Origin of the sequence: Clostridium kluyveri DSM 555, assembly GCF_000016505.1 — a bacterium.
GTDB classification, from domain to species: Bacteria; Bacillota; Clostridia; order Clostridiales; family Clostridiaceae; genus Clostridium_B; species Clostridium_B kluyveri.
Map to the genome: position 1 here is coordinate 2,937,256 of NC_009706.1, position 230,686 is coordinate 3,167,941.

The 230,686-nt window shown below is 31.8% G+C and carries 227 protein-coding genes, 3 tRNA genes, 9 pseudogenes, 4 riboswitches and 2 other annotated features (1 of these 245 cut by a window edge); of the genes and pseudogenes, 96 read left to right on the plus strand and 143 right to left on the minus strand.

The features are described from left to right. Together CKL_RS14035 and CKL_RS14040 are read right to left on the minus strand one after the other, a co-directional pair. Positions 1-260: the start of a DDE-type integrase/transposase/recombinase gene (locus tag CKL_RS14035; protein WP_012103212.1), read on the minus strand. The gene continues 385 nt to the left of window position 1, outside the view; 260 of the gene's 645 nt are visible here — the first part of the coding sequence; the start codon lies at positions 258-260; its stop codon lies off the left edge, out of view. A 252-nt stretch (positions 261-512) separates the two neighbouring features. After that, positions 513-1,478, minus strand: a complete 966-nt coding sequence (locus tag CKL_RS14040; RefSeq protein ID WP_172634767.1) for a lipocalin-like domain-containing protein — start codon at positions 1,476-1,478, stop codon at positions 513-515. A gap of 220 nt (positions 1,479-1,698) precedes the next feature. On the opposite strand from CKL_RS14040, the gene CKL_RS14045 reads away from it, so the two are divergent. Then, positions 1,699-2,184: a TetR/AcrR family transcriptional regulator gene (locus CKL_RS14045; RefSeq protein WP_187147901.1), complete on the plus strand. Its 486-nt coding sequence runs from the start codon at positions 1,699-1,701 to the stop codon at positions 2,182-2,184. A gap of 287 nt (positions 2,185-2,471) precedes the next feature. Here CKL_RS14045 and CKL_RS14050 read toward each other — a convergent pair whose 3' ends face one another. Then, positions 2,472-2,693 carry a helix-turn-helix domain-containing protein gene (locus tag CKL_RS14050; RefSeq protein ID WP_012103215.1) on the minus strand — a complete coding sequence of 74 codons (222 nt, stop codon included), beginning with the start codon at positions 2,691-2,693 and terminating at the stop codon, positions 2,472-2,474. 129 nt (positions 2,694-2,822) lie between these two features. Between CKL_RS14050 and CKL_RS14055 the strand changes: the two genes are divergently transcribed. Further along, positions 2,823-3,029 carry a hypothetical protein gene (locus CKL_RS14055; protein WP_012103216.1) on the plus strand — a complete coding sequence of 69 codons (207 nt, stop codon included), beginning with the start codon at positions 2,823-2,825 and terminating at the stop codon, positions 3,027-3,029. Between the two features lie 82 nt (positions 3,030-3,111). Here the strand turns inward: CKL_RS14055 and CKL_RS21380 are convergent, their stop codons facing one another. Beyond that, positions 3,112-3,603: a flavodoxin family protein gene (locus tag CKL_RS21380; RefSeq protein ID WP_341271443.1), complete on the minus strand. Its 492-nt coding sequence runs from the start codon at positions 3,601-3,603 to the stop codon at positions 3,112-3,114. A gap of 1,176 nt (positions 3,604-4,779) precedes the next feature. Then, on the minus strand, positions 4,780-6,258 hold the full coding sequence (locus CKL_RS14065) for a cell wall-binding repeat-containing protein (RefSeq protein WP_012103218.1): 1,479 nt from the start codon (positions 6,256-6,258) through the stop codon (positions 4,780-4,782). A 633-nt stretch (positions 6,259-6,891) separates the two neighbouring features. On the opposite strand from CKL_RS14065, the gene CKL_RS14070 reads away from it, so the two are divergent. Then, positions 6,892-7,815, plus strand: coding sequence for a S66 peptidase family protein (locus tag CKL_RS14070; RefSeq protein ID WP_012103219.1), 924 nt, complete (start codon positions 6,892-6,894; stop codon positions 7,813-7,815). Between the two features lie 716 nt (positions 7,816-8,531). Here CKL_RS14070 and CKL_RS14075 read toward each other — a convergent pair. Together CKL_RS14075 and CKL_RS14080 are read right to left on the minus strand one after the other, a co-directional pair. Further along, positions 8,532-8,720 (minus strand): hypothetical protein, encoded by a 189-nt coding sequence (locus tag CKL_RS14075; RefSeq protein ID WP_012103221.1) that lies wholly within the window; start codon positions 8,718-8,720, stop codon positions 8,532-8,534. A 219-nt stretch (positions 8,721-8,939) separates the two neighbouring features. Next, complete coding sequence (locus CKL_RS14080) at positions 8,940-9,137, minus strand: cold-shock protein (RefSeq protein WP_012103222.1); 198 nt, start codon at positions 9,135-9,137, stop codon at positions 8,940-8,942. Between the two features lie 399 nt (positions 9,138-9,536). Between CKL_RS14080 and CKL_RS14085 the strand changes: the two genes are divergently transcribed. From CKL_RS14085 to CKL_RS21825, 4 genes are all read left to right on the plus strand, one after another. Next, complete coding sequence (locus CKL_RS14085) at positions 9,537-9,965, plus strand: MarR family winged helix-turn-helix transcriptional regulator (RefSeq protein ID WP_012103223.1); 429 nt, start codon at positions 9,537-9,539, stop codon at positions 9,963-9,965. A gap of 74 nt (positions 9,966-10,039) precedes the next feature. After that, the gene (locus CKL_RS14090) at positions 10,040-11,905 is read left to right on the plus strand and encodes an MDR family MFS transporter (RefSeq protein ID WP_012103224.1); all 1,866 of its coding nucleotides are present in this window, start codon (positions 10,040-10,042) and stop codon (positions 11,903-11,905) included. Positions 11,906-12,363: 458 nt separating this feature from the next. Next, entirely contained in the window at positions 12,364-12,645 is a 282-nt protein-coding gene (locus CKL_RS21820; protein WP_012103225.1) for a superoxide dismutase family protein, read from the plus strand. Next, positions 12,642-12,737, plus strand: coding sequence for a superoxide dismutase family protein (locus tag CKL_RS21825; RefSeq protein WP_423200905.1), 96 nt, complete (start codon positions 12,642-12,644; stop codon positions 12,735-12,737). The genes CKL_RS21820 and CKL_RS21825 overlap by 4 nt, the downstream gene beginning before the upstream one ends. A gap of 610 nt (positions 12,738-13,347) precedes the next feature. Here CKL_RS21825 and CKL_RS21600 read toward each other — a convergent pair. The 7 genes from CKL_RS21600 to CKL_RS14115 form a co-directional block, all read right to left on the minus strand. After that, positions 13,348-13,470 (minus strand): hypothetical protein, encoded by a 123-nt coding sequence (locus tag CKL_RS21600; protein WP_278184165.1) that lies wholly within the window; start codon positions 13,468-13,470, stop codon positions 13,348-13,350. Positions 13,471-13,637: 167 nt separating this feature from the next. Continuing rightward, entirely contained in the window at positions 13,638-13,769 is a 132-nt protein-coding gene (locus tag CKL_RS21605; RefSeq protein ID WP_278184166.1) for a hypothetical protein, read from the minus strand. Between the two features lie 145 nt (positions 13,770-13,914). Then, positions 13,915-14,457: a flavodoxin family protein gene (locus CKL_RS14100; protein ID WP_012103227.1), complete on the minus strand. Its 543-nt coding sequence runs from the start codon at positions 14,455-14,457 to the stop codon at positions 13,915-13,917. Positions 14,458-14,744: 287 nt separating this feature from the next. Then, the gene (locus tag CKL_RS20920; protein ID WP_012103229.1) at positions 14,745-14,921 is read right to left on the minus strand and encodes a hypothetical protein; all 177 of its coding nucleotides are present in this window, start codon (positions 14,919-14,921) and stop codon (positions 14,745-14,747) included. Positions 14,922-16,109: 1,188 nt separating this feature from the next. Then, complete coding sequence (locus CKL_RS14105) at positions 16,110-16,265, minus strand: cold shock domain-containing protein (protein WP_202944275.1); 156 nt, start codon at positions 16,263-16,265, stop codon at positions 16,110-16,112. Between the two features lie 154 nt (positions 16,266-16,419). Beyond that, entirely contained in the window at positions 16,420-16,776 is a 357-nt protein-coding gene (locus tag CKL_RS14110; RefSeq protein ID WP_012103230.1) for a hypothetical protein, read from the minus strand. Positions 16,777-16,954: 178 nt separating this feature from the next. Beyond that, entirely contained in the window at positions 16,955-17,347 is a 393-nt protein-coding gene (locus CKL_RS14115) for a hypothetical protein (protein ID WP_012103231.1), read from the minus strand. 441 nt (positions 17,348-17,788) lie between these two features. Between CKL_RS14115 and CKL_RS21610 the strand changes: the two genes are divergently transcribed. The 3 genes and pseudogenes from CKL_RS21610 to CKL_RS19960 all read left to right on the plus strand — a co-directional run. After that, positions 17,789-17,893, plus strand: coding sequence for an alpha/beta hydrolase (locus CKL_RS21610; protein WP_081427991.1), 105 nt, complete (start codon positions 17,789-17,791; stop codon positions 17,891-17,893). A gap of 76 nt (positions 17,894-17,969) precedes the next feature. Continuing rightward, positions 17,970-18,350 (plus strand): RBBP9/YdeN family alpha/beta hydrolase, encoded by a 381-nt coding sequence (locus tag CKL_RS14120; protein WP_012103232.1) that lies wholly within the window; start codon positions 17,970-17,972, stop codon positions 18,348-18,350. Between the two features lie 142 nt (positions 18,351-18,492). Next, positions 18,493-18,601: riboswitch (TPP riboswitch) on the plus strand. 91 nt (positions 18,602-18,692) lie between these two features. Continuing rightward, positions 18,693-18,845: pseudogene (locus CKL_RS19960) on the plus strand (hydroxyethylthiazole kinase); the annotation flags it as partial. 158 nt (positions 18,846-19,003) lie between these two features. Here the strand turns inward: CKL_RS19960 and CKL_RS21615 are convergent. From CKL_RS21615 to CKL_RS20935, 9 genes are all read right to left on the minus strand, one after another. Then, positions 19,004-19,126 (minus strand): hypothetical protein, encoded by a 123-nt coding sequence (locus CKL_RS21615; protein ID WP_278184167.1) that lies wholly within the window; start codon positions 19,124-19,126, stop codon positions 19,004-19,006. Positions 19,127-19,450: 324 nt separating this feature from the next. After that, the gene (locus tag CKL_RS14125; RefSeq protein WP_012103234.1) at positions 19,451-19,678 is read right to left on the minus strand and encodes a TnpV protein; all 228 of its coding nucleotides are present in this window, start codon (positions 19,676-19,678) and stop codon (positions 19,451-19,453) included. A gap of 869 nt (positions 19,679-20,547) precedes the next feature. Then, a complete protein-coding gene (locus tag CKL_RS14130; RefSeq protein WP_012103235.1) occupies positions 20,548-20,730 on the minus strand; it encodes a hypothetical protein in 183 nt (60 codons plus the stop codon). A gap of 166 nt (positions 20,731-20,896) precedes the next feature. Beyond that, positions 20,897-21,070, minus strand: coding sequence for a hypothetical protein (locus tag CKL_RS20925; RefSeq protein WP_012103236.1), 174 nt, complete (start codon positions 21,068-21,070; stop codon positions 20,897-20,899). Between the two features lie 17 nt (positions 21,071-21,087). Next, positions 21,088-21,261 (minus strand): aspartyl-phosphate phosphatase Spo0E family protein, encoded by a 174-nt coding sequence (locus CKL_RS14135; RefSeq protein ID WP_012103237.1) that lies wholly within the window; start codon positions 21,259-21,261, stop codon positions 21,088-21,090. A gap of 726 nt (positions 21,262-21,987) precedes the next feature. Next, a complete protein-coding gene (locus CKL_RS14140) occupies positions 21,988-22,257 on the minus strand; it encodes a ribosomal protein L7/L12 (protein ID WP_012103238.1) in 270 nt (89 codons plus the stop codon). A gap of 373 nt (positions 22,258-22,630) precedes the next feature. After that, positions 22,631-23,200 (minus strand): terminase small subunit, encoded by a 570-nt coding sequence (locus CKL_RS14145; RefSeq protein WP_012103239.1) that lies wholly within the window; start codon positions 23,198-23,200, stop codon positions 22,631-22,633. Between the two features lie 147 nt (positions 23,201-23,347). Next, entirely contained in the window at positions 23,348-23,509 is a 162-nt protein-coding gene (locus CKL_RS20930; protein WP_012103240.1) for a hypothetical protein, read from the minus strand. A 4-nt stretch (positions 23,510-23,513) separates the two neighbouring features. Next, positions 23,514-23,675, minus strand: coding sequence for a hypothetical protein (locus CKL_RS20935; RefSeq protein ID WP_012103241.1), 162 nt, complete (start codon positions 23,673-23,675; stop codon positions 23,514-23,516). A 1,065-nt stretch (positions 23,676-24,740) separates the two neighbouring features. Here CKL_RS20935 and CKL_RS14150 point away from each other — a divergent pair. Continuing rightward, positions 24,741-25,301 (plus strand): hypothetical protein, encoded by a 561-nt coding sequence (locus CKL_RS14150; RefSeq protein WP_012103243.1) that lies wholly within the window; start codon positions 24,741-24,743, stop codon positions 25,299-25,301. Positions 25,302-25,896: 595 nt separating this feature from the next. Here CKL_RS14150 and bla read toward each other — a convergent pair. Next, complete coding sequence (gene bla / locus CKL_RS14155) at positions 25,897-26,829, minus strand: class A beta-lactamase (protein ID WP_012103244.1); 933 nt, start codon at positions 26,827-26,829, stop codon at positions 25,897-25,899. Between the two features lie 127 nt (positions 26,830-26,956). Between bla and CKL_RS19970 the strand changes: the two are divergent. After that, positions 26,957-27,986 (plus strand): annotated as a pseudogene (locus CKL_RS19970) (IS6 family transposase). A gap of 256 nt (positions 27,987-28,242) precedes the next feature. Here the strand turns inward: CKL_RS19970 and CKL_RS14165 are convergent. Continuing rightward, complete coding sequence (locus tag CKL_RS14165) at positions 28,243-28,428, minus strand: hypothetical protein (RefSeq protein WP_012620804.1); 186 nt, start codon at positions 28,426-28,428, stop codon at positions 28,243-28,245. A gap of 159 nt (positions 28,429-28,587) precedes the next feature. Between CKL_RS14165 and CKL_RS19975 the strand changes: the two genes are divergently transcribed. Next, the gene (locus CKL_RS19975; RefSeq protein WP_278184206.1) at positions 28,588-28,944 is read left to right on the plus strand and encodes a tyrosine-type recombinase/integrase; all 357 of its coding nucleotides are present in this window, start codon (positions 28,588-28,590) and stop codon (positions 28,942-28,944) included. Between the two features lie 75 nt (positions 28,945-29,019). Here CKL_RS19975 and CKL_RS14170 read toward each other — a convergent pair. Then, positions 29,020-29,094 (minus strand) — tRNA-Glu (locus CKL_RS14170). Between the two features lie 214 nt (positions 29,095-29,308). Here CKL_RS14170 and CKL_RS14175 point away from each other — a divergent pair. Together CKL_RS14175 and CKL_RS14180 are read left to right on the plus strand one after the other, a co-directional pair. Continuing rightward, complete coding sequence (locus tag CKL_RS14175; RefSeq protein WP_012103246.1) at positions 29,309-29,962, plus strand: metal ABC transporter ATP-binding protein; 654 nt, start codon at positions 29,309-29,311, stop codon at positions 29,960-29,962. A 26-nt stretch (positions 29,963-29,988) separates the two neighbouring features. Further along, positions 29,989-30,783 carry a metal ABC transporter permease gene (locus CKL_RS14180; protein ID WP_012103247.1) on the plus strand — a complete coding sequence of 265 codons (795 nt, stop codon included), beginning with the start codon at positions 29,989-29,991 and terminating at the stop codon, positions 30,781-30,783. Positions 30,784-30,851: 68 nt separating this feature from the next. Here CKL_RS14180 and CKL_RS14185 read toward each other — a convergent pair whose 3' ends face one another. The 7 genes from CKL_RS14185 to CKL_RS14215 all read right to left on the minus strand — a co-directional run bounded on the left by CKL_RS14185 (position 30,852) and on the right by CKL_RS14215 (position 37,333). Then, positions 30,852-31,145 (minus strand): DUF2325 domain-containing protein, encoded by a 294-nt coding sequence (locus CKL_RS14185; RefSeq protein ID WP_012103248.1) that lies wholly within the window; start codon positions 31,143-31,145, stop codon positions 30,852-30,854. A gap of 221 nt (positions 31,146-31,366) precedes the next feature. Beyond that, complete coding sequence (gene cobT / locus CKL_RS14190) at positions 31,367-32,449, minus strand: nicotinate-nucleotide--dimethylbenzimidazole phosphoribosyltransferase (protein ID WP_012103249.1); 1,083 nt, start codon at positions 32,447-32,449, stop codon at positions 31,367-31,369. 210 nt (positions 32,450-32,659) lie between these two features. Continuing rightward, positions 32,660-33,286 carry an NAD(P)-dependent oxidoreductase gene (locus tag CKL_RS14195; protein WP_012103253.1) on the minus strand — a complete coding sequence of 209 codons (627 nt, stop codon included), beginning with the start codon at positions 33,284-33,286 and terminating at the stop codon, positions 32,660-32,662. A 48-nt stretch (positions 33,287-33,334) separates the two neighbouring features. Then, positions 33,335-34,312, minus strand: a complete 978-nt coding sequence (gene cbiB, locus CKL_RS14200; protein WP_012103254.1) for an adenosylcobinamide-phosphate synthase CbiB — start codon at positions 34,310-34,312, stop codon at positions 33,335-33,337. A gap of 38 nt (positions 34,313-34,350) precedes the next feature. Next, the gene (locus CKL_RS14205; protein ID WP_012103255.1) at positions 34,351-34,905 is read right to left on the minus strand and encodes an NUDIX domain-containing protein; all 555 of its coding nucleotides are present in this window, start codon (positions 34,903-34,905) and stop codon (positions 34,351-34,353) included. Continuing rightward, positions 34,905-36,353, minus strand: a complete 1,449-nt coding sequence (gene pdxR, locus CKL_RS14210; RefSeq protein WP_012103256.1) for a MocR-like pyridoxine biosynthesis transcription factor PdxR — start codon at positions 36,351-36,353, stop codon at positions 34,905-34,907. The genes CKL_RS14205 and pdxR overlap by 1 nt, the downstream gene beginning before the upstream one ends. A gap of 164 nt (positions 36,354-36,517) precedes the next feature. Then, positions 36,518-37,333, minus strand: a complete 816-nt coding sequence (locus CKL_RS14215; RefSeq protein WP_012103257.1) for a MetQ/NlpA family ABC transporter substrate-binding protein — start codon at positions 37,331-37,333, stop codon at positions 36,518-36,520. A 77-nt stretch (positions 37,334-37,410) separates the two neighbouring features. Further along, positions 37,411-37,516, minus strand: a riboswitch (SAM riboswitch). A gap of 190 nt (positions 37,517-37,706) precedes the next feature. On the opposite strand from CKL_RS14215, the gene CKL_RS14220 reads away from it, so the two are divergent. After that, positions 37,707-38,600, plus strand: a complete 894-nt coding sequence (locus tag CKL_RS14220; RefSeq protein WP_012103258.1) for a D-alanine--D-alanine ligase — start codon at positions 37,707-37,709, stop codon at positions 38,598-38,600. Between the two features lie 44 nt (positions 38,601-38,644). On the opposite strand, the gene CKL_RS14225 is transcribed toward CKL_RS14220, so the two are convergent. The 5 genes from CKL_RS14225 to thiD form a co-directional block, all read right to left on the minus strand. After that, positions 38,645-41,131 (minus strand): MBL fold metallo-hydrolase, encoded by a 2,487-nt coding sequence (locus CKL_RS14225; protein WP_172634768.1) that lies wholly within the window; start codon positions 41,129-41,131, stop codon positions 38,645-38,647. Positions 41,132-41,289: 158 nt separating this feature from the next. Further along, positions 41,290-42,318, minus strand: a complete 1,029-nt coding sequence (locus CKL_RS14230) for a 3-deoxy-7-phosphoheptulonate synthase (protein ID WP_012103260.1) — start codon at positions 42,316-42,318, stop codon at positions 41,290-41,292. A gap of 187 nt (positions 42,319-42,505) precedes the next feature. Beyond that, positions 42,506-43,117 (minus strand): thiamine phosphate synthase, encoded by a 612-nt coding sequence (gene thiE, locus CKL_RS14235; protein ID WP_012103261.1) that lies wholly within the window; start codon positions 43,115-43,117, stop codon positions 42,506-42,508. After that, positions 43,108-43,917, minus strand: coding sequence for a hydroxyethylthiazole kinase (gene thiM, locus CKL_RS14240; protein ID WP_012103262.1), 810 nt, complete (start codon positions 43,915-43,917; stop codon positions 43,108-43,110). The genes thiE and thiM overlap by 10 nt, the downstream gene beginning before the upstream one ends. Positions 43,918-43,983: 66 nt before the next feature. Further along, positions 43,984-44,784 carry a bifunctional hydroxymethylpyrimidine kinase/phosphomethylpyrimidine kinase gene (thiD, locus tag CKL_RS14245; RefSeq protein ID WP_012103264.1) on the minus strand — a complete coding sequence of 267 codons (801 nt, stop codon included), beginning with the start codon at positions 44,782-44,784 and terminating at the stop codon, positions 43,984-43,986. Positions 44,785-44,850: 66 nt separating this feature from the next. Continuing rightward, a riboswitch (TPP riboswitch) is annotated at positions 44,851-44,952 on the minus strand. A gap of 166 nt (positions 44,953-45,118) precedes the next feature. Between thiD and CKL_RS14250 the strand changes: the two genes are divergently transcribed. Together CKL_RS14250 and CKL_RS14255 are read left to right on the plus strand one after the other, a co-directional pair. Then, positions 45,119-45,205, plus strand: a tRNA-Leu gene (locus CKL_RS14250). 10 nt (positions 45,206-45,215) lie between these two features. Next, a tRNA-Trp gene (locus CKL_RS14255) sits at positions 45,216-45,291 on the plus strand. Positions 45,292-45,427: 136 nt separating this feature from the next. On the opposite strand, the gene CKL_RS14260 is transcribed toward CKL_RS14255, so the two are convergent. The 6 genes from CKL_RS14260 to CKL_RS14290 form a co-directional block, all read right to left on the minus strand. Next, positions 45,428-46,606: a tyrosine-type recombinase/integrase gene (locus CKL_RS14260; protein ID WP_012103265.1), complete on the minus strand. Its 1,179-nt coding sequence runs from the start codon at positions 46,604-46,606 to the stop codon at positions 45,428-45,430. Positions 46,607-46,684: 78 nt separating this feature from the next. Then, positions 46,685-46,888, minus strand: coding sequence for a helix-turn-helix domain-containing protein (locus CKL_RS14265; RefSeq protein WP_012103266.1), 204 nt, complete (start codon positions 46,886-46,888; stop codon positions 46,685-46,687). 208 nt (positions 46,889-47,096) lie between these two features. After that, positions 47,097-48,515 carry a DNA primase family protein gene (locus tag CKL_RS14270; RefSeq protein ID WP_012103267.1) on the minus strand — a complete coding sequence of 473 codons (1,419 nt, stop codon included), beginning with the start codon at positions 48,513-48,515 and terminating at the stop codon, positions 47,097-47,099. 194 nt (positions 48,516-48,709) lie between these two features. Further along, positions 48,710-50,164 carry a hypothetical protein gene (locus tag CKL_RS14275; protein ID WP_012103268.1) on the minus strand — a complete coding sequence of 485 codons (1,455 nt, stop codon included), beginning with the start codon at positions 50,162-50,164 and terminating at the stop codon, positions 48,710-48,712. Between the two features lie 999 nt (positions 50,165-51,163). Continuing rightward, positions 51,164-51,892, minus strand: a complete 729-nt coding sequence (locus CKL_RS14280; protein WP_012103269.1) for a hypothetical protein — start codon at positions 51,890-51,892, stop codon at positions 51,164-51,166. A gap of 359 nt (positions 51,893-52,251) precedes the next feature. Beyond that, on the minus strand, positions 52,252-52,851 hold the full coding sequence (locus tag CKL_RS14290; protein WP_012103270.1) for a hypothetical protein: 600 nt from the start codon (positions 52,849-52,851) through the stop codon (positions 52,252-52,254). Between the two features lie 154 nt (positions 52,852-53,005). Between CKL_RS14290 and CKL_RS14295 the strand changes: the two genes are divergently transcribed. Beyond that, the gene (locus CKL_RS14295; RefSeq protein ID WP_012103271.1) at positions 53,006-53,335 is read left to right on the plus strand and encodes a helix-turn-helix domain-containing protein; all 330 of its coding nucleotides are present in this window, start codon (positions 53,006-53,008) and stop codon (positions 53,333-53,335) included. Positions 53,336-53,346: 11 nt separating this feature from the next. Here CKL_RS14295 and CKL_RS14300 read toward each other — a convergent pair whose 3' ends face one another. From CKL_RS14300 to CKL_RS14315, 4 genes are all read right to left on the minus strand, one after another. Beyond that, a complete protein-coding gene (locus CKL_RS14300; RefSeq protein ID WP_041700837.1) occupies positions 53,347-53,538 on the minus strand; it encodes a hypothetical protein in 192 nt (63 codons plus the stop codon). 56 nt (positions 53,539-53,594) lie between these two features. After that, positions 53,595-54,446, minus strand: coding sequence for a hypothetical protein (locus CKL_RS14305; protein ID WP_012103273.1), 852 nt, complete (start codon positions 54,444-54,446; stop codon positions 53,595-53,597). A gap of 94 nt (positions 54,447-54,540) precedes the next feature. Beyond that, entirely contained in the window at positions 54,541-55,473 is a 933-nt protein-coding gene (locus CKL_RS14310; protein WP_012103275.1) for a YqaJ viral recombinase family nuclease, read from the minus strand. Between the two features lie 68 nt (positions 55,474-55,541). Next, positions 55,542-56,477, minus strand: a complete 936-nt coding sequence (locus CKL_RS14315) for a DUF932 domain-containing protein (protein WP_012103276.1) — start codon at positions 56,475-56,477, stop codon at positions 55,542-55,544. Positions 56,478-56,681: 204 nt separating this feature from the next. Here CKL_RS14315 and CKL_RS14320 point away from each other — a divergent pair, with 204 nt between their 5' ends. From CKL_RS14320 to CKL_RS14365, 10 genes are all read left to right on the plus strand, one after another. Continuing rightward, positions 56,682-58,304, plus strand: a complete 1,623-nt coding sequence (locus tag CKL_RS14320; protein ID WP_012103277.1) for a cell wall-binding repeat-containing protein — start codon at positions 56,682-56,684, stop codon at positions 58,302-58,304. Between the two features lie 82 nt (positions 58,305-58,386). After that, positions 58,387-59,241 carry a tetratricopeptide repeat protein gene (locus tag CKL_RS14325; protein ID WP_012103278.1) on the plus strand — a complete coding sequence of 285 codons (855 nt, stop codon included), beginning with the start codon at positions 58,387-58,389 and terminating at the stop codon, positions 59,239-59,241. 177 nt (positions 59,242-59,418) lie between these two features. After that, positions 59,419-59,856: a type I restriction enzyme HsdR N-terminal domain-containing protein gene (locus CKL_RS14330; RefSeq protein WP_012103280.1), complete on the plus strand. Its 438-nt coding sequence runs from the start codon at positions 59,419-59,421 to the stop codon at positions 59,854-59,856. A 68-nt stretch (positions 59,857-59,924) separates the two neighbouring features. After that, complete coding sequence (locus tag CKL_RS20940) at positions 59,925-60,254, plus strand: transposase (protein WP_011989064.1); 330 nt, start codon at positions 59,925-59,927, stop codon at positions 60,252-60,254. Positions 60,255-60,271: 17 nt separating this feature from the next. Further along, positions 60,272-61,180: an IS3 family transposase gene (locus CKL_RS14340; RefSeq protein WP_242649470.1), complete on the plus strand. Its 909-nt coding sequence runs from the start codon at positions 60,272-60,274 to the stop codon at positions 61,178-61,180. 169 nt (positions 61,181-61,349) lie between these two features. After that, positions 61,350-63,185, plus strand: a complete 1,836-nt coding sequence (locus CKL_RS14345; protein ID WP_012103281.1) for an HsdM family class I SAM-dependent methyltransferase — start codon at positions 61,350-61,352, stop codon at positions 63,183-63,185. Further along, positions 63,182-64,612 (plus strand): restriction endonuclease subunit S, encoded by a 1,431-nt coding sequence (locus CKL_RS14350; protein WP_012103282.1) that lies wholly within the window; start codon positions 63,182-63,184, stop codon positions 64,610-64,612. Before CKL_RS14345 ends, CKL_RS14350 begins: the two co-directional genes overlap by 4 nt. 218 nt (positions 64,613-64,830) lie before the next feature. Then, complete coding sequence (locus CKL_RS14355; protein ID WP_012103283.1) at positions 64,831-65,046, plus strand: DUF3791 domain-containing protein; 216 nt, start codon at positions 64,831-64,833, stop codon at positions 65,044-65,046. After that, positions 65,043-65,522 (plus strand): DUF3990 domain-containing protein, encoded by a 480-nt coding sequence (locus CKL_RS14360; RefSeq protein WP_012103284.1) that lies wholly within the window; start codon positions 65,043-65,045, stop codon positions 65,520-65,522. The genes CKL_RS14355 and CKL_RS14360 overlap by 4 nt, the downstream gene beginning before the upstream one ends. A gap of 3 nt (positions 65,523-65,525) precedes the next feature. After that, positions 65,526-65,777 (plus strand): hypothetical protein, encoded by a 252-nt coding sequence (locus CKL_RS14365; RefSeq protein WP_012103285.1) that lies wholly within the window; start codon positions 65,526-65,528, stop codon positions 65,775-65,777. A 346-nt stretch (positions 65,778-66,123) separates the two neighbouring features. Here CKL_RS14365 and CKL_RS14370 read toward each other — a convergent pair whose 3' ends face one another. The 3 genes from CKL_RS14370 to CKL_RS14380 are packed head-to-tail and all read right to left on the minus strand — an operon-like array spanning position 66,124 to position 68,528. Continuing rightward, positions 66,124-67,374, minus strand: coding sequence for a site-specific integrase (locus CKL_RS14370; protein ID WP_012103286.1), 1,251 nt, complete (start codon positions 67,372-67,374; stop codon positions 66,124-66,126). A gap of 55 nt (positions 67,375-67,429) precedes the next feature. After that, the gene (locus tag CKL_RS14375) at positions 67,430-68,008 is read right to left on the minus strand and encodes a Uma2 family endonuclease (protein ID WP_012103287.1); all 579 of its coding nucleotides are present in this window, start codon (positions 68,006-68,008) and stop codon (positions 67,430-67,432) included. A gap of 31 nt (positions 68,009-68,039) precedes the next feature. Then, the gene (locus tag CKL_RS14380; protein ID WP_012103288.1) at positions 68,040-68,528 is read right to left on the minus strand and encodes a helix-turn-helix domain-containing protein; all 489 of its coding nucleotides are present in this window, start codon (positions 68,526-68,528) and stop codon (positions 68,040-68,042) included. Between the two features lie 142 nt (positions 68,529-68,670). On the opposite strand from CKL_RS14380, the gene CKL_RS14385 reads away from it, so the two are divergent. The 18 genes from CKL_RS14385 (at position 68,671) to CKL_RS21830 (ending at position 78,859) form a co-directional block, all read left to right on the plus strand. Beyond that, positions 68,671-69,063, plus strand: a complete 393-nt coding sequence (locus CKL_RS14385) for a helix-turn-helix domain-containing protein (protein ID WP_012103289.1) — start codon at positions 68,671-68,673, stop codon at positions 69,061-69,063. Beyond that, positions 69,056-69,286 carry an excisionase family DNA-binding protein gene (locus tag CKL_RS14390; RefSeq protein ID WP_012103290.1) on the plus strand — a complete coding sequence of 77 codons (231 nt, stop codon included), beginning with the start codon at positions 69,056-69,058 and terminating at the stop codon, positions 69,284-69,286. Before CKL_RS14385 ends, CKL_RS14390 begins: the two co-directional genes overlap by 8 nt. Next, positions 69,255-71,618, plus strand: a complete 2,364-nt coding sequence (locus CKL_RS14395; protein ID WP_012620816.1) for a phage/plasmid primase, P4 family — start codon at positions 69,255-69,257, stop codon at positions 71,616-71,618. Before CKL_RS14390 ends, CKL_RS14395 begins: the two co-directional genes overlap by 32 nt. Before the next feature lie 449 nt (positions 71,619-72,067). Further along, a complete protein-coding gene (locus CKL_RS14400) occupies positions 72,068-72,517 on the plus strand; it encodes a hypothetical protein (protein ID WP_012103292.1) in 450 nt (149 codons plus the stop codon). A 108-nt stretch (positions 72,518-72,625) separates the two neighbouring features. Beyond that, a complete protein-coding gene (locus CKL_RS20945) occupies positions 72,626-72,847 on the plus strand; it encodes a hypothetical protein (protein ID WP_012103293.1) in 222 nt (73 codons plus the stop codon). Beyond that, positions 72,834-73,106 carry a hypothetical protein gene (locus CKL_RS14405; RefSeq protein WP_242649426.1) on the plus strand — a complete coding sequence of 91 codons (273 nt, stop codon included), beginning with the start codon at positions 72,834-72,836 and terminating at the stop codon, positions 73,104-73,106. The genes CKL_RS20945 and CKL_RS14405 overlap by 14 nt, the downstream gene beginning before the upstream one ends. Positions 73,107-73,124: 18 nt before the next feature. Further along, a complete protein-coding gene (locus CKL_RS14410) occupies positions 73,125-73,460 on the plus strand; it encodes a hypothetical protein (protein ID WP_012103296.1) in 336 nt (111 codons plus the stop codon). After that, the gene (locus CKL_RS20950) at positions 73,453-73,605 is read left to right on the plus strand and encodes a hypothetical protein (protein ID WP_012103297.1); all 153 of its coding nucleotides are present in this window, start codon (positions 73,453-73,455) and stop codon (positions 73,603-73,605) included. Before CKL_RS14410 ends, CKL_RS20950 begins: the two co-directional genes overlap by 8 nt. Before the next feature lie 78 nt (positions 73,606-73,683). Next, positions 73,684-73,890, plus strand: coding sequence for a hypothetical protein (locus CKL_RS14415; RefSeq protein WP_012103298.1), 207 nt, complete (start codon positions 73,684-73,686; stop codon positions 73,888-73,890). Positions 73,891-74,051: 161 nt separating this feature from the next. Continuing rightward, entirely contained in the window at positions 74,052-74,282 is a 231-nt protein-coding gene (locus CKL_RS14420; RefSeq protein ID WP_012103299.1) for a helix-turn-helix domain-containing protein, read from the plus strand. 105 nt (positions 74,283-74,387) lie between these two features. Further along, positions 74,388-74,699 carry a histidine kinase gene (locus CKL_RS14425; protein ID WP_012103300.1) on the plus strand — a complete coding sequence of 104 codons (312 nt, stop codon included), beginning with the start codon at positions 74,388-74,390 and terminating at the stop codon, positions 74,697-74,699. Between the two features lie 192 nt (positions 74,700-74,891). Continuing rightward, positions 74,892-75,092 (plus strand): hypothetical protein, encoded by a 201-nt coding sequence (locus tag CKL_RS14430; protein ID WP_012103301.1) that lies wholly within the window; start codon positions 74,892-74,894, stop codon positions 75,090-75,092. Positions 75,093-75,097: 5 nt separating this feature from the next. Then, positions 75,098-75,619 carry a hypothetical protein gene (locus CKL_RS14435; RefSeq protein ID WP_012103302.1) on the plus strand — a complete coding sequence of 174 codons (522 nt, stop codon included), beginning with the start codon at positions 75,098-75,100 and terminating at the stop codon, positions 75,617-75,619. Positions 75,620-75,731: 112 nt separating this feature from the next. Further along, positions 75,732-76,091 carry a P27 family phage terminase small subunit gene (locus CKL_RS14440; protein WP_041700838.1) on the plus strand — a complete coding sequence of 120 codons (360 nt, stop codon included), beginning with the start codon at positions 75,732-75,734 and terminating at the stop codon, positions 76,089-76,091. Between the two features lie 11 nt (positions 76,092-76,102). Further along, positions 76,103-76,348 carry a hypothetical protein gene (locus tag CKL_RS14445; protein WP_012103304.1) on the plus strand — a complete coding sequence of 82 codons (246 nt, stop codon included), beginning with the start codon at positions 76,103-76,105 and terminating at the stop codon, positions 76,346-76,348. 58 nt (positions 76,349-76,406) lie between these two features. Next, positions 76,407-77,687: a phage major capsid protein gene (locus CKL_RS14450; protein WP_012103305.1), complete on the plus strand. Its 1,281-nt coding sequence runs from the start codon at positions 76,407-76,409 to the stop codon at positions 77,685-77,687. A 65-nt stretch (positions 77,688-77,752) separates the two neighbouring features. After that, positions 77,753-78,460: a sigma-70 family RNA polymerase sigma factor gene (locus tag CKL_RS14455; protein WP_012103306.1), complete on the plus strand. Its 708-nt coding sequence runs from the start codon at positions 77,753-77,755 to the stop codon at positions 78,458-78,460. Between the two features lie 204 nt (positions 78,461-78,664). Beyond that, entirely contained in the window at positions 78,665-78,859 is a 195-nt protein-coding gene (locus CKL_RS21830; protein WP_172634769.1) for a sigma factor-like helix-turn-helix DNA-binding protein, read from the plus strand. A gap of 176 nt (positions 78,860-79,035) precedes the next feature. Here CKL_RS21830 and CKL_RS14460 read toward each other — a convergent pair whose 3' ends face one another. Further along, positions 79,036-80,817, minus strand: a complete 1,782-nt coding sequence (locus CKL_RS14460; protein WP_148204856.1) for a hypothetical protein — start codon at positions 80,815-80,817, stop codon at positions 79,036-79,038. 737 nt (positions 80,818-81,554) lie between these two features. After that, positions 81,555-81,692 (minus strand): hypothetical protein, encoded by a 138-nt coding sequence (locus CKL_RS20955; protein ID WP_012103308.1) that lies wholly within the window; start codon positions 81,690-81,692, stop codon positions 81,555-81,557. A 138-nt stretch (positions 81,693-81,830) separates the two neighbouring features. Here CKL_RS20955 and CKL_RS21835 point away from each other — a divergent pair, with 138 nt between their 5' ends. The 3 genes from CKL_RS21835 to CKL_RS20960 all read left to right on the plus strand — a co-directional run bounded on the left by CKL_RS21835 (position 81,831) and on the right by CKL_RS20960 (position 82,753). Continuing rightward, a complete protein-coding gene (locus CKL_RS21835) occupies positions 81,831-81,956 on the plus strand; it encodes a hypothetical protein (RefSeq protein ID WP_148204857.1) in 126 nt (41 codons plus the stop codon). A 371-nt stretch (positions 81,957-82,327) separates the two neighbouring features. After that, entirely contained in the window at positions 82,328-82,417 is a 90-nt protein-coding gene (locus tag CKL_RS21385) for a hypothetical protein (RefSeq protein WP_242649427.1), read from the plus strand. Between the two features lie 168 nt (positions 82,418-82,585). Next, on the plus strand, positions 82,586-82,753 hold the full coding sequence (locus tag CKL_RS20960) for a hypothetical protein (RefSeq protein WP_012103309.1): 168 nt from the start codon (positions 82,586-82,588) through the stop codon (positions 82,751-82,753). Between the two features lie 85 nt (positions 82,754-82,838). Here CKL_RS20960 and CKL_RS14465 read toward each other — a convergent pair whose 3' ends face one another. Next, positions 82,839-83,036, minus strand: a complete 198-nt coding sequence (locus tag CKL_RS14465) for a cold-shock protein (protein WP_012103310.1) — start codon at positions 83,034-83,036, stop codon at positions 82,839-82,841. 275 nt (positions 83,037-83,311) lie between these two features. On the opposite strand from CKL_RS14465, the gene CKL_RS14470 reads away from it, so the two are divergent. Both CKL_RS14470 and CKL_RS14475 read left to right on the plus strand, forming a co-directional pair. Continuing rightward, on the plus strand, positions 83,312-84,484 hold the full coding sequence (locus tag CKL_RS14470) for an iron-containing alcohol dehydrogenase (protein ID WP_012103311.1): 1,173 nt from the start codon (positions 83,312-83,314) through the stop codon (positions 84,482-84,484). A 723-nt stretch (positions 84,485-85,207) separates the two neighbouring features. After that, a complete protein-coding gene (locus tag CKL_RS14475) occupies positions 85,208-85,507 on the plus strand; it encodes a YjgB family protein (RefSeq protein WP_012103312.1) in 300 nt (99 codons plus the stop codon). A 451-nt stretch (positions 85,508-85,958) separates the two neighbouring features. Here CKL_RS14475 and CKL_RS19990 read toward each other — a convergent pair. Next, a pseudogene (locus CKL_RS19990) lies at positions 85,959-86,119 on the minus strand (phage terminase small subunit-related protein); the annotation flags it as partial. 59 nt (positions 86,120-86,178) lie between these two features. Continuing rightward, a complete protein-coding gene (locus CKL_RS21620) occupies positions 86,179-86,301 on the minus strand; it encodes a hypothetical protein (protein WP_278184170.1) in 123 nt (40 codons plus the stop codon). Positions 86,302-86,561: 260 nt separating this feature from the next. On the opposite strand from CKL_RS21620, the gene CKL_RS14480 reads away from it, so the two are divergent. After that, the gene (locus tag CKL_RS14480; RefSeq protein ID WP_012103314.1) at positions 86,562-87,740 is read left to right on the plus strand and encodes an IS110 family RNA-guided transposase; all 1,179 of its coding nucleotides are present in this window, start codon (positions 86,562-86,564) and stop codon (positions 87,738-87,740) included. Between the two features lie 532 nt (positions 87,741-88,272). Here the strand turns inward: CKL_RS14480 and CKL_RS20460 are convergent. Beyond that, on the minus strand, positions 88,273-88,479 hold the full coding sequence (locus tag CKL_RS20460) for a hypothetical protein (protein ID WP_012103315.1): 207 nt from the start codon (positions 88,477-88,479) through the stop codon (positions 88,273-88,275). Positions 88,480-89,471: 992 nt separating this feature from the next. Between CKL_RS20460 and CKL_RS14485 the strand changes: the two genes are divergently transcribed. Further along, positions 89,472-90,254 carry a 4Fe-4S binding protein gene (locus tag CKL_RS14485; protein ID WP_012620823.1) on the plus strand — a complete coding sequence of 261 codons (783 nt, stop codon included), beginning with the start codon at positions 89,472-89,474 and terminating at the stop codon, positions 90,252-90,254. A gap of 32 nt (positions 90,255-90,286) precedes the next feature. After that, positions 90,287-90,547, plus strand: a complete 261-nt coding sequence (locus CKL_RS14490; protein WP_012103320.1) for a hypothetical protein — start codon at positions 90,287-90,289, stop codon at positions 90,545-90,547. Between the two features lie 582 nt (positions 90,548-91,129). On the opposite strand, the gene CKL_RS14495 is transcribed toward CKL_RS14490, so the two are convergent. Then, positions 91,130-91,408, minus strand: a complete 279-nt coding sequence (locus CKL_RS14495) for a hypothetical protein (RefSeq protein ID WP_012103321.1) — start codon at positions 91,406-91,408, stop codon at positions 91,130-91,132. Between the two features lie 346 nt (positions 91,409-91,754). Between CKL_RS14495 and CKL_RS14500 the strand changes: the two genes are divergently transcribed. Beyond that, positions 91,755-92,927, plus strand: a complete 1,173-nt coding sequence (locus CKL_RS14500) for an iron-containing alcohol dehydrogenase (protein WP_012103322.1) — start codon at positions 91,755-91,757, stop codon at positions 92,925-92,927. Between the two features lie 234 nt (positions 92,928-93,161). Here CKL_RS14500 and CKL_RS14505 read toward each other — a convergent pair whose 3' ends face one another. From CKL_RS14505 to CKL_RS14530, 5 genes are all read right to left on the minus strand, one after another. Continuing rightward, the gene (locus CKL_RS14505; RefSeq protein WP_012103323.1) at positions 93,162-93,407 is read right to left on the minus strand and encodes a hypothetical protein; all 246 of its coding nucleotides are present in this window, start codon (positions 93,405-93,407) and stop codon (positions 93,162-93,164) included. A gap of 319 nt (positions 93,408-93,726) precedes the next feature. Further along, on the minus strand, positions 93,727-94,176 hold the full coding sequence (locus CKL_RS14510) for a putative ABC transporter permease (protein WP_012103324.1): 450 nt from the start codon (positions 94,174-94,176) through the stop codon (positions 93,727-93,729). A gap of 276 nt (positions 94,177-94,452) precedes the next feature. Further along, complete coding sequence (gene ltrA / locus CKL_RS14515) at positions 94,453-95,745, minus strand: group II intron reverse transcriptase/maturase (protein WP_011988638.1); 1,293 nt, start codon at positions 95,743-95,745, stop codon at positions 94,453-94,455. A 739-nt stretch (positions 95,746-96,484) separates the two neighbouring features. After that, complete coding sequence (locus tag CKL_RS14525) at positions 96,485-97,045, minus strand: ferritin-like domain-containing protein (RefSeq protein WP_012103326.1); 561 nt, start codon at positions 97,043-97,045, stop codon at positions 96,485-96,487. A 140-nt stretch (positions 97,046-97,185) separates the two neighbouring features. Next, entirely contained in the window at positions 97,186-97,578 is a 393-nt protein-coding gene (locus CKL_RS14530; RefSeq protein ID WP_012103327.1) for a hypothetical protein, read from the minus strand. A gap of 409 nt (positions 97,579-97,987) precedes the next feature. On the opposite strand from CKL_RS14530, the gene CKL_RS14535 reads away from it, so the two are divergent. Then, positions 97,988-98,392, plus strand: coding sequence for a hypothetical protein (locus CKL_RS14535; RefSeq protein WP_012103328.1), 405 nt, complete (start codon positions 97,988-97,990; stop codon positions 98,390-98,392). A gap of 255 nt (positions 98,393-98,647) precedes the next feature. Here the strand turns inward: CKL_RS14535 and CKL_RS20965 are convergent, their stop codons facing one another. The 5 genes from CKL_RS20965 to CKL_RS14555 all read right to left on the minus strand — a co-directional run bounded on the left by CKL_RS20965 (position 98,648) and on the right by CKL_RS14555 (position 101,376). After that, positions 98,648-98,788 (minus strand): hypothetical protein, encoded by a 141-nt coding sequence (locus CKL_RS20965; protein ID WP_155814037.1) that lies wholly within the window; start codon positions 98,786-98,788, stop codon positions 98,648-98,650. A 59-nt stretch (positions 98,789-98,847) separates the two neighbouring features. Continuing rightward, entirely contained in the window at positions 98,848-99,294 is a 447-nt protein-coding gene (locus CKL_RS14540; RefSeq protein ID WP_012103329.1) for a CBO0543 family protein, read from the minus strand. Between the two features lie 164 nt (positions 99,295-99,458). Then, a complete protein-coding gene (locus CKL_RS14545; RefSeq protein ID WP_012103330.1) occupies positions 99,459-99,905 on the minus strand; it encodes a CBO0543 family protein in 447 nt (148 codons plus the stop codon). Between the two features lie 164 nt (positions 99,906-100,069). Continuing rightward, on the minus strand, positions 100,070-100,621 hold the full coding sequence (locus tag CKL_RS14550; protein ID WP_012103331.1) for a sugar O-acetyltransferase: 552 nt from the start codon (positions 100,619-100,621) through the stop codon (positions 100,070-100,072). Positions 100,622-100,830: 209 nt separating this feature from the next. After that, positions 100,831-101,376 carry a flavodoxin family protein gene (locus CKL_RS14555; protein WP_012103332.1) on the minus strand — a complete coding sequence of 182 codons (546 nt, stop codon included), beginning with the start codon at positions 101,374-101,376 and terminating at the stop codon, positions 100,831-100,833. 255 nt (positions 101,377-101,631) lie between these two features. Between CKL_RS14555 and CKL_RS14560 the strand changes: the two genes are divergently transcribed. Further along, positions 101,632-102,057, plus strand: coding sequence for a MarR family winged helix-turn-helix transcriptional regulator (locus tag CKL_RS14560; protein ID WP_012103333.1), 426 nt, complete (start codon positions 101,632-101,634; stop codon positions 102,055-102,057). Positions 102,058-102,158: 101 nt separating this feature from the next. Beyond that, positions 102,159-102,905 carry a DUF169 domain-containing protein gene (locus CKL_RS14565; protein ID WP_012103334.1) on the plus strand — a complete coding sequence of 249 codons (747 nt, stop codon included), beginning with the start codon at positions 102,159-102,161 and terminating at the stop codon, positions 102,903-102,905. Positions 102,906-103,085: 180 nt separating this feature from the next. Here the strand turns inward: CKL_RS14565 and CKL_RS21840 are convergent, their stop codons facing one another. Beyond that, on the minus strand, positions 103,086-103,217 hold the full coding sequence (locus CKL_RS21840) for a DUF4829 domain-containing protein (protein WP_081427994.1): 132 nt from the start codon (positions 103,215-103,217) through the stop codon (positions 103,086-103,088). A 130-nt stretch (positions 103,218-103,347) separates the two neighbouring features. On the opposite strand from CKL_RS21840, the gene CKL_RS14570 reads away from it, so the two are divergent. After that, positions 103,348-103,560, plus strand: coding sequence for a hypothetical protein (locus tag CKL_RS14570; protein WP_012103335.1), 213 nt, complete (start codon positions 103,348-103,350; stop codon positions 103,558-103,560). A gap of 177 nt (positions 103,561-103,737) precedes the next feature. On the opposite strand, the gene CKL_RS14575 is transcribed toward CKL_RS14570, so the two are convergent. Continuing rightward, on the minus strand, positions 103,738-104,385 hold the full coding sequence (locus CKL_RS14575; protein ID WP_012103337.1) for a hypothetical protein: 648 nt from the start codon (positions 104,383-104,385) through the stop codon (positions 103,738-103,740). Positions 104,386-104,591: 206 nt separating this feature from the next. Here CKL_RS14575 and CKL_RS14580 point away from each other — a divergent pair, with 206 nt between their 5' ends. Further along, complete coding sequence (locus tag CKL_RS14580) at positions 104,592-105,077, plus strand: DUF6803 family protein (protein ID WP_012103338.1); 486 nt, start codon at positions 104,592-104,594, stop codon at positions 105,075-105,077. A 447-nt stretch (positions 105,078-105,524) separates the two neighbouring features. On the opposite strand, the gene CKL_RS14585 is transcribed toward CKL_RS14580, so the two are convergent. From CKL_RS14585 to CKL_RS14635, 11 genes are all read right to left on the minus strand, one after another. Next, positions 105,525-106,457 (minus strand): thiamine pyrophosphate-dependent enzyme, encoded by a 933-nt coding sequence (locus CKL_RS14585; protein WP_012103339.1) that lies wholly within the window; start codon positions 106,455-106,457, stop codon positions 105,525-105,527. Between the two features lie 13 nt (positions 106,458-106,470). Beyond that, on the minus strand, positions 106,471-107,652 hold the full coding sequence (gene porA, locus CKL_RS14590; RefSeq protein WP_012103340.1) for a 2-ketoisovalerate ferredoxin oxidoreductase subunit alpha: 1,182 nt from the start codon (positions 107,650-107,652) through the stop codon (positions 106,471-106,473). Positions 107,653-107,663: 11 nt separating this feature from the next. Next, the gene (locus tag CKL_RS14595) at positions 107,664-107,963 is read right to left on the minus strand and encodes a 4Fe-4S binding protein (RefSeq protein ID WP_012103341.1); all 300 of its coding nucleotides are present in this window, start codon (positions 107,961-107,963) and stop codon (positions 107,664-107,666) included. Further along, positions 107,963-108,538: a 2-oxoacid:acceptor oxidoreductase family protein gene (locus CKL_RS14600; protein WP_012103342.1), complete on the minus strand. Its 576-nt coding sequence runs from the start codon at positions 108,536-108,538 to the stop codon at positions 107,963-107,965. The genes CKL_RS14595 and CKL_RS14600 overlap by 1 nt, the downstream gene beginning before the upstream one ends. Before the next feature lie 71 nt (positions 108,539-108,609). Further along, positions 108,610-108,888, minus strand: a binding site (T-box leader). Positions 108,889-109,047: 159 nt separating this feature from the next. After that, on the minus strand, positions 109,048-110,220 hold the full coding sequence (locus CKL_RS14605) for an iron-containing alcohol dehydrogenase (RefSeq protein WP_012103343.1): 1,173 nt from the start codon (positions 110,218-110,220) through the stop codon (positions 109,048-109,050). A 222-nt stretch (positions 110,221-110,442) separates the two neighbouring features. Continuing rightward, a complete protein-coding gene (locus CKL_RS14610) occupies positions 110,443-111,348 on the minus strand; it encodes a glycyl-radical enzyme activating protein (protein ID WP_012103344.1) in 906 nt (301 codons plus the stop codon). A gap of 75 nt (positions 111,349-111,423) precedes the next feature. Next, on the minus strand, positions 111,424-113,793 hold the full coding sequence (locus tag CKL_RS14615; RefSeq protein WP_012103345.1) for a glycyl radical protein: 2,370 nt from the start codon (positions 113,791-113,793) through the stop codon (positions 111,424-111,426). A 115-nt stretch (positions 113,794-113,908) separates the two neighbouring features. Further along, entirely contained in the window at positions 113,909-114,457 is a 549-nt protein-coding gene (locus CKL_RS14620) for a helix-turn-helix domain-containing protein (RefSeq protein ID WP_012103346.1), read from the minus strand. A gap of 97 nt (positions 114,458-114,554) precedes the next feature. Beyond that, entirely contained in the window at positions 114,555-115,868 is a 1,314-nt protein-coding gene (locus CKL_RS14625) for a sensor histidine kinase (RefSeq protein ID WP_012103347.1), read from the minus strand. A gap of 1 nt (position 115,869) precedes the next feature. Then, complete coding sequence (locus CKL_RS14630) at positions 115,870-116,556, minus strand: response regulator transcription factor (protein WP_012103348.1); 687 nt, start codon at positions 116,554-116,556, stop codon at positions 115,870-115,872. A gap of 153 nt (positions 116,557-116,709) precedes the next feature. Continuing rightward, on the minus strand, positions 116,710-117,144 hold the full coding sequence (locus tag CKL_RS14635) for a sialidase family protein (protein WP_012103349.1): 435 nt from the start codon (positions 117,142-117,144) through the stop codon (positions 116,710-116,712). Positions 117,145-117,488: 344 nt separating this feature from the next. On the opposite strand from CKL_RS14635, the gene CKL_RS14640 reads away from it, so the two are divergent. The 5 genes and pseudogenes from CKL_RS14640 (at position 117,489) to CKL_RS14660 (ending at position 122,146) form a co-directional block, all read left to right on the plus strand. Next, a complete protein-coding gene (locus CKL_RS14640; protein WP_012103350.1) occupies positions 117,489-118,769 on the plus strand; it encodes a methyl-accepting chemotaxis protein in 1,281 nt (426 codons plus the stop codon). Positions 118,770-118,865: 96 nt separating this feature from the next. Beyond that, a pseudogene (locus CKL_RS14645) lies at positions 118,866-119,763 on the plus strand (SDR family oxidoreductase). 156 nt (positions 119,764-119,919) lie between these two features. Then, on the plus strand, positions 119,920-120,102 hold the full coding sequence (locus CKL_RS14650; protein ID WP_012103353.1) for a hypothetical protein: 183 nt from the start codon (positions 119,920-119,922) through the stop codon (positions 120,100-120,102). A gap of 150 nt (positions 120,103-120,252) precedes the next feature. Then, entirely contained in the window at positions 120,253-120,984 is a 732-nt protein-coding gene (locus CKL_RS14655; RefSeq protein WP_012103354.1) for an ABC transporter ATP-binding protein, read from the plus strand. Then, entirely contained in the window at positions 120,977-122,146 is a 1,170-nt protein-coding gene (locus tag CKL_RS14660; RefSeq protein ID WP_012103355.1) for an ABC transporter permease, read from the plus strand. Before CKL_RS14655 ends, CKL_RS14660 begins: the two co-directional genes overlap by 8 nt. Before the next feature lie 35 nt (positions 122,147-122,181). Here CKL_RS14660 and rpoN read toward each other — a convergent pair whose 3' ends face one another. From rpoN to CKL_RS14735, 15 genes are all read right to left on the minus strand, one after another. Continuing rightward, on the minus strand, positions 122,182-123,543 hold the full coding sequence (gene rpoN, locus CKL_RS14665) for an RNA polymerase factor sigma-54 (protein WP_012103356.1): 1,362 nt from the start codon (positions 123,541-123,543) through the stop codon (positions 122,182-122,184). Between the two features lie 271 nt (positions 123,544-123,814). Continuing rightward, positions 123,815-124,930, minus strand: a complete 1,116-nt coding sequence (locus CKL_RS14670; RefSeq protein ID WP_012103357.1) for a 4-hydroxybutyrate dehydrogenase — start codon at positions 124,928-124,930, stop codon at positions 123,815-123,817. Positions 124,931-124,966: 36 nt separating this feature from the next. After that, on the minus strand, positions 124,967-126,328 hold the full coding sequence (locus CKL_RS14675) for an aldehyde dehydrogenase family protein (protein ID WP_012103358.1): 1,362 nt from the start codon (positions 126,326-126,328) through the stop codon (positions 124,967-124,969). Positions 126,329-126,389: 61 nt separating this feature from the next. After that, positions 126,390-128,006, minus strand: coding sequence for an acetyl-CoA hydrolase/transferase family protein (locus CKL_RS14680; RefSeq protein ID WP_012103359.1), 1,617 nt, complete (start codon positions 128,004-128,006; stop codon positions 126,390-126,392). Between the two features lie 53 nt (positions 128,007-128,059). Next, entirely contained in the window at positions 128,060-128,995 is a 936-nt protein-coding gene (locus tag CKL_RS14685) for a DMT family transporter (RefSeq protein ID WP_012103360.1), read from the minus strand. A 134-nt stretch (positions 128,996-129,129) separates the two neighbouring features. Next, on the minus strand, positions 129,130-130,419 hold the full coding sequence (locus tag CKL_RS14690; protein WP_012103361.1) for an acetyl-CoA hydrolase/transferase family protein: 1,290 nt from the start codon (positions 130,417-130,419) through the stop codon (positions 129,130-129,132). A 300-nt stretch (positions 130,420-130,719) separates the two neighbouring features. Beyond that, positions 130,720-131,001, minus strand: a complete 282-nt coding sequence (locus CKL_RS14695; RefSeq protein ID WP_172634771.1) for a NifU family protein — start codon at positions 130,999-131,001, stop codon at positions 130,720-130,722. 49 nt (positions 131,002-131,050) lie between these two features. Then, positions 131,051-132,505 (minus strand): 4-hydroxyphenylacetate 3-hydroxylase family protein, encoded by a 1,455-nt coding sequence (locus CKL_RS14700; RefSeq protein ID WP_012103363.1) that lies wholly within the window; start codon positions 132,503-132,505, stop codon positions 131,051-131,053. 289 nt (positions 132,506-132,794) lie between these two features. Further along, positions 132,795-134,237 (minus strand): sigma-54 interaction domain-containing protein, encoded by a 1,443-nt coding sequence (locus CKL_RS14705; RefSeq protein WP_012103364.1) that lies wholly within the window; start codon positions 134,235-134,237, stop codon positions 132,795-132,797. Positions 134,238-134,520: 283 nt separating this feature from the next. Continuing rightward, positions 134,521-134,940, minus strand: coding sequence for a MaoC family dehydratase (locus tag CKL_RS14710; RefSeq protein ID WP_012103365.1), 420 nt, complete (start codon positions 134,938-134,940; stop codon positions 134,521-134,523). A gap of 41 nt (positions 134,941-134,981) precedes the next feature. Continuing rightward, a complete protein-coding gene (locus CKL_RS14715) occupies positions 134,982-135,206 on the minus strand; it encodes an NAD(P)H-dependent oxidoreductase subunit E (protein ID WP_012103366.1) in 225 nt (74 codons plus the stop codon). Positions 135,207-135,267: 61 nt separating this feature from the next. Next, positions 135,268-136,557 carry an acyl-CoA reductase gene (locus CKL_RS14720; RefSeq protein ID WP_012103367.1) on the minus strand — a complete coding sequence of 430 codons (1,290 nt, stop codon included), beginning with the start codon at positions 136,555-136,557 and terminating at the stop codon, positions 135,268-135,270. Continuing rightward, entirely contained in the window at positions 136,554-137,660 is a 1,107-nt protein-coding gene (locus CKL_RS14725) for a LuxE/PaaK family acyltransferase (protein WP_172634800.1), read from the minus strand. The genes CKL_RS14720 and CKL_RS14725 overlap by 4 nt, the downstream gene beginning before the upstream one ends. Positions 137,661-137,695: 35 nt before the next feature. Beyond that, a complete protein-coding gene (locus CKL_RS14730; RefSeq protein ID WP_012103369.1) occupies positions 137,696-139,165 on the minus strand; it encodes an AMP-binding protein in 1,470 nt (489 codons plus the stop codon). Beyond that, on the minus strand, positions 139,162-139,404 hold the full coding sequence (locus tag CKL_RS14735) for an acyl carrier protein (protein ID WP_012103370.1): 243 nt from the start codon (positions 139,402-139,404) through the stop codon (positions 139,162-139,164). The genes CKL_RS14730 and CKL_RS14735 overlap by 4 nt, the downstream gene beginning before the upstream one ends. Before the next feature lie 321 nt (positions 139,405-139,725). Here CKL_RS14735 and CKL_RS14740 point away from each other — a divergent pair, with 321 nt between their 5' ends. Further along, positions 139,726-140,379, plus strand: a complete 654-nt coding sequence (locus tag CKL_RS14740; RefSeq protein WP_012103372.1) for a cupin domain-containing protein — start codon at positions 139,726-139,728, stop codon at positions 140,377-140,379. A 52-nt stretch (positions 140,380-140,431) separates the two neighbouring features. Here the strand turns inward: CKL_RS14740 and CKL_RS14745 are convergent, their stop codons facing one another. After that, positions 140,432-141,448 (minus strand): G1 family glutamic endopeptidase, encoded by a 1,017-nt coding sequence (locus tag CKL_RS14745; RefSeq protein ID WP_242652492.1) that lies wholly within the window; start codon positions 141,446-141,448, stop codon positions 140,432-140,434. A gap of 213 nt (positions 141,449-141,661) precedes the next feature. Beyond that, entirely contained in the window at positions 141,662-141,910 is a 249-nt protein-coding gene (locus CKL_RS20005) for a GyrI-like domain-containing protein (RefSeq protein WP_081427995.1), read from the minus strand. Positions 141,911-142,043: 133 nt separating this feature from the next. Here CKL_RS20005 and CKL_RS14755 point away from each other — a divergent pair, with 133 nt between their 5' ends. Both CKL_RS14755 and CKL_RS14760 read left to right on the plus strand, forming a co-directional pair. Next, positions 142,044-142,550: a PH domain-containing protein gene (locus CKL_RS14755; protein ID WP_012103375.1), complete on the plus strand. Its 507-nt coding sequence runs from the start codon at positions 142,044-142,046 to the stop codon at positions 142,548-142,550. After that, a complete protein-coding gene (locus tag CKL_RS14760; RefSeq protein WP_012620839.1) occupies positions 142,534-143,946 on the plus strand; it encodes a PH domain-containing protein in 1,413 nt (470 codons plus the stop codon). The genes CKL_RS14755 and CKL_RS14760 overlap by 17 nt, the downstream gene beginning before the upstream one ends. 595 nt (positions 143,947-144,541) lie before the next feature. On the opposite strand, the gene CKL_RS14765 is transcribed toward CKL_RS14760, so the two are convergent. Then, entirely contained in the window at positions 144,542-145,549 is a 1,008-nt protein-coding gene (locus CKL_RS14765; RefSeq protein ID WP_012103377.1) for an Rpn family recombination-promoting nuclease/putative transposase, read from the minus strand. Between the two features lie 1,378 nt (positions 145,550-146,927). Between CKL_RS14765 and CKL_RS14775 the strand changes: the two genes are divergently transcribed. Further along, complete coding sequence (locus tag CKL_RS14775) at positions 146,928-147,314, plus strand: hypothetical protein (protein WP_012103379.1); 387 nt, start codon at positions 146,928-146,930, stop codon at positions 147,312-147,314. 230 nt (positions 147,315-147,544) lie between these two features. Here CKL_RS14775 and CKL_RS20970 read toward each other — a convergent pair whose 3' ends face one another. Continuing rightward, on the minus strand, positions 147,545-148,009 hold the full coding sequence (locus CKL_RS20970) for a hypothetical protein (RefSeq protein ID WP_155814038.1): 465 nt from the start codon (positions 148,007-148,009) through the stop codon (positions 147,545-147,547). A 64-nt stretch (positions 148,010-148,073) separates the two neighbouring features. Between CKL_RS20970 and CKL_RS20465 the strand changes: the two are divergent. The 3 genes and pseudogenes from CKL_RS20465 to CKL_RS14795 all read left to right on the plus strand — a co-directional run. After that, positions 148,074-148,328: pseudogene (locus tag CKL_RS20465) on the plus strand (hypothetical protein); the annotation flags it as partial. Between the two features lie 484 nt (positions 148,329-148,812). After that, positions 148,813-149,328: a TetR/AcrR family transcriptional regulator gene (locus tag CKL_RS14790; RefSeq protein ID WP_012103382.1), complete on the plus strand. Its 516-nt coding sequence runs from the start codon at positions 148,813-148,815 to the stop codon at positions 149,326-149,328. Positions 149,329-149,401: 73 nt separating this feature from the next. After that, positions 149,402-150,541 carry an MFS transporter gene (locus CKL_RS14795; RefSeq protein WP_012103383.1) on the plus strand — a complete coding sequence of 380 codons (1,140 nt, stop codon included), beginning with the start codon at positions 149,402-149,404 and terminating at the stop codon, positions 150,539-150,541. A 109-nt stretch (positions 150,542-150,650) separates the two neighbouring features. On the opposite strand, the gene CKL_RS14800 is transcribed toward CKL_RS14795, so the two are convergent. From CKL_RS14800 to CKL_RS14825, 6 genes are all read right to left on the minus strand, one after another. Then, positions 150,651-153,047 (minus strand): ABC transporter permease, encoded by a 2,397-nt coding sequence (locus CKL_RS14800; RefSeq protein WP_012103384.1) that lies wholly within the window; start codon positions 153,045-153,047, stop codon positions 150,651-150,653. Between the two features lie 3 nt (positions 153,048-153,050). Beyond that, positions 153,051-153,728, minus strand: coding sequence for an ABC transporter ATP-binding protein (locus tag CKL_RS14805; protein WP_012103385.1), 678 nt, complete (start codon positions 153,726-153,728; stop codon positions 153,051-153,053). A 95-nt stretch (positions 153,729-153,823) separates the two neighbouring features. Then, positions 153,824-154,852 (minus strand): sensor histidine kinase, encoded by a 1,029-nt coding sequence (locus CKL_RS14810; RefSeq protein ID WP_012103386.1) that lies wholly within the window; start codon positions 154,850-154,852, stop codon positions 153,824-153,826. Beyond that, positions 154,842-155,531: a response regulator transcription factor gene (locus tag CKL_RS14815; RefSeq protein ID WP_012103387.1), complete on the minus strand. Its 690-nt coding sequence runs from the start codon at positions 155,529-155,531 to the stop codon at positions 154,842-154,844. Before CKL_RS14815 ends, CKL_RS14810 begins: the two co-directional genes overlap by 11 nt. A gap of 22 nt (positions 155,532-155,553) precedes the next feature. After that, positions 155,554-156,957, minus strand: coding sequence for a HAMP domain-containing sensor histidine kinase (locus CKL_RS14820; protein WP_242652494.1), 1,404 nt, complete (start codon positions 156,955-156,957; stop codon positions 155,554-155,556). A 35-nt stretch (positions 156,958-156,992) separates the two neighbouring features. Beyond that, positions 156,993-157,712: a response regulator transcription factor gene (locus CKL_RS14825; protein ID WP_012103389.1), complete on the minus strand. Its 720-nt coding sequence runs from the start codon at positions 157,710-157,712 to the stop codon at positions 156,993-156,995. A gap of 160 nt (positions 157,713-157,872) precedes the next feature. Here CKL_RS14825 and CKL_RS14830 point away from each other — a divergent pair, with 160 nt between their 5' ends. The 7 genes from CKL_RS14830 to CKL_RS14860 all read left to right on the plus strand — a co-directional run bounded on the left by CKL_RS14830 (position 157,873) and on the right by CKL_RS14860 (position 166,378). After that, the gene (locus CKL_RS14830) at positions 157,873-158,784 is read left to right on the plus strand and encodes an ABC transporter ATP-binding protein (RefSeq protein ID WP_012103390.1); all 912 of its coding nucleotides are present in this window, start codon (positions 157,873-157,875) and stop codon (positions 158,782-158,784) included. Further along, positions 158,781-159,542, plus strand: a complete 762-nt coding sequence (locus CKL_RS14835; RefSeq protein ID WP_012103391.1) for an ABC transporter permease — start codon at positions 158,781-158,783, stop codon at positions 159,540-159,542. The genes CKL_RS14830 and CKL_RS14835 overlap by 4 nt, the downstream gene beginning before the upstream one ends. A gap of 12 nt (positions 159,543-159,554) precedes the next feature. Further along, entirely contained in the window at positions 159,555-160,286 is a 732-nt protein-coding gene (locus CKL_RS14840; RefSeq protein WP_242649428.1) for an ABC transporter permease, read from the plus strand. 90 nt (positions 160,287-160,376) lie between these two features. Further along, positions 160,377-161,708, plus strand: coding sequence for an NADP-specific glutamate dehydrogenase (gdhA, locus tag CKL_RS14845; RefSeq protein WP_012103393.1), 1,332 nt, complete (start codon positions 160,377-160,379; stop codon positions 161,706-161,708). A 260-nt stretch (positions 161,709-161,968) separates the two neighbouring features. Then, positions 161,969-162,841 (plus strand): metal ABC transporter substrate-binding protein, encoded by an 873-nt coding sequence (locus tag CKL_RS14850; protein ID WP_049759172.1) that lies wholly within the window; start codon positions 161,969-161,971, stop codon positions 162,839-162,841. A gap of 124 nt (positions 162,842-162,965) precedes the next feature. Next, positions 162,966-164,111 (plus strand): YibE/F family protein, encoded by a 1,146-nt coding sequence (locus CKL_RS14855; protein WP_012103395.1) that lies wholly within the window; start codon positions 162,966-162,968, stop codon positions 164,109-164,111. 197 nt (positions 164,112-164,308) lie between these two features. Then, positions 164,309-166,378 carry a methyl-accepting chemotaxis protein gene (locus CKL_RS14860; RefSeq protein WP_012103396.1) on the plus strand — a complete coding sequence of 690 codons (2,070 nt, stop codon included), beginning with the start codon at positions 164,309-164,311 and terminating at the stop codon, positions 166,376-166,378. A 50-nt stretch (positions 166,379-166,428) separates the two neighbouring features. On the opposite strand, the pseudogene CKL_RS14865 reads toward CKL_RS14860, so the two are convergent. Continuing rightward, a pseudogene (locus CKL_RS14865) lies at positions 166,429-166,749 on the minus strand (ATP-binding cassette domain-containing protein); the annotation flags it as partial. A gap of 107 nt (positions 166,750-166,856) precedes the next feature. Then, a riboswitch (SAM riboswitch) is annotated at positions 166,857-166,971 on the minus strand. Positions 166,972-167,567: 596 nt separating this feature from the next. Here CKL_RS14865 and CKL_RS14870 point away from each other — a divergent pair. The 7 genes from CKL_RS14870 to CKL_RS14900 all read left to right on the plus strand — a co-directional run bounded on the left by CKL_RS14870 (position 167,568) and on the right by CKL_RS14900 (position 174,516). After that, on the plus strand, positions 167,568-168,776 hold the full coding sequence (locus CKL_RS14870) for an ROK family transcriptional regulator (RefSeq protein WP_012103398.1): 1,209 nt from the start codon (positions 167,568-167,570) through the stop codon (positions 168,774-168,776). Positions 168,777-169,018: 242 nt separating this feature from the next. Beyond that, entirely contained in the window at positions 169,019-170,116 is a 1,098-nt protein-coding gene (locus CKL_RS14875) for an ABC transporter substrate-binding protein (protein ID WP_012103399.1), read from the plus strand. Between the two features lie 15 nt (positions 170,117-170,131). Continuing rightward, positions 170,132-170,914, plus strand: a complete 783-nt coding sequence (locus CKL_RS14880; RefSeq protein WP_012103400.1) for an ABC transporter permease — start codon at positions 170,132-170,134, stop codon at positions 170,912-170,914. A 6-nt stretch (positions 170,915-170,920) separates the two neighbouring features. Beyond that, positions 170,921-171,703: an ABC transporter ATP-binding protein gene (locus CKL_RS14885; RefSeq protein WP_242649502.1), complete on the plus strand. Its 783-nt coding sequence runs from the start codon at positions 170,921-170,923 to the stop codon at positions 171,701-171,703. A gap of 21 nt (positions 171,704-171,724) precedes the next feature. Continuing rightward, positions 171,725-173,575, plus strand: a complete 1,851-nt coding sequence (locus tag CKL_RS14890; RefSeq protein WP_012103402.1) for a fumarate reductase/succinate dehydrogenase flavoprotein subunit — start codon at positions 171,725-171,727, stop codon at positions 173,573-173,575. Then, positions 173,568-173,795 (plus strand): 4Fe-4S dicluster domain-containing protein, encoded by a 228-nt coding sequence (locus CKL_RS14895; protein WP_012103403.1) that lies wholly within the window; start codon positions 173,568-173,570, stop codon positions 173,793-173,795. The genes CKL_RS14890 and CKL_RS14895 overlap by 8 nt, the downstream gene beginning before the upstream one ends. 103 nt (positions 173,796-173,898) lie before the next feature. Next, complete coding sequence (locus tag CKL_RS14900) at positions 173,899-174,516, plus strand: hypothetical protein (RefSeq protein WP_012103404.1); 618 nt, start codon at positions 173,899-173,901, stop codon at positions 174,514-174,516. Between the two features lie 151 nt (positions 174,517-174,667). Here CKL_RS14900 and CKL_RS14905 read toward each other — a convergent pair whose 3' ends face one another. The 7 genes from CKL_RS14905 to CKL_RS14935 all read right to left on the minus strand — a co-directional run bounded on the left by CKL_RS14905 (position 174,668) and on the right by CKL_RS14935 (position 180,491). Continuing rightward, a complete protein-coding gene (locus CKL_RS14905) occupies positions 174,668-176,050 on the minus strand; it encodes a TrpB-like pyridoxal phosphate-dependent enzyme (protein ID WP_012103405.1) in 1,383 nt (460 codons plus the stop codon). A 62-nt stretch (positions 176,051-176,112) separates the two neighbouring features. Then, positions 176,113-176,365 (minus strand) — a binding site (T-box leader). A 79-nt stretch (positions 176,366-176,444) separates the two neighbouring features. Further along, entirely contained in the window at positions 176,445-176,699 is a 255-nt protein-coding gene (locus CKL_RS14910; protein WP_012103406.1) for a hypothetical protein, read from the minus strand. Positions 176,700-176,925: 226 nt separating this feature from the next. Then, complete coding sequence (locus CKL_RS14915; RefSeq protein ID WP_012103407.1) at positions 176,926-177,582, minus strand: RNA polymerase sigma factor; 657 nt, start codon at positions 177,580-177,582, stop codon at positions 176,926-176,928. Positions 177,583-177,938: 356 nt separating this feature from the next. Continuing rightward, entirely contained in the window at positions 177,939-178,157 is a 219-nt protein-coding gene (locus tag CKL_RS14920) for a DUF2922 domain-containing protein (RefSeq protein WP_012103408.1), read from the minus strand. Positions 178,158-178,273: 116 nt separating this feature from the next. Continuing rightward, entirely contained in the window at positions 178,274-178,498 is a 225-nt protein-coding gene (locus CKL_RS14925) for a DUF1659 domain-containing protein (protein WP_012103409.1), read from the minus strand. Between the two features lie 105 nt (positions 178,499-178,603). Next, complete coding sequence (locus tag CKL_RS14930) at positions 178,604-179,539, minus strand: hypothetical protein (protein ID WP_012103410.1); 936 nt, start codon at positions 179,537-179,539, stop codon at positions 178,604-178,606. Between the two features lie 67 nt (positions 179,540-179,606). Then, positions 179,607-180,491: an SLAP domain-containing protein gene (locus CKL_RS14935; protein ID WP_012103411.1), complete on the minus strand. Its 885-nt coding sequence runs from the start codon at positions 180,489-180,491 to the stop codon at positions 179,607-179,609. A gap of 274 nt (positions 180,492-180,765) precedes the next feature. On the opposite strand from CKL_RS14935, the gene CKL_RS14940 reads away from it, so the two are divergent. After that, entirely contained in the window at positions 180,766-182,520 is a 1,755-nt protein-coding gene (locus tag CKL_RS14940; protein WP_012103412.1) for a WG repeat-containing protein, read from the plus strand. A gap of 133 nt (positions 182,521-182,653) precedes the next feature. Here the strand turns inward: CKL_RS14940 and CKL_RS21390 are convergent. From CKL_RS21390 to CKL_RS14955, 4 genes and pseudogenes are all read right to left on the minus strand, one after another. Next, positions 182,654-182,767: pseudogene (locus CKL_RS21390) on the minus strand (Uma2 family endonuclease); the annotation flags it as partial. A gap of 23 nt (positions 182,768-182,790) precedes the next feature. Beyond that, positions 182,791-183,219 (minus strand): hypothetical protein, encoded by a 429-nt coding sequence (locus CKL_RS14945; protein WP_012103413.1) that lies wholly within the window; start codon positions 183,217-183,219, stop codon positions 182,791-182,793. A gap of 462 nt (positions 183,220-183,681) precedes the next feature. Further along, complete coding sequence (locus CKL_RS14950; protein ID WP_012103414.1) at positions 183,682-184,857, minus strand: TolC family protein; 1,176 nt, start codon at positions 184,855-184,857, stop codon at positions 183,682-183,684. A 12-nt stretch (positions 184,858-184,869) separates the two neighbouring features. After that, positions 184,870-185,994: a TolC family protein gene (locus CKL_RS14955; protein WP_012103415.1), complete on the minus strand. Its 1,125-nt coding sequence runs from the start codon at positions 185,992-185,994 to the stop codon at positions 184,870-184,872. Between the two features lie 249 nt (positions 185,995-186,243). Here CKL_RS14955 and CKL_RS14960 point away from each other — a divergent pair, with 249 nt between their 5' ends. Next, a complete protein-coding gene (locus CKL_RS14960; protein ID WP_012103416.1) occupies positions 186,244-187,800 on the plus strand; it encodes a cell wall-binding repeat-containing protein in 1,557 nt (518 codons plus the stop codon). A gap of 106 nt (positions 187,801-187,906) precedes the next feature. On the opposite strand, the gene CKL_RS14965 is transcribed toward CKL_RS14960, so the two are convergent. From CKL_RS14965 to nifH, 8 genes are all read right to left on the minus strand, one after another. Then, positions 187,907-191,224 (minus strand): cell wall-binding repeat-containing protein, encoded by a 3,318-nt coding sequence (locus tag CKL_RS14965; protein ID WP_012103417.1) that lies wholly within the window; start codon positions 191,222-191,224, stop codon positions 187,907-187,909. A gap of 161 nt (positions 191,225-191,385) precedes the next feature. Next, positions 191,386-194,058, minus strand: coding sequence for a nitrogenase cofactor biosynthesis protein NifB (gene nifB / locus CKL_RS14970; RefSeq protein WP_012103418.1), 2,673 nt, complete (start codon positions 194,056-194,058; stop codon positions 191,386-191,388). 23 nt (positions 194,059-194,081) lie between these two features. Beyond that, positions 194,082-195,416 carry a nitrogenase iron-molybdenum cofactor biosynthesis protein NifE gene (gene nifE / locus CKL_RS14975; RefSeq protein WP_012103419.1) on the minus strand — a complete coding sequence of 445 codons (1,335 nt, stop codon included), beginning with the start codon at positions 195,414-195,416 and terminating at the stop codon, positions 194,082-194,084. Positions 195,417-195,493: 77 nt separating this feature from the next. Further along, positions 195,494-196,858, minus strand: coding sequence for a nitrogenase molybdenum-iron protein subunit beta (nifK, locus tag CKL_RS14980; RefSeq protein WP_012103420.1), 1,365 nt, complete (start codon positions 196,856-196,858; stop codon positions 195,494-195,496). After that, the gene (gene nifD / locus CKL_RS14985) at positions 196,858-198,459 is read right to left on the minus strand and encodes a nitrogenase molybdenum-iron protein alpha chain (RefSeq protein WP_012103421.1); all 1,602 of its coding nucleotides are present in this window, start codon (positions 198,457-198,459) and stop codon (positions 196,858-196,860) included. The genes nifK and nifD overlap by 1 nt, the downstream gene beginning before the upstream one ends. A gap of 21 nt (positions 198,460-198,480) precedes the next feature. Then, positions 198,481-198,873: a P-II family nitrogen regulator gene (locus tag CKL_RS14990; protein WP_012103422.1), complete on the minus strand. Its 393-nt coding sequence runs from the start codon at positions 198,871-198,873 to the stop codon at positions 198,481-198,483. A gap of 14 nt (positions 198,874-198,887) precedes the next feature. Further along, positions 198,888-199,214, minus strand: a complete 327-nt coding sequence (locus CKL_RS14995; RefSeq protein WP_012103423.1) for a P-II family nitrogen regulator — start codon at positions 199,212-199,214, stop codon at positions 198,888-198,890. A gap of 165 nt (positions 199,215-199,379) precedes the next feature. Further along, complete coding sequence (nifH, locus tag CKL_RS15000) at positions 199,380-200,198, minus strand: nitrogenase iron protein (RefSeq protein ID WP_012103424.1); 819 nt, start codon at positions 200,196-200,198, stop codon at positions 199,380-199,382. Between the two features lie 564 nt (positions 200,199-200,762). Here nifH and CKL_RS15005 point away from each other — a divergent pair. Next, positions 200,763-201,725, plus strand: a complete 963-nt coding sequence (locus CKL_RS15005; protein ID WP_012103425.1) for a helix-turn-helix transcriptional regulator — start codon at positions 200,763-200,765, stop codon at positions 201,723-201,725. A 7-nt stretch (positions 201,726-201,732) separates the two neighbouring features. Here the strand turns inward: CKL_RS15005 and CKL_RS15010 are convergent, their stop codons facing one another. The 5 genes from CKL_RS15010 to modA form a co-directional block, all read right to left on the minus strand. After that, positions 201,733-202,683, minus strand: a complete 951-nt coding sequence (locus CKL_RS15010; protein ID WP_012103426.1) for a hypothetical protein — start codon at positions 202,681-202,683, stop codon at positions 201,733-201,735. Between the two features lie 110 nt (positions 202,684-202,793). Then, positions 202,794-203,000, minus strand: a complete 207-nt coding sequence (locus tag CKL_RS15015) for a TOBE domain-containing protein (RefSeq protein WP_012103427.1) — start codon at positions 202,998-203,000, stop codon at positions 202,794-202,796. A gap of 133 nt (positions 203,001-203,133) precedes the next feature. Further along, the gene (locus tag CKL_RS15020; protein ID WP_012103428.1) at positions 203,134-204,204 is read right to left on the minus strand and encodes a sulfate/molybdate ABC transporter ATP-binding protein; all 1,071 of its coding nucleotides are present in this window, start codon (positions 204,202-204,204) and stop codon (positions 203,134-203,136) included. Between the two features lies 1 nt (position 204,205). Further along, on the minus strand, positions 204,206-204,892 hold the full coding sequence (gene modB / locus CKL_RS15025; RefSeq protein WP_012103429.1) for a molybdate ABC transporter permease subunit: 687 nt from the start codon (positions 204,890-204,892) through the stop codon (positions 204,206-204,208). Between the two features lie 77 nt (positions 204,893-204,969). Further along, positions 204,970-205,779 (minus strand): molybdate ABC transporter substrate-binding protein, encoded by an 810-nt coding sequence (gene modA / locus CKL_RS15030; protein WP_012103430.1) that lies wholly within the window; start codon positions 205,777-205,779, stop codon positions 204,970-204,972. Positions 205,780-206,164: 385 nt separating this feature from the next. Between modA and CKL_RS15035 the strand changes: the two genes are divergently transcribed. Further along, entirely contained in the window at positions 206,165-206,548 is a 384-nt protein-coding gene (locus tag CKL_RS15035) for a NusG domain II-containing protein (protein ID WP_012103431.1), read from the plus strand. 31 nt (positions 206,549-206,579) lie between these two features. Here the strand turns inward: CKL_RS15035 and CKL_RS15040 are convergent, their stop codons facing one another. Both CKL_RS15040 and CKL_RS21745 read right to left on the minus strand, forming a co-directional pair. Further along, positions 206,580-207,641: a PocR ligand-binding domain-containing protein gene (locus CKL_RS15040; RefSeq protein ID WP_012103432.1), complete on the minus strand. Its 1,062-nt coding sequence runs from the start codon at positions 207,639-207,641 to the stop codon at positions 206,580-206,582. A gap of 199 nt (positions 207,642-207,840) precedes the next feature. Next, positions 207,841-209,244, minus strand: a pseudogene (locus CKL_RS21745) (AAA family ATPase). A 5-nt stretch (positions 209,245-209,249) separates the two neighbouring features. On the opposite strand from CKL_RS21745, the gene CKL_RS15050 reads away from it, so the two are divergent. Next, the gene (locus CKL_RS15050; RefSeq protein ID WP_242649430.1) at positions 209,250-210,173 is read left to right on the plus strand and encodes a transposase; all 924 of its coding nucleotides are present in this window, start codon (positions 209,250-209,252) and stop codon (positions 210,171-210,173) included. A 272-nt stretch (positions 210,174-210,445) separates the two neighbouring features. Here CKL_RS15050 and CKL_RS15055 read toward each other — a convergent pair whose 3' ends face one another. Both CKL_RS15055 and CKL_RS15060 read right to left on the minus strand, forming a co-directional pair. Continuing rightward, a complete protein-coding gene (locus CKL_RS15055) occupies positions 210,446-211,081 on the minus strand; it encodes an Ig-like domain-containing domain (RefSeq protein WP_012103436.1) in 636 nt (211 codons plus the stop codon). 231 nt (positions 211,082-211,312) lie between these two features. Continuing rightward, positions 211,313-212,110, minus strand: coding sequence for an SLAP domain-containing protein (locus tag CKL_RS15060; RefSeq protein WP_041700850.1), 798 nt, complete (start codon positions 212,108-212,110; stop codon positions 211,313-211,315). Between the two features lie 285 nt (positions 212,111-212,395). On the opposite strand from CKL_RS15060, the gene CKL_RS15065 reads away from it, so the two are divergent. The 4 genes from CKL_RS15065 (at position 212,396) to CKL_RS15080 (ending at position 219,254) form a co-directional block, all read left to right on the plus strand. Further along, positions 212,396-214,261, plus strand: coding sequence for an IS1634 family transposase (locus tag CKL_RS15065; RefSeq protein WP_012103438.1), 1,866 nt, complete (start codon positions 212,396-212,398; stop codon positions 214,259-214,261). A gap of 25 nt (positions 214,262-214,286) precedes the next feature. After that, the gene (locus CKL_RS15070; RefSeq protein WP_012103439.1) at positions 214,287-215,150 is read left to right on the plus strand and encodes a tyrosine-type recombinase/integrase; all 864 of its coding nucleotides are present in this window, start codon (positions 214,287-214,289) and stop codon (positions 215,148-215,150) included. Positions 215,151-215,173: 23 nt separating this feature from the next. Beyond that, entirely contained in the window at positions 215,174-215,917 is a 744-nt protein-coding gene (locus tag CKL_RS15075; protein WP_012103440.1) for a hypothetical protein, read from the plus strand. Positions 215,918-216,077: 160 nt separating this feature from the next. After that, positions 216,078-219,254: a beta strand repeat-containing protein gene (locus tag CKL_RS15080; protein ID WP_012620857.1), complete on the plus strand. Its 3,177-nt coding sequence runs from the start codon at positions 216,078-216,080 to the stop codon at positions 219,252-219,254. 113 nt (positions 219,255-219,367) lie between these two features. On the opposite strand, the gene CKL_RS20020 is transcribed toward CKL_RS15080, so the two are convergent. The 8 genes and pseudogenes from CKL_RS20020 to CKL_RS15115 form a co-directional block, all read right to left on the minus strand. Then, entirely contained in the window at positions 219,368-219,502 is a 135-nt protein-coding gene (locus tag CKL_RS20020) for a hypothetical protein (protein ID WP_172634772.1), read from the minus strand. A 23-nt stretch (positions 219,503-219,525) separates the two neighbouring features. After that, positions 219,526-220,420: pseudogene (tnpC, locus tag CKL_RS21845) on the minus strand (IS66 family transposase). Next, positions 220,384-220,641: an IS66 family insertion sequence element accessory protein TnpA gene (tnpA, locus tag CKL_RS21850; RefSeq protein WP_242652496.1), complete on the minus strand. Its 258-nt coding sequence runs from the start codon at positions 220,639-220,641 to the stop codon at positions 220,384-220,386. The pseudogene tnpC and the gene tnpA overlap by 37 nt, the downstream one beginning before the upstream one ends. A gap of 142 nt (positions 220,642-220,783) precedes the next feature. Further along, a complete protein-coding gene (locus CKL_RS15095) occupies positions 220,784-221,377 on the minus strand; it encodes a hypothetical protein (RefSeq protein WP_012103445.1) in 594 nt (197 codons plus the stop codon). A gap of 395 nt (positions 221,378-221,772) precedes the next feature. Beyond that, on the minus strand, positions 221,773-222,066 hold the full coding sequence (locus tag CKL_RS21855; RefSeq protein WP_012103446.1) for a hypothetical protein: 294 nt from the start codon (positions 222,064-222,066) through the stop codon (positions 221,773-221,775). 326 nt (positions 222,067-222,392) lie between these two features. Then, a complete protein-coding gene (locus tag CKL_RS15105; protein WP_012103448.1) occupies positions 222,393-226,187 on the minus strand; it encodes a hypothetical protein in 3,795 nt (1,264 codons plus the stop codon). 37 nt (positions 226,188-226,224) lie between these two features. Further along, positions 226,225-226,632 (minus strand): hypothetical protein, encoded by a 408-nt coding sequence (locus CKL_RS15110; RefSeq protein WP_012103449.1) that lies wholly within the window; start codon positions 226,630-226,632, stop codon positions 226,225-226,227. Positions 226,633-226,692: 60 nt separating this feature from the next. Beyond that, positions 226,693-230,634: a cell wall-binding repeat-containing protein gene (locus CKL_RS15115; RefSeq protein ID WP_012103450.1), complete on the minus strand. Its 3,942-nt coding sequence runs from the start codon at positions 230,632-230,634 to the stop codon at positions 226,693-226,695. Positions 230,635-230,686 lie beyond the last annotated feature (52 nt).

Below are 230,686 nucleotides of genomic sequence, written 5' to 3' on the forward strand. Positions count from 1 at the left end.
TGGCTAGGCCTACCAATTACAAGTCCTTTAAGCAAATAGGGATAAATAATGTGACCTGATTCTGCCTTACTAGCATTCTTACGTGGATATATGGCCTGTATACCCATTTCCCTCATATGCCTGAGTACAGCTTTTTTATTTATGGTCATATTATTATATTTCTTAAGCCATACAGCAATTCTCCTGTATCCGAATTCAGGATGTGTTGTGTATATTTTATCGATTTCTCTTTTGATAAATAAATCATGTTCATCTGCCAAGGTGGTGACCCCTCACATATAAAGAGATGTAGTAATTTTTGTTGCATAAAAAACCCTTTTAAAGGAAATGGCGGCTTTGTTTTCACAAGCCGCCATTCCGCATTCGTCTAATTAACAGGTTAGGTTTGGCATAAACAACGGCTTTTTATTGTTGAGAAAAACTTCCTGAAAATAATTAAATCCCTCCTAAATATGATTGACTGTAAAGGCAATTCCAAGAGTGCTTTCGCCTACAGATTCCTTTTCGTCCTGTTAGTCCATGAGCTTATTAGCAAACTTCTTGTTCCATACCCCTGGAAGCAGCTCTACAAATGCCTTTCCAACAATTTCTCCAGCACTGTTTGTAAGATTGCACAGTTCCTCAAAGTACATATTGTGCATTTGGCCTTCCATGATGGGCGTAATGGTATATGTTTCTTCCTTGATGCCCGGCATGGAAACATCCCATCCGCTGGTGAATTTCAGTCCATCCACTTCAATGTACTTGTGAGATTTGATGGTGTAGTTGTTCATACGTTGCGCCGTATTCTTCATGATGTAAGTGCCATCCACGTAATCATGCTGCGGAAAAGAAAACAGCATGATCTGTTCATCATCGAAGAAGCGAAGGGAAAACCATTCCCAATGCCTCTCGGCGTTCACCAGATTATAAATGCCGCCCTGCTTATCAAACCATGCAGTTCCGGTGATACTAAATGTTTTGTCGCCTAATGTCATGGTGCCTTTTGCCGGCATACTGGGGTACGAATAGTATATGGTGCTATCCTTGTCGGTAAACGAGTCACTGCCCATCAGCAAATACCCATTGTCGCAATGCCAGAAAGCACCCTTGCCGTAATCAAGGTATACGTCATAGGAAAATCCGTCCCCATTAGCAATGAGATGCATTCCATTCTCGTTCTTTGTCAGCGAGATCATTTCACCATACTTAACAGTATTTTCATCCACAACAACATTTTTGTCATTGATTTCTGTCTTCTTAGTGAAATAGTGCTTCTTGTTGTTAAAGTCCGTAATCGCTACGTGCGATATCCAGGGGGTCATCATCGGAATTGATGCCTTGATTACGGTATACTGGTAAGAATACTCATTACCGGCCTCATCTTTAACAAAGCCTGTGGCGTACCACCATTCGGAAGCTTTTTTATGGCTGAGCCACTCCTGCTCAAAGGAACCATGATTCCGGCCCGAATAAGCAATTTCTTTTACCCTTGACATAGTATATTCTCCTTTCAGATTGACAAATTGTTTCAAATGTGTCACAGTGTCATTATAACGACTAATGGTCATTTTGTCATTAAGCAATTTTTAACGATATGTCACAAAAAAGACGGATACTCATAGTTTGTCGGATTGGAAGGTTGAATTTTTTATGAACGAGAGCAGGAAAGTCAAGTATACACGGAAAGTTATTAAGCAGAGCTTTTTAAGCCTGCTTATGGAAAGACCCATTGGAAAGATAACAGTAGCGGAAATATGTAAGTTGGCGGATGTACATCGTGGCACCTTTTATCAGCATTACCATGATGTATACCATCTCTTAGAAGTCATTGAGGAAGAATTGTATAAGCAGTTCGAAGAAATGCTGCCAATATTGGAAAATAGCATGACCTCCATCACATCGGTTGCGGTTACACTGATTTATAATGAACAAGATGTTTGCCGAGCCATTCTCGGCGAACACGGAGATACGCGGTTTTTGCAAAGGGTTTTGAATTTATGCAGACAAAGCAGCTATAACAGCTACGCTAAAATCGGCATAAATGAAAAGGATTCACAGGTCATTTATACATTTGTTACATCAGGCTGTGTAGGAATCATACTGTCATGGGTCAATACAGGCTTCAAAGAATCTCCTGATGTTGTTATGAGTTATATTGAAAGGCTAACACAATCTGGCATGTCGGATTTCATGAACAAGTAAAAAAGCGTAGTGCAGATTCACTACAACAAGGCAATAACTCCAACACGCAGTTCAAGTAAAGATCGATTGTTTCAAAGTGATTATAAAAAGCGGAAGCAAACGGAAAATAAACACGTCACAAACCTTACAAGGAACGGCAATTGGGGCGGTAAACGCTAACCGGCAAGCAGGGCAACTGTGGCCACAGTTGCACATTTTTTGTATTTTGCCCTGCGGTCAAACCACAAAAAATTGCTTGTTGGGGAGCCTCCCCAAACCCTGCCACATCGGGCCGACTTGACCCGATGTCATTTCTCCGGCGGTACAAATTCCAGCAGATCGCTAATCTCACAATCCAGAACCGTACATATCCGGACCAGAACGTCAATATCCAATCTGCTGATGCTGTTGTTACAATAATTATTGATTTGAGAACGCTGCATTTCTGCCTTGTGGCTCAACTTGTTTTTGCTGATGCCTTCTTTTTTAATCAGTTCATCCAGCTTTATTTTAATCGTTCCGTATTCCATCGGAAGCCCTTCTTTGTAAGTTAAAAATCCACATCATTGACATATATAGTATGTCCTAAGTAGAATGGATAAGTAAGCTTTAACAAGCCTTGTTAGACATATTACACATGCCAGTAAAAGGAGAGAAAAATGGATACTGCAAAAGCAAAAAAAGCGTTGAAGAAACTTACTAAACAGAAAGGCGTAAGCGAAGGGGCTGTGCGTCGTGAAATTGAAATCGCCATAGCGGAAGCCATGAAAAGCCTCGAGCCACAGGCACAGGCGTTCTGGAAATCTATCCCCCATAATGGAGAGCAGCCAACGCCGGAGGAAGTCACTACCTACATATCTGGATGATCATTCGGATAACTATTCATAAGCCTCTTAAATATGCTAAATAATATCTTTGTATTTAATGGCACATGTATTTTTTTACCCTTCATTGTACAATAAAAACTATATGATTTTTTTCTAATATTTTTTTATATTTATTTTGCTTCTTAAATAGCATATCACCCCAATCTTTTGCCCGAAGAGTTAAACCACATTTATATATTTTGCGGATTCCCCAATATTTCAGATTTCTTTGAATTATTTTTATTACATTCTTTGTACCTATACCAGCTGTTGTAGATATCACAAATGCAGCTTTAGAAAACATTTCTTTTACTGGTCTATGACTCATAAAAATACAACCGAAATGGTCAAGAAACACTTTAATTTGCCCACTCTCGGCAAGTGTATACACAGGTGAAGCTATAATAATACCATCAGAAATTTTAATTGTTTCTAAAATAGGACGAGTATATTTAATATGGGGGCAATATTCTCCACCAAAACTTCCTTTTTCAAAGCATTTAAAACAGCCGCAATAATATGTAAATAAAAATAAGCACCCTAAATGACGAGTGCCTATTTTATATAATATTATTTTTTAAGGATGCAATTTTGATATATCAACTCCTGGAAGTTGCATTTAAATTTAATGTGCCCTGCAGCCACAGACACAGCCTTATGTATCCCCAATGCCCAGAGGATAGTATATATACTTTATTATGTATTATATACATCAATTGTTACTATATTATTTTGTACAGGTTAAATAAATATTTACATATATCAAAAGGTACCCGAACTTAATCAAGTGCCATACACACTAATTACTACTATATAATTATACCATATCATATTCTCCAGTCTTCATATCCATCATCTATTTCTCTTTTACACAAAAAGAGTATATCTGAAATTTAAATATTAGTGTAAAAAGGAGATATATTAAACAGATATACTCATAGCAAGTAACTATCTGGAGTTTAGTTACACTTATATTTATATATATGCTCTAACTTTAATATTTATACACCTTCTAATGATTCTCAACTCTTATTCACATGTTTGATATTTTACTCATAGTATAGTATGGCATTATAAACAAATTTACGGTGGTACCTATGAGCATTAATGACCTTACAATGACAACTCTAATAAAAAAGTTCAAGCTCCTTATGGTGATTACCATGATGACTGGTATTGATATTAGAAAACATTCTATCATTCCATAATTAATTCAGTCAGATTACAGAAGAAGTACGCGTCAGTTTTCCAAGTACTTACTTTTGATATATACACATATAGTATACTTTTTATTCACGATTTCCCGCATTGGAGTCCCATTTAACCTCGAAACCCTTTAAAGCACTCTTATACAGCTATTTCTTTTTCATTACATGATAGTATATTTCATGAGAACACTTACAAAACGAAAAGTGAGGAAAACATTAAAAGAGACTTTGAGATATTCCTATGAATAAAATTTGTGAAAGATATGATGTATGTGTAGAGGATTTATTGTGTTATTTTTGCTATAAAGACAATGATAATACTTGTAAGCACTGCAGTCATACTAAAATGCTTAATTAGGAAAGGAGCAAAATATTAGTGCTCCTTTATTTGTTTATTTCATATTTATAAATTCCATCCCCCCCCCCAACAAAGCCACATTCTCCACTAATTCCTCCCTAGTGTCCACTACCTGATATCAGTTATGTCCTTGCCGGACTTCAAGAATTGTCCTTTAGGCTCAAATACCTTTATGGCATTTCATCTATTGATTCAGATTATGATTATCCCTATAATTGAAATCATTCCAATCGGAATTATCACAATCATCCACTACCCATCTTCCATCTTCATAAATTAGTGTATAATTTTCATACTCAGGAGGATATTCTTCATTAGGAAAGACCCCCTCTTCATTATAACAAAGTAAAGTAACATTCATTTTATTTTTATCTATAGTTTTATTTTCTAATTTGGCTTCCAATATTAACGATCTTGCACCAGGATCACAACCCAAAATATAAAAAGTGTTATTTGAATTTACAAATAATCCCGAATTTATGAAATAATTTGATTTTTTTTCTGAAAAATATACATTATAATATTTAAATAACTTATCATAAGTATTTACATTGTCTTTTAGCTTATAATAAGCATTATCAGTATATATAGCATCATTTTTATCATATGATGCAAGTAAATGAATCTTAACATATGCTTGATCTGCATTATATATCAACTTTTTTATTTCCTCATCACTTATACTTGGTATAAAAACTCCACTTACAATATCATTTATTAATGCATCCGAAACAACTGCAGCTCCACCTAAAACTACTACATCATTATATTTGTCATGTTGAGCCTGTATTGAAGATATTACAGAAGGATCAAAAGAATTACCAACTAAAATTAAAGGTGAGTTATTTGATGCTGCCAATACACTTCCTGATAAAGCATCTGGATAATTTTCACCTGAGGCGACATAAACCTTATCATAACTAAGATTATCCGCAAACTGTTTTAGCACAGCTGCATTTGTTTCATATCTACTTGCTCCTGAAAGTCTTGTAACATTTTTTAATTGAGATGCTACTGAATGACCTACAACGCCAGTTCCACCTATTATATAACTTTTACTATAATTAATAGAATTCAAAAATGTTTGTATATCAGAAGATAAACTATCTGATGATGTTAAAATTACAGCCATGCCTTGATCTGCTGCAATTGGCGCTATGGATAAAGCATCTGCAAATCCATAGGCATTTGTTACAACAATCCCATTGATATCACCTAAATTCTTAGCTACTTCCAAAGATGTCTCAAATCTATCTTTACCTGAAATTCTAGTTACTGTAATATTCATAGACCCCAATTCTGATTTTACATTATCAGATATAGAACCAGTACCTCCAATTAAAAACACATTCTTTACTCCAAGACTTTGTAATTCACTTTTAGTATTACTATCCAATGTATTTTTTCCAGTTAGAAGTATAGGCGCATTATATTTTTTTGCCAATGGCGCTGCACTTAATGCATCTGCAAATCCCTCCCCACTGGCCACTACAGCATAATTGGAACTTGTCCATCCTTCCTGTGCAATTTTAGCAGCGGTTTCATATCTAGTTTGCCCTGCTAATCTTTGATTAAATGATGCTGAATCAACAATTTGATTAGGTAAAATCAGTAATATGCTTAATATAAATATAGCAACAATACTTAAAAATTTCTTATACATAATTGTCCCCCTTATAGTTAACATTTTGTTTATATTGTAACAAAATATTCATCTAAATTGAAGATTTTTCACTATTACAGGAGGAAAAATAGTTTATGTTAGAACAATTAAGAAAGTTTAATGTATTACGAAATGAACCCTCCAGCTTGAACTAAGCGGAGTATTTTTGTTGGTTAAAATGAATTTCATTAATTCTTATTACCAGACTTTATTAATAATTAATTCCCAAAAGTATTATACTAACATAATATAAATATTGAAATGATAAATATAAGGAGAAAATAAACATTGGAAAATTATTATTGTCCTTTTGATTATTATTATGATTACTCTGATGACTACTATTAGTATTTTAGAAAACGTATTACTCCTGAAGTAATACAATCACATGTTGGTCAAATTGCACTCGTTGATATTAGGGGGCGTGGCACAGTCACAGCGCATATAAATGGTTACAATCGACGTACAGACATAGTATCTTTAACCATATTTACACATTCTAGTAATCAATCTGTTCATGTTCACCGTATTAATTAGCAACTATTTGAGTAACTTCATATAATATTCTAGAAGGAATAGTTTTTACGGAATTGTAAAAATATATATTATTAAGTTATTTAGAAGGTGAATGGTATGGCAATAAGGCCACAAATTTTACGTGCAGGAGATACAATAGGAATAGTTACTTTAGGTAGTCCATTATCTGCGGATGTTATTAATACTGGTATACAGACTCTTAAGAATATGGGCTTTAATGTGGTTTTAGGAAAATACGTATATTCTTATGGCGGATATATTGCAGCCACAGAACAACAAAGGGCCTCTGATCTGATGACAATGTTTAAAAACCCTGATGTGAAGGCTATTATACCATCAAGAGGTGGAGTAGGTGTTGCAGGTATTATACCATATCTTGATTATCCTATTATCACACAGAATCCTAAAATTGTCACAGGATACAGTGATATAACAATTTTATTAAATGTTTTGTATATATGGGCTAACTTAATTACTTTTCATAGTCTTCTTTTAATAGACTTTAAATCAACTACTCCTGCATACAACATGAATCAGTTTTTCACTGCTACATCCACACTTACCTCACCAAGAAGACTTGAAAATCCTCCTGGAATGCCTTTAATAAGCAGGGTCCCTGGCAATGTAACAGGGCCCATAGTAGGAGGTAATCTTACATCCTTTGTAGATAACCTTGGCACTCCATTTGAAGTTGATACCACAGGAAAGATACTTTTAATCGAAGAGGTTCATGAACCTATTAATACAGTCTACAGGTACATAAACCATCTAATATTATCAGGTAAACTTAGGGATTGTGCAGGTATCATTATGGGTGAATGCACCAATTGTGAGTCTGCATATGGTAAGTTATATGAGGATTTAATTAATGAAGTTATTATGCCATTGAATAAACCTCTTATGACAAATTTAGCATCAGGACATGGAACATACAAGATGGCTATACCTATAGGTGCTCAAGCTAATCTTAACACTTATAACAATACATTGACAATACTTGAGCCAACAGTGCGTATATAAAAAGATAGCAAAATTTTTGAATTATTATGGGAAGCTCATAACTATTTTATTCCCTAAGATTATTCATGTCATAAAGTTAGCTTTTTTTCTTTCCTAAACTTATTATTTTATGCTCTATTTCTACAAATTATCCACAAGTTATGCACATTATCTACAACATTCAAATAATTCTACTTTTTCCAACAAAAATAAGCACCCTAAATAACGAGATGCTTATTTTTAACAATATTATTTTGAAGGGATGCAATTTTAATATACTAGCTTCTGGCGGTTGCATTTGAGTTTAAAGTGCCCTGCAGCCACAGACACCGGATTAAATTTTCATGCGGTAGGGAACTAATTTATAATCTGTTATGATATTTATTATATATGGTATTTGTTACAATCCGATGTCCTATGTAATAACTATTTGTAAATAATATAAAAAATAGACACCCTGAACAAAGGATGCCTGCTTTGTGTGTAAAGAGCTTATTTTTTATGTTAGATTTAGAGTGCTGGTTGCATCCATATTTAATGTGCCCTGCAACCATAGCCACAGCTTTATGTATCTATGTATCCTCAAATGCCCAGAGGATAGTATGCATGTCTTATTACGTATTATATACATCAATTGTTATGATATTATTTTGTACAGGTTAAATAAATATTTACATATATCAAAAGGCACCTGATTAAGTTCAGGTGCCTTACACAATATATAGTATAATTTCTATTTATGGTTTCCCGCTTTGGCAGCCCCATTTAACCTCGGGGCTAGAGGCATAAGTAAATTGAAAGAGATTCGGTTCGGTGCCGTAAAGTCTTGTAACAGTTCCACATTTTTGGGAAAAACCTACTTCTGTAGAACTTACTCTCTGCAATCTAAGGGAAAAAGATCTTATTATGGCAGATATACCATACACAGTCCCTTCTAAAAATAGACAATAAAGAAACAATTACAAATTAGGATGGGTGAAGATATGTGATTTCTTTAACAGTATAAATAGTTTTCATTCTATATGGTTTTAATATGATTCATAAGAAAAAAAGGGGTATTCTAAGCCCCTTAACTACATCTTATTTATCTATGCAATTCAAAAATCCCTTAGATATATATACCTAAGGGATAAAATATTTACTAACTAAAGGACAGTAATATTTTCTGCTTGTGTTCCTTTTTGTCCTCTTCCTTCGTCAAAAGAAACTTTTTGACCCTCTTCAAGTGTTTTATAGCCTTCCGAATTTATTTGAGAAAAATGTGCAAAAACATCTTTTCCATCTTCTCCTGTAATAAATCCAAATCCTTTGTTTCCATTAAACCATTTAACTGTACCTGTCATATAAGTACCTCCAAAATTTTATTTCTTAAACTCTCTGTAACAACTATAATACACTAAATAAAATTTCGATAATAATAAATGCATATATTATTTAAGTACTTATTGAAATATACCTGTGTTTAGATTGATTACGATTCATTTAAGTGTTTGCTAAGTATACCACACATTATTAAATAAAGCAAATTATTTCTGTCAAGTTATTAACTCCCAAATAAATTACTCTTTATTTAAGGAACAATTTTATTCATAATATCTATGGATAAATAAATACTAGAAAATGTTAAATTTTACGTGTGGAATGTAGGAACTACGAAAAATGGGAAGCACATTGACAGGCATTCAAAGTCGCGCTATAATGTTAACATTGTTAGTAACTAACACTGAGAGGATAATCAATTTATGGATTTCTTGCAACTTGCTACTGAACATATAAGTCTGATAGTTACGCATTATCGCAATGGGCTGATTTTAGATCGTTTTAACAGATTTGCTAAAGGAGAAATTTTTATTCTTAATTTTCTTTGCCAATGCGATGGAACAGCTTTGCCAAGTGAAATCAGTGATGGTTTGGGCAGCAGTACAGCGCGTATTGCAACAGCGTTAGGTGCATTAGAAAAGAAAGGTTTGATAAACCGCGAAATGAACAAAAGCGATCGCCGTAAAATCATAGTTTCCATTACGGAAAGCGGAAAAGAAGTTGCCAAGGGCGAACGTGAACAATTAGTAAAACGGGGAGCTCGAATCTTCGAAGCGATGGGTGAAAAGGATGCAAAAGAGTTCACAAGACTGACAAAACGATATCTTGATTTAGCAAGGCAATTAGAATAAAAAAATTTTGACTAATAGTTAATATTGTTTATTACAATCACTAAAAATAATATTTTGGAAAGGACACTTTAATTATGACAAAGCAACAAAAAAGCACTCTTGTCGTGCTTATGCTTGGTGCGTTTGTATCAGTACTTAACCAAACACTCATAAATCCGGCACTTCCATCAATTATGCTTGAAACAGGTGTAAGTGCAACGACGGCGCAGTGGCTCGTGTCGGGTTTTACGCTTGTCAATGCGATTGTTATCGCAATCTCAGCATTTCTTATGGACAGATTTTCGACGAGGAAGCTGTTCATATCGATTTTCGTCCTATTCTTTACTGGAAGCATGTTAGCAGCATGGGGTGCGAACTTCGCTATGCTTCTCATCGGACGTATACTTCAGGCCATATGCGCGGGAGTAATGCTACCGATGTCGATGACAGTTCTGTTGCTCCTCTTTCCACACGAAAAGCGCGGCTCGGCAATGGGGCTGTATAACCTTGTACTTATGTTTGCGCCGGCAATTGGTCCTGTCATCTCGGGTGTTCTCACAGACAAAATAGGCTGGCATGTGATGTTCCTAATTATGGCGGCACTAGCAGCGGTAGTAATACTTCTCGCAGCGGTGGCTATGAAAAATTTCGGTGAAACAAAGAAGATTTCACTTGACAAATGGTCGGTCACTTTGTCATCCCTCGGGCTGTTCTGTTTACTGTATGGTTTTTCACTGTTTGGACATACCATGACAATGCCTGCCGCTGTTGCTTTGATTGTCGTGGGTACTATTGTACTATTCGTATTCGCTCGTCGACAGTTGAAACTTGAACAACCGTTCCTACAAGTCCGAGTGCTGGAGGATAAACGATTCCAGGCAGGTATAACCATTTCAATGCTCATACAGGCTTCGCTTGCGGCAGCTGGTATTACCCTGCCGATCTATATTCAAACGGTGCGTGGTTTATCTGCTACAATATCGGGTACTGTAATGATGCCCGGCGCCATCTTGGGAGCAGCATTCGGATATTTTGCAGGAAAACTCCACGACCGTTTTGGTGCACGTTACGTTGCCATTACAGGCGTGTTCTTGGTGACCTTGGGCTCAGTGGGAATGGTACTGTTCGACTTTCATACATCAGTGGCATTTATGATAGTCAGTTACGCCGTGCGGTCTGTCGGGCTTATGCTTGCCAATACGCCAATAAACACTTGGTCAATCAGCACTCTCCATGATGCAGTTCTACATCACGGCAACGCCGTGTCCAGTACATTGCGTCAGGTTGCGGCGACGCTCTGCACCGCAATTATGGTCTCTGCAATGTCTCTTGTGTCCGCATTCTCCGCTAGCCAAGGCGAGTTGCAATCCCAAATGGCAGGGATTCGCATTACTTACTGCCTAAGTGTCGCCATCGGATTCGCTGCTCTTTTTATGGTTATCGTCAAGGTAAAGGATGGAAAAAAAGCCGTTGTTATATCCGAAAATACGTCATTTGAACTTGACATAGCAATGAAAGTTGATCCATACACAGTTTCCCGTTATGATAATTTAGAGCAGGTTGTCGAAAAATTCATCAACTATCGCACAAGCGGCTTACCCGTTGTTGACGGCGAAAAACGCATTGTCGGATTTATCTCGGACGGCGATGTTTTACGGTATATGGCAAAACAGGACGTACATTTCGGTGCGGAATCTTATTCAGTGGTCTTGCCGGACACGGAGAGTTTTACAGCCAAAGCCAAGAATCTGTTACAGATGAATGTAATGGAAATCGCGTCAAAGCACATTATAACCGCTCCACGCAGTACGCCGTTGCTTGAAGTTTGTCGTCTTATTTCCGAACGCAAGCTAAACAAACTGCCCGTAACGCAAGATGGCGTTCTCATCGGAACAGTCAGTCGAGGCGATATTATGAGGGAATTGATGAAGCGTCTGCCATTAGGAGAGGATAAACTATGATTTTGTAGCGAAAACAAGGATTCGACATACTCGACATTCAGAACAAATATATGCAGTTAATTCAGTAGTCAACGGCAGTTCCCTCTTCGTTGGGAGCCCTGTTAGAGTTTGCTTAGCTTTATATGCGGGTGTATTCGGTGCGATGAATGGAATCAGAACCCAACTTGAGATATTATCCTCTGAATTTCAGCTCCGTTATAATACTAATTAACGTACTGATATTTTTGTAACTGTTTTAAAAGTTTTTACATAACATAAATTGAAGTATTCAATATGGAGCATATGATGTATTTTTATGAATATAACTGTCCCTTTGTAAACTATGATTGTTGTGGATATAGAGGTGATATAAATATGCATGTAAGAAGGGCTATAGCTCATATAACGAAGGACCTTTAGCTCCTGATATAAAAGGTACTGTTACATTTACTCAGATACGCGGAGGAACTGAGGTTTCTGTGAAAGTTAATGGGTTACCCTCTTATATGCCTGCTATGAATGGAAACCCTCAAATTGGACCACATGAATTTCACCTACACCAAAATGGTACATGTGCTGTAGGTGATCCTTCAAACCCATTCATATCTGCTGGAGAGCATTGGAATCCAACTAACCAGCCTCATGGCAACCATGCAGGAGACTTTCCTGTTCTCTTTTCTAATAATGGTTATTCTAGAATGACTTTTTTTACAGATAAATTTAATGTTGCCCAGATTATTGGAAAATCTGTGATCCTGTGATCATACACGAAAGTCCAGATGATTATAGAACTCAACCTTCTGGAGCATCTGGTAACAGATTAGCCTGTGGTGTTATTAAGGCTGTAATGTAATTAAAAAAATGCTTGAGAGGGCTAATATCCATCTATATTCATAAGTAAGTTAACAATTGGTTTAGTATATATAATAAATTCATCAATGCTTAGTGTCAAGCATAAATGATAATTCTTTCCACAGCTCTCCACCTATCCATCTTATGAAATTATTCATTTTTTGAATAGTATGATAAGTCTCAAGGGTTCTTCTTACTCCTACCACTTTTCAAGTTTTTCAGTGGTTTCCTTTGCATTTGTCAGGTATACATCAAAATTGCTGTTGGCAACTCTGTCAAATGCAGTCACTACAGATTTAGATGCACTCTGTATCATTTTATTGGTAACATCAACTATATTGTTAAAGTCTAAAAATCCCCTCCTTTTAGCAATAATAAAAGCACCTACCTATTAAAATAAGTGCTCTTATGGCTGTGAATCATTCTTATTGTTTAAATTTGTGCCTTTTATTATAATTCTCACAAATATTATTGTAACTATTATCCCTAAAATTAGAATTAACTTTTTCATCACAATATCCTCCTTACTAATAAAATTATAGCATTTATTTTTTAAAAGAGGAATTTAAATTACTTACATTTGTTTATATTATCTCCTAAATGTTTTGGTATTATTTTGAATAATTATTATTATTAGAAAGCGAAGTGATAATTATGTCTGTAGATTTAGATGAAATACTATTTAATTCTTTTACTTTCGGCTGTGCTTGGACTTTTTCTTCAAGTACAGCCATTCTTTTCTCCAATTCTTTAATTCTCTACTCCATTTCTTTATCCAAATATTCTATTTCAATGCAGTTATTGCTAGTAGCAATCTTAACTTTTTTGATATCTTATTGCCTAAATCATACAGCTGTTTTCGTATTTTCTTTTGAAGCTTTAATAATGATATCAAATGATCCTATAGTATAACTTTTAACTTTCTCTGATTTATAGCTCTATTACTAGAAGCCCCTTGATCTTTCATTGCTACTATTTTATCAGTTACAAAATATTCTAATAAATATACTCCAAACTCCATTGTAATTTCCATAAGCTCTTCATTAATCTTTAAGAAATGTAACTTGCTTATCTATTCAGTATGGATCAAATATGATGTAGAATCTACTGTATCTCCAGACATTTTAGAGCTTACTTCTGCCATAAAATTTTTCAAACCTCTTTCAAACGTCAATTAATTACGATTTAATAAGTCTGAATCCCAAATCAAATGCTTTTTGCAAATCCTCAGCTGATATTTTTTCGACACGATTGGATTTTTCTTCTTTATCCGGCATTAGATAAACGTACTTTGAATAATCATCAAATTGAACGGTATTCGTTAAAGTCAATAGTTCACAACTACCCAATGTGCGGCCCATAATTTCCACAAAACTAGTTAAAGTATCCTTAAACCCTCTTTCAACATAAATTTCATCATTGACATTCATTGCTGCAATTAAAGCTGTTTTAAAGTTTTTTGGTTTAGGATCTGTAGACATACCACCATAATCAAGGTATTGAAAAAGCAATCTGTCTGTAAATGAACGCATTTGCCCTGATAGATTTCCATAATAAATAGGTGAACCAAGCACAATAACATCTGACTCCTCAATACTTCCCAGTAAAGGTTTAAGATCATCATCTACCACATAATGCCCATAAGATTTACTATTTTTAATACTTCCAGAAAGTGAGATTCGTGAATTTAGTACATTAATTCCTGGAATGCAGGATCTCAAAGCATGGATAGTATCTCAAAACCTGCCATTTGTGACAAGTAACAAGATTAGCAAGAAATTCCGCACCTTCCTTACAACCGTGTTGACCATGTATATAAATATACAGTTGACTTGATGGACTTCCCCAAAGAATGGCGGGTATCTTATCAATCATAAAGCGTTGTATTTCTGTAAAATCCCATACTAGCTATTTTACTATGATAAAATAACTAGTATGGAACTATTTTTGTCACCCTACTATTTTAAGTCTTCCTCATAAGCCTTAGCTATTTTATTACCATTTACATTTACTGTTCCAGCTCATAAGCCTTAGCCTTTTTATTACCACCTAATGAACTAGTGTCTATGTCAACTAAATCTCCATTATAGATCTTCTTTGAGTTTGTTTGAACTCTTTCAGCTGAGTTTCTCTTAAATTTAGCTACTTTACCTGGTGCTACTAAATTATCATTGTTACGTGCCATAACAAACACCTCTTTCTAGAGCAATTTTAAATGCTATACTTAAAGTTTGTGCATTTCTATAAAAAATACTCTAGGTAATTGGATGATTTTTTGAAAAATAAATATAAAATGTTTAAAGTTGGATACAATAGTTAATATCACAAAAATACTTTAAATTTCACTCATTATGTTCTAATCGCTGAAAGCCCTGGACTTAGCCTAGAGCTTTTATTAATTAGAACCTTTATTTTAAAATATATTTATTATATATTGAGTCTTAACAGCGAATAATATTGCTATTACAATAATATGTTAAAGTGAATAAAGCACTAACCGTTATAAATACGGCATATGCGGCAGCCGAACTTTTAATATGTATATATCCCCCTTTGATATATATCCAAGTCCAGCTCCTAACATAACACCCATTTATACCAAAAATTTTTGGTCATACTTTCTATCAATGAATTAATCGTGTTACTTATATCTTCTGATTTATTATAGACCATTTCCCCACTTTATGTATTTCTTTAAAATATTCCTTAACACTGGTTAAAATCTTTAGCTGAAAAGAATAACATTAACTTTTCTCAAGTCATACAGACTGCAATTAAAGAAAAACTTAATATTAATGGTTGAATTTAAGAGATGTGTAAAAACCTACACATCTCTTTTCGATAAAACAAAATAAGCGCCCTAAATGACGAGTGCTACTTTTATATAACATTATTTTTTGAAGGAGATTAATATTATACTGTCCTGTGGTAGTTGCATTTGAGTTTTAAGTATCCTGCAACTACAGACACCAGTTTACATTCATGCTTAGGGGGCATTAATTTATAAACTATTTATTTAAACTAAGGTTATTTCCTTAGGACACTTATAATTATATATAGTATTTATCACCGTTTAACGTTATATTTATTAACTTTTTGCAATAAATTTTACCATTGTATGAATAAAATAGAAGATAACCCTCACCCACGCAATTATGTATTTTACATTTAAAATCCTAATCCTTATATAATCCTTATATAATTATTATATATTAATCATATATATTAGTTGTCAAAACATTATGTGATTTAACCTAACATGAAAAATAAGCACTAGTTTCCCCAGTGCCTATCTACGACATACACATATACTTAAATGGCATAAAAAGTAGACTTAAAGTATATTTTCTGCTTGTGGTCCTTTTTGTCCTCTTCATTCGTCAAAAGAGACTTTTTGACCCTCTCCAAGTGTTTTATAACCTTCTGAATTTATTTGAGAAAAATGTGCAAAAATATCTTTTCCATCTTCTCCTGTAATAGATCCAAATCCTTTGTTTCCATTAAACCATTTAACTGTACCTGTCCATATAAGTACCTCCAAAATTTTATTTCTTAAACTCCCTGTAACAACCATAATACACTAAATAAAATTTCGATAATAATAAATTCATATATTATTAAAGAAAAAATTTCTCCTTTAAAAAAGAGAAATATTTAATAATTACTTAATGTACTTTTATATTTCAATTAAACTTGCATAATTTATTATCCCATTCGGATATTGCAACATAATCAAGAGAATTATCGTAGAAAAACCATTTAGATATAGCATGTTTTAACCTGAATGCCTCATTATGATATTGAAGCATATCATTGAATTTATCATCAGAATGCAGATAAGGATTATTTCTATCCAGCTCTATACTATATCTATATCTGAAAAAATTACTACCATCCTCATTCTCAAGAAACATTTCAGGATTAGTAGTTAAAAATAATACTTTCTTACCTGTAATATTTTCTTTTCCAAATCGCCTCTTTTCCCCCAGTTTTGGGACCAACTTGCTGTGTTTTTCATTTGAGAAATGATAAAGTATCATTCTTTTACACCTCGTTTCACTTATAATATTATCACTAATTAGTACATATGTGTAATAAAACTTACTAAAATGATATAAAAACACTACAAAAACAAAGTAAGCTATAAAAGATAACTTTACTTTGTTTTTTACTTTATACCCTCCTAACTATTTTTTATAAACTATCAGGAAGTGCATACTAAACTCCCCTCTTTGTTATCTTGTTTATTTTATGTAATAAATCCTTATCCAATGAGAGCATATTTTGAACTAAGCCTTCTTCTATGTCTAATATCTGGTACACTATAATATCATTGCCACTATCTAAGAAGGCTGTTAACATTATATTTTCATTTTCCAGCTCCTCATATTCTGCATAAATTATTTTTTTATTTGTAGAAGGCAGTACCTCGCTTAATTTTTTCTTTAATCGTTCCTTGGATTTAATATTTTTATTATACCCATCTACTGGTTCAAAATGACTTTCAGCACTCTTATGTCTTTTCATGTCCATAATTTCACTACAGTCATTACAGGGGTACTTGCCTCCGTCTATATCTTCAAATATACATTTTCTACATCTTGTCTTCATAATTTTACCCCCTCACTTTAAAGCATTACTAGGGTAAATTTTAACATAAAAATTGTAGAGTATACAGTGATTTTGACGAATTGGTGAGGTTTGCACGTTATGGTTTCACTTGGGTAACTATAAGTAAAAAAATAAAGCCTGCATTTTGGAGGGTACAGGCTTATTATCATACTTTATTTATAGATTCTTCTATGTACGACTTTTTCATTTAAGTAATATTGCTTTTACAAAATTTGTTATCTCCATAGCATTAGAAAGTATACTTACGGGATGGGTAAACATAGTAAAAGGTAATAGCCTAAAATCATTTTAATTATGATATAATTGCCATTAGTTAAGTCAACACAGTAAACTGCTTAATTCTCTATTAATAATTAACAAAAGGAATACAGATATTCTGGATGGTTTAAACTATTTAAATAAAATAGATGGGGTGGTAAAATGAATATAAAGTTAGTTCCTGGCCTTAATAACTCCGGAACAGATCATTGGCAGAGCACTTGGGAAAAAAGATATGGCTTTGGAAGAGTAAATCAAGAGGAATGAGATTATCTGGTATATAATGAATGGGAAAAAACCTTAATAGGAAAACCTTGAAAGAGATAATCAATGCGGTACAGTATTGATTGCTCCCAGTCTTGGTTGCTTACTCACCGTCAAAGCCATTCCTAAAATACGAAAATATTTGAATGCAGTCTTTTTGGTGGCTCCGCCAAATCCTGATGACAAACAATTTCCAAAGTTTTTAGCTTCTTTTGGGTCTTTACCTGAAGTTAATTTAGAAGTACCGGGAATGCTGATATACAGTGAAAATGATCCGTATTCTTCTTCTATGTTTTGTATACAGAAAGGTAAACAGTGGGGCTTTGAAACAATATCTGCTGGTAGAAAAGGTCATATAAACAGTGAATCCAATATAGATGATTGGAGTGAAGGCTTCAACTTATTTCAAAAGCTGTTAGAAGAGGTTGAATTAAATAATAGGGCTAGAATGGATAATTGAAATAGACATTAGCTTGTTGGGTGTAGTTCTTCTTCTTCCACAGCTCGGAACACTCTAAATTTATAGTATAATTAAAAAATATCAGCAGCTTGCTGTCAGTTTGACATTCGCCTTTGCTTGTGCTAAAATACTTTCCAAATCGAATAACGGACAGGGGAGCTTGTGAAACGGGCTGAGAGGAAGTTTATAACTTCGACCCTTACACCTGATGTGGATAATGCCACCGTAGGAAAGGTCTCTGTTGCTATTATCGCGCGGAGAACGCTCATCGGGCGTTTTCCGCTATTTTATTACCCGGCAAACTAAAAATTAAAGACTGAGGATTCAAATATTTTTGGAACAATGCTTGAAACTGTGCATCAAAAGGTTCCACTCGTACACTGTATCACAAACTACGTCACCGTCAACGACTGCGCAAACCTGCTGCTATCCTGCGGTGCATCCCCCATTATGGCCGACGATGAAGCGGAAGTGGAGCAGATTACGACGCTGTGCGCGGATCATCGACGCCGTGTATTGCTTAAGCGGCGAAGAGCTTAACAGAGGGACAAGCTATGAAATTCGATAGGGATGTGCTGCGCCTGCATGCGGTCGGTCGAAATTGTAATATTATGCTCCTTTGGGGTCAGGTCAGGTTCGGCAGAATCCCAAAGCTACACTAGCAACTGACTTAAATCCTTGGCAAATTTTGTTCTAGTTGTAGTATAGAAGGTTACTTTCATGACAAAATCTTCTACTTCTTTAATTGAAGAAACTGAAAAATAGCGAAAGAGCATGAATCACCAGCCACTCTAAATCATGCTTCACATTTTGGGTAATCTACTATAAATGATGGTGCTAATTCGTAATTAAAATTTTTTAAGGTGACTTCAATGATACATTTGATCGTTATTCCTAGTTTCTCTTTATTAATTTTTATGGTATATCCTTCTATGATACCTGAGTCTTCTAACTCGCTCTGCTATGAAAAAAAGGAACACCAAACACTCTAACTGTGTTTGGCGCCCCCTTATGCCTAGATACAGATAAGTTCTAATATTACAATCTCATCCTCAATCATCTATACCTTCATGGAAACTCGGGTGCGCTCCATCATATCCTCATCCGTCAGTGGATGGAGATTTTAGGTAGTCAGAACGAACTTGTTCCGCCATATCAAAGGCAGTCTTATCAATAGCTGTACAATGTTGTGCCAGTTTGCCGGTCAGAAGAAGTTTCCGATACATCTGTGATCTTTGTTCGTGTAGATAGTTTAGTCGCAACAAGCTGTGTTTCCCTAAATCCTTAAGTTTATCTTCTCCATCAATTTCAATGTTGGGATATAACAATCCATCAATTTCCGTATATCCAAATTAAACCTTTCCATGAAGCAAATCCTCCAACAAAGATTATTTACAATTCATCGGTAATCGTTTGGCTGTTGTGCTTAACAATTATTGATTTTCGTAAACATCCTTATTGAAAAACTGCTAATTAGGTGGAGAGTTTTTGTTTTCCTTGTAGATAGTCTAAAATCATATATCGACGCAAACTGTAGACAAAATAAAGTTTCAATACCATTCTTAGTTTGATTATCATTTCTACGGCTACCTTCTGGAAGCCTTTTTTACATTATTCTTACATTAATATTATTATACTATTCTGTGGCGTCTTTGCAATATAAATATCCTATCAGAATCAATGAAAATACAACGATAAGACTGTTTAAAGATAAATTCATAAAACCGTTAATTAAACCAAATGATAGAATTAGAGAGGAAAACCTGATCCAGTTACAAAGTTCTTAAGTTTATGCTGTTGTGATTAGCTTGTGGTTTTTAGTTTCAGTCACTAAAGTACCTTCAACTCGTTAAAACATAATCAAAATAAGCAGGGTACTTTCCCTGCTTATAGTATTATACCTAAAATAGATTTGGTAGCTAACCCACAAATACCTAAAATTGTCATTCCGATTCCAAGAATCATTCCTGTAAATAATTTAAACATTGTTATCACCTCAAAAATAGCTTTACCAAAAATACTATCTTTATACAAAAAATATTTGTAATAGAGATAGTATGAATAGCAAAATACTATGTTGTCTCCTTAATATAGTTTTAATATATTTTAATCTATAAAAGCTCTGGCAAATACCAGGGCTTTTATCTTTTCTAGGAGTAATTATACATTTGATCTTTTTCCATTAGTATAGAATAAATTAAGAACTTTTATTATTGGATAATAATTCAATCTTTTTGTCTACCAAAATAAATCCTATTCCTGATATTAAGCCTGCTAAAGCTCCTATTATAGTAGCTATTCCTATGTTACCGCGCACAACACAACCCACTATTATTCCAGCAATTCCCACAATGATAAGAATTATTCCTATGATTTTCATTTATTTCTCTCCTCCTTTCAATTATTACATATAAGTACTTCTACAATAATATGTATATTCCTGCTCAATATTCCAATTTTATATAAAAAAATAAAGCCCCGAAAAACCGGGGCAATAATTATTTCTATGATGTTGTAGTTATAACTACATCTGCAATATATTTTCCCTATATAAATGCAGAATCCAATATGTTAACAACACCCTTGATCTTCCTGTAACAGTCATGATGCATAAGTTTTCCTATATCAGAAAAGGAGAGGTATTCGCCTCTCCCTGGTTTATCTTTACTTAGTTTTTTATCCTGGTTAAGCCTTTCTTTCAATATTTCCCTTATCTTCATACCTCTCACCTATTTTTTTATTTATCCATTCTCTCTTTAACTATTTTACTATATTTATTTAACATTGAATCTAGCATTTGACTTGCAATAATTATTTCTGAATCTAATAAACTATCTTTCTGCGTGATTAGATTGTCAAGATTTCTTTTTAAAGACTCTATTTGTGATAGAATATTATCTATCTGAGACATACTAATTCACTCCTTTTTTAATTAGTATAAAGAATGAGTAAAATCCTATAAATATTAATCGACTGGAAATAAACCCATATTATTCAATTATGCACAAAAATAAGCACCCTAGATGACGAGTGCTTATTTCTTATATTGGGCTTAGAGTGGCGGTTGCATTTAAGTTTTAAGTGCCCTGCAACCACAGACACCGGGTTAAATCTTCATGTGGGGAACTAATTTATAATCTATTATGATATTTATTATATACGGTATTTGTTACAATCTAATGTACTATGTAATAACTATTTGTAAATAATATAAAATAGATGCCCTGAATAAATACGATTATGATAAAAAACACTCAGACTTGCTAAATGCCTTACCCTCTAATTGTCACTGTATCCAATCCTCTATCAACTAAATCTTTAAAATATAAAAATAAGATAAGCACCTAAATATGTGGATGCTTATCTTGTTGCTTTATACACTAAGGGAACTTGTGTATCACTGATAATATTTTATACGTCAATTCTTAAAATTTCCTTAAAAATAAGCACCAGTTTCCCAGTGCCTATCTCCGACATACACATCATATATAGTTTTATTTTATTTGCGGTTTCCCGTATTGGAGCCCCATTTAACCCTGAAGCCAGAGGTGTATTTTAAGGAAAAATTTGTATATGAATTACTACCAGTGTAGTCCCTGACATTCTCATTATAACTATTACACTACAACCCAAATTTTTAGTTATTTAAAGAATCAATGTATTCTTTGGCTTCTTTTAATCCCAGTCCAGTAGCAGTTCTATATTTTTTTACTGCCTCAATTTTTTTATTTTCTGAAAGAAGGCATTTTAACTCATCTGTTATTGTATCAGGTACTCCAACTTGTTTAGCAGTTTTATTTAAATTTACATTTATACGTGCTATATCACTTCTTATCTGACTAATACTACTTATTATCCATATTAATAGTCCTGCTCCTATAAGCCCACCGATAATTATATAATTCATAGCTTCGCTCCTTTGTTGATAACTCTTTTAGGTATAATAAAAATATTTTTGTCCCAACTTTGTCCTATTTTTGCGTCAAATTTGTCTCATTTTTCTTTCATTTTCATCTCACGATTTTTATTGTTTTAAGTTCTATTAAATCCAACTCTTTCAACACTTTTATCTTCTTTAACCCAGAATAATATAATGTTCAATTCTTTTATTACTGACTGAATTTTAGCAATTCTATCTCTATGTTCCTTATTAACATCATCATTCCACCCTTTATAATAAAATATGTTGATTACAGATATTATTATACCATACTATGTACATTATAAATCAATAGTACCTTTTTCATCTATGGCTGTACAAACTTTCCCACTTCACGATATCATCCAGTATAGTCGGTCATATTACTAAAAGCTATATCCATATACTTCTGAAATATATCATCTGGATTTAACATTGCTCTATTCCCTTGTTTCAACTTTTGTATTTCTTCTCTTATACAAGCATTTACAAGCAACCGAGATCCTGTGGTATTAGCTGTTATATAATCACACCCATATGCTTTCTGATAGGCTTTGGTGGCATTAAAGCGTTTAGAGTAATAAATGCAAAAAAGCCTTTGTTTATCGGTAAGTTCAGGGTTATTTAAAACTTCTTGAACTTCCTCTTCTAAAGGCTTTTTTTCATCACATTTTTCTGCATTGGTAACGTTACTTTTCAATGGTAACGTACCTTTCAATTTTTCATCCCATTTATCTTTACTTTTCCATTTACGTATTTGGATATCAGATACATTTAACTTTTTTCCAATATCCTTAAGCTTAATATCCTCAACATGTCCCTTGTAAATCTCAAATGCTTTATACCTGTTCGGACTTCTCTGTGTCGGCATGTCTACATTGACACCACCTACCTCATTCGTTTTGTTTTGGGGATGAAGAAAAACGTCCAATTTTAGAACCTAAACGTCCAATGCTATATACTATTACCAACTTAGAGGATCAGGTTGTTTATTTAACATAGTTTATTTTCATCTCCTCTTTATAGTTTGTATTGTACTATTCTATAAAAGGTTATATATTCCTATTCCACATGATTCTTATATTTTCAAATATACCTCTATTAAAGCAATTACCGATCCGCCACCCAATAGTGCAGCTATTCCCTGCTTCACTCTACCATTTATAAATAATACAGTTACAATAATAAACAGCCACATTTCAATCCTACTCTGACTTTTATTAAATAGAAACATTAACATATTACTACCTCACCCTCCTAACAGCGCCCTTAACCCTCCTGTAACACTCATGCCGCATTAATCTTTCTATATCAGAAAAGGAGAGGTATTCGCCTCTTCCTGATTTATCTTTATTTAGTTTCCTATCTTGATTAAGCTTTTCTTTCAGGATTTCTCTTATCGCCATACCTCTAACTTCCCTATTAATCCGCAATATTGCAGTACTTTCTTGAAAAAATAAGTACCAAAATAATATTGGTACTTTGTGTGATATTAAGAGTTTTTAGTTGATGAGTATAATTATATATAACAAATAATTACCTATGTTTAATTATGGGTATTGCCTTTAAATATATTATATTCACCAATTGTTATGATATCATTACACATGTGTTAAAAGATATAAAAATAAGCACCCAGGTGACGGGTACTTATTTTTGATGACGTTGTTAATCATTATCTAAAAGGAGATTAATTTAATATACTAGCTTCTGTCAGTTGCATTTGAGTTTAACGTGCCCTGCAACTATAGGGCACTAGCGTAAACATGCATATGGTGGGAAACTAATTCATAAGCCATTCACAATACTTATTATACATAGTATTTGTTACAATCCAATGTCCTATGTAATAACTATTTGTAAATAATAAAAAATAGACACCCTAAATAACGGATGTCTGCTTTGTGATGAAAAGAGCTTATTTTTATATTAGACTTAGAGTTGCGGTTGCATCTATATTTAATGTGCCTTGCAACCACAGACACAACCTTATGTATCCTATATATCCTCAATGCCCAGAGGATAGTATGCATGTCTTATTTTGTATTATATACATTAATTATTACGATATTATTTTGTACAGGTTAAATAAATATTTACACATACCAAAAAGCATCTGAACTTAATCAAGTGCCATTCACAATATATAGTATAATTTTTATTTGTGCCCGCATTGGTGGCTATATTTAAAGGCTATAGCCAGACCCTTTTGGTACCAAAAATAAGCTTTTATTCTTAGCTTACACACATAAAATAAGCTTTCATATTTCGCTTTGGCAGCCCCATTTAACCCTGGAGCCAGAGGTATATTTTAAGGGAGAATTTATTATATGAGTTACTACCAGTGTAGTCCCTGATATTCTCACTATAACTATTATATTACATTTTAGCAATATTTTAATTCCTGAATAACTCCTCATATATTTAGTTTCTCTCAAAATGGGCGATAATATATATAAGGAGGGAACGTTATGATTATACATCCTGTTGGTATAGAAGGCTTTTTACATATGAATTCTCATACTATTCCCAAAACAAAAGTGGAAACATTAGAAACAGATAAAGGTGCTTCTACCGAAAGCACTTCTGCTACTTCTAAAAAGAAAAATACAACTTCCTTGTCAGATAGTGTTGTAAAAAAAATTCAGGAAATGGCACAGGAGGGTGCGACTAAAAGTGTGTACATGGGAAATGATTATGTATCCTATATCAATTCTTATAAAAAACATGTATCTCCTGATCGTTCAAAGCTTATCTCGTTAATGACACCTATATTAATGAAAGCAAGATATACAAATGGATTACCATACTTTTTTAGGATTACTGGATTACCTTTCACAGGGCAAATGTGCGTTGGTACAACTGGATCATCTATGTTTATTTATGATCAAAATGGTGACGAAGTTTTATCTTATAGCCCTAATACCGGATGGGCAGAGGGACACACAAAAGCAGAAGATCAGTTTTATGATGAAACAACAGCAATTTATCATGAAGCCTATATCGCAGCAAGAGCAGATATGAAAGCATAAAGACACCAGCTTAGTGAAGTTATTTATTTTAAGTCGGCGCCTTTACTAAGCTGGCCGATATTTATCAATAACACATAACCTAATTTTATTAAATGTTCCATCTACTCACCTTCTTTAAATTTCCATGTATAATAAACCTAATCTTACATATTCTATTCATGCGGAACCTCTTTCGCATGAATATTTTTATATTTTTCATTTACTCCTGAATATAGCCATCATTTTTTCATTATACCGGGGATTATCTATCCTCGGTGTTTAATTCTGCTTAAAATTTCAATTAATCTATATTAAATTCCCTGTATAATAAATCCAATTTAGGACATACTATTCATTAGGGCAATTTCAATTATTATATTTTATTCTCCATATTTTAATAATTACTTCTCATGTCATACCAGGGATATTTAAATCCCTGGTGTTTGGTTTTATTACAAAGTATTTGTAATGCGAAACAAAAACACCATAAAATTCAGCTTTGAATAATACGGTGTTGAAAAAATCTATTCGTTTTTCAGTTGTTACACTAATGAGAAAATTATATCTTAATATTTATATAGTGTACGAGTTTTCTAAATAATATTTTCTCCTTACTTTACTCCTTATTTTCAGTTGTAGTAAAAGAATCAAATATAATTTTAGAAGCTTTAGCAATTAATTTGTCATCATATTTAGCCTCTTTTGTATCGTGAGTTGACAATATTGCAATAATTATAGGTTTTTTATTTGGTGGCATTACTATAGCAATATCATTCCTTCTTCCATAAGGACCAGTTCCGCTTTTGTCAGCAACTATCCAGCTCTTTGGTGCTCCTGCACGAATTAGTGTATTACCCGTTGTGTTTCCTGCCATCCAATCGATAAGAATTTTTTTCTTGTCCTCTGTCAATATATTTCCAGTTGTGTATGCTTGCAAATCAGTTGCCAATTGTCTTGGTGTACTAGTGTCTCCAATATCTCCAGGTATGCCTTCATTTAGTTCTGGTTCTATATGTACAGGTTGCGTAACGCTATCCCCCAATTGATTAAGTGCTGATTTAAAACCTTTAGGTCCACCTATATGATTTAACAAAAGATTTGCAGCTGTATTATCGCTGAAACGTATTGCTGCACTGCAAATTTCTTCAATGGTCATGCCTTTATCAACATTATCTTTTGCAATTGGAGCATAAGAAAGAACATCTTCTTTTTTATATTTAACTAATTGTTTAAGCTGTTCCAATGAATCTTGTTTTAAAACAGCACCCGCAGCTAACGCCTTGAAAGTAGAACAATAAGCGAACCTATCATCAGCACGATATGCAACTTCTTTATTCGTTTCTGTGTCAAAAGCATATACTCCAAGTTTAGCACCATAATCACTTTCAAGTTGGGAAAATGCAGAATTATATTGTATGTCAGACTTCGTGTTTAAATGTGATTGAGATTCTGTCTTTCCACAACTAGTAAGAAAAAAAATCACAAGCATCATAAGTACACCAAATTTAAGCTTATTTGCCTTCAATTTCAAATTTACTATTTTTTGCATAATATAACTCCTTATTTCTATTTTGGTTTTGTTAAGTTAATATTGTCATACAACCGCCCCATTTAGGAGCTATAATATAATTGAAAGATAAACTATATCTCCTTGAAAGGAGCGATTGATATGAATAATTATAAATACTTTTGAAAACATTATTTGTCCTCGTTGTTTTTCAAGTGATGTTTATAAATTTGGTAAAGACAAACATGGATTTCAAAAATATCAATGTAAGCATTGTAAGCGACAATTTATCTTAGAGAAATCCTCTAAAATTTCTAAAGGATATCCTAGATGCCCTATTTGCCATAAATCAACCTTTGTTTGGCATCGTCATGATACTTACATTCATTTCAAATGTGGTGATAAAAAGTGTACCTTTTCTTTTAAGCTTCCTATTTTCCTAACAAATGATCTTTTTACTTCTCCTCAACTTAAAGCAAAATTTTCTTTTAAGGGTTTCAGGTATCCACCAAATATTATATGAATTTCTTTAACTCTATACTACGATGGCTATTCATCAACAAAAGTTATTAAAAGAATATTAAAGCACATTTATAATGTTTCTGTTTCCCATGTCACAGTCTATACCTGGATAAAAATTTTTGCCCTCTGGTTTCAATTCATTTCTGAAAATCTTATGCCTTATCCCAATACTCTCTTCTGATGAATGGCACGCCGACGAAACATATGTCAAAATTAAAGGCATTGATTACTACCTTTGGCTAATACTAGATTCTAAAACTAGAGTAATTATTTCTTTTGTTTTATCACGCTTTAGAAATTCTACTCAAGCATATAAGTTATTTTTTTATAGTTCCATTCTCACAAGAACTTCACCTAAGAAGATCGTAACTGATAAATGGGATGCTTATAATGAGGCAATAAAAAATCTACATTGTCACACTCTCCACCATAAATATTCAGCTTTTTCAGAGGATTTAAATAACAATTTTATTGAATCATTCAATAAGACTTTTAAAGCCTAGTACAAGACTAAAAAAGGTTTTAGAGAATTTAATTCTGCATTAGCTTTAATTACATCTTTTATTTATCACTATAACTTTTTACGCCCGTACACATCTTTAAATAATCTCACTCCTACCTCAGTCGCAGAGGCCCAATATTCACCTTTAGATATTGAACATTGGCTACTTTTTTAAAAAAGCATCATAGTTTCTATAGGAATTCTTTGCGCTTTTCTTATTTTATTTTTATAAGTTTTTTTGAATATTTATTTTCATATTAACTTAACAGATTCATTTAATCAATTTGTTAAGTTATTTTTTATAACTACTTAACAAAATACATTTCATGATATAAAAAATAAAATACAAAGTTTTCTGAAGTATTGCCAAATATAAATGAAATTAGATTACTTTCCGCAAATCTATATTTTTTACTATTTTTATTAAACTATTAACAATTATACCATATAACACTAATTAATTTATATATATTAACAATATTTTCCCCGTCATACTTTATCCGTTCTATAAAATAATCACGATTTTCTGCATCATATAATTTAAAACCACTTTTATTTAAAGCTTCTATCTGTGCATTTAAACTATCCATAAGTGTTGTAAACACTGGATTTACCATTATGCTTGTACCTCCTTGATACTAATTTTCTATAAGAACTTGTACTCAAGTACTGCTTAAATAACTCTGGATGGTTCTTCTTAAATCTTTTATTATCAAATTTATTAGCAGTTATACTCTTCCAGCCAATTTCATATTCAAGTATCTTTAACAGGTACAATAAAGAATGCACTTAAATTTAAAAAACAAGAGAAACTAAAAACAGGCAATAGCTATTCCACAGATAATTTAGATTATATATTTCTAAGTGAACAAGGGAATTTAATAAACGCAGGAAATTCGGACAAGACATGGTCAAAATTTTTAAGGTCTTTAAATATTCCGCATAAAAAATTTCACGCTCTTAGACATACTTTTGCTACTAAGCAATTCGAGAATAAAACTCCTTTAAAAACTGTTTCCATGATTTTAGGCCATAGTAGTACTGAAATGACTTCTAATGTTTACACCCATGTTTTAAGGAAGGAAAAAGAAAAATCAATCGATATATTAAGTCATTTAAAAACTATGGTGTAAATTTTAAAAAAATGCACCTAAAAATAAGCACTAAAAAAGGCTTTAACCATTGTATTTAAGCCATTCTTTTCCTTGTGGTAGTCCCTAGGAGAATCGAACTCCTGATTTCACCGTGAGAGGGTGACGTCTTAACCACTTGACCAAGGGACCTCATATTCATTTTGCAATCAACATTTATTATTATATATTTCCACACTTGTTTAGTCAATACTTTTTTAAGAATCACTTAAATACAATAAAAATATTTTTATATATTTGCAAATCACTTGCAACTATGTGTATAATATATATTAATTAAATTATACTATACATATTATTACCATATATTATGAAATAATTCTTGATTTTAGGAGGAAGTTTATTTATGCTTACCATAGAAAATTTACATTTTTCCTATACTGGAAAGCCTCCTTATTTAATAGATTCTGTAAATCTACACATTAAGTATGGAAGTTATGTTTCAATAATAGGTGAAAATGGAAGTGCCAAAACTACTTTAATTAAATTAATACTTGGGATTTTACCCCCATTAAAAGGCCATATTCACTTATCTACTAAAAAGATCGGCTATGTTCCTCAACTAATGGAAAATTTTAATTCTCAATTTCCAATTACAGTTTTAGAACTGCTTAAATGTCATATGAAAGTTTTAAAAATAAAAGATAAAAAGCCTATAGATGTATATCTAAATTATGTGGGGATGAATGATTTCAAAAACAGCCTTATAGGAAATTTATCCGGTGGACAACGCCAGAAGATATTTATAGCAAGAGCTATGATGGGCCCACCTGAACTTTTAATACTTGATGAACCTTCTACAGGTATAGATATGATAAGTCAAAAGGAACTATATACCATAATAAAACATTTAAATACCAATTTATCCATAACAGTAATAGCTGTAGAACATAATTTAGAAGCTGCACTTAAAAATTCTACCCACATATGTGTTATGAGAGACAGCAGCCCATCCATATACACCATTAAAGAGTATAAAGAATTATTGAATTTAAAATAAATTAATTTCTTATTTTGGAGGTAATCATGTTACAATACGCTTTTATGCAAAATGCAATTATTGCAGGTATATTTATATCCATATTATGTCCTGCAGTGGGTACTTTTTTAGTTTTAAAAAGATATTCTATGATGGGCGATACCTTATCTCATTCATCCTTTGCAGGAGTCGCAATAGGCATTGTATTTGGATACAATCCTATATTCACGGCTTTTATATTTACCTCCATTGCAGGACTTGTAATAGAATTTTTAAGAGATTATTACAAAAAATATGCAGAATTGATACTTGTAATTGTACTTACCCTATCAGTAGGTATAGCAATCGTACTTATAAGCACTGGAAAGGCCAGCGGAAATGTAAATTCCTATTTATTCGGCAGTATACTTACAGTATCTAAAAATGAGCTCTATACTGTATTCATACTTAGTATAATTTCTGTGATAACTCTATCAATACTTTACAACCAACTGCTCTACATAACTTTTGATGAAAATGGTGCTAAAGTATGTAGGATAAAGGTAAAACTTATAAACTATTTATTTACACTTTTAGTAGGTGCTACAATTTCTGTATCCCTAAGAATACTCGGCATCTTAGTCATCTCATCCATGATAGCAATGCCTGTGGCTGCATCTCTACAGCTGCATAAAGGTTTCAAAATTACACTTATATTTTCTATAATATTTGGATTTTTAGATATAATGGGAGGATTATTGTTATCTTATTATATAAACAGTGCTCCCGGTGGTACTATTGCTTTAGTTTCCGTACTCACTCTTTTAATAGTTCTGGGTTATAAAAAATTATGGAATAAATAGCACAAAATCAGATACCTCTATTATCATATATTTTTATATTTCATTCGTACAAATCACTATCACTACCTTTATCTTTTTATTTGTTTCATGTAATCTTCTATATTCTTATACATACTTGACCAGGAACGCCTGCAGAACATTACTGCTACATCACTTCTTCTAGATCTTTCCTTTATTATTTCCGCCATATTATGACCTACATAATCTGTAAGTACTAGTACTAAATCTGTATTTTCTGGAATTTTAACCTTTCTATCACCCTTTTTTCTTCCTGTAACATGCCCTATCTTATTAAAACCAGTTTCTCTTAACTTTTCAGTTATAGTTCCAAGCTTATCTCCTCCAATAACTAGAATACTCATAGTTTTCCTCCTCTTTCATTTTTACCCTCAATCGATATTGATATTCATTTTCAATTATACCCCATCTTTAAAATTTTGTAAATACATAAACTCAAAAAAGTATAATAAAGTCTTTATATACTCTACTACACTTTTTTAAAAATATTTTCACAAATCTTATACAACTATTTCATTTATCCGGTGGAAAATAAGAATTTCTTTACAGCGAACTCCACCTAAACCTAAGAATCACTTGATTTTCTAATATCTATAAGTTTACTGCCATCTACCTCTGCTTCTTCAAAAGTCCCCATATTATCCATAACATATAGAGCAGATTCTAATATTGCAAAAGCCATAGGACATCCTGATCCTTCTCCTAATCTCATATTTAAATTTAACATAGGATTCAATCCTAACTCTTTCATTACACATTTAGCCGCCGGTTCTGCTGAAAGATGCGAAGGAAATAAAAAATCTACTACCTTTTCATTTAATTTTACAGCACAAAGTGCTGCTACAGAAGATATAAAACCATCTATTACAATAGGCACTCTATTTTTAGCAGCCCCTAAAAAGCATCCACATATTCCTGCTATATCAAATCCTCCTACCTTTGCTATAACATCAATAATATCTTCTGGATTTGGATTATTTATTTTAATGGCATTTTGAACTGCTTTCTTCTTAGCCTTGAATTTATCTTCTGTAATTCCAGAACCTTTTCCCACAGTTTCATTTACTGGCAATTTTAATATAGCACTTAAAACCGCAGAACTTGTGGCCGTATTACATACTCCCATTTCTCCTGTTCCAAATAAATCATATCCTTCTTTTACAAGTCCATCTATTATTTCTATTCCCGTTTCAATTGCTTTTATACACTGTTCTCTGGTCATAGCCGGTCCTTTTGCTATATTTCTAGTACCATAATCTATTTTTTTATTTATGATTTCATCACTTTTGAAATCATAATCAGTTCCTATATCCACTATGGTTCTGTCACATTTGAAAAAATCGCCCAATACACATACTCCTGTTATACCTTTAACAAAATTTTCAGTAATATTTGCTGTCAATCCTTTTGGACAATTGCTTATACCTTCTTCCCATATTCCATTATCTGAACACATTATAACTATATTTTTTTTGTGTATTTTATTATGTACTTTTCCTGTAATTCCAGCCATTTTTACAGCTATTTCTTCTAATTCTCCAAGACTTCCTATAGGTTTTGCCAGATTATCTAATCTTTCTTTAGCATTTTTCATAGCTTTTTCATTTCTTTTTTCTATTTTGTTTAGAGTATTTTCAATCAGACTCATTATATTCCTCCATATATTTTAAAATCTACTAATTTTACATGCCTAATAGATCAAGTGATTCTTAAGGTTCAGACCGGAGTTTGCTATAGAGAAATGCTTACTTAGAAGAACTTATCCAGGCGCTTAGCAGTGCTTATCTCCCACGTTGAAGAAAGTGGGAAGTATTAGCACTGGTAGCATTCGGATAAAATGCACATTAAAATTATATTTTCATTTGTAAAACATTTCAATAACAATACAGGCTTTCCCTTTTTTATAAAAAAAATAAAAATCATCTGTACTTATAAAATTCATGATAACTTTCCTGTATTCCATTTTGGAAATACTATTTCTAACTTTAGAACTAAATTCCACAAAATCATCATATTTTTTTATATAGTTTATCAATTTATCTGCAATAAATATTGAAGTTATAGGAGATACGCCCTTTGTGTTCACTCCTATTGAGATATTTTTAGTACTCCTATGACAGGGTATAATACAGTTTCCCTCTTTGGAATCTGTGGCATCTACATATATTTTACAAAGATTCCTGCAGTGCTGTCTTATAGTTGAATTAACCTTCTCATCATCTGTAGCAATTACCACAATATGCTTATCTGCTATATGATGCACATCATATTTTTCTTTAATCAACGTAACATTTAAATTCTTTTTAATATTGTCAAAACTGCCCATAAAATTTTCAGACAGTATATATACCTGGCATTCTTTCATGACAAAAGTTTCAGATTTTATGTAAGAGGCAGATCCTCCACCTATTATGATCACTTTTATCTTAGAAGATAGAAGTGAAATAAGTATAGGTACATTATTCTCTTGAATGTTTTTTTTCAAATCCAGATTTCTCCTTTTATAAAATGATTTTCAGGTTAGAGTATAGTCTTAAAAATAAGTTAAAATTAATATTATACATATTATTGCAAAAAAAATCATTATATTGATTTCAGAAAAATACATAAGTTTTATACTCTCTTTTATATGCCTAAAATTTAACTCCACAGACTTGTCACCTATAGTGGGCTTATGTACTAATTCCCCAAAATATTTATTGGTACCTCCAAGCTGTATATTCATGGCACCTGCCGCTGCCCCTTCCGGATATGCACAATTGGGGCTTTTATGATTTTTTCTATCTCTTATCATTATTTTAAAAGCATGAGCAACACTTCCTTTTACTATGGAGGCAGATATACACATAAAAATCCCGGTGATTCTAGCTGGAATAAAATTAAATATATCGTCCACCTTTGCAGGAAAAAATCCTATATATCTATATTTTTTATTCATGTATCCAAGCATTGAATCCATAGTATTTATCCCCTTATAGAGCATTGCAAAAGGAGCGCCAAAGACTGCATAAATAAGTGGAGCTATAACTCCATCTGAAGTATTTTCCGCCACTGTCTCTACACCTGCCCTTATTATTTCCTCACTATTTAAACCAGCAGTATCTCTTCCCACTATATTCGAAAGTTTAGTCCTTGCATCTATAATATTATCTTTTTTCAAAGCATAATATACTTTTTTGGCTTCCACTGCCAAACATCTGGCTGAAATAGTTGTCCAAATAAGAAATATATTTACTATCTGATATAAAATTATATTCTTTCTCAAAATCATAAGTAGTATAAAGGGTATAAAAAAGCTAACCATACCCACTATTAAAACTATTATGCCACCCCAAATTTTAAGATTTTTCTCATCTTTATAAAGATTTCTTCCTTTTATCTCTAAATATGATATTAACTTTCCTATGTATATTACAGGATGGGGAAACTTATAAGGATCTCCAATTATCCAGTCTACTAAAACCGCTGCGAAAATATTTATGAAGTTAATAATTAAGAATAAAGTAAACAAATTTAATCCCCCTTTAGCTGTCTTATACTTTAAAGCTATTAATCCTCATGTAATCCGTAAAAAACATACCATGGTGCTATGGCCACAGCTGTACCCTTCGCCTGTTCCCTGAGCAAAAACTCCCTTACTTCATCTTTGTGCAAAGCAATTACCTGTATATCTTCCGCTTCTTCCAGCTGCTGTTTAGGATTTTTATTTTCCTCTAAATTCTCATCTATTTCCATCTTTATTACCCTGACTCTATCTGTCACAAGGGCTGGATTTGCATAAAGCTCAGGTCCTACAGATTTTATTCTTCCATTATATCCTGTTTCTTCTTTTAGTTCTCTTACAGCACTTTCAAATAAACTCTCATTTTCTACCAGTCCCGCTGGAAATCCAATGACATACTTATCAACTGCAGGCCTGTATTGTTTTATAAATATATATCTGTTAGATGGTACCAGCTTACTTATTATTATAACCGTGCTTGTAGTATTTGTTCTCTCTATACTCTCCCACTTTAGAAGTTCATTTTCTTTTCCTAGATAAGTAATTTCTTCCATTCTAACCCATTTACCTTCATATAATACTTTTTTTGATACTCTTTCCATTATACATATCCTCCTAATTTTTGGATTTCTTCTCCAATTATCATAAAACCCTTTTTTATATTCTCTTTACTAACTCTTGAAAACCCCAGCCTTAAAGTATCCTGTCCCTTATCATCTACATAAAATACATCCCCTGGAGTGAATATAACTTTCCTTCTATAACATCTAGCTAAAAGTTCCCTTGAATTTATGTCTTTTAATTTTATAAATATATGCATTCCCCCTTCTCCCAGTACTTCTCTATTTTTTATATACTGTTTTGCACATTTTAATGCAAATTCATATTTTTCCTTATACACTTTTCTGGCCTTTTTTATGTATTTATCAAAATTGCCGCAGTTTAAGTAATCATAAAAAATTGCCTGATCAAGGGAAGAAGTATGAATATTCCTGCTTCTCTTTATGCTCTCTAAATAATCTATAAGTATCTTGTCACCCAATATCCACCCTATTCTTATTCCTGGAAACAATATCTTTGAAAAACTTCCTATGTATATAACACTATTACCAGAGCCACTAAAAGCAGCCATAGGGGATACATGTGCTCCAAAATATCGAAGCTCCTCATTAAAACCATCTTCAATTATAGGTATATCATGATGTTTAAGTATATTATATATAGAAACCCTTTTCTCCGGTGACATCACAATACCTGTGGGATTATGATAGGAAGGAACAAAATAAGAAATTTTAAATTTATTTTTTTTTAGCTCCTTTTCAAGCATATTTAAGTTAACCCCGTCTCTTTCCATATCTACCCCTGTTATATTAAGTCCATGAAGCCTCATAATCTTAATTGCAGTATTATGAGTTGGATTTTCACATATTATACCATCTCCCTCTTTTGTAATACAGGATAACACCAAATCAAACCCTTCTGTAAAACCATTGGTTATGAGTATGTCTTTTTCCTGTATATTTACCCCTTTATTTTCCATATATTTCAATAGATATTCAATAAGAGGTTTATATCCCTTTGCATATCCATAATTTAAGACTTTTTCTCCTTCTATAGCCATTCTGTTTAAAAATGCCTTTTTAAATTCATCTACATTAAATAAACTTTCATCAGGAGCTATGCTTTTAAAAGATATCATTCCCTTTTGCCATTTGGCTTCATGTTTAATTATATCTAATTTTTCTGAAAGTCTGCCATAATTATTTATTTTACTCTCCCAGGATACCTTCCATTTCTCTTGAAAATCCACTTTCACATTTGAGACGAAAGTTCCTCTGCCCTTTTTCATGTATACAAAGCCTTCATCCTGTAAAAATTCGTAGGCACACATTATGGTATTTCTGCTTACATTAAACATGGACGCCATTTCTCTGGTAGAAGGGAGCTTTTCATCTCTTCTAAGAAGTCCTTTTAGTATCATATCTTTAATATAATCTTTTAACTGTATATATACAACCCTATCTTTATCTATTTTAATATTAGAGAACATAATAAATTTCACCTCAAATATATTTTTACACAATTACATAAATAAATAAAGAATAATACCTGTTTAAATGTTTAAAAGATATTATTCTCTATTCTATGAGGTGGTTTTAGTTAAAATTATCTATTTTCCCCTAAATTTATTTGGGTTTTCAGCATCAAATTCACTTAAAATGCAGGAACTATACTCCCTTTGTAATTTTCATTTATAAATTTTCTAATTTGTTCATCATTTACAGCTTTTGCTAATGCTTTTATATAAGGTTTATCCTTATCTTCCTTCTTAACTGCGATTATATTGGCATAAGGTGAATCTTTTGACTCTATGGCAATGGCATCTTTAGTTGGATTTAAATTTGCCTCCAATGCATAATTTGTATTTATAACTGCCCCATCCACATCTGCTAGTATCCTTGGAAGCTGTGGTGCATCAACCTCCTGTATATTTAAATTCTTTTTATTTTCAGTTATATCCAGTTTTGATATTGTATCCCCATCTTTTACTTTTATAAGTCCTTCTTTAGCCAATAATTTTAAAGCCCTAGCTCCATTTGTAGCATCATTTGGTATGGCAATTTGCGCTCCATCTTTCAACTCACTTAAACTTTTAATTTTACTTGAGTAAAATCCCATTGGTTCAATATGAACTTTAGCAACGTAAACTAAGTCTGTATTGTTCTTTTTATTAAACTCTTCTAAATATGGTATGTGCTGAAAGAAGTTTGCATCTATTTCCCCTGACTGTAATGCCTTATTTGGAGTTACATAATCTGTAAACTCAACTATTTCAAGATCATATCCTGCTTTTTTCAGTATAGGCTTAACTTTTTCAAGTATTTCCTTGTGAGGTTGTGGAGATGCCCCTATCTTTATAGTAGTTTTATCCTCACTTTTACTTGTACTTCCTTCACTTTTCTGTGTTCCACATCCAACTAATGCAAGAACAAATATTAATGATAAAATAACTGTTAGTACCCTTTTCATTCTTATTCCCCCTTATAATATTAAATTAAAAACAAATAAAACTCGAGGATAACCTCGAGCTAAAAACCTCAAACTATCCCCTATCTTTCAGCTTAAGCTGTAGGAATTAGCACCAATGTATTAAAAAACAATACTGGTTGCTGGGCTTCATAGGGCCAGTCCCTCCACCGCTCTTGATAAAGCTTGTATTAAATTCATAACTTACAGAATAAATTATAACACACAATAAAATAATGTCAATACCATTTTTTTAAAACCACTATCCCATATAAATACCACTGTTGTGGCTCTTTAACATTTAAATGAAAATGTATATTATTATATTAAAAGGCCCAATGCCTGAAAATAAAGTTCATTTTGGAGGAATTATGATATGAAAGTAGGAATTATAATGGGTGGGATATCTTCAGAAAGAGAAGTTTCCCTAAATTCAGGAAAATCCATAATAAACTATATGGATAAAAATAAATATGAAATAGTACCTATTGTTATAGATAAGAAAAATGATGTATTTGAAAAAGTAAAAGATATAGATTTTGCCTTTATTGCTCTTCATGGCAAATTTGGTGAGGATGGTATAATACAATCCGTTTTCCAAACCATGGATATACCTTATTCAGGCTGCAGCCCCTTAACCAGCGGCATCTGTATGGATAAGGACATAAGTAAGAAACTGCTATATTCTGCCAATATAAATACAGCAGAATGGATATGTATAAAATCCATAGAGAATATTGATTATGACTACTTAGAAAAGATGGGGTATCCTGTAGTTGTAAAACCAAATTCCGGTGGTTCAAGTGTAGCAACTACTATAATAGAAAAGAGTGAAGATATAGAAGAAGCTGCTCGTCTTGCCTTTAATTACGATGAGGAAGTTATGATTGAAAAATATATAGAAGGAGACGAAATAACTTGTTGTATATTAGACGGAACTGCCCTACCCATACTTGCCATAAAACCTAATAAGGGTTCTTTCTTTGATTACACTTCAAAATATGCAGATGGCGGTTCTGAAGAAATAGTAGTAGAATTTGAAAAACCACTTCAAAGTAAGATTGAAGAAATATCCCTAAAGTGCTGGGAACTATTCAAATGCAAAGGCTATGTCCGAGTAGACATGATATTAAAAGATAAAGTTCCCTATGTACTTGAGCTTAATACTCTGCCGGGACTTACAAAAAATAGTCTTTTCCCAAAAAGCGCTAATGGGGTAAATATATCCTTCACAGAACTATTAGATAAAATAATTCAATGTTCTATGTAAAAAAATTTTTTCATCAGGGGAATACAATGGTGTTTTCCCCTGGATTACCACTTTAATGTGCATCCTGTTTTGTGTTCAAATTCTAATTTTACAGAATCCAAATCTTCTACATTCACATCTTCCAATTTTAACTCTAAACTTAAATTTATATTATTAAAAGAAGGATTTTTCTTTAATTTTATATTTTTTCTTTTACATATATCAAGGGCTATATTTATTATTTCATTTTGATTTGCACTGCTGGATATACTGATATTCCATCCTGTTAAATTTGCTAAATCTTGAATATGTATTTTGTATTTTTCTCCAATTACAGGACTTATAAAGGAAAGTTCTATATGTTTTTCATCATTACATGATTTTATACTTTTTCTATAAGGCTTAAACTCCTCTTTATCAAAGAACTCCCCTATTAAACTTAAAGCTTTATTTTGCTCCATGGTTTCAAATTCACCTAGAGCTCTTATGCAAATGTGCTCCAGTTTATCCTTTACCACATCCTCTGGAGATTGTACTAATAAACAAAGCCCTGTAGTATTTTCGAATTCCTTAATCTTATCTTTTCCTATAATATATTTAGAATTTGTCATAACTATAGCTTGTTTCTGCTCCAGCCTATAAGATATTTTTTTTATAGATACCTCATTTAAAATGTTATTTATAATTTCAGAGGCTGCATTTATATTTATAGTATCACTTATTTCCACCTTCCAGCCCACTTCTTTTTCAAATTGTTCTATTTTATTATTTATACTTTTATGCACTGTAGAGGGAAAGTCAAAATTTAAAATCACTTTTTTTTCATCATACATAAAGCTTGACTTTTTAGGATTAAAATGCTTAAAATACCTGTTAGTAAATTCTTTTAGTTCATTTGGCTTAAGTTCTTTCGTTTTTAAATTTTCCTTCACCTTTTCCTCACTTTTACATTTAAACAGAAACAATCTTCTATTATCACTTTCAAAATAAGGAGAATTTACTATAATTCCTTGAAAATTTTCCGCTGCACTTCTTTCTTTATTATTTCCGCTCCATATATAAATCATCTCTTCCAGAGTAAACAATCTTTCTCCATAATTAAGTGATACAAACTCCCAAAACTTTTTTAAATTATTTTCATCTAGTTCTTCATTACAGTTCATAACTTTATCTAAAGATTTTCTCCATTGTTTTCGAGGTTTGTTTATATTAATATCATAGATTTCACTGCATTTAGGTGCATACACTTTTCCCTTTACTTCTGAAGAAAGCTGCATACAAAAATTTTCTATCACGTCCTCATTTCCATGTACTATAAATATATTCCTAGGACTTAAAAAATTTATAAGTGATTTTATCTCACTTTTGTCACTGTGAGCTGAGAGTCCTACATTTTTCACTTTGCAATTTACAGGGATAACCTTTTCATTTATATATAATTTTTTATCTTTTTCTTCTTTTAGAAGTTCCAGAAGTTTTCTTCCTGGAGATTCTTCATCCTGGTATCCTGTCATAACTATGTAACCATTTTCCATGGGAGCTATTTTTTCTGCATAATACTGACTATATCCCCCTGTAAGCATACCTGAACTTGAAATTATTATTAAAGATTCATCATCTTCTAATATTTTTTTCCTAAGCTTATTGTCATCTATGGGGATTATATTATCATCATAAAAAGGTTCAATTCCCTTTAATATTTTCTTTCCCAAGGAATTTTTGAGGTATAGTGGGTTTAACTTATAAGTTCTATTTATATCCCTTATCATACCATCTACATAAACCTTAATATCCTTTAATATATTTTTATTCAGTGCCTTTTTTATGGTAAGCAATACTTCCTGGGATCTGCCAAGAGCAAAAGCCGGAATCAACATTTTCCCTTTTTTTCTTTTACATTCATTTATAATATCTATAAGACGTTCTTCTTCCACTTCTCTATTTGAATGCAGTCTATCTCCATAGGTAGCCTCAAAAATTGCTACATCCGGTCTTAACCTTGGAACTTTTAGCCCTTCTACAGTTTTTTGTGAAAACACGGAAAAATCTCCAGAATAAAACAGCGAACCCTCTGGAGTAGTAACATAAACACAGGCTGCTCCTGCTATATGTCCCGCCATATAAAATGTAAGTTTTACATCCTGAAAAATAGGAAATTCCACCATATAATTTATGGGAAATATACTATTTAGCATATTTTTAACATCTGATTCTGCATATAGGGGAATTTCCCCTTCTCTATTATTCATAATTTTCAAACTATCATAAAGAAGTACCCTCATCAAATCTTTTGTCATCTTAGTAGCATATATTCTAGCTAATGGATATTCTTTACTTATTATAGGCAAAGAGCCTATATGATCCATGTGAGAATGACTTATAATTATAGCATCTATGCCTCCCTGCTCCTGAATTGATTTGAAATCTGGAAGAGCATCTTTAGATGAGCTCTGTCTTATACCACAATCCATTAATATATTTCTATTATATATTTTAACAAGTATACAACTTCCACCTACTTCTCTAGCTCCCCCTAAAAATGAAATGTTCATATTATACATCATCTCCCTCTTCCAGTAAATATAATTATATTTTAAATATGTTTCATCTATTCATAATCAACCCGAAGATGTTTTATATAACATTTTAACATATATGTTTATATTATTCAAAATGATTAATTTAAATTATTGTCAAAGAACAAGTATGTTTACATATTTTCAGCAATATAATAAATAAGTTTTTCTGTATCCTGCCACCCTAAACATGGATCTGTAATAGATTTTCCATATACACCTTCATCTATATGTTGATTTCCTTCCACAAGATAGCTTTCAATCATAAATCCCTTTATCATATGCTTAAGAGATGTATCATATTTTCTACTCATAAGCACTTCCCTTGCAATTCGAGGTTGTTCTTTATAGCGCTTCATGGAGTTTGCATGGTTGGTATCAATAATAATAGAAGGATTTAGCAATTGTTTTTCCTCATATCTTCTAGATAGTATAACTAAATTTTCATAATGATAATTTGGAATATTTCTTCCATAGGAGTCTACAGCTCCCCTTAATACAGCATGAGCCATTGGATTTCCACTAGTTTCAATTTCCCACCCATTATATATAAAAGTATGATGTAGTTGTGCCGCTTTAATAGAGTTTAACATCACCGTTAAATCTCCACTTGTAGGATTCTTCATTCCCACTGGCATATCAATGCCACTTACAGTAAATCTATGCTGTTGATCTTCTACGGAACGAGCACCTATGGCATGATAACTTAACAAATCTGCAAGATATGTATAATTTTCAGGATACAACATTTCATCTGCTGCGGGCATATGGTATTCACTTAAAGACTTTATGTGCATTTTTCTGATAGCCTTTATCCCTGCAATCAAATCCGGTTTTTTATTTAAATCTGGCTGGTGTGCCATTCCCTTGTATCCTTCTCCTGTAGTCCTTGGCTTATTTGTATAAATTCTAGGAATAATAATTATAACGTCCTTTACCTTTTCCTGTACCCCTGCAAGCTTGCCTATATATTCACAAACAGAATCTTCATTATCTGCAGAACAAGGTCCTATTATAAGGAGAAATTTACTGCTTTCATTTGAAAAAACTTTTTTTATTTCTTCATCCCTATTTTTTTTAACTTCCTTTAGATGCTTTGATAAAGGCATTTCCTCTATTATCTCCTCTGCAGTGGGCATTTTTTTAATAAATTTCATACTCATATTCTTTACTTTCCTTTCTTAAAGTATCCTAATTAGATTTATCCCAAGGCCACTACGGGACTCACATCCCGGATTGCTGAAAATAAAAGATAGGAAATCCTGGCCTCTGAATAAATTCTTCTAATATTTACTTGATAGCTTCTATATTTAAAGTATAAGCTTTTATATATATGAGTCAACAAAAATATTATTTATGCAGAGCTTTAGCCGCAGCCTTTATATCATTTTTCCCTAAGATGGCAGACACAACAGAAATGCCATCAATTCCTGTAGACAACACTTCCCTAAAATTATTCTCATTAATACCTCCAATTGCAACTGCAGGTATATTTATGCTATTATATACACTTTTTAGTCCCTCTATTCCTATGGGAATGTCTATATCCTTTTTAGTTCCTGTAAAAAATATTGTTCCTATTCCAACATAATCTGCACCATTTTTCTCTGCTTCCAAAGCTTCCTCTACATTTCCTACAGATATTCCTATTATTTTATTTTTACCCAGTATGTTTCTGGCTGCAACTAAGGGCATATCACTTTGTCCAAGATGTACTCCTTCTGCATCTACCGCTTGTGCTATATCTAATCTGTCATTTATTATCAAAGGAATATTATAAGTTTCAGTTATTTTTTTTAATTCCAATGCCTGCTCATAGAATTCTCTTGTAGAAGCGTCTTTTTCTCTTAACTGCACCAGGGTAACCCCACCTAAAATGGCTTGTTCTACAGCCTCATAAAGAGATTTTCCCCTTAAAACATTTCTATCTGTAACTAGATATAAACTATAATCTAATTCCATGCTATCTTACCTTCCTTTTTCAATTTTTCTTCACTTAATTCATATATACAATCTATAAGCTTTACTCTGAAGCTTCCTGGAGCTTTAGCTTCCTTATAGGCTTCTTCACTTGCTATATTTATGGAAAGTATGGCCCCTACAACAGCCATAAATTTGTCTTCAAAAGCTCCGCAGGCAGCAGCACAAAGCGCTCCAAGCATACATCCTGCTCCTGTTATGTTCGTTAGCATTTCTGTCCCATTTTCAATTATTGCACTATTTTTTCCCTGTACTATAAAATCTTTTTTTCCTGTAGCTGCAACTACACAGTTATATTTTTCAGACAAAATCCGAGAACACTCCAAGGCACCTTCTCCATCCTCTAAGGAATCCACTCCTTTTACATTTGAGGTTTCTCCTGCCAAAAATTTAATTTCTCCTATATTTCCTTTTATCACGTCAACTCTTCCTACTTTGAATAGTTTATCTATAAACTGAATCTTCTTTGGTATGGCAGCACAAGCCACCGGATCTAATACTACCGGAATATTATGTGTTTTTGCAGACACAGCTGCCAAAATTGCAGAAGATTCCTGTTCTCTAGTAAAAGTTCCTATATTTATATATAAAGCAGAGGATATTTTGACAAAATCAAAAACTTCATCATAAGCCTCGCACATGGCAGGTGAAGCACCATAAGACAATAAAATATTAGCACAATCATTTATAGTTACATAATTAGTAATACAGTGTACAAGAGGCACACTTTTTCTAACTTCTTTCAATACCTTTGAAACCTTATCCAATTTTAAATCATTCATAAGTTATTATCCTCCTTCATATTTAAAGATCAAGTATTAATTAATATTGTATTTTATTTTTAATATTTAAAATTTTATACCCGCTTTTTTATAAATTTCAATAAAATGTCCCACAGGACCAACCCCTCTTCCTAAATCAAATGAATTCTCTATAGCTTTGGTTATATATTCTTTCGAGATAAGTACAGACTTATCAATGCTGTAACCCTTGGCAAGATAAGACGCTATGGCAGAAGATAAAGTGCATCCCGTACCATGAGTATTTTTAGTATTTATTCTATTCCCATTCAAGTTTAATATGTTATCATCATAAAATAAGATATCATTTGCATCATTACACCTGTGCCCGCCTTTCACAAGTACACTTTTCGCTCCTAATTCTTTTATTTTAAAAGCTGCTCTTTCCATATCTTCTCTACTTTCTATTTTAAGTCCAGTAAGCACTTCCGCTTCTGGAATATTTGGAGTCACAACATCTGCAATTTTCACTATGTCTTTTATAGCTTCTGTGGCCTCCTTCTTTAGAAGAAAGTATCCGCTTTTTGATACCATTACAGGATCCAATACTATGTTTTCAGCCTTATATTCCACCAAGAGCTTTTGTATTATAGATATAGTGCGGCTATTTGAAACCATACCAATTTTTACTGCATCTACTTCTATATCATCAAATACAGCTCTTATCTGAGCTTCTACTATTTCCGGATTCACATCCATAACAGATTGTACCCCAATGGTATTTTGTGCTGTAACAGCAGTAATTACACTCATGCCATATACTCCAAGAGCACTCATAGTTTTTAAGTCTGCTTGTATGCCAGCTCCTCCTGAACTATCAGAACCTGCAATTGTCAATACCTTTTTCATTTAAAACACCTCCATTTATAAAAATAAAAAGTGTATGCAGAAAAACATACACTTAAAAAGCCTATAAGACTATACAATATTGTTTCCCTACGCCAGCTTTACCTGGATCAGGTTCAAAGGGTTAGAAATATTTCTTCTCAGCTTTTACAAGCACCCCCACAAAACTATTATATTTTACTTTTATTTTACTACAGTAATTAAAATTTTCAAGTAATAAATTCGATATCGTAAAAATATGTTAAAATTATTATCTGAAAACTTTAATATATATTGACACAAAATACATATCATGATATATTATATTAGTAACTTTGAGAGTTACTTAAATGCTTATGCCGAAGTGGTGGAATTGGCAGACGCAACGGACTCAAAATCCGTCGCTGGCAACAGCATGCGGGTTCAAGTCCCGCCTTCGGCACCAAATATAATATAGGGGTATAGCTCAACTGGTAGAGTAGCGGTCTCCAAAACCGTTGGTTGTGGGTTCGATTCCTACTGCCCCTGCCAAAGAAAAGTCAGTAGAATCAACGGTTCTACTGACTTTTAATTTTAATTTACTTATAACTATATTCTTTAAAAATGCTTTTTGGTCACAATTTGGTCACGGATATAAGAATAAATTCTCAAATAGAAAAAGAATCACTTAATTTGATTCTTTTTCTTCAATATATTGGGATATTTTTTCATTAGCAGACAATAAAGCATTTTTTTCTATATCAGTTGAAACATGAGTATAAGTATCAAGTGTAATTGCTATTGAACTATGCCCTAGACGTTGACTTACAATTTTAGGATGAACATTTTCTTTCAATAACATAGTAGCATGAGAATGTCTAAGGTCATGGAATCTTATTTTCTTAAAATTATGCTTTTTTACTAATTGAGCAAACCTTTTACTTATATAAAGTGGATTAATAGGATTCCCATTTGATGTAGTACAAATATATCCACTTTCTATGTATGCTTTGCCATACAATAATTTATTAAGACGTTGCTGCTGTTTTTGTTTCTTTAAATTTTCAATTGTGTTATCAAACAAATTAATTACTCTCAGAGAACTTTTAGTTTTAGTCTTTTTATCACTTAAACTCTTTTTTAAAGCATCATATCCATAATTGCGTTTTACTGTAAGTAGTTTTTTATTTATGTCTATATCCTCCCATTTAAGACCTGTGATTTCCGATTGTCTTAACCCAGTTTCAAATGCTAGAAGTACAGGTAAATATATTAATTCCTCTTTTATTTTATCTAGAAAGGAATAAAAGGTTGAATTATCCCATACCTTTGTTTCCGTTTTTTCTACACTGCCATATTTTATATTGGATATAACAGTTCTATCTATAGTTCCATCACGTACAGCATCAGTAAGGGCTTTATGCAGCATCCTATGCACCTTTAGTATAGTCGATCTACTAAGCCCCTTTTTAAAATTTGAATATACTTGAGGTTGTTCAAGATTCTTATAAAATTCTTTTATTTGTAAGCCTGTAAGTTTACTGATAGGAATTTCTCCAAGATGATTACTTATGTGAACACAAAATTCATTATAACGCTTTTGTGTAGAGGGAGAGAGTGAAGAACCTTCGGTTTTAAGCCATCTCTTTAAATATTCTTTCAATAAAATTTTATCCCCCGAAAAATTATACCCATTTGATGATTTCATAATTACATCTGCAATATATAATTGAGCTTCTTTTTTACTCTTGAAACCTCTTTTCCTTAGCTGATTCCTTGAGCCATCTGATTTTCTTGGCAAATCAACTATAATATCATACACTATTTTACCATTTTTTAATTTCCTACTTTTAATTGAGCCTTCCATTTTAAAACCTCCGTACTACATAAAAATTATTATTTAAGCATGTTTAATAATAAACACACTTAAATAATTTAAAATATTCTAATCAATGGATTTAAGTTTTAATAGTTCTTCAACCGATTTTCCTAAAATAAAACTGTTCAAAGATATTACAGGTATTAATATCTTCTTTCCAACTCTTGTAACTGGTTTGATTTTAGCTTGTCTAACTAATTCATATACCTTTGCTGGCGAACATTTTAAAATATTTGAAACTTCTTTCACAGTATATAATGATAATTCCATTTATAAACTACCTCCTCATTTTTATAATATATGACTATTTTCAATTGATTTACCAAGATATTCTCTGCTGTTAGATTAACCTAACACCTCTCTTTATTTAAGATAGTATTTTATGCTCTCCCTAATAAAGATGTATTCCAAATATAATTAGAACATGTTCCTAACATATTTTTATATTTTTACCTTATAAGCAGCATTATTAATGTCCTTAGCTACTTTGTTCCATAGTTCCATAAATCATATCATCATGATTTTCTAATAACCTTAATCCTTCAAAACCATATTTATTCCCATCCTTTCGATTTAATCTCTTATATATTAACTTATATTTTTGTTTTAAAATATTTTTCAATTGGCGCTTATCCTTAGTCGTAGTTGTATCCAAAAAATTATTTTTACAGTACTCGGCATAGGCCCCTACTAATTTATCAAAATGTACATAACTATTTCTGTCTAATAAACACATTTCATTTATAAATGACAACATAGAATTGCTATTGTTCATGTAACTATTTAGTAATGATGTGGATGCATGACATCCTGAAAATTTGAATCCATTTTTGATATATCGTATAAGTCCATCAACTGCCCATGAAAAAATAAGATCTTTTTCATAAAGAAGTTTATAAATTAAATTTTTATCTTGATAATTTTCTGGAATACTAACTTGAAAAGGAATAAGTATCAGTCTATTAAAAAATGCTAAATTATCCTTATATGAAGGTGTCTTTATTTCTGGTAGATTATTTGTTGCAAATATCAACTTGCATTTATTGTAAAATGAAAAAGGAGCTTTGAATAATTTTCTAGCATTAACCTTATCTGTTTCACTCACAAGTGACTTAAATGTTGCAGTATCAATTATTTCTTTGTCAGGAAGTTCACTATAGATATTAATTAATTTACCATACAATTTTGCCACATATTTTTCATCAGATAAATTTTGCAAAGGAACATTGGATACATTTTCCTCGCCACATATACTAGCTATGACCCTTAAAAAAACACTTTTACCCGAGTTAGATTCACCAAATAATATAAATGCCTTTTTTGCGTTGTTAAAATTGGAAAAAATGTATCCTAGGATCTCTTGTATTAAAATTATAAGTTGATTATCACCTTTTGTAATATTTACAATAAACCTTTCAAAATAAGAATTATTAATAGAATAATTAGGATTATAATTAGCTTGCACACAATTTATAAAACGGTATATTTCATTATGATACATTATAATGGGTTTTCCATTGGATAGGGTATTAAAATCTAAAACTCCGTTATGGCAATTTATTAAATATTTATTGTCTGGTACTAATTCTGGATTAAATTGAATACTAGGCTCTAATCTTATTGCCTCATATAATTTTCTTAAATCTGAGGGTTCTATAAAACTTCTTATATTATTAGGAATGTATTTATTTATTTCAATAAGCGTATTGTCTCTTGATAATGCCCTATAACAGCCAGCTGTAAATTCATAAATGCGTAACTTATCCATATTAATAAAATTCATTTTTTTCATAATCATATTTTTTACATTTTCAATATTTATTCTTGGATCTTTAGAACTTCTAAGAAGATTATTGTGAATATCATACAGTTTATTATTAGCAGTTATATTTTCCATTTTAACAATCATCCCTTCTTTACAATTAAGGTACAAAAATAAGTTTATTAAACTTGTTCCTTATTGTTAAATTTTATAGTTTAATAATAAGCTTAAATTTATCATTTAAAAATCCTCTAAAATATAATATTTTAAATGTGATATTTTAAACTATATAATTATAAAATAATAGACAGATGCTATATTTGCATCTGTCATCGTTTAATTTTTTTATAATAAAATTTTAACTTTTTACTTGACTCATTTTCTTTTATACCTAAATTATACACCCATTGTATATTTTCACTATTTAAAATTGATAAAATAAATTTTTTTAAATTTTTCTGGTACTCATGATTATTTAAAATAATAGATGAGAGTATATTTTTATTGAACTTACCTATTCCATTAAATATCAATGTTTTATTAAATAAACTAATATCAAAATTGGTTGTAATCCAACCAATACTTAATTTAAGTATTTTACTTTTATTTAAATTCCCTTCTTTGAAAAGATTTTTATTATACTTGACATAATCTTTATGATAGGTATACTTATATGGATTAATTGGATTATTATAACGCTCTTTATACTCTCTCATTTCACCCTTGAGGTAATCACTTGTGTTAATAAAGTCATGGATGTCATTTTTATTAAATTTACAATAACTATATAAAATATTTGAATATAGCATATTATATAAAGGTATAAAATAAAAACCAAAATCAAAACAAAATCTCTTAACACCATTTTTGAATTCATCAATATCTTTAAATCTATAAGGATCTTCATATAACTTAATAAAAACATATGAAATATCATAGTTTTCAAATACATTAGGAAGATATATTACTGGTAGTAATGAATCAAATAATATAGATACTTCATCTGTTGATACTAGGTCTTTTAGAAAAATTTTTGAATTAAAATATAACCAAAAACTATAGTTTATATTATATATACGTTCAAAAAAATATAATTCTTTTAAATCCAAGTTATTTCTTAAAAAAGAATCATAGAAATTTCTAATATATTTAAAAGTATAGTTTCTTTCAAAGCGAGTATAATTATATTTACATTTATTCCATCTTTCTAGTGTATATATAAATATATTGGATAAACAACTATAAATTTCATAACATTCATTTTTCTTAATATCCCCTTTCTTATAAAATATATCATGGTCATATAGGAGATTATCTACTTTCCTAAATTCTTTAAATGTAGTGCGTAAATTAGAAATCTTACTGTTAATCATATTTTCTTCTAAAATTGAATTACATGCAGAAAAATAGTTTTTGCACGATTTATTAAATGATATAGTATTTTTAATAGAGTACTTAGGATCATAAGATAAATACAGATTCAAGTTACTATTTTTTAATAGATATTTTGATAATCTCTCTTTCAAGCCAGCAATATATATTTGATTTGATAAAAAAAAATCATCACTTATCTTTGGAAAGTAATCTTTGAGTTCTAAGCGGTAGTTCCTTAAATGCTTTAAACAAATATCATGTATATTTTCTAAAATAATATTTATATCACAATCTCTTAATCTCATAATATCTTTTTCTATATTATCTTTATTGATTAACATTGTTTCTAAAAGTATATCTTTATCGTAACTTAACTTCTCTTCGGAAATATGATCTAATTTCAAAAACATATTTATCACCCTCAATCTTATTTAATTTAAACATTGCATATAAAAGTAATTATACCAAAGAGTAAGTTAGGAAATAAATAACGTGTTTTTGTGATTTACTACACATTGTAAAAAACAAGCAAAGAATATAAAAATACGTTGCCAAGGTAGTATGATTATAATTTAAGAAAAATATTGAAAGTTTATTTTGTGTGTTCTGATTAAACCCTAACACATCAGGTAAAAGCAGGATTAAAAAATATATCTTCTTACATAATATCAAGAAGAGCAATGTTATTAGTAGTAACAAAAACAATTTGTCATAATATATTGCAGTTGAAAAAAATATTAATCCTCACGGTTGCATAAAGCCAAAACCTATTCTAGTGCCATCTTATAAATAAATGTATCATATATACAAAAATATTAATTAAATGAGGGATGGGGGTCTTAGGGGGAAGGGACAAATCGGAAAATCTTATAGATTTTCCGATTCTTTTGTCCCTTCCCCCTAAAAAAAGTAAAGGCTGCGCCTTTACTTAACATTAAGTATTTATCTATATGTTAATATTGTAAAAAAATAAATAATGGATTTTTATTAAATATAATTATAGATACTTATACAAATAGAGTTTATTTCTCTTATATAGCATTGTGACAATTCAATTTGTCATGACAAATAAAAAAACAAAAACTTGCTTTATCCCAATATATTACTCTACTAATACTTTGGATATTTTGTACATAATGTTTTGAAAACTTTAATTTTACCAGTATTCAATGTCTTATAAATTGAATTTCTACTAGTAGCTAATACGTCACAAAACTTTTATAGGCTTAAAATATGCTTGCATAATAATTATTGTATAGTAATTATCATTAAATTATAATTATATATTATATATTTGATATATATTGCGAATGCATCGCAATCACCTATATAGGGTCATAGAAAATTTTGATTTGTGTAAATATCCGTAATAGACAAAAAATAAAGGACAGGATTTCTCCTCCCTTTACTTAATCATATTCATTTAATTCTGGATCATTTTCATATATGTCATCAGAAGTTTGCTCTGACGGTATACTATCTTTTTTTTGTGGTACTATACTTTCATTTGAATTATTAGCATTGTACTGATTCATGACTTCATTTAAAGCTAATCCAATTCTATACGCGGATAATCCATCTAAATTTTCCACATTATCCATTGTTTTTGCAAATACATCATAATCTATTTCATATCTACTCATAGGCATATTGTTAGCTAAGATTATAGACATATCTCTTGCTGCTTTAAAATCAGATGGTAATGCCATATTCTTTTTGTCCATAAAGTCAGAACCTATAATATATAACGCATATTTGTTATTTACTATTTTTCCTTCTTTATGGATATAAAATCTATTTTTATCGAATATTATCTTATTCGACTTTTCTCCTTCATGTATATAAAAATCCATTCTTACGTTTATATCATGATAATCTCCTGTACAAGTAACAAAGTACTTGTCATCTTTAATATTAGATTGTCTCCATACTACATCCTTCATTGTAGTATCTACTAAGTTTCTAAGATTAATTGCTACTGTATTTAATTCTGAATTTTTTATTATAGTTATAAACCTAGTATTTTCTATAGCCTTTGCTTCATAATATCTTTTCTGAGCAATATAAACTCCCACTGCTATAAGCACTAATAATATTAATGCTATAATTGAATAAAATATTTTTTTGTTTTTTTTCATTTATAAAATCCCCTTTTATTATCTTTAGAAAGAAACCATTATATAAATGCCTTGTCACATCACTTATGTAAAATAAATTTGATTTAATTCCATCTAAACTTATCATCCTAATTTACCCATTAGCTTTGATATGATCCATACAGGAATAACAATCCATCCTAAAAATAGAGCAATAACCAGTTTACTAAAGAAATAATTATTAAATGTACCAAAGTAAAAGATACCTAATTTATTCTGTAAAGATGTGAGACAACAATATGCAACAATTATATATGCCAATATGATCATTTATGCATCCTCCTTATGTATTAAATTTAAACATTAATTTTTAGCTATTATCTATATTTAAGGAATAATACTTATTTTTTATATTTACTACTAGGTGTACCAGAGAGAGTATCATTATTATCCTCAAAATCACCAACTACAGATTCATCAAAATGTTTTCCGTATTCATCATAAAGCGTATCTAAAAATGCTTTTGTTGTATAGGCATCCATTCCATAGGAACTTACAGAAGAAGGATCTATAGAAGTACCAGAATCAGTTTTAAAAAATACAATATTAAAAGTATTATCTTTTTCAACAGCAAATTGAATTTTTGCTGTCCTAGTTCTGCCACTGCTAGTATCCTTTAGTATAACTTCAACTATGTTTTTGCCTTTAGATTCAAATGAATCCCATGTAGATTCAGTGAAACTTTTTTCTAACACTTGTCCTATTGAAACTGATTTATAGTTTCCAAGGTAACCTGTTTTCACTACATCAACTAAATTAGTTTTTGAAGTATTTGAAGAATCTAAAGCACCTATAACAGCTATAAAAATTATAAATATAATAGCACCTATAGCAAAAGTTTTTAATTTTGATCTTTTATTTTTTGCTCCACAGTGAGGGCAAATTTTTGCTGATCTAGCAATCTCTTTTTGACATGTTTTACACAATTTCATTTTAGACATAATAACAACTCCTTAAATTTGTAAAATTTTAATGAATAATTAACCATCTTGTAAAATATTATAACAAAATACAACTATTAGTCAATATAAATAATACATATAGTATATTAAATATATCATCTACTACCACTAAATTATAAGTGGAGGTAGATGAATGAATTATATTGCTTTAGGAAAGAGAATAAGAGAAGAAAGATTAAAATTAAGATTAACTCAGGAAAAACTTGCAGAGGATGTTGATGTAAGTAGTTCTTATGTGGGACAGATAGAAAGAGGAGAAAAAAGTGTCACACTTGATACATTGATCAGAATTACAAAAAGATTGGGTGTAACAGTTGACTATCTCTTAAAGGATTCAGTAAATATGGAAAATGATAATTTTATAGACCAAATTAAACAATTATTACAGGGCAGAAATATAAAGCAAAAGCAAATGGCCTTAGATGTATTAAAAGTTATGCTCTCTCATATGGATGATGCATAAAAACTTATTATTTATTGGATATCATTATTAACAAATTTTAGATTATGGACAAATTTTATATCATAAAGTAGTTTATTAATGGCATAAGTAATAAATTGTTCTAAAGATAATGAAAGTTCTGTACAAGTTACATTAATTTCTAGCATTAGCTCTGTATTTACAATATCTATGTTTATAGTTACACTGGAATTCAATTTTTTCATATAGAACACCTCTAATTTAATTTTTATTTGAATTTAGGTAGGAAACCATTTTCTGCCTAAATCATATTATAAATATTTAGATATTTTATAAAATCACATATTTGTGGTGATGAGAGCTGTTTAATTTGAGATACTTTGTATCTCTTTTTAATAAGTTCTTTTATTTCACTGGTTGGTATATTATTTTCTTTTATAATTGAAATAAGCTCATAATGATATTTTTTATTTTGGAGATACTTTGTTTCCGCTGAACCATTGGTATTATTGCTTTGTATTTTAGTAATATCTTTATCATCATTACCATTATTTAATGGTAACAAATTATCTTCCATATCTTGAGTAAACAATCCGCTTGAACGGGTGGCAGATAAAACTGCATCTATAAAAGCTCTTTTTTTAGCCATCTTTAATATATTATTTACAATACTGTAACCGTCTTGGTTTTTATATTTTCTTTCCCTATTATTACAGCTGCCTATTCCCTCTGCTTCAATTAGACCTGTTTTCTTATTAATTAATATGGTTTTTATTTCATAATGAAATAAGGCTTTCTCCCAATCTTCAACCCTGTTCAAGATTTCAATTTTTTTAGAAAAGCCAAAAATATCGCAGAGTTTTTCAGCACCCGATTTAAATAGCGAAGGTTTAGAGCAGTTGGGTATAAAACCATAATCTATATTTATAATCATCATTTCTTTAACAAAACTTTGAAGCAACTCTACTCTATTCTTGGCATCATTAAGGGTTATAGCAAAATCAGGTACAATAGAAATACTTTTATTACTTTCAGTACTATTGAGCGTAATTACATTATTAGTGTCCTTTCTAATAGATTCAGTATTGTTTATAGAATCATCGTCTTCAATTGTATTTATCTTTTTAGCCAATTTATATTTAAGATCTGACATTTGATATGACACCTCCATTTCACATTTTTAAATAAATAGAAATGCTAATTATAAAATCTCATTTCTCACAATTAGCATTATTTTTTCATAATATTTATTTTATATTAAGCCTCCTGAAACTGGATTTAACAGCATATTTTTTGTAAAGCTCAGGTTCTTCTTTCTTTAATTTTTTTGAGTCAAGCTTTTCAGAATATACAGTTTTCCATGTAATAATCCAATTTTTAACTACAGCGGTTTCATTATCTCCAATCATAGACTTTAATTTATTTGCCGCTTCATTTTTTATTTCAGAAACTTCCTTTTCCTTTTCTTTGTAAAGGTTGTATTGACTTAAAATATTTAAAGCTTCATCAGGAAGTATAACTTTACTATTTTCCATGCAGCTTGGATAAAGTCTGTTTAAAAGTTCTGTAGAAGCTTCAGAGCCATCAATTTTAGGTGGGGTATTTGCACATACATGATTCCAAAAATCATTTTCGATCTTTATTATCATATCAATTAATTCTTCATCTCTTCTTATAAACTTATATATAAACTGATTACCTCCAATTAAAACAGCAATATAAGCGGCCTTGAAATTTGTTATTGCCATATAGTGCTGGATTTGAAGCATATATTCTTCTGGTATACTTTTCTCCCACTGACTTTGTTTAAAAGCTGAAGCTGTTTTTGCTTCAAATATACAGTTACCAAACTTAGTATCATAGACAATGCCATCTATATTAGCAAGCATAAAATCATATTTCTCATGTTTTAATATGGAATTTACGATATTTACTTTAAGATTAGTTCTAGTAGTAAATTCCTCACGTATTATAGGTTCCATCTTTGTACCCCAGTAAGCAGCTTCGCCACTTTCTTTAGGCTTAATTTGTCCTGTTTTCTCCATCCAAAGTTCAACTGATGACTTATATTTATTTATGCCACATAAAGCTGCAACATCACTGCCACCAATACCTTTATTTCTAAAGTTTAACCAATCCTCTCTTGAAATGTTCTTAGTACCTATAAGTAGTTTAGTCATAACAAAAACCCCTTTTCCCATACAAATAATAAGAGACTTCATTAGATAAAAATAGAAAGTACTGATATTTATACAATACTTTCTACAAGTGCATAGGCTCTGTCTATAAGGGGATTGCCATCAATAGTCTTAGAAAACAAATTTTCTTTATAATTTTTAGTTTTACGCAAAGGATTAATATGAGTTGCAAAATCAGATACAGCATTTACAAATCTCCAAGATGTTTTAGGCAGGTCTATCAGGTCAGGAGCATCAAAATACCTCAATTTCATGTCATCCCTTAATAGATTTATATTTTTTTCTTGAGTTTTACTTGCATTGTCAGGTAAAGGCAAAAGTAATTCTATAAATTCCAATACTTTTTCATCACTTATAGTTTTTCTGCTTAGATAGTGAGCTTCATAATCAAGATTTTCCATGTAACTTTCCGCAAGAAGTAGTGTTTTCATAGCTTCATTGAGTTTACTGCTAATATTCCCTGTGTGAATAGTTGACCATATTCTCTTGGCATTGGAAAGAGCTAGGTTCAAAGTATTATTACATACAACTCTAATAGGAGTCATGGCAACTTTAATAGCACCAGTGCCATCATGACTGTTTGAAAATACCATGTAAGGGGTTACCTCATCATCAAGAATTTTATACTTATCCGGCAGTTTGGCAAGAAGCCATACCTTCCTACCATTTTGTAGACTTCCTGCCGTTTCATATTTACAGCCTTCGCCAATTAAGCTGTCTGTAAAAGAAAAAGCTTCTTTATTTTGAACTATTTTATATCTGTCAGTTACAACACCTAAAACTTTGTCATCACTTTCTCTAATATTAACCTTATAATTGGATATAAGAATATTGTCACTGGTATAGATAGGTTTTTGAATTACATTCCAATTAAGTCCTGACAATTCCAAGGCTTTCTGGGAAAATAGAGCTTCCCCTACTTTTGTTCCTAGCCCATGCCAAGGGGTTTCTCTTACATAAAACATAGTTTCTACATTTGCTGACATAATAATCGACTTCCTTTCAAATATATATTTATTGTTATTCATAGATATAATATATATTTGAATTTTTTATGAAAGACAATTGTTATTCAGTCAAGCATAGACCATAAAAATACATTTTAAAATTGGTACAATATATATATGAAGGAAAAACAATATAATTGTAGAAATATATATAATAATAATTGTTTTAAGGGGGAGATTAACTTGAATAAAAAAATGAAGAAAGTATTTGTAAGTTCTACTCTTACATCTTTGGTATTGACCACAACTTTAACGTTAACATCAGCTAAAGCAGATGCAGGAAAAGTAACGAGACTAGGTGCAGAAAGTAGATATGCTACATCATCACAAGTTGCCACAAGCAATTGGACAAACAGTGATAATGTAGTACTTGTAAGCGGTGAAGGTTATGCAGATGCTGTAAGTGCATCAGTACTTGCAAAGACATTAGATGCACCTATACTTTTAACTAGTACTTCTAGTCTCAGTATAGATACTAAATCTGCATTAGATACATTAAATCCCAAAAATATATATGTTATAGGGGGAGAGGCTTCTGTACCGCAATCTATACGTGATGAACTAAAAAAATCTTATAACTTAGTAGAATTAAGTGGCAAAAATAGATATGAAACAAATGCAGCTGTAGCAAATGAGTTAGTCAAAAATAATGGAATAAAAGCTGATAATGTAATAATTGTAAGTGGCGAAGGATTTTCTGATGCTTTATCTGCGGCTCCTATAGCAGCTGTAAAAGGTGAAATTTTACTCTTATCTGCTAATAGCATTGAGTCTATTAGACCAGCAGCTGATTTCATAAAATCAAATAAACCCAATGTTACAGTTATTGGGACAAAAAATGTAATAAACAATGATACATATACAGAACTTCAAGCATCCGGTAGAATAGATGGAGGTTCTAGTAGATTTGATACTAATTTAAGAATCTTAGATGCATATAAATCAGATTTAAAAAATGATAAATTGTATTTTGCAAATGCATCAGGAAATGGCTATGCAGATGCATTGGTGGCATCGGTGTTAGCTGGGAAATACTCAGCACCTCTTGTATTAATTGACAGTGAAAATTCACCTGATACAGCTAAGGCAATAGAATATATAAATAATGTTGTAGATAGAGATAAAACTGACATTAATGCAGTTGGCGGAACTAGTGTCATACCAAATTCTATAATAAATTCTATAACAAATCCTAATACTGAAAATAGTAACATAGGTAAAAATTTAGATAAGTCAACAATAAATTCTATTGAAAATTATTTTTCAGATGCTTTTTCTCAATCCACAATTCCAGAATTTACATCTGGTGAAAATATAAATAGAGATTGGATAATCCAGTCATTTTATTATAAAGCAGAAAATATTACTTATGAAGGTATTAATTCATATACAGATTTGGATGGCATAGAATCAATTGCAAGAAAAAAAATAAATCCTGATATTGTCCTCCCTAGAGATGGGGATTATTCCAGTCTTAAGAATGATCCTAGATGGCTGGAAGGAGAACAGAAATTCACATGGACTCCTGGTGACTTTGATAGAGGCCCTATAGAAATAATTACAAATGCCTATGAAAATAATGGTAACTACTATGTTACTGCAATAGACTCTTATTCCATGACTGGTGGTAATGATATTTTTTATAATGGCATAAATATAGGATCAAGAAGTTATAATGCAGAAACTAATAGCTATGATTATACATTTACCACTGATGTAAATAATCTTGATAAATACCAGTATGTTCTTAAACCTAATGGAGCAGGTAGTTTTTATATAATGTCAAAGACGAAAATTAATAAATAAAATTTACTAAAATTAATAATAATCGCCCTGATTAAAGTACAGGGTGATTAAATTAAAATTAGAAATAAAGGGGAAAGTCTGAATGAATAAATATAAATTTAAAAAAATCGCCATACCATCATTAATACTCTTGGCATTAATAGTATTTGGATTTGGAATAAATAAATATAATAAAAACCAATCATATAATAATCTAATAACTCAAGCAAATAAATATATGAATTCTGGTGAATATGATAAAGCAATAGCTATATTTGAACAATCCTTAGATTATAAAAATGATCCTAATATCAAGAGAAGTATGAAATTAGCTGAAAATTTAAAAACAGTTAAAAGTATTTATGATAGTGGATTGAATTTGATGAATAATAAGGATTATGAAGGAGCAATACAACAATTCCAAAAAATAGCTAAGGAATATGATAAGTCATATAGTAATGCCCAAAAGAAAATTCAGGAATGTAAAAAGAGCCTTATATCAAAAAATATAGACTTAGCTAATAATGCTATTAAAAATAGCAAATATAATGAAGCCACTGAATACATAAACAGTATACTTAAAATGGATTCTAATAATATAGAAGCCCAAAAATTGAAAGAAAATATTGATACCTTAGAAAAAGAACAACAAAATAATCAAACTGTTCAAGTTGCACAGACAACTAGTAGTAATACATCTACATCAGAGGAAGTTAAACAGTATGTAATAAGTAATATTTTTCAAAATGATACTAGCATGATTGCCAATCTACATGTAGGAAAACCTTGGGTTATTGATGGAGTTACTTATTATGGGATAACATATGCAAGAAATACTCCAAGTCAAAGTGTGAAATTATTATGTTTAGATTATACAAATAAAAAAACACTTAGTTATGATGAGATGGATGAAATTCTTGCTCCTTTAGGAAAGTCTTCTTGGGATTTACAAGATTAGTAATCAATAAAAGTTTGGGTCAAATGAAGTAGAATATAACAACCTTTACTATAATCATTCACGTAATATTAAGCTTTATTATAGTCCTTATATACAATATGTTATAATAACTATACTGTAATAATATATTATGAATAATTGAATTTATAACATATATAACCATAATGGGGGTTCAAAATGAAAAATATACAATTAGATAACTGTCCATCCGAATTAGTTAAATTATTAGAAGATGGCATAAAAAATAAACTTTTTCAAATAAAAGATAATGAAATTACTTACATAGCTCAAAATTTTACTGATAATTTAGCTGACGAAGAAGAAAAGATAAGGGCAGCATTATTTTACGATCTAGTTAAAAAATATGGATACAAAAATAAAAAGGAGATAATAGATTTTGAATTTAATAGAATCATTGGGCATCCTTATAAAAAGACTTCAAGTAAAATTGATATCATAGTTTACAGACAGGATAAAACACCATATGCAATTTTTGAACTAAAGTCTGAACAAGATTATGATAAATACTATGAAGACTCTATAAAAACACAACTTTTTGAAAGAGCTGCTAATGAAGACAAATCAAAAGGTTATGTAAAATATTTAATCTCTTAAGCCCCTAAATAGGTTTGGACCATTACATCTATATTTATTATAATGTAGAAAGTGATTGGAGGTAAACTATGAAAGGAAAAAGTTATACGAAAGAATTAAAAGAAGAGGTATTAAGAGAAGTGAAAGAAGTAGGAAATGTTTCACTGGTATCAAGGAGACATGGGCTCTCAAAATCAACTATATTTACGTGGATAAGGAATTCTAAGGATAAGGATGAGATTAAAATTAAGCCTGGTAGAAAAGCTTTAGTTGAGGGAGAAAAAGAACTTGAAAATGAGCTGACAGAGGTAACAAAAGAAAATGATCATCTAAAAAAATTGTTAGGAGAAAAAGATTTAGAAATAGCAATTCTTAGAGATTTAATAAAAAAATCAAACCCTCAATTAAGGAAAAAGTAGAAATAGCTAAAAAGTATATAGAGCAAGGATACAATGCAGTATTTGTACTTAAAGTAGTTAAACTCGGAAGATCAACATATTACTATAATTTAAGTGTAGAAGGCAAAGAAAAGACTAGGCCTAAAGGTGGAAAGCCAAAAGGATATAGTATAAACAGAGATGGTGAGAAAGTATGCGATGATCAGATTAAGGAATTTATTTTGGAGGCCATTGACGGGGATGCTATTAACTATGGATATAGAAAAATAACTTACCATTTAAGAAAATATTGTAATCTTGTGATTAATCATAAGAAGGTTTATCGGCTTTGCAAAGAGCTCAGAATACTTAAAGATCAGAGAATAATTAGAACTAAAATAAAGAGAAATATTGCAATTAACAGAACTATAACAGGCTCAAATCAACTATGGGAAATGGATATAAAATATGGCTATATAGAAGGTGAGGATAAATTCTTCTACTTACTAAATTTAATTGATATCTTTGATAGGAGCATTATAGATTACCACATGGGTTTACACTGTGAGGCTAAAGATGCTGCAGCACTACTGAGGAAGTGCTTAATAAGAAGAAACTTGTTTGAGGAAGACTCTAAAAAGCCAGTAATAAGAACAGACAACGGACCCCAGTTTATAAGTCATAAATTTGATGAATGCTGTGAAGAACTTAAAATTGAACATGAGAGAATACCAGTGAAGACGCCAAATAAAAACGCACATGTAGAATCATTTCACAGAATACTTGAGGATGAGTGTTTAAAAATTAATGAATTTCAAAGCTATGGAGAAGCATACAAAATAGTAAATGAATTTATGGAATTCTACAATAATAGGAGATTACATTCAAGTTTAAGATTTATGGCTCCACATGAATTTTATAACCTTTATTTTGAAGAAAACCTAACAAACATTCAAATAAGGGTCTAAATTTAATAGAAATGAAGAATTTATTAGATTCTGTCCAAAACGAGGGGGTTAATCCGTAATTTATTATACAAGATTTTATGAAGATGGTGAACTTAATGAGAAGTTTGTAACAATAGACTACAGCTTATATAAAACTTGGGACGACTGGGAGGAATCCGGAAGACCTAATTTGCGTGTTATTCCTCAAAACTATGGTATAATTGACAAACCGCCTCAATTCATTAGTGGTAGCAAATATCAAGCTCATATGCTAAGAGCCAGTGTAAGAAAATATGAACTAGATAGAATAGCAGAAGATTTAACAAATGTTTTATGGGGTGGCGGACAACATCAAAATGAATTATTTTATAATCTAATAGGACTTTTTCTTACTAAAATATATGACGAAAAAACAACTAGAGCTGGTAAAGCTTATAGATTTCAAATATTCTATAATGGTGATAAAAGTGAGCTACCAGAGGAAGTTTATCACAGAATTAATAAGATGTATAGAGGGGAATGGGATGAAGAAAATTCAACTTATTCAGATTGTGCACTAAAGTATTTAATAGGATTCAACGACGAGAAACTTAAAAAAACTCCAGACATAGTTTTTAATGCAAATAAAGTTAAATATGTTGTAGAAGCATTACAGGAAATATCATTTACTTCTAATAAATATGATGTATTAGGAGATTTTTTTCAAAAAATAGTAAGATCAGAATTAAAGCAGACAAAAGGTCAATATCTTACTCACCATAATATTGTAGATTTTATAGTCAAGGCAATTGACGTAGAAAATTTAGCAATTGATTTAATAAACGGAAAAGAAGGTAGACCAAGATTGCCATATATAATAGATCCCTCATGTGGATCAGGTACATACCAAATACAATGTATGAAGGAAATTACAAGATCTATATTATCAGATATGGATAAAAGAGAAAAAATTCAGATAGCTGATGATATAGATGATTTTTTAAGTGTTAACTTTCCAAAACATAAGCAAAATGCTTGGGCTAAAGATTATATATATGGAATAGAAATATATCCTGATTTAGCTATGGCAACAAAGGTCAATATGGTAGGGCATGGTGATGGATCTGCTAATATACTACCGAATGATGGATTGATAGATTTTGCAGACTATCCCAATGGCAAGTTATTAAATGTAAAAAAAACGAGCAATGTATATCCTAAATATGTAAACGAACAATTTGACATCGTAGTTTCTAATCCACCATTCAGTATAACTGTGGATAGAGAAACAGCTAAGCAATTTCCAAAGCTGTATATACAAGGCGAGAAAATACAAAAATCTCTAAAAAAAGAAAATAAAAAAATTATAGATACTGAAAACTTATTTATAGAACGTTGGTATCAATTATTAAGACCTAAAGGTAGATTAGGCGTTGTACTACCAGAGTCAGTATTTGATTTATCAAGTAATAAAGAAATACGATTATTTATATTTAAATATTTCTGGGTAAAAGCTGTTGTTTCATTACCTTATCTTGCATTTGCACCATATACTATGACGAAAACAAGCCTTTTATTCGCCCAGAAAAAAACTGAGAAGGAAGTTGAAGATTGGAATGATAACTGGGATTGGTATAATAAAGAATTTATCAAAATAAAAAATCAACTCGATAAATTGAAAAAGAAAAAAGAAACTTCTAGTCTTCATGATAATTTTGTGGAAATTTTAAAGAAATATTTATTATCTATTTTTGAAACAGAAGATGAAAGTCTTACAATATCCCAGCTTAAAGATAAGTACGAGGATGATATTAAAATGGTAGATGCCGATTGGTGGATATTTAGCAAGATGAGTAATAAGTATAACTATTCCATATTTATGTCTCATGCAGAAGAAATAGGCTACAAGAGAGGAACTAAAAAAATAGAAGATCGACCAAATGAGTTATTTAGCTCAGTATGCATAGATGATTCTAATTATGTTATTATAAATGAAAAACCAGAAAAGATACTAGATTACTTTAAGCAAAGTGTGGTGTGGGAATGATTACCAATGTCAATTTATCAGATATTAGTAAAAGTATATTTTTACGATTAGGAGCTAGATATACAAATTACTGGAAAAACCTTAACGGAAAAATATTTAACTTTAATTATCGTCAAATTGAATTAAAGCAATTTGTAAAAATTGTAAAGATAAAAAATGTAAAGAAAGGTGATCTAACTAAGGAATATCAATTAATAGATCTAGCTAACATAGAACCAGGTATAGGATTTTTAAATGACTTAGATAAAAATATTGTTAGTGAAATTGGATCTGATAAAATAATATTGGATGGAGCCGACATAGTATTCTCTAGACTAAATAGTCACATAGGATATGTGTTTTTAATGGAGGATATTCCTAATTCAAAAATATCGGTAATTGGTTCTACAGAATTTTTCCCATTGAAAGTAGATAATACTACAATTCCTAGCAAATTATTGAAATACTACTTATTGCATAGAGAATTTAGAAAAAAAGCAATCTTCATTCGAACAGGAAAAAGTCAAAGTCATCCTAGAATTCAGGTGGAGGATTTCATGAGGTTTAAATTCCCTATTTTACCTCAAAAAGTATCAATAGAATTAATTAGAAAAATAAACATATTTGAGGATGAGATTAAAAAAAAGAAACTGGAGTACGAGTCTCTGCAAAATATAATAGAATCTGTATTTTTAAAATACGACATTAAAAAACCATCTTTAGATGAAAACTTTCATATAAAGATAAAACCTATGCTAAGTAATATAGCTAATCAGAGATATATGAGAATTGGTGCAGAATATATGAGTTTTTGGATGCTCAGAAAAGGATGTTTATTCCAAAGTGAAGATAAAAATAAATATCCTATAATTCCAATGAAGCGATTAATAAGAAAGTACAATGCTACTGTGATAAAAAAAGGTCTTATGACAGACACTAGAATATTGGTTGAATTTGAACATATACAATCCTTAAATGGCAAAATTGAGAATCTTAGTAACGTCGTTACAGAAGTAGGTTCTGATAAGATAGAGTTTGGAAATGCTGATTTTTTAACAAATAAGTTAAGGCCATACTTAGGTTATACTATTATTAATCCAAAACATTTAAATATTATAGGAACAACAGAATTTATACCATTTTCTATAATAAATAAATTAAACACTTCTGTTAATTATATTAGATATGTATTTCTTTCTTCAGAATATTTAAAGCAAAGTAAATTGTTAATGAGCGGGAAAGAGCATCCAAGAATAAATATCTCAGATATATTAAATATTCGAATACCTTTGCCGAAATTAACAATTCAACATAATATAGTTAAAGAAATACTCCAAAGAGAATTGAAGTCAGCTAAGATACTTAAGGAAATAAAAGTTATAAGGGAAAAAATAGACAATATAATACTTGATACTTTAAATTATACAAAAATAATTAAGGAAAAGTAACATCAAAAAATATAGAATCATTAATGCTACTAATTATATAGTCTTTGTAATATATGTACTTTTTATATCTCAATAACCACATTTAGAATTCTTTAATATAGTATTAATTTAATTATATAGATTTAGTTACTAAATAAATATACAAATTAAAAATTGATTAACAAAGATTATAATTTTATAATATAGATAGTATATAAAATTACTTAGAGGGTGAATCTATGGATGAAAAAAGATTGGAGTTTACTATATTTTGCATTGAAAGTTTGGCAGAAAAATTAGGAATAAGTGCAAAAGAAGTATATAAAATAATTAAGAATACAAATACTTTAGATAACTATATTATTCCATGTTATGAACCATTACACTCTCAAAGCAAAAAATATATAGTAGAGGATTTAATAGAGGTGTTAAGAGAAAGGGGAGCATTGAATTGATAGTATATCATGGTTCTTATTGCATCGTAGATAATCCCCATGTATCTTTCTCTAGGGATGCATTGGACTTCGGAAAGGGTTTTTATGTAACGGAATTTAAATCTCAAGCAATTAATTGGACAAATAAATTCAAAAAAAGAGGAAAAGACGGGTACCTGAATATATATAACTTAGAAATAGATAAAGTTAATAATTCTTGTAAAATCAAAAAGTTTTTGAGCTACAATACAGAATGGCTGGACTTTATACTTAAGTGTAGAGCAGGAAATAATATTTATTTAGAATATGACATAATTATAGGTGGTATAGCTGATGACAGAGTTTATAATACAATAGAATTATATCAAGCCAATTTAATTAGAAAAGATGAAGCCTTAAAAAGATTAAAGTTTTACAAACCTAATCAACAAATATGTATCGTTAACCAGAAAACTATTAATAAATATCTAAAATATGAAAAAAGTAAGGAAGTATAAAACATGGAAGCTAATAAAATATTATTGCAATCTTTATATAAAAATATAATTTTAGAATTCTCAAAGAAAACTGGCAAAGGATTAGATGAAAGTATGGACTATTTCTATAAATCCGAAACTTATGAATTAATAAGCCAAGGTGTAGGAGATTTACACTGCAAAGGAGTTAAATATCTTACTGATGAATTAATGCTAGAATATGGAATAATTGAACATAAAAGTTATCCAAAATCCTTTGTTCATTATAAAAATTAATATAAATTTGGTCACAAAATGGTCACAAAAAGCACTACATCACAATGGATATAATTATATGTAATCATAAATTAACTTTAATGAACCCTGTATTTTCAATACTTTATAATATATAATCATGTATTGTTATATTGAGTTAAAAATATATTTACGTTCTCCAAAACCGTTGGTTGTGGGTTCGATTCCTACTGCCCCTGCCATAACAAAGCCTGTAGAATCAATGGTTCTACGGTTTTTTATTTTGGGGTAAAATAAATTACATATTTGAATTGGGTTCTATTTGGGTACTACTATACTAAAAAACTACTAAAAAATAATATAAATTACCACAAGAGAATGGATACTTTTATAACTGTTTTTTAGCTTTATTGACCTCATTATTAAATAAATTTTCTAGTTTATCAGCAGCTTCTACGTCTGCTTTTTGCAAACTATGTGAATATATATCTGTGGTAGTTGAAGTTCTGGCATGACCTAGTCTCTTAGAAACTGTGGTTATATCTACACCCTGGTTAATTAATAATGTTGCAGAAGTATGCCTTAAACCATGAAAATTAACTTCTTTTAATAAATATTTACTTTTATCTTTTGGTGGTATTTTATCATCATTTATAATAGATTCATTATGTTTTCTGATAAACTTTAGAAACCATTTACTTATTGTGCTTGGGAATATAGACTTTCCATCAGTTGCAGTAAATAAAGCATCACTATCATGCCATAAGTTTCCTAACTTTAATTTTTCAGTATTTTGCCACCTTTTATATTCCTTTAGTAATGTCATAACTGATATAGGTATAGATATTAACCTAGTTGTTTCTGTCTTTGTTGATTTTATAAAAGTGTCCCGGCCGGGTAAATGTTGTAAAGATTTATTTATTTTTATTGTACAATCATCAAAATTAATATCGCTCCATGTTAGTGCTGTTAACTCCCCTTCACGCATCCCGCCATAAATAGCTAAAGTAATCATAGTTTTATATTTAATGGGCTCATTTTCTATTAGTTGGAGAACATATGCAGTCTCTTCTATATTGAAATGTCTAGCTTCTTTTTTCTCAACTTTAGGTGCCTTTAAACGTAAAGCCGGATTATTCAAAATGAATCCCCATTGTATAGCAGTAGCAAGTATACTTGAAATCAATCTGTGGTGATGTAATATAGTTCTTTCCGACAGTCCTCCGGGTTTACCATCATTTCTGATACCATCTTCACGTAGATTGCTATAAAATTCAGTTATATGCGTTGGTTGTAGTTTATTTAATTTAATATGGCCAAGAGCTGGAATAATACGTGTATATAATAATTCTTTATATCGGTATAAAGTTTTTGGTGCGAGCTCTGCTTCTGCATAATCCTTTAACCATTTTTTTATGAACTCTTCAAATGTAATTTTACCGCTATCTAAATAAATTCCCTTCTCTATTTCATCTTTAAATAATACCCATTGTTTATTAGCTTCTTCAAGCTGCTTACCAGGTCTTATATGGGATAAATTTATCGTTTTACGTTTTATTATCTTTTTACCCTTCTTATCATATCCACAGGATACTGTAAGTCTATATGAATTATCCCCTCGCTTTTCTATTGATGCCATCCATTATCCCCTTTCTATAAAATATTTGTAGGTACTGTATAATTTAAAGCAGTACCTACAATAAGTTTAATTTACTAAAATCAATTTCAAGAGTATCATATATGCTAACTTTTATAATATCTTTAAAAGTATATACTTTTGGAGCTGCATATTGATTATTTTTATCAAGCTTATAAACCAATATGGATTCTTCCATAGGATTTACTATCCAATATTCTTTTACTCCAAATTGTTCATATAACCATAATTTCCTTACATAGTCATTAGATGGATTATAAGGTGACACTATCTCTATTATCATATCGGGAGCACCAATACAGCCCTTATCATTCAATTTATTCCTATCACATATTACCGATATATCAGGCTGAACAATGTTTTTACAGTTATCAAGGTTTTCATCATCAGTAAGAAATACATCAAATGGTGAAGGATATACCTTGCAGTTACCGTTGTTGGATCTAATATAATTATAAAACCTAGCAGATAACTCCATAATAAGTCCTTGGTGTATTCTTGACGGAGCTGGAGACATAGCATATATTTTACCTTCTATAAGTTCAATACGCTCATTTTCAGGGTAATTCATGTAGTCAGTATAAGTATACGTTTTATTTTTAGCTGTGTTATCCATTGAATTTTACCTCCTTTCTAGGGCATTGTGTTTATTTTCCTATTTTTCTAGATTTCTTAATGATTTCAGACATTTTAAATTCTATAAAAGATTTACTACTATTTTTTAAATCTATAATATCACTTTCGTCTATCTCGAATTCACTGCCATCTTTTAATTGAAGTATCATATATCCATTTTCTATTTCACGAATAATTTTATATCCTAGGGTATATAGATATTGCTCAATATAATCTGTCTGAGCAGCATCTATATTCTCAGATCTTTTCATTTCATTGAATTTTTTATCAATGGTACTATCATAAAAAGCATCTATAAAATCTTGTGTTCTTCCTAAAATAGCTCCATGTTTTATACATAATGCATCCTCTATTTTATTTAAAATTTCAATACTTGGTGTTACTTCATCAGATTCATATTTTTGAACCATCCTTAAAGATTTATTAATTTTATTGGCTAATGTTTCCTGAGTTAATTTGTTATTTTTCCTATAATATTTTATAGATTCTCCTATCGTCATTTGATACCACCTCATATTAAGAATATCATATAACGAAATAAAAGTACATATTTTATTTTTAAAAACCTTGACATATGAAATAAAAGTACATATAATATAATTAAAGCGAAATGAAAATTCACATTTAGGAGGGTGGCTATAAATGAATGGACTTAATCTTAAAATAGAAAGAATAAAAAAAGGTCTTTCTCAAAAACAATTAGCATCCATGTTGGGTGTTACAAATCAAACTATTTCAGATTATGAAAGATGTAAAATATCGCCTAGTTTATCTAATATGGAAAAAATATGTAAAATACTTAATATTAATCCTAGAAAGTTATTTTTTAATAATGATGAAAAGGAGGGGGATAAGGTGTTAGAAATAATAATTCCAGAGGATAATAAAAAACTTGATAGGCAGATTAAGGCGTTGGAATATGCCATACAGCATAATACAAACGAAAAGGATAAATGTATTCATAAGAAAGCATATGACAGGCTGGTTGAGGAAAGAAAAAATAGACTAGCTAAGGAGGATTCAGATAATGACTAAAAAAGCATATTTAAAAGAAGCAGCGGAGGAATTAGGATTTACTTACTATCAACTAAGGCGTATGGCAAAAGAAAGAAAAATTCCCTTCCTGAAAAGTGGCAATAGATATATCTTTGACATTGATTTATGTAATGAGTATTTGAAAAATGAAGCTATGGAAAATATGAAACAGGTACAAACTGTTAAGCAATATGGAGTTTTACGAAAGGTTAGTGCTGATTAATTCAAAAAAGTGTGGTGATAACATAATGCAGAACCTAAATAATAACTTTGATAATATACCAAGAGAACTTAGAGAATATCCTAACTGGGTTCTGTGGAAGCTAGAAAGTAGAAAAGGGAAAACTACAAAAATTCCTTATCAAATTGATGGGAAAATGGCAAGTAGTACTAATCCAGATACATGGAACACCTTTAGCAAAGTAGTAGAAACATATAACCACATGGGGAAATATTCAGGAATTGGATTTATGTTTCAAGATAGTGGTATCGTTGGGATAGATATTGACGATTGCGTAAAAGATGGCGAAATATCAGAAAAAGCTGCATATATAATAGATACGTTAGACAGTTATACCGAACTAAGTCAAAGTGGAAAAGGGGTTCATGTTCTAGCTTATGGATATATCCCAAGGGCAGTAAAAAGAGAAATAGAAATGTATAATACCGGACGATATTTTGCATTAACTGGAGATTCATTAGCTGGTAATAAAATAGAAAATAGGCAAAAACAACTAGATGCGATATATAATATCTATCAAAAAGATGATGAAGCTCTTAAAGAGCAGCTCCCAGTGAAAACGCTACAATCTAAGAATATTAAATTTAATATTAATGAATTATTGGATAAAGCTTTTGCTAGTAAAAATGGATTTAAAATAAAAGCTCTTTATGATGGTAGTTGGCAGAACCTTTATAATAGTCAGTCAGAAGCAGACCAAGCACTAGCCAATTATCTAGCATTTTGGCTCAATAAAGATCCTTATCTCATGGATGAAGCTTTCAGAAGAAGCGGGTTGTGTAGGGAAAAATGGGACAGGGATGATTATATGACAAGGACTATAAATAAGGCTATAAGGGATTGTAGAGAAACATATCAAGAATATATGATAAGAACACAAAAGGAAACTAATGATTTTATTAAAAACTATGATTTTACTGATTTAGGTATTTCTAAAGACTTTAAAAATAAATATAAGGATATTTTAAAGTACGCAGTAGATATAAAATATTACTACTATTGGGATGGAAAGAAATGGGTTAGAGATGATGATGGATTGCCTATAAAAACTCTTTCGATTAAATTTGTTGAAAATATGGTGGTAAAAATAAATCAGTATATTTCAAAGCTTGATGATGAAAAAGAAATTGCAGACATGAGAAAAGTGAGGAATAAGCTGAAAAGTGCTAGAACATTAGATGTTATATATAAGCAATACAAAGCCTTTGAAGATACACATATTAATTCAAAGATAATGGATTCAGATGTTAGGTATATAAATTGCAATAATGGAATTGTGGATATTACCACAGGTAAAATATTACCCCATGATAAAGATTTACACATATCTAAAATAGCAGAGGTTAATTATGTACCAGGTAAAATAAACTCATTATTTAAAGCTTCCATTGATAGATTATTCAATGGTGATAATGAGGAAATTGAAGCCTTTGAAATACTCTTAGGATATATGTTGAGTGGTAGAGCTAACCAAAAGATATTTCCCATAATACATGGTGTAAGAAATACAGGGAAAACACAAATTTTTGAACTTATATTAAATACTTTTGGTAGTGACTATGTTAAATCTATAGATAAAAGCCTTTTAATGAAAGCATGGAATAAAAATTCAGGGGCTAATCCAGAGCTTGCAGAGCTTCAAGGAGTAAGGTTACTAATATGTTCCGAAACTAGTGATTCTGATTATCTTGATACAGATTTTATGAAAAAGATAGTTGGAGGAGATACAATTAAGGCCAGACCATTATATAAACCACCTATTGAGTTTACACCTAATTTTGTACCTGTAATATTCACAAATAAAAAACCAAGTTTTGATGGTAATGATGATGCGTTGGTTATAAGAATTATAGTTATAGAATTATTGTACTCACTGGAAAAGAATGATATAGACCCTGATTTTAAAAGGAAAGTTTTAGAGGATAAAGAAGGTCTATTTAGCTATATTATAAGCTGCATTGTGAAATTTACTAAAACAGGCAAATTGAAATTTCCGCAAAGGTGGGCAGATTCAAAAGAAGAGTATGCAAAGGAAAATAATCCTTATGGCAGATTTAAAGATATATATTTCAGTGATTTGCCTGGTCATAATTTACCTGCAAAAGAAGTATATCCAATATTTGAAGAATGGTACCTCAATGAGTATTCTAAGAACGTTCCATCAAGGAAAAAAATTACACAGGGATTCAAAGCTTTAGGTATAAAAACTGGAATGACTAAAGGATATGTTACTTATAAAGATTTAGTTTTTAATATAAAAGATAATGATGTTAATTCAGATATTTTTAGATGTATTAAGGGTGGCTTTAAGTAGTATAAGGTGTAGTTGGGTAATAGTGACTTTTAAGAAGTACTACCTAGCCAAAGATAGTTATACTAAAGGCTTATACGTGATAGGTAGTAGAGGTAGTACTTTATTTTAAAATTTAAAAATATAAAAAATATATATTATATATAAAAATATAAAAATTTTAAAAAAGTTTTTTTAGCAAGAACTACTACCCAATAAAAAAATACTGCTTAAGGCCTGATATATCAACGGATTAAGTATAGTAATATACGAAATATAACTACTACTGAGTAGTATAACTACCCCCTTGTGGTTATTAGGAAGAGACAGGAGGTATTTGAGAAAATGAATAGAGAAAATTTAAGAAAAGTTATAGCTATGAGAATTACTGGCTTAGGTAGTGAAGAATTTTATTTCCATCAATGGATTAGTTTAAAGGGATTAAATTTATAAGTTAAAGGAGCTTGATAGAAATGTTAGAAGTATATGAATTAATGGGAACTATGCTAGTAAACACTGACAAGCCTATACCTAAATTGAAAAGAAGCTGGATGAAGGATTTATATAAGGAGTTTGAAATAGGAAAGCCCCTTAACCCGAATCAGCACTTTCAAATTTTGATTTTATTAGGTGAGTTTATGGCAGAAGAATTGTACTCACTAAAGGACAACCCTCTGATGAATAAGGACTTGAGAGAAACATACTTGAGGATTTCAAATAGCTTGGGACATTACATGGATAGATTTTTATTCTATGCCCTCCAGTGCTATGAGAAAGGGGAAATAGTAGAAATGCCCAAGGGTGGTATTTCTCTACTTGAAGATGCGTGTTCAAAGGCTATGGAGTTTATTCCATCACCTAAAAAGGTAATGGATAAGTTCTGTAATATGTATGGAATAAATATGTGTGAAGTTGCCCTGTAAGGATTTGAAAGGTATGAATATAACTTTAAACGAAGGGAATATTCCCACCGTTAATAAGGTTGAAGTTATTGAAGGAATTTATCTGCATATGAGAGGGCAAAACTTGCTTTGAAATTGGAGCCTGTTATACAGGAGAAAGCTAAAGAGAATCTAAAAACATCAACTGGAGGTAAAAATCCTCTACCTTGTCAGAAATCTGACAACCCTGCTATAAACAGAAAAAAAGAACTAGCACAAATAGCCGGAGTATCACATGACACTATTCACAAAGTTAAGATTATTGAAAATAAGGGAAGTGAGGAAAGGAAGTGTTTACATGAAAGCAATTAGTGATGAAAGCATAAAGGATACAGTTGACCAGATGTTTGTTGAAAAAATATTGCTTTTTAATGAAATTGATATAATGAGAGCTACATTTGGACTACCCAAAGAAGGGTTAAGGGTCTTGACTTTTACTGATTACCTGATACTGGAATGGATAAGGGAAATTATAGATAGAAAACAAGAGCTTGCCACACCAGAGACTAAAATCAAAATTATCAAAGAAATATTCAATGCTATGGACAAGTATACGGATTGCGAATCATAAATCAAGGAGGGGTTATAAATGGATAAAGTATTAAGAAATGTCATTAATAAAGTCATAGAGCTAAAGAAACTCAATGTTAGTGAAGTCTTTGGATTAGATTTAGATAAATCACCGGAATTTAAGGGTCTGGATAAAAGAGTAAATAACATTTTAGAATCATTAAAACCAAAGGTATCTCCAGATGTATATAAATCTGTTATTGATATTGTTGAATACAAAGACCGTCAGGCTATTTTATATATGAATTTTTATTTTAAAAAAGGTGTTATAGAGGGACTTACTGATTTGAATTTTCTATCAGAAATAAAAGATATAGCTTATATAGATAGCTTTGGAGGGAATAAAGATGATTAGATTAAAAATTTCATATACCACCAATGATGAAAAGGATAATTTGTTGTTACTTATAAGAAGTGCTTTCCGGTTTAAGAAAGAGCCAAAAATATATAAAAAAGAAGGTCCACATAAATACATGAGACTGGACCTGTTAAATAAATAAAAATATACTTATTGGGAAAGTATACTTATATAAGTACATTTATCCAATAAGTATAATGTCAAGGGAGGAATTTTGAAAATGAATGAAACTTATAAAAAGGCACTTAATAATCAAAAGATACCATTTGAACATCTTAACAATTTAAAGGCTATATGTGAAAATTGTGAAAATCAATTTGGAGAAGCAAGCTCTTATATTGCTTTAGCTGCATCATGTTTCAACTATGGTGTTATGATAGGGAAAAGTCAGGAGAGATTAAAACGTAAAAAAGGTGATAGGATATAAATTTAGCAGTATTGGTGGTTTATTAGATTACTATAGAATATATTCATGAACAAGTTAATGTTTAGGAATTATATTAATTGAATTAAATTGTAATTGAAGGTAGATATTGTAATAGCAAAAGTGTATAATCTTAAACAAATACGATTTAGGAGGATACAAATATGAGCAACGATTTAAAATATGCAAGCAAGAACATAAAACTACTTTTAAAATATAAGAATTGGACACAAAAAGATTTATGTAAAAAAACGGGAATAACAAAAATAACCATGAGAAGAAGGTTAAACAGTAAGATTCCTAAATGGTCAATGCTAGAGGCGGCAAGTGTTGCAGATGCTTTCAATTTATCGGTAAGTGATATTTTCTTTAAAAAGATGAAATTGACCAGCTAATATGTAATTATATATTAACTTTACGAATACCATTGATACTAATGTATTTGATAAGGCAAATAACTATTAATATTTAAATAATGAATAAAGGGAAGGTGTTTTAATATGACCACTATAGAACCTTTATTAAAAAAGAAACAAGTGGCCGAGATTCTCCAGATAGATGAAAGAACAGTGGATCAATATAGAGCTGATGGAATAATACAGACGTGCAATATACCAGCTGTGAGATTTGAACCTAATCATATTAGAGAATTAATGGGCGTAAAACTTGAAAAGTTTTCTCCACTAGAACGCCGAAGGTTAGAAAGAGAACTGGAAGATTTAAAGCAAGAAAATGCAATGCTGAAAGGAATTATAGCTAAAATTCAGTCAATGACAGCAGAAGCTATATATTCAAGCTCAAATGATACTTAAACCATTGATATTACTGTATTTACTATGGTTTTATGGTATAATGTAAATATAAAGTTAATATTGAAGAGTACTGCACTTTTTATAAGTGTAAGGCATTAGAAATAATGGCCGCAGGAAATATACTATGTACCTTTTATTAAGGTATGTGGATAAATCCTGTGGCCTTTTAGTTTTATGTAAGGAAGTGGATTTATGTCAAAGTATGTTAAGGTGGGTTATCAAGACCCTGAATATAGAGAAAAGAATAAACACAGGAGCAGAAGAAAAAGTAATACCTTTAGGCGTATGAATAGCAGCTTAACCATAAAGGATCTTATAGATGATCCAAACGGATTGATGAGAGCTGTGCGTAAGGCTTACAAGGAATATAAGAAAGAACATGAGGGGAGATAGATATTATGGATAAATTATTGAATGATAGTATACAGGAGAAATCACATTACCTAGTGCAGCAGCTATTTGAAATTGAACAGCTCCGCAGTAGACTTAAGGAAAGAACAGCAGATGATAGGCTTGCCCTAGAAGAGATGCGTAAGCAGTGGCAAAACATAAGCATACAGCTCCTTAAAGAGGAAGATAAGAAGAACATCATCAAGCTAAAGAAGGAGAAGGAAATGCTTCTTGTGAAGATACAAGCACTTGAGCAATCAACAGATGGTGCAGTAAAGAAAATCATAAGGGATAGGCTGATTGACATTAAAGAGGATATATTGTCTTGTGAAAGTGAATATCAGGAATTTGTTAAGACATTGGACAATAAAAGGAATGAAATCACAAATGAGAAAAAACGTCTCAATGAAGAGGAACGCCATATAAATGATGTGCAGATGAAGCATGAACATTTTAAGGCATATAGTCTAATTACAACACTTGCAAGGAAGTACGACATACCAGAGTATTTAAGTATATTAAGATGGTAGCATTTCGAAGTTATCCCCCCCTGTCTTTCTGGGTTAGAGGATTCAGTAAGGGACCGGGCAGGGATAAGTCTTTCCAATAGAGCATATTCCCACTTTTTTGAGTTAAGGGGTGATGAACTTGGAATATGAGAAATTATTAAAGAAATTCAAAAGGCAAGTTAAGGCTGATATGAAAGCTTTGAACGTATATAAGCCGGAATTTGAAAACCTGATTAATATATATTCTGGAATGTTAGCTCAATATGAAATAATAACAAAAAGATTGATTGAAAATGAATTTAATATAGAAACTGAAACACAAAGAGGTGGAACCAAAAAAAGTGCATTGGCTACAACACAGGAAAAATTAAGAACAGATATAGTTATCTATGGTGATAGATTACTGTTAAATCCCAAGAGCTTGCGTAATGCAAAATTAGAATCAAAGGGAAAAACCTCAAAGTTATATGATGTTTTATCTAAATTAGAATAGGAGTGTTATTTATGGATGAAATAAATAAGAAAAAATTAGTAAATGAAATTGTGAAAGAGTTAAAGAAAAAAGGAAATTACCATGGGGCATATGATTATATAATAGAAATTTATGTGGACATGAAGCTTCACCATGAAATAATAAAAAATCAAATAGAAAACCACAAGGGGGATGAGGAAACTAAAAATATACTACTGGATGTTCTTCATAATCTTGAGGAGGATATAGAAAGTTATAAAAGGCTGCTATGTTTATAGAAAGTTTAGGTAAGGTTTGATGATTAATATAAAACTAATGTGAATGGAAGGTGAGAGTATGGCATTAAGACAATTGGTATTGGCCAATCAAATTAATAAAAAAAGAGCTGATTTAAACAAGATTATTGAACTTGAAAAAGGATTTAGTAAAAGGACAAAAGAATTGCTGGACAGCATAGATGAAGCTAAGACAGATGAAGAAATATCTGCCCTAGAAGAAGAAACGGATAAATTAGAATCGGATAAAAAATATGGGGAGCAAAATAAAGGCAAACTTGAAGGTGAAATTGCTGCACTTGAGAGCGAATTAGAAGAACTTAATAGTAATGCACCTACAAATAACCCAGGAGCAAGAAATAGAATAGATATTACAAATATAGGAGGATTAAGAATGAGGGGTAATAAATACGAAACCAGGGAACAAATGATTGAGAGACTAAACAGAGAGGAAGTAAAAAATTTTTATACCAGGATTGCCAATGCCGCTAAAGAAAACAGGGCAATAAGTGGAACGGATGCCATTATTCCAGAAGCAGTTATTGACATGATACAGGCAAGGCTAGGAGATTATTCCGCACTTTATTCAGAGGTATATGTCCAACCTTTAACAGGCACAGCAAGAATAATAATGGATGGGGCGATTCCAGAAGGAATATGGACAGAAATGACGGATGCGGTTCAGGAATTAAGTGCGGGTTTTTCACAGACTGAACTTGATGGGTTTAAGGTTGGCGGCTTTATTCCGGTTGCAAATGCGATACTTGAAGATAGTATGATAAACTTAGCAAATTACATTGAGACAAGGCTTTCTATGGCTATAGCAAAGGCACTTGATAAAGCAATACTTACCGGAGCAGCTGCGAGTAAACAGCCTACAGGAATTATCACAGCATTAGGAGGCACAGGGCTTGAAGCACACAATGTAACTTCTGATGGTACATTAAAGAATATAGTTTCCCATATGTCTGTTATAGATGATGGAGAGGATGGTGCTCCTATAGGTGAAGTTATTGCAGTTATGAAAAGAAGCTTTTATTATTCTCAAATAGCTCCACAAACCTTCTTGCCTACATCTGATGGAAGACTTGTAATACAAACTGCTCAATCTCCAAGACTTCCAGATGGTACAAGAATTGTATTTAGTCAGTATATGCCAGCTAATACCATACTTTTAGGAGATTTTAAAAAGTATCTGCTTGGAGAAAGAAAAGGGGTGCAGCTTGCAGTATCAGACCAGGTTAGATTTATAGAAGACCAGACAGTGTTTAAAGGAACTGCTAGGTATGATGGTAAGCCAGTATATCCTAGCTATTTTGTTAAGATAACCGTTACAGGCTAATATAAACTACTGAAATAGGGGTAATCATAAAAAATTACTCCTATTTCTATATAAGGGTGATAATTATGTCCAATGAGGAATTAGTACAACTATATCAAGCTGGGAATAAAGGTGCCTTAGATAAACTTATTGAGCTTAATAAAGGCATAGTCTATAAATTTGCAAATAGATTCTATACTGAAAAAACCAATTCTATAGATAAAGAGGATTTGAAACAGGAGGGATTTATGGGACTTATGGTTGCAGCAGATAAATACAAATTTAATATTGAAAAGCCCTGCAAATTTAGTACCTATGCTGTTTACTGGATATACCATAAGATGAACAGGTTTATAAAAAGTAAAAATACAAATGAAGAAACAAGCCTTAATATTCCTAATTCCAGTGATGGAGATATTGAGTTTATGGACTGTATAGAAGGTGTAGACTATGGCTTTGAAAATGTTGAGGATAAAATATATAATGAGCAGCTCCACAGAGAACTTGAGGAAGTTATGGCCAGATATAATACTTTGAAGGAAAGAGAAATATTAAAATTTCGGTATGGTTGGGATAATTATAAATGTATGACCTGTGGTCAGATTGGAGAAATATATAATGTCACTAGATCCAAGATTAACAATATTGAACATACAGCCTTGGGTAAAATAAGAAGATCCTCCTGGGGAGCAGCAAAGGCCAAAGAAATGTATATCCAAAAAAGGAGACAGTCAGTCCACAGTATTTCTGGGACAATAGAAAGTATGAGTTTTGCTGCCAGATATTTATTGTAATGAGGTGGTATGGTGAAGGGTAATGAGTTTATTGCACTAACAGAGAAATACCTAAAAAGTATTCCTGAAATAAAAAGACTATAGCTCTTATGGATGAAGATTTAAAAAATGGTGACTATAGTATGAATACCTTTAAAGGAAATCAAAGAAATCAGGGATAAGCTTTATCTTAGGTTAACTAAAATAATTAAGACCACATCCGCCTTGAAAGAAGAAAATCAGAAAATAATATGTTATACGTATTTTGGAGTATTAACTTATAAGGTGATATCTTTACAAGCTGGTATAAGTGAAAGCACTGTACGTAGGAGAATTAGGTATATTTTGTTGTGTACAGGCAAAGTATTATTTAGGATGGAAGATGAATTCTGGAAAGAGATAGATATGTTATATGAATGATAAGGTACTCATATTATGTGGGTACCTTTTTATGTAATACTTAAAAGTTCGATAAAGATATAAAATAAATAATTAATAAGAATATACCTAAAAAACTATATTATTTTTAGAAAATAAGGAGAATATCCATACAGTTGTGTAAAATCAATCTATGCTTGTTCACAGTATAGATAATATCACTGTATTTTTTCAATCCAGTTTTCTAAACTGTACTTTTCAATAAGTTTTTCAGATATATCAATACCATCGGGTGAATTATTTAAAATACCAACAGTATACCTTAATAGTGCATCAACTGTGTTATCTAATTTATTAGTTTTAATTCTTTCAATTGTAATTGCAAAAGCTTTTATTAGGTCAACTTCGTCATACTTTTCTAGTAATTTAATAATATCTTTATAGATTTTATCATCATTTTTCAGTTCTGAAAAGTTGTTAACTACAAAATCCCAACAAGCTGTTCTATTACTAACCTCATCTTGAGTGTCGAAGGTAACTGAGCCATCTATTAAAACTTCATTTTCGGTTGCATCTTCAAAACAAAAATCACAAAGGCATGTCATTAAGTTAATATCATGGTTATTTTTGTCAGCTGTTAGATAAGATATTCTTAAGGGTCTACCCGTTTCACCACATCTAACACAGGTAAAATTATGTTTTTCAAAAATAAGATATCTCAAATGTGCACTTACATTTTGTGTTTTTAGTAAATTTCTAATAGAATCGATATTATCTACAAGTATAGGCATAACATCGATATAATTATTATCTTCACTAACTGCTATTAGCTTTTTTTCTATAAGATTTTTTAGTTCCGTCCTCAGCATAACAATATTAGTTTTACTATATAATTTAATAACTACCGGCTCATCTTCTAAAGTGAATCTGTATGCAGTAAACTTCTCATCACTTGATATATACCTCCAAGTAACCTTGTTATTTTGATCTTTACATAATTCAAGTATGCTTAATAGAACTAACCTTTCTAATCTATTGCAACTTCTTGCTATCTGATATACTTTTGCCCATCCTTCTAAAGCATCCATTTGTTGAATTTCATAAATAAAATCTATTGCTTCATAGATATCTTCTTCCTTAATGATATCTTCTTTCTTGAAGATAACCTGTGATGCTTTTTTCATCTGCAAGGTTTTCTCAATTATTTCTTGTTCTTGTGCCTTAATAGCAATCATCATTGCGGCTCTTTTTTTCCACTTATTATACTTGGTTTTTGCTACTTCTATATTATCCATTGTTTCTCCACATTTTGCACACTCCAGATAATAACTTAAATTATTGTCATCATAATTTAAATTTAACTGACTTTGACACTTATAGCACTTTATAGAATCTTCTCCTTGTAATTGCGAATTGACATCATCTAAAAGTTTTTTAAAGTCTCTTTTCCTTTTTTTTAATTTTTCCAACTCCTCAGCAGCTTCTTCTTTAGTCAAAAATTTTTCTGCTTCATTGAATCTGCTACCACAGTTTACACATCTAAAGTTTACGCAATTTTCTTTTATATCCTTAAGTGAACTATCAAGAATAAATAGATTACAAGATATACAATTAGGACAGTATAATGCATCAAGCTCAATATGTATTTGTAATAATAAATTTTCCATTTTATTATAAGGTATTAAATATTTTTCTATCATATCTTCAATTGTAAGTTCAATATTCCAGCAATCTAAAATGAATTCTATGTATTTATCGCAATAATGAGCCTTTACAATATCATAGCCGGATATATTATTGGGAATTCTATATTTTTTCTTTAAATTTGTTATATTCTGATTTGGATTTTCCCAAAACTCTTTTGTGAATTCCTTTAAAATATCCTTATCGTTACTCTTTAAAAAATCTATGATATCAGTTCTAGAGTACAATACCTTCGACAAGCAGCTGATCTCTTTTATTAAACATTCTTTATTAATAAAATTTTTATATTCCATCATAACCTCCAAATAAAATACTAACCATTAATTTATCATTTTAGGTTCATCCCTCAAGGTAAATAAGATTAGATTATCTTAATAATTGTATAAAAAATCTTGTATAAAATTGTATCTTTAATATAATTAAACAAAAAAAGGCACACAAAGACAAGCTTTTTTGACAAATAGTATATACTTTTTTTCTTAATATAAACATCTTCACAGAAGATTGATAGTACAGTAATTACGTACATATATTTTAACCTCTATGTCTGATATAGACGAGCATGGACAACATATGCTGAAAAATGGAATAATTATATAACAGCTTTTTGAGGTTATCTCAAATTACGTAAAGCAAGAATCAAATTATTAATACTCCTTTTCTAGTTAGCTATTTTATTATGGTCATAATGTATTGTATGTGTAACAAAAGACATTATAAAAACCAGGATTTGAAAAATAATTATTGGGTTCTAAATGGGTACTATAAATATAAAATAGTACCCAAAAGCAAACTCAAATACAGCAACTCAAAATGCTAAAACGTTTATATATCAACAGTTACAGTAATATATTTAGGATTAAAACAAGTAGTCTACCGCACTCCAAAACCGTTGGTTGTGGGTTCGATTCCTACTGCCCCTGCCAAGATAAAGCCTATAGTATCAACGTATTACAAGCTTTTGTTACGTTTATTTATTTAATCGATTTTTTCAATTTAGTTGTCTTTTGGTTGTCTAATTTTTAGATGTATATTAAGATTCCGTTATATTCATATCTAAAATAGAGCGTTTTAACTCTTTAATTATTGATTTAAGTTTTATATTCTCCTCCCTTAAAATTTCGTTCTCATTTTTTAATTTTTCTGCACATAATACTTTTTCATTTGTCACCCACAGTTCCCCCTTTACAAAATTAGACATTCCATTATTTTCTTGTGCAAAATACAAATATTGTGTCGTAAAATGTAGGTTGAGGTGGTTTTTCTTGTTTAAAAATACGCGAAAAAATTAGGATTTACGCAAAATCAAATGGCTAGAAAGCTTGGTATAAGCCAAGCATTAAGTAAGTTAGAAAACAATTCTGTTTATAAAATTAATATTATAAAAATTGCCTTTATAAGGAAAGTGTGTGATATTTTTTTGTTATGCCTATAATACTATTTCTATATTTTTATAACGAGCAACTCTATTGTCCTTTTTATTCCTTGGAAAATAAATGTAAATATTGCAACTGTAAGAATTGTTATAAAACAAAAAATAACTTTACTATTTTATGTCGTTATGCAGATATTTATTTTTATATATAGTCCATATAACGACATTTCATTGATATACGCTTATTTTATGATAGGATATCCCTGATATATATTTATATGGGGAAATTTACATGGGATTAAAAAAGTCTTTTGCAGATAAAATCTATGATTTGCGCATGGGGCTCTTGAGTTAACTCAAGAAGAATTTATCGCTCGACTTAGGCCACCGTTTTCCAAAAAACTTTAAGTTACATAGAAAATGGCTTATCTATGCCTAGCGCGGAATTTATAAAAGCTATATGTGAAGCATATAATGCATCTGCCGACTGGCTTTTAGATATAAATGATAAGCAGCATTAACGATAAAAGAAAAACAACTTCTGGATAAATATAATGAATTGTGTGAAAAAACAAGCAACTTGTTTTCAACTTATTAGATGCCCTTAATTATAAAATTGATAAAGATGAACAGAAAGGCTCTAGCTAAAATAAAGTTAGGGTTTTATTATTCCATTCTTTAAAATTGGAATGAGGTGTTTTTATATTAATGAAAAGACTACAATATACTTAGAACCTGATTTGAAAAAGGCTATTAGAATAGAACTAGTTAGGGATGGTAAAAATCAAAGTTTAAGTAATTTAATAAATCAACTGTTATATAAATGGATATCAGAGAAAGAAATAGGGGAATACTAAACTCCTCTCTTAACTAAATCCAATTTATCTATACAATTCAAAAATCCCTTAGATATATACCTAAGGGATATAGAATATTCACTAATTAAAGAACAGTAATATTTTCTGCTTGTGTTCCTTTTTGTCCTCTTCCTTCGTCAAAAGAAACTTTTTGACCCTCTTCAAGTGTTTTATAACCTTGTGAATTTATTTGAGAAAAGTGTGCAAAAATATCATTTCCATCTTCTCCTGTAATAAATCCAAATCCTTTGTTTCCATTAAACCATTTAACTGTACCTGTCATATAAGTACCTCCAAAATTTTATTTCTTAAACTCTCTGTAACAACTATAATACACTAAATAAAATTTCGATAATAATAAATGCATATATTATTTAAGTACTTATTGAAATATACCTGTGTTTAGATTGATTACGATTCATTTAAGTGTTTGCTAAGTATACCACACATTATTAAATAAAGCAAATTATTTATATTGAGTTATTAATTTTCAAACATAATCAGTTTACTAAATAGAAATAATAAAACTAGTATATTTTATTATTTGGAGGAATTAGATTGGAGAATATTCATGATTTTCGTTTGCCTGCAATAAATCTCATTGGCGTAGGTGCTCTTAAAGATTTACCATTAGAATTAATACCTTATAAATTAAGCAAAGCTTTAATCGTCACAGACAAAAATATAATAAGTCTTGGCCATGTTGAAGTAGTTGAAAAAATATTAAAAGACTTATCTATTTCTTATGATATATTTGATGGAATCTTACATCCAGATTGTACAATTTCATTTGTGGAAGATGCTCTTACATACTTCAAAAAAGGATTAAACATATTAAAAAGGGATTATCATTTTATTATATCCATTGGAGGTGGAACCAACCACGATTGTGCAAAAGGTATAGCCATTGTAGCAACCAATGGCGGAGATATAGAAGACTATGAAGGATATAAAAAGTTGAAAAAACCTAGTTTACCTGTTATAGCAATAAATACTACTTCTGGATCAGGATCTGAAGTAAGTGACTCCACAATTGTAAGAGATAATAGTAGAAGAGTAAAAATGGTTATTACAGATCCGAAAATGATGCCTATAATATCTGTAAATGATCTTAGATTTATGACAACCATGCCTCCAAAGATAACTGCGAATTCTGGTATTGATGTTTTAACTCATTCTATAGAAGGATTTGTTGCTATAGAAGCTTCACCCATTACAGATACCTTGGCAATTAATGCTTTAAAGTTAGTTTTTGAATATCTAAGAAGAGCATATAAAAATGGAAATGACATGGAAGCCAGAGAAAAGATGATGTTTGCTGGTGTTATGGGTGGAATGATCCTTAACAATGCAGGTTTAGGATATGTTCATTCCATGTCCCATCAAATAGGTGCACTTTATGAGGAGATGCATGGAGCTTGTAATGCAGCTCTACTGCCTCATGTGTTAGAGTTTAATTCGATATCAATACCAGAGGAAAGAATTCTTAAAATCAGTGAAACTATGGGAGTAAAAGCCACTAATAAACAGGATGCTATTAATAAAATTAAAAATGGCATTCAAAATCTTGCTGAAGATATTGGTCTTCCAACTCATTTAAGTTCTATTGGAATTGATAAAGATGATTTAGAGTTACTTTCCAAAAATGCTGAAAAAGATATATGTTCTTCTACAAATCCAAGAAGAGGAACTTTTGTGGATATAATGAATATTTTTAAAGCTGCTATGTAAATACATTCGAACTAAATCATTGAGAAGATTAAGTCGGAAGTGGTAAGTAGTTTGGTAAAGAAAAAACCTATTATGATACATAGAAAAAGATTTGAGAGTGTAAAAGCTCTCTTTTGCATTTAAAACATAGTAAATTGGATATAATAATAATGCTCCTATAAATGCTTTATTATCTTAATTTAATATTATTTTACTATAAAAATTTTTATCTTATTTAAAGAATACCTTATATTTTAATTAAATTTGTTTCCTATATATTGTATGCAACTTAAAAATTTTGAATATACTATTAAATATAGTTGTCCCTATTAATTTTTTAACTGGCCTTTGGTCAGCTTTTTATGTGAATATATATTTAAACAAAAAATAAAGCCTACCAGAAAAATCTCCAGTAGGCTTAGAAATTATGCTGGTTTATAAAAAATTAATCAATTAAACAGATTAATCTTATAAATATATAATATACCATTTTACAATATGTGTAAATAATTTCAAGACATAAAACTCATTTTGTTTTGAATTTATTGAATTTGGATATAATAATTAATGTTCACAAAAATACTATGTTATCTCCTTAATATTGTTTCGATATGTTTTAATCTATAAGCAAAAAAATATAGTGACCTGTTAAAACCACTAATAGGAGTAATACTAACAGCCATGTCATGTACTGAAAAGTAAATGTAATTTTTTGTTAATCTTATATAATCGTAGACTAAAAATATGAGTTTACTATGTAATAAAGGTTCTCGAATATTTGAAGTGAGATCCTTTGACAGTGGGATAAAGAAAATAACTTTATCCAAAGTAAAAGAGGTATTTGGAACTCCAGCATATGATGTTAAATCCAATGGTGAAGAAATAATTGGCTATGTAGCAACAAAAGAGTTTAAAATATTATTTGTATTTCCCCAGTCTGAAAGCAATAACAAAGATCTTTTACTAGATCATTATTCAGTTCTTTATCCTCAAGGAACTTTAACTCAATGGCAGATGAGGAAGGCAATGGTAAATCAGGAATAAGGACTGGTAAGTGGGCCTAAAACCATCAGTTCTGTTATGAAGTGCAAAGTATCTTCAATAAATTGGATAAAATAAACGGCCGTTATGGAGAATTAAATGATGTACTAATGAATACACTTGAAACATTTATGGGGTATGAAATATGGTTTTTGTTATCAAAACTTAGCCAAAGACAAAAGAAACAAGAATGATCATCATTATGTAAGTTATGAGTATAATTTTTTTAGTACGTAGTTTTCATATTAGGTTTAGTAACTAAGACCACATGATGGATATTAATTCTACCATATGGTCTATTTTTATACGTATAACTACTATACTCATAAATTGCCTTTATATGGTACATGTTTTTCAGTACATGATAAAGCTGCTGGTATTACCACTAATAGATTAATTACATACATAACAAAAGCACCTGCCATACTTGATATTTCAACAATATTTTCTGCTTCTTTTGGGACGTTCCATTCAACTTATTATCCCATTCATCTTTATTCTTCCACCCTCTTATTGTTCCAGGTGAAAGATTTAAAACTTCTGCAATCTTTACTAACCATGCTCTTTGTAAATTTCAAATGCTTTATCCCCATTCGGACTTCTCTGTCTCGGCATCTCTACATTGTCACCACCTACCTCATTCGTTTTGTTTTGGAGATGAAAAAAGAAGGAAATTAATTCTCCTTCTCATTATCTTTCTTTATTCTATTATTAGCATCTTTTTCTTGTTCTTTATTAAGTAAATAACTAAAATCAGTTAATTCTTTGTTCTTCCCTTTATTATTTCTACGCCCCAAGTAAATCACCTTGTATAATGAACATATAGTAAAAATTCATTATACTTTTCCTTTCTTAGAGATTTTTACTATAATTATCATAAGACGCTGTGGATTAGTTTTATCACCTATAGCTGGACTATTTTAATTGAGGATCTAACCACTGTCTTATGCTTATCTGTTAATTAGTTAGATAACGCATGACGTTTTATATATAGCAAGGATACATTTGCATGAGATTTGTGGAACATAGCGTATAATACTATAAAGGAGTTGTTCTTATGATTTATATTGGTATAGATATAGCAAAAAACAAACATGATTGCTGTATTATAGATTCAGATGGTGTTGTTTATAATGATTCTTTACGTATATCCAATTCCCGTCAAGGCTTTGAATTACTTTATTCTTCAATACTTTCCATTCTGCCTGACAAGGATATTTCCAACGTAAAAATAGGACTTGAATCAACAGGTCATTACAGCACCAATCTCCAAAACTTTTTGTATGCTAAAGGCTTCAAGCTCTCCATTCTCAACCCTTTAGCTACAAATCTCTTCCGTAAAGCCCAGTCTCTTAGAAAAACTAAGACTGATAAAACGGATGCATTGGTTATTGCTAAAATGCTCTTTTCTGATGATACAAAATCCTATTCTCCTGTATCATACCAGATTCAAGAGCTAAAGTCATTAACCAGGCATAGATATCGCTTAATTGGATATAGGTCTAAGTTGAAAACATCTGTCAATAGATTGGTAGATATTATGTTCCCCGAGCTGCCCGATCTTTTTTGGTCAATTCATCAATCTTCTTCCTATGCCCTTTTATCCATACTTCCAAGCCCAAAAGATATAGCTGCCTGCCACCTGACCAAGCTAACAAACATACTAAATACAGCTTCCAAGGGCAAGTATGGAAAAGATAAAGCTATTTCTCTAAAGGAGTCTGCTGCAAATTCTATTGGCACTAACTCAAGGTCTCTAAGTTTTGAACTCAAGCAAACCATTAGGTTAATACAGTCAGTACAACACGAGATTGATTCCTTAGAGCTTCTCATAAAAGAAATCGTTGTTGAGATCAATTCCCCACTTATTAGTATTCCAGGAATTTCATATACCCTGGCTGCTATAATATTGGCAGAAATCGGCGATGTTAAAAGATTCACCACTCCCTGTAAACTCCTGGCCTTTGCCGGATTAGATCCCTCCACCTATCAATCTGGAAAGTACACTGCATCCCATACACCCATGGTCAAACGGGGTTCTGCCTACCTTAGATGGGCCATACTTATGGCTGGGAGAACTGTTTCAATGAGAGATGCCACTTTCTCTGCATATTTGTCGAAGAAACGCTCTGAAGGCAAGCACTATTATGTTGCCATGAGCCATGTTGCTAAAAAATTGATACGTATAATATTTCATCTTCTAAAGACCAATGCAACTTTTGCTCCACAAATATAAACTTATCCATAAAAATTAATATTTTTCAAAAAGCAATTTTCCATTGCTCTTTTTGTCATGCTTTCTTTTTTCAATTAAATAACTATAAAAATCTTTTGATTTTTAACTTGACTTCATATAGTTAGTCTCCTACTGTATAATAGGATGTATTAATCTATAAGATTTATTTCTATATAAAAACATAGATATCTAAATTAATAGATATCTAAAAATTTAATGGTAGTTGCATTTATATTTTACATGCCCTACAACCACAGGCATAAATACCATATTCATCATTTCATCCTCATTATGCAGAACCTTTTATTCCACATGATTATCTAAGTAATTACATTTGGGTAGCTTAATAAGTATATCACTTCATCTATCTAGTGTCAATTATTTCTATAATTCCTGGAGCTGATTGAGCCCCTAAATAAACAACAATAGAAGTATCAAAGAACAAATAAAAATATGTATATATTTCTAAATCTTGTTGAGGATCTTTTTTATTTCCTCTGATTTATGCGTAACTCTATTTCTCATTTGCACATTAGTTATATCCTTTTTTCCCGATTCTTCCAAAGATGTAGTCTGCATCCTCAAGTTTACACTCTATCGGATTTTCAATATCAAAATTCGCTGATTTATCAAACCTTATTACTTCTAAAATTACCCAATCTGATCTTTCATCAATACTTATACAATTATTAGCATCTCTTCTTTTCAAAATATTCTTAAATAATCTTATAATAGCCATCCTTTTTTGTATTTATATATTTTCTACGGTTATTTGACAATATCCTCCTTATTTATCTAATTTACTTTAAAACAAAAATAAGCACCCTAAATAATGGATACTTATTTTAACAATACTATTCTTTAAGGAGACCAATCTAATATATTATATACTATATTCTAACTCCTGGCGGTTGCATTTGAGTTTTAAGTGCCCTGCAACCACAAACACCGGGTTAAATTCTCATGCGGGGAACTAATTTATAATCTGTTATGCTATTTATTATATACGGTATTTGTTACAATCTAATGTACTATGTAATAACTATTTGTAAATAATATAAAATAGACACCCTTAATAAATAGGTACTCATTTTCCCTCCAAGTTTTAGCAGCTTAGGACATTTTTGTTTTACATTATAATTATTACCATAATATGTATTGAATGTTAAATGATATTTACAATCATGATAAAAGACACCCAAACTTACTAAATGCCCTACCCTCTAATTGCCACTGTATACAATCCTCTATTAACTAAATCTTTAAAATATAAAAATAAGATAAGCGCCTGGATGAATAGATGCTTATCTTAAAATACAAATATAGAATTAAAAAACTTTTTTAAATTAGTATGCTATATTATCCTTGTAATCCCCAATACCATTATATCCTGTTTTGTAAATATAATAACAAGCAACTCACAAGCAGTTAACAACTTGAAGTTTTATACTAAATATTTAATTTCTCTTTCAATGGTTTCTGCAACAATTGAGAAAAATTAACTTTATTCTTCTTTGCTTCATATTTTAATCATTGGGGCATAGTTACAATAGTATTAACTGTTTTATTATTCATCTTAGTACGTATTGACAACATATCTGTTCCTATAGGAACTATAGAACTCCCCTTTTTATTTGGATGATATTGACATAAAAAGTCATTTCTGATATACTGTATCACGTGAAAGATAATGATACTCATTATCAATAACTCTATTAAAGGAGGATTGTTTTGGAATCACTATCAACTAATTTAGCCAACTTAATCAGAAAATATTTTCGTATTATACTTCAAATTGCCTTTTTTAGCTGTCTGATATTTAAATTTGAATATGGGGTTGCTATCTGGATTTTGATCTCGGTATTGTCCATATTCTTTGGGCGAATATACTGCGGCTTTTTTTGCACATGGGGAGCTTATCAGGAATGGGTAGGCATGCTGGGAGGAAAAATTTTCAAAAACAGATTCGATACTCTTGTGCCAAAAAAAGTAGACAGGGTTTTGAGCTACTTTCGCTACATTGTAATGCTTGCCTATGCCTTTTTTGCTACGTCATTTTTCACATCAAAAATACTTGCAAAGTTAGGCGGACCGAATACAAGTGCACTTGTAACCATAATATTTTCAAGGAAAGTTGTTGCTGCATCTGTAATAATTTCTCTCTGCATATTTACGATTTTATCTCTTCTTGTAAACAGGCCTTATTGTAAATATTTTTGCCACGGCTCTGTGGAAGCAGGTGCACTAAGCTTTGCAAAAATTTTTAAACTAAGAAGAAATCCTGACCTTTGTATAAACTGTCATAAATGTGAAAACGTATGTCCTATGAAGGTACCTATAACAGAGATGAACACAGTATATGATAGGTACTGCATCTCTTGTTTTCAGTGCATCGGATATAAGGGGTGCCCTAAAAAAGGTGCACTCTATTTGGACATGCATCCTATAAAAACATTTTTAAAAGAGAAGAATAAGAAACATCCAAAAGAGGATAAAATTAATAAGGTGATTTAGAAATATATATAATTTGAGGAAGTGATATTTTCATGGAAAGTATATGGAATATAGTGAGCAAGGTTGTAGTAGTCTCGGCTATACTGCTGAATATATTAATCAGTCTGAAATGGTTTAGAAAATTACAGGATAAAAATGAGGGCATGCATAAAGCATTAAAGGTTATACAGGTTGGCAGTGTAATTTTCATATGTATTTATACAGTTTCAAACCTGCAGTATTATGTAGAACAGATTGTCCAAGGTGGTAAAACACACACTCTTTTAAAAACGCTGTTCTTCTCTTTTGAATAAGGCAATATATTAATGGTAGCGTTAAACCAAAATACCTGGTTTATATGCTGCCTTTTTTATTCAAAGTATAAGTTTCCCAAACTATAAAAAAGAGAAAAATAATATCCGGTATAATATTAAGTGTGATTTTCTCCCTTCTGCCGATGTAGTTTCTACACCGCAAAGCATACTTACATCTATGTCTAAATTTGGCAGGAACAATTTGTTTTTAGTCCAACTATAATATGGTATCCTTTTTTAAAATGAGTATTTATAACCTTTTCATTTGTAAACTATAAATCACAAAGACCCTAGGATACACCTTTTGACAAAGATGCAACCTTTATGAGAATCAAAGAAGATGCCATGAAAAATAGTCAGTTAAAAGCAGCTTATGGATTTTCGTAGATTTCTGAGCAAAGGTAAAAGGAGTTTTGAATTTCTCATTCAAAACTCCCGCAACCCGCATAAACACTGTCTTTATCGACCTTACATGCATTTTGGGCAAATGTCTTGGCGGAGACGGAGGTTTTGACCTCTTGACCACCGCGTTGCGAACGCGATACTCTCCCGCTGAGCTACGCTCCCAAAAGTGATAGGTGTTTATCCTCCTACCTGGTCCAGCTTTTTCTTTAGTTCATTAATCGTTTGTTGATGTCTTTTTATCTGTTCAAAAAGCTTGGCATATTCATCGTTTTCCATTAAATCCGCATTGACTTCATAGAACTTCTTTCCGATTTTTGCATAAACCTTACTGATACTGTCTTTTTCTTTGTTGATGCTCATATTGATTTTAGTTATCTCGACGAGTTCCCCTGATTTTTTAACAGCCGCTGACGCTGCACTTCCGGCTGTCTTACTTAAGTTATCAAGAAATGACATATCGATTCCCCCCTTACTATGATATAAATTCGCTGCCAGATTTACCAAACAGACATTAATCTATTTCATTATTATATCAGGATTTTTCAATAAATAATCTAATACCAATTGGTAATATACAATGTATGCATTAAACATTCATATGTTCTTGCATAAATATTATACTTGAAAATGCTCTGAAGCCACATTCTCTCGTTCGGATCTTTTATATTTGTTTTAAATTACGAATAGCAGAAAGCAAAACATTAGTATAACAAACAATGACACAATTCATATTTTATACATAATCAGTCTACTAAACAGAAATAATAAAACTAATATATATTTGTGATTTGGAGGGATTATATTGGAGAATACTCATGATTTTCGTTCACCTGCAATAAATCTTATTGGCGTAGGTGCTCTTAAAGATTTGCCACTAGAGCTGATGCCATATAAATTAAGCAAGGCTCTAATCGTTACAGATAAAAATATAATACGTCTTGGTTATGTTGAAATAGTTGAAAAAATATTAAAAGACTTGTTTATCTCTTATGATATATTTGATGGAATCTTACATCCAGATTGTACAATTTCATTTGTAGAAGATGCTCTTACATACTTTAAAAAAAATTTAAACATATTGAAAAAGGACTATCACTTTATAATATCTGTTGGCGGTGGAACTAACCATGATTGTGCAAAAGGTATAGCTATTGTAGCAACTAATGGTGGAGATATAGAAGATTATGAAGGATATGAAAAAATGACAAAACCCAGTTTGCCAGTCATAACAATAAACACTACTTCTGGCTCAGGAGCTGAAGTATCGAATGTTGCAATTATAAAAGATGAAAGTAGAAAAGTAAAAATGACCATTGCAGATCCAAAAATGATGCCTATAATATCTGTAAATGATCTCAGGTTTATGCCAAGCATGCCTCCAGAAATAACGGCTAGTTCTGGACTTGATGTTTTGACCCATTCAATAGAGGGGTTCGTTTCTACTGAGGCATCACCCGTTACGGATAGTTTGGCAATTGATGCTGTAAAGTTGGTTTTTGGGTACCTAAGAAGAGCATATAAAAATGGTAATGATCTGGAGGCCAGAGAAAAGATGATGTTTGCTAATGTTATGGGGGGAATGGTTCTTAATAATGCAGGACTTGGATATGTTCACTCCATGTCCCATCAATTAGGTGGTTTTTATGAGGAAGTTCATGGATCGTGTAATGCAATTCTACTGCCTCATGTATTAGAATATAATGCTGTGTCAATACCAGAAGAAAGAATTCTTAAAATCAGTGAAGCTGTAGGAGCAAAAGCAAATAATAAACAAGAAGCTATTAATAAAATTAATCATAGTATTCAAAATCTCTCTGAAGATATTGGTATCCCAACTCATCTGAGTTCTATTGGGATTAATGAAAACGATCTAGAGTTACTTTCCAAAAACGCTGAAAAAGATATCAATTCCCTTGTAAATCCAAGGAAAGGAACTTTCGTAGATATAATGAATATTTTTAAAGCTGCTATGTAAATACACTAAATTAATTATATATTCTAAAATCGCCACCACATCTCACCTAATTTGCAAATTATTATACACCTAAACCATTTCCAAATCAATCAAAAAACTGTTTTAAAAATATATGGTGGACTGTTAAGATCACTAATAAAATGTCACGGCATGACAAAATATTCTTCTTTCATGTAATAATAAAAATAAGCCTATTGAGAAAATCCCAATAGACTTATTTTTGTTGAAATATCACTATCTATAAGCATTTGGTACTGAATGCACTACTTTTGGTGCTGGTTTAGCATATGGTGCCTTAACTTTATGCTTGTTTACTACCTTTTTTACTGGTTTGGCAGGTGCTTTATATTTAGATTTATAAACTACACCTGGTTTGTTGTTGGCAGAACATGCGCTAACTGTCGTACCAATTCCTGTATTAAGTAACAATGGTGTTGCAAGCATTACAGCTGAAATTATTTTATATTTCATTTTTAACATTTTCATTACCTCCTGAATTTAAAATATTTATTGCAGCTGCTATACTTAATATTCTAGTTATTCTTTATGACGGTTTAATGCAGCATCCATGTTATTCCAATGGTATACTGATGTTTTTCTGTGTGAAATATTAATATATATTGAATATTTCTTGAACTGTCACTACTCGGTTTGAACAATAGTCTGCTTCAATTAAATATTTTCAGCCTGTGCTGCTGCCAAATCCTGTTGTATCTTTGTAATTCAGCGTATTACACCTCTCCTGTATTTTTTATGCTGTCATAGTAGACTGACACATAAAAATGATTCATGATTTTTTCTATTGTAAGGTAAATAGATCTTTATAATTTCTCAATAATCCCTGTGGCTCCTTTTCCCAAAATAATCTATACCTTAAATAATCATCTACATATACACAAAACGGAACTAACATAAACCATATCAAGGTATAAGACAAGCATATTTGCCCATGCAGATTAAAAGGTTCTCTTGAATAATCCCAAATATCAAGACCTAACCACACATTTAAAATCATGCCACTTGTAAATTCAAGCACAAGGATTATAAGAGTTCCTATAATACATTGCTGCCACATCTTTCTATCACAAAACATTGGATGCTCATTAAGCCTTCCTATTAGAAAAGCACTTACTCCACCAACTGCCAACATACTTATATGTGTCCATCCCCGCCATAAACCCTCCAATACCATGTATAAAATACCCATAATAAATATTAAAATTAGATCCTTAAATATTTTACTCTTCAAAATATACCTCCTAACTTGGTATAGTCATCCTCCTAGATAGCTGCATTTACTGCATCTATAGTTGTCTGTTTATTAATATATACTATTAATACTTCCAAATAATCCGTCTTATTTGTAACAAATTTATGCAATTACAATTTAATATTACTCTATTTTATATTCAAGGGTAGAGTAGATTGAAGGAAAACTTTGTTTCCTTCGCACCCTCATCAAACCGTGCATGCGATTTTCCCGCACACGGCTTTCCGATATTCTTCTTTCTAAGGCATTACAACCCTAAGAAGAAAGTTTTCGTAATCCTATTTCACTGAGTTTATTCATTACCTCTTTTACACCTCTATGTCGGGGTCTACGTTGTTTCTTATTGTTGTACCAAATCGTAAACCTTTCTATAATATACCAATCTATTTTATTTAATTGCTTACCAGAATACTTTAGATTATAGTAATTCTTAAGTCCTACTATTTTCTTGTTCATTATCTGGACTAAATCATACATATCCATCTTCAAATTTGACCTGTTTCCAAGGACTTCTTTAATCTTTCTTCTCATATTTTTCATAGCCTTTTGATTAGGCACTTGTATTGTTGTATGATATCTCTGCCCTTTACCATTCTCCACAAGGCTACGCCTATGATGAAACCCGAGAAAATCAAATCCTTCTTTACCATCCCACATATTCACAAACCTTGTTTTATCAGGATGTAACTGTAATTCTAGTCTTTTGAAGATTTTCTTTACTGCATTATATGCATGGTATATTTCTTTCTTTGTTCTTGAGATAACAATAAAATCATCAGCAAACTTTACAAGCGTGCCAAGATGTTTATAGTATTTATCCCATACCACATCAAAATAATTTAGATATATATTTGAAAGCAATGGACTGATGGGTGATCCTTGCGGAGAGCCCATTTCACTTTCTTTATACTCTCCATCTTCCATTACCCCCACCTTTAACCATTTCATTATAAGTTTTAACATTCGTCTGTCTGATACCCTTTGTTTTATCAATATCATTAACTTATCGTGATTTATATTATCAAAATAACTTTTGATATCTGCATCAAGTACCCACCAACCTTTGTTATTACATTTCTTTCTTATAACGTCTAAGGCTTGATGTTGGTTGTGCTTGGGGCGAAAGCCATATGAATATTCCTTAAAATCTGCTTCAAATACAGGTTCAATAACTATTTTAGTTGCCATTTGCACAACTCTATCTTTAATTATTGGAATTCCCAATGGTCTTTTCTTACCGCCTTTCTTTGGGATGAATACTCTTTTCACCGGCTTAGGATGATAATTATTTTCTATTAATTTTTGTTGTATTTCTTTGAGAAATTTATTTTCTCCATACTTTATAACATCATCAATATGCATATCATCAATCCCACCGGAACCTTTATTGGCTTTCACTTGTTTCCATGCTTTTAATAGAATATCTTCTCTATAAACTTTGTCATATAGAGAGTGAAACTTCCGTTTCTTATTAGTTTTGGCACTTAGATATAGTTTTCTCTGAAGTTCTCGAACTTTGTCTATGGTGTTGTTAGCTTTCGCATTCACTCACTCTTACCTCCTTTGAAAACTTGAATAAAGTAGAGTTCCTTCCCTATATACAGTTTTGTTGTCTGCATAATTATTGGTACTATTAACTCCTCCGACTCCTTTTCTGCTGAAATGACAATTTCGCCATTAGCTTATATGCTTTCATTTTACGGCTATCGCCGTGCAGATGAAGGTCTCTCCAGTTCCGAACCATACTATAAATACATGTCGTTTCCTCTACACCGGAGGATTCTTCGATGGTGCTATCCAAGTTCTTCCCATCTTCCGTGGTTTTCACCCAATTTCGCAAGGCTCAACTCCCTCTTTTCCTCCTATCGGAGACCTTTTTAACGATGCGGCAGAATTCATTTTATATTACAACCTGCATTTTCGCTATCTCCCTTTCGGGATATATTACCTTCACGCTTCATGCCCAGTATTTCTACTGCACATGGTGATTGGCTACTAGGCTTCTTGGTAATTACCTAGACTGGACTTTCACCAGTAAGCATGGTCCAGCTTATCTGGACGCACCAAAATAAAAAAGCTATCTCTAGCCCCTATTTTGCCTTGTGTTTTATTGTGCAGTGTAATCCTGCTTAGGGACGTACATTAAAGATAAATTTACTAAAACAGAGAAAGGAAGAAAAGATTGAGCGTAGTTTTACAGATTCAAAAAATCTCCACGGGTTGATTATTTGGTTATATTAAAAAAAGTCCTGGATTTCTCCAAAACTCTTATACTTAGCTCGTAAAATTATTCACCTGTAAGCTCTATATGTTCTTCTTCAACCCTAGAAAGTACATCAAATATCTTTACAATATTTTCTTCATGAATTTCTTTTTTATATTTTTTATAATACTCTACAGCATGTTTTTCTCTTTGACAAGCTGCAGCAAGCAAAGCTTCGTCGGTATTATATTTTGAATAATCCATATCCTTAAGTGCTGGAATTTCTTTAATACCGGCTATTTTCTTGTGAATTCTAGCATGCATATATTCTATGCTTGATAACGCTTTAAACATACTTTTTACATTTTCATCTTTTGCCATATCTGAAGCTTTCTTATAAAAATCTCCATTAAAAACTTCCAATTTAACTGCATGATCTATTATTTTCAAATCATTTTGATTCAATTTATTTCTATCATATTTTATTTCTTGTCCATCTTCTATTAAATATTCAATTGCTACTCCACAAAATGGGCAATACATTATTTTTTCTTTACTATTTGAATTTATAAATGCTTCTTTATTAAAATTATAATTCTTTTCATTTATTCCCATACCACAAACAATACAATTCATTTTAACCATATAAACATTCCCTTCTAAATAACCTTTAATTTTAGTATAGCATAAACTAAGTATTAATCCGTTTAAAATAAAAGCCTGTTTTCAGTCTATTAATAAATCAACTATTATATAAATAGCTGTCAGAGAAAGAAAGGAGAATACTAAACTCCCCTTTTTGTTATCTTGTTTATTTTATGTAATAAGTTTTCATCCAACAAAACCACATTCTCCACTAATTCCTCTCCCGCATCTACTATCTGGTATACTTCAATATCCTTGCCATTATTTAAGAAAACTGTTAACATCATATTTCCATCTTCCAGGTCTTTATATTCCACATAAATCATCTTTTTATTTGTAAGAGTCAATATCTCGTTTAATTTATCTTCCAACCTTTCTTTAGGTCTAACATTTTTATTGTATTTAACTATTGTTTTAAAATGGCTTTCAATACACTTTGCACCAGTTATATCCATAATTTCACTGCAATTATTACATGGGTACTTTCCTCCATCTAAATTTTTAAATATGCACTCTTTGCATTTTGTATCCATATAATCATCCCCCAATTTAACGTATTGCTAAGATAAATTTTAGCACAGAAATTGTAGAAGATACAAAAATTTTAGCGAATTACATGGATTTATGCCTTACGATAAATATCGGTACTTATAAGTAAAAATAAAGCCTACACCCTTGTCCAAATGCACAAACTTTCATTGCTCTTACTTTCTTAAATAACACATCAGGAAGATGTGTTATAAACTTTTTGTACCCTTCTTTAATGCTTATCAAATTTAAGCTGTGATATCTTTTTAATATTTTAGAAAAATAGAGCTTAAAGTAATTTTATCAATTGCTACTACTAAAAATCTTATCAAAAGTTAAATTAAATTAATTCCCAAAAGCATTACATTAGCATAATATAAATATCGAAGCAAGAAATACAAGGAGAACTACCACGTGGAAAATTATTGCTGTCCTTTCGATTATTATGACGATTACTATGATGATTATGATGACTATTTTAGAAAATCAAACGTTGGTCCCGAAGCAGTACAAGCGCATATTGGCCGAATTGTACTTATCCGTCTTAAATGGCATGGCACAATCACAGCTTGTATAGATAGTCACAACAGACGTACAGGTGTAGTAACTTTAACTGTATTCACACACTTTGGTCAGGCACAGCTTCGTATTCACTATAGTGTGATATTACGCATTACTCCTATTCACGTAGCTCCTAATCATGGTAAAATGCCATCTCATGAAAATCCGTCTCATGGTGTAATGCCATCTCACGGTGCTCAGCCTAATAAAAACCCTAATCATGGTGGATGGCAGGGTTCAAATAAAGATTTGAAGTAGTCATTTCAATTCCTTCTTTTACTTGAACGTATAATTTATTAAACATCTAACAGCACTCTTCTGACTTCACACTTTAAATATAACAAAAAGATCCTACAAAGTAGAATCAATTAATTTGGGAGAAAATATCTCTTTTTATTAATCGTCTACTTTATAGGTTCCATTTTATTTTTCCAAAACTCTTTTTTCTTATCTAGCAATCATAATCTCGGTATCCATGTCCGGAACATAATAACAATAGTACTATTATTGGTATTACATTTCTACTGCCACAACCTCTATAAGATCGGCATGACATAAAAATTCCTCCTTGCTATTTATCATCTTTTGTTTATGTACTCCTATAATATTAGCAAGACAAATAAATGTTACTAATTTTCCGTTTATTATTAACATTTAATAATAAAATAGTAGTATAATTCGTATTCACCCTATAATTCTATACTAAATCTATACTACAAAACCCCTTTGCTTCTGACTAAACAATAAAAACCATACGCTGAAATATATGCTCCTAAATATGAAACAAATGTCCAGAACATATTCCATCCATTACCGTATACTCCTCTTCCTAAAATCAACATTAGTAGTTCAGTTACAGTTGTTAATAATGAAAAAATGAATATAAGATAGTATAGTTTACTTATTCCTTTATATAAAAGAAATACAAAATAGGTACCGATAATTGGATATATACCTAAATTTAATGGCAATGAAGCAAAAACATTATACTCATAAGGTTTTATCCTCCAAAACCTGAAATAAAATCCTATCATATTAATTGTGTAAGTTACTGCACATCCAAAAGGATATATAACGAGAAAAAGTCTTTTTTCCCTGATGTAAATATATACACCTAGTATCCATGGAATTAAGAAACCGATAATAATATTAAACGCCATCAATATACCTCTTTTATACGATTTTTATGTTACTATTTTCCCCTATAAATGAGTAAGTATCAGCATTGTTTTTAGTTTAATAAATATATATACCAAAACTTTCTATTTATAGGACTTTACAAATACTCATAAATGTTAATATTAGATATTGTGACCTAATTATATTAAAATACTTTTGACTTTTTTAGTTGAACATAATACAAATAATTTAATATATATGGAATTAAGTATGATACGAAAGTGCAGCCTATATTCCACCCTCTTCTGTACACTATTCTTCCCATAATTACTCCAGCACCTTCAATAACTGTTGTTAATATAGTAAAAATAAATATCCAAATAAGAGGATTCATTTTTTTATATTTTATATAATGAACCATCCATGCTGAAATCATAGGATAAATGCCAATATCAAAAGGTACATGAACTATTTCTCTATGGCCAAAAGGATACAGATCCCAAAAGCCAAAGTAAAATCCAAAAGCATTTATAGTATATGCAATAGAACTTTGAAAAGGCGCTATTGTTAATAAAACTTTTCTATCTTTAAAATATAAAATCAAAATCAATACCCATGGAATTATTAGTGCAATAACAATATTCTCTAACATATGATCACCTCTTATGCTAGTATTACCAATCAAAGCCATATTCATATACAAATTTAAAAAGCACTCATAATTCAGTATCTTAAAGCTTCTTTTCATTTTTTAATCTTTCAATAACCTTTTTCTCTTTGATAAATCACCTCACAACATAAGCAATTTACGTAAGGTTAAATATTTTTAATAACCCTGCATGGATTTCCTGCCGCGATTACATTATCTGGTATATTCTTGGTTACTACACTACCTGCTCCTATAGTTGCGTTATCTCCAATTTTTACTCCCGGACATATTATCGCTCCACCACCAATCCAAACATTATTTCCTATAACAATCGGTTTAGCATATTCCTTACCAGTGAGTCTTTCGGCAGGATCAATCGAGTGAGTAGCAGTATAAAGTTGAACATTCGGTGCTAAAAGTACATTATCTCCTATTTTAACTTTATTCACATCTAGTATTATACAACTATAATTAGCATAAAAATTTTCACCAACTTCAATATTATAGCCATAATCACAATAAAAAGGTGCTTCAATATAAAACGAATCTTTTGCAGTAATGAGTTTCTTTAAAATCTCCTGTCTCTTATCTTTTCCACTTGGTTTTGAATGATTAAACTCAAAAATTAAATTTCTTGCATACTCTCTTTCTTTAGTTAACTCTTCATCACCTGCATAATAAAGATCACCTGCTAACATTTTTTCCTTTTCACTTTTCACTTTTCTTCATCCTCCATTTAATCCAATACTAATATTGTTTTTCCAATATTATTAATTAAGACAAATAAACTGTAATTTTATTATAGACAAATTATTATGCTACAACTTATAATAAGTTTCTTATTCATTGTTTATAGTTCGGATTTTATGAGGTACTTATGCATTTTATCTGCTTAACATCGATTTAATGAGAAATGTTAGTACATAATTTATATTCTTATACCTAATTCCTTTGCTTTCTTTAATGCATCGGTATTTTTAATGTCACCTTTATCAATTACACCAGGAACAATCAACTTTCCTACATCATTCCACTCCCTATTAATGGCAATAAACTCATAGGATTTAATAATTCCATCAAATTTTTTCTTATCCTTTTCCTCCCCGCATACCAATAGCATACACTCTTTTATTTTCAAAGGCCTTTGACCTACAATGAAAGAATACAATTTATCAATAACAGCTTTTATTTGTGTAGGAAATGTGTACCAGTAAAGTGGCGTTGCAAACACGATTAAGTCAGCTTTTTCCAATAAGGGCACCAGTTCATCAAAATCATCTTTAAATGAACAGGCCACGCCCTTGCTAAAACAAGTATCACAGGCTTTACATCCGATGATATTTTTTTGAGCAGTTTCAAATTTCACAACTTGGTGTCCTGCTTCTATAGCGCCTTCTATAAAATCGTCTGCCATTAAATCGCTATTTCCACCATTTCTAGGACTCCCTGTTAAAACCAAAACATTCTTTTTCATGATCTACCTCCTAAATTTTATACTTTAAATTCCATTGAATTTCACTAAATTATATAATACAATAGATAAAAAATGAAGTACGCACATTTTGGTTATATACTAACATAAAGGAGAGTGTCCTATGTCAATAGAAGATTGTAGTCCGACTCATCCAAATAAATATATTTTACTGAAAGCCAAATCGAACATATATGTTGACTGATAGTTTTCATAGGAGTATAATGTAGTTGTCACAACAACTAGGTGGTGATATAAATGGAATTTAATTTAGATGATTCATTGGGGTTTATTCTAAACAAGTTGAATACAAAATTAAAAAATGAACTACTCCAACGACTAAAAGAATATGACGTTACACCAGAGCAATGGTCTGTACTTAACCGTTTATGGGTACAAGAGGGTATTACTCCTAGAGAGTTATCTGATATCATCTTTAAGGATAAGCCAAATACAAATCGTATTCTTGAAAAATTGCAAATCAAAAAATTGATTGTTAGAAAACCTCATCCAGTAGATAAAAGAGCTTTCCAAATCTTTTTGACGAAACGTGGCTGGACATTAAAGGATAAATTAATTCCTATAGTTACGCAATTATTAGAAGAAACAACGATAGGAATAAGCAAAAGTAAAATCCTGGATATAAAAAAGCTATTAAATCAAATGTATGATAATCTTAAGTAGTTTTTTATCACTTTAATTATCATGATAAGTAAGAATTATTATGATAATTAAATGGTAAATTTATATATAAATTATATCAAAATGAAAGTGGGGAAAATAATATGGAAAGCCGCTTAGTTAAAAGTTTAGATTTACATTATGAAGCGGTAGCTATTTTGCTTAGTAACGAAAAGCCTGAAGGTGCACTTCAAGGGAAAGAAGGAAAATGGAACTGTACAATTCCGCTATTTATTGCTGCAGCAAAAGGTAGAATATCAGTTTTTGAACGTAAAACGACAGTATGTTCTGGTGGTAAAGTAGGACTAGGGTTTGGGCAGTTTCCTAATTATCCAAATGGAATTGAATATTTTTTGACAGTTGGGAAAGAAGGCAAATTTGAAGGGGAAGGATATATGAAAAATTCAGAACTAGGTGACGATTTTGTTAAGTGTTTACCAATAACTGATATTCCATATGAGTATGTTATATTTAAGCCCTTGTCACAAGTTGATATTACCAAAGAAAAACCTGAAATAATTGTGTTTTATGTCAATACCAATCAATTATCAGCACTTACGGTACTTGCAAACTATTATAGGGCAGGAAACGAAAATGTAATGATACCTTTTGCGTCAGGATGTCAATCTATTTTTCTTCTTCCTTATGCCCAGTCACAAAAAGAAAATCCGAAAGCAGTTGTAGGCTTAACTGACATTACAGTGCGCCCTATGGTTGAAACTGACATGCTGTCATTTTCTGTTCCTTACAAGATGTTTCTTGACATGGAGAAAAGTGTAGGAGGAAGTTTTCTGGAGAAACCCTTATGGCATAGAGTAATGGAAAAAGTGAAAAAAGTAAATAAAATATAGCTTTTAAAAAATACTCTAGGTAATTGGATGAATATGTGTAAGATAAATATAAAACATGATAAATTGGGCATAATGATTAATGCCCATAAGAATACTCATATTGGTTCCTCAATATGTTTTAACTGATAAAAGCTCTGGGTTGACCAGGGCTTTTTGGGGTTCTTTTCGAACTATTTTTTATTAACCTTCTCCAATTTCATCAATTAACCAAGATGATTTGTTGTCTTTTCTAATAAGTGTACGCCACTTTTGGTACGTTCCACTTTCTTCGGCTACAATTGCTCCCTTTTTATATTTCACATCATATTCAATTTTATATAACCACCTCCATAAATTATCCCATAATAATTTTGATTATAACTTAATTGTCACCTCTTTACATTATCTTCTAAAGGTTTTAGCATTGTTTTGTTGAATTATCACCATGAAAGGTGGCGATGTTATGAATAATATTTTTCTAAAAAAACGTATTTCTGGTTTTTGTCCTAAATATAATACAAAAATTTCAATTAACGTAAAATATCAAGATGTAACTACATGTGATGAGTCTACAACTCATTATCAAAAAATTGGCTATCGTTGTGATAAAAACGCTTGCGGAGGATGCAATGCTAAGCCCTGTCCTATTTATGAAAACTGTTCAGGAATTATTTGACTTCACTTACAAATTCTTTGATTATGACATTCTCTCAAATATTTACAGGTTTCACAGACAGATGTGGAACCTAATTTTTTCTTCTTTAATGAGTTCTTCCTGTCGCTCCACAATTTCCATCGCCCCACACAACAGAAAGAAAATCTTAAAAATTTCAATTTCATTTTGTCCTAAAAATTAATTATAGAATACAACTGTTACCTCACCTTCACCTAATTTTTGATTATCAGAGGAACGCGTTATGATAATTTTATACTTTCCTGCTGTACTAATGTTTAGTGGTATAGCCAGAGCAGTATAATCTTGCTCAACATCCTGATCTTCAGTATAAAATACACTTTGAGAACTACCATTCATTACATAAATAGTTACTTTTAATTTTGAAGTTTTAAATGGAGCTTTATTATCAAACTTAGTATAGAATTGACTGTCTACACTAAAAGTGTCACCAACATTTGTAGGATTGAGGTCATTATCTATACTTCCGCAAAATATTATTTTTTTGACAGTTTCAGTACTTTTGTTTTCTACATTAGATATATTGATATTAGCTGTATTCGTACCAGAATTAAATAAAGTTGCCGTTGTACCTTTGTAAGAGATAGCCCCATTTACTACAATCTCAAACAATCCCACCACACATAAAAAAATGCCAGCAGTTGCTAATTTTTTATGATTAGTACTATGCCCCTTTATACCCAAAACCAGGCCAGCAATAGTCACAAATGCTCCGATTATGGGCAACACCCCTGCCATAAGTCCAATGATTCCTAAAATAAATGATACAATTCCTATTTTACTTTTAGTTTCTTCTACAGTTTCCACTACGAATTCCTCCCCCTTTATTAACAATATTATAGCGTATTTTTCTAAAAAGGGGGAATTCATATTTTTTCAGTTGTTTCAATTGTAAGCAAATTTATTTCGGGATAGATAAAAGGTACATTCATTAATCACTGTATACAATCTTCATAAGATCTTCATATCTCCTTGGTATTATTAATAAAACATTTATTGTGGAGGTAAAACTAATGAATATGACACATTATATGTCTTTATTAATGGATAACCAGCCCTGGAATTTAATTATTTTTATGGCTGTACCTGTAATATGTGCCGAACTCCTTACTATTACAGAATTCTTTATAATCTATAATAAAATTGAAAGAGGGGGTATAAAAACTTTAAATAAAATCATTGGAATATTTGATGGTATTTATTTCACAGGAATATTTATATATCTTTTTATAAATGTAATAATTCCTCTTACAACTAATAATGGATGGCACACATGGGTAGATGTGATTGCAGTGCTGTCTTATTTAAGTGGTGTAGTATTTCTAGTACCAATAGCATTAATGGAACTAGGAATACTATTCAAAACTAAATCATCTAATGATAAATTAAAAATTCATTTTATACTTATAAGCGGCTTTTTAATAGTTGCACATATTGCAATGATTTTTGGTATGGTTAATCCTCAAATAATAAGCAATATGCCAGGAATGAAAATGTAATATGCTTATTTTTTAATATCAAGTGATTCTAAGATTCAGATGGAGTTTTCCTATAAGGAATACTTTCTCTGAATCTTAGAATCGCTTATCCAAAGGGGCAGCAGTGCTTATACCCCACTTTAAAGAAATTGGGAATATACTATCTCATGGCAGTTGCATTTAAATTTAAAGTGCCCTGCAACTACAGACACCAGTTTGGTAATTACCATTACTTTCTTTATATATGTAAACATACATTATTTTTTATTTTCTCTAAGGTACTTCCTTAGGACACTTATAATCATACATGGTATTTATTACAGTTTAATGTCATATTAATTAACTGTTTGTAACAAACTTCATTATTGTATGAATAGAATGGAAACAAGTATTGATTTAACAGTGCTTACCTTTAACATACACTCATTCCCATATATGCCACATAAAAAAGACAAATGGCTTTTCTACCTATTCTTCACATTTTTTTAATAAGGTTTCCCAACGCTTATCTATCTCTTCTTGTAATTCAGCAATCATATATTCATTGCCTTTTTTGAATAAGTGCTTAAATCTTCCCTGTGGTCTTAAGAAGTCTTCTATTGGAAGCTTATTTTTAGGCTTATAATTTAATTTCCACTTTCCATCTTCAACCTCAAAAATAGGCCAAAAACATGTATCCACTGCTAATTTACATATATTCATTAAATCAGCGGTTTCGTATCTCCAACCTCTTGGACATGGGGATAATACATTTAAAAACGCCGGTCCCTTTTTGTATATTGCCCTATGGGCCTTTTCATGTATATCTTTAAAATTTCCCAAAAATGTTGTCTGAGCTACATATGGTATATTATGGCTTACCATTATTTCTGTAAGATTCTTCCTAAACTGTGATTTACCTGATGATACGGCTCCAACTGGTGTGGTTGTGGTATCTGCATACTTAGGAGTTGCTGATGACCTTTGAATTCCCGTATTCATATATGCTCCATTATCATAGCATACATATACCATGTCATGGCCTCTTTCCATAGCACCAGACAGTGATTGAAATCCTATATCATATGTTCCTCCATCTCCTCCAAAGGTTATGAATTTATAATCTTCCTTAATCTTTCCTCTCTTTCTTAAAGCAGTGTATGCTCTCTCTACACCACCCATAGTTGCTCCCGCACATTCAAAAGCACTATGTACAAAAGAATCCTTCCAAGATGTATATGGATACATAAATGTAGAAACCTCCAAACATCCTGTTGCAGAACCTATTACTGCCTTATCCTTTTCTCCTAGAGCCCTAAGTACACTTCTCACCGCAATAGGAGCACCACATCCAGCACACATTCTATGACCGCCCACTAATCTTTCTGGCTTATTCATTTCTTCTTTAAATTTATATTCCATTATACTCCACCTCCTACTCTCTGACTCCTAAAAATCTATATGTTTCACCACAAGTTCCAGATTCAGCTATTTCACTTAAATCATTATAAACTTTTTCTATATCATTTACGGCGATATCTCTTCCCCCTAATCCGTAAACATAGTTTATTATCTTAGGAACATTTTCCACATCAAACATTGCAGATCTTACCTCAGCAAAAACAGGACCTCCACAGGCTGAAAAACCTTCTGATCTGTCCATTACAGCTATGGCCTTTGTATTTTTTAAAGCTTCTGCAATTTTTTTTGCTGGAAATGGTCTAAATACTCTTATTTTAAGTAATCCAGCCTTTTTCCCTGCTTGTCTTAATTTATTTACAGCTGCTTTTGCTGTTCCTGCAGTTGAATTAATTACCACAATTGCATACTCTGCATCTTCAAGCTCATATTCTTCAAAAAATCCATATTTTCTTCCTGTCATTTCTGCAAATTCTTCAGCTACCTCTAAAATTACCTTTTCTGCATTTATCATAGCCTGTGCTTGAAGCCTTTTATGTTCCATGTAATATGCAGATATATCATATGGACCTACAGCCATGGTCTCATTTGGATTCATAAGATAATGTTCTGGATTATATTCCCCCACAAATTCTTTTACTTTTTCATCTTCTATTAATTCAATATTTTCAACTGCATGACTCGTTATAAATCCGTCCTGACAAACCATTACTGGTAACTGTACATCTTTATATGCACCAATTCTCACAGCCTGTATGAAATTATCATATGCCTCTTGATTGTTTTCTGAATATATCTGTATCCAGCCTGAATCCCTTGCTCCCATGGTATCAGAGTGATCTGCATTTATATTTATAGGACCAGATAATGCTCTGTTTACTACTGCCATAGTTATTGGTAATCTGCTGGATGCAGCAACATACAGAAGCTCCCACATTAAAGCAAGTCCACATGATGAAGTTGCTGTTACTGTCCTAGCACCTGCTGCCTGAGCACCAATAGCTGCACCCATTGAACTATGCTCACTTTCCACTGGTATAAATTCTGTCCTTACTTTTCCATCGGCTACATATTTTGTAAAATACTGAGGAATTTCTGTAGAAGGCGTTATTGGGAAAGCAGGCATTACATCTGGTTCTATTTGTTTTATAGCTATTGCTATGGCTTCATTTCCTGATAGTCTTTCTTTTATACTCATATTTTCCCCTCCTATTTTTCATCCTTTACCATCTTAATTGCTTCAAATGCACAAGCCTCTGCACATATTCCACACCCTTTGCAGTGATCATAGTCAAAATCCAATCTCTTACCTTCCTTAACAGGTATAGAACTGTCTGGACAGACTGGTGCACATAATAGACACTGCTTACACTTTTCTTGTATAAATACAGGCTTATCTACCCTCCAGCTTCCAGTAATAAATTCTTTTGAATTACCACTTAAATATATACTTCCCCCTGCAGTCATTTCTCTCCATTTAGTTGTCTCATTTATCTTTGTTTTACCCATTACTTCCTTACCTCCTTCAAAGACCTTTCTAGAGCCTTCATATTACCTTCTATTACCTCAGATTTTGAGGAAAATTTATGTTTGAAGGAAGCTCTCATTTGTTCAATAAATGTATTCTCATCCATTACTTCACTTACCTTAACTACTGCCGCAAGCATAGGAGTATTAGGAAAATACTTACCTAAACAGGCCTCTGATATTTCTCTAGCATTAATTATGTACACGTTACCAGAATATCCCTTAAGGTGTTTTTTTACTTCTTCCTGACTCTTTTCCGTGTTTATTATAATTGCACCCTCTTTTTTAAGCCCCTTTGTAACGTCAACTACGTCCAAAAGAGTATCATCTACCACAACAACATAATCAGGTTCATAAATATTGGAATGTACAAGTATTTTTTCTCCACTAATCCTGTTGTATGCAGTTATTGGAGCTCCCATCCTTTCTGGTCCATACTCTGGAAAACCTTGTACATATTTTCCTATGCTAAATGCAACATCTGCCAACAGTAGAGAAGCTGTTTTAGCACCTTGTCCTCCTCGACCATGCCATCTTATTTCTGTTAGTTGTGTCATGTTCTATACCTCCATTATTTATAATATAATTAAAAAATCTCCCGTCCTTATAAATATAATTTTATTATATTTATAAGGACGGGAGATACGCTTCCGTGGTACCACCTTATTTACAATTAGATATACAAATTGTCACTCATTATCAGGTCGACTTTAAACAAATTAAATTCATCTTCATAGTGAACCCTAACCATGTATCGCTGGTAAACGTCCTCATTTACTTGGCAAAACCTTTCAACTTGGAGGCTCCAGAGTGATCATTATATATCCATATCAATGCCAATTTACACCTAACATTAGCTCTCTGTAATTAATATATTGAATATTTTTATCTCTGTCACAGCCTTTGCTTTATTAAATTATTAAAGTTTTTATTAAGTATATTATTTTTTAGTCAAATTGTCAATATGTTTTCTACAGATTATAAGTTGTATTATCAAAGCTATAGTTCCTGTAATAAATATAATTATAGACAAAATCTTAGGTGCAGTAAAAACCAGTGTATATATTTACATAGCAGCTTTAAAAATATTCATTATATCCACAAAAGTTCCTCTTCTTGGATTTGTAATAGAGCAGATATCTTTTTCAGCATTTTTTGAAAGTAACTCTAAATCATTTTCATCAACTCCAATAGAACTGAGATGAATTGGAAGTCCAATATCCTTACAGAGATTTTGAATGCCATGCTTAATTTTATTTACAGCATCTTGTTTATCAGTTGCTTTCATCCCCATAGTTTCACTGATTTTAAGAATTCTTTCCTCTGGTATTGATAGCGAATTAAACTCCAATACATGAGGCAGTAGAGCTGCATTACAAGCTCCATGCATTTCCTCATAAAGTGCACCTATTTGATGGGACATAGAGTGAACATATCCTAGTCCTGCATTGTTAAGAACCATTCCACCCATAACGCCGGCAAACATCATCTTTTCTCTGGCCTCCATGTCATTTCCATTTTTATATGCTCTTCTTAGATACCCAAAAACTAACTTTAAAGCATTAATTGCCAAGGTATCTGTAATGGGTGAAGCTTCTATAGCAACAAATCCTTCTATAGAATGAGTCAAAACATCAATACCCGAATTAGCAGTTATCTTTGGCGGCATGGTTTCCATGAATCTAAGATCATTTACAGATATTATAGGCATCATTTTTGGATCTGCAATAATCATTTTTACTCCTCTACTATCATCTCTCATAATTGTAATATTAGTTACTTCAGATCCTGAACCAGAGGTGGTATTTATTGATATGACTGGTAAACTGGGTTTTGTCATTTTTTCATATCCTTCATAATCTTCTATATCTCCACCATTAGTTGCTACAATAGCTATACCTTTTGCACAATCATGGTTAGTTCCACCGCCAACAGATATTATAAAGTGATAGTCCTTTTTCAATATATTTAGTCTTTTTTTAAAGTATGTAAGAGCATCTTCCACAAATGAAATTGTACAATCTGGATGTAAGATTCCATCAAATATATCATAAGAAATAAACAAATCTTTTAATATTTCTTCAACTATTTCAACATGACCAAGCCTTATTATATTTTTATCTGTAACAATCAGAGCTTTACTTAATTTATATGGAAGTAGTTTTGTATATAAATTCTTAATAGCTCCCATGCCAATAAGATTTACTACAGGCAAACGAAAATCATGAGTATTCTCCAATATAATCCCTCCAAATCTTAAGTATATATTAATCTTATCTTTTCTGTTTTACAGGCTGGTTATGCATAAAATATGAGTTATATACCTGGGAAAAATAAAATATTCTCGACAGTTAGTTACTTTGACCAACAGTGTGGACGAGATATCATATCTAATAAAACAAAATCTAATAAGTTTTCCATTTACCTTAGTTTCAATATTTTATCTCCAATATATACAAGCTTATCTATAGCTTACTACCTCAACACCTTTATTTTTAACTATTTTGTATAATTCTATTAAATATTCCTGTGATGGGGTCTTAAACTCTCTTGATGGTTTTTTTAAACCAAGAGCCTCATATTTACTATTGCCAAATGAGTGATATGGTAATAACTCTAGTTTTGGTTTATCTATATTATCTTTAACAAATTTAGCGGTTTTTCTAATATTATCTATACCTGAATTTACTCCATCAATTACTGGTATGCGAACTACCACAGGTACTTTCAATTCTTTAAGCCTTGATATGTTCTCTAATATTCTTTCATTGCCAACTCCTGTATAAAATTTATGTTTACCATCATCCATATGCTTTATATCTATAAATATTAAATTTAATTTTTCCAATATATCCTTCACCTTATCGAATTGAAAGTGCCCAGAAGTCTCAATAGCCAAATCTATGGCTTTATCATAAAGTTTATTTACAAGCTCTCTCAGTATATCTGTTTGCAGTGTCGCTTCTCCTCCAGAAAAAGTAACACCGCCGCCTGAATATCTATAGAATATTCTTTGTTTTTCTATTATTTTTAATATTTGTTCACTATTATAGTGATAAATCAAATTTTTTCTGCTGTTAGTTGTACATACCTCTGTGCAAAGTCCACAGGATTTGCATTTTTCTCGTTCAAGTCTCTGGTTTAAATTTATACCTACTCCATATGGACATACTTGAACACACCTTCCACATCCTATGCATGTCTTTTCATAATATGCAATCTTGTTAGAATTTGTACAGCTTTCTGGATTGGAACACCATTGGCATTTAAGGGAACAGCCAGCAAAAAAAATAATTGTTCTGATTCCATCTCCATCATTAACAGAAAAATTCTGCGGCTCCATAAAGTACCCACTTATGCTATTCATATAAATTCCTCCCTGCTCAAAATGAAACATTAAAACAGAAACACAATTTAATTAAACCATGTCTTTATTCCAATTTTAATAATTCTCATGAGCCGTTCTTGCAATGATTGCATCTTGCATTGCCCTTGATAAATTAACAAATTGTGTACTGTATCCTGCAACCCTGACCAACAAATCTTTATAGTTTTCAGGATTATTTTGAGCTTTACGCAGTGTTTCAGTAGATATCGTATTAAATTGAACATGGAATGCTCCCAGAGAAAAGAAGGATTGAATCATTGCTCCTAAGTTACTCTGTCCTCTTTTAGTACTTACTAAATCTTCATTCAATCTTAAATTTAACAGTGTTCCGCCAGAATGTACATCCTGATTAATTTTGGCTGCTGAACGCATGGCTGCTAGTGGTGTTGAGGTATCAGAACCTGCAAATGGTGATACACCTTCAGATAATGGTTCTCTAGCTTTTCTACCACAGCTCGTTGCTCCGATAACTTTTCCTGCAGGCAGATAGTTAGAAATTCCCATAAAGGCAGTGATGAAATTATTACCATTTATGTCCTTATATCTGTGCCCCTCTTTGTAATAATGATTTGCCATCTTGATGGCAATATCATCTACATAGTCTATATCATTACCATACTTTGGTACGGCAATAGCTAATTGTCTTAACTCTTCGTAGCCTTCCCAATTTGCATCAAGTACCTTTATCAAATTTTCCATTGTGGTGACTTTATCTTCAAAAACAAGTTTCTTGATTACTGCAAGAGAGTTAGATGTAACTGCAAGCCCTATTCCTGTAAGCACAGGTCCTATGTTGTATTTTGCCCCAGTATCAACTAAATCCCTGCCTTTTATCATACACTCTTCTATACAGGAAGATAAAAATGGTCTTGGAACCATTTCCTTATGAAGTTTCTGTGCTAATAAAGTGGCTATAATTGAGTGTTCAATTAAATTATCAAATTGCTTGTAAAAGGCTTTTTCAACTTCCTCATAAGACTTAAAATTCATTGGATTTTTCTCGTCCAAACCTATTTTCTCACCAGTGATCCTACTTTTACCTCTATTTAGTGCAAACTCCAAAGCTGCAGTAAAATTAATATTTACTGCTGAAGTCCATTCACCAGTTTTACGGAAATGTGGTACTACACAGCCACAGTTATTCCAATCTCTAGCATCTTCTGGTTCATAGCCTGCATTTATAAGCATTTGATAACCTGCAGCGTCATTATGGATTGCAGGAAACCCAGTACCTTTACTCACTAAATAGGTAACCGCATCTAAAAAGCTGCCAGGACAATCCTGATGAATTCTAACACTTAGACCTGGTTGGTGAGTTTTCACTCTTTCAGTGGCTTTCAAACACATATATGAAAGATCATTTGTAGCATCTTTTCCCTCTCTTGTTTTACCGCCGACTGTAAGATTTTGAAATTGATTATATCCTGCAAAGAATTCAGCAGTATTTGCAGAAATTGTCCAGACCCATTCAGATAACTTTATCCAGAGTAATTCAATAAGCTCTTGTATTTGATCCTTTGTCATGATTCCTTTATCCATATCAGATTTATAATATGGATACATAAACTGGTCGAATCTCCCTATGTTAAGTGCCAGTGGATTTTCAGATATTATTCCACCAACTTGTGTAAACCAAACAAATTGAATAGCTTCATAAAAAGTACTAGGGGCTTTCTCAGGTATGCTGCTGCATATTTCAGCAATTTTTAAAAGTTCTCCTTTTCTCACACCATCATTTTCTGCATCAGCCATCTCTCTGGCTTTTTCAGAATATCTATTTGCAAGTGTGATAATTCCCTGGGAGGTAATTATTATGGAATTATAAAAATCTTTCTTTTTCATGTCTTCTGCTGAGGTAAGAAAAAGCTTTGAAATATTCTCTTTTGCCTGTCTGATGATACCGCCAAAACCTTTTTTGAATAAAACATCTTGATAATCAGGTGTTATTTCACCAACAGCCTGCCTCCATTTCGAATCATTATCGACAAAGCCAGTATCTACTGCAACCTTTGTGGTTTCTTTAGGTAATTGTGCTAGAAATGCTTCTTCTAAAGATTTTCCTTTCCAATATGGAAATATATTTTTTCTCACAAATGCCCTTTGTTCATCCGTCATAACATATGGATCCTGCACTCTTTTATCAAAATTGTCCATTTCCCTATCTACCCAGTTCCAGGAGAACTCTGGAGTCAAGATACCACATTTTCTGAATTCTCCAATGGCACCAACAATAAGTTCTCCATCAAAAATAGTAACATCAATTTGCTGACAAGTGTCTCTAAATGCCTTGGCTCTTCTTATAGGAATTGATTCACCTTCTGTTTTTTTATGGGACTCTGTCCAAATTCTTGCCCTTTGGTATGAAATTACCGGTTTTGCATTTATATAATTCTGTCTTAAAGATTCAATTCTCTCTGTAATCATATTTTTTATCTCCTTCCATCCTTGTATTTATTTTATCACATATTCTATATGTTATAACGTATAAAATTTCTAAAATAAATCCAGAATACATTTTTAGTAATACTCTGGGTTTATTTCAATACTTAACTATATTTTGAAATACAGCTTCAATATCATATGGGTTACTATAGCTGTGCTCTCTGTTTGCCTTAAATTTTAATGCTGAAGGAGCAGTAAGTTCAAAAGTTTGCTCTTCTACAGTTATCACTACAGTGCCTTTTGTTACTACAACATATTCTTCCGCTGAATTTTGATGCGGTGTAGAAATATGTTTAGCACCGGGAAGCAGTTTAATATAAAAATATTCAAATCCTGATATTGGATTAAAAGGGAATACATCATATAATATCATTTTCCCATCTGATTCATATACAGGTTTTATACTATCTATTGATATTGCTTCAAAATTATTGGTTTCACTTCCTAGTATTTCAGAAAATGAAATCTTGAGTCCTGTAGAAATCTTCCATAATATTGATATTGTAGGATTTGATTCGCCTCTTTCGATTTGGCCAAGCATTGCCTTACTTACTTCGGTGAGTTTAGATGCCTCCTCTAAAGTCAATCTCCTTTCAAATCTCACTCTTTTTAAAACAGAGCCTATATTAGATGTTGGATCATTCAATTTACATCAGCCTTTCTTAAAGTTGTCACTTAAAAATATTACCTAAATAATTACTTGTCAATATCAATAAAAAGATTAGCAATACTTTTATTACACATTATAATGCATAAATTCCAAGTGTAAAAGTAAAAGTAGTACTCTCATTCTCTACACTTTCAGCATAAATCCTACCACCCAAACTATCTATAATAGCCTTTGCAATGGACAGCCCTAATCCATAGCCGCCATTTTCATGAGTTCTGGATGGATCCACTCTGTAAAACCTGTCAAATAGCTTGGGAAGATCTTGTTTGGATATTCCCTTTCCACTGTTTTTAATAGAAAATACAATATAACGTTTTGTTTTTTTCAATGATATATTAATATATCCTTTTTCATCTGTATATTTTATGGCATTGTCAAGCAAAATCATAACAACTTGTTTAATTTGTTCCGGATCACCTTTTACCATTATGTCCTGTTCTACTTTGTGAGAAAACTTAATATCTTTTTCAAAAGCAATGGCTTCCATTGACAGCACTACATTGTTTACAATACTGCTTATATCTAAAGATGAATAAATTCTGCGTACACTTGTATTCTCAGTTTTAGCCAAATACAGAAGATCATTTATCAGTTTTGTCATTCTGCAAATTTCCGCTTTTATATAATGAAGCCATTTTTTCTGACTTTTGATTGTTTCTTCTTGAACTGCAAGAAGTGCATCTGAATTTGCATTTATAATGGCAAGGGGAGTTTTAAGCTCGTGAGAAGCATCTGCCACAAGCTGCTTTTGCTTTTCCCATACTTCTGCAATAGGTTTAATGGCACGATTAGCAAAATAAAGACTAATGACAAATATAACAATGAGCATAACAATACCTACAACAATGAAAGTGGCTAGCAGTTCTCCTAGTGTCTTATGTGTATCCGTAACATCCAAAAATTTAATATCATATCCCTTGTCTGTGGTATTTACTGATTGCTGGCCATTTTGAAAAATTATATGATTTTCAACAATAGGAGATAGGGTATACTCCCACAGTTTACCATCAAGGTTTATTGTGGAATTGTTTTTTTTATTGCTCCAGGCAAGTTCAGCTGCTTTATGATAGTTTTCATCAGACATATCAATATAGGAATCAATATCTGATACCTTTCCATCTGAATCTACTCTTATAGAGAAAGAAAGAGAATAATCAGAAGGAATATTGCGAATTACATGTAATCCAGCAGAAACACTGCCATTAGTTTTTGGTGGGTTACTATTACTTTCAAGCTTGATAACAGGTAATGAAAGAAGCTTATTCTGATTTTCCATTTGCATATCGTTATAAGTTATTGTATAAATAACAGCAAACGCCGTAATCATCATCACCGAAATAATTGACATGTTGAGAATTAGAAACTTATTGCGCAGCCTTTTAAACATATTATTTGCCATCCTTTTCTATACCTATAACATATCCTGCTCCACGTACCGTTTGGATAAAAACATTAGACTTGATATTTCTTAACTTTTTTCGTAAAAAAGATACATAAACTTCTACATTATTATATTCTACGTCAGTTTCGTAACCCCAGAGCTTTTCAACAATAACATTTTTTGAAATTATAATACCTTTTCCTTTGATTAGCAGTTCTAACAATTGACATTCTTTTAAAGTCAATTTAAATTCCTGCTTCCTGCAGCTTAGTCTCAAATTAAGAGGGTCTAATTTCATATCCCCATATTTTAAAATGCCCTCATTTACCAATTCACTTTTCCTACGCCCTAAAGCCCGCAAACGAGCTAATAATTCTTCCGCCTCAAAGGGTTTTGCCAAATAATCGTCCGCACCGCTATCTAATCCTCTTACTTTATCCTCTGTTTCTCCTTTTGCTGTCAATAAAATTACAGGGGTTTCAATACCATTTCGACGTAATTCTTTAAGTAAGCTTATGCCATCCATTTTAGGAAGCATGATGTCTAGAATTATTATATCATAAATACCTGAAAGCCCACAGTCCAATCCACTCTCACCATTATACTCCAAATCAACACTATAGTGATTTCTTTTAAGAATTTGAGCCACTGCTTCTGCCATATATTTTTCATCTTCCACCATTAAAATTCTCATTTTCATATCTCCTCATCCATAAGTTTAAGCTACTAGAAACAGGATGCATTCAAAACAAGGAGCTGCTATGAAGCTCCTTATTTTGAATTACTTCATAATGGTGTTTTTATCCAGGTAAGTCTGTAATCTCACACTTACTAGTTTTCATAACTATTAATTAGCATCAGTTGCACTTTGTGTTTTTACCACTTTGATTTTCTTACCATCTTCACTTACAGTTACACCTTTAGGAACCTCTTTACTCCAAGTTTTACCACCATCCGTAGAGTAACTCCTAACACCGTTTTCTACTTTTACCGCTAAACTCTCTCCATTAATACCTCCAAGTGAAAGATCTTCTAAGTTACCACCTGTACCGTCTTTAGCTTCATTAATGTTCACACCCTCAGGAGCTTTTCCACTCCATGTCTTACCACCATCTGTAGAATAGCTTTTAATACCATTTACCACTTTGCAAAGCAGAGAGTTTGTGGAATTTGATGCCAATACCGTTCCAGTTCCTATTGTAGCAGCAAATGCTGCACAAAGAAGAGCAGCACCCATTTTCTTTTTTATTGTATTCAAAATTAATGATAACCTACTTTTCATATTTTTAATACCTCCAGAATAACTTTTCTTGTAAGCAGCTGCCTTACAATTTTCATTATAATTGCCCTACCTTGAATGAATCTTAAAAAGAAAAACTTTTAGAATTTTATTATCTAACTTTTTAAATTCTAGCCATCAACCATTTTCTTTATATTCAAGCAAATCTCCTGGCTGACAATTAAATTCTTTATAGATTTATTGCAATACATTTTATCTCAATTTTGCCCTGTCATTTTTATTTAAAATAGTGTACAGTATTTATATGGAATTAAAAATTTTACATATAATTTAAATTTTATATTATTACTTTCAATATTAATTATACAAGATAGGTGGATGATATTATGAATAAGATTAAAAATCTTTCAATACGTGTTCGTATTATGCTTCTAGTTTTTTTTGCAATGCTTGTATCAAATATATCTATAGCAGTTACTTTATCCTACAATATATACAATGATTTTTTTCAAATAGTCACTGGAGGGATTATTCTCAAAGCCATACTATTTTTTATAATTTTTGAGGTAATTGCAGCTTCACTGTCAGAATTTGTTATTGTAAAACCTTTAAAAAAAGGCATTATACTTGCAGATTCTATTGCAGATAACGATCTTTCTGTTGACATTGAAACCATTCAACACGGAGAAGCAGGACAGATGATAGAGTCCCTTTTAAAAGCAAAGAATAATTTAAAAAATTTAATATCAGAAATACAGAAATCCTCTAAAAAAGTAACTTTCTCATCTGAAAACTTGAATAATGTAATTGTACAGGCTAGTACTCAGGTAAACGAAATTAATGAAGGAATTAAAGAACTTATATCCGATTTTCACCGAAATGTTGAAAATATACAACAAACTTCAATTTCATTATCTGATATAACTGACAATTCACAAAATACGGCTGAACTTGCTTCTAAAATTTTAGAATATACAAAATCAGTAAAGTATGCTGCTGAAAATGGTAAAGTTTCTGTTGATTCTATTGTAGGAGCTATAAATGATCTTGCCTCAAACTCAAAAGATGTAAGTGATGAGGTACTTGAGCTTGAAAAGCAGAGTAATAAAATTGATGAAATTGTTGTTATTATTTCTGGAATTTCAGAACAGACAAATCTTCTTGCCTTAAATGCTGCTATTGAAGCTGCTAGAGCCGGTGAGGCAGGAAGGGGCTTCTCTGTAGTAGCTGAGGAAATAAGAAAACTTGCAGAAGACACCAATAGTTCACTTCAAGATATCGGTAACCTTGTTAAAGATATGAATGCAAAAACTAGAAATGTAGTATCTGCTGTTATGACAACAGAAGAAAAAGTGGAACTTGGGGTTTCTAAATCTAACCAGGTAAAGACAAGCATAGATGAAATTATTGGCAGTATTGAAAATACCTTTAGCATGTTAAATACCATAACTGAGGGAGTTACAACTCAGGCAGCTGCTCTTGAAGAAATGAGTGCAACTATAGATAATATGAATTCTACTGTTGAATCAGGAATTGATGTTTCAAATGACATTAAGGAAAAACTGAATATACAAGAGACTTTATTTAATAAAATTGACAGTACTTCTGGCGAATTAGTAATTTTATCTGAAGACATGAATAATCTTACAAATACATTTAAATTATAATTCTAAGCCTACTCTTATTTTCTATCTTTAAATTTTATAACATAAATAAGATATGTACATATGATATTAAGGTAGATATTTTTAGGAGGAGTATATTTGAAGTTTTATTATCCATATTTAGGTTATAAAGAACAATGTAAAAGAATACCCATTGCATTTCCCCCTCAGCATCAGCCTGTTCAACCAGGCATGGAATATTTAATGCTTCCAAGGCCTATATTTGATAATCCAGATTATATAGGAAGCTGCAAACTAGAAAAAGGTTGCCCTAATTACAGGGGGTGACAGCGGTATAGGAAGAGCTGTATCCTTAGCCTTTGCAAAGGAAGGGGCAGATGTTGCCATTGCATATTTTAACGAACATAGAGATGCAAGAGAAACAAAAGAATTAATAGAGGATCAGGGCAGAAAATGCATTTTGCTCCCTGGTGACTTGAGAAAAGAATCTTTCTGTAAAAAAATAGTTGAAGAGACCATTTCCACCTTTGGATGTTTGGATGTGCTAGTTAATAATGCCGCTGTACAATTTCCGCAAAATAGACTGGAAGATATTAGCACAGAACAATTGGAAGACACATTTCGTACAAATATATTTCCATTATTTCATGTTACTAAAGCTGCTTTAGCCTATTTGAAAAAAGGAGCCGTGATCATAAACACAACTTCTATTACGGCCTATCAGGGGAGTAAACTTCTTATTGATTATTCATCTACCAAAGGTGCCATTGTAAGTTTCACCCGTTCATTATCTCTTTCACTGGTATCAAAAGGAATAAGAGTTAACGGAGTGGCTCCAGGTCCTATCTGGACTCCACTTCAGCCTTCAAGTTATCCAGCTGAGTATATTACAACTTTCGGTACGGATACTCCTATGAAGAGAGCGGGACAGCCTGTTGAGCTTGCCCCTATATATGTTTATCTGGCATCAGAAGATTCCACTTATGTTACTGGTCAAATAATTCATGTAAATGGCGGAGATTTTATAGGATCTTAAATTTATAATGGAGAAGGTATGTGAAAATTTTTTACATGGAAATTCTTCTTTAAAATTTTATTGTAAAATATTATAAAATAATTTTATAAATCATACCCATGTAGAATATATATATAATAGTTTTAAATTAATTCTCTAAAGAGAGGAGATGATAATTTGACTAAAGAAGAAATTGCTCTGCAATTGGCCGTAGCAGCCCTGGGCCATTTTAATCTCTTAGAAGAAACAAGTACTAAAACAGACATAAAATTTGATATAGATAAACAACTAACCAAACGACTGGGCAAGCATGTGGCTAATTTATACAATACAATCCTTGATAACATAAATGTCAAATAAAACAAAGTACCTAAGATTTATATAAATTAAATCTGGGTACTTTTTTATAGACAAACTCCGTCAAACTTAAAAATAACTTGATAAATATTGAAAAGTACACACTTATATAGTAACTTAATAGTATATGTCTTTATAGAAGGAGGGACATGAATGCTCGCAATAAAAAATATAAGTAAAGAATTTAAAGATATAAAAGCTGTAGACAATCTATCTTTCCATGTAAGTGAAGGAGAAATAGTAGGCCTTCTAGGTGAGAACGGTGCCGGAAAAACCACTACTTTAAGAATGATTTCCACCATGTTAAAACCTACCAAGGGAACCATAGAAGTTAACGGATACGATGTAATTAGAGAACCTTCAAAAGTGAGAGGAGAAATAGGTATTTTATTTGGAGGTGATGTTGGACTTTATGATAGATTATCAGCTAGAGAGAACATTGAATACTTTGGACGCCTTTATGGAATGACTCAGGAAAAAATAAATAAAAAAATGGAAGAACTCATAAAAGATCTTGGAATGGAAGAATACATAGACAGAAAAGCAGGCAAATTCTCAAGGGGAATGAAACAGAAAGTATCCATAGCAAGGTCTATAATACATTCTCCAAAAGTAATGTTGTTTGATGAGCCAAGTACTGGACTGGATGTTTCCGCAACAAGAATAATACATGAATTTATTTTGAAATGTAAAAATGAGAATAAAATAATTCTTTTATCTTCTCACTCCATGACAGAAGTAGAAAAACTCTGTGATAGAATTATAATAATCCAAAAAGGAAGACTTATAGAAGAGGGAACCATAGAACAATTAAAGAAAAAATATGATAATTACAACCTTGAAGAAGTATTTATAAAATTAATAGGAGGTAATGTCCATGAATAACTTTTGGATAATTTTCAAGAAAGAACTTATGGATATTTTCAGGGATAAAAAAACTCTTATATTCACTATACTATTGCCTATTATAATGTATCCTGCCATGTTTAAGATAATAGATTTTACTATGAAGGACACTACAAAATCCATTGAAAAAAACATAACTATTGCCTATAAAGGCAATGAAAGTTCTTCAGTATACACTATGTTAAAAAATCTAAATAACATAACTATAGATAATACAGGCAATGCAAATGAAAAACTGAAAAAGGGGAAAATATCCCTTATAATTGAAGCTCCTGAAGACTTTGACTTTAAAGTTTCCAATAAAACTGAGGCCACTGTCAAAATAATATATGACAAAGACTCCAGTAAATCCTCCCTGGCATCTTCACTTATAAAAGACACTTTAGATAATTATAATAAATCTATTGTATATGGAAGATTGAATGAAGAAGGAATTAATACCGATATATTAACTCCTTTTCAAGTAAAAGAGGAAACTTTAGATAATCAAAATGATAATACCATAGCCTTTGGAATTTTAAGTGTGCTACCTACTATATTAATTATTTTTATGATAAGCCCTACTATAGGAATAGCTGCTGATCTTGTGGCAGGTGAAAAAGAAAGAAATACCTTTGAAGCACTTTTATCCACATCTGTGAAAAGAATGTCTATATTTTGGGGAAAACTTATGGCAATTTCATCTGTGGCACTTATTACATTAATAGTTACATTAGCTTCCATGATAGCCTCCATGCTCTACATATTTTCCTCAGAAGGAAAATTAAGTATTCCCATAGGTGCTTTTATTGTTATAGGCATAGTATCTCTGTTTGTATTAATAGCACTAAGCTCTATAGAAATATCCATAAGTATGTTTGCCCGTTCCATGAAAGAGGCAAATACCTATCTTGGTGGATTTATAATTCCTGTAATGATTTTGACTTACATACCTTTTATGATGGATTCAAAAAATATAGGTTTTCTATTTTTTAATATCCCCATAGTAAATGCAGTGGTAGTTATGAAAGAAGCTATTGCAGGAGTATTTAACCCTACTCATATTACAGTAGTTTTATTATGGCATATTGTATATGTAATAGCTACCGTATTTTTGGCAAAATTTATGTTTTCCAAAGAAGAGGTTGTATTTAGATCTTAACAATTGATTATTATCTTCAATTATAAAAGGGAGAATTAAAATCTTTTTCTCCCTTTTGATGACTTTATGCCCATTTCCTCTCTATATTTAGCTACAGTTCTTCTTGAAATATTCATACCTTCCTCGTTAATTAAATCACATATTTTTTGGTCCGATAGTGGCTTTTTTCTATCCTCATTATCTATCATTTTTTTTATGCTATTTTTAATAATTAAACTTGATACATTCTCTTCACTAAAACTTGCAGCCATACCTGTAGTAAATAAATCTTTTATTTTTACAATCCCCCTGTTTATGTGTATATATTTATCTCTTATAGCCCTGCTTACAGTGGATTCATGCATATCCATACTACTTGCTATCTCTTTTAATGTCATGGGCTTTAAATAGCTTTCCCCATAGTCAAAATAATCTTTTTGAATTTCCACTATCTTCTCCAAAACCCTATAAATGGTACTTTTTCTATGTTGTATGCTTTTTATCAAAAATAGTGCACTGTTTAATTTTTCTTTTACATAACTTACTGCATCTTTATCAGTATCATTATTTATTATGTCTTTATATATTGCATTTATAGTAAGTCTTGGCGTTAAATCATCATTCATAATTATAAAATATTCACTATCTATTTTTTTTATATATGCATCTGGTGATATATACCTTACACTTTCTCCTGTATAAAATCCCCGGGAAGGTTTAGGGGAAAGTGTCTTTATTAAATCTCCATATTCCTGAGCCTGCTTCACATCTATATTTAACTCTTTTGCTATAACATTATATTTATTTTCCGCTATAAATTCCAAATATTTATCAATCATTATAAATATATTTTCCTCATCCATGTCTTTTTGCTTTATCTGTATTTTTAAGCATTCCGCTAAATTTCTTGCTCCTATTCCATGAGGCTCTAAAGAATGAATCAAATCTACACAATATGCTGCCAGTTCTTTTGAAATTTTCAATTCTTCTTCTATTTCCTCGTTTTCCAGTATTAAATACCCTCTATCATCTATATTTTCTATAATATATAAACATATTGTCTTTATACACTGGTTTTCATCAAGATCCCTTATTTGATCTTTCAAATACTCTTTTAAAGACTTTTCTTCAGAAATAAAATTAAAGGGAGATACTTCCTCGTCAGGGTTTCTATCATAACTATGATGGCTATAGTTGTCAAAATCTAAATTTTTTATAATTTCTTTATACTCAAGTTTATCCTTCTCTACTTTATCCACATTGGATTCTTTAATATCAAGCACAGGATTTTCCTGAAGTTCTTTTTCCACATATTCCTGAAGTTCGAAGCTTGACATTTGGAGCAACTTTATGGACAATTGCATTTCCTGGGTCATGGCCAATCTTTGTTCCTGAGTTAAATTAAGAGCAAAATCCATTTTCACCTTTATACACACCTCCCATCTAAGATTATTATCAAGTGATTCTTATGTTCATCGCATAAGAATCATTTTCTACCACTATTATTATATCATGAAGTCACAAAATTGATGAAAACTTTTTCAAATACTATGTCAGAAATATTATCCTTATATGTTATATTAGGTGTTTCTTAGTAATAGAACGGTATTATTTAGATAAAAAAGAGGACATTTCACAATATGGAAATGCCCTCTTAAGATGGGATATTTAATGATTGTAGGTTACATATTAATATAACTTTTTATATGTGTTTACTATGTCTTCTCTTGAAAAAGGTTCATAATTGTTTACCAACAGTCTCTGCTGTCCTTCTATTACTGAATCAGCAAAAGTTTCAATTTCTTCCTCTTTCATTCCATATTCTCTTAATGGTTTTCTTGACAATAATTTATCTAAAAGTTGTGATAAACTGTCATAAGCTTCACTTTCATCACATTTTAGTATGCCTGCTAATAGTTTATTTACATCTTTAATCTTGCCATTTGGATTTTTCTCATAATAAGTTTTAAATATTTCTGTAAAAAACAGATAATTTGCTTCTCCATGAGGCACATGATAATTTCCGCCTATTGGATATGAGAGTGCGTGAACCGCTCCCACTCCTGCATTTCCAAAAGCTATACCTGCATAATTGCTGCCTATAACAAAATCCTCAATTATTTCAACTCTGTAATCATTTCCTTTCTCTACCATTTGCATGTATCCATTTAAAATTAACTCCATAGCTTTTACACTAAACATATCAGTATAAGGATTTGCATTTGGAGATACATAAGCTTCTGTTGCATGTATTAAGGCATCTACGGAGCTGGTTACAAAAAACTTATATGGAAGTCCTTTTATAAATTCTGGTACAAGTACTGCATAAGTTGCATATAATTCGTCTGAAGCAATTCCTTTTTTAGTATGTCTTCTCTTTAATTCTGCAACTGATACATTTGTAACTTCTGAACCTGTTCCACATGTAGTTGGAACTATAATTAATTCTTTGTTTTTTACAAGAGGTACTTTTCCCTCAAACAAATCCAATGAATCATCAGTATACTTAAGACTGAGGATTTTGGCTATATCTATTACAGATCCTCCCCCTACAGCAATAATTCTATTATATTGTTTATCTCCAATATCCTTAATTATATTGTTTATCATTTCATCAGAAGGTTCACCGAGTCCATATTTCTCCTGAAATACAGCATCTGCACCATCATTGAATTTCTCAAGGAAAGGTTTATATAAAAATTCATTAGTAAGTATAAAGTCACCTTTTCCAACCTTAAAGTATTTCATAAACTCCTCTGCAGTATCAAATTTATAAACATCAGGTGCCAATTTTAATAACTTCATATTTTTTCCTCCTTATATACTTTTTAATAACAGGACTTATCCCCATATTTCCTCATAGCTAGGAACTTTTGCTTCTTTATTGAAATACCCTATTCTTGAAACATTTATAAGATGCTCGTAAGTAAGATTTTCTGAAATACTGTTTCTGCCCCATGATCCGCAGCCTAGTGTAGTAGTAGGGTTAAATCCATTATTGAAACTTCCTCCAGCAGTAGTTGCAGGCTGATTTACAACTAATCTGCTTATAGGTAATACAGTTCCTGCATATCTTATGTTCTCGTCATTGTCAGAATGTATGCCTGCTGTATGACCAGCTCCTTCATACATATAATTAGCCATAGCTATTTCAACTGCTTCTTCAAAAGTATCATATTTCAATGCTACTAAAACTGGACACATTTTTTCTTTACAAAGTACATCTTTTTCTCCTGCACCTTTACCCTTAAGTACTATAACCTTAGTACCTTCTGGTACTTTTACTCCTGCAAGATCCGCAATAATTTGGACGGATTTACCTATAATCTTGCTGTTTATTTTTCCATCTTTAAATAAAGTTGATCTAAACTTTTCTACTGTTTCCTCATCTTCTACATAGAATGCCCCATTTTCTACAAAAGCTGCTATTACCTTATCATAATCTTCAGCAGGAGCTATAACTGATTGCTCTGAAGAACATATAATTCCATTGTCATATTTTCTTCCTGTTATTATATCCTGTGCAGCTTTGTTATAATCGTATCCCTTATCAACTATTACCTGTGAATTTCCAGGTCCAACGCCATAAGCTGGTCTTCCACTGGAGTAAGCAGCTTTAACTCTTCCAGCACCGCCTGTAGCAATAACTACATCAGCACTTTCCATAAGTTCCTTAGCAGCTTCTCTTGATGGTGCTTCTACTATCTGTATGATATTTTCTGGTGCTCCCAATTTTTTAAGCTCAGCATTCATAAGTTCTACAGTATGAGCTGAAACTTTCTTTGCTTTAGGATGTGGTGCTACTATTATTGTATTTCTGCCCTTTATAGCAGCCATTGCATTACACATAGGAGTTACCACTGGATTAGTTATAGGCGTAGTAGCTGCCACAACTCCCTTTGGCTTAGCAACATAAACAAGTGCCCTTTCAGGTTCTTCTTTTATTATGCCTACAGTTTTCTTGTCTTTTATATGATTCCAAATAGCTCCTGATTTCAAATGACATTTAGCTACTTTATCTTCATAAACACCCATTTCTGTTTCTTCAACTGCTTCTTTTGCAAACATTTCTGCATTATCATAAACCACTTTTCCTAGTGCTTTTACTAGTACATCAACTTGTTCTTGACTATAGGCTTCCAATTTTTTTTGTGCCACCTTTGCCTTTTCAATTAATTCTTTTATAGATACTTCATTACTCATATTTTTCCTCCTAAATAAATGTTTTATATATTTAAAATTTTTGTATTATACTTGTTGATATTTATTTCATACTACCAGTTTTTATAAATTTTGTATGCCAGGAAAGAGCTTTTTCAAGATTATGTGGTGTATTTCCACCTGATGACTTACAAGCCTCTTCAAAATATTCCATAAGCATATCCTTGTAATCAGGATGAACACAATTTTCTATTATAGCCACGGCCTTTTCCCTAGGAGAAAGACCTCTTAAATCTGCTACTCCCTGTTCTGTAACAATTACCATTACATCATGTTCTGTATGATCCACATGGGATACCATAGGAACTATAGATGATATATCTCCTTTTTTGGCGATAGACTCTGTAGTGAATATAGTCAAATATGCATTTCTGGCAAAGTCTCCAGAACCGCCTATACCATTCATCATTTTGCTTCCCATAACATGAGTGGAGTTTACATTACCATATATATCTACTTCCAAAGCAGTGTTTATGGATATAACTCCTATTCTTCTTGCTATCTCTGGATTATTACTTATTTCCTGTGGTCTTAATACTATCTTTTCTCTAAAGAAATTTATGTCCTTTATGAACTCAGGCAACATCTCCGGTGAAGGACTTATGGAAGTGCCTGACACCACATCTGCTTTACCACATTTTATAAGCTTCAGCATAGAATCCTGTATAACTTCTGTATAACAACTCAAATTTTTAAAATTTGATTCACAAAGTCCGGCCAAAACTGCATTTGCTACACTTCCAACTCCTGACTGTATAGGAAGCAGGTTCTTAGGTAATTTTCCCTCTTCAACCTCTTTATTTAAAAATCCTATAAGATTATCGGATATAGCCTGAGATACAGGAGACACTTCTGTAAGAGGTCTTGTTTTATCCTGGGTATTTGTCATCACTATAGCGCATATTTTTTCAGAACCACAGGTCACATATGTGGTCCCTATCCTATTGCCTGCATTAACTATAGGTATGGGCTCTCTTCTTGGAGGGTTTTTTAATGTATATATATCTGCCATACCTTCCAATTCAAGCGGTTGAGCCTCATTAATTTCCACTATTACCTTATCTGCATTTTCCACAAAAGTAGCTGTATTTCCAATTCCTGTTGAAGGAATAATATCCCCTTCTTCTGTAATAGCTACTGCCTCTATTATAGCTATATCTACTTTAGGAATTACAGAATAATTAATATATTGAGCCATATGGCTTAAATGCATATCAGCATACTTAATAGAACCATCATTTATTTTTTTCCTCATATCAGAATTTGTCTGATATGGAATTCTTCTTTCTATTATTCCTGCTTTTGCCCATTCTCCGTCTATATCGGCTCCTGTAGATGAACCTGTATAAAGTGTTACCTTGAATTCTTCCTCTAAGGCATTAACTTTTTTAGTCAATGCTTTAGGTACTTCTTTAGGATACCCGGAAGGAGTAAATCCGCTAATTGCAACAATCATACCGTTTTCTATCATATCAGCTGCCACATCTGCTGTTACAACTTTTTCCTGAAGCTTCAAGTTTCTAATTCGTTTTTCTGTAACCTCAGCTGCCTTTTCAACAACCTTATCTGTTTTTTCAACTTTCTCTTCAATCTTTTCTGCCACATTACTAGCCTTTACATTCTTTTTTTTCAATTGTGAATTCTTTATCCCTTTACTCATTTAATCGCCTCACAAATAGTTAAAATATTATTAATTTACAAACTTCCTATTAATTAACTCTCTGCACTACTAGTATTAGCAACTTTTTTTAAATCATTTGCCTTTTTATTACTAGAATAATTTATAATAGAACCTATAATTATAAACACAATACCTATAACTACATTTACCTCTATACTTTCACCTAAAATTAAAATTGCAAGTACTGTAGCTAGTGCAGGTTTTATAAGAAAAACTGTAGATGCAGTTACAGCGGAAGTCTCTTTTATGGCACCAAGATAACATATATAACCAACAGCTTTTATAAAAATACCCATGTATAAAAGCACTAGAATATTATTTAAAGTAATTCCACTGAATATTGGTCTGCCAGTAACTACTAAGAGAATTAAAAGTGCTATTACCCCGAAGAAGAAAGAGATGCAATTAAAAACATATCCTCCATAAATCTCAATTCTCTTTTTACTTATTACTGTGTATAAAGACCAAACTACAGCTGCTACAAGTGCGAAACATATTCCTATTAAATCCCTGCTTCCTCCAATACCTTCCATAACCTTTGCAGGATTAAATATTATAACTACACCAATCAATGAAACAATAATAGAAACTATGGTAATCCCTTTTATCTTTTCTTTTAATATGAAATATGCAAAAGGTATGGTAAATACAGCATTAGTACAGAATAATACCGCCGCAGTAGATGCCTTAGTATAAGTAACTGCAAACTGGAGCATAGACATAGAAATTGATACTGCCAGTATTCCACAAAGAGCAAGATACCCTAAATCATTACCAGTAAGTTTAAGCTTTTTGACTTTTATATCTTTCACAGCCATAGGAAGCAGTATTATCGCACCTATTAAAAATACAATCATCATAACTTGAAATGGATCCATAGCACCCTTTTGAGCTAACATTTTTCCTGAAATCTCCTGAGTGCTATAAAATATTGCCGTCAATAAAATAAATATATACCCTTTTTTCAATTTACATTCCTCCCCTATAAATTAAGCCTCATTTTGTTAAATTTAATACAATATCTCGTTAAATTAACTACAATTGAATTCTTATTTTTAGTTACACCTTCATATAAAGTGTAACTAAAAATCATAAATAAATTCTAAAATCTCTTTTTAAATTCATTCATTAATGATTCTCTGAATTTTGGATGAGCGATATTTATTAGAGCTCTTGCCCTATTTCTTAAAGTTTTGCCCTTAAGATGAGCAACACCATATTCAGTAACTACATAATCTACTTCATTTCTAGAAGTTGTAACTGCAGCACCAGTATCTAGAAGTGGAGTTATTCTTGAAACTTTTCCTTTTCCAGCTGTGGAAGGTATAGCTATAATAGCCTTTCCACCCTTTGATAGATTAGCTCCTCTAATAAAATCTACCTGGCCTCCCACTCCACTTATCTGTTTCAATCCTATACTTTCAGAACATACTTGTCCCATTAAGTCTACTTGAACACAAGAATTTATTGAAACCATATTGTCATTTTTCATAATTACCAGTGGATTATTTACATAATCTACAGAATAAGTTTCTACCATTGGATTATTGTTTACAAAATCATATAATTTTTTTGTTCCCATTAAAAATGTTACAACTATTTTGCCTGGATGGAGGGTCTTTTTCTTGTTATTGATAACCCCTGCCTTCACCAGTTCCATCACACCATCTGATATCATCTCAGAATGTATTCCTAAATTCTTTTTGTTCTTTAAGAATAAAAGTACCGCATCTGGTATAGCACCTATTCCAAGCTGAAGAGTAGCTCCATCTTCAATTAAAGATGCACAGTTTTCTCCTATGGCTTTTTCTACATCTCCCAATTTAGGAGGCTGCAATTCTAACAATGGGTGTGAAGCTTCCACTATATAATCAATATCTGATACATGTATAAAAGAATCTCCAAGAGTTCTTGGCATGTTTTTATTCACTTCTGCAATTACAAGCTTAGCACTTTCTGCTGCTGGCTTGGTATAGTCATTGGAAACTCCAAAACTGCAGTAGCCATATTTATCTGGCTCACTTACCTGAATAAGTGCTACATCTACAGGCAAACGTTTTTCTTTAAACAAACTTGGCACTTCATAGAAAAAACAAGGTGTATAATCTGCTCTTCCTGAATTTACTGCATCTCTAGTACATCCGCCTACAAATAAAGCATTATGTCTAAAATGTCTTTGCATACCCTCTTTTGTATATTCACCTTTGCCCATAGCTACCATGTGAACTATTTCTAGTCCTATATAATTATCCTTATTTTTAACTAGTGCATTTACTAAATCTACGGGTTCTCCTACTGCATGTGCAAAAACTACCCTGCTATGGTTTTCTATTTTTGAAACAGCTTTTTCTGCAGTTACCAGTTTCTCTTTATATATCTCTTCCCACTCCATAAAAGTTATCTCCTCCCTATCCTGTCTTGTTAAATACTTATTCAATATACTTTTTACCACACTAAAATCTTCTTCGGATTTTACCAATATTTTTTCAAGCTTAAACTTAAGCTTACTATGATCAACGCAGCAGCTAGTACATCCACATAAAACTATAACTATATCATAAGTTTTATCTGGAGCCACTGTTTCAAAATTATACTTAAATTGTTGTTGTAAATTATATAGAAATTGTTTTCTATCATATTTAGGATTACATCCTCCGCAATATTTAATTCCTACATACAAAATATACTCACCTTACCTATGATGCTTACTTAATATTTTTCTTGCCATATTCAAAGTATCTTCATCTATATAGTCTATAACCTCTACTGATTTTATTTCAGGAATTTCGTTTTTTATGGAACCTTCCACTATATCCTGTACTGTATACTTAGCTGAAATACAGCCGCTGCATTGACCTAAAAGCTTTACTTTAACTACTCCATCTTTTACTCCAACAACCTCAATGTCTCCATTATGGCTGTTCAAATAGGGTCTTACCTTTTCATCAATTACTTTTAATATTTTTTCCTTCATAGAATACAGCACCTCATCTCTAGGGAAAAGGTGAGAAAACACCTTTTCCTTAATCTTCTATTCTAGCTATCTTCTTTGCAAGTTTCTTCTTATGTGCTAGGTTTCCCTGTCTTGATATCATTATTCTCTGTGCTTGAGGTGAACCTGCTCCATGCATGGATTCAGTTCTATATCCTACTGCAGCCGTTCCAAGACATATATTTTCTAATAATCTTAATATCTTCATTCTGTCTTCAACAGGTACGGATGCAACTCCCACCAAGTACTTCTCTACATATTTTCCAACCTCTGGACTCTTATAATCCTTTTCAGAAGGCATAGTAACCATTAATCCTCCTGCTATATCTTCTGCTAATCTCACAATTTCATAAGGGAATCTTGTTATATTTTGCTTACATACATTTGCAAGAAGCAAGTCTATTTGGTAATTTCCAGCTTTTGTTGCATGTCCTTCTGCTGAGCACGCAATTCCGCAAGCGTAAAGAGTTTCATTTAAATGCATCATTTCTATTAATTTATCCTTTATGTGAGATGCCTTTGCAGCTCCATTATAGTCTGCAGCCACTGCAGCAGCGCCTATCAATACATCTCCCACTCCTACTTTGCATCCACCATAACTTTGTCTATGATATCCTGCAAATCTCTCTACTAACATTCCTGCATATTCAGTTTCACCATTTAAGAATATCCTGTCATTTGGAACAAATACATCGTCAAATACTACTAATGCTTCTACTCCGCCAAATTCTTTATTACCAACATCTATGTCCGCATCTTTTTCCATTTTTCTAGTATCACAGGACTGTCTTCCAATTATCATAGTTATTCCTTCTGCATCTGTAGGAACAGAAAAAGCTATTGCATAATCTTTATCATCCGGTCTCATAGCAATAGTTGGCATAACCAATACTTCATGAGAATTACATATACCTGTCTGGTGAGCCTTTGCTCCTCTTACAACTACACCGTCTTCTCTTCTTTCTACAACTCTTAAATATAAATCTGGATCAGCCTGTTTGCTTGGTGACAATCCTCTGTCTCCTTTTGGATCTGTCATAGCTCCATCTACTGTTAAATCGTTCTTTTGAACATAAGTTAAAAATTTCTTGAAATTTTCAAAATAATTTGTATTATATTCCTTATCTATTTCAAAAGTAGTACTGTACACTGCATTAAATGAGTCCATACCAACGCATCTTTGGAAACAGGCTGCAGTTTTTTGTCCGCACAATCTCTGCATTTTAACTTTTTTTACCAAATCTTCACTGCTTTGATGTAAATTTGTAAATCTATTTATTTTTTCACCTGTTATATTTGATGTTGTTGTCATTAAATCCTCATATTCTGCTTCTTGGGCCAAGTCATAAGTCATCTTAACAGAATTTAAAGATGGACGAAGTACAGGGTTATCCACTGGATTATCTATTTTCTCTCCCAGATAATAAACGTTTAATTTTAATTTACGTAAACTTTCTACATATTCTTCCCCAGTCATTAAAGACATGAAAATCATTCCTTTCATAAATAAATATATTTTTGATTATACTTTATTTATTAGCAACTTTCATGCCAACTTTTTATATGATTTTTAAAAATTTTTTATAAACTATAATATGACTACGTTTAAACCTATATTTTAAAGGCTTCAATGCTCAATTACATCTATAATCTGCATTACGAAATGATACTTTTGCTGCAATATTGCAATAAAAGAACTCTTATATTCATATAAGAGTCCCTTTACCTGTTTATACTGCCGATTGAATACGTTATATGCATAATTGCAACAAATTCTACTTTTGCAACACAGGTTTATTTTTATACTTTTTTCTCTTTCTTACTAAAGTAGAAGCATTTATACCAAGCTCTTTAGCTGCATCCCTTACATTACCGTGCTTTTCTAGAGAACTTTCTATTATAGACTCTTCCAAATTTTCTACTGCTTCTTTTAAAGTCAAGTTGTCCTTCCACATATTACTGTTTGATGCATCACTATCCCAAACTTCCTTAATAGGCAAATCACTCCTCAATATCTTGTTTCCCGAACTCATAATTATAACTCTCTCTATTATGTTCTTTAACTCTCTTACATTTCCCGGCCATTTATATTTTTTTAGAGAATCTATAGCTGCAGGGGTAATTATCTTATTAAAATTATATTTTTTATTGAATACACACAGAAAATGCTCTATAAGGGGCTCAATGTCATCTTTTCTTTCTCTGAGAGGTAAAATTTTAATAGGCACTACATTTAACCTATAATATAAATCCTCCCTGAAAGTTTTTTTCTCCACCATATCTTTCAAATTTCTATTGGTAGCCGCAATTACCCTTACGTCAATTCTAATAACTTCGGTTCCTCCTACTCTTTTGATTTCACCCTCTTGAAGCACTCTCAATAATTTTACCTGCATATCAAGAGGAAGTTCTCCTATTTCATCCAGGAAAATGCTTCCTCCGTCTGCCAGTTCAAATAATCCTATCTTTCCCTCTTTATTTGCTCCTGTAAAGGCTCCCTTTTCATAGCCAAAAAGTTCCGACTCTATGAGATTACGCGGTATGGAACCACAATCTATTTTTATAAAACTCTTATTGTTTCTCATGCTGTTTTTATGTATATATTTGGCTATTTTTTCTTTACCTACACCGGTTTCCCCAAGTAAAAGTACAGTAGTATCCACTTTGGCTACTTTTTTAGCCATTTCAAGTGTATTAAGCATTTTTTCATCCTTTGCTATAATATCTGAAAATTTAAGAAGCTGCTGCCTTATTCCCTCCAATTGAGAATAATATTTTTCAGTAAGTTCCATATTCTTTTTTACCTGTTCTTTAAGTTCATAAAGCTCTGTAACATTTCTCACATTTGTGACCACTAGTGTTATTTCCCCATTATCATTAAAAACAGGGCTGCTTGAAACAAGTACTGTCTTACCCGTTTTAAATTTTTGTTCTATGGTTACATTTTTTTTGCTTTCAAGAACCAAAAGGGTGCCAGACTGGGAAAGATATTTATTCTCTACAAGATACCGCATATTTTTTCCTATCATATCATTTCTTTTCATTCCAGTAATTTTCTCATAAGATTTGTTTAAAAATAATGTATTTGCATCTCCATCAGTGATATACATACCATCGTAAGAATTTTCAATAATCTGATATAACTGTTTCATAGTTAAATCCATTACTTTTTTCCCTTTATATAAATTATCAAACTCTAATAATTCCTTGTCACTCATATACACAATCCCCTTTCAAAATCATACAAATTATGACGATTTTTAATTTTACTATAAATAAAAAGAGAATTCACCAGAATCCTCTTCTCCCACTTTAACTACCTGATTACCTTAGAAACATTACATGAAAATCCATATATAAAGACTACCTTATTAATATCTTTGATTTTTAGTATATATTAAATAATTTTTTAAGTCAATAAGGTTTTTGACCTATGGACTATTTCCACAAATTTCAAAATAGTTGCAATAATAAACACATTTTTACTTTTACTTCATTTTTTTATTGTTTCAATGGAGGCATAACAAAAGCTTCCCCAGTTAAAACTTTACTTTTATTACGCTTTATACAAGTAGTTTTCAATTTTACTATATTTTCTTTTTTATATATTTCTAAAACTTTTACCTCTACTTTTATATTATCTCCAAAATATACAGGTAAATTAAATTTTGAATTCTGACTTAAATACACAGTTCCAGGTCCCGGAAATTTCATGCCTATACATGCAGATACATATCCTGCCAGCAGCACCCCATGTGCTATCCTTTTCTTAAATTTATCTTTATATTGAAATTTATCTGTATGAAGAGGATTATAATCTCCCGTTACTTTGGCAAATAAATATACATCCTCTTCAGTTACCACTTTTTCAATACAAGCACTGTCTCCCACCTTTAATTCATCAATGGTTAAACCCTTCATAATCTATATTCCTTTCAAATTGTACAGTGTAAATTTTTCACTCATACAATTCCCTTTTTCAATAAAATAACCATACTATACAATCTATTAAAAGGAATATCCATATACTTAGATAAATTTTCTAATGACTGCCTTGGTATATACTTATACTTCCTCTGTATATCATGTAGTATAGGAAGAATAAATCTCTGCTTCCTGGGGTATTTTTCAATCACCTCTTGTCCTGATAAATTATTCTTTGAATTTCCTTCTAATACAGTTATCATTAACTACTTCACCCTCTCATTTAAATATTAATTTGAATTTTACTACGTAATTCTATAGTTCTTAAATATTTAGACTACACCACGTTACAAGTTCATTTATCATAAAATTTCCATCCCAGGGGGAATCATAAATATTCATGGTTCCTACACCTACCACTCTATTTACTCCAAGTGCTGTGACCCTATCTGCAAATTTAAAAAGCTTGTTTTTATCTGAAATAGCATGCCCTATAGTTTGAATTCTTCGGGTAATCAAATTCTCTATATCAAATATGCTTTCTATTTCCTTTACAAAAATACATCTTCCGCCCATGGGCTCTTCCAATACTATTTGATCATTAATTAAAATGGTATATTCAAGTCCTCTGCTGCTGCAGATATCCCTATCCGGGTCAAGACTGTACACTCCTCTTTCATTTATAATCTTTGCACAGGTACTTTCATTCAGAGAATCATTATATCTTTTACCTACCTTTTCAAAGGATTTCTTTAACATCTCAATTACATCTTTTAAAGGAACAGAACCTTTTTCCACAAAAAGTACTTGAGGAGATGAACAGGCTTTTTGCTGAAATAAGACTATATCCATCACTAATTTATCCATATAAGAAAAGCACTTATCACCTTCAATAACTTCCCTGTCAAATACGGCAAAAGAATACTTTGGCCCAAATACAACATCCTTACAGGTGGTTTTTTTAGGAAGTGATGTAATGTAATCTACTGCATCTTCTCCTCCCCATACAATTCTTGCATCTGCCATAATGGACATGGATTTATTTAAAGATTCATCTTCCCTCGGAAAATATACTAAACATATATTTTTAAGTAAATCTTTAGAATCATATATTTTTTCCTCATAAACTACCTGTATATCATCCAAAAGCTTCAGCAGTCTTAAAACCAGGGTCATACTTTTTTCAGGAACTTTTACAAGGTTTGAATTCCTCGCTATAAGCGATTGAAAAATTGAATAAAGTGCAAGAGTGCTTACATTTCCTGCTATCCAGTGGCAGCTTATTCCCCTTGCCTGTGCTTTTACATACTTATCATTTCCTATGGATACAAACTCATCTAGATACTTTTCATCCTTTAAACTCGTCTTTATCAACTTTTCTATATTTGATTTTCTGAAATAAAATGACAGATAAGACACTCCTTGAATTTTAAGAAGTTTTTTATCCCTACTCAGTCTTTTACTATACTCATCTAGTATAAGTACAATAACTTGGGTAGGCATGGAATTTAATAATTTTAAGTTTGATTTCAAAATATCATTTACATGACTGAAATTATTGAAGCTTATCTCTTTTTCATAAAGGTATCCATCCAATGAATAACAATCTATCATTTTTTCTCCTCCCTTTCTGCAAAAGTATCTCCACAGCCTCTTGTTTCAGCTTTTTCTATTCTAGATCTAAACTTAAAATATTTTCCCCGTCTTCCACATCTGCAATCATCAACTCCCATAAATTTACCTACATCTTCTGTTAAAATACCCTGGGAAGGATAACTGGTTCCAAGGATACTCAATACTTCTATTATTCCCTGTTGTCCAACCTCTACTTCCTCTAAAGTATTGAAATCTCTTATTATAATATCTGCAAAATCTGGTACATGTTTATATCCACATTCACAATCCACAAACACCACGCCAAGCTGTTCCACCATTCCATAAAAATCCATAATGTTGCTTTTTGAAGTACCAAATATCTCAGCTGTCACTCTGTTAAATTCCTCTTTTTCAACACTCTCTGACACAAGTTTCTTCCACCCGCCGCTGTGTAAAAGTTTCATTTTAGAAAGGGATAGTTTAATATCTTTTTTCTTTAACTCTGTTACAAACTTACTCCATATTATATAGGTAAATCCATAAACCAATATTTCCTTATTTTTATTCTCTTCCTCAAATTTTTTTAGCCTAGGCAGGTTAATTTTAAGTTCTCCATCTTCTTCATCCATAACATAGGTTATACTGCTTGCAAAATTGCTAATTCCTCTAATTGCTGCCCCTCTGGCATTTAACACTCCCTTATTTTTGTTTACATTTCCCGTGTCTAAAATTAAAAGGGGCTTTCTGGTAACTCCTAAAAAACTCTTTAATGTATTTATAAGTGCCTGAGATTGTCTTATAGATGTATCTTTATCCAGATATATCTTACTTGGAGTCTTTGAAGTTGTGGAACTGGAATTCAATACTCTTATTACATCTTCTTTTCTGCAGGTTAAAAGATCAAATATCTTAAACATATTTACTGGAATAAATGGCACCTGGCTAAGCCTTGAAATTTTAGAAATATCTATTGAAAGTTTCCTGTACATACTTCCTACATTTGGATTAACTTCATTTAATGCAAGCTGTTCTTTAATTATTTCAAGCAGCATACTTTCTTTTTCTTTCTGAAACATTTCAAATTGATCCCTGAAAATTATATTTTCTATTAAAAGTTTCATATCCACAGCATATCTCACCTATTTCCATACTTATTTTACATGTCTTTCAATTTTGCAAATAATACTTTTCCCGAAGAATTTTTGGGAAGCTGTGATAAAAACTGAACATATTTAGGCAACTTATATCTTGGTAATACTGAAGAACAATAGTCAATTATATACTTGTCATCTATAGAAGAATTTTTATCTTTTAAAACCACAAAAGCCTTTATAGCCTCCCCTAGAATATCATCCTCTACTCCTATAACAGCACATTCAACCACCTCTTTTATGCTGCATATAGTATTTTCAATCTCCTTAGGACTTATTCTATTTCCTGCACACTTTATTATATTTTTTTCTCTGGAAACCACAAATATATATCCATCTTCATCCCTAAAAGCTAAATCTCCCGTGTACAAAAGACCATTTTTCAGCACCTTTTTGGTTTCTTCCTGGTCATTAAAATATCCCTTCATTATATTTCCGCCTCTTGCAGCTATTTCTCCCACCTCTCCCACAGAGGTAGGATTTCCTTCTCTATTTAATACCACAAGCTCTGTTCTCGGAATACCACATCCTATGGAGCCCAATTTATTTTTAATCTGCTCTGGAGGCAGATATGACAATCTAGCTGTAGCCTCAGTTTGTCCATACATAATATATACGTCAGTTCCTTCAAGTGCTTCACATAGTTCCGATATGAATACTTCTGGAAGCCTGCCGCCTGCCTGGGTTACATACCTTAGTGAAGGTAGCTTGGCTGTCTTAATACTGGTCATTCTAAGTAATATCTGATAGGTACTTGGCACTCCCGCAAAACCAGTGCAATTATATTTTTTTATATCTTCTATAACTGTTTCAGGAAACATAAATCTATTATTTATTACAAGGCTTCCACCACATCTAAAATGTGTGTTCAAAAGAGATGTTCCATAGCAATAGTAAAAAGGAAGTACCACTTCCACTCTGTCATTTTTAGTCAATTTCAAATACTCTATTATGGAATTGGTATTGTACATGAGATTATAATGAGTAAGCATTACCCCCTTTGGTTTTGAAGTAGAGCCTGATGTAAACATAATAAGTGCCGTATCTTCTTTTTCATTTATAAAGCCGCTTAAATTAGTTTCATCTTTACTTGCCCAAATACTTTCCTCACTATATACCATGGTGTCCCTACAGACTATCTTATCTACTTTATTTCTATATTTTTTCTGGCAAAATACTATTTTTATTTTTAAAATATCCATAATATACCTCATATCGTTTTCAGATATGGTGGGGTTTACAGGGACACATATACTCCCATTTTTGATTATTCCAAAATAAGTTTTTATAAAAAAAACAGAATTGTCTGAAATAACAAGTACACTATTTTCTTTTGAACATCCATTTTCCTGTAATAAATAAGTTACATAATTTACGCCCCCATAAATTTCCCTATAACTTATTTTATTTTTATCTATTACTGCTATTTTATCTGAATCTTTAAACTCTTCAAAAACATAATCAGTAAAAGTCATATTTCTACCCCATATTTTTTTAACATCTTCTTTACATCTCCAATAGTGTACATTCTGGATATATCCACTACATCAAAATCCACTCCAAATTCTTCTGATAGTCCTGTAACCAACTCTACATGAGCCAGAGAATCCCATGCCTCTATTTCATCTGGGCCTAATTCATCTTTGATATCCGCTGTATCTTTTATATTTAACGTATCACAAATTATCTTATTGAATTTATCTATTTTTTCCATGAGTATATCCCTCCAAAAATATATTAATTACATTAATTAAAGCAATTATCATGCCACTTTTAAAAAATGTCCTGATTTCAAGGATATATAAATTCTCCAAATAACTCCATTGCATTAATGCAACAAAATTATTAAATTTTTGTACAATACAATAGCGATCGTGCCCTATATACCTATGTTGCAATTTTGCATACTATTTCACTTTTGCAATTACATTTAGCTTATCCCACAGGATGTAAAATATAAGTTACAGTTCCTATGATCACATTTCCAAAGATTATAACATATTATAGTTTTGTAATATTATGAGAGGAAAAAAATATGTATAATAATTATAATATGTATCCCTGTTATTACTATGGAAATACACAAGACTATACTTCAGATATTATGTATGATACTTATAATATGTATCCCTGCCCCTACTTTATAAGTACAATTCCTTCGGATTTTTGGAGGGGATATAATGAGCCCTACATTCCTTATGATGACCAAATTGAATATGATTCAAGACTAGATCCTTCGTCCCCATCAAAAGATAAGGTCTCAATTGAATTGAGAGATTACGGACCACAGCCCTTTGTAGTTGATATTAATAAAGTTACCAGAGAAAATAATACTTTTCGTACTGCTTTATGGACAGGATCTCATCTTCAAGTTACTTTGATGAGCATAAATGTAGGAGAGGATATAGGTTTGGAAATTCATCCGGATGTTGATCAATTCATCCGTGTTGAAAAAGGGCAAGGACTTGTTAAAATGGGAAACAGCAAACACAATTTAGATTTTCAAACAAAGGTTTATGATGACTTTGCAATTATGGTACCTGCCGGCACATGGCATAATATTGTAAATACAGGTAATACACCTCTTAAAGTTTATTCTATTTACGCACCACCTGAACATCCGCGCGGCACAGTTCATGTTACTAAGGAGGAGGCAGAAGCCGCCGAGGGAAATAAAGTATCAAAATAGCTTCTAGAAGATAACAATTTGAACGAATCCCTTTTAGTTAAGAGGTTAGAAATTAATCTAACCTCTTATTTGTATTGTAATAAATTAGTAATGTTATGGACTCTTCTGAATGGAATTGGCTGCTGAGATTATCTATATGCCTTTGCCTTGGTGGAGTATTATTAAATCTACGTCTAAAGTTAGGGTCAATACTTGGTCCATTATTTAAGTTACTATTAGAAACTGCTGTAGTTGTGGTAAAGGACTCGCCATCTGATCCCAGTGAAGAAGGATAAATTACAATATTTCCACTGCTTGACTCCATTGCAACAGGACGAATTGTATTACTAGAGTCACTTAAAGAATTGCCATTAACTTTGGCAGATTCATACTTTACTACATCGGTATTTGCAAGAGGTACAAGCTTACCATATACATCTGATGGATCTTCACTTATCCACTCTGCAGATGTACCAATTCCTTCAGCATAAGAGGAATCTAATGTGGTAGATATGGTTTCAGTTTTTATTTCACCACTAGGTGTAGTGGCTGTAAACGTCAGATTCCATGTAGAACCTGATGAATTATATATATTTACATTAATAGTAGAGTTAATTGGTATGGTCATTGTATTTTGGGCAACATCAGGTAATTGCTCCCAGAATACTACTGCAACAGGTTGTCCATTTTCTAGTTGTTCCATAGTTCCCATTTGAAGTAAATCTGAAGAATCCACTCCACCTAAGCCAATCCATTGTGCAGCCACCGCATTTTCATTATTTGAAGAAATACTGGGAACTGTCCAGCTTCCAGAAATACTGGTATAACTATCACTTTTTGACGCAGGTGTAACTATATATCCTGCCCAATTGCTGGATTTCTCCGTATTATCGGGAAGATCTACTGTAGTTTCATTATTTTCAGATTGATAATCTTGAATTGGATGGATTAAATTTGGTCCTGGAAAACAGTAGTTTGATAAAACATATTTATTATTAACAATATTATGAGGCCGTTCTTTTGCAATAACAGAACTGCTTCCTAAGAGCAACAATACTGATAATAATAAAATTTGAAATTTTTTAAACATATTTTTCACTTTCATTACTAAAATTTTCACCTCTCTTTATATTTGATTTATTTAAATTATAATAATGAATGTGTTACGAAATTATGGCAATAATATTATTTTAATGTAAATTTTTTATTAATGATGTTAAAATTATTATTAAGTCCTTCTAAAATTCAGATGGAGAAAGTATTTCTCATAAACAAACTCCACCTGAATCTAAGAATCATTTAATTATTTTTTTACTACGGGTATCCCTACTTCACATTTGTAATCCTGTGATGATAGTTCTCTAGAAGGATACACTTCAAGCTCAGATGCATCTGCATGCTCAAATCCCACTGGCGGAAACCACTCTTCAAAAATTCTTGACCATATATTCTGTATTGCATGTGGCATAGAGCCTATCGGTGTGAATACCACCCAAGTATCAGCTGGAATTTCCCTTATTTCAAATTCAGTATTCTGAAATCCTTGAAAAATTCAACTTCAAAAGAAATTACAGCAGCCAGTATAATCTCATAACAGTTTTGCAGTCATATTATTGATAATAAGTACCTGCTATTATAAAATATAATAGCGAGTATAAAAAATTCATAACATACAAGGAGAGAATATGAATATTCAAAATGAGCTTAAAACCTATGAAAAAATTCATAAAAATGCCATAAAGACATGGATAATTTCAAAAACTATAACAAGTATCATAATTATTGCTATTTATATCTTAGTAATGCAGCTATTTCTCATCCCCAAATTTGGACACATCCCTTTAGTTAAATATATAACTTATATATTGGCATTAATTATAATATCTATCTCCATAGCAGACACATTTGTAGGATCTTTTTTAGAGTACAAGCAGTGGAAATATGCCATATTTGAAGATAAAGTTGAATTAATAAAGGGTATTATCATAAGAGAAAAGACAATAATCCCCATGTCAAGAATACAAAATTTAAAAATAAAACAGGGACCTATTCAAAGAATCTATAAAATAACTTCTGTAAATATAATAACTGCCGGAGGCCACCATGAAATACCTGCCCTGCCTGTGGAAAAAGCAGAAAAAATCACTAAAAATCTTAATTTACTTATAGAAGCAGGTGAAAAAATTGAATAAAATAGAAAGAAACCATATTTTAAGACTATTTTATGATTTTATAAATATGATTAAAAATTTTATATTCTTTGCAATCATATCAATAGGAGTTTTGATAACTAAAATAGGACTTATAAAATCTATCTTAATATCAGCTATTTTAATTATAGTTATTATTTTATACCAATTTCTGGCCTGGAGAAAAAATTTCTTCATAGTAAAAACAAACTCAATATATCATGAAGAAGGAATTTTTAGCATAAAAAAAATTGAAATACCATTAGATAGAATTAATACAATAGATATTTCTCAAAAACTTTTAGAAAGAATTTTCAAAGTAGCTACTATTAAAATTGATACAGGAGATACAAATAAAGATAGTGAATTAAAATTTACTTTAGATAAGGATAAAACAGAAACCCTTAAAAATATTCTGCTTAAAAATCAAAATATTACTACAAACACCCCTGAAGAAGATAATCAGCTTTATTATATCCTAAGTTCAAAACACTTACTTATATATTCACTTATTTCAAATTCATTATTTAAGGGACTTGGACTATTATTGGTTGCACAACAGTTTCTTGATGATTATTTTAAAGCATTTATTAACATAAATACTTCAGATTACATAAATAAATTACAAAAAGACAAAATTTATAATAATATAAAGATTATATTATTTTTTGTGATTGCCTTGATACTTATTAGCCTTTGTTTGTCTATTATATATAATTTCTTTAAATACTATAATTTTAAAATGTGGGCAGATGAAAAAAATATTTATATAAATTATGGAGCTTTAAATAAAAAAAATTATAGCTTTTACAAAGAAAAGGTAAAAGGTATACATATAAAACAAACTATTTTAATGCAATGCTTTAAATTTTTCACTCTGGAAATTGAAAGTATAGGCTATGGAGATGAAGAAGGAGAAAAATCCATATTATACCCAATATGCAATGCTTCTCTTAAAAATCACATTCTTAAAAATATATTTGAAGAATTTCAATATACAGGGCAAATAAATAAACCTCCTAAAAATACATACTTTAGATTTTTATATAAAAAATTTATACTCTGGGCTGTTACAGCAGCCATCTGCTTTTTTATAAAACCCAAATTTGCATTACTGAGTTTCATATTTTTATTATTCCTATTTATCATGGGACACCTGGAATTTAAAAACACTGCCTTTGGGATGGATAAAAATATAATCTATATGTGCTGCCATGGCTTTAACAAAACACAATCTCTGTTAAAAATAAATGCAGTACAATCCATGACTCTGTCCTACAGCTACTTTCAATACAATAAAGGACTTTGTAACTATAGTATTATCTTACACAGTTCCTCTTTCGGTAAAACATTTCAGGTAAAAAATTTAAAAAATAATCTTTCAAGGGGAATTTTTTAAAATTGCCCTTGCAACAGATACACGCTGTTCCTCGTCCCCAGAATAAATATCCAAGAGATAATTTACCCAAATGATTGGACAATTTCACTCTAAGTCCATCAAGTGATTCTTAGGCTCAGGTGGAGTTTGCTTGTAAGGAATACGCATCGTAATCTGAACCTTATTAACAGTATTCTTAGTGTCTTTAGCACTTAGAATACGTTATCCTTTAGGGGAAGAACTTATCCAGGGGTGTAGCAGTGCTTATCCCCCACTTTGAAGAAGATGGGGGTATTAGCAATGGTAGCCTTCGGATAAAGAATACGAAAAGCTGCTACATGAGAACTCATAAGACTTCCATACATGAATAACAACCCTAAAATAAGACATAAAGGCCCTCATTTTTATTTTCATTCTCCTGAGAAATCAAGCTATTTAATATTTATATACTTATAATAACATTTAGATAAAAAAGAGCCTTAAATTGCTCTAAAAATCTCAATGTATTAATTTATAATATATGGTAATCATAAAGCATCTGCCATTACAGCAAATGCTTTCTTTGTGAATAGTCTGCCCAAACTTGGCTGCTGTGCCAAAGAGAACCGCTGCCTAATCATGACAAATATCCCTCTATATCTTCTAATTTTTCTATATCTAAAATATTTTCAATAATCAAATTTAGTTCATTACTACTTGCTTTTTTTATCCTTTCACTAAAAGTTCTATTTGAACAATTAAATTTCTTATTGACCAGCTTCAGAACCCTTTCTACATCCCTTAATCTAGCTTCTTCTCTCCCTTCTTTTCTTCCTTCCTCTCTCCCTTTTTGTGTATAGTGTATTTTCCTTATTTCATCAACAGACATACTAAATACACCTCCCTGTAATTTTTTAAATTCCTCATATTTACCTTCCAGCTCTAAGTTTTCAATTAAAAATAAATATTCCAGAAAATCTACTAATGCCTTTATCTGTTCATTGTTTTTTACTTTATCATAATTTTTAAGTTCTTTTGCCAATTCCATTTTTGCATTATATATTTCTTCATCTGCTGCACCTGTATTTAATAATTTTTTACCTATTTTAAATACTATTTTCAATGGATTTTCATCACTTATACTTTCCAGTTCTATTTTTTCAACATCCACAGTTCTGAAATTATATACCAGTGTATCCTCCTCAAGTTCCGGTAATTTATATACGTATCTTTTATCTTTTCCTCTTTCTCCTTTATAGGTATAAATTGCTGCTGCTATTATTTCTGATTTATCATTATACTTATATCTAAACCTATCCCATATCCTATAAAAATACCTGAACATTCTCTCTCCAAAAACCTCATACCCACTGATATAGCTTTGTACTTCTACATGTATGAATAGTATTTTACTTCCCCCGTATTTTAGTTTAGCTTTTATAATTTTATCTGAAATTATTTTTTCACTGTTCTCCTTGTCAAATATCTCTTTTTGTATTTCATTTAACTCTTTATCCAATGACTCCGTTCCAAATTCCCATGCTATTTCATAAAAAAGCTCTGGAAAAAGTAATTCTACTATTTCTACTTCGAAAGCTTCCAATATTGTTTTCCATGCTGCATCAAAATCATGTTTTTTTGTCAAAAGTTATTCACGCCCTTATATTTTAATTGATTTATTAATTTTATTATACCAAATTTCTATTAATTTTTTTACTAATATTTCAATACACTTATCAATAAAAAAATGCACAGCAGTGCTTACTTCCTATTTTGAAAAAATTAACTTAATAAATGATTTATATAAAAATGTTTAACCAGTTAACCATAAATAATGATAGCATTAAGGCATTGAATAAAGATATGAAAAGGAGATATATATTATGATTTATTATTTATTCACTATTTTTGCAACAATAACTATATTAGTCTACTTAATGGGTATTTATTGTTTTTTCAAACAATATTATAATAATTTTTTCGTAAATTTAACAATAGATAAAAATAATCTAACTTTACTAAAATCAAATAAACTAAACCAAGAAAATTATAAAAAAATTAAATTCATATTAACTTTTAGTACTATACTATTGATAATTTTATATTTATTGATGATATGTATTTTTAAATTAAATTATGATCTTCTTAAAATTGGCATAATTATTTTAATGTATTTAATTATATTTATTTCAAATAAAGGTATTGAAAAAATAGGCGGAGTATAATATTTCACTCTATTCTTCCTATTTTTTCAATACTAAAAAACACGCATAGGAATAAGATAAAGGCTATTAGAGGATATCCAATAGCCCTTATCTATATTATCTAAGTTACTACCAATAGATATCTCTTTCGTTGTCTTTAAAAAGGTACTAAATTTATCTAACGATTGAATAAAGTTATTCCCACTTTTAGTTAAATTTCCTGTTTTGGTAGCTTCTTTTAAAACTGTGTTAGAATTATTTATATAATTTAAAACAATATTTACTTCATCTGAAGTAAGATTAGAATAACCTTCTTGTGAAAGATAAAATCCATTATCAGTTGTTTCGATAAATGGTGAGCTTTATTTATAAATTAGTAACGGGGATATCGGCAGCATAAGTATACATAAATATATTAATCCATTTGAGAGGGATTTTCGTTGTTCCTATTTTAATTAATATAACTACACACCTCATTACTTTATCGTATATATTAAGTGAAGCTTAATATATATGGTATTTATATGAAAAACAACTGTATATTAACTTAAGTTCAATGGAAAATCTTACTTTACTAATATTTTTAAAATTGTAGGATATTCGATTTTCGTATATAATGGACCTAAGAATTCAGACAAAAAATCTTAACTTTTAGTTAGGTTCTCTATAATATTTTTTATCCGATTTCAGCCTCATCAAACACATTTTCACGATGGACTTCCACCACAGGGAATTTCTGTTTTTTGTACAATCCGCTCTATTTGTTAACCTAACTATGTAAACATACTAAAAAATTATCTTAACAAAGGGGAACACTTTATGGAACAAAATAAAAGAATAGATTTATTGGAATATAAAATAAAACTTATTCATACGATAATTACAAGTATGGATAATTATAAATTTGACTTTTTTAGCTTTATAATAGACCACGATATAACTGAATATCAAACAAGCTTAATACTAAAAAGTTTGGCAATATTAAAAGATAGACTAGAAGGCAGTGAAATATCTCAATTAGAGAATGACCATGCTGAACTTAATATGTTAATCTCTAATAAAAAGCCATCATTCAAAGAATTTAAAGAATTTATTAAGTTAAATATCAACAAAGAAATCAATTCAAAATATTTACTTATGAGTCTACATAGACAAAAAATCAATGTTGACATTTGTAAATATTTACTTGATGATTCAAAAGAATAAAAAACGGATTTGGAAAATCAAATCATGCCAATACGAGGTATATGGATATATTCAGTCATTCCTCAAAATCTGAAACTTTAAGATATATAGAAATTACAGATGAACAAAAGAAGAAAATTCAGCCAGTCAAAGGGTTTAAGAGTGGAGATTTTGTGTCATCAAAATACTACTCGTCCCATGACTGGCTGGATAGGCGTAGAGATCCGATTTTAATCTATCTAAGATACATTTCACATTTTGTTTATATTATCCAAGGTTTTTTTAAGATTTATAAGTATTTCTGTATCTTCATGATTATTAAACTGATTTGCAAACTCTTCAAAATACTCAATAAAGCCGCATAAAATTACAATCATACTTTCTTTTGGCAATTCAATATCTACACACTTATTTAATTGATTCCACAACTCTTTGGCAGAGACACTGGCTAACTTGGCTGTTTCATATCTAAATTTCATTTCTTCTTTTTCATCTTCATCAAATTCATCCATAAAATCGGCAATTGCCTTGTCTATTTCTTTATCCCATATTGATGCCTTAAATATTGTCGATTTTATTCTTTCAAACTGTAAGTCGCTAAAGTTCAACTTTTCTTTGAGATTATATAACTTTATTTTAGCTAGTTCAAATATTTCTTCTTTTTTAGACATTTTGATTTCTCTCCTTTCCAATTTTCGTTTCTCTAGTCGATTCATCAAGGTGTCATTCGCTTATTCCAAACCATACCAGCAACGCCTAATATGCCAAGAACAGTGCCAACAGAAACAGGTGCAGGACGCTTATTATTCCCGCAGTCAGCGGGGCTTCAAGATGGGCAGCAAGCCGCCTTACGGCTTTCATTCGGAACCAATCAAGATGGACGGTATCAACACAAAGAAGCTGGTGGTCAACCCGGACAAAGCGGAACACATCAAGCTGATTTTCGAGATGTACGCTGACCCGAAAACCTCTTACGGGGACATTACACAGCACTTTGCCGAACAGGGGATTTTGTTCTACGGCAAGGAACTGATTATTAATATTTAAAAACACAAACAATTGTTAAAATGATATAATATGTCTGTAAAGGTATTTATAAAAATTAATTAAACTTAGTATTAAAATTTTACTTCACTAAGTCATTATACTAGATATTATGAGGAGATGTAATATGAATAAAAAAAATGATAAGACTGGATTAATAGGAATAATCCTCAATACGATTGTATTATTAATTCCAATTATTTATTTTGTCATAGGAACATTAGTCTGGGGACCCTAAGTTTATTTACTATACTGCACTTATAATACTGGTATAGATAATCTATATAGAAAGTAAAAATATAATGAACACAAGAATTCAATTCAGACGAAACTCTTTCAAAACAAAACTTTTAAAGAAAAACAGACACAAAAGAACTGTGAATCAATATACTTTACATTTTACAAATTGACAAACACATATTTATCATGATAGAATATTAAAAATAGAATGAACGTTCTATATAGGAGGATACCTATGAGTTCAAAGAAGGAAGATTTATTAAATAAAGCGGAAATACTGTTTTATGAGCACAGCTTCCATTCAATCGGACTAAAACGAGTGATCAACGAAGCAAATGTGGCTGTCATGACATTATATAACCATTTTGCTTCCAAAGAAGACTTAATTATGGAAGTATTAAAAAGAAGAGAAAAAAGGTATTTTTCATATCTGGCTTCCGGTATTGCTCATACTGAAGAACCGGTTGTGGAATTAGCAAAGGCTCATCTTCAATGGCTGAAAGAATATAGCGCAAAGGGGTGCATGTTCCTACGGGCAAAAGAGGAATTCGGAGCAGATCCCAGTAATGAGATAGTACAGTTTGTAAATCAGCACAAGCAGCATTTGCTATATAAGTTTTGCCAGTATGGTTTAGATGAATCAGCTGCACTTAAATTAATGATCCTATTCGAAGGAGCAACAGCATTGGCAGAAACAGAAGATATAGAAAAAGTGGGGGAACAGTTAATAGAACTATCCAAGCTTATCTAACCATACATTTCTATATAAGACTTTTTATTTTTAATAAAAATATAATGAACGTTCTATATAGAGGGGGATTATTGTGAAGAAAATTGTATTTCCTGGTATTGCAATGATTAGTGTAACCTATGCCTTTGCCAGATTCAGTTATGGTCTATTCCTGCCAGATATCTCAAACTCACTTAATCTGTCAGAAATGCAGGCCGGAGTGCCCAGTTCCCTTGCTTACATAGCATACTGCCTAACTTTAGTGTTTTCTTCATTATTAATTAATCGAGCAGGAGCATATAATGTCATCCAAATTTCTGGTTTCAGTGCTGTAGTTGGAACACTTTGCATTGCACTTTCTCAAAATCTATATCTGCTATCAATCAGTACATTTATTGCCGGCATAGGAAGTGGTCTGTCCTCCCCTGCATTCAGCAAAATTGCTGCAGTTAATTTGAAGCCAGAGGAACAGGATAAGGGAAATACATGGATTAATACTGGTACTAGCTTTGGTTTAATCATATCAGGACCACTGGCACTATTTTTTAATACCTATTGGCGGCTAGCCTATATATTCTTTGCTGCCATTAGCTTCATTGTTATGATGTGGAATCGCCACAGCATTCCAAAAACAGATCATCAATTTAAACAATCTGACCTACCTATAAGAAAGAATGGATGGAATATTCCATGGAAAAGAAGCATTAATTTATTCACTGCTGCATTTATTACAGGCATAAGTTCTTCTATTTATTGGACCTTTTCTAGAAGTTTTTTAACCACAGAGTATGACATAAGCACAATGGAAAGTATGTTCTTTTGGATTCTGATGGGAATCGCAGGGATTTTGGGAGGAGTTGCAGGCAATTTTATTAAGCAGTTTGGGTTAGCGACTTCCTATCGAGGCGTTCTCCTTGTCTTGTTGACTTCAATATGCTTAATTACAATACCCTCAACCATAAGCATTTATTGTTCTGCACTCTTATTTGGTATTTCTTATATTTTTGTAACCGGTGTCTTCATCGTTTGGGCAGTAAAACTATTTGTTGAAGCACCTTTTTTAGGAGTGAGCCTGGGTTTTCTGTTTTTGGGTATAGGTCAGTCCTTCGGCTCACTTACAGCAGGATCAATCATTGAGCTGACATCCTATGCTTTCGGCTTTTTATTATTTGCAGGAATAGGACTGTGTGGATTATTTGTCAGAACTCCTACCGATACATCAAGTGATTCTTAGGTTTGGACGGAGTTTGCTCATGAGGAATGCTTTTTTCCATCTGAATCTTATTAACAGTATTCTTAGTGTCTTTAGCACTTAGAATATGTTATCCTTTAGGGGGAAGAACCTATTCTTGCTCTCTCAACCTATCTATCAGAGAATCTTTCTTAAAAAAGTGAATCTGCACTCCAGAAATTACCATAGGCAAAAGCAAAATTATCAGGGCATACCCTAATAAGTACCAGACTGGAACGTGGTAATGGAAATACTCAGTCCCTATATCTCTCATTGCCTGTATCAGCAAATACCCAAGGCTTGTACCTAACACCAGTGTTATAAAAATATTACCTACTGCCAGGATAATTCCCTCACTCTGCAGCATTACAGCTAGTTGTCTGCTGCTCATACCGATAGATTGCATCATGGCAAGTTCCTGCCTTCGAGTTAAAATATTCATAATCAAAGTATTTATAAGATTAATAAAACTAAAACACACTATAAATGCAGCCAGTCCCAGAATAACTCCATACATAATACTAAAGCTATTCTCATCCTGTTCCATCCTCTCTCTCAATGTATCCATACTTAAAAGAGGATTTTCATCCACTACTTTATTGAGATTCTTCTCAATTTGCTCTCCCTCTTTTTTAAAATCAGAAGCAGATACTATAAATCCAGTGGTAAGATTCATATTGTTCATCAGGTGATTAAGTGCTTCATCAGGAATGAGAAAATATCCCCAAGGCCCCTCTAAATCCTTATAGGACACATAATCATCTATACAGGCTGCAATTTTAAGTTCCTTTTCCATGGGCTTTCCATTATAGTAATGTATCTTTATCTTGTCTCCAGCCTTAAATTTCCATCCATAAAGCTCTTTTACATTATCATTGGCTATTACTAAAATTTCATTATTTTTTATCATTTTATCATAATCAAAATCTCCTTCACTCAAGAGTTTTTTCAGTAATGATGTCTTATCCCTGGTAAATGGTGTTAAATAGTCCCCTGCTTTTTCATTATTGTATTCATACTGGATATTTACCTGCTTAAAACTCTTAATCCCCTTTACCCCTGGAACAGCTTTTATCTTTTCCTTCAGCTTTTCATTTAACGGATTATTTATTTGAATATCACTATATCCATGCTCTGAAGTCTCAACTTTATTGTAGGAAAACTCAATTAAATACTCTCCAAAATAAAATGCTGTCTGTCTTGAATACTCGCCTTTATTGATAGAAACTATAAAAGTGGCCGCCATTAAAAATAATACTCCACCTATACCAAGAGACAGCATTGTCAAAAATGTCTTTTTCCGGTTTCGTACAGAATTCATAAGTGCAAGATTCATTGGAGTAATTCTTCTATGGAGCTTTGAGGTTTCTTTTTTTCCACCGGAATAAAAGGAAAATTTAGAAGCTTCCAGTGGAGATACAGTTGATGCCAGCTTTGCCGGTTTGTGAATAGAAAAAAGCAGTGTTATAATATCTGCTGCAGCTACAATTACAGCAATGAATGCAGAATTAATCCAGTTCCAGCCCTCCGGCTTTAAAAAATATGCAATTATTCCCCCTATAACGAGTCCTATAGGTATACCAACTGCACAGAGAATAAGCCCTTCTCTATTTACCATTTTACGGATTTGCCTCCCGGTCATACCCAGGGTACGAAACTGTCCAAACTGTCGTATGCGGCTTACAACAGAAATATAAAATATGCTGTAGATAACTAAGATACTTACCAGTAAAATACCGATACCTATACCAATTATAACCATACCCTCCTGGAAATTCATAGACAGCATATTGGCAAAAGAATTATTCTCATTTATATATTTACGTTCAATGCCATAATCCTGTCCAATGGAATGAATAACTTCAATAAATTGATCTTTTGACATCTTTTCTGCGCCATTTATACGGACAAGAGCACCATAGGGTACATTTTTAAATTGCTCCCCTTTTTCAGCATACTCCTTTGAAAATAATACAGGATATGCTCCCAAATTTGCCCCGCTGTCCGTATAACCAGAAATAACAAACTTTTCAGTAGTTCCATCTAAAAAAGTAAAAGAAATAGTCTCTCCAATCTTTGCTTTCCTTTTTATCTCTCTCATATAGGATTTATCTACAACAATTTCGTTTTCCTTCTCCGGCAATTTTCCATAAGACAATTTTATAGTCTCAATCTTTTTAGAATTGCCATCAAAATAAACAGGGCGGATCATATGTCCCTCCATTTCAAAACTCTGCCCCGGTTTGTAAATAGCGGCATATTCTATACGTTTATCCTTTTTAAGTGATTCAAACTGCTCCTTATTTACACCTTCATATATAACATGCTGAACCTTTGCCACTGCTTTTTTATCACTTTCCCTCCAAGCTGAATAGAAAAAACTCATGACTGCTAATAAACTTACAGACAGTACCACTGTAAATACAATAAAAAAATTACGCATTTTATTACTCTTAAGGCTGCTCACTGCCAGATGATTTATAACTTTCCCATTATTATTTTGAAGCATCCATCACACCTCCCTGTCCATAATTTTTCCATCTTCAATACGGATAATTCTATGGGCAAGCTGGGCAATTTCACTATTGTGAGTTATCATCACCAAAGTTTGATGGAATTCATTGTTACTCATTTTTAAAAGTCCCATCACTTCCTGGCTGGTGCGGCTGTCTAAGTTTCCCGTGGGCTCATCTGCAAGAATAATAGCAGGTTTGCTTACAAGGGCCCGCGCAATAGCTACCCTCTGCTGCTGACCTCCAGAAAGGTTATTGGGCAGACTATTTAACTTATCCTCCAAATGAAGCATTGAAATAACCTTGTCCACATAATCCTTATCCACCTTGTTTCCATCCAATTCAACAGGCAGCACAATATTTTCATACACATTCAAAATAGGAACCAGATTATAATTTTGAAAGACAAAGCCAATTTGTCTTCTCCTGAAAATAGTGAGATCTTCATCATTCATCTCAGATAATTCTCTGCCTTCAATTATGACACTGCCGTAAGTTGGTTTATCAAGGCCTCCCATCATGTGCAGCAGAGTAGATTTTCCACTTCCCGATGTACCTACAATGGCAATAAATTCCCCTGGTTCCACACATAGATTTACGCCATCCAAGGCTTTCACAAGATTAGGTTCTCTACCATAATATTTTTTTAAATCTGAAATTTGTACAACAGCATTCACAAATTACACCTTCCTTCTCTTTACTGCCTCAATTATAAAATGCCAATGTCTCTAAAATGTCTCTGAAAACTCACAATTTTGAGAGATTTTAATTTTTAGTAATTTGGAATAAAAACAGAAAAAACAGAACCCTGCCCAGGCTTAGATTTTACCTGAATATACCCTTTTTGCAGGGTAATAATTTCACGGGAAAGATAAAGTCCAATGCCAATACCTTCTTCATCATGAACCTCCGGCTCACGGTAAAATCTTTTAAAAATTGCCCCCTGGTTCTTTTCACAAATTCCTTTTCCCGTATCCTTAATATCTATTTTTGTGTAAAATTCCCATTTATCTACTTTTATTTCTATACTGCCCCCCTTCTCTGTATACTTTACTGCATTATCTAAAATATTATAGAGAGCTTCGCTTGTCCATTTTTTATCGTGGTTAACAACCAGCAGTGAATCACATTGTACTGAAATATGGATATTCTTCTTCTCTGCATTTACAAGCACTTCTCCTAGGGCCTCTGCCAATGTATTATAAATAGGATACGATTTTGGACATATTTGAAGAACTCCTGTTTCCAAACGGGATATTTTAACCATGGACTGCAGGAGAAAATCCAGTTTATTTATCTGGATATCGCAAGACTTTAAAAACTCCTGCTGCTTTTTCCAGGACATTGAACGCTCTCTTAAAATGGTATTATACATTTTTATGTTGGCAATGGGAGTTTTCACCTGGTGGGAAATATCAGATACCAATCTTTGTATGGCCATTTTCTCACTTATATTTTTATTGCTGTTATTTTTCATGATGTCATAGAGACGCTTTAATTTTATCTGAAGTTTTGCCATTAAGGTTTCTGTTTCTAAATTAAAGTACACCTCTTCACTGCCTTTTATCATGTTATCCAGATACACACTCATGGATTCAGAAAAATATACAATTTTACCTCTAAGGGCAGCCACAGCCAACAGGGCTATAAACTGAAAAAGAGCTGCAAATCCAAGGAGTAAAAGACGCAGACTCCATTTTTCTGTTATCTGAAATGTAACACAGCAAAAACATATAAAGGTAAAAATCCATAATACTGCCCAGCTTATATAAATACCCTTTGAAGAAGAACTATAAAACATTGCATTTTTCACCTACCCACATATAACCCATTCCATAGACAGTTTTAATATATTTATGACCTTTATTTTGTATTTTACTTCTAAGACGGTTTACATTAACAGTCAGAGCATGTTCATCAACAAAATTTCCATCATTATCCCAAAGTTTCTGCAATAAAATTTGTCTTGTGAGAACCTTGCCGCTGTTGGCAACAAAAATTTTCATAAGCCTATACTCAGAAGATGTAAGCATAAATGCTTTATTCTCTCTAATTACCATCAACTTATCAAAATCAACCATTAGATATCCATCATTGTAAATATTCCCTATGTTCTCTTTTTCACAACGTTTTAATACTGCTGCCACACGTCTTCTAAAAATCCCCACGCTAAAAGGCTTGGTTATATAGTCATCAGCACCCAATTCAAAACCTTTTATAGTATCCTTTTCCATATCACAGGCAGTGAGAAATATAAGAGGAATGTCTTTTAATTCCTTTATCCATCTGCAGAGTTCAAAGCCGCTGCCATCTGGAAGATTTATATCCAGTACAATTAAATCAAACTCAGTTTCCCTTACAGCTTCTCTGGCCTGTCCAGAACTACAAACTGTATCAACCTTATAACCTTCCCTCTCCAAATCAAAACTGAGCCCTGTGCTTAAAGCTATATTATCTTCTACTATAAGTATTCTTTTCATATAAATTTTCCTTTCATTTTTACTACAGTACTATATCTATATTGGTACCCTTCCCTAAAGTACTCTCTACATTTATACTGCCTCCCTGGACATCTATTATCTGTTTGGATATGGCCATGCCAAGTCCAGAACCTTCAACAGAAACATTGGTATTTGTACCTCTGTAATATCTTTCAAAAATGTACTTTAAATCATTCTGGGATATTCCCCTGCCATTATCTTTTATTAAAATGTGAACTCTATCTTTTTTATAAACTGAAACATCCACCCTAACTTCCTGTGGATTATGTATTATGGCATTAAAAATCAAATTGGAGATGGCTCTTCTAAATAGATTTTTATCTGTTAAAATATTTATATTTTCTCTTTCAAAATAAAGATTTATATTTCTATTTGAATATAGAGGGTGATTTAAAATTTCCACAATTATATTTTGAATAAGTATCACCACATTTACATTTTCTTTTTTTAAGGGTATAGTTCTATTTTTCAATTTATAAGTGAAATTTAAATCTTCAACTAATCCTTGAATATAGGAAGATTTATCGTATATTATTTTTGAATAATCTAAAATTTCATCCTGTGAAAAAGTGTAATCGGAATCTTTCATTATTTCAGCATATCCTTTTATAGAAGACAGGGGGGTTTTTACATCATGGGATATGGAGGAAATCCAGTTCTCCCTTACCTTTTCCATTTCTTCTCTTTTATTTTTATTTTCTTTAAGAGTTTTGCCTAAATTATTTAAATTGGCAAATACATTTTTATAAACCCCCTGTTCCATATGATTAGTTTCATAATGTCCTCTGGAAAGCTCATTTATGCTGTTAATAATAGTTTCAAGTGGCCTTCCCATTCTTTTTCCAAATATAAAATAAGAGGCAATCACTGCAATAGTAACATTTACAGCTAAAAGTACAATAAACCCTCCTCCAAAAAAATTTCTAAGTGCAGTTGGATTGAAAATAACAGTGTGTTTTGCTATACGCCAGGTAGGAAAACCTATAATATATGCAAAACTTTCATTATCATATTCTTTTTCACTTATAAATATAGAATAATTGGCTATATCATATTTATAAATATGGGCCATTTTTATGGGAGTATATACCTTTGGTACCTCCTGTGGCTTTTTAAAAGAATAGATTTCCTTAAAACTTTCATCTATTATTTGAATCCAGGCTTTATTTTTTACAAGCTCATTTTTACCTTCATCATTCAAAACAGGCTTATTATCTTCAATATCTATATATTTTGAAAAAGTCCATGTAAACTTTTCAGGATTAAATCCTGGCAAATTACTTTTGGTGTATATAATAGCGCTTCTCCATACAAACATAACTACAATAAACTCTATCATAATTATAAATACCAGAGTCACTAAAAATTTTGTTGTAAGGCTCCAATTGGTTTTAATTTTGTTCATAAATTTCATAAGCTGCTACCTCTAAATAAAAAATATTAATCTTGGGGAATATTAAACTTATATCCCAGTCCCTTTACAGTAACTATATATTGAGGCTTTGAGGGATTACTTTCTAATTTTTGTCTAAGCTTTCTCATATGAACCATTATGGTATTGTCATATCCTTCATAATTATCATTCCACACCTCATCACATATCATCTCCTTTGTCAATATCTGATTGGCATTTTGCGTCATATAACATAAAAGATGATACTCTTTAGGGGTAAGTGTAATATTTTTGCCGCTCTTTAACACTTCTCCCTTTTTAAAATCAATAATTAAATCTCCAAAGCATATTTTCTCCTTCTTCATGGTAAGTTCATTTTTTATGTATATATTTCTCCTTAAGTGAGCTTTAATTCTAAACACAACTTCTTTAGGGCTGAAAGGTTTTGTTACATAATCATCTGCTCCCAGTCCAAGAGCCAGTATTTTATCTATATGGTCACCTCTGGCAGATAAAAAAATAACAGGTACATAAGAAAACTCTCTGATAGCCCTGCAAACTTCAAAACCATCCATATCCTCCATCATAACATCTAAAACTACTATATCAGGTTTTTCATTTTTACATAAATTTATGCCATCTGTGCCCTTTAAAGCTTTAAATATCCTCTTGAAGCCTTCTTTTCTGAGAACCGTCTCCATAAGTTTCAACAATTCTATTTCATCATCAATTAAAAGAATTTTTTTATCTAAAATTTCATCATACATATTAGTCCTCCAATATGAATATTATCTGCCTCAATTATAACATTATTTAATATTTTTGATTTACACATCAAAATTTTAAGGTTCTCATAAGGTTCCTATAAGCAGAACTTAAGCTTGAACTTATATTATAAACTCACAATGAATTAAAGGAGAAAAAATTATGTCAGAAAAAATTATAGAGACTAAAAACTTAACCAAGGAATTTAAAGATTTTAAGGCAGTAGACAAGCTGAGCCTTACAGTGAAAAAAGGTAGGGTATATGGATTTCTGGGGCCAAACGGTGCTGGAAAATCTACAACCATAAGAATGCTCCTGGGACTTATAACACCTACAAAAGGACAAATTAAAATATTTGATAAAAATTTAAAGGAAAACAGACTGACCATTTTGAGAAAAATTGGCTCTCTGGTTGAATCTCCCTCCTATTATGGAAATTTAACTGCCTATGAAAATCTGGAAGTAACAGCAAAACTTTTGGAACTCGATTATAAATACATTGATGAAGTTTTAGATTTTGTAAAACTTACTGAATGGAAGGATAGACAATGCAAAAAATTTTCTCTTGGAATGAAGCAAAGACTTGGAATTGCCCAGGCACTTATATCAAAGCCGGAACTCTTAATATTGGACGAGCCTACTAATGGACTTGACCCCTCTGGAATTCATGAAATAAGGGAGCTTATAAAAAATCTTCCTAAAATTTATAATATGACAGTAATTATATCCAGCCATAATTTAAGTGAAATTGAACTTACAGCAGATGACATAGGTATCATAAACAGAGGAAATATGTTGTTTCAAGGTACCCTTGAAGAACTTCACTCAAGAAGTAAAGGTGAAATCTGTATAGGAGTGAAGGACTTGAAAAAAGCAGCCCATACATTGAATGATCATGGCTATAAATACAAAATAAAAGATGATGATATTTTTGTAAAACCCCTGGAAGTGGAGCCTTATGAAATCTTAAAGCAATTAATATTAAATGACAACAGAGTATTTAAATTTATAGAAGTACAAAAATCTCTTGAAGAAATATTTCTTCTTCTCACCGAAGGGGGAAAAAATATATGAGCTTTATATGTGTTTTAAAATCTGAATTGGCAAAGTATAAAAAATCCCTGTTGTGGAAAGGTGTATTTTTTATTCCCATATTTTCATCTATTCTTTTATTTATAGATCTTCATCTAAGATATGATTATTTAATGGAAAACAGTAGAATAAGGGAATTAGCTCAAATAGGAATTTATAATAAAATGGATGTTCTGCTTTATGAAAATCATTTATCTACATTGTGGTTCATACTTTTAAATTTATCTGTGGTAGTAATAGCTTTTATTGTAAACTACATGGAATACAGTGAAAATACCTGGAAACAAATAGTGGCAAGACCTGTAAAAAGAATGAAAATTTATCTATCCAAATGGATTATAGTATTTACAGCCTCAGTTGCTTTAATAGCTTTAAATGGGGTTTTTGTAATACTTATAAAAAAGTTCTTTGGAATTGAAGGAAATTCTGCATTGATTTTTAAATATGTACTTCTGGAAATTGCTGCAGTCTCAGGAGTAGTAAGTTTCCAGCAGTTTATAAGCTGCTACATCAAAAATTCCTTAGTTGCCGCTGCCATAGGATTTGCAGGTACTATAGGATCATATATGCTTGCACAGAGTAAGATACTTGGAAATATAAATCCATTTTCCTGTGTTTTAAGATCACTTCCTCTAGGGGACATGAATGATGCCCATGCAGCTGCCATTTTTGGAGCAATCTCAGGTATATTATGGCTTATCATAGGAATTTTAGAATTTAATAGAAGGGATATCAAATAGGTGGTGTATAAAATGAAGAATATATATAAAGTGGAATTATTAAAATTAAAACATTCAAAAATACTGGGCATAGTTATGTTTTTGCCTTTGTTTTTCGTAATCCTAGGCTTTGCAAATTTCCTAAGATACAGGGATCTCTTCACATCAAAAGGTCAGAACATATGGCAGCAGGTATACACTCAAAGTTCCATGTTTTATGGACTATTTCTCATGGCTTTATTTATTACTATTTTAGTTGCAGTTTTAGTGAGAATAGAAAACAGTGGAGATAACTTTAAAAGAATACTTGCATTACCTGTAAAAAGAAGTGATATATACATATCAAAACTATTTATAGGCTGCGGTATGGTACTTTTAAATCTTTTTGTATTTACTCTACTTATAATTGCTGCAGGAATAATTGCAGCACCCCATAATGAGAGTATGCCAAGAGAGATTATATATTCTCCCCTGTTGTGCTTTATAGCTTCACTTCCTGTTATAGCAATTCAATATTACTTTACCATGAAATTTGAAAACATTGCAGTTCCTTTAGGAGTAGGAGTGGTATTTTCTCTTCCATCAGTGCTTATAAACAACACCAGATACTGGATATTATTTCCCTGGGCTTATCCTGGAAGGGCACTTTTAAATGGTTCAAATTTAAATTTTCCCTGCCCCAATTATATGTATATAATATCTCTGGCGGTATTTGTTATTTTTATAATTGTTGGCATGTATGAATTCAATAAAAAAGATATATGATTTTTATGAATTAATTTTCAGTTTTATGTTGTATAAATTGCTTTTTTTTACTATAATTAAAACTACTGCTAAAGGATAGGAGTGATCATTATGTCTTACGTTGATTCCGTACTGGAAGAACTCATTAAAAAAGATGCCCCGCAAAAAGAGTTTATTCAGGCTGTCACAGAAGTTCTGAATTCTATTAGACCTGTAATTGATTCCAACAGCCACTTCAAAGAGATGGGACTTTTGGAACGTATAGTGGAGCCGGAACGAGTTTTGATGTTTCGTGTACCCTGGATGGATGACAATAAAAAAGTAAGGGTAAACCGTGGATTTCGTGTGCAATTCAACAGTGCCATTGGCCCTTATAAAGGAGGACTTCGTTTTCACCCTTCTGTTAATCTAAGTATCATCAAATTTCTTGGTTTTGAGCAGATCTTTAAAAATTCACTGACCGGTATGCCTATTGGAGGCGGTAAAGGCGGTGCAGATTTTGATCCCAAAGGTAAATCCGACCATGAAATAATGGTATTTTGTCAGAGTTTCATGACTGAACTCTTTCATCATATAGGACCAGATACAGATGTACCTGCCGGTGATATTGGTGTTGGAAGTCGTGAAATTGGATATTTGTATGGTCAGTATAAAAGATTAACTAATCGTTTTCACGGCGTTTTAACTGGTAAAGGGTTAACTTACGGGGGATCATTAGCCCGCACTCAGGCAACTGGTTATGGTGTAATTTATTTCGCAGAAGAAATGCTGAAAATTAAAAACGATTCCATTAAAAACAAGAAAATTATTATTTCAGGTTCAGGCAATGTAGCTATCTATGCTGCAGAAAAAGCCGCAGCATTAGACGGTAAAGTCATAGCACTTAGTGATTCCACAGGGTGGATATATGATAAAGAAGGGATAGATTTAGAAACAGTGAAAAAAATCAAGCTGGTTAACCACAGCCGTCTCAGAGATTATATATCCATTCACAAAAATGCAGAATATCACAGAGGTAAAGGTATATGGTCCATTCCTTGTGATATTGCCCTGCCTTGTGCTACACAAAATGAACTGGATGCAAAAGATGCCTCAAATCTCATTAAAAATGGTGTAAAAATGGTTGTTGAAGGTGCAAATATGCCTATAACCATTGAGGCCATACAACTTTTACAAAGTGAAGGAATACTCTATGCCCCTGGAAAAGCAGCCAATGCCGGCGGAGTGGCAACTTCCGCACTGGAAATGAGTCAAAATTCCATCCGTACAAGCTGGACTTTTTATGAAGTTGATACCCGCCTGCGCCACATTATGTCCAGCATCCATGAGCATACCTACGATGCAGCAGAAGCTTATGGTCACAAAGGAAACTATTTAGTTGGTGCCAATATAGCTGGCTTTCTAAAAGTAGCAGAAGCTATGATGGAGCAGGGAATAGTTTAATTTTAAAAGCAGCTATTACTACTTGCAGTAATAGCTACTTTTCATAAATTACTTTTATTATATCACAAAAAAATCAAATGATTCATCTCCAATTGTAATAATATTCTATATAATTGACAATATCTTTTTTATTAAGTATTATATATTTAGATGCAAACCATTTGCATCTAAATATTATTTTTTAAGGAGTGAAAATACAAGTGTGTAAAAAATACAAGCTATGCAAAATAGTATTATGCTCTTTTCTAATTACTTCTTTCATGTTTATTTTTGCCGGCTGCAGCAGCAAAACAGCTGAAACTACTAATACAAACTCCCAATCCAAAATAAAAGTTGTAGTATCCTTTAATGCTATGAAAGAATTTGCTTCAGCTATTGGAAAAGATAAGATTGCCATTACTACAATAGTTCCCAACGGCACGGAACCTCACGATTTTGAGCCAACTACAGAAAGCCTTAAAAATTTAAGCAGTGCCAATGTATTTATATACAACGGACTAGGTATGGAATCCTGGACAGACAAAGTTTTAAAATCTATTGATAATAAAAATTTAGTTGTAGTAAATGCTTCAAAGGACTCAAATCCCATCAAAAATACTGATGCTGAAGAAATAGAAGAACACGGAGAATATGATCCTCATATTTGGATTAGTTTAAAGGGTGCAGAAGTTGAATCCAAGAATATTAAAGATGCTTTAGTTAAAGTGGACCCTTCAAATAAAGAATTCTATGAAAAAAATTATGATGAATTTTCAAAACAGCTAAAGGATCTTCATAATGAATATACTAAAAAATTTGAAACTGTGAAGAATAAAAATTTTGTGACAGGCCATGCTGCCTTTGCATATCTCTGTAGAGATTACGGTCTAACTCAAAACAGTGTAGAAAATGTATTTGCAGAAGGAGAACCTTCTACAAAAAAATTGAAAGAACTGGTAGATTACTGCAGACAAAATAAAATAACGACTATATTTATGGAAGACATGGTAAGTCCTAAAGTATCTACCACCCTGGCCAATGAAATAGGTGCCAAGGTTGAAAAAATATATACACTTGAAAGTAAAGAAGATAACAAAAACTATATTGAAAGTATGAAAAATAATTTAGAAATAATTTATAATAGTTTAAAATAAATTCACATATATCTGCTGTACCTGAATAATAGCACAAATTGATAACTATCCCCTTTTTAGTGAGTAATAAACAATTTATTTTTCTCATATAAATAGTTAAGTAAATTAAAATAACAAAAAGGGGATGTTAAAACTGTTTACAAAAGAGAGTAAAAAGTATTTCTTTTCTTTAGTCATTCTTTTCTTATTTATTGTACAAAGTATAATTCCTTTAAAAGTATTTGCAGATGATAATTCACAAACTATAAATACAGATTCCATTAGAGCTAAAATTGTACAAATAGTATCTGATAAAAAAAAGAATATTGCCGCAGGTGACAAAAATGTTGTTCTAGAAGAGCAGACATTAAAAATACAAATTTCAAGTGGAAAGCATAAAGGTGAAGATGTCACTATAAAAAATACTGTAGATCCTTCCAAACAAGGAAATTTAATTTTTAATGAGGGAGATCAAGTATTTCTATCTATAAGTGAAGATAGTAATGGCAATATAACCTCATCTAATATTTATCAGGTTGCCAGGGACAAGCCCCTAACTTACTTACTTATATTCTTTATACTTTCTATGATATTAATTGGAAAAGGCAAAGGATTTAAGTCTATAATAACATTGACATTTACCTGTTTTATGGTAATAAAGGTATTTCTAAATTTAATTTTACAAGGATACAATCCTATAACTATTTCAATATTTGTCTGTATTGCCATAGCCATTGTATCTTTAATCGTTATAGGAGGAATAAATCGAAAAACCATTTCAGCTATTATTGGAACAACTAGTGGAGTAGTTATATCAGGAGTTATATCATTTATAGTGGTCAATTTGACTAAAGTTTCTGGAGTAGGTACGGAAGAGGCTCAGCTGCTTATGGATATTCCTCTTAAACATGCACTTGATTTTAAAGCTATTCTATTTGCAGCCATACTTATAGGAGCCCTGGGGGCTGTAATGGATGTAAGTATGTCTATAGCATCAACCATGACAGAAATAAAAGAAGCACATCCTAAAATCAGTCCCGGCAGACTTATGAAAGCGGGAATGGTTGTAGGCAGAGATACTATGGGAACTATGGCTACAACTTTAATTCTTGCTTATATTAGTGGTTCAATATGTTTAGTTCTAGGTTATTTAGCCAATAACAGTAATTTTTTAGATATAGTAAATCAGGATATGATAGCTTGTGAAATTATTAAAACTTTAGCCGGAAGCATAGGTTTAATCTTTACAATCCCCATAACAGTTATTGTATGCTGTATTTTAAGTGATTAGAATAAAAGTTCTTCTTAAATCCTCCTTCTAAGGAGGATTTATTCGTTCATTCAAAAAGCAACAATTACATCTCTTCAAATATTATTGTATAATAATATTATCTTTAGTATATTATAGCTAATTAGGTATTAGTCTTCTTAAAATTTCAACTATAATCACGCCTAAAGACCATAATCTGCATCTATGGAGGAATTGATATGAAAAGTATAAAAATAAGAATTATTATATTAATTAGCTTGCTGTCTATAATAGTTTGTACAGGTTTAGCCCTGCAACTGTATAATTCAGCTAAGAATATATTGGTACAAGATGTAAGACAAACAATGCCAAACTTTGTTACCCAGGGATCAGAAAATATCAATCAATTTGTAATTAATCAATTTACTATACTAGAAGGATTAGGGTCCAGTGAAAATTTACCTACAACAGTTAATAACAATACTGATATACAAAATATCAAGGAAATACTATCAAAAAAGACAAAATCCTTAGGCAGTTTGAGAATGGCAGTAATAAACAGTCAGGGAACTGCCATATACGATAACGGTGAAATTGAAGATGTTAAAAATACCGATTACTTCAAAAAAGCAATCAATGGTGAAAGAGTTGTTACTGATCCTATTAAAATGGGTAAAGAAGATTCCCCTGTAATGGTATATGCTGTTCCCATAAAAACAAACAATAATATTACTGGCGTATTGATTTCCATAAGAGATGGATATGAATTAAGCAGTTTTGTTAAAAATATAAAATACGGAAAATCTGGAAATATTATTGTACTTAACAAACAGGGAGAAACTATTGGTCACTCAAATATTGAAATAGCCAAAAAAAGTATAAATATTAAAGAACCTACCGAAACTAATACCAACAAGAAAAATGTGGATACCGTTACTTCTGCAACAGCAAAAATTATTGATAAGGATTCAGATTTTATTAACATACCTGATTTAGTAAAACAAATGACAAATGGAAAGAGCGGTTTTGGAAACCACACATTTAACGGTGTAAAAAGATTTATAATATATGGACCAATTGGAAAGTTAGGATGGTCAATGGCTATTGAAGTTAATAAAAGCGAAGTATTATCAGGTCTGACTTCTTTAAGAATGAAATGTATCGCTATATCCATTGTTTTTTTAATTTTAAGTATAATAATAGGATATTTAATCGCAAAAAATATATCCGATCCTATTAATTACCTCACGAAAATATGTAAGCAGATGGCAAATGGGAACTTTGTATTTTCAATTAAAGATGATTACATAAAGAGGAAAGATGAAATTGGTAATTTAGCTGTAGGTTTTAATAAAATCAGGATAAACGTTTCTGAAATTATACAGAATTTAATTGAAGAAGCTAAAAATATGGACAAATCAGTTAAAATATTTACCGATATAGTTTTAGAGCTCAATGCAATGATAGAAAATCTATCTACTTTAACAGAGGAATTATCACAGGGTATGAGAAATACGGCAGCATCCACAGATGAGATGAATGCCTCATCATCCAATATAGAAAATTCAATTAAAGATATTTCTGATAATTCTCAGTCAATGTCAGTATCCGTCAGTGAAATTAGTACAACTGCCAAAAACGCTCTGGACAACTTTATAAAGTCACATAATAAAATATTTGACACATTGTCAACTACAAAAGAAAATCTTTCAAAATCTCTGACAAACGCAGAAGAAGTAAATGAAATCGAAAATCTATCTGAAGCTATATTAGAAATTACATCAAAAACAAATTTGCTGGCCTTAAATGCCAATATAGAAGCAGTCAGGGCAGGAGAAGAAGGCAAAGGTTTTGGCGTAGTTGCCAGTGAAATAGGTGAATTAGCGAATGACTCAAAAAATACTATTAATGAAATGCAAAATATAACTAAAAATGTAATTAGCTCAGTAAAAGACTTATCCCACCATTCAAATGATATGTTAAAGTTTATGGAAAATGATATTGATAAAGATTATAAATTGATGCTTCAAATGATGAATCAATACAATGAAGATGCTCAGTCTATCCATAATATGATAGCTGATTTCAGTTCAAATACTAAAAATATATTTATATCCATACAAAGCATGCTTGAAGAAATTGATAAAGTATCCTCAGCTGCTGCTGAAGGTTCAAAAAATACTGAAGATATAGTACAAAAGCTAACCACATTATTACAAAAATCAAATGAAGTTCATGGAGAAGTTCAATACCTAAAAAATAGTACAGTAAAGCTTAACCAAATCATATCAAAGTTCAAAATTTCTTAATACTATATTGATGGCAAAATGCTTAAATATAAGCATTTTGCCCTATCTTATATAGTTAAATGTTCCATAATATTTTCTAATGCAGTTTTATTGTTAAAAAGATTATAACTTTGAAATACCATAGATGTATGCTTCCTCAATTCATGTATTTGCTTTTTAGTTATTTTTTCAAAGTCTATTTTTAATTTTCCTATTTCTATGGTACCCTTGTCTGGAATTTCCAAATAATTTATGCATCTTAACAAAGTCGATTTACCTGTACCAGAGGGGCCTATTATTGCAATAACCTCCCCCTTTTTTATCTCTAGGTTAATACCCTTTAAAACTGTAAGCTCATTAAACTTCTTGTATAGATTTTTAACTTTTATCATTTCATAAAACGCCCTCCCTTCAATTGGTTTAAATAATTAAAAAAGCTATTTTTCTTATTTAAGAAAAATAGCTTTTAATATCCCAAACTTTTATAAAACAGCCACTTTTCTCATCTTTCAGAGTATAAATTAACTCTGCAGGAATTAACACCGATACATATTGAAATAAATGCCGGTTGTTGGGTTTCATAGGGCCAGTCCCTCCGCCTCTCTTGATAAGAACCTAGTTTATTGATTTTTTTAAATTTCATTTTATTTATATTTTACACGTCGTAATACATTATACTAATTGTACTATAATGTGTCAATTATTAAATAACAAAAGCATAAGCTTAGCCTCTAAAATAAACTTATTGGAAAATAGACATAAAAAAAGTATTGACATTACTTAAAAATATATTTATAATACTACGTAATATTACTAAAACATATTAAATTCATTGGGATTTATCTTATATGAAAATCCCAAATAAAAATTAATAGAATTATATATCAATAAGCATGTACCATGTTTTAGTTGACCAGAAAAACTGGAAGCTAAATTTTAATCTTACATTTGTAAGATTAAAATTTAGCTTTTTTTAATTAATACATTGTGATTATTTTTTAAAATACTTTTTTCAAAAATGAAGAAAGTATTTATTAAAAATTATTACAGTGCAGATAACACATATAAATACATAGGATAAAAAGTCAAAAATCTATAAAAAAAATAGAGAAACAATATATTTTTGATACTATATTAAATTTTTTCAAAATACTTTTTCCAAAAACGAAAGAAGTATTTATTGAATTCTATAAGTGTAAGAGGTGTACTCATGAAAGATAATTCCAATGCATTAAAAAGTTTAAGCTTTGAAGAAAAAAAAATATTTAATTTACTTCAGAAAAATGGACGCTTATCTAAAAATAAAATTTCATCTAGGACAGATATTAAATTGACCACATTAAATTACGTTATGGAACCTTTAGAAAAAAGTAAAATGATAGTCGAGAGTTGTATAGGAGAATCTACAGGCGGAAGAAGGCCAATTTTATATGATATAAATATAAATGATTTTTATATTATAGGTATTGATATATCAATACTCTATACTCAGGTAGTTATTACAAATTTAAAAATGGAAATTTTGTATAAGGAACTATTTAATATGGATGATTCCTATACTCCTTGTGAAACTGTAAAAAAAGTAGTGGAAATCATTAACAGGGCTTATGCAAATCTAAACTTAAGCCATATGAAACTGTTAGGAATTGGAGTAGGATCTGTGGGGCCTTTAGATATAAAAAATGGTATTATAAAAAACCCTGTTGACTTCTTTGCAGATAAATGGACTGACGTACCTATAAAGAAAATGCTAGAGGAAAAATTAAAACACCCCGTTATAGTTGAAAATGGTGCAAATGCAGCAGTTGTTGCAGAGTATTTTTACGGCGTGGGAAGGGGAATTGAAAATATTGCTTTTTTTAATTGTGGTATCGGAATAAGAACAGGAACAATTTCTTCAGGACATCTTATAAGAACAATAAATGACGAAGAAGAAGCCTTTGGGCATATGACAATCGACATTGATGGTGAAAAGTGTAAGTGCGGAAATTACGGCTGCTTAGAATGTTATTCTACCATCAAGGCAATAATAAAAAACATTTCTAAAAAAATCAAAAAAGGTAGACATACCATTATAAATAAACCTGTAGAAGAAATTGATTACAAAGATGTCTGCCTGGCAGCTGAGATGGGTGATGAACTGTCAATAGATATAATTACAGATGCTGCATTAATTTTAGGATCAGGGCTATCTAATTATATAAAATTATTAAGTCCTAAATTAGTTATATTAACAGGACCTTTAATAATAAACTCAAAACTTTTTTATGAAGTTTGCGTTAAAAGTACATTGAAAAATTTAAATTCTACTAAAGGGAAAAGTGTAATTTTTAATCGATGTGGATATTTCAGCGGAGATGCCATATCAATAGGTGCTTCAGCTATGGTAATTGAGAGATGCCTGGAAAGTGGAATATAATTTATCCGAACGCTACCACTGGCTAATACCCCCATCTTCTTCAAAGGGGATAAGCATTGCTACGCGCCTGGATAAGTTCTTCTAAGGTTCAGATGGAGAAAAAGCATTACTTATGGGCAAACTCCACCTGAACCTAAGAATCACTTGATCTACTAAAAGAGTTGAAAAATGGGTTGAATTAACACTTGTATAACTCTACAAGTGATTATTGTTCATATTTATTTATTAAGGAGGTAATAAAAATGTCAAAAAGTTCAAGAAAAATAATATTGAGTTTATTAGCCCTGACACTGGTTGGAACATTTTTTGCAGGATGTTCAAATAATCAGCAAAATGGTAGTACTAATTCAAAAAAGGAGGTGGTAAAAATTGCTGTAGGCTATCAGACAGTTACTTCTCAAACTTGGGGAGCATTAATTATAAAAAATAAAAAACTCTACGAAAAGTATTTAGAAGAGAAATACCCTAATAAGGAATTTCAAATTGAATGGTTTAATGCCCAATCAGGACCACCGCTAACTAATAATATGGTGGCAGGAAAACTTCAATTTGCATTTATGGGAGACATGCCAATACTTATTAACGGAGAAAAGGGACAAACCTCTCAAAATTATAAGTCAGTGTTCTTAGCTTTTGATGGAAAGGGAGAAAAGGGAAAGAATCAGGCAATCTTAGTACCAAAGGACAGCAATATTAACTCAGTTAAAGACTTAGCAGGGAAAAATGTATCTGTACCTTTAGGCTCCAGTGCACACCGCATGCTGCTTAATGAATTGGACAAATATGGAATAACTGACAAGGTTAATATTTTAAATCAAGATGTTACCGTTGGCATGACTAATATAGAACAAAATAAAATAGATGCCCACGCTTCTTGGGAACCATTTCCAAGTCTCATAGAGAATAAAGGAATTGGAAAAACACTAGTAGATGGCAGTGATACAAATGTAGATTATTTAGACGGAATTGTTGCAGATAGAACATGGGTGGAAAAAAATAAAGATTATACAATAGCGCTTCTGAAATCACTGATAGAAGCTCATAAATATATAAGAGAAAATCCTGAAGATGCAGCTAAAATATTTGCAGAAGAAAGTAAATATCCAATAGATGTAACAAAGAAGATCGTTAAAAATATAAGATTTGATTCTGTTATATATGATAAGGATAAAGTTACTTTAGAAGGCAGTAAGGACTTTTTAAAAAAGCTAGATAAAATTAAGGATGTGGATTTAAATAAATTTATTGATGATGAATATATAAAACAGGCATATAAAGAATCTAATCTTCAATATCCAAGTGCAGATTTACTAAAAGGTAACTGGCAGCCCTTAAAATGAAGGAGATGACAATATATGAAAGAAAATACTACTTCTTATTCTAAGGTGAAAAAGATATTATGTAAAGTATTTTCAATTTTGGTATTCATTATTGTATGGCAGCTATTGGTTAATTTAAATATAAAAAGGCCCTTAATGTTTGGAAATTTACCATCACCATTAGATGTTTTTCAAACTCTTAAAACAATCATAATTCAGAAAGAATTTTATCAGCATGCTTTGTACAGCTGCATAAGAATTTTTATAGGCTGCACCTTAGCACTTCCTATAGCAGTGATATTTGGATTCTTGATTGGGTTGACCAAATTTGGAGAGAACTTTATACTGCCTATTTTTGATATGCTAAGGCCTATTCCTCAAATTGCCTGGATTCCTATAGCAATATTAATATTTCCGTCTGTAGAAGGAAGTATCATTTTTATAACTTTTTTAGGAGCATTCTTTCCCATACTAGTTAATACCATTGCGGGAACACAAGCTGCTAATTCACTGCTGATAGAAGCCGCAAAAAGTATGAGTGCAAGTAAATGGCAGTTAATAAGATATGTATCTTTTCCAAGTGCTGTTCCTAATATTTTCACTGGACTTACCATAGGTATAGGAAGCTCATGGATGAGTGTCATAGCTGCTGAAATGATATCGGGCAAGTATGGAATAGGATACTATACCTGGACTTCCTATACTTTAATGCAGTACCCCGAAACAATAATAGGTATGATAACTATTGGTGTTATAGGAGCAATATGCTTTTCTTTGGTGAGGAAGCTAGAAAAAATCATACTGGTATGGCGTGAATAATTGGAGGTGAAGAGTTTGACAATTAAAGTTAATAATGTTTCTAAAATATACGAAATTAGAGGAAAAAAGAAAGTTCTGGTATTAAAAGATATAAATTTAACAGTTAATACAAATGAATTTACCTGTATTTTAGGTCCCTCAGGCTGCGGAAAAAGCACGTTATTAAGAATAATTGCAGGACTTGATTCATCCACAGAAGGAACTGTTCAAATAGATGAACAGACTATAACTGAACCAAATAAAAATAGTTCTGTAGTTTTTCAAGACTATGCATTATTTCCCTGGAGAACTGTTGTACAAAATGTAGAATTTGGGCTTATATTAAGAAAAGTGCCACGAAAAGAAGCTAAAGAAAAAGCATTAAAATACCTAAATATTGTTAATATGAGTGAATTTAAAGATCAATATATACACCAGTTATCTGGAGGAATGAAACAAAGAGTGGCTATTGCAAGAGCTCTGGTAATGGAACCTAAAATTCTTTTAATGGACGAACCATTTGGTGCATTGGACACATTTACCAGGATTCAATTACAGGATGAACTAATTAACATATGCAAAAATAGAGAGCTAAGTGTGGTGTTTGTTACGCATGATATTGATGAAGCCATTTATCTGGGAGATAAAATTGCCATTATGAAATCTAATCCAGGTAACATAAATTCCTTAATAGAGATCCCATTAATCAAACCAAGAAATAGAACACATTACAATTTTACACATTATAGAAATCTTATATACAAAGAATTTTCATTAGTAAAAGAATTTGAACCTGAATATAACATTTAACTTTGGGAGGTTGAGAAAATAATGAATTTAGAAACTATAAATGCCGATGTGGTTATTCTAGGTGGTGGAAGTGCTGGAACAATTGCAGCAATTAAGGCAAAAGAAAAAAATCCTGATGCTTCGGTAGTAGTGTTAGATAAAGGACCAATAGAAACTTCTGGAGCAATAGGGAGAGGAATGGATGCCCTTAATATTGTAGCATCCCCTGGATACTCTACACCAGAAAATGTCGTAGAGGCTCTAACCAAGGTTACCGAAGGCGTTTTAGATCAAGAAACAGCTTATGTACTTGGAGAAAAAAGTTTTCAGGTAATAAAAGATTTAGAAGATTATACAAAAAGAAAGCCTGGAGACTTATTTCCAATTGATGAAAATGGAAACTATAAAGTGAACTATCTTCATCCAGTAGATCATCCATTATATCTTGCAATGGATGGAGAGGATATAAAAAGAGGACTAGCCAAAAGAGTTAGAGATTTAGGCGTTAAAGTTTTTGATTTTACACCAGCTGTAAAATTATTTACAACCGACGGAGAGGTTTCAGGTATACTTGCATTTAATATTCGCACAGGACAAAAATATCTAATAAAAACCCCTACAGTAATTATTACAGCAGGAGCAGCCGGTAAATTCGGATTGCCAAGAGATGGATATTTAAGTGGGTTATATGAATTTCCTGGAAATACAGGAGAAGGATTTTCACTAGCATATCAAGCTGGAGCTAAATTAATCAATCTAGAATGCTTTCAAACTAACCTTTTAATGAAGGACTTTAATGGACCAGCCTGTGGATATGTTGTAATACCAAGAGGCGGCTATGGAGTAAACGCACTGGGTGAAAAATATTGGACACACGGTTATTGGTCAGGAGATATGTTTTTAGCTGTTTGGCGTGAGTTTACGGAAGGAAGAGGTCCTGTGTATCTGAAGATGGATCATCTTCCAGAAGAAACAATAGAAGGACTGGAAAAAATTCTCTGGGGAACAGAAAGAACAACTCGAGGTTTGTTCCACGAACAAAGAGGAGAAGACTATAGAAGATGGGATTCAGTAGAACAGGGAATGGAAGAAATCACTTTATGTAGTGGTCATAGTATGTCAGGAATAAAGGTGAATAAATATGCAGAAACCAGTATACCAGGACTATATGCAGCTGGAGATTGTGCATCCGTTCCACATCAATATCTTACTGGAGCATTTGTATTTGGCAGCATAGCCGGTCAGCGTGCAGTAGAATATGCAAAGTCACATAAAACAAAAGAAATAAATGCAGATTTAAAAGAAGTTATTGAAGAAATAGAAAGTCCTATAAAATTAGAAGTTGGATTATCTGTTCAAGATGTTGAATATAAAATCAGATCTAAAATAAGCCAATACCTTACACCGCCAAAAAGTGATCCACTTATGAAAAAATTGCTCTGGTGGATCGATAGAATAAGAAGAGAGGATATACCTAGGATAAAAGTTGATGACTATCACAATCTCATAAAGGTTACTGAAGTTAAAAGCATTTTAGATTGTGCAGAAATGGCAGCAAAGGCTTCACTATATAGAACAGAAAGCAGATGGGGACTTGGCCATTATCGTTTAGCATATCCCAAAAGAGATAGTGAGTGGGATAACAAATGGGTAGTAATACAAAAAAATCAAGAAACTAAAGAAATGGCATTATCTAAGGAAACTGTTCCACCACATAAATGGAAATTTGAAGAAAGGTTGGAATACGAATATCCAGTATTTAATTTAAATATAGGAAAGGGATATGTTCCTCCTGAAAATGATAATAGAGATTCTTGGATAGAAGAAAAGGTCAAAAGAGAAGGATTCATTATTCCTAAGAGAATTATTCCAGGAGGTAAGGAAAATGAGTAAAAACACTAAAAGGAGCTATCAATGGATAAGCTTTGATAAGGATAAGTGCATTTCATGTAATAAATGCGTTGATTATTGTCCCAGGGATGTTTTGAGACTTGAAGAAGATGGAATACCTTTCATGAAATATAAAGATGACTGCTGGTATTGTGATGTATGTTCATATATTTGTCCTAAAGGTGCTGTTAAATTAGAAGAAGTTCCATATTTAATCAAATAATAAAACCTATAAAAATAATGAATTCCCCTCCCATTATATATGACGAATAATTACCAAATAAATTGGCAAACTATAAAAAAATATATTTTAGGAGGGGAATAAAATGTTAAAAAAGAATATTAAAATAATAGCTGCTCTAGCTATTTTAACTTCATTAAATATTAATTGCATCACAGTTAATGCTTCATCATCTAAAAATGTATCTACAGTAAATGAAATCACCACACCATCAAAAAGTAATGATCATAAACACTTAGATTACAAGTCCCGCCTTGATGAACTGGTAAAAAATAATGTCATAACTGCCCAGCAGGAAAATGCAGCACTGGACTTAATAAAATCAAATGATTTTCATAAATTTATGAAAAAAAATCATGAATGTTCAAAAAATAAATTAGACACTCTAGTGGAAAAAGGTACCTTAACCAAAGAACAGAAATCTTCCATAAAGAAAGTAATCTCCTCTTCCAAAAAGCAGGGAAAAAATTTTAGAAGTTCTATCAATAACGGATTGGATGGGTTAGTAAACAACGGAACCCTAACTAAAAAACAAAAGACAGAAGTGGAAAATTTATTTCGTTCCTGTAGAAAAGAACGTATTGACAACCTAAATGCATTTTTCAAACAAAAATTTGATACTCTTGTAAAGAACGGAACAATAACACAACAACAGGAAGAGGCCATAATCAAAAGTTTGATACCATTTAATCATAATTCGTAATAATCTTTACTAGGGAGTTAGTCCCATGGCCATCAATCTAAGTAGTAACAATGGTTGAGGCTTTTTTATACACATTCATCAGGAGAAAAAGGAAAACAGATCAAACTATCTACTCTGTTTTCCAGCTTTATTTAATTTCATTTTTATAAATTTAATCTTGAATACCAGGGATACTCGGTAAAGCATCGAATCCCTTTTGAAGATCCTCATCCGTAGGGATATAATCAGACATTTTATTTTCATTATACTGTATATATGCCTGCATATCAAAATAACCAGTTCCTGTAAGACCGAATAAAATTGTCTTTGCCTCTCCTGTTTCTTTACATTTAAGTGCTTCATCGATAGCCACACGAATTGCATGGGAAGATTCTGGAGCAGGAAGTATTGTTTCATACTTTGCAAACAATGCAGCAGCATCAAATATCCTTGTTTGCTCTACAGCACGAGCTTCATCCATATATCCATCATGATAAAGCTTTGAAAGAATTGGACTCATGCCATGATAACGTAACCCACCTGCATGGTTAGCAGAAGGAATGAACTCACAACCTAATGTATACATCTTTGCCAGAGGAGTGATTTTTCCCGTATCGCAAAAATCATAGGCATATTTTCCTCTAGTAAGAGATGGACAAGAGGCAGGTTCAACTGCTATAAAATAAGGATTAGCTTTTTCAGTTAATTTATCCTGCATAAAAGGAGCAATAAGTCCACCAAGATTAGAGCCTCCACCGGCACAGCCTATGACTATATCAGGATAAGTATCAATTTTTTCCATAGCCGCTTTAGTTTCAAGACCAATAATCGATTGGTGAAGGAGAACTTGATTAAGAACAGAGCCCAAAACATAGCGACAGTTTTCCGTTTTTACTGCATGTTCAATAGCTTCAGAAATAGCACATCCAAGACTGCCCCCTGTATTTGGATTCTTAGCAAGAATAGCACGCCCAGCTTCGGTTGTATCTGATGGACTTGGAATAACTTTTGCTCCAAAGGTTTCCATAATTGCCTTTCGATAAGGCTTCTGCTGGGAAGATACCTTAACCATATAAACTGTTAAAGGTATTTCAAAGTATGCACAAGCTTCAGATAAAGCTGTGCCCCATTGACCAGCTCCAGTTTCTGTAGTAAGGGAAGTAATCCCTTGTTTCTTTGCATAATAAACCTGTGCTACAGCAGAATTCAGCTTATGGCTACCAGAAGTGTTATTTCCCTCAAACTTGTAATAAATCTTTGCAGGTGTATCCAGCGCTTTTTCCAGATTATATGCTCGACAAAGAGGTGACGGACGATAGATTTTATAGAAATTAAGAACCTCCTCTGGAATATCTACATATCTAGTTTTGTCGTCCATTTCTTGTTTTGCAAGTTCTTCACAGAATACAGCATATAAATCTTCAGCTTTTGCAGGTTTCATAGTGCCTGGATTTATGTAAGGCTCATGTTGTTCTTTCATATCAGCCCTAAGATTATACCACTTACGTGGTATTTCCTCCTCTGACAAATAAACTCTATAAGGTACTTTACTCATTTAATTTTAACCCCCTTTTCAAATTTTACTTTAAAGAATATAAAAAAGCTCTTGTCCCTAGTAAAAGGGACAAGAGCTCATACTCCTGCGATACCACCCAAATTGGTAAAAAATTACCCACTCTTTTCATATACATGATAATATATGCTCAATTTATAACGGGTAGAGTTTCCGTCAGTGCCTACTTGGAAAAGATCCTTTCAGACTGCCTTCATAAGTCCATTCATCTAGATAAATGTTATCGCATTTCACCCAAGCTGCGACTCTCTAAAAAACATATAATTCTAGAATACTATTCTTATTCATCAGTTTATTTACTTATAATAAATAATAAATTAGAACTTTTAATTTGTCAATAAACTTTTCTGCTTTCTTAGTTAATTTTATATCATAGTTATTTCTCATATAAATTTAACTCTTCCATTATATTTTCTAAAGGAATAACTTCTTCTTTTGATTCTTTATATTGATCATATGATTTAATTTCTTCTTCAGTTGGTTCATCTTCCTCTATACATTCCCATCTTTTCTGCAAATTCTCACTCTTTTTTTGTTTTAAATATTCATAAAAGTCCAATACTTCTGCTAATATTTGCACATCATTTTCTTTATTCAATTTTTCTATTATTTTTTTAGCTAATGAACTCATTTGATCACTTCCAGTTTAATTAATTTAATGATATTATATCATACACATTTTTTTAATAAAATACACCAGACTAAATCATCTTGTATTAATTACTGCAATATGTTACATAAAATGCGTCAAACTTTTTTGACTATTTAGCATATTAAAATAAAAATTACTATAGGAGCATACAAAATATTATCCCATAGTAATTTTAAAATAAAGATATCCTATTTATCTTCTAATTTTAAAGCCATAAATTAGCTTTAAATAATTTTCTTAAATTGTGAAGAGCTCTGTTCTTTCTGTAAACAGCTGTCCTATAAGCTATTTTCTTTTTTACCGCATATTCTTTTAAATTTTTACCTTTTATATAATACCAGATTATTATATTCTTATCTTTTGGTGAAAGTCTTTTTATAGCTTTTCCCAACTGTACTTGCTGCTGGTTTTTTATAAAATTTTCTTCAATATTTTCATTGGAAGGTATCATATCTATAAACAGCTTCCCTTCTGCATTACTGCTGTAAATACTGCAGCAGCTGACCTTTTTCACATTACTTCTTATTTGATAATAAAAATTTTTGGTCACAGCTCCTTTGGCATATGCAGGAAAAGGATATTTTGAATTTAAATCATAACTATTAATAGATTTAATAAGAGATACCCTTCCCTCCTGAAGCATGTCCTCCATAGTGTATCCATTTATATAAATGGATCTACATATATTTACAACCATTCCATTAAATCTCCTGCAGATTTCTTCTGCAGCACTAGAATCACCAATCTTTGCCCTTTCTAATAAAACTTCTAATTTAGATATTTTTAGTAAATCATAGTCTCTATATATTTCGATTTCATGGTGCTTATCTATCACGGCATCATTTTTGAAATCACATATCATACTATTCTCCTCTAAATTCAAATTTATCTTGCAAGTTTTAAGCATTTTTTATCCAAGCACTGAAATTAGCTAACACCCTAACTTCTTCAAAGTGGGAAATAAGCGTGGATAACGCGCCTGGATAAATTATTCTAAGATTCAGGTGGAGAATAGCATTTCTTATAAGCAAACTCCACCCAAGCCTAAGAATCACTTGATTAAATATTGTATTACAAAATTACAATCTTCGTGTCAATTTTCTCTTTTAGAAAGATGGATCTACATAAGTAAATCCACCTTATATCTAGTTCACAATGAATAACTTACAACTTTGAAAAACTTTTTATAGGAAAACCCCAACTAATTGTAAATTTAAATTATTTCACTTGAAGTTCTGTAGTTGAACTTTCTTCTATATGAGCTGAATCTATAGATTTCAAATCTCCACTTTTTGAAGTGAATATATTTTTTGCAATAATTGTCTCCATAGTGGTTTTCACTTCTTGCTCTGTTAAATTATCCTTTATATTTGAAACTCTTATAGAAGCCTTCTTACCTTCTTCAGTTAAGAAAGTCATAGTCAATACTCTTGTCATATTTTTCGCCACCCTTCTTTTTAATTCACAATGCACAATTCACGATTCACAATTGTAGATTTTCTGGAGGAAGATTCTAATTAATTGTGAATTTTTAATCGTAAGCTGTAAATTGTTTATCCGTTTGTTACTACACTTTCATCTTTTCTTACAATCTCCTCTATTGCCTTTCCTAGGAGGATCTCTATTTCCCCTGTCACATCATAAATATCCTGGGAAGAAGCAGTTACCTTTATATTTGAAAAAGTTTGCCTTTTAATTATATCTTTTCCTTCAGAATCCAATCCATCTTTATAACTTAATACTATAGAAGTTTCCAGTAAACTTGCATTAGCAGCCATTTGAATTCATCCCCTTTCAAGTAGTACATATGCAGTCTTGGAAAAACAGGCAAAAATAAAAAGGCAAAGATTTATAAATCACAACAAAATCTTTACCTTTTCACATTAATTTTCTATCATACCCTGTAGTATATTTACTTGAGATGTATCTACCTTTGAAAACACAGCAGTTTTTAATTCTAATTTTTCAGATTGAGATAACTTTCCGTAGGCGGCTCTCACATTACTCTCCTCTGGATAAGGATTATAAGTAGAATCCCTCATATTTTCCACAACAGATATCATCTTTGACATAACGGTCTTTTGCGCCTCGGTACTCAAAGAATCTGAAGCCAAACTTAAACTACTTACTACATGGTCAATTATCTGACTATCTTCCGATGAATTGCTTTTAAATGAATTTAATTCTCCTATAACACCTCTTATAGAGCTAAGTTTTCCTTTTAATAAGTCTTCAATATTAAATTCTTTTTTTTCAAGTGTAACTAAAAGTTTTCCATTCTTTACCTCTATAGAAGTTATTGTTATAGGCAGTTCTTTCATATTGAGCATTATGGAATTTCCTTCAACATAGGCCCTGCTTTTTAGTTTTTCTCCTAACTTCTCCAAAACATATTTTTTAGGAAGAGTAATTTTACCTACTTTAAAATAATCTGGTGTATATTTTAATTCACTATTATTTACAGATATATTCCCCTGAGAATTTATAAGTACATTAAATCCCTTGTAACTCACAGGTATGTAAAATCCAAAAGTTTTATCCTGAATATTACCTTCTATTGATTTTATGACCAAATCATCTTTTCTATATTCTTTAAAATAGAGGGCTATAATTTGATTCACTTCATCCTCTGTAAGTTCTGCAGTAGAGCCTTCACTTTGTGCTTTGATTATCTTGTTAAAAAGCTCTGCTGAAAACTTATATTCAGAAGAACTATAACTAGACTTCCAAAAAATAAGTTTTGCAAAAATTGCTGCTGCCAGAATCAAAAGAACTATTACAATTAAAAATATTCCCTTTTTACTTCTCATAAATTTCATAATATACCTTCTCCTAAAAATTAAAAGTTATCCTGAAATAAAATTTCAAGATAACCTCTAATTAATTTTATTTTTTCCTTTTAACAGCCTTGATATTCTTTCCTCCACTTATTTTCACCAGTTTATAGACCACAGACCAATCATTTAACGAGGTATCTTCTTCAGGATGTACATTAGTTGGAAAAGCGAAATTACATATTTTAGCCCTATAAGGACTTACTGTAAAATTATCCAACGTAAACTTTTCCGATTTAACAGCCCTTTTTTTGGCATCCAATACAGTTATAGGTATCTTATCAATGGTAATTGGTTTATTTGTGGCATTTCTCATTACTGCTGTAACTAATATATTTCCGTTCTTTCGCAGGCCTACACTAAAAGTAGATATAGAAAATTCTCCTTCTGTCATTTCTGGCAGTTCTTCTAAAAATTTGTCAAAAACAAGCTTGTCTTTTATATCTATGCTTTCAGGAAGCCCTTCATACCTGGGCCTTACCTTTGAAGTTATACTAAGATTACCCTCCAATATAATTTTCCAGTCATCTTCTGGTATTTTATCCACTTTAACATTCTCTTTATCAAAGTAAAGTTTTAAAGGTCTTGCCGAATGTGGAGGAAGTGTTCCAAGAGACGATAGGTTAAACTTCTGAGCTGCCAAAACATCACCTTTGGAATTTGTAATTACAAAAGGTATTTTATTTAAATTCAAATCATATGAAAGTCCATTTCTTATATATACTTTAACCTCAAGTTTATCTTCTACATCATAAAGGTATACACCTGACACATTGAGTTGCCCCTCCTCTATAGGGGGAAGTTCTTTTATTTCATCTTCAAAAATTTCTTTTTGTACATCAGAAACTACATTTTCTTCTTCGTCTAAAAGAGAGAGAACTGTGGAAACATATTCTGTACCGGTATTTTCCTTATCATGTTCTGTTTTCTTTACCATTATTAAACCTCCAAATTTCTTATAATAACTCATTTAACTTCTAGCTCTCTTAATTTATCTTAGTTAAATATATCATAAGGATTTTCTAAAATCAAATGCAATTTTTATGGTAATTTTTTTATTTAAAGATTCATAATTTATAATATAATGTGTTTTTAATTTTACAGGGCAATAGTAATTGTAACAATTTTACACAATAATTATACTGAATTACAACGCTCTACTGTGAATAATATGGTATAATAACCTAAAACCACATAGGGAGGGAAAAAATTTGAAAAATTTTTTTAAAAAATACTGTAGTTTAATTCTGACTTCTCTATTTCTCTTAAGTTGTGTACCCTTTCAAAATTCTTATAAAGTACTGGCAGCAGATAACAAAAAATATTCAATAACAGATTTAAATTTATCTGCAGATAGTGTATATGCCTTTGAAGATAATGGACTGGCAAAATTCAAGAAAGACGGTTTATACGGTATTATGGATACTAATGGAACAATAATCCTTGCCCCCCAATTCACTTCTATATCTTCCTTCAAGAATGGATACGCCAAGGTTTCCAAAGGATCAAAACTGGGTGTTATAAATTCAAAAGGAACTATTATAATACAACCCCAATTTAAGGATATAGGTGATTTTTCTCAAAATGGGGTGGCATCTGTAAATACAGGCTCCTCCTGGGGAATAATAAACCGTTTTGGTAAAATGATTATTGAGCCTAAATTTGATACTGTATACAACTTTGAAAATGGATTCATAAGGGTAAGAAAAGATAATAAATATGGATTTTTAGACAGCAGTGGAAATATACTTTCAAATTGTATATACGATAATGCCTATAACTTTCAAGAAAATTATGCCGCTGTGAAGAAAGGAGCTTCCTGGGGGCTTATAGATACTAAGGGAACTTTTACAGCCTTTAGTTTTGATGAAATAAAATCTCCTATTCTAGGAACGATACCCATAAAAAAAGGAGATAACTGGGGACTCTCTGATATGAAAGGTAATATAATTTTACAACCGGAATATAAGGATATATCAGCTTTAAATAAAAACTTAATTAAGGTATGTAATGGAGGCAAATATGGAGTTATAAATAAAAATGGTATTAAAATCTTAAATGTTGAATATGACAGCATTACACCTAATGAAAATGGACTATCTCTCATATATAAAAATAAAATTTACGGAGTTATAGACTCACTAGGCAAAATAATAGTACAACCCCAATTTGACTGGATAGATAATTTCCAGGAAGGAAAAGCTATTGTAGAATCTCATGGTACTTATGGTTTTGTGGATACTGAAGGAAAGGTAACTTTTAAATCAGAATTTGATAAAATATATGCATTTAGAGAAGGGCTTGCCAGAGTACAAAAGAACAATAAATATGGATTTATAAATGATAGTGGAGATATAGTAATTCAACCTACTTTTAATAGTGCTTATGACTTTAACGAAGGCTATGCAGCAATAGAAAAAAACACAGGTTCTTCAAGTATTGAAGATTCAGATGACCAAAGTCTCATAAGCAAGTATCTAAAATGGGGATATATAGATAGGCAAGGTTCTACTTTTATTTCCTATGATTTTAAAAGTGCATCCTCTTTTAACAATGGATGTGCACTTATTCTAAAGGATGGCAAATGCAGTCTTATAAAAAACCATGATATGAAATTTATACCAAACAGCACCATAACAGATTCTTTTAAAACATGGAAAATAAAATTTAGTAAATCTCTTCAGAATAAAACCACTAAAAATTCTGATGATGATATAATAAACGATATAAATATGACTATGACAAACAATATTAAAATTACCGACAGCAGCGGAAAATACAAAGATGTTTCTTTTACTTTTGAAAGCCCGGATACTATAATAATAGCTCCTCCTTATAATGGATATAAAGTTAATGAAACCTATACTATTACAGTACTTAGCAATGGGAAATACAACATTAGAGATACAGAGGGAAATACCCTAAAACCTTCTATTATAAAAATTCCCTTTTCAGTTACTAACTAAGAAAACACATTTAAATTCACAGTTTACAATGCACAATTAAGGAGGATTTTTCTTAGAAAAATCTATAATAAAGAAAAGATACCTAGATTTAAATTATAAAAATCTAGGAGTCTCTTCTTTATTAACTTCTATAATCTAGTTTATTTTCATCACATATAACTGTAATATCTGGCTGAACAACATTTTTTATTTCTTCATCTTCCTCCCCATCAGATAATCTAACATCAAAAGGTGCCGTATATACTTTAATTATAAACTGTGAATTGTGTATTATTTCACAGTTAAATTCACTACCATTTTATTGTCCCTTACAGCCATTACAGTAACTGGCATTTTCTCATATTTCTTTTTCAGATTTTCGCCATATTCTTGTGCAAGTTTTTTAACTTCCTGGTCACTGACTCCTTCTTTAACCACCATAGTAACTATAACCTTATTATTTTGCGTATATACCCTTCCATTTGATATGATTTTTTCCTTTTTAAGCTTTTTAGTTTTACTTTCGTCCTCTGTTATGCCAAGTCTTTTATCTTCCTTAGCTTGTTCAATTTTAACAGGATCTTTGGATTCCACAACCTTTTTGTGATAAAAATATCCTGCTATACCAGCAATAATTACTACAATAATTATGATTAATCCTATTGCCCTAGCCTTATTTTTAACTACTTTATCCTTAAGTAATTTAAGCTTATCTTTCATAAAGACCACCACCCTTTAAATCAATTCTCAATTTACTATTCACAGTTCACAATTAGAGAAAGATTTTTCTGTGAAAAATCTACAATAAATTGTGAATTGTGCTCTATGAACTGTGCATTGTGTTATGTGCATTGAATAGGCAAATCCATTCTATCATACTTATTATAATTTAACAGTTATCCCAAAGGTTATTCATGAAAAGTTAAAAATTAAGAGTCAAGAATTAAAAGTTGAGGAAGACTTTTCTCAGCTTTGCTGCGAAAAATCTCAAAATATAGCAACAGCACCACTAAAGCCTTGCTTTAATGGTGCTGTATTTTAGATTTTCTAAAACATAGCGGAAGAAAATCTTCATTAGCTTTTAACTATTACCCTTTAACTATTACCTAATCTTTCAATTATCAAACTTAGAAACCTAAATCATAATTAGAGGTTTTCAGTTATGAACTAATAGTGAAGAGCCTATGAACTTGCTGGAAGATCTTTAGTCAGGGTATATTCAAATTGATCCGATAGTATCATGTAATTGTCCACAGCATTTTCTAAATTTACCTTTTCACTTTCAAGAGAAAGTTTATAAGAATCAAGTTCCACTTCAGTTAAAACCCCAGCCTTAACTTTGGCTGCAGCAATATCATAGTTCATCTTTGCATTGTCTACTTTTATCTGCTGTGTATTCACGGAATCCTCACTATTTTTAAGGGTATAATACTGATTCCATAAATCAACTTTCTTTTGCAATTGCGTAGTATAGATATTATTTTGAGCCGTCTGTATCTGAAGCCCTGTATTGACTTCTCCCGTTGCATCATTATAGGAATATTGTTTATATATATCTTCCTGTATTTTAAGTATAGAAATATTATTGACTATTTTTGTAATATCATAGGAGTTATTAACTGCTTGATCGATTCTTGACTGTATGTTGCTATCGTCAAATTTTACAAGCTCCCTATTCACTTCTGGCAAAGTTATTGTATTATCTAGACTTATGTTTACAGCCTGTGCTATGCTCAACTCATACTGCTCCAATTGAGCTTTTGGAGTATTAAGTGCTGCTATAAAATTACTTTTTTGAACCTCAAGAGTTTGAAGAGCATCACTTGTCAATTGCCCCTGCTTTATTTTAGCATTTGTCTGTTCAATTTGTTTATCCATATTTTCTATCTGTGCATTTATAACAGTTATTTGACGTTGACAACTTACTGCATCTAAATACTGTCCTTCTATAGTAAACTTTATATTTTGCAATTCATCCTCTCTATCATACTTGGCATTTTTAATATTTTGTTCATCTAGTTTAGGTGTAACATCTGTTATAATTTTTACAGCAGCATATTGCCCCCGAGGATAATTAACAGAACTTGTTCCCTTATACAAAGAGGCATTTTGACCATCTCTGTCATATTGTTTCTGATAAAGAATTATTTTTTGATCAAGCATTTGAATTTCCTTATTATTTGTTTCTATAAGTTTTAACAAATCATCCAGGGTAAAATTATTTGGATCAATAGTACCTGTGGAAATTACAGATTCCGTAGTACTGCTAGATGATGGTACATCAGCTTCTGCAAAACAGGTAGTGCCTATACTAAGAGCCATTGCAAGTCCAATTACTATACTTAACTTTTTTTTCAATTTTTTTACCTCCTAATTTGTAATTTTTGATGTATCGCTTCCGATATCACAAGCAAGATTTAATTTAAGCTGTGCTATCCATATATCTCTTTGAAGTGATTTTAAATCATTTTGAGCAGTTTTCACACTTATTTCCTGTGAATCAAAATCTATTTTACTCATTACCCCTGCCTTATATTTTGCAAGAGCAATATTATAATTTGTTTGAGCCAGTGCGAGTGCATCTTTTTTTGAATCCAAAGCTTTACATTTGACCTGTAAATTATTATAAAGTCCATTTATTTCAACAGGTATGGTCAAATTATCCATGTCCAGAGCATCTTTTGCCTGTTCCACATTATATTGTCCAATTCCATACATGACATCATATTTAGATGGATAAACCGACTTTATAATTTTAAATTCAAAGTTCTTTAAATTTACGTACTCCTGAGCATTTAAGATTTCAGCCCTGTTTTTCAATGCATCATTTACATAATCATCATAACTTCTTATATAAGGGGATTCTGTAAATTTATCCTTAAGGAGCACATCATATTTCACATATACATCTATATCAAATATCTTATTTAATTTCATAATTTCAAGTTCATATCCCCTTTGAGCCTTGTTGAACTGAGCTTTTGCATCATAATAGGATACCTCTGTCTGTTTCACATCTGCCTCTGTAATAATCCCTAAATTTAACTTTAGCTTTGCACTATTGTATTGTTCTTCAGCATTGTTAAGCTTGTCCTGTTGCAGATCCAAAGCATCTTTACTATTCATAACATTATTATATTCTGTATATGCTGATAACTTAACTTCATTTTTAGTGACTTCTTTTTGATTGGTATATTTATAAATAGAAAATTTAGCTTCCTCAGGGGCATTTGCTATAGTTATCATAATGTTATATCTCTCATCATTTGTCATATCATCACTAGTTTCACCTGCGCTGCCTGTATTTTTTATAGCCTTATTATAAGAGTTTTGTGCCTGTTGTATTGAAATATCAGCATTTTTAACCTTATAAGTACTATCAATATTGTTACTTATCAGACTGTCAATATCTAAGGTATTTCCCTGCGCAAAAGCCGTAGTACTTGTACAAAAGCTCAAAACAACTGCGGCAGCAAGCATTTTAATCTTATTCATATTTTCCTCCTTCCATATGTTAAAATATTTTCTTACGAAATATAATATTTCAATCATGAACTGATTTTACCACAATTATAGTTATATTTCCATAGTTAGAACTATAATTACTGATATGCAAAATTTTACAAATATGTTTTCTGACCATTGCCAAAATAAGAATATATTCCTATAATTTACCTATACAGTATTTTTTATATTCATGATACAATTTAAAGGTATATTATTATAAAGGGAGATGTAAACTGAATGAAGAAAATAACAGGACTAACTATATCAATGGCCTTGATACTTTGTATGTCTAATATTGCCTATGCCAAAACTACATATAACGTGACGAGATTTGCTGGTCTTGACAGATACAAAACTTCTCTAAAGATTTCAAACAACTTTCAACAGGGAACTTTACAGAATATAATACTTGCCAGTGGAAAAGATTTTCCAGATGCATTAGCAGGAAGTGTTTTATCTAAAAAATATAATGCTCCCATACTCCTTATAAATACCGATTTAAGCGAAAATTCCGACGCCATAGAGTACATAAAAAATCATATAGATAAAGAAGGAACTCTATACGCCTTAGGAGGCACTGCGTCAATAAGTGATGAATTCCTAAACTCCATGAAACAGTCAGGTTACAAAAACATTACAAGGCTTGGAGGAAAAAATAGATTTGATACCAATAAGTCTATAATAAATTCCATGAAAGTGGAAAAGGGAACCCCTATAGTTATTGCAAATGGATGGGGATTTGCAGATGCCCTAAGTATATCAAGTATAGCCGCTTCAAAAGGATATCCTATATTTATGACAGGAGATACCTATCTTCCAGAAGAAACCAAAAGCCTTATTTCAGATATCAATCCCAGTGATGTTTACATAATAGGTGGACAAGGTTCTGTAAAAGATGGAGTAATAAACCAGTTAAAATCTCTTGTACCATCTTTAAAAGACAACAACATAATAAGAGTAGATGGACAAACTAGGTATGAAACTTCACTAAATATATGTAAATATTTTAATTTAGACACAGATACAGCAGTGCTGGCCAGTGGTGCAAATTTTCCTGACGCATTATCTGGAAGTGCTCTGGCTTCTAAATTAAATGCCTCTATTCTTCTCACAGATGGCAATGACATATCAAACCAAAAAAGCTTTATGGATGAAAAAAAATATAAAAAGGTAGTAATCTTGGGAGGTATAGGAGTTATAGACTTGCCTGTGGAATACCTGTTAAAATCCCCATCAGATGTGGTAGAATCTGAAAAAAACTATGTAAACAATTTAAAAACTTATTGTGAATCATATGATGACAAGAATACAAATATATCAGAACAATTAAATGGAACCTATAATAATATTATTGATATAATATCAAATTTGGATTCTGCCGCTAGCAGTTATGAAATATCCCAAAAGCTTGGAGAACTGATTGGATCATTTGAAGAAAGTATTTCCTATTTATCTGATTATAAAAATGAACTTATTTCACTTAGAGATAAGGTATCCAATCTTTCCATACCAGAAGGATTGGATACTCTAAACAAACAATATTTAAATAGTATAAATACTCAAATTGAAACTACAAATAAAATATTGGATTATATGAATAACTGCAATAATATATTCACTGCCCTTAAAAATGCAGTAGATACTTCAGATTTGGATAGAATAAATGAAGAAGCAAACAAACTCGAAAATTTATCCAGTGATATGGATACAATTTCAAATATAGAAAATGGAAATGAGGGTATAAGCAGCTTATATACCCGCATCACCACAGCCTTAAATAATTTACAGCAGTAATTGTGAAAAGCCTTTTCCTAAATATAGGAAAAGGCTTTTCACAATTCACAGTGCACAATTTATAGATTTTTTACAGAAAAATCATCCTAAATTGTGAATTGATCTACTAATCGACAGTTATAGTTCTGCCATCTAAATCATCAGTAGATGGAGTATAAAGTGTATATCCTGAGTTACCATGTTCTTCACTTCTTATATTAATCTTAGAACTATCACTATTGGCAGAAATAGAAATTTTATCCCCTTCTTCCAGGGTTCCGTTATTAAACCTGTAAATGATCTTTCTTTGATCTATAGTTATACCAGTAGGTGTCAATTCTTTTCCACTAGTATTATCGGTGAATACAAAATCATCATAGTAGGAAGATCTCATATCATCATCAATATCCTGATTAAATACTATGGTAACAGTGTCTGTATTTGAACTCTTAGCAGACCATAATTCAGGCATAGTTACTGGAGGAACATAAACTTTAGTAGAACCAGATCTTATATTACGTCCTGCCCAATCCAGAGAATTAGTACTATTAATACTAAGTGTAGTACTTTCACCTGAATTCTTTATGCCATCAATCTTTTCATTATTTTTAATTCCAGATTTAAATATAAGTATTACATCATTTCCGCTGCAGTACCCACTGTCTGGAGCATATCCATCTACCCTGAAATCATTTAAGCTGAGAACATCAAGTGGGGCAGATAGAGAAACCTTAACCTTTATATCATTTCCTTCAAAAGTCATCTGTGCAGTATCTGATACAATTCTTGGTCCATCATTAGAACTAACAGTTATCTCTCCAAGATAAGAGCCAAGGTCTAATGGATTTCCATCCGCATCTTTTACATTTTTAACTCCCATTTGAATAACACTAGTCCCACTGCTTCCAGAGCCTATAGTAAAACGAGATGGAAATTCTATAGTTACACTTTTACAATCTAAGCTAGGACTGACTATTGCACTACTTGGGAGAGTCCTGATATCCCCATTGCCGTCTTTAAATAGATAATTTGATGAATCTTCAAGGGAAGACTCGTCCATAGTCTTGCTAAAGAACATAGCTATTGCATTGGAGTTATCGCTTCTTCTAACTATTTCAGTAACACTTACTCCCCCACTATCCATTCCTGAGAGGGTAACGCTGTAAGGATCCATAATATTTGGAGTTGAATTTGTATCAATAATATTTTGTATCTTTAATGTATATTTAGAACCATTTAATGTATTATCATCAAACTTAATATTAAAAGTCCTGTTACTGTTTCCATCTACAGTTACTGCATATATATCGGTAACTTTATAGGTTATATCAGCACCACTGGAATCAAGTACAGTATAGTTTCCTTTATTTACTGCATAGCTTCTTGTTACATCTTTACCAAATTTAATCCTTATGGTTTCTTCATCAAAAATGCTTGCAGAAGTAATGGTAGGCTTATCACTATCTCCACCTATATAAAGGTTAATATTGGCCTTGTTAATATAATTTCCAAAGGTATCTTCCACATTTGAGCTTATGGTAACTGTATTCTCTCCAGATTCAAGCAAATCTCCTATCTTTCTAATTTTAACTATAGTATCCTCAGACCCTTTATCAAAAGTCACATAAGTGGAATCAACACTCACTGTATTATCATTTATCTTATAGTTTGTTGGTTCAAGGGCTGTATCCTGATCCATAGGCCTGTTATATTTTACATAAATGGTATCTACATTGTTGCTAGTTATATTTAGAATTTGGGGATTACCAGATACGGCGTTTACTGTAAAATCTTCAGATGTGCTGCTTAAAGGGAAATTAGCCGCATTATCCAATCTAACTCCCGATTCCCCATTTGGCACAGTAAAAGTATTTTTACCTATAGGAAGAGGAGAATTAAAATAGAACTCTATTCCATCTGCCCACTTTTCATCTGAAGATTGATCCCTAAATTTAGTGTCCGATGTATCTAATCCAAAGGCCGTTACACTCTGCCTATTTATCTTAAATGAAGATAAATTGCTGGTAGTCACTCTAATAGGCTGTGAAAATTTAACTACAAGTTTATTTCCCCCTACTGCCGTTACAGAATCAAGTGAAGGGGCAGTAACAGATGAAAAAGTGATCTGTTTATCGTACTTTGATATAGTAGTCACTGAATCTTTAGCATTTATGGAATTTTTTACAGTAAATGTTACACTCTTATTTTGTTTAAATGGATTTGTAAATGTGATCAGGACTGTTCTATTATCCTCCTGCAAAGTAGCTGTGGCCTTAGTTTCCGCAGTGGAGCCTAAGTAGCCACCGTCAATTTCATAATTTGCAGCTCTTTCTGCCGAATCCTCATCCACATCGGTGTTGAATACAACCTTAATCTGGTTAAGTCCATTAGCACTTACAGAGGCAACAGTGGCACTCTCTACACTGCTTCCTGAAGCTGCTGCATTTATATTAGAAATAGTATTTTCAGAAACAGCGCCTTCTTCTCCTATAAGATTCAAGTCTGTGGTTTCTGTTACTTTATCCCTTATGTAATTTAGAGCATTGGAAGTAGATTCATCATCTTCTTCTCCAATAATCACCAAAGGTGCAGTATTAATTCCTGCCACAGAAGCAGCAATAAGTGCATCTGCATATCTATCTCCGCTAGCTTCTGCAACATACAGTTTATCAGCTTTCAGCTCACTATCGTATTGATTTAATATATTTAAATTTGTATCAAATCTATTATCTCCTCCAGATATTCTGGATACAGCTCCTAGTTCATTATAAATTTCACTATTTATTAAATTTTCCGTACTGAGTACGGTTACTTCTGAATTATTACTCTTCACAAAATCTACTATGGACTTCATAGTTTCCGTATTATTTACACCAAGCAAAAGTATTTGTCCTTTTGCAGCAGCAATAGGTGCCGCAGAAAGAGAATCTGCAAAACCTTCTCCTGAAACCAACATAATGTTACCCGTATCTACACCGAGCTTTACAAGCTGCTGGGCTACCTTAAGATTAGTTTCATATCTATTTTTTCCACCTAATTCAATTAAATTGTAGCCATCACTTTTAAGCTCATCCCTTATGCTTTGTGATATTGAAGCTGTTCCTCCTATTATATATATATTTTCAGGATTTAACTGTTCAAGAGCGGATTTAGCATAGGCATTAAGAGAATTAGACTTCGTTAAAAGTATAGGTGCTTTTAACTGCTTAGAAATTGCTGTGGAACTAATAGCATCTGCATACCCTTCCCCTGAGGCTAAGACTACATCAGTGGAGGTAGTCCAATTTTTTTCTGCAACAACAGCTGCAGTTTCATAACAATCTGCTCCAGACAGTTCTGTAACTTGTCCTACTGCCGCTTTAACTTTGGTAAAAGGCAGTGAAGCCGAAAGAATTAGGGATACCACTGCTATACTACTTACAGCTTTTATGGTACTTCTATTCATATATTATAACCTCCTATCTTTTTAGCAATATATGAATATTGTACCATACATACTAAATTTTATATAGATATATGGGGTTAATTGTACATGTAAATTATACCAAGGGCCCAATCTTTTCAGATTAAATTTAAAAATTTCAATTCATAATACACAATTCACAATTATGATTCACAATTTATTATTTGTTGCTTTTCCATTTCCGCTGCTGCCCGCACAATACCCTTATTTATAGGTTCATACATTTCTATAACTTTCAATCCTTTTGCCTCTAACTTTTCCCTTGGTTCAACTCCAATTCTAAGTACAAGAACTCCCTGGCAATCTCCTATGGCTCTGACTATTTTTGAAATTTTATCCTCATGTTCGTCACAGTCTACAACCCCTGTACAATATTTATCCACATTTCTTTTTTCTAAAAGTCTTATGGTTCCAGAATCATAGGAATATATATAAAATTCAGAAGCATGACCGAAATGCTGGTCTATATTAATGCCAGACCTTGAGGACACTGCAAATTTATATTTTTTATGATAAAATTCAGCCGCATCTTCATGATTTTTTTCAACTTTTCCAGAACATCCTCCAGAGCACCCTGCAGGAGTTCTAAAATCTATGGAACAATCCTCTGCCAGAGTTCCTATGGCATCTGCCCTGCACTGTTTGCAGTGATACATCTGTTTCATATCTACTTCACATTTTTTTCTCATTTCATTTAATTCTGCATTTGAAACCAGAGGTAAATGCTCAAATCCACTTCCTTGAACAGGTATCATCTGCATTATGTTGGTCATGTATGCACCGCAGTCTTTAACTTTTTTAACTACTTCTTTTATATGTGAATCATTTATTCCCTTCAACATAACTATATTGACCTTACACACTACACCCTTTGAGCATAAATATTCAAGTCCTGAAAGTTGATTGTTTAAAAGTATTCTTGCACCTTCTTCTCCCTTGTATTTGTGTTCAAGATAATTCACTTCCTTATATATAAGTGCCCCTATTTTTTCATCTACTGCATTTATGGTTACAGTAACATGGGATACTCCAAGTTCTATTAGCTGGTTCGCATAAAAAGGAAGCATTAGTCCATTTGTGGACAGGCAAAAAGTTATTTTAGGATCTTCTTTTCTTATAAGTTCCAAAGATTTTTTTACTTTGGGGAAATTTGCAAGAGCATCTCCAGGGCCTGCTATCCCTATAACTGTTAAATTTTCTATTTTACCTTTAACCAGCTTGAACTTTTCAAGTGCCTCCTCTGGGGTTAAAACTCCACTTGTAACTCCCGGTCTGCTTTCATTGGCACAATCATATTTCCTGCTGCAGTAATTACAGCTTATATTACATTCAGGTGCCACAGGTATATGCATTCTGGCAAATTTATGGGCATTATCTCCAAAACAAGGGTGGGTACAGCTTTTATCCTTATTTGATTTTGAATTATCCTCCTTCATATCTAAAATAGGGAGATAATAGTCATTATAAGCTTTTTCCCTGTAACTATTCTGAGTTATTTCCAGCATGGCATTTGACACGGCATCTATTAAAAATGAAGAACCATTGTATGCAGTTATCACCTGTCTTTGTCCTCCCACTCTGTCATGGATAGGAAAGCCTGTTCTTATGAGCTTTACCCCAAGTTTCTTTGCCATTCTCCTTCCATCTGAATTGCCTATCATCAAATTCACATTGAACCTTTTAGCATAACTCTCCATAGTTTCAAAATCAGTATCATCAAGTACTATTGAATCCTCTTTCTGAGCCTTCAACTCCTCTTTAAGCATTTTCTTCAAAATAGAATTTCTAGAACCTGTACCTGCCACTTTCACAAGTATTCCATTTTCCACACAAAGCCTTGCGGTAGAGAGTAAAAGTTCAGGTTCTCCATACAATACCACCCTTGCCTCTCCAGTATATTTATGATTATCTATCATGGCATCTAAATATCTTCCTTTTTGAATTATATATTCTTCCGGTATAGCCTTTCCGGTAATTTTTGATACAAGAGAAATAAATTTATTTGTATTTCTTATACCTACTGGTATACCACATTTATAAAGAGGTACTTTAAATTTATCCCTTAAATACACTCCCGGAGAATCTTCATCCTGTATTGTAAGGCCCATTTCAATGGTAGCTGCCGCTCCTGCCATTTTCTTTATGTCCTCTATTTTAGTTCCTCCCTTTGGTATCCTCCTGTACTTTTCATTGTGGGAAGAATCCAAGGTATTTGATACATCCGGTAAAATAGTATATTCTATTTTGAAATCATCCAGTATTTTTTTTATATTTCTCACATCTCCCGGATTTAAATTGGCACATACAATATTTAATTTCCCAGTATTTTCACATTCTTTACATACCTGTTCCACTATTTTTCTTAAAACACTGAAATATCCTTCTGCCTGAGTGTTTCCATATCCCGGGGTAGATGCGGTTATTATCTTTATATCCTTCATATTTTCATTTTTTTCCTGTTCTCTGTAGAATTCCTCAACTATTCTATTTATATCTTCCCCTATGGTTTCTGCAAGACAGGTAGTAAGTATACCAATAGTGGTTGGATTATACATTTTTATCATATTATTAAGACCTTTTTTCAAATTGTCCGCACCACCATATACAGTGCCCTGCTCCGTAAGGGCGGAAGATGCTATATCCACAGGTTCATTATAATGAGTAGCCATATGTCTTCTAATGTAGGTACTGCACCCTTGAGAACCATGTAAAATCACCATATTGTTTTCTATTCCCTTAAAGGCCATGACCCCTCCCATAGGCATACACATTTTACACGGATTTATATCTACATTTACCAGTTTTTTATTACTCAATTAAACCATCTCCTTAAAATGTTCTATATATAATTCCAAACAGGGCTGTTTATAGTTAAATCTATTTCTTTTGCAAAGTTTACCGCCCCTTCAAATCCAGCCAGTATATGCTTCCTTTCATGGTTGTGATCACAAAATGCAACTCCCAGTTTATAGGCAAGAGGTCTTTCCTTTACTCCCCCTACAAGTATATCCGCCCCTTTTTCAACCATAAATTTTTCAAGTTCAGAGGGGTTTGCATCATCTAATATTACAGTGCCTTCCTTTGTAATCTGTTTTAACACTTCATAGTCTTCAGGTTTTCCTGTTTGTGTTCCTACCATAACCGTTTCTATTCCCAAATCCCTAAATTGCCTTATGAGAGATATGGCCTTGTAGCCTCCCCCTACATATATAGCAGCTTTTTTACCATATAGCCTGCTTCTATAATAATTCATGTCATTTTTTATTTTCTGCTTTTCAAACTTTATAAGTTCCTCTGCTTTTTTTACAGTTTCCTCATTTCCCATTAGACCTGCAATTTGAATCAGTGAATTTTCACTATCTTCTATACCCACAAAACTGGTCTTTATAAATGGAATTCCATAGCTCTCTTCCATCTGTTTGGCCATGTATCCCATGGAACCTGCACATTGAACTATATTTAATTTAGCCTGGGGAGCTTTTATTATATCATCGTATCTTCCATCACCTGTAATATTGGCTACCACATCTATTCCTATCTTTTTAAGATATCCTGTTACTACCCATACTTCTCCTGCCAGATTAAAATCTCCAAGATAATTGATACCGTGAATTTTTTCTACTTTTTTCTTTTCTCCTATAAGCTTCATTATGGCATCACAGGCCGCTCTGTATCCCATAGATTTATTTCCGGAAAACCCCGGGGATTTTACAGGTATTACTCTCATGGAATGTTTTTTTTCTGCCATTTTACATACTGAATCCACATCATCTCCAATAACTCCCACTATGCAGGTGGCATATACAAAAATAACTTTAGGGTGAAATTCCTTTACAATTTCATCAATGGCCCCTACCAGTTTTTTTTCTCCTCCAAATACTACATCCATTTCACTTAAATCCGTAGAAAAACTATTTCTAAACAATTCAGAACCACTGGTTAGACTGCCCCTTAAATCCCAGGTATAAGCCGCACATCCTATAGGGCCGTGAATCAAATGAAAGGCATCTGTTATAGGATTTAAAACTACTCTGGCGCCACAATACACACAAGCCCTTTGACTTACAGCTCCCGATGCACTGTTTTCCTCACATCTCAGCTTCATATCTTTATTTTTAATGTTGTAACAGACAAATTCTTTTCTATCCTCTATAATTTCCACCCTGTTTTCCATAAGCTCCCCTCCTAAAAGTTTTTTATTAAAGTGAATTCAGGATGTATTCCATCCTGAATTCAGCAAATTTTTGATTCTTACAGCACAAGTTCAAAATCTTCTTCCTTACATTCTCTATCCATTTTGTCTAATATTGCATCACACATCATCTCAATCAATCTCATAGAGCCTCTGTATCCTATTTTAGGATTGTAGTAGTATCCGTATCTATCCAGTACAGGAAATCCTAATCTTATAAGAGGAGTATTTTCTGCTCTTGCAATATATTTTGCGTGGGAATTTCCAACTATAAGATCCACAGGTTCATTTTTAATCCACTGATGCATTTCAAAGAAATCTCCTGAACTTTTGACTTTGGCTCCCTGTACTCCTGCTTTTTCCATCATTCCATTTATAGTCTTTTCAAATTTATCTCCAGGAGTACCTGTAACAACATATCTTGGATTCATCCCTAGTGATATTGCAAATTGGGTAAATGGTATTACCGTATCTGGATCCCCTATTATAGCTACTTTTTTACCATGGAAATATTGATGGGTATCCAGCATTAAATCTACCAGCTGACCTCTTTCCTCTTCAATTTCATAAGGTACTTCCCCTCCTGCAAGTTTTACAAGCTTCATCAAAAACTCATCTGTGGCATCTATTCCTATTGGTATAGGAAGGGTGTCAAAAGGTACCTTGCATTTTTTTTCAAGCTCTATTGCTGCATCCTGGGAGGAAACGCTTCCAAAGGCAAAGGTACGCTTGGAATTTCCCGTATCTTTTATTTCTTCGATTTTCGTTCCCCCTTTTGGAAACATCTTAAATCCTTCAGTCATAGGTGAATCTACTACCCCACTTGTATCCGGCATTATAATATATGGAATTCCCATAATTTTAAGTATTCTTTTATACTCCCTCATATCCGCAGGACCCACAAATCCCGGCAATATATTTACCTTTCCATTTTCAACTCCCGTATTTTTAGAGAGGTACGCAACCATGGCTTTAACCATACTTGAAAATCCTGTTATGTGAGAGCCTACATAACTTGGGGTATTTGCATGAATTACTATTTTTCCCTCTGGTATTTCCGAACTTGCAATATAGGTAACCAGGTCATCTCCCACTGTTTCTGAAAGACAAGTGGTATGAACTGCTACAATATCCGGGTTGTATATTGAAAATATATTCTTCATGGCTGTCTTAAAATTAGCGCCTCCTCCAAATACACTGGCACCTTCTGTAAATGAACTGGTGGTTGCCATTATTGGATCCTTAAAATGTCTTGTAAGCTGCATCCTGTGGTAGGAACAGCACCCTTGAGAGCCGTGACTGTGAGGCATGCAATTGTGTATACCAAGAGCTGCATACATGGCCCCTATAGGCTGACAGGTTTTAGCCGGGTTTATTCTCAGAGCTTTTCTTTCATATGATTCTTTTGGTGTTAAATCCAACATTATTTTTCACCTCCTACTATTTGCCCTTCAAGTAATGGTTCTTTCCTCCAAGGTGGAGTAACATAGCCCCAGGCCGGTGTAAATACTCCTGCAGCCAAATCCCTTGCAAATACAGCTGCACCTCTAAATCCTGCATAAGGACCAGAGTAATCATAGGAGTGGAGCTGTTTTGAAACTACTCCCATTTTCTGTATAACATACTTGTCCTTTATTCCAGAGAAAAACATATCAGGCTTTAATAATTTTATAAACTGTTCTGTTTCATGGTGGTTAAGATCATCTACTACTATAGCTCCCTCATCCATATCCTTAATCATGCCTCCATAGTACTCAAAAGGTATTTCCTCTTTTAAAGTTTCATATCTTTCAGGCGGTATTATAATGCGGTATCTTTCTTCATCCTTTTCTACAGTAAGTTCTGGTATATTTCTTGTATCAGCATCCAATTTTATAGTTGGAATAACTTCTCTTCCCTCATAATCATCACGGTGTCCAAATTCATATCCTGCGAGTATAGTTTTTATGCCTAAATCCTCCAGTAATTTCTGGTAATGGTGCGCCCTTGAGCCCCCTACAAATAAACATGCAGTTTTTCCATGAAGTTTGTCTTTGTAAAAACTTATCTCTTCGCTGATTGCTTCCAGTTCCTCTTCTATAACTTCTTCTGTTCTTCTGGTAAGCCCTGGATCATTAAAACATTTTGCCATATTTCTAAGTGTTTCAATGGTAGATTCCACCCCTATAAAGTTTACTTTAACCCATGGTATCCCATATCTTATTTCCATCATCTCTGCAATATAGTTTATGGATCTGTGGCACTGTACCAGATTCAAGTCGGCTACATAAGATTGTTCCAGTCTGTCGTAGGTACCGTCACCGCTGAACCTGCCCACTACGTTATATCCTATTTTTTCAAGTACCCTTTCAATTTCCCAGGCATCTCCTCCTATGTTATACTCGCCCAACATGTTTATGGAAAATTTCTTCTGTTCCAAAGGCTTTTTTCCCCTGCCTACAACACTTTCAAGTATATTGTTATTTGCTATATGGTGGCCTGCGGATTGACTTACTCCTTTATAACCCTCACAGTTAAAGGCAAGTACCTGTATACCATATTCCTTGGTTGCTTCCTGGGCAACTGCATTTATATCATCACCTATAAGGCCAACTGGACAGGTAGCATATATTCCAACTGCCTTGGGATGGAAAAGGTCCACTGCTTCTTTTATGGCCTGTTTCAATTTTTCCACCCCGCCAAATACTATATCTTTTTCCTGCATGTCCGTAGAAAAAGTATACTCTAAAAAATTCTGTCCCCCATCTTCGGCTTTAGCCTTATTTCTCCTGGTTGCCCAGGTATAATAGGCACATCCTATAGGTCCGTGGGTTATATGCACCATATCCTTAACCGGTCCGAGAACAACACCTTTACATCCTGCATAACAGCATCCCCTGTTTGTCATTATGCCAGGTACTGTTCTTACATTTGCCTGTATAACTGGATTTGGTTCATCATTTGACTTTATCAGTATATGTTTTTTTCTATTTTTAAAAGTTTTAGCCGGATATACTTCCAAAACTTGATCCAATACCTTTTTCATAAAATCATTCCCTTCTAAAAATTAAACAGCTTCATCCTGTGTTTCTCCAGTTCTTATCCTTACCACATCTGTAACTTTGGTTACAAATATTTTTCCGTCTCCTGGATGTCCTGTTTGATTTATATCAATAATAATATCTGCAATTTTTTTTACATCTTCATCCTTAGCTAAAATCCATATAAGTCTTTTTGAAATCAATCTGTAGCTTTCAGATATCTGCTCCATAATTTTTCTATCCTCAATCCTGTGCAGTTCTTCTTCCGACATATATTCACTTACCATGGAGAAATTAACCATTTTCTTTCCTCGCCCTAAAACATCTTTACAGGTTATAGATGGAAAGCCATTTTCAGCAAGAGCTTTTTTTGTTTTACCTACCATATTCATTCGAATAACGGCCATAATTTCTTTCATTTTACGGTTCCCCCTTATAAAGTACTTGTTCCTGAACTTATGGTATACACCTCTTCCACTGGAGTTACAAATATCTTTCCATCTCCAAAGGCTCCTTTTTCACCTGTTTTTGCATTTTTTGTAATTATTTTTATAATATCTTCTTTGTCTTCATCCTTTATAGCTATCAAAAGCATTTGCTTTGGTATTTCATCATAAAATATTTCTCCTACTTTTACTCCTCTCTGCTTACCCCTGCCTACTACATCAAACTTGGTAACTGCCGGGAACCCTGCATCACATAATTCTGAAAGCACAACCGCTGTTTTTTCTGGTCTAATAATAGCTTTTACCAATAGCATATTGAATTCACTCCTCTTTTATGGTATAATACCTTTGGTTATAATTTGATTTTTTAATTAACTTTAGGTATATCTCTTGGAATTTTAGCTGAATTTAAGAGATATACTCTCTGATTCTAATCTTATTTGATATCCTTATTTTTTCATATATTTTTGAGATTTTCATCATTCCAGCAGCCCATGTTCCATAAGTATATCTTCCAATCTTTCCTGTGCCATAGGCTTTGGTATTACAAACATGTCATTTCCATCTATAGCTTTAGCCAGTTCCCTATACTCATCTGCCTGTTCCACTTCAGGGCTAAACTGTATAACGGTCTGTTTATTTATTTCTGCTCTTTGGACATCCTGGCTGCGGGGTACAAAATAAATAAGCTGTGTTCCAAGTTCTTTTGCAAAAGCTTCCAAAAGCTCTCTTTCATTTGCAACTTTTCTGCTGTTGCATATAACACCACCTAACCTTACACCGCCTACATTGGCAAATTTACTTATACCTTTTGAAATATTATTTGCAGCATACATAGCCATCATTTCTCCACTGGCAACTATATATATTTCTTTAGCTTTGCCCTCACGGATTGGCATTGCAAATCCACCACATACAACATCACCTAATACATCATAAAAAACATAATCCAATTCATCTTCATAAGCACCAAGCTGCTCCAGCATATTGATTGAGGTTATAATCCCCCTGCCGGCACATCCAACTCCCGGTTCAGGTCCCCCTGACTCAACACATTTCACATCTCCATATCCAATTTTCATTATTTCCTCTAAATCTACATCCTCCCCTTCTTCTCTCAGTGTATCAAGAACTGTTTTCTGTGCCAGTCCACCTAAAAGTAATCTTGTGGAATCCGCTTTTGGATCACATCCTACTACCATTATTTTCTTCTTCATTTCAGCAAGTCCTGCAGTAAGATTTTGTGTAGTTGTAGATTTTCCTATTCCGCCTTTTCCATAAATAGCCACTTGTCTCATTTTTCATTCTCCTTTACCAAATAAATTTAAAAGTGCAAAATGCAACTTTTTTAAAATTGAAATTCATTAATTTAAGTTTACTTTTTTATATGTTTAATAATTATATCAAAATATATCATAGATTATTTAAAAAATCAACAGTTAAATTATTAATTTATCAATAAACCCATGCTTAAAATGATAACCTTATCATAAAGTTTTTCTTTAATTATCACATTGATATAAAGTTCATTTATATTGCTTTTTATGTATTTTTGATATATTTCATAATTGATAAAATTCAAATTTTGTTATATTATATTATGTTACATTATGTTATATATATAATAGATGTCTGCTCTAAATTTTGATAAATTCATATATCATTTTGTCATTTATTATTATTTTTAAAAAATTAAAAATATATTTTTTATTTAAAAATTATTATATGTTTTTAATAAAAACCTAATTATAAATTTGTGTTTTTAGTAAATATGTATTAAAATTATTGTTAAAATTATTATATAAGTTAATGTCCTATAACTTTAAGATATACTATCATACTTTTATGAAAGGAGATACACTATGATAGAAAATACAGTCTTAACTCCCCAGGAAGTTGCGGGGATGCTAAAAATAACCAAGAATACAGTCTACGAATTGATTAAAAGAGGAGAATTAAATGGATATAAGGTAGGCAAAAAAATTCGTGTAGATTTAAAAGATGTGGAAAACTATAAAAATAGAACTAAGAATACAACAGGAGAAATTTCTCATAGACCTATTATCAAAGATGACTTGTCTTATTCTAATATGTTTTATCCCCGGGATGCAGATATCAGTGATGGTTTTGTAATTTGCGGACAGGATGTCCTTTTAGATATATTATCCAGATATATAGAATTTCACTGCAGTGGTATCAGAACTTTCCGCTCATATGTAGGAAGTTATAACGGACTTTTAGCACTATATCTTGGCAAAGTGCAGGTGGCTACTTCTCACCTTTGGGATGGAGATTCCGGCAAATACAACATACCATTTGTAAGGAGACTGATTCCTGGAATTCCAACAGTAATAATTCACCTGGCATGTAGAATGCAGGGTTTTTACGTACCTCATGGAAATCCAAAAAAAATTCAAGGCTGGGAGGATTTAAAAAGGAATGATATAACTATGGTAAACAGAGAAAAGGGATGTGGTACCAGAATTCTTTTAGATGAACACCTAAAATTACTAAATGTTAATGGAAAGGATATAAATGGTTATAATAGAGAATGTTTTTCCCATCTAACAGTAGCTAGCACCGTAGCAAGAGGTGGGGCAGATCTGGCCCTTGGAAACGAGAAGACCAGTCTGCAGGTTAAAGGTATAGACTTTATACCACTGCAAAAAGAAAGATATGAACTGGTTATAAAAAAAGAAAACATGTATGACTCTCCCTTTAAATCAATAATAGAAATAATACGCTCCAAAGAGTTCAAGACAGAACTTTCCGGCATAGGAGGCTACGATCTTACAGAAACAGGAAATATTATAGCAGAACTATAACATAATTTTAATAGCCTGTACAGGATGAACAGGGAGAACTCTCCTCAAAAGGTGAACTTTTTATATGAAAATTATATTGATTAATAATATATTCAGCAGGAAATCTATGGTGTATGCCACTGCTGAATTTTACTTTATCCTCATAGAATTCTATATTCAAAGGTACAATTTCCATAAAATTTTCATTAATTACACTTGGTCTTAATAAAGGCTCATGCAAATTTTTTTCTCCTTTTTTGCTTATAACTTCTATAGTATCTGTAGAAGTTATAAGTGATTCCACTCTGCCCTCATTAAAAAATTTCACAGAATTAGAATCTCCATAAATACCCAGGGCCTGGGTATCATAAGCCATTATAGTGCCTATTCCAGTGGAGATAGCTGTAGGTTTTGCAGGTTCAAAAGACTTAAGTTTCCCATCCTCATAAAAGGATACTCCTATACGAACAAATACATCTCCTGAAGGAGAATTTATTTTAATATCATTTTTACTCCAGAAAGTAAGGCTCTTTATACTTCCACTTTTATAAAAATATACTGAAATAATCTTCTCTTTTAATTTTCCCGTAGAAATATCAATCTCTATTTCTTCTGCCAGATTATATTCATCTTCTTCGGACCAGTAACCTGTTATTTTTCCATTCAAAGGAAAAATTCTCTTTATACTTTCATCTTCATAAAATGTAATAAGTTCAGCTGGTAGTATACCAATAGAAGTGTTAACATCAGTCTGTTTTTCAAGGTAAATTTTTTTTAAATTTCCATTATCGTAAAAAGCAGCAGAAGGTATATGTTTACTCCTTTCTTCACCGTATTCGTATTTAGGTATTAAAAGCCCATAGGGAGTTTCCAGTTTATTTAATTTATCTAATGTACATTCCCTCAAACTGCCATTCTCATGGTGCTTCACATATGTTAGCCCTTCCAAAATTCCATATTTGGTATTTATCCGTTCCATTTATTCCCCTCCCGACTTAATATATAGTTAAGAATTAAGAGTTAAAAGTAGAAGAAAATTACCTATAACTTTTGATTATTAACTCCTAATTCTTAATTGAATCTACAAATTTACGCCATTAGTATTACAGAAGATGCTTTAATTAAAGTTGTAACCTCCGAGCCAACTTTAATACCTAAATTTTTTAAAGACTCCATGGTAATAATGGAGCATATGGATCTGTCATTACCTAAATCCACAATAACTTCCGCATTTACAGCACCTTCTTTTATTTCAGTAACTTTTCCTCTCAATTGATTTCTTGCACTTATTTTCATATTTATCTACCTCCTTAAAGTACTCATATTTTGTTTTAATTTAACATAATTATACCTTTTTACAGTTTTTTTGCAACATATTTTTTAAAAAACCAAGAAAAACCACAAGATATATTTATCCTATAGTTTTCCCTTAATTTGATCTCATTAAGAAAAGCTGCTCTTTTCCTATACATATATCCCAGGGCTGTTTTAAATTCTCTATGTTATGCCACATTTCCTTTGTGATTTCCCAGCGCAGACTCTCTGTTTTGCCATATGCTCCCTCCCCTACACTATCCAGGCACACTTCCACAGTAAAAGGACTTTCATTTATATGATTTACCTTGCATTTAACAATATTATCTTTTTGTCCCGATTCTCCAAGACTTATGTAATGGGCTCTTATTCCCACATAGCATTGGGATTTTTCAATTTTTTTATTAACTTTAAGGGTACACCCCCAGTCCAGAGCCTCTAAAGTATTTTCATCCAATATTTTAATCCTGGATATATTTTTACACCCTGTAAGTCTTGCTGCTGCTACGGTACCGGGATTTTCAAATATATAATTTCTATCTCCAAAAACCTCTACTGCTCCATTATCCATTATTACAATATTTTTGCAAATACGATATATTTCGTCTCTATTATGAGACACAAAGACTGTAGTACCCTTATAGCTTGAAAGTACTTCTTTGAGTTTTTCTTCCATTTTATTTCTCAAATGGCTGTCCAGGGCAGAAAATGGCTCATCTAAAAGCAGTATTTCAGGATCTATGGCCATAGCTCTTGCAATGGCCACCCTCTGCTGTTGTCCCCCTGAAAGCTGACTGGGAAATCTATTTTCCAGTCCTTGAAGATCCATCATATTTATTTTTTCATTTATTATTTTCCTTTTCTCATCAGCTGACATACGACTTAATCCAAAACCTATATTCTGGCTTACTGTCATATTGGGAAACAATGCATAATTTTGAAATAAAAATCCACTCCTTCTCCTGCCACTTTTAACATTTATCTTTTTTTCTCCATCATATAAAACTTTTTCATTTAACATTATCTTTCCCTTATGTGGTGTTTCAAGACCCGCAATACACCTTAAAGTCATACTTTTACCAGAACCTGAAGCTCCAAGAAGTCCTATAATATTGTCTCTGGTATGAAATTTAACATTTAAATAAAATCCAGAGAAATTTTTTTCAATATCAACGTATAATCCCATGTTATTCCCTCCTAACTCCATAAACATTTCTTTTTTCATGTTCATTCCAATAGTTCATAAGGAAAATCACTATAGTTGAGATTATTACAATCAATATAACCCACATAAGGGCCTTATCCATTTCTCCGCTTTCAGCTGCGAAATAAATAGCCAGGGGAATTGTCTGGGTCCTGCCCGGTATATTTCCAGCTACCATAAGAGTAGCTCCAAATTCTCCAAGAGCTCTTGCAAAAGAAAGAATTGTAGCTGCAGCTATACCTGGCCATGCCAGAGGCAATATAACTTTCCAAAAAATTTTCCACCGGGACACTCCAAGAGTTCTGGCCGCATTTACAATATTATTATCCACCTGCTCAAAGGCCCCTTTAGTTGTCCTATACATCAGGGGAAAAGCAATAATAGTTGCAGCTATAACTGCAGCAGGCCATGAAAAAATCAAGTTAGTACCAATTTTCAACAAAAGTTTACCCATAGGTCCATTTTTCCCAAATATAAGCAGTAAAAAGAATCCCACTACCGTAGGGGGCAGTACAAGAGGTAATGTAAATATGGTATCCACAGCACTTTTAAATTTTCCATTATAATTAGTCATCCAATAGGCAGCAGCAATTCCAACAAAAAATGTTATGATGGTAGCTATAAAAGTAGTTTTCACTGAAATCCATGCCGGTGAAATATCAAAATTCATTCATATCACCTCTTTAAAATCAAGTAAGACTATATGTTCACCAATTTTCTACTCCCTTTTAATATTACATTACTAAACTATTCTCCCATCTTAAATCCATATTTCTCAAATACTGCTTTAGCTTTATCACCAGACAGGAACTTTAAAAAGCTTTTAGCTGCTTCTACATTTTTGCTGTCTTTAACTACTCCTACAGGATACACCACAGCTTTATGAGAATCCTCCGGTGCAGTGGCTGCAATCGCAGCTTTATCAGATACCAGTGCATCAGTTTTATAGACAATTCCTGCATCTGCATTTCCCGTTTCAACCCAGGTTAAAACTTCCTTTACATCTTTTCCATAAACAGCCTTTGACTTAACTTTATCCAATACATTCAAGTTTGTAAGTACTTCTTCTGCATATTGTCCAGCAGGTACACTCTTAGGCTCCCCAAGAGCTATTTTTTTAACATCATCTGATGTTAAATCCTCAAAGCTTTTAACTTTAGCTGAATCTTTTGGTACAACTAGTACTACATCATTTTGCAAAAGATTTTTAATGGTATCACTTACCATTAAATTTTTATTTTTGAGTTCATCCATCTGTTTTGTGGCAGCGGACATAAATATATCTGCCGGCGCACCCTGTTCAATTTGCTTCTGCAAGGTACCGGAGGCTCCAAAATTGTATGTAATTGCAACATTTGAGTTTTCTTTCACATACAGTTCTTTAATTTCATTCATGGAATCTTTTAAACTGGCAGCAGCAGATATAGTTAAAGTTGTCTTTGTTGAAGTATCGGATTTTTGATCCTTTGAATTTTCAGCAGTATTGCCACAACCTGCAGCCAAAAATACAATAAGTGAAAACAAAATTAAAGATAAAATTTTTTTAGTTCTTTTCAAATTAAATACCCCCTTAAATTAAAAAAATTAAATTGCCATGACAAAACATAACATTACATAACATAACTAGATAAAGCCAGAAATTACATCTATTTTTTATAATGTAATATTATGTATTATTATATATCTATGATTATATATTCAAATAAAGTATTAATCAAGAGTTTTCTGATAATTTATTATCATATTTACAATATTAAAGGTTTTCATTAACCAATTAAGAAATAAAAAGTTTTTTTATGCTTTAACTCATAATTTGTAGATAATTTGAGAAATGTATGTAAATTTAGGAATTGACTTCATTGAATTATCCCGTTGTAAATGTACTTAAAATGTAGTAGAATTCTCTATATTGAGTGATTCTTGGATTAAGAAGGAGAATGAAATGAAAAAGGGAGATGAGATTGCTGCATTAATTATAATTGTACTGCTTGTTATAAGTACTGCAGGAGTTTTAATATACAAAAACCGCATGGAAAGTTCCAGTAGGATTGCCCTGATAAAACAAGATGGCAAGCTTATAAAAACTATTAATTTAAGTACTGTTAAAAACAGTGAAGAATTTATTATAAAATACAAAGACAATGATTTTAATAAAATAAAGGTGGAAAAGGGAAGGATTCGCATTACAGATGCAAACTGCCCTGATAAAATATGTGTAAAAAAAGGGTGGATATCAAAGCCCGGGGAAAACATTGTATGCCTTCCCCACAGACTTATAATAAGTATAGATGGTAAAAATTCAAATTATGACGATATTACAAGATAGGGCTTAACCATTTTAAAAACATATGTAAAGATTATACGCTTATAATATTGTTCAGCTCCTCAACCAGCCCTGAAAGCTCTTCTACATTACCTGTGACTTCCTCTATCGAGGAGGATTGATTTTCTGTAGTTTTAAGGGTGGATTCTGATTCATTGAGAGCTTTGGCAACAGCTGATTGTATCCTGTCTGTAAGGGATACAATCTTTTGTGTTGTTTCTTTGGAGCTTTCAGATAATGTTCTTATTTCATTTGCCACTACCCCAAATCCCTTTCCTGATTCTCCAGCCCTGGCAGCTTCTATAGCTGCATTTAAACCAAGCATCTTGGTTTTATCCGCTATGTTTTTTATGGAATTCAATATGTTATTTATACCTTCAGAGATCTCATTTATATTATTTATGTTCTGGGCAAGTACATGCTGGTTATTTGTTACATCAACGGAAGACACTGCAAGTTCCTCCATGGTAGTAGATATCTGTCTAAAGCTGTTATTTAGTACTTCCGCAATTGAAGTAATTTTATCCCTAGATTGTGAATTATGTTTAATCTGTTCATAACCAATTTTTGACAGATAATTTGCCACAACATAAAGAAGCTCTGCTGCAGCCTTTACATTTTTCTCTTCTATAATTTTAATTTGTTCTAAAGCCTCCAGATATCTGTCCTCATTAAACCCTATTTCTTTTGCAATTTTCCTGAATTCCGATTTTTCAGGTTTTTCATATAGTATTTGTCCTCCTAAAATTGTGCCTATGGATTCTCCTTCTATAGTAATAGGTGCTGCAAAATCTATCAACCCTGCATGACATTTATATATGTATGGTTTCTTTGTTCTTGTGGCTTCTTCTCCACCCCTTTTATGGGATTCTGCACATCTGTCATCTCCTATTTTGGTTGAATGGGTATACTGGCAAAGGCTTGTATAGGAACTTGGTCTTGTTACAGGATTGCCATTTCTATCTACAGTTACACTGGCTATATTCATACTTTCCGCAAAATTATCCTGAAATTTTTGTAACATGTCAATATCCAGTACATCCTTGATCTCAAGTACACTTAAATCAAGCTCTCCGCCATTTAATATTCTAATCATAGGCAAATCCTCCTCTTAAAATAACTCTAATAAATATAATACTTATACGTATTATTATAGGTTTGCCCAACACATTATTCAACATTTTTTTGGTTAATTTAACGTTGAATTCATATATAATACACAATATGTAATAAATTCAATAATAATAGTATATTATTGTGAACGATGTTATTATAAAGTTGCATTTTCCAAAAAATTAGATTAAATCTACGGTATAAATGTCCTTTTTTTCTACGACTATAATTAGCACTTTCTTTAATCCCTCTTTTTCCAGCTCTTCTTGAACCATTTTACTTTCTCCATACAATTGAAGTTGTTTCAACCCCTGTTTTTTTACCTTGTCTAATGTATCTCTATCACTTTCTCTTACATACTTCAATATTATAATCTTCATTGATTTTCTGAAAACGCTGCTCCCAATAAATAGTTTTTATAACATAATTAGGTACATTTAGCACAGTTCCAAGAGGTCCTGCTCCTTTTATAGTAAGCATTCCAAGATAAAAAAGCAGTGACTTAAAATTCTCTTTCACACTATACATGGTGTGAATGTTAAATCTGTCTACGAGAATTGTAGCTGTTTGACCTAGGGACATTATTTCTTCCAAAGCTTCCCTATCATTAAAATTACGTGCCAATTGATTAACTTTACCATAATCTGTTTTTACATTATTATCTATCATTTCTTTAGGATAACGATTATATGCTAAATAACCTTCAAGAAAATACATAGTCATATCTGGATTAAAAACAGATTCACTGTTTTCATTAAATTTGTATCCATTATAGTATTCCGTCATATCTTTGCACATTTTTTTGTAATTTCTATATCTTGTATGCCTACCTCATCCATAATCCAGGAAAGTTCATCCCCAGTAAATCCAAGCATAGCATTAAGGTTTTCATCTAAAGTATAGTTTCTAGTTATATTAAAGCCGCTAGTCAAATCATCCAGCATTATAGGACTTACTCCAGTCATAAATATTCTATTAAAATTATCCATAGTGGCATCTTTTAAGGCTTTATAAAAGACTTTAACGAAACCTTCTTCACCATGAAGTATACTGCTGTAAGTATTTTGTTTTCCTCCAGTTATTAGTTCATTTGCAAAGTTATCATATTCATCTATTAAGACAAAAACAGGTATCTTTGCTTTTCTAGAAAGATAAGCTATGTATTCAACTGCTGCTTCCGCTTCAATAATATCTTGAACTACTTTTTCACTCTGAAAAAAATAAGAATATTTCACAAAAAAACTTTTCACTGAATAAGTTATTTTCGTATTAAAACTTTTTCTTAATTCCTCTTCTCCGTGGCCTGCATCTACACTGGCAAAACTCATCCTCCAAACGAGAAATTTATTTTTATTCTTTGTGGGTTTTTTACCTATATATAATTCTCCAAATAAATCCTGAAATTTATCCTTTTTATTTATATCGTAATAATTTTCAAGCATTGATATAAATAAACTCTTTCCAAATCTTCTGGGTCTTATAAAAAATTGATAAGGTGCATATCTATCCAATAACTCTATATAGGATGTTTTATCTACATAATGAATACACTTATTATTACTTAAGAGAAACTTATTATTTAAAATCTCAAATGGCTCAAAGTTGTATGAAAACTGCTATTGCTAAATATAAAACCAATAAGTCAAATGGACATGATTTTACCTTAGTGCAGTTTGAGAACTTAGAATATGACCTTGTTTGGAATCGAGATTATTCTCTAAATAAAAATATATTCTCTATTAATAGTCTACAAGGTAGACTAAAAATCCCCTACCAATCTAAAGGCATGGAAAAGTATTTTGATGGTTCTTATAGTTTTGGTACTGCTAAATTAGTATATAAATTTAATAAATACTTTTTGCACATACCAGTGACTAAAGACTATCCTCAAACCACGCCTTTTGAAATTAACAAAATTGTAGGCATTGACCTCGGCATAAATTTTCTAGCTACTACTTATGACAGCTTTGGTAAAGCTACATTCTACCAAGGTAGACATATAAAAGCCAAAAGAGGTCATTATAAAATTCTAAGAAAACAGCTTCAAGAATGTGGCAGTAAATCAGCAAAGCGTAGAATTAAATCTATAGGTTCAAGAGAAAACCGTTATGTATCTGACATAAACCACCAGATAACAAAGTCACTCGTTGACAAGTACGGAACAAATACCTTGTTTGTACTTGAAGATTTAACTAACGTTAGAACTGCTACTGAAAAAGTAACTATCAATAATAGGTATGTTTCTGTATCCTGGGCTTTCTATCAATTTAGGCAACTATTGGAATATAAAGCACAAATGAATGGCTCAATAGTTATGGCAGTCAATCCTAAATATACAAGTCAAACTTGCCCTAAATGTGGGCATATTGAAAAAGCTAATAGAGATAAGAAAAACCATATCTTTAAGTGCAAAAATTGCAGCTATCAGTCAAATGATGATAGAATCGGAGCAATAAATCTTTGGAGAAAAGGCATTGAATATATTGAACAATCCTTCAAAGAACATAGTGAGTAAACTTGCTACGTTGCGGTGCAGTCAATCACCGTATCGTAACCTACATTTGAGGTGGGAGATATTTTGATCGTTAGTACCACGTGTAGCAGAGTTACAAGCTCCCGCCTCTTTAGGCGGTGAGTCATTGACAGCTCTCATTAATAAGATTTTCTCCCTTTACAGCTTGTACCTGTACAGGAAATACCAAGACAAAAAACAATATAAAAATCCCAAGTATATTTTTTATGTATTTACAATTCAATAAAAGCCCTCCTTACCCTACTTTAACTTATTCATTCAAACAAAGCCATTATTTCTGATAATGTATCTAAGGAAAAATTACTTAAGAAAACCTTTTGAAGATCCAACTTTTCCGTTTCTGAAAGATTATCGTACTGAGATTTAAGAGATGAAGTATCTATCTCTTTAGAGGGGTCATTCATCTTTTTTATAAGTACGGACTTTACATCCGCCACCAGATCTTTTTCTGGCTGAGTTTTAACTGCAGCTTCAATATTATCCATTTTGCTCACTGTTTCCACAAGATCCGGGTTTGTAATGGTGAATTCCATTCTAACTTCTTTTAGAAGCTGGCAGCCATCTTTACTCGTCACTGATTTTTTTATACACAGGGTATAGGTTTTCCCCTTTTCATAATTTGAATCAGGTGATAGAGTTATAGACAGGTTATCACTGCTCAAGGACAATGTAATTGGAACCATCTGCTCATCACTGTCCAATACCTGTATGTTTTGTTCTATAACAGTACTTGCGTTCAATTCCTTATTAAATTTTATTGTCCAGCTTTTATTCTGCGCTATGTTGGATTTAGAATCCATGTATTTTATATCATAGTCAAAGGCCTTAACGGGAATACCATATACTAAAATGCAAATTATAGACACTAGAAAAATATGTTTTAGTTTCACAAAGAATCCTCCTCTTTAATATTTAGCTATATTATAGCATAATAGAATAGGATTCATGGTAAAATTATGTGATATTGATGTTGAAATTTATTATTACTTTGGTATTAAGGTGGGCTCTTAAAAAGACGTTTTTTAAAACGCCTTTTTAGTTAAATGCATTAATAAAAGATTAGATTGCTATTAACGACTTTATTATTATCCAATAGGCTTGTTTATCTAAATGTAAATATCTTACTGAAAAATCATCTTCCATTTATCCTTAACACTTACAGCATCGTCTATTTTCATATCAGTTTCAATAGCTAAATTACATATTCTAGCTTTCATGGATTTAACCATAAAGCCATCTAGAGAAAATTTGCTTGAAGCTACTATGTTATTTTGTTCATCTTTGATTGTTATAGGAATCTCTTGCAATCCTACATCTTTATTTGTTGAATTTCTTATTACAAGTGTTATAATAATTTTGCCATCTGCACCATGAATTATATCAAAAGTGGATATACTTAACTGTCCCTTTTCTATTCCAGGAAGTTCATATAAGAATTTCTCAAAAACATTACTAAATCTTTCAAATCCCTTTGGAATTTCTTCATACTCTATATCAGCGTAATTTACAGCTTTTACCCTAGAATTAAATACTATTTTACACTGCTGATCCTGAAATTTTTCCATTTTCACTAACTTCTTATCAAAATGAATTTTCCAAGGTCTTGCTCCACCTGAAGGAATATTTCCCATATTTTTTAAGTTAAAAGTTTTACTGGCAATTTCCTCATTTTGGGCATTCAATAAGATTAATGGAACAAACTCAAAGTTTATATCCCTATTTAATCCATTTCTAAAATATACTTTAGCTTCTAGTTCTTCTCCATCATCAAAGACATAAACTGTAGATATGTTTATGTCATTTTCTTTTATGGGATTCATTTCAGAAAGTTCTTCCTCCATTATCTCTTTTTGAACATTGGATATTATATCTCCATGCCCTTGTGCTAGGGATAATTCCATTTTTACATCTTCAGCCATAAATTTTACCTCCAAAACTTGTACTTACACTTAATTTCCTATAGAAATTATAAATCAACTCTTATTAAATATCTATCCATATACTTCTTTCATTTTTATTATATCATAAACTGTCCTTTTCAAATTAACTTTTTATTATTTCATAAGCTTTGAAAACAGCCTCATTTAAAAAACACTTTTGTAGTGACCTAATATTGACTATATTTTAAAAAAATATTTACTTTTTATTTACCTTCATGTATACTTACCCTATGTATAAATTACCATGCTTTGGAGGTGCTTTAAATGTTTATAAGAGAGTATAAAACTAAAAATAAAAAAAATGGCAATACATACATAACCCACAAATTGGTTGAGGCCTATCGTGTTAATACTACTGTAAAACAACGTATTATTATGAACCTTGGTACCCTGTCTGTTCCAAGATCAGATTGGCGAAAACTAGCTGTGATTTTAGAATCAAGACTTTCAGGGCAGGTATGTATATTTGAAAGGGATACCAATTTAAATGAAATAGCAGCAAAAGCCATAGAACATCATGAATTAATACAGGACAGAAATAAATCTAAAACTCAGAGAGTACAGCAAAGTAAAATAATTTCCATAGACATTGAATCCCTTAGAACAAGTAAAAATCGTTCATTGGGTCCTGAACTCGTGGCAAACTCAGCATGGGAACAGCTGCAATTTGAAGAGATATTAAAAGATGCTGATATAAATGAAAAAGAGAGAGCAGTGGCAAAAGCTGTTATTATAGGACGTCTCATTAATCCATCCACTGAATTGGATGCCTTAGACTGGATTAATAACCGTTCAAGTATACTTGAATTATTACCTGTGCATATTGACATGTTAAGCAAAGATGCTGTATACGAAATAACAGATAAATTATTTGCCCATAAAGATCACATAGAAACATCCGTAAGAAAAAAAGAAGAGGATTTACTTAAAAAATCAGATACAATATTTTTATTTGATCTCACTAACGCATATTTTAAAAAGAGTGGTAAAAAAAATTCTATAACACGCCATGATGTTTCAAAGAAAAAAGAGTTCCATTGTCCCCTGGTTACATTGACTGTATGTGTAAATAGTTTAGGATTTCCTATATATAGTGAAATTTATGATAGCAATCAGTCAGAGCCTGAAACTCTGGAGGATATTTTATATAGATTAGAACGCAAAAATACTACATTATCTGTAATGAAGCCCACCCTCATCATAAATAGAAAAATTGCCACCAAAGACAATATATCTTTGATAAAGAGTAAAGGTTATGAATACATATTAATACAACAAATCAGTGGGGAAGAAAAATATAATAAAGAATTTAAAAATGCAAAAGATACTTTTGAAGTAATTAAATCCGATAGACCTAATGCTTATGGTGAATTAAACAATTTATATATAAAAAAAATAGACCTTGAAGAAACAAGCAGAATCATTTGCTTAAATGAAAACAGATTACAGGAATATACATCAATAAACGTAAAGAAAGAAGAAGATTTCATTGAAGATATAAAAAAAATAGAAAACTCTATAAACAAAGGATACTTAAAGGTTGTGGAAAAAGTGGGGGAAAGAATAGAAAAATTAAAACAAAAATACCCATCTATAGCTGGATATTATGATATAAATATCAATCTTAATGAAGAAAATAAAAAAGTTAAAGAAATAAGCTGGATCAAAAAACCTAAAAAACAGGAAAAAGACATATTCTCTGAATGTTGTGTCATAGAAACAACTCTTAAGAAAATGGATGCAAAGAATATATGGGATATATACATTATGTTAAAAAATGTACAATATTCATTCAAAACATTAAAAACAGATTTAGGGCTGATACCAATATATCATCAGAAAGCCGAAAGGACAAAGGCACACTTATTTATATCGGTACTTGCATATCACCTATTAAATAGTATCGAAAAAAGATTAAAAGATAATGATGATCATAGAAAATGGTCAACTATAATGGAACAATTATCCACCCACAAAAGAAGCACTGTAATATTTACCGATGAAGATAATCAAATACATCATATCAGAGTTTCAAGTATGCCCGAGAGTGTACATGAAGAAATATATAGACTATTAAATATAGAGGATATTACTAAAAGAGTTTACAATCTGGCAGGGTTTAGATTGTAGTTACTAAATGAAAGGGAGAGATATAATGATACTTTTAAAGGCAGCAGTCAATCAATATAAAAAATACTTAATAAACACTGAAAAAAGCAAAGAAACAATAACAGGATACAGTAACCACCTTAAAAGAATGGAATCATATCTTATTGAGAAATTCAATTATCCTCCATATTTACAGGATATAACACTTACCAATCTTGAAGAATATTTGGACAGTCAATTAGCTCGAGGATTAGCTCAGGCAAGCAGAAGCAAAAGCTATTATATAATAAGATCTTTTTATAATTACTGCTGCAGAAAAGAGCTAGTTGAAAAAAACATAGCTCTAAATCTTGAACCAATAAAAGTAAAGAGGAAAGAAAGAACCTATCTGACTAAAAATGAAGTGATAGTTTTAGTACAAAAGATGGAAAATGAATTGATAAAAACAATAGTAATGGCAATATATCATACAGGCATGAGAATATCAGAATGCACTAATTTAAAGATTAAAAGTGTAGATTTTAAAAATAAAGTAATACATATAATTGGGGGGAAAGGAAATAAAGACAGGGATATTCCAATAAGTGACACACTAAATAAAATTCTAACAAAGTATATTAAAAATGAAAGGCTGGAGGTAAATAGTAACTACTTTTTCGCAACTAAAGCTTCAGGAAGAATTTCACCCCAGCATATTAATAGACAGATAAACGAAACAGTTAAAAGGCTTGGATGGGAAAAACACGTATCCGCTCACATTTTAAGACACAGTTTTGCATCAAAACTAATTCAGCAGGAAGTCAATCTGGTTAAAATTCAAAAACTACTGGGACATTCAGACCTGAGAGTAACATCAATTTACACACATACCAGTAAAGAAGAATTAAGACAAGCTGTAAATGTAATTTAAAGATAAAGGAGAATGCTATACCAATGGAAGAAATATCAAAAAAAGCAATCTATAATGATAAAGTAAAATTAATATTAAAAGGATTAACAGAAGGTAAATCAAGAGAAGAACTGGCAGAAGAACTTGGATATAAGAATTACAAGAGCTTAGATATGTATATGAGAAGAAAGCATTGGAGATGGAATTCCAAAACTGAAAAATATAAAGAGGAAGTTCCAAAAACAACATTTAATGATAATCTAAATAAAATCAAGACAATTGGTACAAAGGCAGGCAGAGTAATAGACTTATTTGACAGCGGAATAGAAGAGCCAATTACAATTGCTAAAAAAGCAGGCTTTAGAGATCACATTGAAATGGCAAAACATATGAGAAATCAAAATTACATCTGGGATGAAAAATCAAATAATTATGTAATGAGAGCAGGAAAGTTAGAGAATGAAACTCTAACAAAACAATCCCTGGATATAACATATGAAACAGATATTAATCAATTCATACCACTACTAAAGATGCTGCAAAGTAATAAGGATAAATTAATAGAAAATTTAATGCCAGAACTGCAAACACACAAAATACCCACATATTTAGTTCCAGGTATTCCAACTATACTATCAGCACAGATGATGAGCAGCTTGAAATTTTTATTAAAGGAGTATTCAAATGAAAAAAATATAACCCAAAGACAAATATTAGAGGTAGCACTAATAGAGTTCTTTAATAAATACGGATACAAATATAAGGTAAATAAAATGCTTAATGCTTAATAATAACCATCTACTAAATAACAGTGATTAAACTCACTGTTATTTTTCAAAAATCAGGCAATTCTCTAAAGTACAATAAAACTGTAGAAAAAAAACTCATTGTTTTGTAATTATTAGTGTATCTAATAATAGCTTAATTATAGTTCAACAAAATACAGAGTTGTCAGCGGTAAAAAGCATTAATTTAACTAAAATAGGAGTAGGTAGAAATAGGAATGCCTTGGGTTCAGTAAGTGCTATTAGCAATACTGATGAAACAGTAACAGTATCAGGTACAGCTACAAACGCTGAAAAAGTTAAAGTTACGTTAGGAACAAACGCTGCAGTAGAAGTAACTCCAGCACCTGATGGAACGTTCACATACACTTCAGGTATATTAGCAGTTGGAAACTATGACATTAGTGTAGTAGCTATAAAAGGTGAAGAAACTTCGGAAGCTAAAACAACTACAGCGGCAGTAACAAATGTGGCTCCAACAATTGAATCTGTAACAAATGTCAATGGAAATCAATTAGTTGTAGTGTTTAGTGAAAAAGTAAACAAGGCTCTAGTTGAAAATACTGGAAATTCAATATTTGTATTGAGAAACATAACTACAGGAGCACAGCATACTCTTGATGCAAGCGATTTAGCTCTCTTAGGGGAAGATGGCAAAACTTTAACAATTAATCTTGATAAATCAAATGGTGAAACTACTGACTTATTAGGAGTTGATGATTTAGGCACATTAGATGCTGTACAATATAGGTTATTTATTAATCCATCTACATCTATAGCTGCAAATCGTATTAAAGATTTGTCAGGTAATGACCTTGCTGTAAATACTTATAAAGATTTTACAGGAGTGATTGCATCTGATTCACAAGCACCTTCATTGGTAAGTGCTGCATTAAATCTGGAAGCTGGATCAAATGGTCAGTTGGTGTTAACAGCTTCTGAAATTGCTCAATCAACAGATGCCTCAGTTGACCAAAGCAAAATAACAATTGGTGGAGTTTCACTTACTTCTGCAGCAGTTGCAGCTAGTGGAGACTCTGGAACAATAATAATAAATTTAACGGCAGCACAGAAAACAGCAATAGGTGCATTAACTGATTTAACAGTAAATGTTCAACCAGGAGCATTTAAAGATGTTGCCGGAAATGATAATATAGCGGGATCAGTGGTAGCAACAAAATCACAATATGCAAAATTACAAAGCTCAACGTGGAATGAATTGGATAATACTTTAACATTAGTGTTCGATCAAGGTATAGATGTTTCTAAGTTTACTGATTTTGCTAGTGTATCTTTAACGGGCAATGCTACTAGAACATTAGCTGATTTGGGGATGAATTTAACAACAACAACAAATGGCAAAACGGTGGTATTTACAGCAACAGATTCACAAAATGTAGACTTATTAGCATTTGAAGGATCAGGAGTAGCTCCAGCTACCCATACAATATCCTTTGCTAGTGGTGTATTTAAGACTGTAAGTGGTTTAAGTAGTGAAAGTGTTACTGCAGCAGATTTAACTTATGAAAATGATGATATTAAACCAGTTATAGAAAGTTCATCTTATGAAGCAAGCACAAACTTATTACATTTAGTATTTAGTGAACCAGTATTAATGAATTCTGCAAATTTTGCATCAGGTAATGATGTACAATTCTTTGCTGATGGAGATGATACAACTCAAATTGATGATTTAACTTCATTAATACAAGCGGATATGAAGAGTAAAGCTGATGGATCAACTCAATATCTTGCAACTGATTATGCAAAAGAGGTATGGATAGATGTTGATGCTAATGCTGCTGCCGCAGCAGCATTAGAGGGCATAACAGATAAATCTTCATTAAAAGTTAGATTAGGTAATGCTGATGTACTTACAGATACGAACTCAAATAATAGTATAGTTCAAACAAAAGATACTCAAATACCTGTAACTTATAACAATGCTACAGCAACAACTTGTACTCCATCAAATCAGTCATTGAGATTAGTTAAATTAACATTTAACAAAGATATGGATGCTAGTACTGTAACAAAAGATAAGTTCACAGTAGCTCTTGCATCTAATGCAAATGTTGTAAAAACAGTACAGGCAATAATACCAACAAGTGATGCAAGAATATTCTTCCTTGATCTAGGAACAGTTGCCGCTAATCAATTAACCGCGACTTCAAATTATAAAGTTAGCTATTCATCTGGAATGAAAGATACCTACAATGTTGAAGTAGCCGCAGGAAATATAACAATTACAGCAGCTGATGATGCAACAACAGTTGCAGCATCTGCTCCGGCACCTACATTTGTAGATAATGGAACAGTTGGAGTAAATGCTGGGGACAAGATAGTATTAACATATGCTGAACCAGTGACTGTAGCCGTAACAAATGAAACATTTAGAGTAGCTAATCCAACAGTTGGTACAGATGCTACAATAGCAGTTGGTGATAAAGCTAACCAAGTTGTTATAACTTTGGGACAGGGTACAACATTTGCACTTAATTCAACACCATTGAATCTTGCAGTTACTGACATTAATGATTATAAAGGTCTTAATTTAACAGGGACTGAAACGAGAACAGTGGCATATCCAGCAGATGCTGCAGTACCTGCTCAAACAGGTAATATTGTTTACAAAGATGTTGATGCTAATGGTGTACTTTCAGCAGGAGACACAATTACAATTCCATATAATGTTGATTTAGATTCAACACAGAATATTAATGAATCCAATATTACAGTTCTTAATGGAGCTGGATCAGCTCTAAATAGTGCGACAACATTTACAGCAACAGAAAGTGGAAAAATCCTTACAATTACATTTGATGCTGTGAATGCAGCAGATGTGTTACCAACATCAATAAGTGCAACTGTAGGAATCACGGGCTCAGGTTCTAATATCAAGAGCTTGTGGGGACGTGAAGCTGAGGACTTAAGTGCTAAACAACCTACACTTGAAACCACAACGAAACCATATATTACATCAGCTAATTATGACAATACAAATCAAGTATTACGTATTACATTTAGTGAAGCTATCTCAACTACAGCATCTCCAATCGTAGAAGATGACTTAGATAGGTTATTTGTATTAAGTTCGGGATATGATATTTCAAAAGATAATTTAACAACTATTGAACTTGATTCAGCAGATACAACTAATAGGACAGTTAAATTAACATTTACAGCAACACCTACTATTGATGAGGGAATTACTACAATTAATGTAATTGCTGGAGGTGCAACTACTGCAGTTAATAAGGGTATACTTGACTTTGATGGTAACCAATTAAAGAGAAATGATGCTACTGGAGTAGTAATTGGAACTTATGTAGCACCATAAGCGAAACTTAGGAGTACAAGCCATTTTTATTTTCATAAAGGATAAGCGGTAAATTACTCGTGTATAAGCATAAAAATAAACGGTCATTCATTAGAATGACCGTAATTTTGTAGTTATTTATTTTTGGGGCAGGAAGATTGAACCCACGAATCCCATGGAAGGTATTTTTCCAAAAATTCAGGATGTGCTTCAAATTGTACACCAGGTAGATTTTTAAATAGAAATTGAAGATAACTGTATGCCTCCAATCCATTAGCTTTGGCTGTTTCAATTATACTATAAACGCTGCACTCGCTTCAGCACCTTTTGGACTTCTACTGAAAAGCCAGTTTTTTCTTCCTATGCTGAAAGGTCTTATACTATTTTCTGATAGGTTATTTGAAATAGCACAGTTGCCGTTCAACAGATAATTGATAAATCCTTCTTTATTGTTTACTGCATAATCTACAGCCTTTCCAAGTTTTGATTTGGGAAGGCCGCTGTACCTTATGGAATCAAGCCACCTAAGGCCTCCAGAATAGGTTTTTCCTTTTCAAGACACTTGGTTTTTCGTTCGTCCGGCGTAAGTTTCTCTATTAATTTTTCTTCTGAAAAGAGCTGATTGCAAAAGTCAATTCCTCTTGCTGGAAGTGTAGCTTCAGGACTTTTTATATCCTTCGGAAGTGCTTCCATAAAATATCTCCTAAGTTGTGTCCAGCACAGATACCTCGTTATTTCCAGAATTTTGTTATAGCCCTTATAACAATTCGTGTGGAGATGCCCTTTAAAACCTTTTAAAAATTTCTTTGCACAATCTCCACTTTTTGAAGTCTTATAGTCAAACAGTCTATTGGTGTCTGGCTATCTGCATATGTGCTGTATACACACATATAGGATTCTGATGCGTTTTTCCTCTCAGGTTCCATAAGTATCCGTACTGGAGTTTCATCTGAATGAGGGTATTTTTCTTCTATGAGTTTTTGACGCATCAGATTTGTAAGTGGCATCAGCCAGTTTCTGGATGTAACCATAATCCAGTTACTCATAGTTGCAAGGTTTGGCCTTACATTTTCCAGCACCTTTATAAAATTTTTAATTAAACTGTATGAAGTACTGTTGTGAATTTTAAGCACAGCAGAACCTAAACGAACTATAATATCAGCCTGGGCTGTTTCCCGGAGAGACATAGGTTTACATCTTGAGAAATGGTATTCGATAATTTAGAAGTATCTACAGGAACTATTTGTTTCTGCGAGTTTATGGAAGGAAGGGCTTCACAGGCAGCAGCACGTATTTTTTTCAACCAGTAATAATACCTGGTAGTCCTAATACCATTTTCTAAGTGGCATGATTTCACAGTATGCCCACTGCTACGGCATTCACGTATGATTTTGATCCACTCATTCATTCTATACGCTTGAGTCGCTTTTTGTATATCTATCTAAAACCTCCTTTTAAAGTTTTTAAAGTTAACTTTAAAAACTTTAAAACTTATTTTAGGTGATTATGTCACACTTTTTAGTGCTTTCCATCCACTTTCTTATTATTAATCATAGTCCCCTTATAACATCCTTCGAATTCACTGCATTATTATTAGAATCATAAGCTTTTATAGTTATTATTGTTCCTGGATTTATTGCATTTACATCATATGAAAATGTTCCATCAGATTCTATATTTACATCTGTAGGATTCCCCTTCACAAAAACTTTTACCGAAGTAACTTTTTTAGTGTCAATTTTTCCACTTATAGCTGTAGTTAATCCTTTGTAAGATGGTGTTACTAGCCAATCTACAACTGCCATTGCATTTATAGTTTTACCTTTATAGTATGTTTTTAGTTGATCCACATATTTATTCATTTTTGAATATTTTTCTTTATCCTGCATATCTTTCTTGAATTTCAGTGCAAGGGTTACATTGTTGTCATCATGAGTTATGTAGGCATAATCTAAATCATCATCTTTTAATATTTTATTAACTATAGATTTATCTGTATTATTTGGTTTTACCCCTTTATCCTTCATAATTTTATCAGATGCTTGTGATCTTTTATTGAAATTATTTTTTTGATAACTATAGTATCCACCAATTGCTACTACTATTATGGCTACTATTATTATTACTTTTGTTTGCTTCTTCACTTAAACTCACCTCCCTATCTCAATAATTATTATATTACTAATCATGAACTAATAAAATACTATTCACTACATTATTTAAATTCTGCGATGAGGTATTAAGTGTGGAATTTATTTAGTAGTTTGTATTATCTATGATCAAAAAATATTACTGAATTTCCTTATGATTGTTAAATAGTTATATCTATTATAACAACCCATGTTACTCCTATGTTACCTTTAAACTCATAATGACTCTATAGTAACTTTACTTTATAATTAAATAAATAAGCATGTTTTACTTAACTATTCTATATTTTTAATAACTGTGGGAAAATAACTTCCCACAGTTATTAATTAATTCATATTTTTTATTTTGAGGTTAACTAGCCTTTAAGAGAGTCCGGCCGAATTTACTTCTATTTTGTAATTTCAAATTGTTTTTCTCCAGACAATCGTCCTTCTTTTGTCTTAACCTGTATTTTATATTTTCCCTCTTTGAAGTTTACTAGTGGTGTTGCTATTCCATGCAGCATTTTATCATTACTAACTGTAACTTTTCCTTTGTAGACTTCATTACTCTTTAAACTGGTAATCCTAATACCATTTTCTAAACACCACGATTTCACAGTCTGTCCACTGCTGTGACATTCACTTATGATTTTAATCCACTCATTCATTCTATACTCTTGAATTGCTTTTTGTACATCCACCTAAGACCCCCTCTTAAAGTTTTTAAACTTTACTTTAAAAACTTTAAAACTTATTTTAGATGATTATCTCACACTTTCTTAGTGCTTTCTATCCACTTTCTTATTTGACGCATACGTTGGAATCGATAGAACGGTAATTTAGTGAGGTATTGAAGAATTTTTATACAGTGTATTTTCGTATTCTTTTGCAGCGAAATCAGAAAAGAACAGAAGAGTACCCCTAAAGGTACTCTCAGTTTTGATTTATTCATAATTTGTTCACGACCACCAAGGGCTGTTGTCAAACAAAGTGAGCTTGCTATAAAAACTGATATTTCTGTTTCCTATTAGTTAGCTCCTGCTGTTCCATTTACAGCTGTTAATGTTGTAAATCCAAGTAGAGTTGCTCCTGTTGCAGTATCAGAACCAGTTAAATTTACTTCTGCTGTTGCACCAGTTGCTGTACTCGTAATAACAAGCTTAGTACTAGATTGACTAACTGTATAATTTCCATTTAATGCTGTAGCATCAATATCTGATTGTAATGCACTTACTACTGAATTAATATTACTAGCCGCATCATAAGTTCCACCTAAAGCTGCAACATTAGTTAAAGTTACATCTGTACCTGCTATAGTAATCTTAGTTGCAGTATCAAATGCTACTGAACTACCTAAAATATTATCTGCAGTTTTAACTGCTGGTGTTGCTACTACATAAGCAACAGTTACTGCTGTAGCATCACTAAATTGTACTATTTTTCCACTTGCATCTACTTCTGCTACACCTATATGCCTACCATTATCAGCTGCAATTACACCATTATTTACTATTGCTGTCCAACTGCTGACATCTGTTCCAATACCAGGTGCTGGTACTGCATTTGCATCAGATGAAATTTTATATACAAATGTATTACCACTTACACTTGGCGCTCCTAATGTAATCTGTGTATTTCCATCATTTCCTGCTCCTAACGCATCTGCAAAAGTTAAGCCATTCTTCAATGCTGCTGGTGTTGTTGCATCAACTTTTGCCTTAACAGCATTATATCTAGCTGTTAATTGAGCTGTTTCTACAGCAGTTACGTTATTTGTAGTTAAATAATTTATAAATGAATCTAATGCTGCTTTAGCAGTTGCAACGTCAGCTTTAGCAGTTGCTAAATTTGTTGGATTTGTTAAGTCTGCTACTGCTGATGCTTCTGCTGTATAAATTGCTTGTTCAACTGAAACTTCTTGAGAATATACTGCACTACTATCAGCAGTCCAAGTGAGAGTCTTAGCACCACCATTCGTTAAAGTATCGTTAGCTGTTGTACTCTCTAAATAATTTGAAATAGTCAATACATGTGGTTGCTCTTTTCCATTTAGATATCCATCTGGTAATACTATTGTAATGGAATCTGATACTGAATCTTTATCGTCAAGACCAGCTATATTAGCTCTAATTTGTGTTCCAGTTGGAAGAGGCATTCCATCAAGCTGATAGTTTGATTGCTTCAATGCATTTTTAGCATCTCCAGTTATTGATATCGGCTCATTAAATTTAACATATACATAATCAGCTCCATCCCCTGTTAAAACCGATGAATCTTGATCATCAAGATCACCATTTGCATCAGCAAATGCCCAATTCACTGCAAATTTAGTAGTTGTTTGTGTTGGTCCATCAACTGTAAAGTCTTTGTTAGCAGAAGCTGCTGTATTTCCAACATCATCTGATATTGCTCTTACAACAAGTGTCCATTGTCCAGCATCAAGAGACGTTGCTGGTACTACCGATATTGTTTTATCATATGGATCAGCAGATGCACTTACAGTTCCATCAATTGTTTTACTTCCATCCTTTTTAATAAACTGAGCTGTTACAACTGGAATTTTATCAACTTGCCCTTGTGAGAATGTTGGTAGTCCATCAGATGTAGTAGTTCCATCCATAGAAATTTTTACTGGTTCTGACATAGTTACTTTATATCCAGTTACACCTCCGCCAGCATTTTTAACTTCAGCTATGTCATTTATAACTGGTGAATTAATATCTGGAGTTGTCATAGATCCTTCCAGTGTAAGTGCTATGTCAGCATTTTTAATTCCATTTGCTGCTGCAGCAACGCTGTCTTTAGCTATGAATAATCTATAATTATCGTTATAATAATTTAAATGAGTATTAGTTGTATCATAAACGACTGAATCTGTCCAGTCTTTAGTAACTTCAATCTTATAGCTTGAAGTGCCAGCTATAGGTGTTACCTGTAAAGCTTGAGCAGCATACGCATCCCAATTTCCCGTTGTTTTATTATATTTTTGTAACTGAAGTTTTCCAACTGTTAAAGGTGAAACTAAGTCTTTATCAAATGTAACAACATATTGTTCAGGAGATTGAACTTCAACTGTTGCATTTGGTGCTGTTACATCTACAGGTATATCAAAATCAAGAGTTTGCGTACTCATAACGTTATTTCCGACATCTGTCAAATTAGCCCAATCACCTATACTTGAACCTTGAATTGAATGAGTACCTGATTTGAAGTATATTTGGTTTCCATCTTTATCTTTTCCAAGAGTTATTGTTACTACATTTCTTGTATCTGTACCAGCTTTAATGCCATTTGGTTGATCTATACTATAGAAATCTCCAACTGTGGCAGTTGCAGTTGTACCTGATACTCCATATAAAGGATCATCTATTCTTATACCATCAATTACCCAGTTGTTTAGTGCATTTGCTGAATTACTATTAACAGGTTCTGAGAAAGTAACTTTTAATGTTTTTAATCCTTCTCTGGCAACACTTAACATAGCCGGTTTTCTAGCATCTGTCAATTTGCATGATTTTTCACTATTTACTGTTAATGTTCCTGTCTTATCAGAAAAATTTACTAATAGGTTAGCATTATCTGTTAAGTTGCTTGCTAATATTAATTGAAGTGCTTTTGAGTTTCCTTCTACAGGTAATACTCCAACAACATTTATAGAACTTCCACCTGTTAAATCATTTGCTACATTAGTTTTTACTGTAGCAGTTGCTTTGGAAGCATCTAATTCATATGTTCCAGAAGTTACAAACTTTGTAATATCAACATCTTTATTAAAGTATGCTATTACTCTATCAGCTTGTGCTGCTTGAACCTCAGTCATAGTAGCTCCAACTGTTTCATCTTGTATTGTTGGATTTGGATCTAATACTATTGTTTTTTCAGCTTTTAAGCCTATTAAGTTTTTGTTTGCTGCCTCTACTACAGTTGCAGTAATATCAGCAGGTTTTACTGAATCTAAAGTTTCTGAAGTAAATAAATTAGTAGCAACACCATTTTGAACTGTTACTCTTTGGTTCGCAAGTGTACCAAAAGTTGCTGTAAATGCTACTTCTACTTTATCAGCATCTGTCATTACATTTCCATTAGCATCTTTTAATGTAAAAGTTATTAATGTACTTGATAAACCATCAGCCTTTAATACTGTATCTTTCAGAGTTACTTCAGGAGTAAATAATGATATAGCATCTGGCATTGTGAAATCTTTTGTTACATCTGGTTGAGTAACTGCATTAACTTTTAATCCTGTTGCTTTAACAGTATAACTTTTACCAACTTCTAGACCAGTTACATCAAGGATAACTGAAGTCTTATCAGAACTTAATGTAGCTGAATTAACTGTAACTCCTGCTATTGCGAAATTTGCGGCTGTTGCATCATCTACTGCAACAGACAACTTAATATTCAATTTACTATCTGTAATAGCACTTACTGAACTTACAGCCAATGTCTCATCATCAGGTGTAGCAGGTGTATAACCATTTAATTCATCCGACGTCGCAGAAGTTGCACCTGCAGTTATAGCTTCAGTTAAAGCTGTATTTACATCTCCACCATTGCCTATTACGTTAACAAACGCATCATTAGCTTTTACATAATCAAGGTATTGTCCAGTAGTTACTTCTTTTATTATAGTGTCACCGTTGTCCATTTCATCTTGCAGCTTGTTAGCCAATGTTGCATTACTTCTCAAATCAGATTGTGAATACTTTAACTGTTTAGTTTGATTGTAGAAATCTCCTGCTTGAGCATGTACAATCACAGGTATTGAAGCAACAACTACAGACAAAGCTGCACTTGACATCACTTTATATGGTAATTTCATCTTTATTTCCCTCCAAATATAAGCATATTTTACTTAACTATTCTATATTTACTACGTCAAAATCTTCTTCTAGTGTGGCATCACCAAAACTGTCAATTCCAGTTGTGGTTTTATCTATTTTTACATTCTGTGATGATGTAGCGGATATTAAGGCTTCTTGTACTGTCATACTGCTAAGCAAACTTATAAATAAATTATTTGCTGCATTGTAATCTATGACGTTACCATCATTTAATTCTTTTCCAACAATATCTCCACTATCCATCTCATCCTGTAATTGTTGTGCTAAAGCCTTGTCCGCTACCAAATTAACTCTGCTGTATTTAGTTCTTTTGGTAATATTATAGAAATCCCCTGATGCAGCTTTAGCAATATTTGTTATAGTCATAGATGAGAAAATTGGTAAAAATATAAATATACCTATTATTAATTTAAGTTTCCTCATGACAAATCTCCATATTTTATATAGCCATGGGGAAAGAACTTCCCCATGCTATTAATTAATTTATAGTCCTCTTGTAACATCCGCTGAATTTACTTCATTATTATTGGAATCATAAGCCTTAATAGTCACTTTTGTTCCCATAGCTATTCCGCTTACGTCATATGAGAAAGTTCCATCAGATCCTATAGTTACATCTGTAGGAGTCCCATCCACAACAGCTTTTACTGAAGTAACTTTTGTAGTATCAACTTTTCCAGCTATAGTTGTAGTTACTCCTTTATAAGATGGTGCTGTTACCCAATCTACTGTAGTTGAAGAAGTACTTACAGTAAGTGTAAATGTTGGTGAAGTAAGCCCTGCTGCATCTGTAGCTGTTATTTTATACGTTCCTGCTGCTGGAGAATATTCAGTAGGATCAGAAATTGTAGTTCCATCCTCCAATTTATAAGTAAGACTAGTTGCAGCAGTTTCATTATCACTAAAATATTCAGTTAAATTAATGGCACTACCCTCTGCTATTGTTTTGGTTGAACCCTGTGTAAGTGTTGGAGCTACGGTATCTGGATTACCCTCTGTTATCTGAATCTTAACTCCCTTATTATCAGTGTTTGTAGGTTCATAGTAAGCATTCTTTCCATTTCCATCTTTAACTGTTGCTATTCCAGGAGATGCCACAGGTTTAACTGTAATTGTATCTCCCTTTGCAAATTTCTTGCTCTCAGTAGTATCAAATGTAAATCTAACAGTATTATTAACTCCATTTGCATCCGCTACTACATCTGCTCTATCTGCATCTGCATTAGTTCCATCTATACTGAATGTAAAGTCTCCTGCTTTAACACTGTTTACATCAATTGGAGTATCAAATACAACTTTAACTACTGCATTTGTACCTGCTTCTGCAGTCCAAGTCTTTGAATTCTTGATATCATCTACAATTGTTCTAGGAGCTGCCTCATAGAAATATGGTTTTACTGTTCCTCCAGTTGTAACTGATTGGCCAGTTACATCCTTAGTTTCAGAATTTTCTTTAATGGCTAATACTGCTTCTACACCCTTTGCCTTAATCTTATTAATATTGGTAGTAGGATCGCTGCTGTCGTTATCATCACTCTCAAATGTAAGTGTTATTTTCTTTCCATCACAGCTTGCAGAATCTGCTTCAATACCATTCAAAGTAAAATCTGAAGCATATACCTTATCTGAATCTATCGGAAGATCAAAAGTTACGTCAGCTTTCAAATCATCTCCATCATAACGTACTTTCAATGAATTAGCTTTAACTTTTGCACCTGTCTCTGAAACAGTTACATCACCGCCATAACTTCCAACTTGAAGAGTATTTCCATCAGCATCCTTTACTTTTGTTGCGTAAATGGATTTTATTTTATATTCATCTGATTTAGTAGAATCCGGATCAACAGTAAGAGAAGTATCACTTAAGTCAATAGTTACACTCTTATTATCTGAGCTTGCTGTAGCCTTTGCACTGGTTGGAAGAGTTTTTGTAGTCCCCTCTTTATTTACATATTCATAGCTGCCCTCGTCATTAAGAGTGCCTGAATCCATCTCTTTATTAAATACTAAAGTAACCTTGTTTTCTTCTCCTACTCTATAAACTCCCACTACTTCTGCATTTACATCCTCTGAACCGTCAAATGTAGTTTCATAGTCATCCATCACATTAGGAGTAGAAGCTGTATCCTGAATATTTTTAATTGTTATAGTATAGGTTGAATCAGTCAATTTATATTGTTTTCCATCATCATCCTTACCTAACTTAAGATCAAATACACTTCCAGTAGATGAAGTACTGCTTGCTGTATCTCCTGCAACTTTTATGCTCTCTATTTGTGATGTTACATCCGTACCATCACCATCTTGTAATTTATAGTTTGATGTATTTCTACCATACTTAGCATCTACATCTTTACTGAATCTTACCCTTATTGTGCTGTCATCAAGAGCATAAACAGAAGTTACAAAAGGTTTGCTGCTATCTTCTGTCAATTCAAAGGACTCGTAAGTATCTTCTTCAATATTATTTCCATAGGCATCTTTTACACTGTCATCAATATATAATTTATTTGAACCCTTGTTAAGACCTGCTACAGTAAGTTTAACCTGAGTATCATCTTTTTTCAGTTCTGCCTTTGTTATATCTGCATCTCCATTATTTATTTCATAATAGCTTAATTTTACAGCAGTTTTTGCATCCATAGGTCTGTCAAAGTTTATATACACTTTTCCATCATCATTAGCAGTTATGCTTGTTATTTCAGGTGTAGTACTTAATTCATCTACATTAAAGTCTTCTGTAGTTTCTGCTACTGGGAATCCTGCTGCATCTTCTAGTGCACTTTCATCACCTTCAGAAACCTTGAAAGTATTGTTTCCTGTAGGTATCTTTGAATCGAAATAGAACTCAAGCTTATTTGTCCAATAATCTCCATCGTCATCTTGAACAGCATCTTTTGCCTTAGTATAATCTACACTTGTATTTAATCCATAAGCTGATAAATTTTTATCATTTATTTTAAATTTGCTGTAAGCTCCACTTCCATTTTCATTGCTGCCCACATTAACAGGCTCTGAAAATTCTACAGTTATTTTATTATTTCCTCTGACGTCTACTGAGTCTACACTAGGTGCAGTAGTGTCATTAAATGTTACCTCTTCAGTAAATTCAGGAATAGTACTTGCTTTGTCTGCATTCAATATTCCCTTTTTAACAGTTACTTCCACAACATCAGACTGTTTCCTTGCATCTTTAAGTGTGATTAAAACAGTTTTGTTGTCATCTTGTAATACCGCAACATCTTCACCATCTACAAGTGTTGTTCCATCAACTTTGTAATTACTTTCATCTTCTGCTGTATCTGAATCAACTTCCTGACTAAATACAATTTTTATCTGTCTTAATCCAACAGTGTTAATAGAACTAACTTCTGGAGTAACATCGCCACCGTCCTGTCCAATGATTTTTGCGATTTCACCATATAGAGTATCTGAAATAACTCCAGTTCCACCTATTACATTTATATTTACACTGGAATTATCCTTATACACACCTTCAATATAATCCTTCGCATTATCAGTTGCATCTGAAGTGTCTTTGTCAACTAATACAAGCGGTGCAGTATATTTTCCAGCTAGTGCCGATGCAACTAAAGCATCTGCATATAGGTTGTCTGGTGTTGCAGGGCTTGCATTTGCCACGTATAATTTATCGTTTTCCAAACTATCTGCAAATTCATTTAATACATTTAAGTTAGTTGCAAATCTATCTGTTCCTCCATCTACTCTAGTGCTAGCTCCAAGAGCATTGTAGATGGCATCATTTATAACATTTTTAGTTCCAACCACTGTAACCTTTGAACTATTGTCTTTTACAAATTTAATAACTGATTGGATTGAACTTTCATTGTTGTTTGCAAGTAATAATATCTGTCCTTTTGCTGCTGCTACTGGTGCTACTGATAGTGCATCTGAGAATCCTTCTCCCCCAACTACCAATACATCGCTGGCACTAACACCTAATTCAACTAACTTTTCAGCTACTGCTACATTAGTTTCATATCTGTTAGCTCCACCAAGTTCTACTAGATTATAATCGGTTTTTAAGTTATTTCTTATGCTCTGTGAAATTGATGCATTTCCACCGATAACATATATGTTCTTTGGTTTTAATTGTTCTATTGCACTTTCTGCATCTGAACTAAGTGTATCTGGTGTAGTTAAAAGTATTGGTGCATCCAATTTTTTAGCCAATGCAGAAGCACTTACTGAATCCGCATATCCTTCTCCTGATACCAATACTACATTATCAGTAGTTGTCCAGTTTGACTTAGCCACCTGGGCAGCTGTTGCATATCTGTCAGCACCACTTGTCCTTGATATACTTGCTGATGCTGCTTTAACTGGACCAGCTGATAAAGCTGTAGTTAAAACTAAAGACATAAGTGCAGCACTTGCAAGTGCCTTTGTACCTTTTTTACTCATATTGTAATACCCTCCTCGATTAAGTGAATTTTAATTAAAATTCTTTCTCTTT

Coding starts and splice junctions, on each gene's coding strand:
- CKL_RS14920 (WP_012103408.1), bottom strand. CDS start 178,157: ATGACAAGAGTATTGACTATGACTTTCTTAACTGAAGAAGGTAAGAAG.
- CKL_RS14435 (WP_012103302.1), top strand. CDS start 75,098: ATGGATAAATTATTGAATGATAGTATACAGGAGAAATCACATTACCTA.
- CKL_RS14425 (WP_012103300.1), top strand. CDS start 74,388: ATGACCACTATAGAACCTTTATTAAAAAAGAAACAAGTGGCCGAGATT.
- CKL_RS14215 (WP_012103257.1), bottom strand. CDS start 37,333: ATGAAAAGGGTACTAACAGTTATTTTATCATTAATATTTGTTCTTGCA.
- CKL_RS14460 (WP_148204856.1), bottom strand. CDS start 80,817: ATGATGGAATATAAAAATTTTATTAATAAAGAATGTTTAATAAAAGAG.
- CKL_RS14475 (WP_012103312.1), top strand. CDS start 85,208: ATGAGTTTACTATGTAATAAAGGTTCTCGAATATTTGAAGTGAGATCC.
- CKL_RS14860 (WP_012103396.1), top strand. CDS start 164,309: ATGAAAAGTATAAAAATAAGAATTATTATATTAATTAGCTTGCTGTCT.
- CKL_RS14140 (WP_012103238.1), bottom strand. CDS start 22,257: ATGAATTATATAATTATCGGTGGGCTTATAGGAGCAGGACTATTAATA.
- CKL_RS14280 (WP_012103269.1), bottom strand. CDS start 51,892: ATGAAAAAAAACAAAAAAATATTTTATTCAATTATAGCATTAATATTA.
- CKL_RS20970 (WP_155814038.1), bottom strand. CDS start 148,009: ATGAATCGACTAGAGAAACGAAAATTGGAAAGGAGAGAAATCAAAATG.
- CKL_RS14670 (WP_012103357.1), bottom strand. CDS start 124,930: ATGAAGTTATTAAAATTGGCACCTGATGTTTATAAATTTGATACTGCA.
- thiE (WP_012103261.1), bottom strand. CDS start 43,117: ATGGAATTAGATTATAGTTTATATCTAGTTACAGATAGAAATGTTTTA.
- CKL_RS14655 (WP_012103354.1), top strand. CDS start 120,253: ATGCTCGCAATAAAAAATATAAGTAAAGAATTTAAAGATATAAAAGCT.
- CKL_RS21835 (WP_148204857.1), top strand. CDS start 81,831: ATGGCTAGAAAGCTTGGTATAAGCCAAGCATTAAGTAAGTTAGAAAAC.
- CKL_RS14935 (WP_012103411.1), bottom strand. CDS start 180,491: ATGGTAAAGAAAACAGAACATGATAAGGAAAATACCGGTACAGAATAT.
- CKL_RS14305 (WP_012103273.1), bottom strand. CDS start 54,446: ATGTCAGATCTTAAATATAAATTGGCTAAAAAGATAAATACAATTGAA.
- gdhA (WP_012103393.1), top strand. CDS start 160,377: ATGTCTTACGTTGATTCCGTACTGGAAGAACTCATTAAAAAAGATGCC.
- CKL_RS14830 (WP_012103390.1), top strand. CDS start 157,873: ATGTCAGAAAAAATTATAGAGACTAAAAACTTAACCAAGGAATTTAAA.
- pdxR (WP_012103256.1), bottom strand. CDS start 36,353: ATGTTCTCTAATATTAAAATAGATAAAGATAGGGTTGTATATATACAG.
- CKL_RS14110 (WP_012103230.1), bottom strand. CDS start 16,776: ATGATACTTTATCATTTCTCAAATGAAAAACACAGCAAGTTGGTCCCA.
- CKL_RS14355 (WP_012103283.1), top strand. CDS start 64,831: ATGGATGAAAAAAGATTGGAGTTTACTATATTTTGCATTGAAAGTTTG.
- CKL_RS15060 (WP_041700850.1), bottom strand. CDS start 212,110: ATGGCTGAAGATGTAAAAATGGAATTATCCCTAGCACAAGGGCATGGA.
- CKL_RS14275 (WP_012103268.1), bottom strand. CDS start 50,164: ATGTTTTTGAAATTAGATCATATTTCCGAAGAGAAGTTAAGTTACGAT.
- CKL_RS20950 (WP_012103297.1), top strand. CDS start 73,453: ATGATTAGATTAAAAATTTCATATACCACCAATGATGAAAAGGATAAT.
- CKL_RS14115 (WP_012103231.1), bottom strand. CDS start 17,347: ATGAAGACAAGATGTAGAAAATGTATATTTGAAGATATAGACGGAGGC.
- CKL_RS14185 (WP_012103248.1), bottom strand. CDS start 31,145: ATGAGTATTCTAGTTATTGGAGGAGATAAGCTTGGAACTATAACTGAA.
- CKL_RS14395 (WP_012620816.1), top strand. CDS start 69,255: ATGGAGTTTTACGAAAGGTTAGTGCTGATTAATTCAAAAAAGTGTGGT.
- CKL_RS14585 (WP_012103339.1), bottom strand. CDS start 106,457: ATGGAATATAAATTTAAAGAAGAAATGAATAAGCCAGAAAGATTAGTG.
- CKL_RS14790 (WP_012103382.1), top strand. CDS start 148,813: ATGAGTTCAAAGAAGGAAGATTTATTAAATAAAGCGGAAATACTGTTT.
- CKL_RS14890 (WP_012103402.1), top strand. CDS start 171,725: ATGAATTTAGAAACTATAAATGCCGATGTGGTTATTCTAGGTGGTGGA.
- CKL_RS21385 (WP_242649427.1), top strand. CDS start 82,328: ATGCCTAGCGCGGAATTTATAAAAGCTATATGTGAAGCATATAATGCA.
- CKL_RS14900 (WP_012103404.1), top strand. CDS start 173,899: ATGTTAAAAAAGAATATTAAAATAATAGCTGCTCTAGCTATTTTAACT.
- CKL_RS14135 (WP_012103237.1), bottom strand. CDS start 21,261: ATGTCTCAGATAGATAATATTCTATCACAAATAGAGTCTTTAAAAAGA.
- CKL_RS14045 (WP_187147901.1), top strand. CDS start 1,699: ATGGAAAGACCCATTGGAAAGATAACAGTAGCGGAAATATGTAAGTTG.
- CKL_RS14260 (WP_012103265.1), bottom strand. CDS start 46,606: ATGGAAGGCTCAATTAAAAGTAGGAAATTAAAAAATGGTAAAATAGTG.
- CKL_RS14910 (WP_012103406.1), bottom strand. CDS start 176,699: ATGAGTTCATTAGCTAAAAAAATAATAGAAAAATTGAATAAAGAAAAT.
- CKL_RS14390 (WP_012103290.1), top strand. CDS start 69,056: ATGACTAAAAAAGCATATTTAAAAGAAGCAGCGGAGGAATTAGGATTT.
- CKL_RS21610 (WP_081427991.1), top strand. CDS start 17,789: ATGAATATAAAGTTAGTTCCTGGCCTTAATAACTCCGGAACAGATCAT.
- CKL_RS14085 (WP_012103223.1), top strand. CDS start 9,537: ATGGATTTCTTGCAACTTGCTACTGAACATATAAGTCTGATAGTTACG.
- CKL_RS14730 (WP_012103369.1), bottom strand. CDS start 139,165: ATGACTTTTACTGATTATGTTTTTGAAGAGTTTAAAGATTCAGATAAA.
- CKL_RS14875 (WP_012103399.1), top strand. CDS start 169,019: ATGTCAAAAAGTTCAAGAAAAATAATATTGAGTTTATTAGCCCTGACA.
- CKL_RS14070 (WP_012103219.1), top strand. CDS start 6,892: ATGGCAATAAGGCCACAAATTTTACGTGCAGGAGATACAATAGGAATA.
- CKL_RS14315 (WP_012103276.1), bottom strand. CDS start 56,477: ATGTCAGCAAATGTAGAAACTATGTTTTATGTAAGAGAAACCCCTTGG.
- CKL_RS14430 (WP_012103301.1), top strand. CDS start 74,892: ATGTCAAAGTATGTTAAGGTGGGTTATCAAGACCCTGAATATAGAGAA.
- CKL_RS14175 (WP_012103246.1), top strand. CDS start 29,309: ATGCTTACCATAGAAAATTTACATTTTTCCTATACTGGAAAGCCTCCT.
- CKL_RS15010 (WP_012103426.1), bottom strand. CDS start 202,683: ATGGAACGGATAAATACCAAATATGGAATTTTGGAAGGGCTAACATAT.
- CKL_RS14455 (WP_012103306.1), top strand. CDS start 77,753: ATGTCCAATGAGGAATTAGTACAACTATATCAAGCTGGGAATAAAGGT.
- CKL_RS15070 (WP_012103439.1), top strand. CDS start 214,287: ATGATACTTTTAAAGGCAGCAGTCAATCAATATAAAAAATACTTAATA.
- CKL_RS14130 (WP_012103235.1), bottom strand. CDS start 20,730: ATGAAAATCATAGGAATAATTCTTATCATTGTGGGAATTGCTGGAATA.
- CKL_RS14540 (WP_012103329.1), bottom strand. CDS start 99,294: ATGGCGTTTAATATTATTATCGGTTTCTTAATTCCATGGATACTAGGT.
- CKL_RS14220 (WP_012103258.1), top strand. CDS start 37,707: ATGAAAGTAGGAATTATAATGGGTGGGATATCTTCAGAAAGAGAAGTT.
- CKL_RS15115 (WP_012103450.1), bottom strand. CDS start 230,634: ATGAGTAAAAAAGGTACAAAGGCACTTGCAAGTGCTGCACTTATGTCT.
- CKL_RS20935 (WP_012103241.1), bottom strand. CDS start 23,675: ATGGCGATAAGAGAAATCCTGAAAGAAAAGCTTAATCAAGATAGGAAA.
- CKL_RS14825 (WP_012103389.1), bottom strand. CDS start 157,712: ATGTATGATGAAATTTTAGATAAAAAAATTCTTTTAATTGATGATGAA.
- CKL_RS14735 (WP_012103370.1), bottom strand. CDS start 139,404: ATGGAAAAAATAGATAAATTCAATAAGATAATTTGTGATACGTTAAAT.
- CKL_RS14640 (WP_012103350.1), top strand. CDS start 117,489: ATGAATAAGATTAAAAATCTTTCAATACGTGTTCGTATTATGCTTCTA.
- CKL_RS14635 (WP_012103349.1), bottom strand. CDS start 117,144: ATGAAAAGTAGGTTATCATTAATTTTGAATACAATAAAAAAGAAAATG.
- CKL_RS14700 (WP_012103363.1), bottom strand. CDS start 132,505: ATGTCTTTAATGACTGGGGAAGAATATGTAGAAAGTTTACGTAAATTA.
- CKL_RS15020 (WP_012103428.1), bottom strand. CDS start 204,204: ATGGGATTATACGTTGATATTGAAAAAAATTTCTCTGGATTTTATTTA.
- CKL_RS14800 (WP_012103384.1), bottom strand. CDS start 153,047: ATGCTTCAAAATAATAATGGGAAAGTTATAAATCATCTGGCAGTGAGC.
- CKL_RS14165 (WP_012620804.1), bottom strand. CDS start 28,428: ATGGTAAATCCAGTGTTTACAACACTTATGGATAGTTTAAATGCACAG.
- CKL_RS14955 (WP_012103415.1), bottom strand. CDS start 185,994: ATGAATAAGATTAAAATGCTTGCTGCCGCAGTTGTTTTGAGCTTTTGT.
- CKL_RS14555 (WP_012103332.1), bottom strand. CDS start 101,376: ATGAAAAAGAATGTTTTGGTTTTAACAGGGAGTCCTAGAAATGGTGGA.
- CKL_RS14365 (WP_012103285.1), top strand. CDS start 65,526: ATGGAAGCTAATAAAATATTATTGCAATCTTTATATAAAAATATAATT.
- CKL_RS14625 (WP_012103347.1), bottom strand. CDS start 115,868: ATGTTTAAAAGGCTGCGCAATAAGTTTCTAATTCTCAACATGTCAATT.
- CKL_RS14835 (WP_012103391.1), top strand. CDS start 158,781: ATGAGCTTTATATGTGTTTTAAAATCTGAATTGGCAAAGTATAAAAAA.
- CKL_RS14385 (WP_012103289.1), top strand. CDS start 68,671: ATGAATGGACTTAATCTTAAAATAGAAAGAATAAAAAAAGGTCTTTCT.
- CKL_RS14370 (WP_012103286.1), bottom strand. CDS start 67,374: ATGGCATCAATAGAAAAGCGAGGGGATAATTCATATAGACTTACAGTA.
- CKL_RS14465 (WP_012103310.1), bottom strand. CDS start 83,036: ATGACAGGTACAGTTAAATGGTTTAATGGAAACAAAGGATTTGGATTT.
- CKL_RS14290 (WP_012103270.1), bottom strand. CDS start 52,851: ATGTCTAAAATGAAATTGTGTAAAACATGTCAAAAAGAGATTGCTAGA.
- CKL_RS14690 (WP_012103361.1), bottom strand. CDS start 130,419: ATGGAGTGGGAAGAGATATATAAAGAGAAACTGGTAACTGCAGAAAAA.
- modB (WP_012103429.1), bottom strand. CDS start 204,892: ATGAATTTTGATATTTCACCGGCATGGATTTCAGTGAAAACTACTTTT.
- thiM (WP_012103262.1), bottom strand. CDS start 43,917: ATGAATGATTTAAAATTGGATAAGGTTTCAAAGGTATTGAAAGAAGTT.
- CKL_RS14755 (WP_012103375.1), top strand. CDS start 142,044: ATGAATATTCAAAATGAGCTTAAAACCTATGAAAAAATTCATAAAAAT.
- CKL_RS14820 (WP_242652494.1), bottom strand. CDS start 156,957: ATGAACAAAATTAAAACCAATTGGAGCCTTACAACAAAATTTTTAGTG.
- CKL_RS14715 (WP_012103366.1), bottom strand. CDS start 135,206: ATGATAACTGTATTAGAAGGAAATTCAAAGAATAATTTATCAGGACAA.
- CKL_RS14720 (WP_012103367.1), bottom strand. CDS start 136,557: ATGATAGATTGTTATTCATTGGATGGATACCTTTATGAAAAAGAGATA.
- CKL_RS14840 (WP_242649428.1), top strand. CDS start 159,555: ATGAAGAATATATATAAAGTGGAATTATTAAAATTAAAACATTCAAAA.
- CKL_RS14265 (WP_012103266.1), bottom strand. CDS start 46,888: ATGGAATTATCATTATATACTGTGAAAGAAGTTTCAAATATTTTAAAA.
- CKL_RS14565 (WP_012103334.1), top strand. CDS start 102,159: ATGGAAAGCCGCTTAGTTAAAAGTTTAGATTTACATTATGAAGCGGTA.
- CKL_RS14930 (WP_012103410.1), bottom strand. CDS start 179,539: ATGAAATTTATGAGAAGTAAAAAGGGAATATTTTTAATTGTAATAGTT.
- CKL_RS14695 (WP_172634771.1), bottom strand. CDS start 131,001: ATGAAGGAAAAAATATTAAAAGTAATTGATGAAAAGGTAAGACCCTAT.
- CKL_RS14310 (WP_012103275.1), bottom strand. CDS start 55,473: ATGACTAAACTACTTATAGGTACTAAGAACATTTCAAGAGAGGATTGG.
- rpoN (WP_012103356.1), bottom strand. CDS start 123,543: ATGGATTTTGCTCTTAATTTAACTCAGGAACAAAGATTGGCCATGACC.
- CKL_RS20925 (WP_012103236.1), bottom strand. CDS start 21,070: ATGAAGATAAGGGAAATATTGAAAGAAAGGCTTAACCAGGATAAAAAA.
- CKL_RS14495 (WP_012103321.1), bottom strand. CDS start 91,408: ATGTCATTTCTTGATAACTTAAGTAAGACAGCCGGAAGTGCAGCGTCA.
- CKL_RS14270 (WP_012103267.1), bottom strand. CDS start 48,515: ATGGAAAATATAACTGCTAATAATAAACTGTATGATATTCACAATAAT.
- CKL_RS21605 (WP_278184166.1), bottom strand. CDS start 13,769: ATGGAAATTACAATGGAGTTTGGAGTATATTTATTAGAATATTTTGTA.
- bla (WP_012103244.1), bottom strand. CDS start 26,829: ATGCAAAAAATAGTAAATTTGAAATTGAAGGCAAATAAGCTTAAATTT.
- CKL_RS14580 (WP_012103338.1), top strand. CDS start 104,592: ATGAATATGACACATTATATGTCTTTATTAATGGATAACCAGCCCTGG.
- CKL_RS14850 (WP_049759172.1), top strand. CDS start 161,969: ATGTTTATTTTTGCCGGCTGCAGCAGCAAAACAGCTGAAACTACTAAT.
- CKL_RS14725 (WP_172634800.1), bottom strand. CDS start 137,660: ATGAAACTTTTAATAGAAAATATAATTTTCAGGGATCAATTTGAAATG.
- nifD (WP_012103421.1), bottom strand. CDS start 198,459: ATGAAAAAGGTATTGGATCAAGTTTTGGAAGTATATCCGGCTAAAACT.
- CKL_RS14895 (WP_012103403.1), top strand. CDS start 173,568: ATGAGTAAAAACACTAAAAGGAGCTATCAATGGATAAGCTTTGATAAG.
- CKL_RS14080 (WP_012103222.1), bottom strand. CDS start 9,137: ATGACAGGTACAGTTAAATGGTTTAATGGAAACAAAGGATTTGGATTT.
- CKL_RS14375 (WP_012103287.1), bottom strand. CDS start 68,008: ATGGATAACACAGCTAAAAATAAAACGTATACTTATACTGACTACATG.
- CKL_RS20930 (WP_012103240.1), bottom strand. CDS start 23,509: ATGTTAATGTTTCTATTTAATAAAAGTCAGAGTAGGATTGAAATGTGG.
- CKL_RS14775 (WP_012103379.1), top strand. CDS start 146,928: ATGGAACAAAATAAAAGAATAGATTTATTGGAATATAAAATAAAACTT.
- CKL_RS14880 (WP_012103400.1), top strand. CDS start 170,132: ATGAAAGAAAATACTACTTCTTATTCTAAGGTGAAAAAGATATTATGT.
- CKL_RS21615 (WP_278184167.1), bottom strand. CDS start 19,126: ATGCTCTTTCGCTATTTTTCAGTTTCTTCAATTAAAGAAGTAGAAGAT.
- CKL_RS14990 (WP_012103422.1), bottom strand. CDS start 198,873: ATGAAAGAAATTATGGCCGTTATTCGAATGAATATGGTAGGTAAAACA.
- porA (WP_012103340.1), bottom strand. CDS start 107,652: ATGAGTATAAAAGAAAGACTATCAGGAAATGAAGCCATAGCAATAGCT.
- CKL_RS14570 (WP_012103335.1), top strand. CDS start 103,348: ATGAATAATATTTTTCTAAAAAAACGTATTTCTGGTTTTTGTCCTAAA.
- CKL_RS15015 (WP_012103427.1), bottom strand. CDS start 203,000: ATGAAAATAAGTGCAAGAAATCAATTGAGAGGAAAAGTTACTGAAATA.
- CKL_RS14415 (WP_012103298.1), top strand. CDS start 73,684: ATGAATGAAACTTATAAAAAGGCACTTAATAATCAAAAGATACCATTT.
- CKL_RS14350 (WP_012103282.1), top strand. CDS start 63,182: ATGATTACCAATGTCAATTTATCAGATATTAGTAAAAGTATATTTTTA.
- CKL_RS20460 (WP_012103315.1), bottom strand. CDS start 88,479: ATGGCTATTATAAGATTATTTAAGAATATTTTGAAAAGAAGAGATGCT.
- CKL_RS14400 (WP_012103292.1), top strand. CDS start 72,068: ATGTTAGAAGTATATGAATTAATGGGAACTATGCTAGTAAACACTGAC.
- CKL_RS14480 (WP_012103314.1), top strand. CDS start 86,562: ATGATTTATATTGGTATAGATATAGCAAAAAACAAACATGATTGCTGT.
- CKL_RS15110 (WP_012103449.1), bottom strand. CDS start 226,632: ATGAGGAAACTTAAATTAATAATAGGTATATTTATATTTTTACCAATT.
- CKL_RS14490 (WP_012103320.1), top strand. CDS start 90,287: ATGGAAAGTATATGGAATATAGTGAGCAAGGTTGTAGTAGTCTCGGCT.
- CKL_RS14405 (WP_242649426.1), top strand. CDS start 72,834: ATGAAAGCAATTAGTGATGAAAGCATAAAGGATACAGTTGACCAGATG.
- CKL_RS14945 (WP_012103413.1), bottom strand. CDS start 183,219: ATGAAAGATAAGCTTAAATTACTTAAGGATAAAGTAGTTAAAAATAAG.
- CKL_RS14230 (WP_012103260.1), bottom strand. CDS start 42,318: ATGAGTATGAAATTTATTAAAAAAATGCCCACTGCAGAGGAGATAATA.
- CKL_RS14965 (WP_012103417.1), bottom strand. CDS start 191,224: ATGAATAGAAGTACCATAAAAGCTGTAAGTAGTATAGCAGTGGTATCC.
- CKL_RS14055 (WP_012103216.1), top strand. CDS start 2,823: ATGGATACTGCAAAAGCAAAAAAAGCGTTGAAGAAACTTACTAAACAG.
- CKL_RS14925 (WP_012103409.1), bottom strand. CDS start 178,498: ATGGCTGCTAATGCAAGTTTACTGGAAACTTCTATAGTATTAAGTTAT.
- nifE (WP_012103419.1), bottom strand. CDS start 195,416: ATGGAAAACAGGGTGGAAATTATAGAGGATAGAAAAGAATTTGTCTGT.
- CKL_RS14440 (WP_041700838.1), top strand. CDS start 75,732: ATGAACTTGGAATATGAGAAATTATTAAAGAAATTCAAAAGGCAAGTT.
- CKL_RS14615 (WP_012103345.1), bottom strand. CDS start 113,793: ATGATTACAGAGAGAATTGAATCTTTAAGACAGAATTATATAAATGCA.
- CKL_RS14905 (WP_012103405.1), bottom strand. CDS start 176,050: ATGAGTAAAGTACCTTATAGAGTTTATTTGTCAGAGGAGGAAATACCA.
- CKL_RS14675 (WP_012103358.1), bottom strand. CDS start 126,328: ATGAGTAATGAAGTATCTATAAAAGAATTAATTGAAAAGGCAAAGGTG.
- CKL_RS20965 (WP_155814037.1), bottom strand. CDS start 98,788: ATGTTAATAATAAACGGAAAATTAGTAACATTTATTTGTCTTGCTAAT.
- CKL_RS14630 (WP_012103348.1), bottom strand. CDS start 116,556: ATGAGAATTTTAATGGTGGAAGATGAAAAATATATGGCAGAAGCAGTG.
- CKL_RS14810 (WP_012103386.1), bottom strand. CDS start 154,852: ATGTTTTATAGTTCTTCTTCAAAGGGTATTTATATAAGCTGGGCAGTA.
- CKL_RS14680 (WP_012103359.1), bottom strand. CDS start 128,006: ATGAGTAAAGGGATAAAGAATTCACAATTGAAAAAAAAGAATGTAAAG.
- CKL_RS14660 (WP_012103355.1), top strand. CDS start 120,977: ATGAATAACTTTTGGATAATTTTCAAGAAAGAACTTATGGATATTTTC.
- CKL_RS14205 (WP_012103255.1), bottom strand. CDS start 34,905: ATGGAAAGAGTATCAAAAAAAGTATTATATGAAGGTAAATGGGTTAGA.
- CKL_RS14150 (WP_012103243.1), top strand. CDS start 24,741: ATGATTATACATCCTGTTGGTATAGAAGGCTTTTTACATATGAATTCT.
- CKL_RS14050 (WP_012103215.1), bottom strand. CDS start 2,693: ATGGAATACGGAACGATTAAAATAAAGCTGGATGAACTGATTAAAAAA.
- CKL_RS14745 (WP_242652492.1), bottom strand. CDS start 141,448: ATGTTTAAAAAATTTCAAATTTTATTATTATCAGTATTGTTGCTCTTA.
- CKL_RS14380 (WP_012103288.1), bottom strand. CDS start 68,528: ATGACGATAGGAGAATCTATAAAATATTATAGGAAAAATAACAAATTA.
- CKL_RS14960 (WP_012103416.1), top strand. CDS start 186,244: ATGAAGAAAATAACAGGACTAACTATATCAATGGCCTTGATACTTTGT.
- CKL_RS15050 (WP_242649430.1), top strand. CDS start 209,250: ATGGCTCAAAGTTGTATGAAAACTGCTATTGCTAAATATAAAACCAAT.
- CKL_RS20920 (WP_012103229.1), bottom strand. CDS start 14,921: ATGGCACGTAACAATGATAATTTAGTAGCACCAGGTAAAGTAGCTAAA.
- nifH (WP_012103424.1), bottom strand. CDS start 200,198: ATGAGACAAGTGGCTATTTATGGAAAAGGCGGAATAGGAAAATCTACA.
- CKL_RS14040 (WP_172634767.1), bottom strand. CDS start 1,478: ATGTCAAGGGTAAAAGAAATTGCTTATTCGGGCCGGAATCATGGTTCC.
- CKL_RS14505 (WP_012103323.1), bottom strand. CDS start 93,407: ATGTTAAAAATGAAATATAAAATAATTTCAGCTGTAATGCTTGCAACA.
- CKL_RS15065 (WP_012103438.1), top strand. CDS start 212,396: ATGTTTATAAGAGAGTATAAAACTAAAAATAAAAAAAATGGCAATACA.
- CKL_RS14225 (WP_172634768.1), bottom strand. CDS start 41,131: ATGAACATTTCATTTTTAGGGGGAGCTAGAGAAGTAGGTGGAAGTTGT.
- CKL_RS14610 (WP_012103344.1), bottom strand. CDS start 111,348: ATGAATAGCATAAGTGGGTACTTTATGGAGCCGCAGAATTTTTCTGTT.
- CKL_RS14295 (WP_012103271.1), top strand. CDS start 53,006: ATGAATTATATTGCTTTAGGAAAGAGAATAAGAGAAGAAAGATTAAAA.
- CKL_RS14595 (WP_012103341.1), bottom strand. CDS start 107,963: ATGGGTAAAACAAAGATAAATGAGACAACTAAATGGAGAGAAATGACT.
- CKL_RS14450 (WP_012103305.1), top strand. CDS start 76,407: ATGGCATTAAGACAATTGGTATTGGCCAATCAAATTAATAAAAAAAGA.
- CKL_RS15035 (WP_012103431.1), top strand. CDS start 206,165: ATGAAAAAGGGAGATGAGATTGCTGCATTAATTATAATTGTACTGCTT.
- tnpA (WP_242652496.1), bottom strand. CDS start 220,641: ATGAATGAGTGGATCAAAATCATACGTGAATGCCGTAGCAGTGGGCAT.
- CKL_RS14530 (WP_012103327.1), bottom strand. CDS start 97,578: ATGGATACAAAATGCAAAGAGTGCATATTTAAAAATTTAGATGGAGGA.
- CKL_RS14420 (WP_012103299.1), top strand. CDS start 74,052: ATGAGCAACGATTTAAAATATGCAAGCAAGAACATAAAACTACTTTTA.
- CKL_RS14545 (WP_012103330.1), bottom strand. CDS start 99,905: ATGTTAGAGAATATTGTTATTGCACTAATAATTCCATGGGTATTGATT.
- CKL_RS14710 (WP_012103365.1), bottom strand. CDS start 134,940: ATGAAGGGTTTAACCATTGATGAATTAAAGGTGGGAGACAGTGCTTGT.
- CKL_RS20960 (WP_012103309.1), top strand. CDS start 82,586: ATGAGGTGTTTTTATATTAATGAAAAGACTACAATATACTTAGAACCT.
- CKL_RS14870 (WP_012103398.1), top strand. CDS start 167,568: ATGAAAGATAATTCCAATGCATTAAAAAGTTTAAGCTTTGAAGAAAAA.
- CKL_RS14445 (WP_012103304.1), top strand. CDS start 76,103: ATGGATGAAATAAATAAGAAAAAATTAGTAAATGAAATTGTGAAAGAG.
- CKL_RS15105 (WP_012103448.1), bottom strand. CDS start 226,187: ATGAAATTACCATATAAAGTGATGTCAAGTGCAGCTTTGTCTGTAGTT.
- CKL_RS14560 (WP_012103333.1), top strand. CDS start 101,632: ATGGAATTTAATTTAGATGATTCATTGGGGTTTATTCTAAACAAGTTG.
- CKL_RS14740 (WP_012103372.1), top strand. CDS start 139,726: ATGTATAATAATTATAATATGTATCCCTGTTATTACTATGGAAATACA.
- CKL_RS14855 (WP_012103395.1), top strand. CDS start 162,966: ATGTTAAAACTGTTTACAAAAGAGAGTAAAAAGTATTTCTTTTCTTTA.
- CKL_RS14065 (WP_012103218.1), bottom strand. CDS start 6,258: ATGTATAAGAAATTTTTAAGTATTGTTGCTATATTTATATTAAGCATA.
- CKL_RS14180 (WP_012103247.1), top strand. CDS start 29,989: ATGTTACAATACGCTTTTATGCAAAATGCAATTATTGCAGGTATATTT.
- CKL_RS15040 (WP_012103432.1), bottom strand. CDS start 207,641: ATGATTAGAATATTAAATGGCGGAGAGCTTGATTTAAGTGTACTTGAG.
- CKL_RS14995 (WP_012103423.1), bottom strand. CDS start 199,214: ATGCTATTGGTAAAAGCTATTATTAGACCAGAAAAAACAGCGGTTGTG.
- CKL_RS14090 (WP_012103224.1), top strand. CDS start 10,040: ATGACAAAGCAACAAAAAAGCACTCTTGTCGTGCTTATGCTTGGTGCG.
- CKL_RS14705 (WP_012103364.1), bottom strand. CDS start 134,237: ATGAGTGACAAGGAATTATTAGAGTTTGATAATTTATATAAAGGGAAA.
- CKL_RS14600 (WP_012103342.1), bottom strand. CDS start 108,538: ATGACACAACTAACAGAAATAAGATGGCATGGTCGAGGAGGACAAGGT.
- cobT (WP_012103249.1), bottom strand. CDS start 32,449: ATGAGTCTGATTGAAAATACTCTAAACAAAATAGAAAAAAGAAATGAA.
- nifK (WP_012103420.1), bottom strand. CDS start 196,858: ATGTTGGATTTAACACCAAAAGAATCATATGAAAGAAAAGCTCTGAGA.
- CKL_RS14330 (WP_012103280.1), top strand. CDS start 59,419: ATGAAAAATATACAATTAGATAACTGTCCATCCGAATTAGTTAAATTA.
- CKL_RS14915 (WP_012103407.1), bottom strand. CDS start 177,582: ATGATATGTGATTTCAAAAATGATGCCGTGATAGATAAGCACCATGAA.
- thiD (WP_012103264.1), bottom strand. CDS start 44,784: ATGAAAAAGGTATTGACAATTGCAGGTTCTGATAGTTCAGGAGGAGCT.
- CKL_RS14815 (WP_012103387.1), bottom strand. CDS start 155,531: ATGAAAAGAATACTTATAGTAGAAGATAATATAGCTTTAAGCACAGGG.
- CKL_RS20940 (WP_011989064.1), top strand. CDS start 59,925: ATGAAAGGAAAAAGTTATACGAAAGAATTAAAAGAAGAGGTATTAAGA.
- CKL_RS14300 (WP_041700837.1), bottom strand. CDS start 53,538: ATGAAAAAATTGAATTCCAGTGTAACTATAAACATAGATATTGTAAAT.
- CKL_RS14325 (WP_012103278.1), top strand. CDS start 58,387: ATGAATAAATATAAATTTAAAAAAATCGCCATACCATCATTAATACTC.
- CKL_RS15075 (WP_012103440.1), top strand. CDS start 215,174: ATGGAAGAAATATCAAAAAAAGCAATCTATAATGATAAAGTAAAATTA.
- CKL_RS14410 (WP_012103296.1), top strand. CDS start 73,125: ATGGATAAAGTATTAAGAAATGTCATTAATAAAGTCATAGAGCTAAAG.
- CKL_RS14525 (WP_012103326.1), bottom strand. CDS start 97,045: ATGGTTAAAATGAATTGTATTGTTTGTGGTATGGGAATAAATGAAAAG.
- CKL_RS15005 (WP_012103425.1), top strand. CDS start 200,763: ATGATAGAAAATACAGTCTTAACTCCCCAGGAAGTTGCGGGGATGCTA.
- CKL_RS21600 (WP_278184165.1), bottom strand. CDS start 13,470: ATGGCTGTACTTGAAGAAAAAGTCCAAGCACAGCCGAAAGTAAAAGAA.